This is a genomic window from Synechococcus sp. L2F (assembly GCF_024345695.1).
In the GTDB taxonomy this organism is placed as follows: Bacteria; Cyanobacteriota; Cyanobacteriia; order PCC-6307; family Cyanobiaceae; genus MW101C3.
This window is the reverse complement of the sequence record NZ_JAGQBP010000002.1, coordinates 278,659-497,051: the sequence shown is the minus strand read 5'-3', so window position 1 is coordinate 497,051 and position 218,393 is coordinate 278,659. Positions and strand designations below refer to the sequence as shown.

The following is a 218,393-nucleotide window of genomic DNA, read 5'->3' as shown; positions in this document are numbered from 1 at the left end:
GGCGCTCATCGGTCGGAGCAATCAGCCCGCCCACGATCACCCCCACCGGCACCACCAGCAGACCGCCCATCGTGGGGGTGCCGGCCTTGCTGAGGTGGCCTTGGGGCCCGTCTTCCCGGATCACCTGGCCCACTTTCAGGGCCCGCAGCCGCGGCACCCCCCACACACAGAGCGCCCAGCTCACCAGCGCCGCCAGCAGCAGCGGCAGCGTGAGCTGGGACACCCGGAACCAGAGATCGCAGCCCAAGGCCGCCGCCACGAGCAGCAGGGTGAGGGCGCTGGCGGGAGAACGCAGCCGGCCGGGAGCGGTGAGCGGGGAGGTGGAGGCCAAGGATCAGGGGCGATGGCGGCCGTTCAGGCCCGTTCCTCGTAACCGGACGGATGGGAGGGGAAGGGTCAGTCTTCCCAGCTTTCGTCGCTTGCTTCGTCGGCTGGGCTGTAATCCTCTTTCTCGCCCATCAGGGCGGAAAGCTCCTCCTCTTCCACCGTGCTCACATCAGGAGCGGCGGTTTCCTCATCCACCACCAGCCGGCCGCTGGTTTCCAGCCAGCTCAGCAGGTCCGGTTCGTCCCGCAGGGGGAGCACCGGTGCCGGCTCTTCCCGCCCGTAGCGGGTGAGGGAGGGATTGACGCTGTCGAGGGTGCTCATGAATGCAGATCAGCGGGGATGTTCAGGCTGGGAAAGCCAACGCTGCGCCCGGTTCGCCGATCCACCACCATAGATCAGGCCTCTGCCCCGTTTTCTTGTCGGCATCCAAGGCGGTCGGGATTCTGCGGGTATGGGCCGTTGCCCTGCTGCTCAGTGGCCTGCTGGTGGCCGCCGGCCGCCGCTGGCCGGTGGCGCTCACGCCCACGCCGGCGATCGTCTGGGCTCTGCTGCTGCTGCCCCCGCTGCTGATGGGGTTCTGGATCGCCCGCCGCTGGGGGAGAATCCAGCAACCGGATCCGAGCGAGGCACTGAGCGAATGACACAGGAGGAACGGACGTCCCGGGCGAAACGGGTGGTGCTCGCCTACTCCGGCGGGGTGGATACGAGCGTCTGCATTCCTTATCTCCTGAACGAATTCGGCGTGGAGGAGGTGATCACCTTCGCGGCCGATCTCGGCCAGGGCGATGAGCTCGAGCCGATCCGCCGCAAGGCGCTCGACTCCGGCGCCAGCCAGTCGATCGTGGGTGATCTGATCGAGCCGTTCATCACCGACTTCGCCTTTCCCGCCATCCGCGCCAACGCCCTTTACGAAGGCCGCTATCCCCTCTCCACCGCCCTGGCCCGCCCGCTGATCGCCCGTCGCCTGGTGGAGGTGGCCCGTGAGGTGGGCGCCGATGCGGTGGCCCATGGCTGCACTGGCAAGGGCAACGACCAGGTGCGTTTCGATGTGGCGATCGGGGCCCTGGCGCCCGAGCTCAAGGTGCTCGCTCCGGCGCGCGAGTGGGGCATGAGCCGGGAGGAAACGATCGCCTATGGGGAGCGTTGCGGCATCCCGGTGCCGGTGAGCAAGGCCTCACCTTTTTCGATCGACCTGAACCTGCTGGGCCGCAGCATCGAGGCCGGCCCGCTGGAGGATCCCTGGGTCGAGCCCCCCGAAGAGATTTACGCCATGACCTGCTCGGTGAGCGCAGCGCCGGAGCAGCCCGAGGTGGTGGAGATCAGCTTCGAGCAGGGCAATCCGGTGGCGATCAACGGCGAACGGCTCGATCCGGTGGCGCTGGTGCGCCGCGCCAACGCCCTTGCCGGCAGCCATGGCTTCGGCCGTCTCGACATGATCGAGAACCGGGTGGTGGGGATCAAGTCGCGGGAGATCTATGAAACCCCCGGCCTGCTGCTGCTGATCAAGGCCCACCAGGAACTCGAAAGCCTCACCCTGGCCGCCGATGTGCTGCGCTACAAGCGCCAGATCGAAACCAGCTGGTCTGATCTTGTGTACCAGGGCCTCTGGTTCGGCCCGCTCAAGGAGGCGCTCGACGGCTTCCTCGACCGCACCCAGCTGACCGTCAGCGGCACGGTGCGGATCCGGCTCCACAAGGGGAATGCCACCGTGATCGGCCGCTCCTCCAGCGAAAGCCTCTACATGCCCGACATGGCCACCTACGGTGCCGACGATCGCTTCGATCACCGGGCGGCTGAGGGGTTCATCTACATGTGGGGCCTGCCCACGCGCCTGTGGGCCGCCGCGAGGCGGCGTTAGTTCAGGGGCTGGGAGTCGCGATGGCCGGAGACGTGGTGGGGGTTGCTTCGGCTTCAGGCCCGGAGCCACGGCCGCTGGCTCCGGGCTGGATGGTGACCCAGGCGACGTCACTGATGCGCCCCAGCAGGCGGGCTGGGCCATCTGCGCGTCGAATCGTGAGCAGGTCGGGACGGCCGGCGAACACCTGCAGCCCCTCACTGAGCGCAAATCGCTTCTCCCCTTTCAGCAAGCCCGCGAATAGGTAGGTACCGGCGCCGTTGCGCACCTCCACCCAGTTGTCCTCGTTGCTGCGCAGGGCCACTTCGTTGGGCCCGACAGCGTCGGGATTGGGGGTGGCGGCACTGGTGCCATTGCCGCTCTTGGCCTGCCCTTGCGCTTCCGCCACTGACGCAGTGGTGTTCACCGAGGGGGCGGAAGCGGGGGATTGCCGCAGTTGATGCCATCCGAGGGTGCCTCCGAGGGAGAGCAGGCCCACCGCTCCGGCGATCAGCAGCAGTTGGTGCCGGGTTTGCGGCAGACGGGGTGCGGCGCTCAGGGAGCTCTTCAACCAGTGCAGCGGCTGCAGCGGCGTGCGCGGCTGGGTGGGCCGCTCCCTGGACGGTGGTGTGGGTGGTGGTGGCGGACCCGGTGCGGCGGCAGGCGCGGGAGCGGGCATCAAGATGCGTTGCTGGGGGTTGAGGCCAGGCAGCGCGTGCTGGAGCGTTTGCCGCAACGACTGGTTCTCCTCCGTCAGCAACCTCTGGCGCTCCAGGATCGGCTCGCAGCGTTCTTTGAACTTGCGCTCGAAGATCTCAGGCAACTCGGAAACCAGAGATTCCAGTTCCGCTTGGTGACGGCGCGCCTGCTCCAGCTCCTGCTGGGTACGGCTCAGACGCAGGTGGGCCGACTGGAGCTGCATCTGGCTGGACTGCAACTCAAGCCGCGTGGCTTGAAGATCAACCTCAAGGGTTTCCGGATCACTGCCGTTGGCCTGAGGGGCAGTCGGGTCGTCAGACCCGAACCGGTCGGAGGGGACGTGTTCGGGCAACGTCCAGAACGGGGGACAAGATGGGACTCAGGCTATCCGGGACCGCCGCGACTGCAGCAGTCGTTGCGACCCCGGTGTTGTGTCCCCGGATCTGGAGCAGCCGGTGAAGGCCCAGGGTCAGGAGGCGACAGCGATGGCAGCCTCGGCTTCGGCGGGCGCCGCTGCGCCACCGGCGCGGGGGGCTGGCATCGGGCCGTCCTGCTTGACGGTGAGGTAACGGATCACGTCTTCGCTGAGACGCATCGCCCGCTCCAGCAGGGCCACCTGCTGGCCATCGCCGTTGTGGTTGAGCTGCACGTAGATGCCTTCGCGATGCTTGGCGATCGTGTAAGCCAGACGCCGCTTGCCGCGCATCTGGGTGTCGAGCACTTCGGCGCCGGCTTCGGTGACGATGTCACGGTATTTGTTGACATGCGTTTCCACCTCTTCCTCCGGGATGTCCGGACGAAGGATGTACATCGTTTCGTAGTAAGGCTTCTGCGACATGGCGGGAGTGAAAGCTCCGTGACGGGCTCGGATGAGGCCGGCAGCCTGTTGGCGACCAGCGACGGACTTACCACCCTACCCGCCGGACTGTCCGGGGCTTCAGCGGCGCCTCAGTAGAGCTGGATGCGCACCGCCTCGGACACGGTGGGGATGTCGGGTTCCTTGCCGCGGACGCACTGGACCACGGAGAACAGCACCAGCAGCAGCGTGCCGAGGAAGACCGTGTTGCTGAGGGTGCGCACGGCGAAGCTGCCCGCCAGGGGGCTCAGCAGGATCTGGAAGGTGAGCGAGACCAGGATCAGCACGATGTCGATCAGGATCGCCTGCAGCACGTTGAAGCGGATGAAGTACGGAACCCGCGGGTTGCGCACCACCGCCAGAAACAGCACCAGGAAGATCACGAACCCGCCGAAGGGAACGAGTTGCTGGAGGGTGGCCAGCGGCAGCGCCGGAACGGCCAGCCACTGCAGCAGTGGAAAGAGGCCGAACAGGTCCCTGCCGAAGGGAAGGGCGTCGCTCCAGGGCAGCAGGTAGGCCAGAACGGCCAGAAAACGTTGCCAGATGGGGATGTCCATCAGCCGGGGCCGGGTCAGCCCACGGTAGGTGCCGCCAGCCACGCTGTGGCCGCTTCGCGCATGGCGTCGACAGGCACCGGCAGCGCCTGGCCGGCCGCCTGGAGCCAGAGCTGCAGGGCGGCTGCCCCCTGCTGCACGAGCATCTCCAGGCCGTCCTGGGTGTGGCAGCCCCGGGCGGCGGCGTCCTGCAGCAGCGGGGTGGGGCGAGGCGTGTAGATGAGGTCGTAGACGAGTGTGCCGGGGCGCAGTGCCTCCAGCTCGGCTGCCGTCAGGGGGGAACGGGTGGCGGCCATGGCTGCCGAAGCACTGGCGGGCGCGCCCATGCCCACCGGCGTGCTGTTCACCACCAGATCCGCCTCGTTGAGGCGTTGCGCCAGGCTGGGGCCAGCAGCGGCGGCGTTGCCGTCCCCACGGCCAGCGGGTGCGCTCCAGAGCCAGCTGTCCAGGGCCGGCGCCCAGTCACCGCAGCTCGCCTGGAAGGCCGCCAGGCGGCCGTGGTCGCGGGCGGCCACGGTGATGCGCCCCAGACCCAGCTCGGTGAGACCGGCCACCACGGCGCGGGCACTGCCGCCGCAACCCAGCAATACGGCGCGCCGCCCGCTCCAGCCGCCGGCCCCGCCGCCCGCCGCCGCCTGTCGCAGGGGTGCCAGAAAGCCGTCCACATCGGTGTTCGTGCCCAGCCAGCCGCCCGCCTCGCGGCGCACCAGGGTGTTGACGGCCCCGACCCGGCGGGCCAGGGGGCTGAGTTCCGCCGCCAGTGCGGCCACGGCCTGTTTGTGGGGCAGGGTGACGTTGAGGCCGCGGCAGTCGACGGCTTCCAGGCCGCGCACCACCGTGGCCAGGTCGGCGGCAGCCACCGGCAGGGCCAGATAGATCCAGTCAAGGCCGAGTGCCCGCAGGGCGGCGTTGTGCATCACCGGCGAGAGCGAATGGCGCACCGGATCGCCGAGCACGCCCAGCAGGGCGGTCTGGCCGGTGATGGTGTGGGTCATAGGGGGCTTGCGGCGGTGCCACCAGCGGCAGCGGAGGCCTCCGGGGCCTCTGCGGCATCATCGGTGGCCCAGCGGCGGCGCCATGGGAAGCACCATCAGCTGCGCCCTCCCCACGGGCCCGGCTGCACCACAGAAGAGCCAGTGGTACGGCTGCAGTTCGGAAACCACCCCTCGCCTCGCCAGGCCCCTGTTGCTGAGGATGCAGCGGTAAGAACACGATCCGATCAGAGGAGGTGGGACACCATGGGCAAGGTTGTTGGGATTGATCTGGGCACGACGAACAGCTGCGTGGCGGTCATGGAGGGCGGCAAGCCCACGGTGATTGCCAACGCTGAAGGCTTCCGCACCACGCCTTCGGTGGTGGCGTACACCAAGAACCAGGACCAGCTGGTGGGGCAGATCGCCAAGCGCCAGGCGGTGATGAACCCTGAAAACACCTTCTATTCGGTCAAGCGCTTCATCGGCCGCCGGGTCGAGGAAGTGAACGAAGAATCGAAGGAAGTGAGCTACGGCGTCGAAAAGGTGGGCGCCAATGTGAAGGTCAAGTGCCCGGTGCTGAACAAGCAGTTCGCCCCGGAGGAAGTGTCGGCCCAGGTGCTGCGCAAGCTGGCGGAAGACGCCGGCAAGTACCTCGGTGAAACCGTCACCCAGGCGGTGATCACGGTGCCCGCCTACTTCAACGACTCCCAGCGCCAGGCCACCAAGGACGCCGGCAAGATCGCCGGCCTCGAAGTGCTGCGCATCATCAACGAGCCCACCGCGGCGGCCCTGGCCTATGGCCTGGATCGCAAGAGCAACGAGCGCATCCTGGTGTTCGACCTCGGCGGCGGCACCTTCGACGTGTCCGTGCTCGAAGTGGGCGATGGCGTGTTCGAGGTGCTCTCCACCAGTGGCGACACCCACCTGGGTGGCGACGACTTCGACAAGGTGATCGTCGACTTCCTGGCGGATTCCTTCAAGGCCAACGAAGGCATCGACCTGCGCCAGGACAAGCAGGCCCTGCAGCGCCTCACCGAAGCGGCCGAGAAGGCCAAGATCGAGCTCTCCAGCGCCACCCAGAGCGAGATCAACCTGCCGTTCATCACGGCCACGCCGGAAGGCCCCAAGCACCTGGATGTCACCCTCACCCGGGCGAAGTTCGAGGAGCTGGCCAGCAAGCTGATCGATCGATGCCGGGTGCCGGTGGAGCAGGCCCTCAAGGACGCCAAGCTCGCCAGCAGTGAGCTGGATGAGGTGGTGATGGTGGGGGGTTCCACCCGCATCCCCGCGGTGCTGGAACTGGTCAAGCGGGTCACCGGCAAGGACCCCAACCAGACGGTGAACCCCGACGAAGTGGTGGCCGTGGGCGCCGCCATTCAGGGCGGTGTGCTGGCCGGTGAGGTGAAGGACATCCTTCTGCTCGACGTCACCCCGCTGTCGCTGGGTGTGGAAACCCTGGGCGGCGTGATGACCAAGATGATCACCCGCAACACCACCATCCCCACCAAGAAGTCGGAGGTGTATTCCACCGCGGTGGATGGCCAGACGAACGTGGAGATCCACGTGCTGCAGGGTGAGCGTGAGCTCGCGTCCGACAACAAGAGCCTGGGAACCTTCCGTCTCGACGGCATTCCTCCGGCCCCCCGCGGCGTGCCCCAGATCGAAGTCACCTTCGACATCGACGCCAACGGCATCCTCAGCGTGACCGCCAAGGACAAGGGCAGCGGCAAGGAGCAGAGCATCTCCATCACCGGCGCCTCCACCCTCAGCGACAACGAGGTGGAGAAGATGGTGAAGGACGCCGAGCTGAATGCCACGGCCGACAAGGAGAAGCGCGAGCGCATCGACCTGAAGAACCAGGCCGAAACCCTCGTGTATCAGGCCGAGAAGCAGCTCGGCGAACTGGGCGACAAGGTGGCCGCCGACGCCAAGGACAAGGTGGAAGCCAAGCGCGTGCAGCTCAAGGAAGCGGTCGAGAAGGAAGACTTCACCGCCATGAAGAGCCTGCTCGAAGAGCTGCAACAGGAGCTCTATGCCCTGGGCGCCTCTGTGTATCAGCAGGCCGGTGCCGCTGAAGCGGCGGCGGCCAACGGAGCGGCCGGCAATGGTGCCTCTGCCTCCGGTGCTGCCGCCGACGACGTGATCGACGCCGAGTTCACCGAGAGCAAGTGAGCGGGCGGGCAGGCCTGCGGGCCTGTCACCGGCCCTCACGTCTCAGCAGAAAAGCCCTCCGCAGGGAGGGCATTTTTTTGCTCTTCAGGGGCAGGAATCCGGGTATGGCAGGAAGCCGGGCTGGGAAGCCGTTGGCGCAGGCCGGGGCCTGAAGCCGGCCGTGGACGGTGTGCCGGGGATTACTTGCCGATGCTGTCGACAGCCGCCTTGGCCTTGGTGACCACCTCAGCCGGCAGGCTCACGTAGCCCAGCGTGGGGGCCTTGCTCTGGAATTCTTCCGACAAGGTGGTGTTGAAGACCTTCTTGAGCATCTCGGCCTTCTCGCCGTTGCCGGTTTTGTAGAGCAGGATCCAGGTGAAGGTGACGATCGGGTAGCCGGCCGAGGGGTTGGGATCGCTGCCGATCAGGTCGGGCCCGAGATCGATGGCGGCCAGCGCCTTGCTGGCGTTTTCGTTGTCGGGTTTGGCGAAGTCACCGCTCTTGTTCTGAATGGCGGCCGCCTGCAGATCGCCCTTCACAAAAGAGGTTTCCACGTAGCCGATGCTGCCGCGGTTCTGGCCCAGGTTGGCGGCCACGCCCTCGTTGCCCTTGGCGCCGACGCCCACCGGCCAGGCCACCGCTTTGCCAGCTCCGGGGCCGCTCTTCCAGCCTTCGCTGAAGGCGGCCAGGCTGTTGGTGAAGTTGTAGGTGGTGCCGGAGCCGTCCGAGCGATACACCACGTTGATCTGCTGATCAGCGCAGCCCAGCTCCTTGAAGTTCTTGATCTTGCCGAGGAACACATCCGCCACCTGGGCCTGGGTGAGCTTGAGCTCGCAGCCGGGCAGGTTGTAGGCCACGGCGATGGCGCCGGCCGTCATCGGCACCTGCACGGCGCCGCGGCTCACCTTGGCAATGTCCTCGGCATCCATCGGCGCATCGCTGGCGCCGAAATCCACCGTGCCGGCGATGAACTGGCGCACCCCGGCGCCGGAGCCCACCGACTGGTAGTTCACCTTCAAGCCGGTGGAGGCCAGCTGCTGGAACCAGCTCTGATAGATGGAGGAGGGGAAGGAGGCGCCGGCGCCGTTGAGGGTGCCGGTGAGCTGGCCGCCCCCGCCGCCCCCGCTACCGCCACCGCAGGCCGTGAGCGCCAACGCCGCGCCCAGGCCGAGTGGCAGCGCCAGACGGGCGAACGGACGGCGGTGCAATCGGGTGGGGGAGGCCATGGGACGACGGGCGAGCGGAATGCTTCTCCCGGAAGCTATCCAAGGGCACGGCTGCCAACGTTAACGACAGGTAAGGCTCCTGTTCCCGGTAGCGATCACTTCAGCGGCCCAGGCGGCGCTGGCTGGCGCCAGCAACACGCCATTGCGGTAGTGACCGGACAGCAGCAGCAGCCCCGGCTCCAGCTGCTCGAGCAACGGTGCCGGCCGCCCGGCCGGCCGCGCCCGCAAACCCTGCCAGTGGCGCTGCACGCGCGCTTGCGCCAGCCACTCCGGTGCTGCGCCTTCCAGCTGGCGTAGCGCGCTCCAGCGGGCTGGATCGGCGCTGAGGCCGGGCTCCAGGGTGGCGCCCAGCCACAGCCGCCGCTGCGGGCGTGGCACCAGGTTGATGCCCCGCCACACCACGCTCGCCGGCCAGGCAGCGGCGAGCTCAGGGCCGATCTCCAGCTCGGCGGCCTGGCCCAGCACCGGCTCCAGCGGCCGCTCATGGCCGAGCGGCGCCAGCAGCGCCGGGCTGGCCAGGCCGGCGGCGACCAGCACCCAGGGGGCCTCCAGCCCAGCGCCACCCTGCAGCGACACCTGCCAGCGGTCGTTGCGGCGCGCCAGGGCCTCCACCTGATCCGCTCGCAGCTCCAGGCCACGCGTCTGGCCGTCGTGACGGAAGGCGGCCATGGCGGCAAGGGGATCGAGCTGCCCGTCGCGGGGGGAGAACAGCCCCGCCAGGGCACCGTGCGGCAGGGCGGGGCGAAGGGCTTCCAGCGCCGGCCGCTGCCACAGCTCCATGGCCAGGCCCAGGGCCTGGCGGTTCAGGGCGAGAGCTTCGAGGCGCGCCAGCTCCTGAGCGTCGGCGGCCAGCAACAGCAGGCCCGGTCGGTGGGGCACCGGCTGACCGGCCAGGGCCAGCTCGGCGCGCCACTGCTCCCACAGCCGCAACGATTGCTGCCGCAACCGCCAGGCCCGGCCGCTGCTGCGGTGGAACACCTCCCCCATCAGCACTCCGATCGCGGCGCTGCTGCCGCTGCCTTCGGGCTGGGGACCGTGGGGGGCTGGATCCACCAGCACCACCGCATGGCCGAGGCGTTGGAGCCACCAGGCGGCAGCCAGGCCGATGATGCCGGCGCCGATCACCACCACCCGGGACGCGGGCGTGGGGGGTGGCGGGAGATGGGGCGGAGGAGCCGTCAGAGGGGCTGTTGGCTCAGCCGAGCGGATCGGCGGGGATCACGTCGCTGTAGGCGCCGAAACCGCTGGCCACCTTGATGTAGCCCTTGCGCAGCCGCTCGCCGTCCTGGAGTTTGGCGGCTTCATCGAGTTCGGCCAGGGCGGCCTTCAGCTGGTTGGCGAGCTTGGTGGCGGCTGGACGATCGGCGGGGAGAAGCCGCTGGTTGATGTAGAGCATCTCGCGGCCCACTTCCTGCATCGGACCGTGGATCAGGTTGCGGGTGAACACCCAGTTGCGTTCGTTGATCAGCTCCGCCAGTTCCGGCAGCCGGTCTTTGGCGGCCTGGAAGCCTGCGGCCTGGCGCTGGATCACGGCCATGTCCGCCGGGCTGATCGAGGGAGGCTTGCGGGCCTGATTGCCGTCGCAGGCGGCAAGCCCCAGGCACAACACCACGGAAAGGCTGAGCACGGCGAAGCGCTTCAGGGCGGAACGAAGCGCGAAAACCAGCTGAGCGACCATGACGACGGGAACAGGCGAGCGGACTTTACGTCCGTTCATGCAGCGCTGTGGCTCTGATCAACACCACCCGCCCAGGTTGTGGGACCGGCCCTCCAGGGCGGGCGGCACAATGACCCTGGCAATCCTGGCGGTGATGACCCTTCCAACGGCGATCCTTCAGGTGATCTGCCCCGACCGTCCTGGGCTGGTGAGCACCCTTTCGGGCTGGGTGGCTGCCAATGGCGGCAACATCCGCCATGCCGATCACCACACCGATGCCGGTGCCGGCCTGTTCCTCAGCCGTCTGGAGTGGGAGGTGGAGGGCTTCGGCCTGCCGCGGGAGGCGATCGGCCCGGCCGCGCTTGCTCTTGCCGAGCGGCTGGGGGGGGAAGGCACGCTGCGCTTCTCCGACGGCCACCCGCGCGTGGCGATCTTCGTGGGGCGGCAGGACCATTGCCTGGTGGATCTGCTCTGGCGCACGCGGGCCGGAGAGCTGCCGATGCAGGTGCCGCTGGTGGTGTCCAACCATCCGGATCTTGAGCTGCTCGCTGCCGATTTCGGTGCCCGCTTCGTGCATCTGCCGATCAGCGCCGGCAGCCGCGAGCAGGTGGAGCAGGCCCAGCGGCAACTGCTGAGCGAGCTGGACATCGACCTGGTGGTGCTGGCCAAGTACATGCAGGTGCTGAGCCCAGCCTTCCTGCTGGGGGCGCCGCCGGTGATCAACATCCACCATTCGTTTCTGCCCGCTTTTCAGGGGGCCCAGCCCTACCACCGCGCCTGGGAGCGGGGGGTCAAGTTGATCGGAGCCACCGCCCACTACGTGACCGAGGAGCTCGATGGCGGCCCGATCATTGAGCAGGCCACGATCACCGTCAGTCACCGCGACGACGTGGACGATCTGATCCGTAAAGGCCGCGACACTGAACGGCTGGCGCTGGCCCGGGCGTTACGCCTGCACCTGCGTGGCCAGGTGATGGTCTACCGCGGCCGCACAGCGGTGTTCTCCTGATCATGCGGGAGCCGATCCGCCGCCTCGACAGCTGCCGTCCCGAGACGGCGCCACCCCTGGGTTGGCGTTGCTTCCAGCTTGGGGTCTTCGTGCTGCCCAGTAGCGCCCTGATCGCTGGCCTGCTGCTGCTGGTCGCGCTTGTGGCCGCCAGCCGCCGCGGACGGTTCCTCCAGGACAAGGTCAACCGGGTGCTGCTGGTGGTAGCTGCCTTGATGGTGATCGGTTGCTTCCGCGCCACCAGCGGCTGGCTTGCCTGGGTGGGGATGGGAAACTGGCTGCCCTTCTTCTGGGCGTTCTGGGGCTTTCAGCCGTATGTGGCCAGCGCCGCTGCCCGCCGCCGCGTGGGGCTCTGGCTGCTGGCCGGCACGGTGCCGGTGATCGTTACGGGCCTGGGCCAGCTGTGGTGGGGCTGGTCCGGGCCGTTCCAGATCCTGGGTGGAGCGATCATCTGGCACATCGGCGAGGGGGGTACGCCTGACGGGCGTTTTTCCGGCCTGTTCGACTACGCCAACATCGCCGGTGCCTGGCTGGCACTGGCCTGGCCCTTCGCGCTGGCGGCACTGCTGCAGGCAGGCCAGAGCTGGCAGCGGCGTGCTGCGGCGCTCGGTCTGGCTGCCCTTCTGGCTACGTCCCTCTATCTCACCGATTCACGCAATGCCTGGGGGGCCCTGGTGCTGGCGGCCCCAATCGTGGCCGGGCCGATCAGCTGGCCATGGCTGCTGCCGCTTTTGCTGCTGCTGCTGCTGCCCGTCATCCTGGCCAGCCTGCCTGGCGTGCCGGCGTTGCTGCAGGCCCCCGCCCGCGCGTTGGTGCCTGAGGCGATCTGGGCCCGCCTGAATGACGTCAAGTTCGCCGGTGAGCGAAATCTGGCCAGCACCCGGCTCAGCCAGTGGGGCGTGGCTCTGATGCTGATCGCCGAGCGGCCTTGGCTGGGCTGGGGCGCGGCGGCCTTCAGCGTGATCTACCCGCTGCGTACGGGCCAGTGGCATGGCCACCCCCACAACGTGGTGATTGACCTGGCGGTCAGCCACGGCCTGCCGGCTGCCGTGGGCGTGGTGGCGATCGTGCTGTGGCTTCTGATCCGTGCGGCGCGGCTTGGGATTGCCAGGGAGCCGGTGTTCGAGCGGGCCTGGTGGGCGGCAACCCTGGTGCTGGTGGTCCTTCACGCCACCGATATTCCGATGTACGACAGCCGCATCAATATCGCCGGGTGGATACTCCTGGCGGGGTTGCGCACAGTCGAAAGGCATCATCCCGACCCTCAGACCTTGACCAAGGGCTGATCACCTCAGGGCATGCCCGATCCGGGCCCGATCTGGTTGAGGCCGATCGTCAGATGAAGGTCTGGTCAGATGAAGGTCGTCCAGCTGTTGCCGGTTCCAAGGATGTAGGCGCCCGTCCCTGGTACGAGGTTGACCCCTTCCAGTTTCCCGATCAGTTCATCCGCATTGCTGAAGCGGTTATCGCCGTTGCCCAGAAAGATCTCGGTGGATCCTCCCGAGAAGCGGTAGAGGTACTGGGAATCGCTGCGCAGCTGCAGCTTGTCGTCGGCGGCATTGAAGTCCTTGATCAGGGCATAGTCCTCAGTGCCTTGGGAGAGGCGGGAGCCATCGTTGTAGAAGGTGCCGCGGCTGTCGGCCAGGAGAAAGGTGTCCCGGCCGCCGCCGCCGGTGAGGCTGTCAATCTGGTTGCGGCCCAAGGCTGCGGCCGAGGTGCCGCTGGAGGGAACTCCGGCGATTCGATCGTCGCCATTGCCGCCGGTGACGGTGTTGTTGCCAGTGGTGCCCCAGAGGATCTGGTTGGTTGGGGGCGGTGGCGCAGCGTCGTTGTCGGCAATGGTGACCGTGGCCGAGCCCGTGCCGATCGCGTAGGCGGAGCCTGGCGCAAGATTGAGGACCAGGGTTTCCGGACCCTCCACCAGCGTGTCGTCCACCGGCGTGATGGTGAGCACGACGGACGTCTGGTTGCTGGCAAAGGTGATGGTGCTGCCCAGGCTGGGCGCGTAGTCGCCCGCGGTGGCCGTGCCGCCAAGGCTGAAGCTCACCGTCAGGGACTGGCCGAGGGTCCCGCCACTGCGGGTGAGGGTGAAGGAGCCGGGCGCTTGGCCTGCTTCCGCCGCTGCAGCACCGCTGGCTGCCACCGACACCATCGGCAGGGTTGGGTCCACCACCAGCGCGCCCAGCCGGTCGAGGGCGGCGGGGATGTTGAGCCGGCCCCCTGTCACGGTCTTGTTGGCCAGAGAGGCTGTGGGGGTTGCGGATTCGAGCAAGGCCCGCTTGATCTGGGCGGCGGTGGCGCTGGGAAACGCCGACTTGAGCAGCGCCGCTGCTCCTGCGACGTGGGGCGAGGCCATCGAGGTGCCGCTCTTGTTGCCGTAGCCCCCCCCGGGCACGGTGGAGAAGACGGAGGAACCAGCCGCCCCGAGATCCACCGACACCGACCCGAAGTTCGAGTATCTCGCCAGGGCGCCTGTGCTGGTGATCGCAGCCACGGCGATCACGTTGCTGCTGGCGTAATTGGAGGGGTAGCTGGGATTGAGGTCGTTGTCGTCGCCGATGCCGTCGAGGCCGCCGTTACCGGCTGCCGCGATGAACAGCAAATCCTGTTGGGTGGCCCGATCAATCGCGTTTTCGAGGGCCCGGGAATAGCCACCACCGCCCCATGAGTTATTGGTGCCCACGAACTGGCCTGTTTCCCCCCGTTGGCCCGCTTGGATCTTGGCGGTGGTGAAATAGTCGAGCGCCAATACGGCATCGCTGAGGCTGCCGCTGCCTGAGCGGGCGAGGAACTTCAGGGGCACCATCTGCACCTGCCAGTTCACGCCTGCCACGCCCAGGCCATTGCCGCCCATGGCCCCGACGGTTCCAGCCACATGGGTGCCGTGGCTGTTGTCGTCGTAGGGGTCGTTGTCGTTGTTGGCGAAGTCCCAACCGATCAGGTCATCCCTGTAGCCATTGCTGTCGTTGTCGACCCCGTTTTCCCAGCCTGAGCGGCTGTCAAGCATGTCCCCGGCATCGATGTAGCCGTTGCCGTTCCAGTCGGTGAGCCCGGCGGCGGGATTGGAACGGTTGGTGGCGTTGTTGAGGTCGCGGAAACTGATCAGTTGGTCGCCATCGGTGTCGACCAGTGAGCTGAAAAAGCTCAGGCCCTGGAGCTCGCCCTGGTTCAGCCAGATGTTGAGGTAGAGGTCGGGGTGGGTGTAATCGATGCCGGAGTCGACGATTCCCACAACCGTGGTGGTGGTCCCGGTGATGTCCCGCCCCCAGGCACCGACTGCGCCAGAGCCGAAGCCAGTGCTCTGCATGCCCCAGAGCGTGCTGAGGGAGGGATCGTTGCTGACCTGCTGGATGCCAACGCGCCCATCCTGTTCAGCGAACAAGACTTCGTATCGCTGGCCGTAGCTCCGCAGCAGTCGCTCCCTGGCCTGGGCATCCGCGGGTGCCCGCACCACATCCAGCACCCCCTCCCCGGCCTGTTGCATGGGCAGGGTGTGGATGGAGCGCAGGACTGTTCCCCCCAGCTCCCGGTGGATGGACGTGCGCCTGGCGGCGTCGATGTTGAGGCGCCACTGGACGAGCAGTTGTTGCACCGGGCCGTCGGGACCTTCGGCTTGTCCGCTCGGGGCCGTTGTGCCTGCCTCAAGATCCCAGGCCGCCCGTGGGATGGATGGGCTCAGATTGCTTTGGCCAGAGGGCGTTTGAGAGTGGCCCATCGCTCGAAATCCGGGGGATCAGCCCTTGGCTGGTTCAAGAGCTTCATCATGGTGCCGCTGCAGGAGGCTCTTTGGGAGCGGTCCCTCCAAATGTTCCCAAGGCAACAACTTTTCATGGGGCCAGCGCTGGTGGATCACCTCCTGCCAGGGCGGTGGTGACGGCAGCGCAGCGGGTGCGGCGGCCAGCGCGTCGCGATAGGCGGCCTTCCAGCCGCCCAGCTGCCCGTGACGGCCGCGCACGGCGGCGATCACCGGCGCCAGGCGCCGGTCACTGCGGGAGAGCAACGCCTGGATCACGCTCCAGCCGTAGCTCTCGGGCCGCAGCTCGATGCCCTTGGGTTGAAGGCGGCGGGCCAGCCGCTTGAGCCGCTTCTCCGCTTCCGGCCGCACTCCTTCCCACTGGAAGGGGGTGTGGGCCTTGGGAACGAAGGTGCTGACGCCGAGGCTGAGCCGCAGGCCCGGCGTGGCCGCCTTGATGGCGAGCAGCAGATCGGCGGTGGCTTCGATGTCGGCGTCGTCTTCCGTGGGCAGACCGGCCATGCCATAGAGCTTCAGGCCAGTGAGCCCGCCTTCCTTGGCGTAGCGGGCGGCGGCGAAGATCTCCTCGGTGGCGAGTTTCTTGTTCACCACCCGGCGCATGCGTTCGCTGCCGCTTTCGATCGCGATCGTGAGCGACTTGCTGCCCCGCTTGGCCAGGATCCGCCCCAGCTGGGGGGTCACGGTGGCGGCCCGCACCGAGCTGACGCTCACGCGCGTGCCCTCGAAGCGATCGCCATCGAGCCAGGTGAGCAGGTCGGCGAACTGCGGGTGCTGGGTGACGGAGGCCCCCAGCAGGCCCAGCCGCTGGGTGGCTGTGAGGCCCTTCTCCACGGCGGGGATGAGGCCGTCGTCGAGGGAGGGGGTGCGGAAGGGCAGGGTGAGGTAGCTGGCCAGGCAGAAGCGGCACAGCTCCGGGCAGCTGCGCACCACTTCCACCATGTGGATGGAGGGCCAGGCCGCCTCCGGGGTGATCACGGTGGAGTGGCTGAGGGTGTTGCCGCGCCAGGTCTGCTTGGCGATGGTGGCCGGCAGGCCAGGCTCGATCGGCTCCACCGCCAGCAGCTCTCCTGCTGTGCCGTAGCGAGGGGCGTACAGCGATGGCACGTAGATGCCGGGAATCTGGGCGAGTGCCCGCAGTCGCTCGGCCCGTGGCGCCTGGCGCCGGGCCTGGACGGCATCGATGAAGGCGGGCAGCAGCAGCTCGCCATCGCCCAGCAGCACTGCATCGAAGAAGGGCGCCAGCGGTTCGGGGTTGGCGGTGAGCACCGGACCGCCGCCGAACACGATCGGATCGCGCTCGCCCCGCTCCTGGCTCCAGAGCGGAATGCCCAGCTGCTCCAGCAGATCGAGCAGCACGGGGCCATCGAGCTCCCAGCTGAGCGACAGGCCGAACAGATCGAGCTGGCGGTGAGGCGGATCGCCCTGGTCGGTGAACAGGCGCCGCACATCCACATCGCTGCGGCTGGCCAGGCTGGCCCACACCACCTGGTAGCCCAGGCTGGTGATCCCCACTGAATAGGTGCTCGGAAAGGCCAGCACCGCCTTCAGCGCCCCCAGCTCCGGCACGGCGGGCTCAAACAGCAGGGTTTCCTGATTCAGGGGTGGAGGGAGGCGTTGGCCTTCATCTTGCAGGCGCGACCGGCAGGGCTGCCGTGGCCCACTGGGGAGGGAATGGACGGTCGCGGGAATCCTTGGGTTGTGCTCCTCTGGCCAGCGAATGACCGCCCCTCGCCCTGCAGGCTTGATCCAGCCGCCCGGTGAACACCTATGAGCAGTGGCTGCGGCGCTTCCTGCGCTTCCACGGCCTGCGACACCCACGGGAAATGGGCAGCTCTGAGGTGAATGCCTTCCTCGCCCATCTGGCGGTGGAACGGAAAGTGAGTGCCTCCACCCAGAACCAGGCGCTGGCGGCACTGTTGTTTCTCTACCGGGAGCTGCTGAAGCAGGATCTGGATTTCCAGCGGCGCGAACTCACGGTTCGCAACGGCAAGGGCGGCAAGGATCGCCGCAGCCTGCTGCCCAACCGTGTGGGCCAGCAGCTGCAGGACCACCTGGTGGCCGTGCGGCGGGTGCATCGCCAGGATCTCGCCGAGGGCTATGGCCGGGTGCCACTACCCCATGCTCTGGGAAGGAAGTATCCCAACGCTCCGGTGGAGTGGGGCTGGCAGTGGGTGTTTCCACAACACCACCGATGGTGCGATCCGGCCACGGGTGAGCAGGGCCGGCACCATCTCGATCCCAGCCTGATTCAGAAGGCCGTGCGGCGAGCGGTGCTTGCTGCAGGGATCCACAAGCCGGCGTCACCCCACACCTTCCGCCATTCGTTTGCCACCCATCTCCTGGAGCGGGGCCAGGACATCCGCACGATCCAGGAATTGCTGGGGCATAAGGATGTGCAGACAACCTTGATCTATACGCATGTGCTCAACCGCGGGCCCTTGGGAGTCAGCAGTCCGGCCGACCTTCTGTAACAAAATGAACTGTTTTATACGGGTCCGCCGAAAACCTGGGTCCCTTGGCTTGGAAAGCCTGGGATCATTGGTCTGGCCTGAGTTTGTGTCTCTTTGCCTTCAGTCCTTACCTCTCTTAGGCTTCACTGGGTAGGCACAGCGAGGCTTTCACTGGGTCCGCCCAATCAGCGTTAGCTGCACAGGAAAGCCGCGCTCGGTATCATCGGAGTGATGGTTGCGATCACGGATGCCGACAATCCTCAGAAGCGGCCCTTATAGGTTCTACTTCTACAGTCACGAGCCAAACGAACCTCCTCATGTTCATGTGGATAGAGATCAGGCATCATGCAAAGTCTGGCTCTCTCCAGTCGCACTTTCCTCAAGCCTTGGTTTTAAGGCCAACGAGCTTCGTGAGATTGAGCGGCTGGTCAGCATGAACAGAGCTAACCTGATGAAAGCGTGGGAGGAGTTTCATGGCTAACCCTGGAGAGCGGGTCACCGACGTTGCCTGCACAGAGGACAAGCTGACTGTCGACCTGGCTGATGGACGATCCATCTCGGTGCCTCTCGCCTGGTATCCGCGTCTTCTGCACGCCACCTCTCAGGAGCGCGTGAATTGGGAGATTGCTGGGGCTGGCTATGGAATCTATTGGCCAGATATTGATGAGGACTTAAGTGTGGAAGGTCTACTTCGTGGAGCGCCGGCGCCCCAGGTCAAGTCCCTGATCAGCTAACACCGCCATGCACCAGAGCCGCCACCGAAAGGATTGCATCTACTTCCCTAGCTCTGTGCGGCCTGGTGATGGCGAGCGTTCGGCTTACTCGCGGAAGCTGCTATAACGTGGACATGAGTGCCTCACTGACCGGTTGACAGCCGTACTACATTTCAACAACGAATCTAACCTCGATTGAATCATGCTTTGGCGGGATCAACAGCCTCTCCGACAATTCAAGGTTGACGGCAGAGGGGCCGAGTCTGGCCGTAAGAGGCAAAGAATCTATGAAGCGCTAGATGAGCAGAATCTATATGAAGTCGCGAAAGATGACGGAACGGTCATTGAGGCGTATGTAGAGATTGATCCGAAGCCACCCTCAGAGAGACAGCTTGAATATGCTGAGAAACTCGGGATTAAAGATACCCTCGCCAATGCTTCTTTTTATGAGGTCTCCAATCTTATTAATCAAGCAATTAAGAGGAATCTTGTTCATGGCGGCAGGGCCGCTGGGTTAACAGTTCCCGATGAGATCTCCTATGAGCAAGGGCGAGATTTAGAGGAGCTTCTGTGGTGCACCGATGAAGATGGAAAAGAAATCTGGCGGCATAGCAGCTTTCCTGCAGATGTTGAGATTAGAAGTGCCAGGGGCATAGGCGTAACTGACATTACTGAATATACTGGTGCAGCGATGCTCTTTGCCCGTGCGTGGGAGCATCTTGATACAGATCCTGATAAGACCAAACTTGTTGCCTGGTATATCTACAATGCTTATATCGACCTCATGTCTTCCAATGTCAGTGAATCTCTAGCACCAGATGATTCTCGTCTTCTCGTATTGGCTGAAGAGTTCTTGCAAGATGAAAAAGCCGCCAAGTCCCTTTTCCGCTCTCCCACTTATCTCCGTTTTCGGGCACAGCAAGGTGGATGGAGTGAGTCACATGCTCACGCATCTCGAACGACCTTGGCCTACAAGCAGGCTGAGATGTTAATCGGAAGAGAATTTAAGGTGTATCGGGATCGATCAGATCAAAAGCAGCCGGTAAAATCTGCAAAAAGGATTCAGGCACAGGATGCGAAGGATGGCTGCGCAGCCGTAGTGGCTCTATTCTTTATTATCCCATTGGCTGCAGCGGGTGGGCTTATTTGGGTGATTTCTGTAAGACTGTGAATACAGCGCTATGGCGTGAACAACACATTTTGGCTATTCTCATGCAACCTTTGGAAGCCGAACAAGCCCCTCGAGTGGACAGGCCTCCATTAGCATTCAGCTTCGCCTCCCCAAGCTCCTTGCCTGCCACTCAGGGGCAGCGTTAGGCATCAAGGTTGCCTAGTGAGAAAAGCATTGCGATCGACTTGTCGCTAGGCAAGGCTCCGCAGTTAGTTCAAACATCATGGACATCGTTATCGCCCTATCCTTCATCAGCATTTTAAAGGTGCTGATTATATTACCGCCTTTAGCCGTGTGGATCTCTGTCTTTCGGCAAGCCTCCGGTCGGTCGGCATGGTTTCAGCTCCCGCTTGCATTGATCGGACCCTTCATTGCCGGCTTTTTCTTCAGCGTCTTGGTGTGGCTCCCGGCCTATTCCGGTCAATGCGGAGGCTGGCTCGGTGAGACTTACCCATGTGGATTCAGGCAATATGCGATTGAAACGATGTACTGGGCCGCAATGAGCATGGCTATTCCTGCGTCTACAGGGATGCTACTTGGTGTCATTGTCCTGATTGCTGGCTTGATCAGGCGCAACAAGCCCCGCTGAAGTAAGCCCAACAACCCCATCCAGCGGACGCGGGAGGCCCGCGCCGCTGATGCGAGCGTTGGCTTTACCGTAAAGAGACATTAAGCCCTGAGAGCTTGAGTGACAAAGATAATCATGCCATGATATCAATGACGTTAGGTTGGTGCGGCTCAATGGCAAAGCAGCCTTCAGGGAAGCTCGATGAGAAGCAAGGTGATTCAAAACAAGTCGAGAAGAAACCAAGACAGCAGTCAGACTGGCCCAAACCTCGCACAGAAGATTTTCAATACCAACAGCGCCAAGACCAGCAACAGCAGTAAAGAAGGATCCCCTTAACTCAGTTTATGCAGAGTTTATATTCATGGCTAGTGTGCCAAAGAGCAATGAATCTCGATCTGAGCCTGGCGACCACTTAGAGCCATTTCTCCCATGGGTAAGTGAACTTGCCATAAGAAAGTTTGAATATGCTGATCGTGCTTTTGATACCTGCAATTCTCGAGCTGGTTCTGTTATTGGCTTTGCCGGCATTCTTACGGCAATCGCAATTCCATCTATTAAGACTCTTCCCTCAGTTATAAAAATACTATTGTTTGCTCCCTGGTTCATTTCATTCTCAGCCATGCTGTTCTTCGCATGGCAAGCATATCGCGTATCAACTCTGCAGGGGCTGCCCTTCTCACTGGCTACCATGGACCATTATGGAACACTATCTAACGTAGACGCTAGAAAACAGGCACTAACAACATTGGTGGCAGCTGCTGAGCATAATGAGAGTATCGTCAGCAAGAAGGCGGCATTATTGAACAAAGCTATCATCTGTTTTGCTATTGAGGTTTTGCTCCTAATGATGATTGTCCTAGCAACAGTGCTGTCTCCAGTTACCTGTCCGTAGAAGTGGTTTGTGACAAGCTAACATCAAGATCCAGAGGGCGGGGCTAGCATCCTTGATGACAATAATGACATTCAGCCCGCCGCTGATCTTGGGCGTTATACGGATACCATACGGTTATCTATGATTTCGTCTGCTATATTTCTCGGCATGATGACTAGGGGTATTTCCCATGGGCGCACTCGACATGACTGCTTATCCACTGCATTTAGGTCTTGGCGCAACTGCCGATGTTGAACCATTGTTCACAGGTGCAATGGATTGGTATGAGGACTACACTTCTCGGCATGCAGGGGATGGCGCTGAGGGGCGTCTCGTAAGCATGCACAAATTCAACGTGTCGTGGGCCATGTGGGAAATGCACCCGCATGGAAGCGAAGTCGTTCTATGCACGTCCGGATCAATGATCCTCCACCAAGAGGATCCTGATGGTGCCCGTTCGGCCGTAACTTTGGGCCCTGGCCAGTACGCAGTCAATGCACCTGGCATCTGGCACACGGCTGACGTGGAGCGCGAGGCAACAGCAGTGTTCATTACCGCAGGCTTGGGCACTCAACACCGGCCTCGATAAGAAGTGTCTCTTCCACGCGGCTCATATCCCATGGTTGATTCAGGCGAGCAATCAAGTGCCGTATAACATCAAGATACACCTGGCACGCCTCCCGTGGAGCTTTGATTTCTACCTGATATTCTTGTATTCAGGCGATCTTGGCGTTATGTTCCTATTGCGATCAGCGCAGTGATCTTGAAAGGCAAGGCATGATTCTTCGAATTCTGGACAAATCAAAACAGGAAGAAGTGGAAGATCTATTCACTTCTGTATTCACCTCATCAGAAGGCGAAAAGGAAGGGAGATTGATTGGCAATCTCTCTTCACAGTTGGCACATAACATCGACAATAGCGAAATCATCTGTTTCGGTGCATATGAAGGCAAAACGCTCATTGGTTCGATTTTCTTCACTCGCCTTCATTTTCGCAAGCCTATTCAGATTTTCATGCTCGCCCCGGTTGCAGTAAGCACTGAACACCAGGGAAATGGCGTTGGACAGGCACTAATCAATTACGGACTACAGGAGCTCAGAAAACGCTCTGCGAATGTTGCTGTTACATATGGCGATCCATCCTTTTATTCAAAGGTGGGATTTCAGGCGCTTTCAGAAGATGCAATTCAGGCTCCGCTAAAGCTTTCAATGCCTTTTGGCTGGCTCGGTCAATCTTTAGCGGGAGACTCAATTCCAAGTATTAATGAACGTCCCGTATGCGTTAAGGAATTCAATAACCCTGTTTATTGGTAGAGAAACGAACATGGCAATCACATGCACTCGGACAGCAAATGCGCCGCTCGTTCCTCGTTCTGCTTTTTGCTGCAGGTGATGTGGGCGTTAGGCAAGCCAATGAGGTCAGCTCAACGGAAGTGATGAGGTAACTCACAGTTGTCTTTATCCACAGACCCAAGAGTCGAACCGAAAGCCAAGCACTGAGCGCCGGAGGGGAGGCAAGGAGCAAGAGCTTCATCCTGGGGCCGATGGACCGCCGGCGTCTCAGCTGCGACCTCTATGAGGGCCAGGTCGAGGATGCGATCGGTGCCGGTCTGCTGCTCCATCAGACAAGACTGGATCAGGCGGATGGTGGTAGCCCGTTGGCGTTGACCACGTGGCCCGTTCCAGCGCGCAGGTGGCCCCATTCCTGGCGCACCTTGGCCTCCGCCGACCGCTGCGCCTGCCTGCAGGGTCCGTGCGCCAGCCACCTACGTGCGGCCAGGTGTTCGACGGGCGTCGCTACCTGGAGTAGGGAACCGACGCTGCGGGATGGGGCCCCACTGGATCCGCGACGGTGATGGCCTGGATCCCGGCTGCGGATGCTGTCCGGCGGATCTCAGCGTTCAGTCACAAGGCTCAATCGAGGCGGCAGACAGCCCATACGCTCAGGAGGTTCCAGTCGAATCGCACTGGGACATCCCTACATCTACCAGCTCGATGAAGACTCGCCTCCAACGCGCCGGTGCCCTGCTGGGTCCTGGCCTCCTGCTGTTCACGGCTTCCGCTCCGTTCCATCAGCTCGCGTCCGCCGAAACGCTGGTGCGAGCCGCGGGCCGCTGCAAGCTGGAGAGAGCGGGCAATGAGCTCTTCAACGGTCACTGCAGCTTCAAGCACAAGGCGGCCGGCGGTACCGATGCCTTTGTGGTGAAGCTTGATGACGGCACCGACTTCAACTTCTCTGGCCCCAACCCTCAGGCTCTGCAACTGCAGACCTACGCCGGGATCGTGAACGTTCGCCACAACGCCAAGCCCGACCACGATGTGTTCCTGTGGAACACAGACGGGGGAGATCATCGCCTCTTGGTGAAGCTCGACAACGTGCAGAACCCTGATGTGGATTTCGAGGACAGGCCCCAGAAGGCCACCAGCGCAACTCTGGTCGGTGTCGCGCTGGGAGGGTTGATCGGCGCTCTGATTGCCGGATCGGACAAGGGCGGCAGCAGCGAACCCGCCCGCGTGGGAGCCCCGGTGAGCGCACTGCAGCCGCTGGTGGGGGTGAAGGGCGCCAGTGCTGAGAGGGAGATGACCAGCAAGGGGTACACCTACCGCGGTGGCGACCAGATCGGCGACAGTGCCTTCACCTACTGGGAGCAGCCCCGCACCAACAGCTGCGTGGCTGTGCGTACCACCAACGGACGGTATCAGTCGATCACCTATACCGAACCCAGCAACTGCAGGTGATCGCCTGAACACTCAGGCCATTGATCGCTCTGGCCGCCGGCCCTCCGGACGGCGGCCTTGGGCTTGACCTATGACATCCAGGATGACATAGACCGCCTTCAATCCAGCCACGGAATCAATGGGAGACTCTGGAAAGGCCAATACGACCGCGAGGTGATTCCCCTGCCAGTGCAGTGCTTGGCGCGCTTATCCGATTTGCTGTCTTCAGCCTGCTGAGCGCAGCACGTCGAGCCGCATGCCAAGCGTATGTATCGGAGTCCAATTATGCCTGGGCTATCTGGCAATCTTCTTTGCCACATGGATCATCAATGGGGTCGACTACAATCGGATTGGTGAGAATGCGCTAACCACGAAGCTGTGGTATGCGTTTCCAACTCTTTTCGGATCCGCATTCCTTGTGGTTGCCATCACTGCCCTGGGATGGTGGCGCATGGTTCTGTTCGATAAAACGAAATCCGGCCCTCAGTGGGTTTGGATCCTTCCTGTCGCGATGGCGGGGGTCATTGCGCTCAACTTCCTGGGTGTGGTACCGAAACAGCCCACCTCTGAGCTTCTTGGTTGGTCACTACTCGGAGCCGTGGGAGTTGGATTCGGCGAGGAAATGATCACTCGGGGAAGCCTGATCGTGGGCCTTCGCAGTCGTGTTAGTGAGGGCAAGGTATGGCTGATCAGTTCCCTCTTGTTTTCCGCACTTCATCTTCCTAACGTCCTCTTCGGGTTTCCGCTATGGGCCATGCCTGTGCAGGTGCTGTTTACATTCATCATGGGCAGTGGCTTCTACGCCATTCGCCGCATGTCCGGCACTCTGATTCTATCGATGATTCTCCATGGGCTTTGGGACAGCGCCTTGTTCCTTAACGTCGCTGTCGGCGGAGCACCCTCCTCTATTCAATACTCCGTGTACCCCATCGCGATCATCTGCGTCATCGCAGTCCTTTGTTGGGGGCGGAATGTGCAAGCCCAGCAAGTCAGGCCATCGGCGATCAACACCATTCCGGAGTGAAAGCGAAGTAGGTTATTTAATTCTCCCCCCGAAGCGTCCGATGCATACTCCACTCGCCTCACTGGGCGCTGGCCTCCTGGCCATCAGCCTCCCCGCTGGGGGCGCCCTGGCCCAGGTGGCGATCGAGAGTCAACGGGTCACGTTTCGAGCCGGCGCCGATTCCGCCTTGCTCAAGGGCCAGCTCAAGGGCGACCAGACCGTCGACTACAAACTGCGGGCCGGCGCCGGTCAGACCCTGACGGTGGAGCTCAAGGGGTCCAATCCGCAGAACTACGTCAACGTGATGGCGGCCGGGACCGACACCGCCTTGTTTATCGGCAGCAGCTCCGGCAACCGCTTCCGTGGCCTCCTGCCCAGCGATGGCGACGTGAGGGTGAGGGTGTACCTGATGCGGCCGGCGGCGCGCCGCAACGAAACGAGCACCTACAGCCTGAAGGTGGGCATCGGCGGTGCTCCCCTCGCCCCTGTGCCCGCTTCCCGCGATGCCCTGATCCCCGGCACTCCGTACCACGCTTCGGCGGAGGTTCCTTGTGTGTCCGGGAGCAGCGGCAAGGCCACCAGATGTAAGGCCTTCGTGATCCGCAGGGCCAACAACAGTGCCACGGTGGTGGTAACGAACGCCGAGGGGCAGAAGCGTCAGTTCCTGTTCGTGAAGGGAAAGGCGGTTGCTTCGGATCAACCTGAGCGGCTGTCGGTGCAGCGTCGCGGGGATAGCTCGGTGCTCAGTCTTGGGGAGAACTTTGAACGCTATGAGATTGTCGATGCCCTGGTGGTGGGGGGCTGAGCCCTCTGCCGGCTCGATCCCATCGGTGACCGGGGCGACGGGTCGAGCCATTCCCCGCATCTTCTCTGGAGGCATCACGGGAATGCTTTCGGCAGGGCGTTGAGGGGCTTGTCGCTGACGCCACGATGCTCTATGAGGCTTGGCCGTTTGACATGACCAAAGTCACGCTTCCGGTCCACTTCTGGCAGGGAACGGATGACAAACTGGTGCCATCTGGCGTTCCATCAGCGGAGCAGGCCACTTCATTGCTACCAGCCATGCGAACGAGATTCTTGCTCAGGTGGCCAGCGATCTTGCCAACGCTCCAACCTGACACCACACAGCCGATGGCCCATCTCGATGGGCCTTGGCATTGATCGGGCCTTGATGACGCCTCGAATACCCACGATCCCTGCAGCGCCACGATCCATTCAGAAGGGCACGCCTCTGAAGCACCTGTTGGGCCAGGAGGCCATTGAGTGTCTGGCGACCAACCTGCAGATTGTTGATGCAGACTTTCCGGTTAGCCGATTCTGCGAATCCGCACGGGCAGGCATTGAGCCGTTGACCATCATGCAGCGTGGAGTGCATATCGCCAGGGCGCTTCGTGACGTCCTGCCTGGGAACTACGAGGAGGCTGTTAAGGTCCTCATGGCGTCGTTGACGCCGGAGAAGTCAGCAGCAGAAGAGATGGGGCTGGCCGGCTTCTTCTATCTTCCACACAGCTTCTTTGTTTCTGAATACGGGCAGGATGTCCAACACAGCAGCGGCAACGATCCTTTTGACACGTCGATGCTGGCTTTGCATGCCCTCACCATGCGGTTCACCTCGGAATTCGCCATCCGCACGTTTCTGATCCAGCAGCAGGCGCGCACGTTGGAGAAGGTTGATCAGTGGATCACCGACCCTAATCCGCATGTAAGGCGCCTCTGCAGCGAGGGGACGCGGCCAAGGCTCCCTTGGGGGAAGCGCATTCCTTCGTTTGTGGCCGATCCGAGGCCAACGCTGCCCATCCTTGAATCTCTGAAGAACGATTCATCGCTGTACGTCCGCCGTAGCGTTGCCAACCACCTGGGGGACATCGCCAAAGACCATCCGGAACTCGTCTTTACCACCTGTGAGCGTTGGTTGCGGGATGGTGCCTCCGCTGACCTGCAGCGGCTGATCCGGCATGCGGTTCGTTATCCCGCCAAGCAGGGAGATGCACGTGCGCTGAAGATACGTGCAGCAGCCAAGGGCAGCGCGTTGTAAGGCGCTCCACCATGGCCTGGGCCATCATCCCAGCCATGCCATCCGAGCGATGACGTTCTTCTCCTTCCTTGTTCCTCTGGTGGTTCACTACGTGCTGGTCGCGTTGCCCCTGGGCCTGGGGCTGCTGGCCTTGGCACGGACACGCCCCGGCCGCAGGCGCCAGCGTTGGATCGTGGTGGCCGGCCTGTTGGCGGTGTTGGGTGGCGCGCTCGTGCTGCTCCAGGGCAAGGCGGCTCTGATGGGTGCGCCAGACGACGGCACCTGGTTCGTGGTGGTGACGGGACTGCTGCCGATCGCCTTAGGGGGCATCAGCCTGCTGCGCTGGTCGCGGCTCTGAGCCTCCGAAGCAGCCAGGCTGGTGACATCAGGGCCAGGTGATGCCGCAGACGCTCCTTTCCACCCTCTCCCGCAGTGAACGGCTGTCGATCGCCGGCACCTACACCCTGACGCTGCTGGAGAACCTCTGCATGCTCGCCTATCCGGCCATCACCGGCTGGGCGGTGGACGGGCTGTTGAAGGGCAGCTACCGGGGCCTTTCGGCGCTGATCGCCGTGTGGCTCGTGCACCTGGTCACGGCCTTCGTGCGGCAGCGCTTCGATACCCGGGTCTTCATGGGCCTCTACGCCCGCCTCGCCGTGCTCACCGTCGCTGAGCAGAAGCACCTCGGCCACGGCACGAGCATCGTGTCGGCGCGGGTCGAGATGATGCGCGACATGGTCGGCTTCTTCGAGGCTGATGTGCCGGCGATGTTCTCCCAGGTGGTGACCGTGGTGGGCTCGCTGGTGATGCTGTTCACCTACGACCTCCAGGCGGGATTCATCGCGATGGCGGTGCTGCTGCCGATGGGGCTCGTCAACGCCTGGTACTGGCGGCGCGCCCTGCGCTTGCATCGCGGCCTCAACGACCAGATCGAGCGCGAGATCGCCGACATCGAGGCGGCGCGCCCGCTGCGTCTGCGTCGCCACTTCGGCCGTGTGCGTCGCTGGCATGTGCAGCTCTCCGACAGCGAGTCGTGGACCTGGACCGTGACGGAGCTCGCCACGATCGTGGCGCTGGTGGTGCTGCTGATCGACTTCACCCGATCGCCGGTGTTCAGCGCCGGCGCCATCTATGCCGTGCTCGCCTATGTGTTCGATTACCTCGAGGGCCTCGACAGCGCTCCGTTGATCGTGAACAACATCGCCCGGCTCCAGGACATACGGGCGCGACTGGCACGCTGAGCATCAATGGATCCCGGCATGGGCTGAAGTGATGAGGATGGGATGGCACCCCCTGTCGAGCGCTGCTGACATGACGTGGAGCGTGTCTGTTCAGCAACCTGTTCGGTTGCCCGCGATCATCGGTGTCGATGTTGCGTCATTCCATCTTTGCGGCTCAGGCTGAGGGTATGTGTGATGGTTGCGTGGTATTCAAGCCATGCCGGCACCGGCTTTTGCAAGAATCAGTCGTGAGTATCGTGGAGCAGGTTGCATGGCGAAAACTCTCAAAGCGTTCGGCTGGTTCTTTCTTGCGATCGATACGGTTGGATTGGCCTTCATGGTGCAATGGGCGCTGATGGCAAGTTCTCGAGATGGCGAGATAGCCTATGCCGTTGTCTTTCTGCTCTTCGCATTGGCATTGGTTGGCGTGGGGGGTACGGCGTTGGCGTGCAGTGCAAGACGTGGGTCAGTGCTGGGGCTCTGGTGTTCGACACTCTTTTTGGGCATTCCTCCCCTCATCGTTGCTGCTATACGCATCGGCAATTCCATCTAGCGCCTCATGGATAAGGGGGCATTTACCGTTCAGATCCGCTAAACGCGTGTGACCTCTCGTGCTTGAACTGACAGGCTGATTCTCCGTGCACCTACACCTGGCCACTCACGCTCCAGTCCTGAGGGGATCCAATCCTTTCGGTAAACGTTTCAACGGCCTGCGTTCTTCCTGCGGCTTAAGCTCAGCGGACCATCTCGACATTGGCCGCAATGACAGTCCTCGCTCGCTTCATTTACGAAGTGAAGCCGGGCCGCACCGGCGACTTTCTCGAGAAGCTGGCGCAGGCCGGTTCGCCCCGGTTCACCAGCCCTGTGATGCCACGGGCGTTCAAGCTGTTCCGCTGCTCCGTGCCAGGGCCTGACACGGAGCGCCTGATCCTTCACATCGAATACGACGACATGGCCGCCTACGGCGCCCGAACGGCTTACGAAGCCAGCAACCCGGAATGGCGGGCATTGTTCGACGCCACGCCCGATTCCCCCGAGCGCCTGCTTTCGGTGGAGCTGCTCACAGAGTTTCAGCCGCTCTGAGAGCAGGCCCCGAGCCTGCCAGCGCTCAGACCCCCGCCAGCACCTTCTCCTCCTCCTCCACGCTCACCACGCGGCCGGCGTCACTGAAGCCGTCGATCTGGTCGAAGTTGAGGTAGCGGTAGAGCTGGTCGGAGAGGGGATCGATCTTGGCCGCCGCGATCTCCAGGTATTCGGCCGGCGTGGGAATGCGGCCCAGCAGCGCGCACACGGCCGCCAGTTCGGCGCTGCCCAGATACACCTGGGCGCCGTTGCCGAGGCGGTTGTTGAAGTTGCGCGTGCTGGTGGAGAACACCGTGGTGTTGTCTTCCACCCGCGCCTGGTTGCCCATGCACAGCGAGCAGCCCGGCAGCTCCATGCGGGCGCCGGCGGTTTCGAACTTGGCGGTGTAACCCTCGGCGCGCAGCACCTCATCGTCCATGCGGGTGGGGGGGCACACCCAGAGGCGGGCGGCGCTGGTGCCGGCCCCGTCCAGCACCGTGGCGGCGGCGCGGTAGTGGCCGATGTTGGTCATGCAGGAGCCGATGAACACCTCATCGATCCGGTCGCCCGCCACCTCGCTCAGCAGCTTGACGTTGTCGGGATCGTTCGGGCAGGCCAGCACCGGTTCGGTGAGGTCATCGAGGTTGATCTCGATCACTTCGGCGTACTCGGCGTCGGCATCGGCGCTCAGCAGCTGCGGATCCGCCAGCCACGCCTCCATCGCCTGGATGCGGCGGGCCATGGTGCGGGCATCGCTGTAGCCCCTGGCGATCATGTTCTTGAGCAGCGCCACGTTGCTGCGCAGGTATTCCGCCACCGTCTCTTCCGAGAGCTTGATCGTGCAGCCGGCACAGGAGCGTTCGGCGGAGGCGTCCGTTAACTCAAACGCCTGCTCGAGCTTGAGATCCGGCAACCCTTCAATCTCAAGGATGCGGCCGGAGAACACGTTCTTCTTGCCCGCTTTCGCCACCGTGAGCAGACCCTTCTGGATCGCCACCCACGGGATCACGTTCACCACATCGCGCAGGGTCACGCCCGGCTGCAGCGAACCGCTGAAGCGCACCAGCACCGATTCGGGCATGTCGAGCGGCATGGCGCCGATCGCGGCGGCGAAGGCCACCAGGCCTGAGCCGGCCGGGAAGGAGATGCCGAGCGGGAAGCGGGTGTGGCTGTCACCGCCGGTGCCCACCGTGTCAGGAAGCAGCATGCGGTTGAGCCAGCTGTGGATGATGCCGTCGCCGGGGCGCAGCGCCACACCGCCGCGGGAGCTGATGAAATCGGGCAGTTCGGCGTGGGTCTTGAGATCCACCGGCTTCGGGTAGGCGGCGGTGTGGCAGAAGCTCTGCAGCACCAGGTCGGAGGAGAAGCCCAGGCAGGCCAGTTCCTTCATCTCGTCGCGGGTCATCGGCCCGGTGGTGTCCTGCGAGCCCACGGTGGTCATCAGCGGTTCGCAGCTGGTGCCGGGCCGCACCCCGGCCAGGCCGCAGGCCCGGCCCACCATCTTCTGGGCCAGGGTGAAGCCCTTGCCGGTGTCGGTGGGTGCCACCGGACGGATGAACAGGTCGGAGGCGGGCAGGCCCAGGCGAGCGCGCACTTTGTCGGTCAGGGAGCGGCCGATCAGCAGCGGGATGCGGCCGCCGGCGCGCACCTCATCGGTGATCGTGCTGGGCTTGAGCTCGAAGCGGGCCACGATCTCGCCGGCGCCGGCTTCACCCGCCGCGCGCTCGATCGTGCCGTCGTAGGGGCGGATCGTGATCACATCGCCGGTGTTCAGCGCCGCCACATCGCATTCGATCGGCAGGGCGCCGGAATCCTCGGCCGTGTTGAAGAAGATCGGCGCGATCTTGCCGCCCAGGATCACCCCACCGGAGCGCTTGTTGGGCACATGGGGAATGTCGGTGCCGGTGTGCCACAGCACCGAGTTGATCGCCGATTTGCGCGAGCTGCCGGTGCCCACCACATCGCCCACATAGGCCACCGGATGGCCTTTCGCCTTGAGAGCAGTGATCTGCTCGAGGCCGCCGGGTTGGCGCGTCTCCAGCATCGCCTGGGCGTGCAGGGGAATGTCGGGGCGGGTGGTGGCGTGGGTGGCCGGCGAGAGGTCGTCGGTGTTGGTTTCCCCCTCCACCTTGAACACCGTCACGGTGATCGCCTCCGCCAGCGGCGCCTTCTTGGTGAACCAGGCGGCCTCGGCCCAGCTCTCCACCACCTGCTTGGCCCACGGGTTGGTCTCCGCCAGCTCCAGCACGTCGTTGAAGGCGTCGTAGACGAGCAGGGTGCCGCTCAGCCCCGTGGCGGCCTCGGCGGCGATCGCTGCATCGGCGTGGCTCAGCAGCGTGATCAGCGCCCCCACGTTGTAGCCGCCGATCATCGTGGCCAGCAGCCGGGTGGCCGCGATCGGATCCACCAGCGGACTGGTGGCCAGCCCCTGGGCCACGGCACTCAGCCAGCCCGCCTTGACGTAGGCCGCCTCATCCACCCCCGGTGGGATCCGTTCGCTCAGCAGATCCAGCAGGAACGCCTCCTCGCCGGCGGGCGGCTGCTCCAGCAACTCGGTGAGGGCCTGGGCCTGGGGGGCCGAGAGCGGCAGCGGCGGCACGCCGAGGGCCTCACGCTCCGCAGCGGCAGTGCGGTAGGTGGCCAGCAGATCGGCGGCGGCGATGGGGGACGAAGCCATAGGAGAAGGGGTCATCCCTTGAACGTACGGGAGGCTTCCATTCTTTGCGGCCGCCGGACCGCCAACGGTGGCATCGGCTGCAGAACGGTGGCGGTAAGGGGGCGTGACAGCCGGCTTCTAGGGTGGGTCTTCGAGCGCCCCTCCGCCTGCCGCCATGATCCCCACCTCCGACCTCCATGTGGTGGAGACCCGGCCGCTGGTGGCGCCGGCGGTGCTGCACCGGGAGCTGCCCCTCGGCGAAGCGGCGGCGGCGGTGGTGGCCGGCGCCCGCGAGCGCATCAAGGCGATCCTGCACGGCCGTGATTCGCGCTTGCTGGTGATCGTGGGGCCCTGCTCCGTCCACGACGTGACAGCCGCCCAGGAGTACGCCGCTGCCATTGCCCGGGTGCGGGCCGAGCACCTCGATCAGCTGGAGATCGTGATGCGGGTGTACTTCGAGAAGCCGCGCACCACCGTGGGCTGGAAGGGGCTGATCAACGATCCCCATCTCGACAGCAGCTACGACATCAACACCGGCCTGCGCCTGGCGCGCGGTCTGTTGCTCCATCTCGCCGAGCTCGGCCTTCCCGCTGCCACCGAGCTGCTCGATCCGGTGGTGCCCCAGTACATCGCCGATCTGATCAGCTGGACGGCGATCGGCGCCCGCACCACCGAAAGCCAGACGCACCGCGAGATGGCTTCGGGCCTGTCGATGCCGATCGGCTTCAAGAACGGCACCGACGGCAGCGTCATGACGGCGATCAACGCCATGGAGGCGGCCGCCCGCCCGCACCATTTCCTCGGCATCAGCCGCCAGGGCCATGCGGCGATCGTGTCCACCACCGGCAACCCCGATGGCCACCTGGTGCTGCGCGGCGGCAAGGGCGGCACCAACTACCACCCGGAAGCGGTGGCAGCGGCGGCGGCCTCGCTGGCCAAGGCCGGCTTGCCGGCGCGGCTGATGGTGGACTGCAGCCACGGCAACTCCAACAAGGACTACCGCCTGCAGGGCCAGGTGCTGGCTCAGGTGGGTGAGCAGCTGCGCCAGGCCGCCTGCCCGGTGATGGGCGTGATGATCGAAAGCCACCTGGTGGCGGGCAATCAGAAGATCCCGGCGGATCTCTCCCAGCTCACCTACGGCCAGAGCATCACCGATGCCTGCATCGACCTGGACACCACCCGCGAGGTGCTCGCCGGCCTAGCCGAAGCGGTGAAGGAGGCTCAGCGCCAGGCGCCCACCGGCGAGGTGCTGGCAGCGGTCTGACCACCTGATGGTGTAGCTGGCACTCTCTAATCGTGAGTGCCAGATTGATGCTCTGCAACGAACTGTTCAGCTGGAACAGTCGCTGGAGTGAATCTCCCTAATTTGCCTTCACCACGTTGCAGGGAAGGCGGTATGTCTTATCTATTGCAATTCTGCGGATTGTCAGAGCCGCTGCAGATGTTCTATCTGGAGCAGACATCTTCCGCCGCCGGCCACAGCGGCCCCGTCTTCGCCGGCTTCCGCCCCTTTCAGCTCGATGACCTGCTCGGTTGGGCCCTGGCCTCCTCGCAGCAGCGGGGCTGGGATCCTGAAGGCATCCAGCGCACCGTGCTGAACGTGTGGATGGAGCGCGCCGAGGTGATCCGTCAGTGGCAGCTGCGGCTGCGGGAAGAGCCCAGCGACCGGCTGATCGTGGCGGGCCTGGGCACCCGCGACGACTGGCGCCACCGCTGCGAGCGCATGCTTCAGGCCTGAGCGCCCAGCAAACTCCAGAGCAGGCCCACCGCCACCGGCACGGCCAGGTTGTCGATGCCCAGCAGGGCAAACTGCTCCAGCAGCATCGCTACCGCCGCAATCGCCACCAGCGCCGGCAGCGACGGGCCCAGCCCGCCTCCCGCCTGCAGGGCCAGCCGCAGCGCGGCCAGCACCGCCAGGCTCACCAGCCCCATCGCGCTAGTGCCCAGCAGTGATTTGCGCTGGCCGGCGATCGTCCAGCTCGGCGAGGCGATCGACGCCCCCAGCAGGCCCGCCAACCCATCGCCGCAGGCCATCACCAGCACCCCGGCCGCCACCGCATCACTGCGCTGCGGCCAGAACAGGGCCAGCAAGGTGGTGATGGCGGCGCCGTAGGCCACGGTGCCGTAGCTGGCGCGGCCCACGTCCTCCACCGCCGGCAAGAGGCGGAAACGGTGGTTGAGCGCCGCCGCCACGGTGACCGCCGCCGCCGCCGGCAGGGCGATCCAGCGCTGGATTCCCAGCCCCCAGGCGATCAGCACCACCGGGCCGGTGCCGATGTGCAGCACCTTGCGGCTCCACTCCGCCCGCTGCGGCCAGCGCGCCCGGGTCTGCAACGCCAGCAGCACCACCAGCGCCAGCCACAACAGAACGGCTGCAACCCCGAGGGCCTGCCGCCATTCCTCGCCCAGCCCCTCCCACCAGAGCGGCAGCGCCAAGGGCCTCAGGCGGCCTGCTGGAAGTTGCTCATCAGCCGCAGCTTCATGATCGCCTTGGCCTCCAGCTGGCGCACCCGTTCGCGCGACACATTGATCGCGCGGCCGATCTCGGCGAGCGTGAGCGGCTCGGAGCCCTCCAGGCCGAAACGCAGCTTGAGGATCTTCTGCTCCCGCTCATTGAGCTGGGAGAGCCAGGCGCCCAGGTGCTCCTTCTGCAGGCTGCGGTCCATGTGGTCCATGGGCTCGTGGCTGGCCGGATCGGCGATCAGCTCACCCAGGGTGCTGCGGTCTTCCTCGCCGCGGGCGTGGGCGTCGAGGGAGGCACAGGGAGCGCTCTGGGCGATCAGCTCCTCCAGCTCGCGGGGCTCCATGCCCATGGCATGGGCCAGCTCCAGCCGGTTGGGCTGGCGGCCGAAGCGGTGCGACAGCTCGCGGGTGATGCGCCGCATCTTCGAGAGCTTCTCGGAGATGTGGATCGGCAGCCGGATCGTGCGGGCGCTGTTGTCGATCGCCCGGGTCATGCCCTGGCGGATCCACCAATAGGCATAGGTGGAGAACTTGTAGCCCATGGCCGGATCGAACTTGTCGACGGCGCGCTCCAGCCCGATCGCCCCTTCCTGCACCAGATCGAGCAACTCGAGGCCCTGGTTCTGGTACTTCTTGGCGACGCTCACCACCAGCCGCAGGTTGGCGGCCATCATGCGGTCGCGGGCACGGGTGCCCATGCGGATCTGGTGCCGCTGCCGCACGGTGAGACTCTCGGGAGGCAATTCGAGCAGGCGTTTCATCCCCTGCACGTGATGCGCCAGTTCAATCTCTTCAGCCGCCGTAAGAAGTGGTACACGGCCGATGTTGCTGAGATACCAGCCGATCGAATCGACGCTCAAGCGCCCACTGGACCGCTGTTGACCCACCCGCGGCGGTGGCTTGATGCCGCCGCCCGCAGCCGAAGCTGCAGATGTGGATCGCGGAGGTGTCCCCATCACCCCGGCCTCCTGCTAGTTGTGGCCGGAACATAGCAGAGGCATACCGATGAAAGGGTAATGAATCGGTTACTTTTGCCACAAATAAGTCGTCACATCTTTGTTTCTCAATTATTCGTGTGCGGCGTGCCTGTTGTGGTGGCCTGTGTTTCGCCACGTTGAGCGTCGGCCGCCCGCCAGGGGCAGTGGCCACCGCTGTGCGCAGACCCTGATCCGGGCTCAGGCGTTGGCCGCGGGTTGCAGCGAAGTGCGCCAGCCGTTGATCAGATCCAGCTGGGCGCAATGCTCCTCCCCTTCCGCCTGCCGTTGGATGAAGGTGCCGTCGGGTTGCATGTCCCAGGCGGCGACATTGTCATTGAGATACGTATCGAGCAGCCGATCCAGCACCAGGAGCTGCACCGGATCCTTGATCGGCGCCACCGCTTCCACCCGCCGATCCAGGTTGCGGGGCATCCAGTCGGCGCTGCCGAAATACATTTCCGGCTCGCCGCCATTGCCGAAGCGGAACAGGCGGGAGTGCTCAAGAAATCGCCCGATCACGCTCACCACCTTGATGTTGTCGCTCACGCCGGGCACGCCCGGACGCAGGCTGCACATGCCCCGGATCACCAGCTCAACAGTGACCCCGGCCTGGGAGGCCGCATAGAGCAGGGCGATGATCGGCGGATCCACCAGCGAATTCATTTTTGCCCGGATCGAGCCGCCGAGGCCGGCGCGGGCATGGTCGATCTCGCGCTGAATCAGCCCCTCCATGCCCTTGCGTAGCGTGACCGGCGCCACCAGCAGGCGGCGGAAGCTCTGCTGCTTGGAGAAGCCGGTGAGGTAATTGAACAACTCCACCAGATCCTTGCCCAGGTCCTCGTTCGCCGAGAGCAGGCCGATGTCGGTGTAGAGGCTGGACGTTTTGGAGTTGTAGTTACCGGTGCCGATGTGCACGTAGCTGCGCAACCGCTCCTTCTCTTTGCGCACCACCAGCATGATCTTGGTGTGGGTCTTGAGGCCGAGCACCCCGTACACCACATGCACGCCGGAGCGCTCCAGCTGACGGGCCCACTGGATGTTGTTGTCCTCGTCGAAGCGAGCCTTCAGCTCCACCAGCGCCATCACCTGCTTGCCGTTCTCGGCCGCCCGGATCAGCGCCGAAATGATCGGCGAATTCTTGGAGGTGCGGTAGAGGGTCATCTTGATCGCCATGACCGAGGGGTCATCGGCAGCCTGGTTGATGAATTCCTCCACCGAGGTGGCGAACAGGTCGTAGGGGTGGTGCAGCAGCACGTCGTTGCGGCGCAGCACCGCGAAGATGCTCTGGAAGTCTTCGGCCTTGAGCGAGCCATCTTCCAGGCGGCTCTTCTGGGTGCGTGCCAGGGCCGCGTTGGTGCGGCCGATATGCGGTTTGTCCTTGAGCTGGGGCAGGGGTATGGCCAGCAGGCTCATCAGGTCGTCGAGGCCCAGGGGGCCATTGATCCGGTAGAGGTCTTCCGGCTCCACATCGGTGGCTTCCACCAGCTGCTCCACCACCTCCTCGGGCATCTCATCGGCCACCTCAAGGCGCACCACCTCGCCGCCCCGCCGCCGCTTGCGCAAGCCTTCCTGCAGCGCCTCCATCAGATCGTCCGCCTCCAGATCCCGCAGTTCCAGGTCGGCGTCGCGGGTGATGCGGAAGAAGTAGTGCCCCTCGATCGTCATGCCGGGGAACAGCAGTTGCAGGTTGAAGGCCACCACCTGCTCGAGCGGCACGGCGCAATACACCACGTCCTTGGCGTTGCGGCCGCTGAGCTCGGTGGGAATCTCCACGAAGCGCGGCAGGTTCTTCTGCGGCACCTTCACCCGGGCGAACTGCTGCTGGCCAGTGTCCGGATCGCGGATCAACGCCGCCACGTTCAGGCTCAGGTTGCTCATGAACGGAAACGGGTGCGCCGGATCCACAGCCAGCGGGGTGAGCACCGGAAAGATCGCCGTCTTGAAGTAGTCGTCGGCCCACTGTTTCTGGGCCTTGTTGAGCCGCTGGTAGTCGAGCAGGTGCACGCCGTGCTCCGCCAGGCTGCGCTTCATGTGGCCGCGATAGTGCGCCTGCTGCTGTTCCAGCAGCGGCCGCAGCCGCTCATGAATCGCCTGCAGCTGCTGCTTCGGGGTGAGACCGTCGTCGCTGAGGGTGTCCACACCCGCCTCCAGCTGCGACTTCAGCGAGGCCACCCTCACCATGAAGAATTCATCGAGGTTGTTGCTGAAAATGGCGCTGAATTTCGCCTGTTCGAGCAACGGCGTGCGGGGGTCGAGCGCCTGGGCCAGCACCCGGCTGTTGAAGGCGATCCAGCTCAGCTCCCGGTTGATGTAGAGCTCCGGGGCCACCACTGGTTCACGCATCACCCACTGCCCTCAGGATCTTTGCCGGCACCAACGTAGCCAGCAACCTGGATCACTTCTGTACAGCGGTTGCTTGCCTTTGCGCCCCGGCCTGGGGTAGCCCGAAGGCGATCAGCACCGCCACGCCCGCCAGCAGCACGATGCTCAACCAGAACGGGCTCTTTTCGCCGATCAGTTCATAGGCCACCCCGGCCAGCGGCGGGCCGATGAAGCTGCCCAGGCTCTGCAAACCCTGCAGGCTGCCGAGGGCAGCGCCCTGGCCGCCGCTGTCGAGCCGCCGCGACACCAGGCTGCGCAGGCTGGGGGTGACCAGACCGGTGCCCGCCGCCAGCACCGCCACCGCGACGAACACCAGCGGCTGGGCGGTGGCGGGGGTGGCCAGCGGCACCAGCAGCGTGCCGGCGATCACCATGCCCAGCCCCGCCATCGTGAGCCGCCATTCGCCGAACCGCTTCACCAGCGGCCCGATCAGGCCCCCCTGCACCAGCGTGGCCACCACGCCTACCACCAGGAAGGCCGCGGCCGACAGGCCCGGCCCCCAGCCGAACATCTCCTTGAAATAGAGCACCAGCACGGCGGTGAAGCCGTTGAACGCCAGGAAGAACAGGAAGAAGGCCAGGCACAGGCGCCGCACCTGCGGGTTGCTGAACACCTTGCCCAGCTGGCTGAGCGGGTTGAGTTCGCGCTTGCGCGGCAGCGCCTGGCGTGCTTCCGGTGGATGGGTTTCCGGCAGGGCGGTGAGCACCAGCACCAGGTTCACCGCCGCCACGGCCACGGCCACCAGCAACGGCAGGGTGAGGCTGATCTCCGCCAGCAGCCCCCCCAGGGCAGGGCCGAGCATGAAGCCCACGCCGAAGGCCACGCCGATCAGGCCGAACGCCTTGGCCCGCTTCTCCGGTGGGCTGATATCGGCCAGCACGGCACCGGCGGTGGCGGCCGTGCCGCCGCTCACGCCATCGATCAGCCGCGCCACGAACAGCAGCGGCAGCGGCCAGGCACTGCCCGCCGGCCAGGGCACCGCCAGCGTGAGCGCAAAGCCGCCCAGGCCGAGCACCGAGCCGGCCACACAGCCGGCGATCACGGGCCGCCGCCCGAAGCGGTCGCTGAGGGCGCCGATCAGCGGCGTGAACAGGAACTGGGCCAGGGCGTAACTGCCCGCCAGCAGCCCCAGCGTGCGGCCATCGCTGGTGAAGCTGGCCAGCAGAAAGGGCAGCAGCGGAAACACGATGCTCTCGCCCAGCCTGTCGTTCAGCAGGGTGAGGAAAACGCAGAAGCGGGTGGAAGGGCGCGGCCAACCCATGGCATCAACGCGCGGCAGTGCCCATACCTTCCCATGGGAGGCCGCGGGTGGTCACCGGCGCTGGCGCCAGCCGGGTGGGACTGGCCGCGCCTGGAACTACTGGCCGCGGCGCCAGCTGTGGAAGCGTTGCAGCAGCACCAGGGTGCGCTGGGGGGCATGGGCCCGTTTCCAGGCTCCGGCGGCGTACTTGCTGGCTTCCGAGAAGGTGGGGTAGGCGTGGATGGTGGAGAGGATGCGGCCGAGCCCGAGCCGCCAGCGCATCGCCAGCACGAATTCCGCCAGCAGTTCGCCGGCCTGCTCCGCCACGATCGTCACCCCCAGGATCCTGTCGCTGCCGGGCGGGGTGAGCACCTTCACGAAGCCGGTTTCGGCGCTTTCCACGATCGCCCGATCCAGCTCCTGCAATGGAAAGCGGGTGATCTCCACCGCCACTCCCTGCCGGGCGGCCTCCGCTTCATTCAGCCCCACCCCCGCCACTTCCGGATCGGTGAAGGTGGTACGCGGAATCACCCGCCCATCGACCTGAAAGCGGCGGAACGGGGCGAACAGGGCGTTGACACTGGCGTACCAGGCCTGGTGGGGCGCGGTGTGGGTGAACTGCCAGGGGCCGGCCACATCGCCGGCGGCGTAGATGTTCGGGAAGAGGGTCTGCAGTGCGCCGTTGGTGTCGATCGTGCGGCCGGTGGGAATGCCCAGCTCCTCCAGGCCATAGCCGCTCAGCCGCGCCTGCCGGCCGATGGCGCAGAGCACCTCATCGCACAGCCGTTCGCTGTGCACCGGCGCCTCCGCAGGGCCGGTGCTGATCAGCACCACCTTCGCTCCGCCGTCAGCGTCTTGTGGCCGCCGCTCGAAGCCACGCACCGTGCAGCCGGTGATCACCTCCACGCCATCGGCTTCCAGGGCCTGGAGCACCAGCGCGGCGGCGTCGGGGTCTTCGCGGCTGAGCAGCTGCGGGCCCCGCTGCAGCAGGGTGACCCGGGCGCCCAGGCGGGCCAGAGCCTGGGCCAGTTCACAACCCACCGGTCCGCCCCCCATCACCACGAGGCGCGGCGACGTCAGTGGACAGTCGCGCAGGGCCTGCCAGACGGTTTCGCTGGTGAGCAGACCCACCCCATCGGCGCCCGGCAGATCCGGCAGCACCGGGCTGGCGCCGGTGGCCAGCACGATCGCCGGCGCCGTGAGCCGTTGCTCCTCGCTGCCGTCACCCTTGCGGATCGCCACGGTCCAGGGGTCGATCAGACGGCCATGGCCGCGCAGCACCTCCACCCCCAGCCCTTCGTAGCGCTCGGCGCTGTCGTGGGGGGCCACCGCCGCCACCTTGGCGAACACCCGCTCCAGCACCAGCGGCAGCGACACGCTGGGGTTGTGGGGGGTGAGGCCGTAACGATCCGCCCGGCGCATGCGTGCCGCCTGGCGGGCCGTGGCGATCAGGGCCTTGCTGGGTACGCAGCCGGTGTTGAGGCAGTCGCCGCCCATGCGATCGGCTTCGATCAGGGTCACCTTCGCCTTCACGGCGGCGGCGATGTAAGCCGTGACCAACCCCGCCGCGCCGGCGCCGATCACGATCAGGTTGCGATCGAAGCGGGCCGGCCGCCTCCAGGGGCGGTAGAGCCTCCAGCGCTTCCAGCCCTCCAGCCCCAGCCGCGCCAGCCAGGGGAAGGCCCCCAGCAGTGCCAGCGACAGCAGCAGCGGCGGCGTGAGGATCCCCTCGAGGCCGCGCAGCTGCGCCAGCTGGGTGCCGGCATTCACGTAGACGAGGGTGCCGGGCAGCATGCCGATCTGGCTGGCGAGATAAAAGGTGCGGACGGGCAGCGGCGTGAGCCCCATCACCAGGTTCACCAGCACAAAGGGAACCACGGGCACCAGCCGCAGGCTGAGCAGGTAGAGCACCCCGTCGCGGCGCAGGCCCGCCTCGATCGGCGCCAGCCGCGCGCCGAAGCGCTGATGCACCGGCTGGCGCAGCAGGGTGCGGGCCAGCAGGAAGGCGATGGTGGCGCCGGCGCTGGAGGCGAACGACACCAGCAGGGTGCCGAGCCCCAGCCCGAACACCGCTCCTCCGGCCAGGGTCAGCACGGCGGCGCCGGGCAGGGAGAGCCCGGTGACCAGCACATAGGCGAGGGCGTAGGCGGCGGCGGCGCTGAGCGGGGCCCGCTGGCGCCAGACCAGCAGGCCGGTGCGGGCGTCACGCAGGCCTTCGACGCTGAGCACCTGGGGCAGGTCCAGCAGGAAGAACAGCGCCACCAGCACAGCCAGCGCCAGCAGCAGCAGCCAGCGCCAGGCGCCGCCCGCAGCGGCGGTGCGCGTCAAGCCGCCAGTGCCCCGCCGCAGCTGGAGCCGCTGCCGGCGGTGCAGCCGAAGCAGTGGTCGGCCACCTGGATCGGATCGCCGCTGGGGTCACGCCGCAGCAGATCACGCAGGTGGGGGCGACCGGCGGGATCCGCCGCGGCGGCCGGATCGCCCGCGAGCCTCAGGCCCAGCTGCTGGTTGAAATCACAGTCGTAGAGGTGGCCCTGCCAGTCGACGCTGATCAACCGGCGGCACATCACCTGCTCCAGGTTGGCGTCGCGGTGGCTGCGGCGCAGCAGCTCCAGGTAGCCCTCCAGCTGCCCCTGGGCGCTCAGCACCGCCGCGAACCGCTGCACCGGCATGTTCGCCAGGGCATAGAGGCGGTTGAACACCACGCCGTGGTCGGCCGCCAGCACGCGCCGGTAGTCGGCCTCCAGCGGCTCCTGCTCCGGCGGCAGCACCGGCCCCTGGGGGTTGAACACCAGGTTCAGCTCCAGGCCCGTGCCCGGCTGGCCGTAGCCGAGGGCATTGAGCTGGCGCAGGCCGTCGATGCTGCGCCGGAACACGCCGGAGCCCCGCTGGCGCTCCACGTTGTCCTGCAGGTAGCAAGGCAGCGATGCCACCACCGTGACCCCCTCTGCGGCCAGAAAGGCGGCCAGATCCTCCTGGCCCGGCTCCTGCAGGATCGTCAGGTTGCAGCGGTCGATCACCTCCACCCCCAGGGCGCGGGCGCGGCGCACCAGGTCCCGGAACTGGGGGTGCAGCTCCGGTGCGCCGCCGGTGAGATCGAGGCAACGCACGGCGCGGGCCGCCAGCACCGGCGGGATCAGCGCCAGGGTGTCCGCCGTCATGCTTTCGGTGCGGCTGGGCCCGGCGTTCACATGGCAGTGCACGCAGGCCTGGTTGCAGCGGTAGGTGAGGTTCACCTGCAGGGTGTCGAGCCCCTGGCGGTGCAGCGCCGGGAAGGCGGTGGCGGCCATGGCGGGCCGGATCGGGCTGGGGGACGGGGCGGACATCGCGCGGCTGGGGTCAGATCGTGTCGCCGAGCACCTGACGGCCTGCGGGCCTGGCGCCGTGGCCACCGAGCGGCTCGACGCTGACCGACACGCTGCTGGCCTGGCTGGTGGGGGAGGTGGGAATCGGCATCGCCACATGGCCCCTGGCGTCGGGCACGAAGGGCACACAGCCCACCAGACGGCCGTTCACCTTGGCCCAGAGCCGGTAGGTGTGATCAGGCGGCGGCGGCGGCAACCCGTCCACCAGCAGCATGTTGTGGCTGGGGTTGCCGGTGACGATCACCGTGCCGCTGGCGGCGCCCGCACCTGCGCCCGCCATGGCCCGCAGCGGCATCTGCCGGCTGACCGCGCTGAGCGGCGCACCGCTGGTGGCCAGTTGCTGCTGCAGCTGGGCCAGTTGGGTCTGGGTGCGGTGCAGCTGCACGCCCACCGCCAGCAGACCGAGGCCGAGCGCGGCGGCGATCAGGCCGGGCAGACGTGGCGTGGCCGGGCGCGCCAGCAGCCGCTGCCGCAGGGCAGCCGGCGGCGTGCTGGTGGCGGGCAAGGCCAGGGGCAGCAGCTCCAGGGTGGTGCTGAATTCATCGAGCCGCTGGCGCAGGGCAGGTTGCTGGCGCAGGAGTTTGGCCAGCTGGCCGCGCTCCGCTTCGTCGAGGTCGCCGAGCGCGTGGCCGGCCAGCAGGGCCTCCACGTCGAGTGGTTCGCCTGCAGCGTCGTGGTGGCTGAGCGGGTGGTCGCTGCTCATGGCTGGGGGTGGAAATCGATCAGCAGCGTCCGCAGGCGGATCAGCCCCTGCCGGGCGCGGGTTTTCACGGTGCCGAGCGGCAACTGCAGCCGTTCGGCGATCGCCGACTGGCTCAGGCCTTCGTAATAGGCCATCTCCAGCACCTGGCGCTGGTTGGCGGGGATCGTCTCCAGGGCGGAGCGCACCCGCCCGGCCAGGTCGTCGGCCTCGGCGCAGTCCTGCGGGTTGCGCACGGCGGCCGGGAACAGCTGGGACGACCAGCGTTGCACCAGCTGCCAGCGGTTCTGGCGCTGCTGGATGCGGTTGAACGCCATCGAGCGGGTCATCAGCAGCAGGTAGGCCAGCACCGGACCGCGCTTCGGGTCATAGCGGCCCTGCTGCCAGTAGCGCACGAACACGTCGTGGCAGAGGTCCTCGGCTTCCTGCGGGGAGCGGCACAGGCGCAGCGCCAGCCGGTAGACCGGCGCGCCGCAGCTGTCGTAGAGGGCGGCCAGATCCTGGTGCTGCCCGCTGCCGGCAGGCTGGGGCGGCGTGGCGGCGGCCTCCGCTTCGGAGCGGCTCACGGGCACGGTGAGGGTGGATCGGAACGGCATGGTGGGAATACCGCCGACCTCCCGGATCGGATGGGGCGGGGCCAGCGGTGTTGGCCAGCGGCGGCCGGCAAACCGCCGCTGCCGGTCACCGGTATCCCCTCCGCACCCTTTGGCCTCGAACGTTCCGTGATCACGTTTTCCCTTTCCAGCGTCAGCCGCGCTGCCGCGGCGCTGGTGCTCAGCGGCACCACCATGCTGGCGGCGCAGGCCATGGAGCCCCAGCAGCAACGGGGCACCTTCATCAAGGCCGAAGCACCGGTGAGCGGCGGCTTCGTGATCAAGAACGAGGGTGGCAAGCGGCTGCTGATGCTCAGCAGGGACTTCAAGACCAACGACATGGCCCCCGACCTCAAGGTGGCCTTCAGCCCTTCGGCCACCCCCCTGGCCGGCAGCAAGCCGCCTGCCTACCCGCTCAAGCCAGGCAGCTACACGGTGCTGGCGCCGCTCAAGGCCAGCAAGGGCGGCCAGACCTACGTGATCCCCGCCTCGATCGATCTGAGCAAGCAGAAGTCGGTGCTGATCTGGTGCCGCCAGTTCAACGCCACCATGGCCTGGGCACCGATCCAGCCCGCGAAATAGGCGCCCGGAGGCGCCATGATCGGCGCCATGGATGCGGCCCCGACCCAGCTCAGCCACCTCAACGCCAGCGGTGAGGTGCACATGGTGGAGGTGGGGGACCGTCCCGCCAGCGATCGCCGCGCCGTGGCCGAGGGCTTCATCGCCATGGATCCGGCGGTGCTGTGCCTGGTGCTCGAAGGCCGCGCCGCCAAGGGGGATGTGCTGGCGGTGGCGCGGGTGGCGGCGATCCAGGGCGCCAAGCGCACCTGGGAGCTGATTCCCCTCTGCCACCCGATCGCGCTCACGGGCCTGGAGGTGCGCATCGAGCCCAGCGCCGATGGCCGCGGCCTGCGTCTGGAAGCCGCCGCCCGCACCACCGGCCCCACCGGCGTGGAGATGGAGGCGCTCACTGCCGTGCAGGTGGGCCTGCTCACCCTCTACGACATGGTCAAATCCGCCGATCCGGCCATGACCATCGGCCCGGTGCGGCTGCTGAGCAAGACGGGGGGACGCCACGGCAGCTGGTCCCATCCCGGCGCCGTGCCCTCCTGAGCCGTCACCCCCGATGAGCAACAGTGCGGCCCCGCTTGAGCCCTACCCCCGCGAAGGCCTGCCGTTGGAGGAGGCCCGCCGCCAGGTGCTGGCCGCGCTCACGCCCCTGGCCGGCAGCGAGACGCTGCCGCTGGCGCAGGCCCTGGGCCGCGTGAGTGCGGCGCCGGTGCTGGCGGCTGCAGCGGTGCCGGGCTTCCGCGCCTCGATCATGGATGGCTACGCCCTGGCCGCGGCCAGTGTCCCGCAGGTGGGACACTCCTGGCGCTTGGTGGGACGCTCGGCGCCGGGTGCCCCCTACGCCGCGCCGCTGCTGGAGGGGGAAGCGATCCGCATCCTCACGGGTGCGCCGCTGCCGGAGGGGGCCAGCCGGGTGCTGCCCCAGGAGTTGGTGGAGGCCGATGGCGCGCACCTGAGCCTGGTGCGCGAGGCGGGCCCCAACCCCTGGATCCGCGCCGCCACCGAAGAGGCCGCACCCGGCCAGGAACTGCTGGCCGCCGGGGTGCGGCTGGGCCCCGCTGATCTGGGCCGGCTGGCCAGCTGCGGTGTGGCGAACCTGGCGCTGCGGCGCCGGCCCCGGCTGGGGCTGCTGATCAGCGGTGATGAGCTGGTGCCGGCCGGCAGCCCGCGCGGGCCGGGTCAGATCTGGGAGAGCAACGGCACCCTGCTGGCGGCGCTGCTGGCGCGCCTGGGGGTGGAGGTGGCCGAGCAGCGGGTGGTGGCCGATGCGCCCGAGCGCCTGCGCGCCGTCCTGCTGGAACTGGCCGCCAGCTGCGATGTGGTGGTGAGCACCGGCGGCGTGTCGGCGGGCGACAGCGACTGGATCCGGCCGCTGCTGGCGGAGCTGGGGCAGGTGAGCTTCTGGAAGCTGTTCCTCAAACCCGGCCGCCCGTTCGCCTTCGGGCAGCTGCAGCGGCCCGGCGCAGACGGCACCGTGCCGTTGTTCGGGCTGCCCGGCAATCCGGTGGCCGCGGCGATCACCGCCCTGCAGCTGCTGGTGCCGGCGTTGCAGGTGCTGGAGGGGGCGCCGGTGCAGCCGTTGCCGCGCCTGAAGGTGCGGCTGGCCGCGGAGCTCAAGCGTGGAGCCGGCCGCCCCGAGCTGGCCCGCGCCCGGCTGCAGGTGGGCCCGGAGGGGGAGCTGCTGGCGCTGGTGGAGGGCAGCCAGGCCTCCTCCCGCATCGGTTCGCTCCAGGGCGCCGACCTGCTGTTGGAGATCCCGGCCGAGCTGGGCACGCTGGCGGCCGGCAGCGTGCTGTGGGCCCAGCTGCTGCGCCTGCCGATCTTCTGAGCGCCTAGCTCAGTAGGCCGTGTTGCCCGCCACCCAGGTGCCCACGCCGCCGCTCCACTCCCGCTTCCAGAACGGGGCCTCGTGCTTGAGCGCTTCGAGCAGTTCCTGGCCGCCGCGCTGAGCCGGGCCGCGGCGGTCGGCGCTCACCGCCACCAGCACGATCGTGTCCCCCGGCAGCACCCGCCCCACGCGGTGATCCACCCGCACCGCCCGCAGGCCATGGCGCTGGGCGCAGTCGGCGGCGAGGCGGGTGATCTGCGCTTCCGTCATGCCGGGGTAATGCTCCAGTTCCAGGGCCTCCAGCGGCGCCCCTGCCGCCGTGATGCCCCGCACCCGGCCGATGAAATGGGCTTCGGCAGCGGCGGGCTCGGCGCCGCCGGCCGCCAGGCTCCGCTGCCAGGCGGCGAGCGCGACGAGTGGATCGAAGGGTTCCGGGTGCAGCTGCAGCTGCAGGGCGCCGGTGTCGGGGAGCGGATCAGCCACCGGCTTCAACCCCCACTGATCGGTGGCAGGAAGGCCACCTCGGCGCCGGGCGCGAGCGGCTGGTGAACCCCGGCGAACACCTGGTTCACGGCCACCCGCACCTGGGACGGCAGCGTCTCCCCCAGCCCCAGTTGCGGCCACAGGCTCGCCGGGGTGGGGGCCGGGGCGCCGGCGGGCAGCTCCACACGGCGCTCCGCCCAGCCGGCCTGCTCCCTGAGCGCGGCGAACAGCCGCACGGTGATCACGGTGGCGTTCACGCTGGCGGTCACGGCCGTGTGGCCACCAGCACCCGGTGGCGATGGTCGGAGGCGACGCGACGCAGCCCCACGAAACCGGCCTCGCTGAGTGCCGCCGGCAGGTCGAGGCGGAAGGAGTCCTCCAGGTAGGGCTCGGTGCTTTTGAGCAGGGTTGCCAGCGGCGGCGGCATGGCGCGGATGGCCTCGGCGGCGGCATGGTGCCAGGCGTGGACGCGCCCGCCGGCATCACGCACCCGCGCCACCGCCAGCATCTGGGGGGAGAGATCGAGCCCGCTCACCCGCACGTCGCCATGCTCGTGTCGCTCCAGCCAGGCGGCGAGCCAGCAGAGGTTGCCCTCCTGGTAGGCGTGGAAGCGGGCGCGGATCTGCGTGGCCGGGTTGGTGCAGGCCTCCAGCAGCGGCTCCGCCTGGCGGCGCAACTCCTCCCGGCGCTGCCGCCAGGGGATGCCCCGGGTTTCGGCGGTGCGGATCATCATGCGCCGCGCCTGCAGAAACAGCAGCTGCCGCAGCGGTTCCACCGCCAGCACCGCCGCAATCAGCCGCCCCAGCGCCGTGCGGTCATCGACCCAGTTGGGGGGAGTGCTGGCGGAAAGGCTCATGCCGGTAGGTCCAGGAACACGGCAGGGCGCAGATCGGCGAGCAAGCATCCGCAGGCAGTTCGCCACCACGATGGCAGCGGAGGGAGCCCACCGCCTGCGGTCCTCCCATCTCGCTGCTCACCCACGTCCCTCAGCCCGTTCGTCCATAGGCAGCCCTATCTAGATTCGGCCCTGCGATGAATCCTGGTCAGCCTCGATGAGCGGATCCTTTGTTGTCTGCGGAGAAGGCTTGCGCCTGCGGATGTTGTCCCTCGTGGGTGTCACCCTGCTGTTGGGCGGCGCGGGCCCGGCCATGGCCAGCAGCACCACCAGCTCTGCCAAGGACGGGGGCGTGCAGGCCGTGTTCGCTACGCAGCAGGAGGCCGAGGCAGCGGCGCCCCGCTTCGGTTGCAAGGGGTCCCATCGCCACGGCAACGTCTGGATGGCCTGCGCCAGCCACCCTCCCGCCGGCGGCAGCCAGAAAGGCGGTGAACAGAGTGGCGGCCAGCACGGCGGTCACTCGCATTGATGGGCGACTCCGCGTGCGGCGCCAAGCCGAAGCTGGTGGCCATCGGCATCGCCCCCCTGGGGATCATTTCGATCGGCATCGTGCCGATGGGGGTGGTGAGCATCGGTGTGGTGCCGATGGGGGTGATCAGCCTCGGGGCCGTGGGCATGGGGGTGATCAACCTCTGCGTGGTGGGGATGGGGGTGGTCGTGGCCGGCGTCAATGTGATGGGCGTGTGGTGGACGGGCCTTGAGGGCATGGGGCCGTTCCGGCAGGGGCCGATCCCGGCGCGCGTGCACCATCACCACGGCGCCGCGCCGCCGCCCGCGGCCCTGATGGCCTACCCCAGCAAGGAAACGGCGCTGCAGAAGGCGAAGGAACTCGGCTGCGAAGGCGTCCATGCCATGGGCGAGCTGTGGATGCCCTGCAGCGAACATCCCGGCGGCCACGGCGCGCACTAGCGGCCTCAGCCTTTAGCGCCTGCCCGCAGAAAGGCTTCGGTCTGGGCTTCGTTCCAGCTGATGCCGCCGAGCCAGCGGCCGATGGAGGCGGCGATCGCCGCGGCTGTGAGCAGCCAGGGCAGCACGGCGGCATTGCCCTGCAGCGTGAACACGAACAGGCCGCAGAACAGCGGGGTGCGGCAGGCGCCGCTGAACGCCGCGGCGGCGGCGACCGCGGCCAGCGCCGCCTGTTGCTCCGCCGGCAGCTGCTGCAGCCAGGGGCCCACCAGCACCGCCCCCAGGCTCATGGAGTCGTGCATCAGGCCGCCCGGTGCACCGATCGCGATGCTCAGCAGGGGCCCCAGCAGCCGCGGCAGCGGCGCCCACCAGGGGCTGTCGGCCGTGCCGGCCAGGGCCGGGCCGAGCGCCAGCGAGCCGTCGTTGAGGCTGATGCCGCCACTGGCCATCGCCAGCAACGTGAACAGCGCCGCGATCACCACCGCTAGCGGCAGCCGCCTGGAGCGCAGCCAGGGGCCGAGCCACTGGGCCAGCGGCACCAGCAGGCGCACCAGCACCACCCCCGCCAGCGCCGCCAGCACAGTGATCAGCAGGGCCAGCGGCAGCAGCTCGGGCGCCATGGCCACCGCTACCCCTTCCGCCAGGCGGGCGGGCTGGCCCAGACCCGTGGTGAACAGGGTGCCGATGCCGGCGAGCACCAGGGTGGGCATCACCAGGTTGAAGCCCGACACCGCGCTGAGCTCTTCGAGCGCGTAGGCGGCACCCAGCAGCGGGGAGCGGAAGGCGGCCCCGAGACCGGCACCACCGCCGATCGCCGCGGTGAGCGCCAGCGGTAGCTGCTGCAGCGGCACCAGCCGGCGCCGCAGCGCCAGCAGCAGGGCTGCACCGAGGGCGGCGGAGGGCGATTCGGTGCCCACGCTCAGCCCGGCCAGGTGGGTGAGGGCCAACAGGGGCAGGCGGGCCAGTTGGTGGCGCAGCGACAGGGGGGCCAGGGCGCGCTCGCGCTCGGCGTCGCTGCGGGCTGTCTGCAGCGCCATCACACCGGTGAGCCCACCACCCCGGCCCGCTGCCAGCGGCCCCCAGGCCAGCAGCACAAACAGCAGCGTGGCCCCAGCCGGCGCGAGCACCAGCAGGGGATCCAGCGCCCCGTCGCCGCCGAGTGGCCAGAGCCGCTGCAGCCGGAAGCCCAGCTCCGACAGCCATTGGTAGGGCAGTTCCGCCAGGCCGATCAGCGCACCGGCCAGCAACAGGCAGAGCGGGAAGGCGAAGCGGTTCATGCCGGGGTGAGGCGGGTGTAGGAGCGGACCAGCTGCCCCAGCACCAGCGCCAGGGCGAGCAGCGTGAGCGCCAGCGGCAGCTGGGAGCTGGCGGGCAGCACGGTGGCGATCAGCACCAGCAGCCCCGTGCCCTCCTGCTGCAGGAAGCCGGTGAGCGCGGAGGCCTGCCCGGCCTGGGCGGGAAAGGATTGCATCGGCATCGCCAGGCCGATCGGCACGAGCACACTGGCGCCGAAGGTGATCACCAGCATCGGCAGGAACAGGGAGAAAGTGTCGAACCAGCCGCCCAGCCCCAGCCCCACCATCAGCAGCCCACCGAGCAGCATTGCCCCCAGCCCGAAGCGCAGCAGCCATGGCTGCCCCCTGGCCACCACGAACCGCACCACCATCAGCGCACCGGCGATGTAGGCCACGGTGAGCCCGAGCGAGAGGGAGCCGAAGCCCGCTGCGTCGAAACCGAAGCGCGTCTCGTAGATGAAGGGACTGGCGGCGTCGTACAGGGCGATCATGCCGGTGGCGACGGTGGCGATCAGCGACGGCAGCAGGAAACGGGCATCCACGGCGAGCCGCAGGTAGCTGCGGCCGATCGCCGCCACGGATGGACGGGTGGCGGCCGCCGCCAGCTCCCGGCTGAGCGACTCAGGCAGGGCGCGGGCCAGGTAGAGGGCGGTGGCGAGCCCCAGCGCCGCCACCAGCAGGAAATCCACCCGCCAGCTGGTGGCGCGCCCGATCAGACCGCCCACGAAGGGGGCGAAGCCGAGCGCCAGCGCGAAGCTGATGCTGGCGAACGACATCGCCCGCGCCAGCTCCCGGTTGCTCAGCACATCCCGCAGCGCCGCCCGCGACACCGAGGTGCCGCAGCCGGCCCCGATCCCCTGCACCACCCGCAGCAGCCGGAACGGCTCGAAGCCCGGCACCACGGCCAGCAGCAGGCTGGCGGTGATGAACATCCAGAGCCCGGCCAGGGCGATCGGCCGGCGACCGTGCCGATCGGAGAGCGGCCCCCAGATCAGTTGGGAGGCGCCGTAGCCGAGTGCATAGGCGGTGACGGTGGTTTGCGTGGCGGCGGCATCGACGCCGAAATCACTGGCCAGCTGCGGCAGGGAGGGCAGATCGATGAACAGGCCGGTCTGGCCGAGCGCCGCCCCCAGACACACGTACAGAATCACCGCCAGGTTGCTCATCCGCCCTCACCCGCTGAGGGTTGCGCTGCATGGCCCACGAGGATCCCGCCGTCACTGTCGATGTGCTGCAGCGGGTGAAGCCTGGCCGCACGGAAGCTTTCGAGGCGGCCCTGAGCGAGCTGGTGGCCGCAGCCCGCCGCTGTGAGGGCCATCTGGGCGTGAATGTGTACCGCCCGGTGGATGAACACGATTCCACTTACCGGATCGTGTTCAAGTTCGCGCGTCTCAGCCAGCTGCGCCGCTGGGAGGTGTCGCCGCAGCGCCAGGCCCTGCTGGCGCGCGTGGCGGAGCACACGCAGGAGCCACCGCAGATCTCCGTGCTGAGCGGGCTGGAAACCTGGTTCACGCTGCCCCGGCAGCCGGGGGTGCCGCCGCCGCCCCGTTACAAGATGGTGGTGATCACCACCCTCACGATTTTCCTGCTGATCAACCTGATCAGCCTGGTGCTTTCGCCCCTGGTGCGGGAGCTGAACCCCCTGCTGCGCACCCTGCTGGTCACCGCCTCGACGGTGACCCTGATGACCTACGTGGTGATGCCAAGGGTGACGCGGCTGTTCCGCCGCTGGCTCTACCCGCGCGCCTGAGCTCACACCTGCCGCCGCAGCTGTTCATAGGCCTGGCAGAACGGTTCGCCCAGTGCCTGCCGCAGCACCCGGTCGGCGGCGAAGGCCTCCAGCGCCTCCTCCACGCTGCCCGGCAGAGGCCGCGCCCGGCCGATCGGCGGATCGGTGTAGGCGTTGGCATCCTCGCGGGGGCCGGGATCGAGGTTGCGCTCGATGCCATCGAGGCCGGCGGCCAGCACCGCCGCCGGCAGCAGGTAGGGGTTGGCGGCACCATCGGCGAGGCGCAGCTCGAGCCGCTGGTCGTCGGGGATGCGCACCATGTGGGTGCGGTTGTTGCCGCCGTAGCTGATCCAGCCCGGTGACCAGGTGGAGCCGGAGGTGGTGTGCAGACCGCCGAGCCGCTGGTAGCTCTCGGCCACCGGGTTGGTGAGTGCGCAAAGCGCTGGCGCATGCTCCAGCAACCCGCCCAGAAACTTGTAGGCCAGCGCCGACAGGCCCAGCGGCCCGCGTGGATCGTGGAACAGGTTGTGGCCGTCGGCGTTCCAGAGCGAATGGTGCAGGTGGGCGCCGTTGCCGGTGAGGGAGGCGAATGGCTTGGGCGAAAAGCTCACGCGCGCGCCGTGCTGCTCGGCCATCGCCTGCGCCATCACCCGGAAGAAGGCATGGCGGTCGGCGGTGACCAGGGCGTCGGCGTAGGTCCAGTTGAGCTCGAACTGACCGTTGGCATCCTCGTGATCGGCCTGGTAGGGCCCCCAGCCCAGCTCGCCCATGCCATCGAGCAGGCCGCCGATCAGCGGGTACTGCCGCATCAGCGCCAGCTGGTCGTAACAGGGCTTGCTCTGGCTGTCGTCGCCATCGGAGATCGCGGCGCCGCCGGGCTGCAGCAGGAAGAATTCCGCCTCCACACCGGTGCGGAAGTGGTAGCCCAGCCGCACGGCCCGCTCCAGCTGGCACTTCAGCACCCAGCGCGGCGACTGCTCCAGCGGCAGGCCGCCCACCTGCAGGTCGGTGGCCACCCAGGCCACATCCCGCTGCCACGGCAGCACCATCAGGCTGGAGGTGTCCGGCAGGCCCAGCACGTCGGGGTCGGCGGGGGTCATGGCCAGCCAGGCGGCGAAGCCGGCGAAACCGGCACCGGCGGCCGCCACCTCCTGCACCGCCGCCACCGGCACGAGCTTGGCCCGTTGCACGCCGAACAGATCGGTGAACGAGAAGAGCACGTGGCGGATGCCGCGATCGGTCGCGAAGCGGGCCAGGTCGGTCATCGAAGCGGTGGGGGTGAAAGGGATGGGGGTCAGGGCCGGCGTCAGTCGTCGCAGAGCCGCTCCAGGGCACTGCGGATGAAGGCCTGTTCGGCTGGCGCGTCGCGGGGGTTGCCGGCGCGATGGCCCAGCACCGAATCGATCACCGCGAAGTGGGCGCCGGGAATCTGACGGGCTTCGGCGGCGCAGTCGTCGGGGGGGAAATAGAGGTCGTGGCTGCCGGCGAGCACGGTGGTGCGGGCGCGGATGGCGCTCAACGGTGCCGGCAGGGCGTTGGCCAGCCAGGCATCGAGCATGGCGATCAGGTCGTGGGGATCATGGCGCCGGTAGGCCGGCAGCCAGCTGCGCTCCACCGCCTCCTCCACGCTGGCGATGCCCTGCACCAGGTGGCGCCCCTCCTTGAAATAGGCCTGGCTGGCGGCCCAGCTGGCGTAGATCAGCGCGAAGGTGTGCAGACCCTGCTCGGGCCTGGCGCGGAAGCGGTGGCCGTCCCAGGCCGGATCGGCGGTGAGGGCCTGGCGCAGGCTCAGCAGGAACAGGCGGTTATGCGGGGTGGTGTGGGCCGTGCCGCAGAGGCAGAACAGCCGTTCCACCGCCGCCGGGGCCAGGGCGCCCCAGTGGTACGCCTGCTGCGCCCCCATCGACCAGCCGTACACGAGCGCCAGCCGCTCCACCCCGAACAGCCCCTGGATCAGCTGCTGCTGGGCGCGCAGGTTGTCGCTGTGGTGGATCACCCAGCCGTCTTCCGCCAGCCCCATGGCGCTGTTGCTGGGGCTGCTGGAGCGGCCGTTGCCGAACTGGCTCACCAGCACCACGCACCAGCGTTCCGGGTCGAGGATCGGGCCCACCACCCATTCGATGTCCTCCGGCCAGGCCCCGTAGGAACTGGGGTAGAGCACCAGGTTGGAGCGCTGCGGGTTGAGCGTGCCGTACACCCGGTACGACAGCCAGGCATCCGGCAGCGTCTGGCCGCAGTGGAAGCGGAACGGCCCCAGCGGGAAGTGGCGGTCGCCGCTGGACGCCGGGGCGCTCAAACCGGCTGCGGCTGGAGGGTGGGGGCGGCGGGCAGCTTCAGCAGCGACGGATCGGCCAGGAAGCGGCGATGCACCGCCAGGTAGCCCGGATCCAGATGACGCAGCTGGGGCGCCAGCCACTGGTGGGCTGCCGGCAGGGCATGGAACGGCACCGAGGCGAACAGGTGGTGCTCGGCGTGGAACGGCATGTTCCACATCAGCCAGCGCAGCGGCGCAAGGGTGATCGTGGTGCGGGTGTTGCTCAGGCCGTTGGTGCCGGTGTCGCAGCCGCCGTGCTCGGCCAGCAGCACGAAACGCAGCAGCGGTTGCCCCAGCGCCAGCGGCAGCAGCCAGTGCCAGAGCAGGAAGCCGTTGCCCCCCGGCAACGACAGCAGCAGCAGCACGCCATACACAGCCGCCTGCTTCAGCAGGGAACGGCGCACCGCTGGCGCCGCATCGGCGGGGATGTACGGGTTGGCGCTGAACTCACCGCGCAGGCCGCGCAGATGGCCGCGCAGCTTGGCGTTCCACCAGGGCAGACCGCTGAGCTCCAGCAGGTAGGCCCAGCGGCTGCTGGGGGGTTGGTCTTCCAGTTCGGGATCAAGACCCGGCTGGTGGGTGTAGCGGTGGTGCCACTGGTGGTAGCGGCGGTAGAAGTCGGCGTTGTAGAAGCTCAGCACCCCCGCCCACCAGGCCACGGCGTCGTTGACGGCGCGGCTGGCGAAGGCGGTGCGATGGCCGCATTCGTGCATGGCGCAGAAGGCGAAGGCCAGGCCCCAGCCGCACAGCAGCAGGGCCGGCAGGCGCAGTAGCAGGCTGAGCCGTTCGTCGCCCCACACCCAGCCCGTCGCCAGGATCAGTGCCGCATGGGAGAGGGTCTGCAGCCAGCCGGCCCGATCGGAGCGGCCATTGAGCTCGCGCAGCTCGCCGGCGGGAATCAGGGCGCTGGCGCCGGTTGCAGGAGTCGCCCCTGGATGGTCCACGGAAGGGGTCGCCGCTGGATGGTCCACAACCGTCATGAGCCGAGCAATGCCGTGCATTCCAGCGGTTCCGTGCGGCTGCCGCGAGGTTGCAGCTGCAGCTGGATCCGCTGGGCGAGGTGGTCGGCGTCGCTGCCGATGCCGCAGAAGCGGCCCGAGCCCCAGGTGTGCAGCCACGGCAGACCGATGAAATAGAGCCCCTCGGCCTGGGTGATGCCCCGGTGGTGCACCGGTTCACCGCTGCCATCGAACACCGGCACTTCCACCCAGCTGAAATCGGAGCGGTAGCCCGTGCACCAGATCACGCCGGCCAGCGGCTCCTTGTAGAGGTCGATCAAGCTGAGCTCGGGGCTCGGGGCAGGGCGCCAGCAGGGCTGGTACGGCGGCTCCAGCGGCGCGTCGAGGCCGTTGGCGGCGATGTAGGCGTCGATGCTGGCGCGGATGCGGGTGTAGACGGCATCGGCCGCATCCAGGTTGGTGGCCAGGTTGTCGGCAAAGCTCAGGCCTGCGGCGGTGATCCGCTCCAGCCGGCCGTGCAGCACCATGCCTTCGCTGGCCCGCTGGCGCAGGTCGATCTCGCGGCCGCCGTCCCGGCCGGTCAGGTAGTGGTTCGTCTTGTGGCGGACGGCGCGGGGATCGGCGTGGGCGTCGATCGGGGTGTCGTAGACCCCCATCCGCTCCAGCCACTCCACCACGTCGCGGCCGCGGTAACGGCGCGGCGAACGGGGCGCCGAACCCACGCTGAGGTGCACGCGCCGCCCGGCCAGGAAGAGGTCTTCGGCGATCTGGCAGCCCGACTGGCCGCTGCCCACCACCAGCACCGGACCCTCCGGCAGCTGATCGGGATGGCGGTAGTCGCGGGCGTCGAGCTGCAGCACCTTGCCGGGCAGCCGCTCGGCCATCGGGTGGCGGCGCGGGTGGTGGTAGGCGCCGGTGGCGATCACCACCTGCTCGGTGTCGATCACCCCGGCGCTGGTGAACAGGCGGTAGCCGTTGCCGCTGGGCACCAGCCGTTCCACGCTCACCCCCTCCTGCACGGTGATGGCCGAGCGTTCGGCGAAGCGGCGCAGGTAGTCGACGATCGCCTCACGGCCCATGAAGCCGTCGGGGTCGTCGCCGTCGTAGGGGAAGCCCGGCAGGCGGCACTGCCAGTTGGGGGTGACCAGGCAGAAGGAATCCCAGCGCTGCTGCTCCCAGGCGTGGGCCACCCGGTGGCGCTCCAGCACGAGCGCCTCGATGCCCCGTTGCTGCAGGCAGCTCGCCACCGACAGCCCCGCCTGGCCGCCGCCGATCACCACCACCGGCGCTGGTGCCGCAGCGGATGCTGCAGGGGCGTTTTCAGCAGCAGAAGCGGCGGGTGAGGTGGAGGCTGACCCCACGGGCAGGCGGCGAAGGGGAGGAAGAGAGTGGCGCGGCCAGGCCATCACCCCATCCATCGTGGGTTGCCGGGAGGGGCGGCCCGGTAGCAATCAAGACCAAATCGCAGGCCAGCACGGGCTCTGCCGTTTGGTGCCGGCTGCTACGCACGTTCACACAGGCCTGGTGCATGGTCGTGACGCTGTTTCTTTCGCAGGTCGCCGGTTCATGCCTGAGGTCACCCGCCCCGCCAATCAACCTGGCGATTTCCTCGTGGATTACGAGGAGAAGGTGTTCCCTGATGTGAAGGCGGAACCGGGTGAAAAGGCGCTCATCACCTTTCACACCGTGGCGTTCGAAGGCTCGATCGGCCTGGTGAACCTGCTGCAGGCCAGCCGCCTGATCAACAAGGGCTTCGAGACCTCGATCCTGCTTTACGGCCCCGGCGTCACCCTCGGGGTGCAGCGCGGTTTCCCCAAGCTCGGTGATGCCGCCTTCGACGGCCACCTCAACTTCAACGCCCGCCTGCAGAAGTTCATGGACCAGGGCGGCAAGGTGTATGCCTGCCGCTTCGCCCTTCAGGCCCTCTACGGCCATGGCGAGGGAGCACTGATGGCGGGCATCACCCCGGTGAATCCGCTCGATGTGCTCGACATCGTGCTGATGCACCGCAAGGAAGGCGCCTTCATCCTCGACACCTGGACGCTCTGACGATGAACGGCCCGATCGTCGTGGCCGCCGCCCAGATCCGTCCGGTGCTGCACAGCCTGGAGGGGTCTGTGGAGCGGGTGCTGGCAGCGATCACGGAGGCGGCCGGCCAGGGGGTGCAGCTGATCGTGTTCCCCGAAACCTTTCTTCCCTATTACCCCTACTTCTCCTTCGTGGAGCCGCCGGCGCTGATGGGGCGCTCCCATCTACGCCTCTATGAGCAGGCGGTGACGGTGCCGGGTCCGGCGCTCCGCCGCATCGCGGCCGCCGCCCGCGAGCACGCCATGCACGTGCTGCTGGGCATCAACGAACGGGAGGGCGGCAGCCTCTACAACGCCCAGCTGCTGATCGACGCCAATGGCGCGCTGCTGCTGAAGCGGCGCAAGCTCACCCCCACCTATCACGAGCGCATGGTGTGGGGCCAGGGCGATGGCGCCGGCCTCACGGTGGTGCCCACGGCGCTGGGGCGCATCGGTGCCCTGGCCTGCTGGGAGCACTACAACCCGCTGGCCCGCTTCAGCCTGATGGCCCAGGGGGAGGAGATCCACTGCGCCCAGTTCCCCGGTTCGTTGGTGGGCCCGATCTTCAGTGAGCAGACGGCCGTCACCCTGCGGCACCACGCGCTGGAGGCGGGCTGTTTCGTGGTGAGTTCCACCGCCTGGCTCGATCCCGCCGACCTCGATCAGATCACGCCGGATCCGGCGCTGCAGAAGGCCTGCCAGGGGGGCTGCCACACCGCCGTGATCAGCCCGGAAGGTCGCTACCTGGCGGGTCCGCTGCCGGAGGGGGAAGGGCTGGCGATCGCCGAGCTCGACCCGGCCCTGATCACCAAGCGCAAACGGATGATGGACAGCGTGGGCCACTACAGCCGCCCCGACCTGCTCGGCCTGCGTCTCGATCGCACGCCGGCGCGCCAGGTGCAGGAGCGGGACGGGGGCAACGCAACGGCTGCCGGTGGTGGCGCTGGTCCTGCCACGCCTGCTGCCCTGCCCGTACTGCTGGAGCCCTTGCTGGAGCCCCAGCGGGAAGCCTTGCGGTCACCCCTGACGGCCGTGCCGCCCCCGGCTGCGGGGATCTCCGCCCCACCGCTACCGCTCAGTTCCTTGCCGGAGGCCGTGCCCCATGGCTGAGTCCAGGGATGCCGCCGCGCTGGCGCGGCTCGTCACCGACCTGCAGGTGCAGGGCCTGGTGGAGCCCGGTGTGCCCGGCAACAAGGGCCGCCGCGGCGGGGCCGGCCCCTCCGACCACCGAGCCCTCACCCTGGATGGCACCACGGTGATGGTGCCCGTGTACAGCAGCGCCGCCCAGCGCTCCCCCTTCCGCCTGGCGGCCGGTGGCGCCGGGCTGGAGCTGCAGCGGGAGTCCGCCCCGCCGCTGGCGGTGGTGGAGGCTCCGCCGGAGCCGCGCTTCTACGGCTTGCACACCGCCGACGGCACGCCGTACCGCTCGATCGCGCTGCTGCACAGCCGCGATGTGCTCGCCACCACGTTGCTGCAGACCTGCATCCGCTTCCGCGACCGCAGCCAGTCGTGCCAGTTCTGCGCCATCGAGCAATCGCTCGACGACGGCCGCACCCTGGTGCGCAAGACCCCGGCCCAGGTGGCGGAGGTGGCGGCGGCGGCGGTGCGGCTCGATGGGGTGCGCCAGCTGGTGATGACCACCGGCACCCCCAACAGCGACGACCGCGGCGCCCGCCTGCTGGCCGAGACGGCGGCGGCCGTGAAGGCGCGGGTGAACCTGCCGATCCAGGCCCAGTGCGAGCCGCCGGAGGATCCGATCTGGTTCCAGCGGATGAAGGACGCCGGCGTGGACAGCCTCGGCATGCACCTGGAGGTGGTGGAGCCTGAGGTGCGGCGCCGCATCCTGCCGGGCAAGGCGGAGCTGAGCCTGGAGCGCTACTTCGAGGCGTTCGAGCAGGCGGTGGCGGTGTTCGGCCGCGGCGAGGTGTCCACCTATCTGCTGGCGGGGCTGGGCGACAGCGCCGCCGCGATCGTGGCCTGCAGCGAGCGCCTGATCGCCGCTGGTGTGTACCCGTTCGTGGTGCCGTTCGTGCCGATCAGCGGCACGCCGCTGGAGCACCATCCCGCGCCCAGCGCCGCCTTCATGGTGGAGATCTACACGGCCGTGGCCCAGCAGCTGGCGGCATCGGATCTGCGCGCTGCCGCGATGTCGGCGGGCTGCGCCAAGTGCGGCGCCTGCTCGGCCCTGTCGCTGTTCGAGCAGGCGGCCACCACGAGCGACGCCCCATCGGCCCCACCACAGGCGGGCTGCGGCCCCTCCAGCTCCTGATGTTCTTCATTGACCCCTCCAGCCACGACATCGGCCGCAGCCCCACATCGGCGCCGGCCGCCTTCACCCCGTCGGTGCGCTGGGGCCTGGGCATCGACGCCGAGGATTTCCGCCTCTCTCCCTCGGCCTGCTCCGAGCGCTTCTCCTTCCATCTGCTGCGGCCCGGCACGCCGCTGCTGGCCGGCTACTGGGATCTGCGTCGCCGCATCTTCTGCCAGGAGCAGCATCTGTTCGAAGCCTCCGACCGCGACGCCCGCGATGCGGAGGCCACCCCGATCGCGGCGATCGCCCATGGGGCCAACCGGGCGGGCGCCAGCCCGGGCAGCGGCGGGCCGGTGGTGGGGGTGGTGCGGATCCTGGAGCAGGAGCCAAGGCTCTGGTACGGCGGCCGGCTCGGCGTGGACGCCGCCTTCCGCCGCCACAACCAGATCGGCAAGGGCCTGATCTGGAAGGCCGTGACCACCGCGAACGGCTGGGGCTGCGATCGCTTCCTGGCGACTGTGCAGGAGCAGAACGTGCGCTTCTTCCAGCGCCTGCACTGGCACTCGGTGGACACCCTGGAGCTCAAGGGGCTGCCCCATCACCTGATGGAGGCCGACCTCCGTTACTACACCCCGTCGCGGGAACGCCGGCCGGTGGCATGAGCGGCATCGACCTGGCGCCGCTGGCGGCACGGCTGCGTGCCCTGGCCGGCCTGCACGGCAAGACCGCCATTCAGCGCCCCGCCGCCCATTTCCCCCACCAGCCCTTCGCCGCGCTCGGCCCGGCTGCCCTGCTCGGCGATGACGCCGCCCTCTTGCCGGCCTGCAGCGGCCGTCTGCTGCTGGCCAGCGAAGGGATGGATCCGGGCCTGCTGGCCAAGGATCCCTGGTTCGCCGGTTGGTGCGGCGTGCTGGTGAACCTCAGCGACATCGCCGCGATGGGCGGCCGGCCTTTGGCACTGGTGAACAGCCTCTGGTGCCGCGGCGCGGAGCGGGCCGAGCCGGTGCTGGCGGGTCTGCAGGCGGCGGCGGCGCGCTTCGCGGTGCCGGTGGTGGGCGGCCACACCAACCTCAACAGCCCCTACGACGCGCTGGCCGTGGCGGTGCTGGGCAGCGCCGCTGGTGCGGTGCTGTCGGCCCGTTTCGCCCGCCCCGGCGACCGTTGCTTCCTGCTGGTGAATGGCGCCGGCCGCATGCGCCATCCGGATCGCTTCTGGGATGCGGCCACACAGGCGGCGCCGGAGCTGCTGCGCCGCCAGCTGGCCCTGCCGGCTCAGCTGGCGGAAAACGGGGTGGTGCATGCCGCCAAGGACATCAGCATGGGCGGCCTGGTGGGCACGGCGGTGATGTTCTGCGAGAGCGCCGGCTGCGGCCTGACGCTCGAACTCGAGGCGATCACGCCGCCGGCGGGCGTGCCGCTGGACGACTGGCTGGCCTGCTTCCCCAGCTTCGGCTTCCTGCTGGCGGTGACGCCGCAGCAGGAGCCGGCCCTGCGCGCGGCCGTTGCGGCGGAGGGCAGCGAACCGGCACTCATCTGCCAGCCGATCGGCCACTTCACGGCGGAGCCGGGCGTGCGCCTACGGGCCGGTGGCGGCGAGGAAACCGTGTGGAGCGGCGCCGAGGCGCTCACCGGCTTCGGCCCGGTGCCGTCGGGGTAGGGGGTGCAGCGCTCAGCCTCGCTGGCTTGGTTCCGCTTCACCGTTCACGTTCACCACCCGCCTTCCTGCCATGCCCGAAGTCTTGCTGCAGCTCGAATGGCCCGATGGCCGCCAGACCATGCTCTATTCGCCCTCGACGGTGATCCTGCAGCACCTCCAGCCCGGTGAGCGGCTGCCGGTGGCGGAGCTGCAGCAGCGCGCCGAGCGTGCGCTGGCTGAGGCGTCCGAGCGGGTGCGGGCCCGCTATGGCTTCGCCTGCACGCGCACCGATGAGGAGCGCAGCAAGTTGCGCCACACCGCCACCGCCTACGCCGCCGACCAGTTCGTTCAGATCAGCGCCCCATGAATGCCTCTTTCTTCGCCAAGTTCCGCGGTGACCGGGCGCCGCTTCCTCCCCGGCCCGCCCGCCGGGCCATCGCCCTGGCCTGGCTGGGCGGCTTCCTGGCGATCACCGCCGTTGCCCTGCTGCAGCTCGGCCTCAGTGCCCCCTTCGTGCTCGGCTCCTTCGGCGCCACCTGCGTGCTGGCCTTCGGCTACCCCGACGTTCCCTTCTCCCAGCCGCGCAACATCGTGCTGGGCCACACGCTCAGCACCGCCGTGGGCCTGCTGTTCCTCAGCCTGTTCGGCCCCCAGTGGTGGGCCATGGCCGCCGCCCTGGCCACCGCGATCGCCCTGATGATGGCCACCGGCACCGTGCATCCCCCGGCCGGCTCCAACCCCGTGATCGTGTTCCTGCTGCAGCCCGGCTGGGGCTTCCTGCTCTTCCCCACTGTGCTGGGCGCCGTGATCGTGACGGTGGTGGCGCTGGTTTACAACAACGCCGTGAGAGCTGGCAGGTATCCGAAGTATTGGTGAGGGGCTTGATGCGGTTGGGGTGGAGCGAGTTGAGTCGAGATAAAGGCAGCTGTGTGACGGCTGTGCCAGCGCGTCTTCATGGCATCGTCGTTTTCGACTTCAGGCGCGACCTGTCGTTGGCGCTGAGCTCTGTCTGTGTTCTGCTCAGCGGCGCCAGGAGGGTGGTGTGACTCGACCGTCTGTTCACCTGGAGTCATCCTGCTGCCCACGGGCGGTCTTGCCGCTCACCTCCGGCCATAACGCCTTGATCTCCTCGGCCTGATGGTGGGCGGCGAACCGCTCCCAGAGGATGCCGTTGACATCCGTATCGGTTGTGAAGGCGGTGGCTGATGGATCTTCCCAGCCCAAGTGGCGCAAGGAGCCTGGCGGAAGGGCGGAGTCCTGGCGCACGGAGAGATTCAAGACTTCGGTCCGCCACAACGCATACTCCCCGGGAATGGCCGTGCAGGGCGGGCTGCCCAGGCGTCTGGAGTAGTCGTCAATGGTGGCTTCGATGTTGTCTGTTGCGAGTGCGATGTGAAGCCTTCTCATCCCGTTCCTGCCGAAGGACCGCCATTCCCATGCTGCAGGAACCAGCTGCCTGGTGCCTGCTTCACGCCTGATGCACCACCTGCTGCGGGAAGGGCATCTCGATGCCTTCCTCGGCAAAGCGCTTCCACACGGCGATGCTCACTTCGCTTTTGATGCTGCCGTTGTTCATCGGATCTTCGATCCAGTAGCGCAGGCCGTAGTGGATGCCGGAATCGCCATAGCTGAGCAGCAGCGCTTTGGGTGGTGGCTGGCTGAGCACGCGAGGCGATTGGCGGGCCACCTCCTCCAGCAAAGGGATCACCTGGGCGGGGTCGTGGCGGTAGGCGGCTGACACATCCAACTGGCTGCGGCGCAGGCGGTCGGTGCCGGTGTAGGTGACGGTGGTCGTGGTGAAGAAGTCCTGGTTGGGGATCACCAGTTCGGCATTGTCGCGGTCGCGCCAGAGCACGGCCGCCCGCAGGCCGAGGCTGCGCACCTCGCAGGGATCGCCATCGATGAACAGGATCTCACCGGGCCGCACCGATCCTTCGAACAGCAGCCACAGGCCGCTGATGAAGTTGGAGAACACCTCCTTGATGCCGAAGCCGATGCCCACCGACAGCCCCCCGGCGATGGCGGCGATCGCGTTGGTGTTGAGGCCCACCCGGTGCATCAGCCAAAGCACGCCGACACCGATGAGCAGATAACGCAGCACCAGCGTGGTGGCTTCGCGGGTGCCGTCGCTGAAATGCAGCAGCCCCTGCAGCAAGCGCGCCAGCCAGCTCACCGGGTAGGCGGAGATCGCCACCAGGAAATAGGGAATTGTGAGCAGCAGAAACAGATTGCCGGTGGTGATCGTGTCACCGAACACCGGCAATAAGGGGATGTCGGCCACATCCTCGAGCGAATCGAGCTGGTTCACCAGCGATCCCGCCACCAGCAGCACGTACAACGGCCGAACCAGCTGGTTGAACAGACGATCCACCCCGCGGATCGGGAAGCGCAGCACCAGCGCTTCGTGCAGGAAGGCCAGGAACAGCCAGATCGCATACATGCGCATGAAGTAGAGCGCCAGGCCGGCCGGCTGCCCCAGCCACTCCAGCAGCGCCGCATTCAGCCGCAGCGCCAGCAGCAACCCCACGGTTCCCACCAGCGCCAGCCGGCGGCCCCCCTGGCGCAGCCGTGGCCGCACCACCAGTTGAAAGAACGCCAGCAGCGCACCGGCGCTCAGGCATTGCACCAACACCACCGGCCGGCTCAGGTAGCCCAGCCAGCCGGTGAATTCAAACAACAGGCTGTTCATCGGCCGCCCTTCACGGTGCCAGCGCCGCAGCAGGGCGATGGGAGAGCAGCATGGCGGTGGCCTCGGCCGGCGTGAGCTCTCCTTGCACCGTGCGCTGCAGCACGAAATCAATCGCCCGGCCGGCCGCCACGGTCTGCTCCGGGTTGCTGAAGTTCAGCATGTGGGAGTTCTCCAGGCTCGTGGCCAGGGCCGCCAGGCGATGGGAACTCTTGGTGGGAACCAGCACATCGGGGTTCACCGGCAGCGTGCCGGGGGCGGAGAGCATCATCTCCCGCTGGTTCACCTTGTTGAGGCTGAACAACACAAAGGCCTCTGCCAATTTCCGTTGACGGCCCGTGGAATGGCGCCCGAAACTCCACACCCGCAAGGCGGTGATCGGTTTCGCCGGACGGCCCTCCGCCCCCGGCAGCACCGACATGCCCAGGTTCTGGCCCAGCTTGCGGCTGAGCGGCTCCAGCCAGTTGCCGTTGCAGCTGATCCAGTCCCGGTCGCCTCGCTCCAGCTGGCCCACCAGATCGGCGTCGTCTTCGGAGAAGGACACATTGCTCTGCAGGTTGGTGGCGGCCAGCCAGGTCAGCCACTCCTCCAGTTGCCTGCGGTCATCTGCTGACACCAGCACAGGCGTGGAGGTTGTCTTGCTCGGCGGGTGCTCCACCAGCTGCAACAGAGTGTCGTCAGCCTCGAAGCTGCTGGCGGTCCACAGCAGGTCGGCGAGCTGCAGCGGCAGGCCCACCTGCAGCCCCTTGGCGCTGAGTTCCAGCAGCTCTGTGAGTGTGGTGGGTGGATCGCTGACGCGGCGGCGATCGAAGCAGGCCACCTGGGGCTTGGCCAGCAGCGGAATGGCCAGGTAGCGGTTGCCGATCAGAAAGTCGTTGCGGAAGCGGGGCGCCAGGCGATTGAACTGCACGGGGTTCAACGCCACTGCTTCGGTGAGCCCCCTCTCGTGCAGCCGCAGCGCCGTGACCACCGGGCTCACCACCAGATCGGGCCCCAGGCCGCGCGACTGGCGAAAGGCCATGGCCTCCACGATCCGATCGGCCGCAAAGTGGTTGACGTGGATGTCGACGTTGGGGTTGAGCTTGCGGAAGCCGTCGATCAGCAATTGCGACTGGCTGGTGGTGCCTTCGTTCTGGGCGGGGTTGCCGATCGAGCCCCCGGCCTTCTCCACGTAGATGTACAGCGGCTCACGGCCCAGCAGGTTCGCCATGCCGCCCTCACAGCCGCTCAGCGCCAGCAGCACCGCCACCGCGGCGCCGATCCGCCCCCAGCGCTTCATCGGCCGATTCCCGTGAGCGTTTCGCTCACCTCCCACAGCTGCCGCCGCTGGGCGGCATCGAGCGCCGCCGGTGCGATCCGCACCTGGGTGGGCCAGCCGCGCATACCGCCCCATTGATCCGGACCGTAGTGCTCACCGCCCCTGGCGCTGGGCGCAGTGGCGGCATGGAGCTGGGGCAGGGCGCCCATCGCCGCGCTCTGGAACAGGGGATCCATCAGCCGGTAGCTGAGCGCTTCCAGCTTCGAGCCGTTGGCGGCCACCGAGGCGGGCTGCAGGTTGGTGCGCGCCAGGCCGGGATGGGCCGCCAGCGAAGCCACGCCGCTGCCGTCGGCGGCCAGCCGCTCCTGCAGTTCGAGCGCGAACATCACATTGGCCAGCTTGCTCTGGCTGTAGGCCGCCCAGCGGTTGTAGCGCTGCTCCGCCGCCAGGTCGTCAAAGGCGATCCGGCCGAAATACTGGGCGCCGGAGGTGACCGTCACCACCCGCGCGTCGCTTCGGCCCCGCAGCAGCGGCAGCAGCAGCAGGGTGAGGGCGAAGTGGCCCAGGTGGTTGGTGCCGAACTGCAGCTCGAAGCCATCGCGGGTGAGCGTGCGCGGCGGCGCCATCACGCCGGCGTTGTTGAGCAGCAGATCCAGCCGGCCGTACTGGTCGTCCAGCCACTGGCTGGCGCGGCGGATGCTCTGCAGATCAGCCAGATCCAGCTCCAGCACCTCCAGCCCGCCGCCGCCCCGCACGCTGGCGATCAGCTCGCTGCGGGCCGCCTCGCCCTTCCGCCGGCTGCGGCAGGCCAGCACCACGGTGGCGCCATGGGCCGCCAACGCCCGGGCCGATTCCAGCCCCAGGCCACTGTTGGCTCCGGTGATCAAAGCGATCCGACCGCTCTGGTCGGGGATGGCGTCAGCGGTCCAGGGCATGGGGGGAGCGGCTGGGCGGCGGGCATTCACGCGTTCCACTGTGTCGCCTGGAGCTCCAGCACGGTGGGCGCCACCCACAGCGCGCCACTCTGCCGGTGGGCGGCATTGATCTCGGCGGCCACCAGCGCCGCCTCCTCGGTGCTCCAGCGGCCCTGGCGGATCAGCTCCTGCCCGTAGATGACCACGAAGCGCTCCAGCCAGCGCGCCACCGCATCGCCTGGCCGCCCCACCAGGGCCAGCGGTTGCAAGGCGTCGATCTGAAAGCCGCGCGCCGCCAGCAGTGCCGGCAGCCGCCGGTTCACATCCGGATCACCGCCGGCCGCCTCGAAGCTGGCGTAGGCGGCCTCGGCGAAACGGGCCACGGCCGCTCCGTTCGGGTACAGCCCGAAGCTGCGCCAGTGCACGTATTCATGCAGCACCACCCGCCCGCCTGCGGCCATGCAGCGGGACAGCCCGTCCAGCAGCGGCTCCAGCGTGGGCAGGAACATCGCCACCCAGCGGCACCAGGCCAGCTGGAAGCCCTCCGCCGGCAGTGGATCACAGCTGAGGTTGTGGGCGCGCAGCTCCAGTTGCGGCAGCCCGGCGGCCTGGGCCGCGGCGCGGGCCGCTTCCAGATACGTGGGGCTCAGCTCCAGGCCGAGCACCCGCCCGCCGGGCCCCACCAGCCGCGCCAGCTCCAGGCTGGAGAAGCCTGGCCCGGCCCCCAGATCCAGCACCGCCTGACCCGGCTGCAGCCCGGCGCGCTGCCAGGCGGCACGGGCGGAAGGCAGCCACAGCGCGTGCTGCAGCCGCAACCGCTCGATCTCCGCGTCGGAGCTGCCGAGCACGTAGCGGTCGGGGGCCATCGCCGCGGCTCAGTCCTCCGGGAACAGCAGGCTGGCCAGTTCGTCGGGGTCCACGTCGTAGACGCGGGCGAGGCTGGTTTCGATCGCGGAGGTCACCTCGCCGGAGAGAAAGCGCATGGCGTTGAGGGCGTCCTCGGCGATGTCGTCGGTGAGCAGGGTTTCTTCGCCGCCCAGCTTTTCGTCGTTGATCACCGCCATCACCCAGCTCTGGTAGGCGTACACGAGGTCGGAGAACTCAAGCTCCGGGTCATTGAGATCCAGGGCCATGGAGGTGTCGGGCGCAGTCGTGAGCAGTTTGGCCCCCGGCGGTGACGCCTCGCCCGATTCGCTGGTCGGCGGCGCGACCCGGTTCAGTAGCCGGAGGAGCCCGGCGGCGGCGCACTGGCCGGCTGGCGCCGCAGGTGGGCGGCCACCGCGACCGGCTGGTTCTGGGCATAGCCCACCGGCAGCCACAGGTCGCCGGCGGCGGCGGCGTAGTGGATTTCCCAGTGGTAAAGGCCGATCAGGGCGCGGGGGTCCTCCTGGATCAACGACGCGTAGGCCAGCACGGCGCGGCCGTAGTTGTCGCTGTTGTTGTAGCCCCACAGGCCCTTGCGGATGTCCTTGAGGCCACCGCGTCGCACCAGGTAGCGGGCGGCGGCCTGGATGGCGTCGTGGGGATCGCGGATGTTGCCCTTGCCCACACCGGGCTGGGCCCAGGTGGTGGGCAGGAACTGCATCGGCCCCTGGGCGTTCGCCACCGACACCCCATCGATGCGCCCCATGCCGCTCTCCACCAGGTTCACGGCCGCCAGCACCTCCCAGTCGATGCCGGTGGCCTGCTCGGCCTGCTTGTAGGAGCGCACCAGCTGCTCCAGCGGCGGTGGCGGCAGGATGCGCCAGCTGGGCAGGCTGGTGGGCCGCCGGTCGCTGCGGTGCATGGCCAGGAAGGAGCGCCGCGCCAGCATGTGCCGGTCGTAGACACTGAGCCAGCGGGGCGGCAGCGAACGGCGCACCTCGGCGGCGAGCGGTTGCCGGTGCGCCAGCACCCGGTAGATCACCTGCTGCTGATGGCCGAGGGCTGGCAGCGCCTCTGCGGGGGTGGCTTCGGCGCGCAGGGCCTCCTCCACCGCCGCCAGCAGCGCGGCCAGCTGCTGCGGATCCGCCGGCACCAATGGGTAGTGGCGCCCGTCGGCGTGGGTGGGCAGGGCCGGATCGGTGGGCAGCTGCGGCAGGCGCGGCCCCACCGCCAGGCTGTCTGTCGCTGCGGGGTCCGGCGGGGTGGCTGGCGTGCTGGCCAGTTCGGTGCCGGCGGCGCGCGAGGCCTCCAGGGCAGGGCGCAGCAGCAGGCCGCCGCCCAGCAGCGCCGCCGCGACGCCCATGCCAATCAGCAGCTGAGGCGGGGAAAGCCTGGGCACGGCGGGGCAGCGGCAGGGTTTTCGGCGCCAACGCTAGGGGTGAACGTCACCGGCTCGTACGGGGCGCAGCACCAGCAGGGCGGTGAGCAGCAGGGCGCCGCCGCCCGCGAGGAACACCGCCGTGAGCGACACATCCAGCAGCAGGCCCGCCAGGGCCTGGGAAAGCGGATCGAAGGCCACCCCGGCCACCATCGCCAGCGCCATCACGCGGCCCTGCAGCGCTGCCGGGGTTTCCCGCTGCAGCCACACCGTGGCCATCACGCCCACCAGGCCCCCGCCCACCCCCATCGCCGCCAGCACGGCAGCGGCCACCCAGGCGTCGCCGGCGGCGGCCAGCCCCAGCAGGCCCAGCCCCAGGGCGGCGGAGAGCCAGCCCAGCGCCGACGAGGGCTGATCCAGCCGGAAGCGGTCGAGCCGGCCGGCCAGCGCCACCCCCACCAGGGCACCCACGCCGTAGGCGGCCTGCAGCGCGCCGAAGGTGGCGGCTCCTCCCCCGTAACGCAGGCTCACCAGCTCCACCACGCCGATCACCACCGGGCCGAGCACGGCCAGGTTGATCATCGCGATCAGCCCCAGACCGGTGCGGATCGCCCCGTGGCGCCAGGCGAACACACAGCCTTCGCGCAGTCCCCGCAGCAGCCCGCCCGCGCCGTCCCGGTGCCAGAGGGCCGGCCGGGGTCGGAGTTGAACGAAGAAGCAGGCGGCCAGCAGCAGCACGCCGGCATCGAGGGCGAGCGCGGCTGTGGCGCCGCCGATGGCCAGCGCCACGCCTGCCAGGGCCGGACCCACCACATTGCTGATCTGCTCGCTGCCCTGCAGCCAGGCGTGCGCCCGGTTCAGCAGCCGTGGCTGCACCAGCTGGGGCAGCAGGGCCATCGCGGCGGGGTAGACGCAGGCCTCGGCGGCGCCGAACAGGGCCGCCAGCGTCATCACCGGCGCCAGCGCCAGTGCCCCGTGGGCGGCCAGCAGGTTGAGCACGGCGGTGCAGAGCGCCAGCACCGCGCTGGCCCGCACCGCCAGGGCACGGGGCGGATGGTGATCGCTGAGGGCACCCCCCACCAGCATCAGCAGCCCCCGCGGCAGTGCCGCCGCCATCAGCACCAGCGCCACGGCGCTGCCCGAGCCGGTGCGCTGCAGCATCAGCCAGGTGATGGCCACGAACCAGAACTGCACGCCGCAGAACAGCACCGTCTGGCCCAGCCAGAGCCAGCGGAAACGCTGATGCCGCAGCAGGAGGGAGGTCATGGCTGCCCGGCCCCCAGCGGCAGGGGGGCGGTGGTGCTGCCGGCGCTGGGCGGCGCGGCGGCGGCCCACTCCTGCACGGGCGTGAGGTTCAGCTCCTGGCGCCACTGCTGCAGGGGCTTCGCCCAGCCCTCCTCCCAACGCTGGGCGAACAGGGGCCGGGCCTGCTGGCCCATCTGCAGCCCGGTGTGGATGGCCAGCACCAGTGCCGGCAGCTGTTCGGGGTCGAACAGCGTGATCGACTGCAGCGCCTGGGCCGTGAGCATGGCGCCCAGGGGATAGGGGAACTGGCCGAGGTGAAAGGCCTGCAGGCCGATCTCGCCAAGCAGCGAGGTGTCGAAGCCGGTGAGCACATGCCAGAGGTCGTGGGTCTGGCTGAGCCGCACCTCCACGTAGGTCGCCTGGCTGCCGGCCTCCATGCCGGCGTGCAGGTCGGGGTCGTAGCCGAGCCGGGTGAGGCTGGCGGCATAGGCATGGCCGAGTGAGCCCACCGGCAGGGCCGCCAGCCGATCGAGGTCATGCGGACCCGGCACCCAGCGGGCGTCGATGAGGGCGGCGCAGCCGGGATCGTGGCGCAGGTGCTGCGCCGCCAGTGCGTAGGAGGGGGTGTCGAGCAGCCCGTCGGTGAGCACGCCCACCAGCTCCAGGCTGGTGTCACCGCCGCTCATCGCGAGCATGGTGCCGAGGATGCGGAAGAGGGGGTCGGGGGCGACCGGGGCAGGGACGGCGGGGCCGTCCGCGAGTGTTGCGGCGCTGGTGGCGCCCGTGTCCGGGGCAGCAGCGGCGTGAGCGGTGGACTGCCAGAGGGTGGTGGCCATGGAAGGGCGAGCGGAGGGTCAGTGCGGGCAGTGAGCTCTGAACATGAGGAGTGCTCACGTCAGTGAAAATATGAGTGTCCCTCGCCTTTGTCAAGGAGAATGCGAGGATTGCTCGTCTTGCCTGCCTGCGCCTGTGCCCCAGCTCGCGCCTCTGCCTGAGCCCTCTTCTGCATCCCTGTCTGAGTTCCCGCTCGTGCCCCTCTTTGTGACGGCCTGCTCCTGGCTGCGGCCATGACGCAGCGCTCCACCCCCGCGCCGGTCTCCACCACCGGCCTGCGCCGCCAGCCCCGCCAGGCCCGCAGCCAGGAGCGGGTGCGGCGGATCCTGGAGGCGGCCGAGGCCTTGTTCGTGGCCGAGGGCGTGGCCAGCACCACCACCAACGCGATCGCGGCGCATGCCGGCGTGCCGATCGGCTCCCTCTATCAGTTCTTCCCCGACAAGGCGGCGATCCTGCGCAGCCTGGCCCGCGGCTACGGCGAGCAGCTGCACAGGGAGCTGGCCGCCTTTGAGGAGAGCGAAGCCTCTGCGCTGCCGCTCGACGCCTACATCGAAGCGATGGTGTCGCTCACCGATCGCTTCTTCACAAGCCACCCCGGCTATCAGGCGATCTTCAATGAGGCGCAGAGCGCCACTGCCGATCTGCTGGCGATCGAGGAGGAGGCTGATGTGCGCCTGGTGGCGGATTGGTCGGCGGCCCTGATCGCCCGCGTGGGCGCTGAAGGCTGTGTGCTCAGCGAGGACGACGCACGCACGATGGCCTACGTGCTGGTGAAGACGGTGGGCAATCTGCTGTGGCTGTCACTGGCGAAGGCGCCCCCGCTCCGCGCGCAGTTGCTGCAGGAAACGGTGCAGTTGGCGGTGGCTTACCTGCGCCGCCGCATCACCACCGGCCGCGGCCCAGGTGAGGCGGCCTCAGGCTGAACCCCCAGCGGCGGGTTGCGCGCCGGTGGGCCCCATGTCGCCAGGCAGCGCCTGCACCTGGAGTTCCAGGTAGCCGGTGGTGGCGTCGTGGAGGCGGCGCAGCTGCCAGCCTTCGGGGCGGACCGTCAGGATTTCGACTGTGGTGCGCACGCGGCTGCCGTAGCAGAGGTGGCCGCCGATCACCTGCCCCTGGCCATCGGCCACGGCGATGTGCAGATGGGCGCCTTCTGCGGTGATCGACCCCGACAGCGTCAGGATTTCGAACGGCCCTTCGAGCTGGGTTTCCGCTTCAGCGGCGGCGAAGCGGAGCCTGGGGCGCCAGAGGCTGCCGATGCCTGAAACAACGAATGAACCGCTGCCTGGTGCCGTGGCTGTGGCTTCCAGGGCATGGCGAAGATCCTCACCGGGATGCAGCCGCAGCGGTAGGTAGGACACGGTTGATTGGGGGGTGGGTCGGATTCAGCCTGGTTTTCCATCGTTGTAGGAAACGGTGCAATCTCTGCCTTGCCGTTTGGCCAGGTAAAGAAGATCATCGGCTCGCTTGAGAATCTCCTCAAGGCTGATCTCGGCAGAGGGCACCATGGAAACCAGGCCGATGCTCGCTGAATAGCGAATGGAGGATTGCTCATAGGCCACCAGAGACTCCCGGATCGCCTGATGCAGCCGCTCTGAGAGTGCGAGCGCAGCCTCCTCTGAGGTATTGGGAAGAAAGATGATGAATTCTTCGCCGCCGATGCGGCCGAGATAGTCGCTCTTGCGCAGAACCGCTTTCACCGTGATGGCAAAGCTCTTGAGCACTTCATCGCCGCCAGCATGGCCGTGGGTGTCGTTGATGTCCTTGAAACGATCGAGATCCAACGCAAGCAAGGAAACATGGCGATGCTCGCGCTCGGCCAGGTGCATCACTTGCTGGATCTGATCAAAGATGGCCTGCCGCGTCAGCAATCCCGTCAGCTGGTCGAAGGTGGCCATCGCGCGCATTTCCTTCTCGAGGCTATCGATCTGCATCACCAGGTCCACCAGCGGCCAGGTAGCCAGCGGCGCGACCATCGCAGGAATGGCGATGGCAGTGGCAACGGCGATCCGCGGCGCCTCACATTGCTCGAAGAAGCAGAGAGTTGAGGTGAGCGCTACGGAGCAAACAACCGAAAAGGTGGTGACGATCAGCACCGTGGGAAAGGTGCCGAGGCTCTGGATCAGCTGCCTCATGGACACCTTCATGCCCCAACGCCCGATGCGGAAGAAGGCCCAGCGTTTTGCTGTGCGGGGCCATGACATTGCGTGCCCGGGAGGCCGCTCACGCAACGTGTGACTTGGAAAGGGCCAACGACGTTGGCGTGGACAGGCCCACTTGCGGGAAAATCAACGGCACGTATGGGTCTCCCCTTTTGCATCCGTTGAAAAACGATGGGGGAAACGCAAGAGTCAGTGCGCTGCATTTTGTATTGGCTGTCACTGTTTTCGCGCTCGGAGGGCGGTGGCTCCATTCGCCACCTCCAGCTAGCTCGCCGCCATCGTAAGACTCTGCTCTCCATCATCGAGTGGATGAACCTGAGGCCACAGCCATGACAAGTCCGTATGGAAAGCAATACCTTCATTTAAGGATAGCAATTGCGGGCGTCAATCAACGGGAGCGCGTTTACATCTGTACAAGACAGCACCACTGCTGTTCCCTCTGGTGCTCGGTGGCCACCCGCAGGCGCACCGCTGCTCCCGGCCCAGGCCTCCGGCACGGGTTGACGCGTTTCTTCCCTGTGGTCATGGTGAAGGCATCGCCCCTGTTGCCATGACACTGCTGCCATGACACTGCTGCCATGACATTGCTCTCATTCACGGCCCGCCGGGTGAAAACGGCCCTGCTGGCACCCTTGGCCGTGTCTGCCCTGATCGCCGCCAGCTCCTCCGCCTCCCTGGCCCAGTGGCGCGTGCCGATCGAGGAGGTGCGGGCCATCAACTTCGCCCGCACCTATGCGGTGGAACTCAACGGCGGCCTGCAGGCCTACCGGCCGGCGCCGTGCATGTTCGTCACCGCCTCCACCGACAACCCCTGCCTGGTGAAGCGCAGCCCCGATGGCTTTCTGTTCCGCTTCCTCGGCGGCCCCCCCGCCTGGGTGGAACGCCAGCAGCCCGCCACCCTCGAAACCGAGGTGTTGATCTCGCCGGACGGCCGCAACCTGGTGAAGCTGATGTTTAATGGCGCGCCCCGCCGACCTGCGTCACAGGCGCCTGCTCCAGCCAGCTGAGGCGGCGCCTGCAGCCCATAGCCTTGGCGGGCAGCTGAGGCTTTCGGTGCATCCATGGACCTGACCCTTTACCAGGCGTCCGTGCCGCCGCTGCGGCGCGCCCTCACCAACCTGATCCACCTGCTGGAGAAGGCCCTGGCGCATGCCCGGGTGCAGGGGTTCGACTCCGCCGTGCTGCTCACCAGCCGTCTCTACCCCGACATGTTCCCCCTGGCGCGCCAGGTGCAGATCGCCAGCGACGTGGCCCGCCGCGGCGTGGCCCGGCTGGCCGGCCTGGAGGCGCCGCCGATGGCGGACAATGAGGAGAGCCTGGAGGCGCTGATCGAACGCCTGCGGGAATCGATCGCCTATCTCGACGGCTTCAGCGCCGAGCAGATCGATGGGGGCGAAGAGCGCCCGATCACCGTGCCGATCGGCAAGGGTGAAACGATCACGATGGCGGGCTGGCCGTTCCTTTCAGCCTTTGTTCTGCCCAACGTCTACTTCCACACCACCACCACGTACGCGATCCTGCGCCACAACGGCGTGGTGATCGGCAAGCGCGATTTCCTCGGGGCCCCCTGAGCGCCGGCCGCCCCCTTCCATCCTTCCGCCATGACGAGCACCTCGCCCACCATCGTCAGCACCCACTTCGGCCAGCAGCCCTGGTGGGTGGAGCAGTGGATGGAACTGATCAACTCCTACCGCTACAAGAAACGGCTGGAGCGTGCCTGGGCCTACGCCCGCTCCGGCAACGTGCTGTCGATCCTGTTTGAAGGGAAGCGGGTGAAAGCCCTGGTGCAGGGCACCGAAGCCGAGCCGTACAAGGTGAAGCTCTGGCTCGACACCCTCTCCGATGAAGACTGGGGCTATGTGCTGGAGGCGCTCGGTCAGAAGGCGCGCTGGTCGGCGCAGCTGCTGGCTGGGGTGATGCCGCAGGACATCGAGCGGGCCTTCGCCGCCAGCGGCAAACGGCTGTTCCCCTTCAAGCTGCAGGAGGTGCGCTGCGATTGCAGCTGCCCCGACAAGGCTGCCCCCTGCAAACACGTCAGCGCTGTCTATTACCTGATGGGGGATCGCTTCAGCGAAGACCCCTTCGTGCTCTTCCAGATGCGCGGCCGCAGCCGCAGCCAGCTGCTTGCTGATCTGGCCACCCAACGCCGCCGGCAGCTGGCGGCGTCTGCCACTGAAGCGGCGCCTGCCGCCGCACCCCACCCGGTCCATCCGGCCGTGATCGATCCCACCCGCTGGTGGAGCTACACCGCCGCCCTCGACCCCGATCTGGTGGTGATCACCCCGGCGATGGAGGGGGACATGGGCCTCGATGAGGCGGGTGAACTGCCGCTGGCCGCCGAGCCCCGCTTCCCCGACTCCAACCGCCTGTTCACCGAGCGGCTGCGCAGCCAGGGCATCGCCATCGGCCAGCAGGCCATGGCCCGCGCCATGAGTGCCGGGGCCGGCGATGGCGCCAGCAACGGTGCCTGAGGCCGAACGGCCCGCGGAGGCCCCCTGGCTGACGCCGGCTTGCCAGGCCCGCGCCGCCCTGCTGCTCGCTTCCCATCAGCTGGCCTTCGGTCGTCCGCTGCTGGCGCTGGTGGCCGGCCCCACCCAGCTGGCGGCGGCCGGTGATGCACGCCATCAGGCGCAGGAACTGTTCGCTGCCCCCCTGGTGGTGCTCGCCCACGACGATGGCCTGGCCGGTGGCACCACGGCGCCGGCCGATCCCCGCCTGATCTATGCCAATGCCGCCGCGTTGCGGCTGTGGCGCCGGCCCTGGGCGGCGATGGTGGGTTTGCCGTCGCGGCTCACTGCCGAACCGTCCGAGCGTGAGGGGCGGGAGCGGTTGCTGGCGCTGGCGCGGCACCGCCAGGCGATCAGCGGCTACCGCGGTGTGCGCATCGACAGCCACGGCCGCCGCTTCGTGATCGATGGCGCCCGCCTCTGGACCCTGCGGGATGCCGATGGCCGCGACCACGGCCAGGCGGCGGCCTTCAGCCACTGGTGGTGGCTCTGAGCAGCGCTGTTGGCGCCTTGATCGGTTCTCACCACCGCGCGGTGGGGCCCACCGAATCAGGGGAGGAGCGCCGTACCAAAAGGGCCGGTTCTTTCGTCTCACCGTTTCATTCGAGTTGGCGAAAGTAGCTGCACGGGCGAAGCGATTCCCCGTTCTTCACCATCACAGGTGCCTGCGAATCGCAGAACCTGAATGCCATCACCTCAGCCAACCTGTGGAGGACATCCCCATGCTGACCCTGCGCCAATCCCCCTTTGATCTGTTCGAGCGGCTGGAGCAGCAAGTGCTTCAGGCTGAGCGCGTGCCTGCCGCCGAAGTGCACGAGAACGATCAGGCTTACACCATCGTTCTTGAGCTGCCCGGTGTCGACAAAGGCTCGATCGATGTCAAAGCCACCGACCGCACCCTGCTGGTCAGCGCCGAACGCCGCAGCGATCGCCACCCCCCCGCACGGGCTCAGGCCGATGCCAACAGCCCTGCCTCGGACACGGCGACCGCCCCTGCAGCAGCCACGCCCCCAGCCGCTAAGGCGTCCGCCCGCCTGGCTCCGCTGCACAGCGAGTTCCGCTACGGCACCTGGAGCCGCAGCTTCACCTTCCCCGGCGGCCTGCAACGGGAAGGCCTCGAAGCCCACTACCGCGATGGTCTGCTCACGATCACCGCGCCGAAGGCCCAGACGGTCACCACGGTGAACGTCAAGGTGGAAGGCTGATCCCGCCCCTGCTGATGCCGCATTGTGTCCCTGCGCCCCGGCCTTGGCCGGGGCTTTTTCATGGCGGCGCCGCAACCAATCGGGCCCCGAGCTGTTCACTCCGTGTCGTCGTGGGCGAAGCGGCTGTAGAGGAAATCGAGCGCCTGATTGCGCAGGTCGTAATAGAGAGGATCCTCCATGATTTCCTCACGGTTGCGGGGCCTTGGAAAGTTGATCTCCATGATTTCGCCAATCTTGGCGGCCGGGCCGTTGGTCATCATCACGAGGCGATCGGCGAGGAACAGGGCTTCGTCGATGTCGTGGGTGATCATCAGCACCGTGCACTTCTGGGTGTTCCAGATCGTGAGCAGCTCCTCCTGCAACTCCTCTTTGGTGATGGCATCGAGAGCCCCGAACGGTTCATCGAGAATCAGCACTTCCGGCCGGATCGACAGGGCGCGCGCGATCGCCACCCGCTGCTTCATGCCGCCCGAGAGCTGGGTGATCTTCTTCTCGGCCGCCTCGCTGAGCCCCACCATGGCCAGGTGCTCGCGGGTGATCTCGCGCTTCTCGCGCTCCGGCAGTTCCGGCTTCACCGACTCCACCGCCAGGTAGACATTGTCATAGGCCGTCATCCAGGGCAGCAAGGCATAACCCTGGAACACCACCATCCGATCCGGGCCGGGTCTGGTGATCGTGTTGCCGTGCAGCACCACGCGGCCATCACTGGGGGTGGCGAAGCCCGACACCATGTTGAGCAGGGTGGACTTGCCGCAACCGGAGTGGCCGATCACGCACATGAACTCGCCCTGATTGATGCTCAGGTCGATGCCATCGAGCACCGGGTAGGGCCCCTTGGCGGTGGGGTACACCTTGCTGACATTCTCGAAGCGCAGGAAGGCTTCAGCTGGTGGGCTGGCAACCCCCGGCAGGGGCGGCTGGATCAGGGTGGACATGAGGAATCTCGCGAAGGACGGTGTGACGAGTGATCAACGGGAGCCAAGGGGAACTGGCTTTGAATGAGAACCGGCAGTGAATGGGAACCGCAGCCAATGACCTGCGGAAGGCCATACCTCAGCTCTGGAGATGGCGCCACAGCTGAGCTGGAGCCCGACCTCAGCCGCGCCGCGGCGGCGCGAGAGGGATTTCGGCGATGCTGAAATCGCGCTTGATCGTCTGGGCGTTGAGGTAGCTGATCGGGTCGTCGGCGTTGAAGGGCTGGCCGTCGAACAGCGCGATGTCATGCCGCTGGTAGCTGATCGCTTCGAGGCCCAGTTCGCGGGCGGCGGTGCTGAACACCCCCACCTGGCACACCCGCTCGAGGATCTCCACCCAGTTGCGCGGCAGCGGGATGTCACCCCAGCGGGCCATCTGGGTCATCATCCAGAGGTGCTCGGTGCGGCTCGGCCGGTTCACCCCTGCGCCCGAGAACAGGTGGTGCGGCGTGGCCTCCTGGCACTCGGGCCCTGAACGATCGACCCCCTCGCTGGTTTCGCTGAAGCGGATCAGCTCCGGCTTGATGCCCAGGTAGCGGCGATCACTCAGCAGCTCGCTGAGCTCACCCCAGTGGGCCGGCTCGGCGCAGTACTGGCAGGCCTCCAGCAGCGCTTTGACCAGCGCAATGTGGGTGTTCGGGTAGGCCGTGGCCCAGTCTTCGCGCACCCCCAGCACCTTGCCGGGATGGCCGGGCCAGATCGCCAGATCGCCGGCCACCTGGAAGCCGTGGCCGCCCTGGATCGCCCGGTCCAGCCAGGGAGCCCCCACGCAGTAGCCATCGAGGCTGCCGTCCTTGAGGTCGGCCAGCATCTGGGCCGGCGGCAGGGCCTGCAGGTGCACGTCCCTGTCGGGGTCGATGCCGTTGGCCGCCAGCCAGTAGCGCAGCAGCAGGTTGTGCATCGAGGCTTGGTGCACGATCCCCAGGGTGTGGGGTTCGCGTTCGTGGCTCTTGAGGTAGGCGTGGTAGTCCTCCACCGTCTGCACCCCCTGCTCAGCCAGACGGCTGGCCAGGGTGATGCCGTTGCCGTTGCGGCTGAGCGTGAGGGAGGTCACGATCGGAAGCGGTGATCCGCCATGGCCGCCGGCTGTCATCCAGGTGGGCATGCCGGCGGGCATCAGCGAGGCATCGAGCGTGCCGTCCACCAGGCCGTCGACGATGCCGCGCCAGCTGGTTTCACGGATCAGGCTCACCTCGTCGAGGCCGTGCTTGGTGAACAGGCCATGGGCCTCGGCCACCGCCAGCGGCGCGCTGGCCGCCAGGGGCAGAAAGCCCAGATCCAGATTCACCTTCTCGAGGCCGTGGCGGGCCACCACCTGGTGGGGGCGGGCACGCCACTGCTTCACCCGCTTCTGGCGGTTGAGGAAATAGATGATCTCGGAGCGCAGGCTGTAGTAGCTGGGGTGGTGCACCACTTCCAGCCGTGCCCGTGGCCGGGGAATGTCCACCTCGAGGATGCCGCCGATGTTCGAGCCGGGGCCATTGGTGAGCATCACGATGCGGTCGGAGAGCAGCACCGCCTCGTCCACGTCGTGGGTGACCATCACCGCGGTGAGCTCGTGCTCGTTGCAGATCTGCATCAGCTTCTCCTGCAGATTGCCCCGCGTGAGCGCATCGAGGGCGCCGAAGGGTTCATCCAGCAGCAGCAGCTTGGGGCGGATCGCCAGGGCGCGGGCAATCGAAACCCGCTGGCGCATGCCGCCGGAGAGTTGCTGGGGCAACTTGTCGACCGCAGGCCCCAGCCCCACCATCTCGATATGCTCCTGCACAACGGCGTCGCGTTCGGCCCTGGGCAGATCGCCCATCACCTCGTCAACCGCCAGAGCGATGTTCTGGCGCACCGTGAGCCAGGGGAGCAGCGAATAGTTCTGGAACACCACCATCTTGTCGGGGCCGGGGCGCTTGACCGCCTCCCCCTCCAGCAGCACCACGCCTTCGCTGGGCAGATCCAGGCCGGCGATCATGTTCAACAGGGTGGATTTGCCGCAGCCGGAGTGGCCGATCAGCGAGATGAATTCCCCTTTTCGGATCTCCAGGTCGATGCCTTGCAGGGCCAGGTAGGTGCCGCCGCCCTTGAGGGCGAAGCTCTTGTCGATGGTGCGCACATCCACCAGGGAGGGCGCCGCTTGGGTGGTCATGGTTGGGGTCTCCTGAGGAAGGGCCTGAAGGGGTGGAGCCGGAAAGGGCTGAAGGAACGTTGGAGTGAATGATTGAGCAGAAGGGTGAATGAACGATCCGCGCTCATTGACCAGCCGAAATACGGGTCTGCAGCCAGGCCATCAGTCGATCGAGCACCAGGCCGATCGCACCGATCCAGATCACACCGAGCACGATCTCGCCCACATAGTTCTGCTGGTAGGCATCCCAGATGAAGAAGCCGATGCCCACGGTGCCAGGCATCACGATCTCGGCAGCGATGATTGCCAGCCAGGCCAGGCCAATCGAGATGCGCAGGCCGGTGAAGATGTAGGGGAGAGCCGAAGGAATCAGCACCTTGGTGAAGAAGCGCCGGCTTGACATCTGCAGCACCAGGGCGACGTTGCGGTAGTCCTGCGGGATCTGACGAACCCCTTCCGCCGTGTTGATCAGGATCGGCCACACCGCCGTGATGAAGATCACGAAGATGGCGGCCGGTTGGTTCTTCTGAAACAGCACCAGGGCGATCGGCACCCAGGCCAGCGGTGCCACCATGCGCAGGAACTGGAACAGGGGATCGAAGGCGCGGTTGATGCCGGGCTTCAGGCCGATCGTGATGCCCACGCCGATGCCGACGATGGCCGCCAGGGTGTAGCCCTGAGCCACCCGGCCGAGGCTGGCCATGGTCTGCCAGAACAGGCCCTTATCGAGGCCGCCGCGGTCGTAGAAGGGATAGAGGATCAGGTTGCGGGTGCGCTCCTCGGTGAACAGGCTGGTGGGAGCCGGCAAAGCGATCAGGCCGGTCATCGAGAGGATCTGCCACACCAGCAGGAAACTGCCGACGCCCAGAAAGGGGGGCAGCCAGTTGCCCGTGTTGCGTAGCAGCTTGCTGAAGGGACTGGCGCCAGTGCGCTGTCGATTGGGAGTGATCGAAACCATGAATCTTCTCGGGAAATGAGGGGGTGAAACTGCGTCGTGCAGAGGGAGAGGTGAAGGGCAGCAGGGAGAGCTGTGCGCCAGCTGACCCAGGCGTTGGCCTGGTCGGTCAAGGGAATCGGCACGTGGGGGCTGACGCTTGCCGCACCACGTCCTCTTTTGCCTCTTGCCCATGGGCTGACGGGCCCTGTGCTGAGGGGTGGAGGTCGAAGAGCTGATCCCTCCGGCCTCCACCCCTGGTGGATCGATAGCGAAGGGTTGCCTACTTCTTGATCTTCAGGCTGTCGAGATAGGCCTGAGGATTTTCCGGGTCATAGGTGATCCCGTCGAAGAAGGTTTCCTTGCCGCGGCTGGAGCTGGTGGGGAGTTCAGCGGCGGGGAGCCCCAGCTCCGTGGCGGCCTGACGCCATAGGTCTTCGCGAACAACCTTGTCGTTGATCGCCTTGGCTTGCTCCACCGTATCGACCACGCCTGGATAGAACTTCCAGCGCATCGACTCCAGCAGGAACCAGAGCGTGAGGCTCTTGTAGGGATAAGAGATCACGCCCCGATCGCTGGCCCAGTAGAGCGGCCCCATGGCCGGATCGGTTTCGGGCTTCATCTCGGCGCCGATCTTGTACTGGCCCTTCAGTGCCGCCTCCAGGATCGGCGCCGGGATGTTGTACCACTTGCGGGAGCTGAGGATCGTGGCCACCTCGCTGCGGTTTTCGGCCTTGTCCATCCATTGCTGGGCTTCGATCAATCCCTTGATCAAGGCGACGGTGGCCTTGGGATGTTTGTCCACCCAGTCGGCACGAACAGCCAGGTATTCCTCAGGGTGGGATTTCCACATCTGGGCAGTGGTGGCGGCCAGATAGCCCTTGCCATCGGTCACGATCCGCGAGGGCCAGGGATCACCGGTGGAGAAGGCCTCCATGGTGCCGTTGGTCATGCCCTGCAGGGTTTCCGTGGCTGGCACGGTGAGCAACTCCACCTCGGTATCAGGGTTGACGCCACCGGCGGCCAGCCAATAACGGATCCAGAGCTCCTGGTTGGCCTTGGGGAAGGTGTAGGAGGCGCGGAATTTCCGTCCTTCCTGTTTGGCGTAGTCCTTGAAGAAGGAACCCGATGACCTCAGGTCGTAGGTGAGCTTGGCCTCCTTGACGCTGTTGGAGGCGGCGATGCCGTTCCCCTGGCTCATCAGCATCGCCAGGACATACATCGGCACCTTGCGGCCGTTGGTGATGGCACCCTCGCTGATCATCTGGGGCATCGGCATCTGCCACTGACCGCCGTCGATGCCACCGCCAGCCGAGCCGAGCACCACGTTGTCGCGGGCGGAGGGCCAGCTGGCCTGCTTGGTGAGCTTCACATCGAGGCCATGCTTGGCGAAGAAGCCCTTCTCCACGGCCACCACCAGCGGCGCGGCTTCCAGGATCGGGATGAAGCCGAGGCTGATCGTGTTGGTCTCGAGGTTGGCGTCGGCGATGGCAGTTGCCGGCGTGCTGGCGGTGCCGCCTCCAGGTTCCGGTGGGTTGCCCAGGCAGCCGGCGAGCAGGGCGCTGCCCAGCACGGCACTGCCCATCAGGGCGAGAAAACGGCGTCGTCTCGTCATGGGAATTTTGGTAGGGAGAATGGTGTTGTCGGCTGGACGTCAGGTCCAGGATTGCCAGGCTTCAACAAAGCCGGGCTCAGTAAAGATGCAGGCCATGGGTTGAAGGATGCATGGCCGAATGGGCGGCCCTAGGGATGGAGCATGGGTCACCGTTGCGGCGGTCGAGAGAACTTAATGCCTGACAGAAACGGCTGGGTGCTTTGGTGCTGAAGGATTGCCAATCGCACCGATCAGCCTGGCCTATGCATCGAAATCCGGCCGCTGGAGCAATGGTTGCCTGGCCAAGTCTGTGGCTGGGTCTTTACTCAACGTTCCCCTTCCCAGGAGACCCGCCCCTTCCAGGCTGCATCAACGCAATGGCGCGATTCCAGTGGCCCCTACGCCTGGTCCAACGCGTGCCATGACCCGATGCAAAGCCACTCCGCCCCGCACGATCGCGTTGTCCATCGCGGTGTGCCGGCATCAACGCGCCTTCCCCTGCTCTTTCCCCACGACCTGACCACAACTCCCACGCCATTCGCTCACTGCTCCTCCGGGAGTGCAGGCACACGCGCAGACGCGTCTGCAGCTGCCGCTCTCAATACAGCGTCCGATGGGGATGTGGCAGAAGCAGGTCAACCTCTCCTTGCGTCCCGATCATTCCTGCGGTCTTGTAGTGGCTCAGGGCTTTGGTGATGCTCACACGCGTCGTGCTGCAGATCTCGGCCAGCACGCGATGCGTCAGGTTCATCTCCTGCAGCGACAGCAGAGTTCCCCGGCTGGTGACGATGCCGAAACGCTCGCCGATCCAGCGCAGCAGATGCAGAAGCCGGGCGTCGACCGGACGCAACCGACCGATTCTCAGCAGGGTGGTCATCTGGGCGATCTGGCTGTGGAGCGAGGCTGTCAATTCCTCCGGCGAAGGTGTCACCTCCACCAGCAGGGCTCTTGTCAGGCAGGCCCTTTCGGTGGGTTGCCACTCGGGCCTCGGGGGTGGCAAAAGGTCGCCAGGGCCCGCTAATCCGATGGTGACCAGCTCTCCATCCGGCGACCAGGTGTTGGTGCGAACGTACCCATCATTCACTCTCCAGCAGTGCACCGAAGGCACCAGGCTCCTGGATTCCAGAGTGAGCTTGAGCGTCCGCATGGGTGGCTGGATCGTCATGGTGGGTGGCCGGCAGAGGCAAGGAGAGAGTGAAACCATTCGTGCAAGCCCGCTGCATCTGCTCGCTGTGCAAGCCCGCTGCATCAACCCGACGCGCAAGCCCGCCGCATAGGCCCGACGTGTCAGTCCGACGTGCCAGTCCGACTGGCAGGGATGACGCACAAGCGGCACATGTTCACCTGGTTGATGGCAGCCCAGCTGTGGCCGTGCGTTATCCACGCGGTTCCTCCCGTGGAGGACTCCACCATCTGCTTCTCAGGCTGGCTGACTGCCAGAGAAGCTGAAACGTCCGGCCCGGCTTGCTGCTCTGAGACGATCAGCTCAGGGCCTTGGTGCGTGGGCGTGGACCGCAGGATCAGGAGAGAGCAACCATCGAAACAGGTCCAATCGTCTCCGTAGCTGTAGCGGCAGGGGCGGTTGAATCGAGGCTGGCTGGAGCAGGGTCAGCGCCCCGGTGTGCGTGATGAAGGGTGAGGCGATCTGCTGGAGACCGGGAAAGACTAGGGATCGTGTTCAGGTTTGGGCGGTGCCGAACCACAGGATTCAAAATGCAGGCGATCAGTGCGGTTGATGAAAGCCGCACGGGCCATCTCTTCACCTGCGTCTGGCGAGCCCCTGGCCGCTTTCGCTGCAGCGGCGTAGTTTGCCCGTGCTGTTGGTTGCAGGAGCGTGAGAGCGGTCACGGGCGCCACTTCAGCCATTGCCGCCTGGAGTGCGTGCGGGCGACGCGTCAGCCTGGCCACCTGCCATGGCAAGGAACGGGTGATGGCCCGGCCGCTGCGCCGGGCCCTCGGCGTGGAGCTGGTGCTCGCCGCCGGCTTTGACACCGACAGCCTCGGCACCTTCTGCGGCGAACGGCCCCGCCCGGCGGATGCCGCCACCACCTGTCGCCTCAAGGCGGAGGCGGGCATGGCGGCCACCGGCCTCGACCTCGGCCTGGCCAGCGAAGGCAGCTTCGGGCCCCATCCGGCGCTCCCCTTTCTGCCCCTGGCCACCGAGTGGATGACCTGGGTGGACCGTCGCCACGATCTGGTGATCACCGAGCGGCTGAGCGGCTGCCGCACGAACTTCGACCATTGCACCGCGGCCCCTGGCACTCCGCTGGAGGCCTGGCTGACCCGCATCGGCTTCCCGCGCCATGCCGTGATCGTGCGTCCCCATCAGCCCGGCGCTGAGCCGTTCCTGCGCAAGGGGGTGTGCGGCGCCGCGGAGCTGACGCAGGCGATCCACCAGGCCAGCACCGCGTCCGCTGATGGCCTGGCGCTGGTGGAAACGGACATGCGGGCCCACTGCAACCCCACCCGCATGGCCTCGATCCGCGCCCTCACCTTCCGGCTGGCGCGGCGCATCGCCACCCCCTGCCCCGCCTGCGGGGCACCCGGCTGGGGGCCGCTGGAGTCCCTGCCGGGACTGCCCTGCGGCTGGTGCGGCAGTCCCACCTCGCTGCTGCGGGCGGAGCGTTTCGGCTGTGTTCGCTGCGAGGCCAGCGAGGAGCATCCGCGCCGGGATGGGCTGTTGCAGGCCGATCCGCAGCACTGCCCTTACTGCAACCCCTGAGGGCGGGGCCCGCCTGGGGTTGATCGTCCTGGCCTGTGGCGGGCATTAGGAGCTCCAATCGAACACACGACCTGCTTCCCCGCCGCTGTTCTTAGGTTGAGCGCCACCGACCCGTTCTCTCCCGAGGCACCAGGCATGACACCCGTCGCCACGGCCGCTGCGCCCCCCGCCCCGCCCCGCCTTTCGTTGCAGTGCGAGCCGATCGGGCCCGACACCACCACGCTCCGCTCGCTCGACTGGGACCGCAGCCGCTTCGACATCGAGTTCGGCCTTCGCAACGGCACCACCTACAACGCCTTTCTGGTGCGGGGGGAGCGCACCGCCCTGATCGACACCAGCCACGCCAAGTTTGAGGACACCTGGCTGCCGCTGCTGGAGCAGCAGATCGATCCAGCCGCGATCGATTTCCTGATCGTGTCCCACACCGAACCCGACCACTCCGGCCTGATCGGCGCCCTGCTCGACCGCAACCCGGAGATCGAGATCGTGGCCTCGAAGGTGGCGATCGCCTACCTGGCCGACCAGGTGCACCGCCCCTTCCGCAGCCGCGCGGTGAAAAGCGGGGAGGAGCTCGATCTGGGCACGAACCCCGAGAGCGGTGTGGCGCACCGCTTCGAATTCCTCAGTGCCCCCAACCTGCACTGGCCCGACACGATCTTTTCGTTCGATCACGGCACCCGCATCCTCTACACCTGTGATGCCTTCGGCCTCCATTACTGCGGCAACGACGTCTTCGATAGCGACCCCGGCGCCATCGCTCCCGACTTCCGCTTCTATTACGACTGCCTGATGGGCCCCAACGCCCGCAGCGTGCTGCAGGCGCTCAAGCGCATGGACGCTCTGCCCGAGATCGCCATGATCGCCACCGGCCACGGGCCACTGCTGCGTGAGCACCTGCGCCTCTGGATCGGCGACTACCGCGACTGGAGCAGCCAGCGCAGCGCCGGCGAAACCTATGCGGCGGTCTGTTATGTGAGTCAGTACGGCTTCTGTGACCGGCTCAGCCAGGCGATCGCCCGCGGCATCGGCAAGGCGGAGGCCCAGGTGCAGCTGGTGGATCTGCGCGCCTCCGATCCTCAGGAATTGGCCGCCCTGGTGGGGGAGGCCAGTGCCGTGGTGGTGCCCACCTGGCCCGCCAACCCCGATGGGGACCTGCAGCAATCGATCGGCACGCTGCTGGCGGCGCTCAAGCCCAAGCAGTGGGTGGCCTGCTACGACGCCTTCGGCGGCAACGATCAACCGATCGACAGCGTGGCCAGCCAGCTGCGTGGCCTGGGCCAGAAGGAGGCCTTTGCGCCGCTGCGCATCCGCCAGGCCCCCGATGGCAACGATTACCAGCGGTGCGAAGAGGCCGGCACCGACCTGGGCCAGCTGCTCACCAAGGCGAAAACGATCGCTGCCATGAAGGCGATCGACGCAGATGTGGACAAGGCGCTGGGGCGGCTCAGCGGTGGGCTTTACATCGTGACCGCCCGCCAGGAGGAACGCAGCAGCGCCATGGTGGCCAGCTGGGTGAGCCAGGCCAGCTTCGATCCACCGGGCCTCTCGATCGCCGTGGCCAAAGACCGCGCCATCGAGGCGCTGATGCAGGTGGACGATCGCTTTGTGCTCAACATCCTGCGCGAAGACAACTACCAGTCCCTGCTGCGCCATTTCCTCAAGCGCTTCCCCCCCGGCGCCGACCGCTTCGCCGGGGTGCCCACCCTTGAGGGCGCTGCCGCCGGTGGTCCGGTGCTGAGCGATGCCCTCGCCTTCCTGGGCTGCCGGGTGGTGCAGCGCATGGAAACCCCCGACCACTGGATCATCTACGCCGCAGTGGAGGAGGGCACGGTGTCCGACACCGAAGCCGCCACGGCCGTGCATCACCGCAAGGTGGGGAACCATTACTGATGGCTGATCTCGTCCTAGCTCCCACCATTCCGGCCGCGGAAGTGATCGACCGCAGCGTCATCGCCATTCCGCTGGAAGACGGCCTGACCTGCCTGCGCTGCCTCAGCCCCAAGCGGCTGCGTTTCGAGGTGGAGTACGGCCTGGAGCGCGGCACCAGCGCCAATGCCTTCCTGTTCGCCGGTGGTGTCAACAATGCCAAGCGGGAGATCCCGCCGGTGCTGGTGCATCCCCCGGGCGCTTCCTTCACGGCGCCGTTCCTGGCCCAGCTGGCCGCCATGGTGCCGGCGCAGGCGCCGCTCAAGGTGGTGGTCGGTCACGTCAACCCCAACCGGGTGGCGCTGCTGCGCGAGCTGGCGGCCGCCTGGCCCGCCCTGATGCTGGTGGCCTCCAACACCGGCGCCCGGCTGGTGGAGGAGCTGTGGCAGCAACGCCGGCCCCCGGCTCCGGGCAGCGAGGCGGAGGAGCCGCCGCTGCCTGCCCTGCCGCCGATCGATGTGGTGAAGCAGGAGGTCAGCCGCGAGCTGGCCAACAGCTTCCGCCTCACCCTGCTGCCCGCCCCCACGCCCCGCTGGCCCGGCGCCCTGATCGCCTTCGAGGAGCGCACCGGCCTGCTGATGAGCGGCAAGTTCTTCGCCGCCCACCTCTGCAGCGAGGCCTATGCCGAGGCCAACCGCGACAGCACCGAGGAAGACCGGCGTCACTTCTACGACTGCCTGATGGCGCCGATGGCCCGCCAGGTGGAAACGGTGGTCGACCGGCTCGATGAGCTGGAGATCCGCACCATCGCGCCCGGCCATGGCCCGGCGATCACCGAGAGCTGGCGCAGCCTGCTGGCCGATTACCGGCGCTGGGGCGAGAACCTCGAGAAAACCCGCCTGTCGGTGGCGCTGCTCTACGCCAGTGCCTACGGCAACACCGCCGCCCTCGCCGATGCCATCGCCCAGGGCGTGGCGCGCACGGGCGTGCGGGTGGAGAGCATCAACTGCGAGTTCGCTCCCCCCGACCAGCTGCTCGAAGCGATCCGCAGCTGCGATGCGGTGCTGATCGGCTCCCCCACCCTGGGCGGCCACGCCCCCACGCCGATCGTTTCGGCGCTCGGCACCCTGCTGGCCGAAGGCGACCGCGCCCGGCCTGTGGGGGTGTTCGGCAGCTTCGGCTGGAGCGGAGAAGCCATCGATCTTCTGGAAACCAAGCTGCGGGATGGCGGCTTCCGCTTCGCCTTCGAGCCGATCCGGGTGAAGTTCAGCCCCGATCCGCCCACGCTCAAGCGCATGGAGGAAACGGGCACGGCCCTGGGGCGGCAGCTGCTCAACCAGCAGAAGCGTCAACGGCGCGTGGTGGCCGGTGGCCTCAGCGAAAGCCGCAGCAACCCGGCGGTGCTGGCCCTCGGGCGCGTGGTGGGCTCGCTCTGCGTGCTCACCTGCGTGAAGGGAGAAGGGGCGGCCGCCCTGAGCGGCGGCATGGTGGCCAGCTGGGTGAGCCAGGCCAGCTTCACCCCGCCCGGCTTCACGGTGGCGGTGGCCCGGGATCGCGCCGTGGAGAGCCTGCTGCACGTGGGCGACCGCTTCGTGCTCAACGTGCTGGCCGAGGGACGCGAGAGCGGCCCGATGAAGCGCTTCCTGCAGCCCTACCCCCCCGGCGCCGACCGGCTGGCGGGCCTGGAGCTGGAGCAGAGCCCGGCGGGCCAGCCGGTGCTGCCCGAAGCACTGGCCTGGCTGGAGGCCAGCGTGAGCCAGCGGATGGAATGCGGCGACCACTGGCTGGTGTATGCCCAGGTGAGCCATGGCGGCCTGCTGGACGGCACCGGCGTCACCGCTGTGCACCAGCGCCGCAGCGGTGCCAGCTACTGAGCCACTGACTGAGGCAGTGGCACGTTCGGCAGGGGCGAACGGGCCTCGCGGAAACAGGGCGCCTCGAACAGCCGGCGCTGGCTCAGGCTTTGCACCCGAGGGGGAACGCCCGGCTTGGAGTAGCGCAGCACGAAGATCTGGTCGAACTCCATCGCACCGATGGCGGGCATCGTCGCCCAGCCCAGCCCCCGGGCCAGTTCCGGCATGTGGCGGTGCTCCCAGAACAGCACCACGTTGCCGCCCTTGTAGGCCGGCTGGCTGAGGATCTCCTGCCCATCCATGAAGGAATCCTCCAGTGACGACTGGGCAATCGAAATGTTGATGCCGGTGGCCACCCCCAGCGGCACGGCGCTCTGGTAGCTGCGGGCGTTCTTGCTGGATTCGGGGTTGAGGAAGAAGGTGCGGATGTGGGTCGGAGCCCCGAAGCAGGCGGGAAGGAGCCGGCCCAGGTTGATCGAGCGCAGGAAGCCGCGGGCCGAGAGGTTGTAGTTGCCATCGCCGGAGGCCACCTTGTCGCCGTGGCGCAGCAGGATCACCTGCCGGGGCAGCGCCCCCACAGGCGCGGCACCAAGGACGAAGGCGGCCACAGCAACAGCGGCGGCCGCAGTGGCGCGGAGCCGCGGTCCGATGGTGGCCGCGGCACGGCGGCGGTGTGAACCCGGGAAGGCCATGGGCGGTGGGCTGTGAGCTGTGGGCGGTGGGTCCGGCCGGAACAGACGCCTGCGGGCGCAGGGTCCCATGGTGGCAGTGCAGCAGGCTCGACCCGCGAGGGTGGCCGTTCCACCACAGCCTCCGAAGCGGCCTCATCCCAGCCTCCCCACAGGCCCGGGGCACCGCGCTGCGCCACCGTCGCCTTGCAACGGCCCACCTCCCATCCCACCGCACGCCGTCTCCATGGACATCGCCAAACCCGGCACCCTCGCCAACCTCGAAGCGGCCTTCGGCGGCGAGAGCATGGCCAACCGCAAGTACCTTTTCTTCGCTGATGTGGCCAAGCAGCTCGGCAACAGCGAGCTGGCCCGCCTCTTCCGCGACACCGCCGCCCAGGAAACCGAGCACGCCTTCGCGCACTTCCGCCTGCTCCACCCCGAGCTGGTGGTGGCCGATCCCGCCGCGCTCTCAGAAGAAGCCAGACAAGAGGTGCTGAGCCGCTGCCTGGAGCTGGCGATCGAGGGTGAAACCTACGAGTACACCACCATGTATCCGGAGTTCGCCGCCCAGGCCCGCGCCGATCGCGATGACGGTGCCGTGGCCGAATTCACCGAGCAGATCGCCGAATCCGAGCAGCATGCCGGCCTCTTCCGTCAGGCGGCCAGCAACTTCGGCCGGCTCACCCCGATCGAGCACCACCACGCCGACCGTTACAGCGTGGCCCTCGAAGCCCTTCAGGGCCAGGGCGCGGCCGGAGAAAGCGAGCCCGTGGCCGGCCTGTGGATCTGCAAGGTGTGTTCGGTGATCTACGACCCGGCCCTGGGCGATCCGGACTCAGGCATCGTCGCCGGCACGCCGTTCGAGGCCATCCCCGACAGCTGGGTCTGCCCGCTCTGCGGCACCCGCAAGGCCAATTTCATCCCCTACCGGGAGCCGGTGCTGCTGCCGGCCTGAGCCGCCGCAACCGCTGGAGCGCGCCGCCGCGTCCATCACGACTCCGGTGGCGCCGCCCCCCAGGCGTGCAGGCTCTCCAGCACGGGAATCAGCGACCGGCCGCGCGGGGTGAGGCGGTATTCCACCCGCGGCGGCACCTCGGCAAACACCTCGCGCTCCACCACCCCTGCGGCCTCCAGCTCCCGCAGCTGGCTGGTGAGCACCTTGTGGCTCACGCCCACCAGGGCCCGCTGCAAGCCGGAAAACCGCTGCGTGCCCTCCGCCAGCTCCCGCAGCACGTGCACCTTCCAGCGCCCCCGCATGACGCTCAGCGCCAGCTCGGCAGGGCAAAGGGTGTGGTCGTGGGCGTCCAGGAATCCATCCGCTTGCTCCATGCGTTTGCACCATCCACTGGCACCAGGGTTACTCACAGGTGAGTGACGCACATGGCGGTGCGTTCTTGTCAGGCAGGCCCCAAGCGATCCACTCTGATCCAAGGGGGAGAGCTGCCGCCCGCTCGATGGGCTGATCCCCATTGCTTCCGCCTGGCCGACCGGTGACGTTGCACACCTGCCAAGCCAGTGGAGCGGGGCCATCCTGTGGCGGCAGCCCGTCCCGGTCATCCGTCACTTCCGCCATGACCATCGACCTGTTCACGCCCCTGGCCGTAGGGCCCCTGGAGCTGCCCAACCGGGTGCTGATGGCCCCGCTCACCCGATCCCGCGCTGAAGAGGGTCACATCCCCGGCCCGCTGATGGCGGAGTACTACGGCCAGCGGGCCTCCGCCGGGTTGATCATTGCTGAGGCCACCATGGCGATGGAGGGCCACTCCGCCTTCATCCGCGAACCCGGCATCCATTCGGCGGCCCAGGTGGAGGGCTGGGCACGCACCACCGAGGCGGTGCACGCCCGCGGCGGCCGGATCGTGCTGCAGATCTGGCACGGCGGCCGGGCCTGCCATCCCCTGCTCAACAACGGCCTTCAGCCGGTGGCCCCCAGCGCCATCGCCATCAGCGGCGACCAGATCCACACCCCCCAGGGCAAGGTGGATTACGTGGTGCCGCGCGCCCTGGCTGACGACGAGCTGCCGGCAATCGTGGCGGGCTTCCGCTTGGCGGCCCGCCACGCCATCGCTGCCGGTTTCGACGGCGTGGAGGTGCACGGCGCCAATGGCTATCTCCTCGATGAATTCCTGCGCGATGGAAGCAACCAGCGCAGCGGCCCCTATGGCGGCCCGATCGAGAACCGGGCGCGGCTGCTGCTGGAGGTGATCGAGGCGGTACGCGCCGAAACGGAGCTGGTGGGGCTGCGCCTCTCGCCGCTCAACAGCTACAACGCCATGCGCGACAGCGATCCCGTGGCGCTCGCCAGCTGGCTGGCCGATCACCTCAACGGCGCCGGCCTCGCTTACCTCCACCTGATGCGCGGCGACTTCCTCCAGCAGCAGCTGGGCGATGTGCTCACGCCGGTGCGCGAGCGCTTCCAGGGGGTGCTGATCGCCAACATGGGCTACACCGCCGCCGAAGCCAACGCCGCCATCGCCGCCGGCGCCATCGATGCGGTGGCCTTCGGCACGGCCTTCCTGGCCAACCCGGATCTGCCGGAGCGGCTGCGCAGCGGCGCACCGCTCAACACGCCGGACCCTGCCACCTTCTACAGCCCCGGCCCCGCCGGCTACACCGACTACCCCTTCCTGAGCGCCGCTGCCTGATCAACGCTGGCGCAGGCCCCCAGCCTGTGCTGCTCGAGACCCAGTACCACCCGTTGCCTGCGCCAGGCCCGACCCATCCCCTGCTCACCCACCATCCACTCCCGGGAGCCTCGCCATGACCACCACCAACGCCCAGCGTTCTGCCGCTACCCCGGTGTTCCGCCCCGGCACGGAGCGCTTCCACAGCCAGCTCGACTGGCTGGACAGCTGGCACAGCTTTTCCTTCTCCAGCCACTTCGATCCGGCCTGGATGGGATTCGGTCCGCTGCGGGTGATCAACGACGACACGATCGCCGCCGGCCGCGGCTTCGGCATGCATCCCCACAACGACATGGAGATCGTCACGGTGATGGTGGAAGGGGAACTCACCCACCGCGATTCGATGGGCAACGGTGAGGTGTTGCGCGCTGGTGAAGTGCAGCGCATGAGCGCCGGCACCGGTGTGGTGCACAGCGAAATCAACAAAGGGGCGACCCCCTGCCGGTTGCTGCAGATCTGGATCGAACCCTCCAGCACCGGCATCCCGCCCGCCTATGAGCAGAAGCCCTTCGCCGTCGGAGAGGGCTGGACCCTGCTGCTGGACCCCGAGCGGCGGGACGGCGCCATGGCGGTGCACCGACCGGTGCGGCTCTGGCGCGCCCGGCCGGCGGCCGGCACCCGCCTGGAGCTGCCGGCGGCGGCCGGCCACCGGCTCTGGATGCAGCTGATCGACGGCAGCCTCACGCTGGAAGGCGGCCGCCGGCTGGAGCGCGGCGATGGCCTGGGCTTCGAGGTCCCAGGCTCCGCCAGTGGCACTGGCACTCCTCCGGCCAGCACCCCCACCAGCACCCCCACCAGCTCCCTCCCCGCCGCCGCCCATGCGGTGCCGCGTGAGCTGGTGACCGGTGAAGCCGGCGCCGACCTGCTGCTGTTTGAGCTGGCCTGAGTTGGGGCGGGTTGGTGCTGGCTGGTCTGGATCCAGGTCGACCTGGGTGTGTCCTAGGCGTCGTTAATTCCTTGCCGAAAGGAAGCGAAAGATGCTGCCGAATGCGAATGGGTTCGCTCAAATGGGGGTGTTCCCGTTACCGCGTTCGGTGATGGCCACAGCCCGCTCTCGCTCTGACGCCAGCCTGCCCACCATTCTTCCGTCTGCCGATGGCAACGGCCGGAGTTGGGTGGTGCGCTACCGCGGTTTCGTGCTCATGCCTCAGCCTGATCTCACCTGGCTGGTTCGCCCCGAGCGCAGCCCCATGGACGTGCTGCCGTTCCGGGCTCCCGCCAGTTCACTGGCGGATGTGAAGGCCTTGGTGGATTGGCGCCTCGGCAAGGCCGCCTGAGACCTTGGCTCAGGCCGCCTGCGGCGGTGTGGGCCCCCCGGCCTGGAAGGGAAGCACCAGGGTGACCCAGGTGTCCGGACGTGCCGGACGGTGCCGGCGGGGTTGACGCACGCCGAAGGGAACACGCACCACGTTGGTGCCCTCCACACGGATTGTTTCGCCGCGGGCGGAGGAATGGGCCAGGGATCCGGGAATCGGCGGCAGTTCGGGGGCGCGCGTCAACGGAGCGGGTTTGTCAGCACGGATCGACAGCTCAGAGAGCGTCGGAGGATTGAAAGGAGGGCCGTCGTTGCCGTTCATTGGGTGGGTCGAGACGTTTGCCGTGGCCTTGGGGGCTGCTGATCCTGTGACTTGTCGCCCGAGCTTGCCTCGTGGGGTGGGATCCAGCAACCGGGAATTCTTTAAACAATCAGTTGATTGTAGCAGTGGCACACATGCCCGTCTGAAACTCCAGTCACTGCCTGATCAGCTCCCTATCGTGATGGCGTTGATCGTGGGCGGCGTCTGAACGGCTAGGCGTGCCGGCTCAGCGCCGATAGAGAGGCGAGGCCCCAGGCCTGCTTGGAGCCGCCCGGCCTGATCGGCACGGCATGGCGGGCGCTCAGATCGCCAGCGCCACCCGCTGCGGCGTGACGGCCACGCTGCTGCTGGCCAGCTCCTCCACCGAGGGGCAGGTGCACACCAGGTTGCGATCGCCATAGGCGTTGTCGATGCGGGCCACCGCCGGCCAGAACTTGTTCTGCCGCTGGCTGTCGCCAGCCGGGAAGGCCGCCTCGCTGCGGCTGTAAGGGCGATCCCAGAGGTCGGCGGTGACGGCCGCCAGGGTGTGCGGCGCCCGCTTCAAGGGGTTGTTCTGCGCATCGGCCTGCCCCGCCTCGATCGCAGCCGCCTCGGCGCGGATTGCCACCATGGCGTCGCAGAAGCGGTCGATCTCCGCCAGGGATTCGCTTTCGGTGGGCTCCACCATCACCGTGCCCGCTACCGGCCAGCTCACCGTGGGGGCATGGAAGCCGTAATCCATCAGCCGCTTGGCCAGGTCGTCGACCTCGAGGCCGGCGCTGCGTTTCAGCGGCCGCAGATCCAGGATGCATTCGTGGGCCACACGGCCGCCGCTGCCGCGGAACAGCACCGGGTAGTGGGGCTGGAGCCGCTCGGCGATCACGTTGGCGGAGAGCAGCGCCACCGCGCTGGCCTGCCGCAGGCCGGCGCCACCCATCATGCGGATGTACATCCAGCTGATCGGCAGGATGCCGGCGCTGCCCCAGGGGGCGGCTGACACTGGCCCGATCGCCGCCTGGCCGCCCACGGCCCCCAGCGGGTGTCCCGGCAGGAACGGCACCAGATGGCTGGCGACGGCAATCGGCCCGACCCCCGGCCCGCCACCGCCGTGGGGGATGCAGAAGGTTTTGTGCAGGTTCAGGTGGCACACGTCGGCGCCGTAGTGGCCGGGTTTGGCCAGGCCCACCTGGGCGTTGAGGTTGGCGCCATCGAGGTACACCTGGCCGCCGTGGCGGTGGATCACCTCGCAGAGCCGGCGGATGCCGGTTTCGAACACTCCGTGGGTGGAGGGATAGGTGACCATCACGGCCGCGAGAGCATCGGCGTGCTGGGCGGCTTTTGCCTCCAGGTCATCGAGATCGATGTTGCCGTTGGCATCGCAGGCCACCGGCACCACCTGCAGGCCGGCCATCACGGCACTGGCCGGGTTGGTGCCGTGGGCACTGGTGGGAATCAGACAGACGTTGCGGTGCGCCTCGCCGCGGCTGTGGTGCCAGGCCCGGATCACCAGCAGCCCCGCATATTCCCCCTGGGAGCCGGCGTTGGGTTGCAGCGACACCCCGGCAAAGCCGGTGATCACCGCCAGCCAGGCCTCCAGATCGGCCACCAGCCGCTGGTAGCCGGCCTGCTGGGCGGCGGGGGCGAAGGGATGCAGTTCGGCGAAGGCGGGCCAGCTCACCGGCGCCAGTTCGGCGGCGGCATTGAGCTTCATCGTGCAGCTGCCGAGCGGGATCATGCCGTGCACCAGCGAGAGATCCTTCGCCACCAGGCGCTGGATGTAGCGCAGCAGTTCCGACTCGCTGTGGTGCCGCTGGAACACCTCCTGCTGCAGCCAGGGCTCCTGGCGCAGGGGCACCCCCGCCAGCAGGGTGGCGTCGTCGGGCAGGGCGGCGAGCAGGGCGGCGGCGGTGGGCAGGGAGCCAGCGTTGTGCTCCGCCCTGTCAGGGCCTTTTGCGCCATCCGGGCCGACAGCGGCGGCGAAGAGGGCGAGCAGGCGATCGAGCTCGACGCTGTCGGTGCGCTCATCCAGGCTGATCGCCACACCGGTGAGCGCCCCGCCCGGTGCGGTGAGCGGCCGCAGATTGAAGCCGGCGGCCTCCGCCCGCTCCAGCAGCTCGCCGGCCCCGGGCAGGGTGAGGCTGAGCGTGTCGAAGGCGGCGCCGGGCTGCACCGCCAGCCCGAGGCCAGCGAGGCCCGCAGCCAGGGCGGCCCGCTGACGCAGCACCCGCCGGGCCATCGCCGTGAGCCCGCCGGGGCCGTGATGCACCGCATAGAAGCTGGCCATCACCGCCAGCAACACCTGGGCGGTGCAGATGTTGCTGGTGGCCTTGTCGCGGCGGATGTGCTGCTCGCGGGTCTGCAGGGCCAGGCGCAGGGCTGGGCGGCCTTCCGCATCCAGCGAGCGACCCACCAGCCGGCCGGGAATCTGGCGCTTGTGCGCGTCGGTGGTGGCGAAGAAGGCGGCATGGGGCCCGCCGCCGCCGAGCGGCACGCCGAAGCGCTGGGTGCTGCCCACGGCGATGTCGGTGCCGAGGGCACCCACGGGCTCCAGCAGCACCTGGGCCAGCGGATCCACCGCCGCCGTCACCATCGCCCCGACCGCATGGGCGGCGGCGATCGCCGCGCGCGGATCCCAGAGGCGGCCGCTGGCGCCGGGCAGTTGCAGCAGCAGCCCGAACGCCGTGGGGTCGAGGGGAGAGGCCGCATCGCCAGCGGCGAGCGTGGCGGGATCCACCAGCTCCACCACGAGGCCGAGCGGTTCGGCCCGGGTCTGCAGCACGGCCAGGGTCTGGGGGAACACGTCCTGATCCACCAGGAAGCGGCGGGCTTCAGGCCGCCGACAGGCGCCGAAGCTGAGCGCCATCGCTTCGGCCGCGGCGGTGCCTTCATCCAGCAGCGAGGCGTTGGCGATCGGCAGGCCGGTGAGTTCGCTGATCAGGGTCTGGAAGTTGAGCAGCGCCTCCAGGCGGCCCTGGGCGATCTCAGCCTGGTAAGGGGTGTAGGCCGTGTACCAGCAGGGGTTTTCCAGCACGTGGCGCTGGATCAGTGCCGGCGTCACGGTGCCGTAGTAGCCGAGGCCGATCAGGCTGCGGCGCACCTGGTTGGTGGCAGCGATGGCGCGCAGCTCGCCCAGCGCCTGGGCTTCGTCCACCCCCAGCGGCAGGTCGGCCGTCGCGGCGCTCGCGTCGATCAGGATGTCGGCCGGCACCACCTCGGCCACGAACGTCTCCAGATCACTGGCGCCCAGCCGTTCGAGCATCGCCTGCAGCTCCTGCGGCGATGGCCCGAGATGCCGCTCCAGGAAAGGAGAGGAGCCGTCGGGGTCAGCGAAGGGTGCGGTCACGGCGCGACGCCCGGCAATAGGGGCGGATCTTAGGGAAATCTGTCGAGACGCCGCTCCAGCACGGCGCCCAGCCCTTTCGCGAGGCCCGCCTTGCAAAACCGCCCCTTTGTCGCTCAGCTGCCTTCCACCTTCAGGCGGTAAGTGGCGGCATCCATGAGATCAGCGAATTCGGCGGCGTCGCTGGGCCGCACCAGCAGCAGCCAGCCTTCGCCGTGGGGATCGTTCTGCAGTTCTTCCGGGCTGGTCAGCACCGCTTCGTTGCGCAGCTCCACCGTGCCGCTGATCGGCGCGTACATCTCCTCCACCGCCTTCACCGATTCCACCGAGCCGAAACTGGAGCCTCGCTCCAGCTGGCTGCCCACCTCCGGCAGCTCCACGAACACGATGTCGCCCAGCTGATCGACGGCGAAGGCGCTCACGCCGATGCGCATCAGCTCCCCATCCGGCCGGGCGTATTCATGGCTGTCCGCATAGCGGCAGTCGTCGGGGAACTGGAGCGCCATCGAAGGCGGAAGCAAAGACGAGGCCAGTCTGACCGGCCTTGGCGCTGCGGGCTCAGCTCAGCCGCTGCGGATTCAGGGCCGTGAGCGCCCGCTCCAGGGCCAGCTCCACGTGGGCGCGGTGGGTGCCTCCTTGGGCGAACAGCACGTAGGGCTCGCGCAGGGGGGCGTCGGCGGAGAACTCACTGGTGCTGCCGTCGATGAAGCTGCCGCCGGCCATCACCAGCTCACTGGCGTATCCCGGCATGGGCGCCGGCACCGGGTCGAGGTAAGCGCCCACCGGCGAACAGGCCTGAAAGGCGCGGCACACCTGGATCAACGGCTCCGGCGCCCCGAAGCGCACTGCCTGGATCACGTCACTGCGGGGGGCCCCCACCAGCGGCTGTACGGCATAGCCGAGTGCGCTGAACACGGAGGCCACCAGCTCGGCGCCGATCAGGGCCTCTGCCACCATCTGAGGCGCCAGGAACAATCCCTGGAACAGCAGCCGATAGAGATCGAAGCCGGTGCCCCCCTCGCTGCCGATGCCCGGCGCCGTCAGCCGGCAGCAGGCCCGCTCCACCCATTCGGCGCCGCCGGCCACGTAGCCGCCGGTGGGGGCAATCGTGCCGCCGGCGTTCTTGATCAGCGAGCCGGCGATCAGGTCGGCGCCTACGGCCGGGGGCTCCAGCCCCTCCACGAATTCGCCATAGCAGTTGTCGACGAAGCAGAGGCAACCGGGCTGCAGCTGCTTCACGCGCTCCACCAGGCGGCCGATCGTGGCCACCTGCAGCGAGGGCCGCCAGCTGTAGCCGCAACTGCGCTGGATCAGCACCAGCCGGGTGGGGGGTGTGAGGGCGGCGGCGAGGCCGTCCTCCTCCACCGTGCCATCGGCCCGCAGGGCGAGCTCGTCGTAGTGGATGCCGAACTCGGCCAGCGACCCCTGGCCGCTGCCGCGCAGGCCGATCACCTCTTCCAATGTGTCGTAGGGGCGGCCGGTGATCGAGAGCAGGCGGTCGCCCGGCCGCAGCACGCCGAACAGGGCTGCGGCGATGGCGTGGGTGCCGCTGACGAACTGCAGCCGCACCGCCGCCGCCTCCGCCCCCAGCACCCGGGCGAACACCCGGTCCAGCACCTCCCGGCCCAGGTCGCCGTGGCCGTAGCCGCTCACCGAGGCGAAGTGATGGGGGCCGAGGCGTTCGGCGGCGAAGGCGGCCAGCACCCTCTCCAGTCCGGGCTTCACCGCGGCGGTGTGCCGGGCCGCCAGCGGCGCGATCCGCGCAGCGGCGGCTGCCACCTGCTCGCAGGCCCAGGCCGAGGCGGTTCCTTTCTCGTGCTGCCCGTCCATCCCCGCCACCCAAGCCGGTGGCCATGCTGCCTGCCGGCCTCACCCTCGCCGCTAGATTTCCTGCTGATGTGTTGGCTACAAACGGCCTTCATCACCAGGTTCTGGTGAGCCACTCTCTCCTTCGGGAGCTTCCAGCAGCGGGTTCTGCCCGCTGAGGGCGAACGGGTGAACTCCAGCCTGCGTCACTTTCGCGAGAGTTCATTTGGTCGCCGCTTCAGATGCCCCTTCGACCGCTACCCCGGCGGATCCGCGGGCCCCGTTCAAGCCCCTGCGCAGCCATGGGGGCCACGCTTCCGACCGCCAGGAAGCCCTCATCCGCGCCGGTGTGACGGCCCGACGCCCGCCTCTGCCAAAGGGCCAGCGGACGTACAAGTTCGGCACCACGGCGTTCATGCTCGCCATCCACGTCGGGGCGGTGTTCGCCCTGCTGCCCCGCTTCTGGAGCTGGCAGAGCGTGGTGGCGCTGGCGGTTCTCTACTGGGTCACGGTGCTGGGGGTCACGCTCGGCCTGCACCGCCTGCTGGCCCACCGCAGCTTCGTCGCCCCCCGCTGGGTGGAGCGCACCCTGGTGCTGATGGGCACTCTGGCCTGCCAGAGCGGCCCGATCGAATGGGTGGGGCTGCACCGCCACCACCACAAGTTCTCTGACCAGGCCAACGACCACCACGACGCCGGCCGCGGCCTCTGGTGGAGTCACAGTGACTGGATGCTGCATGAGATCCCTGCCGTGCAGCACGTGGAGAGGTTCACGGGCGACCTGCAGCGCGACCCCTTCTACCGCTGGCTGGATCGCTGGTTCCTGCTGCTGCAGATCCCCCTGGGCGCGGCCCTGTGGTGGTACGGCGAGCGGGCCAATGTGCACGGCGGCGGCCTGGGCATGGTGCTCTGGGCCATCCCCCTGAGGCTGGTGATCGTGTATCACGTCACCTGGCTGGTGAACAGCGCCACCCACGCCTTCGGCTACCGCAACTTCGACAGCCCTGATCTGTCGCGCAACTGCTGGTGGGTGGCGATCCTCTCCTTCGGCGAGGGCTGGCACAACAACCACCATGCCCACCCGGCCAGCGCCCGCCACGGCCTGCGCTGGTTCGAGTTCGACATCACCTGGCAGCACATCAAGCTGCTGCGTTCCCTGGGGCTGGCCAAGCGAATCCGTGAGGCCCGCTACGTGCCCGGTGCGGCCTACGCCCCCAACTCCTGACGGATGGCGGCCCCCAGTTCGCTGCTGGTCGCACCGGCCACCGTGCTGTCAGCCAGCTGAGCAGCCTTGCGTCGCAGCACGGTCAGGAACTGAGCCGTGCTCAGTTCCTGGTCGCCGGCAGCACCCAGGCCCGCCAGGGTGCTTTTCAGGTCCAGCAGCTCGCTTTCCAGCTCTGCGGCTTCAAAATCCCGCTGACCGGCCATCACCGCCGCGAAGCGCTCGCGCCGCTGCGCCTTCTCCGGCGGGTATGCCCCCAGGACGGCCTCGCGGCACAGGCGCCAGGGCCTGCCGGCGGTGAGCAGCTCCGCCAAGGCGAAGCTGAGGGCCGGGGCTTCGGCCGAGGCGATGCGCAGGTCGAAAGCGGCCGGCGGCTGACGCTGGCCCACGAAAATCTCCAGAAATCCCCCGGGCCCGAGGGGCCGTCCGTCGTCGTCGTTGAGCAGCGGCACACTGCCGGTCCCCAGCGCTTCGAGCAGTTCCGGGTGGCCGGTCAGGGCGCTGCGGCTGTCGGCGCTGCCGGACGCGGCGATCCATTGGTTGATGCGCCCCAAGGCGAGAAACACCTCCGGTCCCGGGGAGGCCAGCTTGCGGTTGCGCAGCATCGACACCTGGGAACTGTGGAGGCGGCCGAGATCAAGCACCTCGGCTAAACCGGGAAGGATGCGGTGGGACCAGCCGTTGCGCTCATGCCAGGCCCTGATCAGATGCGCAAAGGCTTCGCGGCCTGATCCGATTTCTTCCTGATATCCCACTCAATCCGAATCCGAACTGCTACTATTCTAAAAGACCGATCAGGAACCAGCCCCTATGACCGTCACGCCCCAGCGCCGTGCCCCATGGGCGGCCGTCTCAGAACGGATGGCCAAGGCCGTAGCCGCCAAGCCCGCCGGCGTTGCCAGCCTTGTGCCGGCAGCCCTCTCCCTGCCCCGGGCTCAGGCGCTGCATCGCCCCCGCCGCGGTGAACCCATCCCCTCCTCGCCACCGGGTCCCCGCTGGGGCACGATCGGCTTCATGATCGTGATCCACCTGCTGGCCGTGCTGGCCCTGCTGCCCCAGTTCTGGAGCGTGCCGGCCGTCACCTCCATGCTGGTGCTCTATTGGGTCACCGGCTGCCTGGGCGTCACGCTCGGCTACCACCGCCTGCTGGCCCACCGGGCCCTGCGGGTGCCCCAGTGGCTGGAGCGCTTCTTCGCCACCTGCGGCGCGCTCAGCTGCCAGCACGGTCCGATCGACTGGGCCGGCCTGCACCGCCACCACCACAAGTTCTCGGACACCGACGCCGACCACCACAACAGCCACAAGGGCTTCTGGTGGAGCCACATGGGCTGGATGATGGAAGAGATCCCGGCGATGGCCGCCGTGCCCCGGCTCACCGGTGATCTGGCCCGCGACCCCTACTACCGCTGGCTGAACACCAACTTCCTGCTGCTGCAGGTGCCCCTGGGCCTGCTGCTGTTCTGGATCGGCACGGTCACCGGTGCCGGCGGCTGGGCCCTGGTTCTGTGGGGCATCCCGCTGCGCCTGGTGGTGCTCTACCACTGCACCTGGCTGGTGAACAGCGCCACCCACTGCTGGGGCAGCATCGCCCACGTCAGCGGCGACAAGTCACGCAACAACCCCTGGGTGGCGGCGCTCACCTTCGGTGAGGGCTGGCACAACAACCACCACGCCTTCCCCCACTCGGCCCGCCACGGCTTCGGTCCCCGTCAGTTCGACCTCACCTGGCAGCACATCCGGCTGCTGAAGGCCCTGGGCCTGGCCACCCAGGTGCGCCTGCCGAAGGCCACGGCAGCCTTCTGAGGCGGCAACCCTCTGACTTAAGCTGTCGGATTGCCTGAGCGGCACGCCACCCCGGCGGTGGCCCCCGCTCATCGATCCGCCCAGCGGCACTCCCTGTTTCCCTAACCCGATCCCATGGCCAAGCGTGTATCCGTTGTCCTCAGCGAGGACATTCTCAGCCTCGGCAAGGACGGTGAGCTGGTGGAAGTGGCGCCCGGCTACGCCCGCAACTTCCTGCTCCCCCAGGGCAAAGCCGTTCCCGTCACCCCGGCGGTGCTGCGTCAGGTGGAGCACCGCCGCGCCAAGGAGGCCGAGCGCCAGGCCGTGCTGCTGCAGGAGGCGGAAGCCTTCCGCACGGCCTTGAACACCATCGGCCGCTTCACGGTCAAGAAGCAGACCGGCGGTGACGACGTCCTCTTCGGCACCGTCACCAACGGCGATGTGGCCGAGGCCATCGAAGCGGCCACCAAGAAAGAGGTCGACCGCCGCCATATCGAGGTGCCCGAGATCCACCGCACCGGCTCCTACAAGGTGCAGATCAAGCTCCACCACGACGTGGTGGCCGAGATCAACCTGGAAGTGGTCAGCCACTGAGCGCCAGGCGGCCTCGCCGCCCGCTCCTTTCCATGTCCCGCCGCCAGGCCCCTGAGGGTTCTGGCGGTTTTTTTTGTGGGCCTGTGCGGCGGCTGCAACGGCCCCGCCGCCGCCCGCACGGGGCACCAACGCACACCGGAGCGTCGGCCGGGAACCCTTAGCCTGCCGCCATGGTGAGCGTCCCTTTTCCAGCTGCGGACGGCCCCGGTGCCGTGCCCACGACCGCGCCAGGCGGGGCGGCGGGCGGTGCCGGGCCGTTCCGGCGGCGCGGGCGCGAGCAGGACGAAGCCCGCTTCGAGGCCCTGCCCGACCAGCTGCCTCCCCAGAACCTGGAGGCGGAGGAAGCTGTGCTGGGCGGCATCCTGCTCGACCCCGACGCCATGGGCCGCATCGCCGACGTGCTGCGTCCGGAGGCCTTCTATCTCACAGCCCACCGGGAGGTGTACCGCACCGCCCTGATGCTGCACAGCCAGGGCAAGCCCACCGACCTCACCGCCATGGCCGCCTGGTTGGCCGATACGGGCCAGCTGGAGAAGGTGGGCGGCACCAACCGGCTGGTGGAGCTGGTGGAGCGCACGCTCAGCACCGCCTCGATCGACCAGGTCGCCCGCCTGGTGATGGACAAATACCTGCGCCGTCAGCTGATCCGCTCCGGCAACGAGGTGATCCGGCTGGGTTTCGACCAGTCGAAGCCGATGGAGCAGGTGCTCGATGAGGCGGAGCAGCAGATCTTCGCGATCAGCCAGGAGAAACCGTCGGTGGGGCTCACCCCCACCGCCGAAATCCTCACCAGCACCTTCAACGAGATCGAAAGCCGCTCCGTCGGCACGTCGATGGCTGGCATCGCGGTCAACTTCTACGACCTCGACGCCATCACCCAGGGCCTGCAGCGCAGCGATCTGATCATCGTGGCGGGTCGGCCGGCGATGGGCAAAACCTCGATCGTGCTCAACATCGCCAAGAACGTGGCCCAGCTCCACCAGCTGCCGGTGTGCGTGTTTTCGCTGGAGATGAGCAAGGAGCAGCTCACCTACCGGCTGCTTTCGATGGAGGTGGGGATCGAGAGCGGCCGGCTGCGCACCGGGCGCCTGCAGCAGGAGGAATGGCCGCTGCTGGGCCAGGGCATCAACACCCTGGGCCAGCTGCCCCTGTTCATCGACGACAAGCCGAATGCGGGCGTGCTGGAGATGCGCTCGCTCTGCCGGCGGCTGATGGCCGAGCAGGGCAAGGAGCTGGGCCTGATCGTGATCGATTATCTGCAGCTGATGGAGGGCTCCACCCCCGACAACCGCGTGCAGGAGCTGTCGCGCATCACCCGGGGCCTCAAGGGCATGGCCCGCGAGCTGAACGTGCCGGTGATCGCCCTTTCCCAGCTCAGCCGCGGCGTGGAGAGCCGTACCAACAAGCGGCCGATGCTGAGCGATCTGCGTGAATCGGGCTCCATCGAGCAGGACGCCGACCTGGTGCTGATGATCTACCGCGACGAGTACTACAACCCGGACACGGCCGATCGCGGCATCACCGAAGTGATCGTCACCAAGCACCGCAACGGCCCGGTGGGCACGGTGAAGCTGCTGTTCGAGCCGCAGTTCACCCGCTTCCGCAATCTGGCGAGCCCATCCGGCGGCTGAGCAGCTGCGCCGGCAGGCTGAGGGCGATCAACCCGGCGGCGATCAGGCTGTTGGTGCTGTCGCCGATGGCGGCGCTGATCAGAAAGGCGAGCGAGCCCAGCCACACCACCGCCGCGCTGAGCGGGTAGCCCCAGGCCCGCACCGGGCGCTCCAGTTCCGGTTCACGCCAGCGCAGCAGAAACAGCGACGTGATGCCGGTGAAATAGAGCAGCACATAGAAAAAGACGGACACACCCAGCAGCAGCTGGAAATCGCCGCAGAGGATCAGGGTCGCCGTCACGGCGGTGGTGAGCAGCAGGGCCGCATCGGGGGTGCCGCCCGCATTCACCCGCGCGAAGACGGGCAGGAACAGGCCATCGCGGCTGAGGCCGAACAGGATGCGCGGCGCACACATGATCACCGTGTTGACCAGCCCGATCGAGGACAGCAGCGCCAGGGCGGTGATCAGCTGGGCGCTGAACGGCCCGAACAGGCGGGCGGCAGCGTCGGCCAGCGGCAGGGTGGAGGCGGCCATCGCCTCAAGCGGCAGCACCTTGAGCAGGGCCACGTTCACCAGCAGGTAAACCCCCGTGACGGCGACCACGCCGCCGATCAGGGAGCGGGGCAGGTCGGTGGCCGGCGCGGTGAACTCCTCAGCGAAGTAGATCGGGCTCTGCCAGCCGTCGTAGGTGGTGATCACGGCCTGAAGCGCGAACACGCCGGCGGCGGCTAGGGCCAGCGGGGTGCCGCTCGGGGCCAGCAGCGGCGTGCTCGTGCTGGCGGCGGGCGGGGCCACCAGCAGGCAGGCGCCGATCAAGGCCAGAAAGGCGACGGCCTTGAGCAGGCTGAGGATCTGCTGGCTGAGGCTGCCCGCCCGCAGGCCCAGCCGTTGCAGCAGGGCGAAGCCCACCAGGGTGAACAGGGCCACCGCTTTGCCGCCGGGGGGCAGCGCTGGCACCAGGCCGCGGGCGAACTCCCCGATCGTGATCGCCACCCAGGCCAGGCCGGCGCAATGGCCGAGCCAGTCGATCCAGCCCACGGCAAAGCCGGCGCGATCGCCGAGGGCGCGGCGGGCGTAGATCGTCCAGCCACCGGCACGGGGCAAGGCCGCCCCCAGTTCCGCCACGGCGAAGGCACCGCAGAGGGCATAGAGCCCGCCTACCAGCCAGGCCAGCAGGATCAGCGGAGCGCTGCCCAGCTGGGCCGCCACCAGCCCCGGGGTGCGCAGGATGCCGGCACCCATCGAGCCGCCCACCGCCCCAGCCAGCCCGAAGCCCAGCCCGAGGATGTGCAGCAAGCCGCCGGTGGCGGCGGGTGGTGGTGGTTCCGGTTCCGGCGTTCTGGCCGTTGGGTTGGGTTCCATCGCAGGCCCCACGGCGGCTCCGAAGCGTAAGGCTGGTGCAGCGGCGCGCGGTTGCAAGCACCCCGGCGCGGCCGGCCAGCTGACCATTCCGTAGTTGTGGCCACAGTCTTTCCTGGGGCTTCGGTGGACTCTGGGCGCAGCGGAAGAAGCTTCTAGGGTTCCGGTCTGCGTCTGTTCGCATCAGCGAGCCGGCATGGGCGTCTGGTCCGAGAGAGGCTCACCGGGGTCACCCGGTTGCACGGAGGGATAAAAGCCCGGGAGACCGCACCCCCCACCTCCGTGTTCCGCCATGACAGCAACCCCAGGGCCTGAAGAGGCCTTTGACCGCCGCAGTTCCAGTACAGGCGCCGGCCAGCAGGGCGCCGAGGCGCTCGAGAAGGAAGCCCGTCTGCCGCTCACCGGTTGGCAGCAGGAGGTCGACCAGGGGCTGCGCTATGGCCTCGAAGCGGCCGAGAGCATCGTTGACCGGCGCATCTCCACCTTCTCGCGCGGTGAGCTGCCCCACTACGCGGGCATCAACACCTTCATGAAGGCGCCTTACATCGAAGACGTGAACCGCGTCGGTGACTTCGATGTGGCGATCGTGGGCATCCCGCACGATTGCGGCACCACCTACCGCCCCGGCACCCGCTTCGGCCCCCAGGGCATCCGCCGCATCTCGGCGCTTTACACCCCCTACAACTACGAAATGGGGGTGGATCTTCGCGAATCGATCAGCCTCTGCGATGTGGGCGACATCTTCACGATTCCCGCCAACAACGAGAAGAGCTTTGACCAGATCTCCAAGGGGGTGGCGCATGTGTTCGCCAGCGGCGCCTTCCCGATTCTGCTCGGCGGTGATCACTCGATCGGCTTCCCCACGGTGCGGGGCGTCTGCCGCCACCTCGGCGACAAGAAGGTGGGCATCATCCACTTCGACCGCCATGTGGACACCCAGGAGATCGACCTGGATGAACGCATGCACACCTGCCCCTGGTTCCATGCCACCAACATGGCCAACGCGCCGGCCGAGAACCTGGTGCAGCTCGGCATCGGCGGCTGGCAGGTGCCGCGCGAAGGGGTGAAGGTGTGCCGCGAGCGGGGCACCAACGTGCTCACCGTCACGGACATCTGCGACATGGGCCTGGAGGCCGCCGCGAAGTATGCGATCGAGCGCGCCACCGATGGCACCGACTGCGTCTACATCTCCTTCGACATCGACTGCATCGACGCCGGATTCGTGCCCGGCACCGGCTGGCCGGAACCGGGCGGCCTGCTGCCACGGGAAGCCCTCAAGCTGCTGGAGCTGATCGTGCGCAATGTGCCGGTGTGTGGCCTTGAGGTGGTGGAAGTTTCCCCCCCTTACGACATCAGCGACATGACGTCCCTGATGGCCACGCGGGTGATCTGCGATGTGATGGCCCACCTGGTGGTGAGCGGTCAGCTGCCGCGCAAGCAGAAGCCAGCCTGGCTGCATGAGGCCTGCAACATGAACGTCGACCAGAAATGGAGGTGAGCCATGCATGAAGTGGACATGACCCGCTGCCTGCTGCTTTCGCTCGAAGAGTGGAAGCAGGAGCACCATCCCCACGTTCCCTGCGTGCAGGTCGTGCATCTGCAGGTGGGCACCTTCACCTGCGTGGAACCCGCCGCGCTGGTGTTCACCTACGGGGCCGCGGTGCAGGGCAGTTGGCTGGATGGTTCGGAGCTGCGCATCGAATCGGTGCCGCTGCGGGCGCGCTGTGTGGCCTGCGGCAGCGACTACAGCCCCGACCCTGCCCAGGCCTACCAATCCCCCTGCTGCCACCACCCGATGGAGGAGATCCTCTCGGGCCGTGAGCTGAGGATTCGCAGCATCGATTACACCTCCCCCGCTGTACCCGCAGACCGGGCTTCCATCCTTTCCGCCTGAACGTCATGCACATGCCCCTGGAAGACACACTCGGACGCAACCTGTTGGCGGCCAATCAACACCGTGCCGACCACAACCGCGAGCATTTCGATGCCTGGAAGCTGCTCTGCCTGAATGTGATGAGCAGCCCCGGCGCCGGTAAGACCTCCCTGCTGGAGCGCACCATCACGGCCCTTTCGCCTGAGCTGGCGATGGCGGTGCTGGAGGGCGACATGACCACCCAGCTGGATGCCGACCGGCTGGCGGCGGTGGGGGTGCCGGTGGTGCCGATCACCACCGGACGGGCCTGCCATCTCGATGCGGCGATGGTGAGCGGCGGCCTCACCCTGCTGCAGCAGCGGCTCGATCCTGCGGCGCTGGATCTGCTGTGGGTGGAGAACGTGGGCAATCTGGTGTGCCCGGCGGAATTCGAGGTGGGTGAACACCTCAAGGTGGCGCTGCTGAGTGTCACCGAAGGCGATGACAAGCCACTCAAGTATCCGGTGATGTTTCGCGAGGCCGATTGTGTGTTGATCACCAAGATTGATCTGCTGCCGTATGTGCCGGTGGATGTGAGCCGCATCGAGGAGCATGTGCGGGCGGTGAATCCCCGCGCCCAGGTGTTCCGCGTGTCGGCCGGCACGGGCCAGGGCATGGGCGAGTGGCACCGCTGGCTGCTGGCCACGGTGCGTGAGCACGCCGCCAGCCAGCCGCCGGCCCTGGTGAACGCCTGATGGAGCTGGCCAGCCCATCGGCACCGCTGCCAGCGACGCCATCGGCGCCTCAGCCGACGACCGCAGGCGTGGGGGAAGACGTGCAGGTGGATCTGCTCAGCCGCGGCGTGACGTATGCGCTGGCCAGCTTCGTGGACATCCACGGCAACGGCAAGGCGAAGGCTGTGCCGCTCGATCACTTCGCCTCGATGCTGTCGGGGTCGGAGCTGTTCACCGGCGCGGCTCTTGATGGCGTGCCGCAGGATGTCAGCGACGACGAAGTGGCGGCCATCCCCGATCTGGCCAGCGCCACGGTGTTGCCCTGGCGCCGTGATGTGGTGTGGCTGGCCAGCAGCCTGGAGCTCAACGGCGCCCCGTTCGAGGCCTGCAGTCGCCAGATCCTGACGCGGGTGCGGCAGCAGGCGGCGGCGCTGGGCTACCGCTTCAACCTCGGCATCGAAACCGAATTCTTCGTGCTGCGGCGCCAGGACGATGGAACGCTCGTGCCGGCCAGCGGCCGCGACACGCTCGATAAACCCTGCTACGACCTGGGCGGCCTGCTCGACAACCTCGACTGGCTCGATGAGCTGGTGCAGAGCATGAATGGCCTGGGCTGGGGCGTGTATTCCTTCGATCACGAAGACGGCAACGGCCAGTTCGAGATCGATTTCGCCTATGCCGAGGCGCTCACCATGGCCGACCGGCTCACCTTCTTCAAGCTGATGGCGAAGGAGATCTGCCGCCGCCATGGGCTGATCGCCAGCTTCATGCCCAAGCCGTTCGCGCACCGCACCGGCAGCGGCGCCCACTTCAACATGTCGCTGGCGGATGTGCAGAGCGGCGCCAATCTGTTCGATCCCGGCAGTGGCGAACCGGGCGCGATCACCCCGCTGGCGGAGCAGTTCATCGCCGGGGTGCTGCGCCATGCCGCTGCGATCTGCGCCGTGATCGCCCCCACGGTGAACAGCTACAAGCGGCTGGTGGCGCAGGGAAGCATGAGCGGCTTCACCTGGGCGCCGGTGTTCATCTGTCACGGCAACAACAACCGCACCAACATGCTGCGCATTCCTTCTGCGGGCGGGCGGGTGGAGTGCCGCGCCGCCGACAGCTCCTGCAACCCCTACCTGGGGGCGGCGCTGATCCTGGCGGCAGGCCTGGAAGGCATCCGCGAGCAGCTGGTGCCGCCCCCCGCCAACCGGGTGAATGCCTACCGACTGAGCTCAGCGGAGCGGGCCGAGCGCGGGCTGCACACGCTGCCGCGCCACCTGGGCGAAGCGGTCGAGGCGTTTGCCGCCGATCCGCTCTGCCGTGAGGTGTTCGGGCCCGCGATGTTCGACGCGTTTGTGTCACTGAAGCGGGCGGAATGGCAGGCCTATCACGGCGCGATTTCGGCCTGGGAGCTGGAGCACTACTTGGAGTTCTTCTGACATGCCAGCCCGCGCCAGCCCCCGCCACGCCTCGCGCCAGCCGCCCCCCTGAGCCGCGCCCGCGCCAGCCGTTTCTCTTGCCCGCCCCGGCTCCGGCTCCGTTCCCCCACACCCGTTTCTTCATGACCGCACCCTCCCGCTTCCGCTTCCCGCGCCTCAGGCTGCGGCGCACCACCAGCCTGCTGCTCACGGCCCTGCTGGGCGGTGGCCTGCTGGTGGGCTGCCAGCAGCCGCCGGCGGAAACCTCGGCATCGCCGGTGCGCATCGGTTACAGCGCCTGGCCGGGCTGGATCCCCTGGAAGGTGACCGAAGAAAAGGGCTTGTTCGAGGCGGCGGGCGTGCCGGTGACCCTGCAGTGGTTCGACGGCTACCTCGATTCGATCAACGCCCTCAATGCCGGCCAGCTGGATTGCAACAGCCAGACCTTGGGTGACACGATCAGCTCGATCGCCGGTGGCGCCGCCCTCACGGTGGTGCTCACCAACGACAACTCCACCGGCAACGACCAGATCATCGCCGCCGAAGGCATCAAGAGCGTGGCCGATCTGAAAGGCAAGAAGGTGGCGGCGGAAGAAGGCACCGTTGATCACTACCTGTTGCTGCTGGGCCTGAAGAAGGCGGGCCTGAGTGCCTCCGACATCACCTTCGTGCCGCTGGAAACCGGCGCCGCCGCCGCTGCGTTCGTGGCCGGCCAGGTGGATGCGGTGGGTGTGTTCGCGCCCTTCACCACCCAGGCGCTGAAGCGTCCGGGCAGCACCACCTTGTTCTCGTCGAAGGATTTCCCCGGCTCGATCAGCGACCACCTGGTGTGCCGCACCGAATTCGTGGAGAAGAACCCTGAGCAGCTGCAGAAGGTGGTGAACGCCTGGTTCGCCACGCTGGCGGAGATCAAGGCCAATCCGGCCCCGAGCCTGGCGATCCTGGCCGCCCGCGCTGGCGTGAGCGAGGCGGAGTACACCGAGTACGACGCCGGCACCACGATCTTCACGCTGGAGCAGAACCGCCAGGCGATGAAGCCGGGCGAGACGATGGATTCGCTGCCGTTCGCCGCCGCCCAGATCAGCACCTTCCTGCAGGAGGTGGGTCTGGCCAAGACCCCGCCGGATCTCACCAAGCTGTTTGATCCGCGCTTCGTGGATGCGGCGCAGTGAAGCTGAGCGCGGGCCTGCGGCGACGCCTCGACCATCCGTGGGTGCTGGGTGTGCTCGGCATCCTCACGGTGCTGGTGGTGTGGCAGCTGATTGCGGCGAGTGGCAGCGTCGACAAGCTGTTTCTGCCCAGCCCGGCGGCGGTGCTGGCGGCGGGTTCCGCCCAGGCGGAGGCGGGCATCCTGCTGGCCGATGCGATCGCCAGCATCGGCCGGGTGCTGGGCGGCTATGCGCTCTCGATGCTGGTGTCACTGCCGCTGGGGATCGCGATGGGCAGCAACCGGATCATCTGCCGGTTACTGGAGCCGTTGATCGGCCTGATCCGCTACATGCCCGCGCCGGCCTTCATCCCGCTGCTGATCATCTATTTCGGCTTGGGGGAGCTTCCCAAGGTGCTGCTGATCTTCATCGGCACCTTGTTCTTCAACACCTTGATGATCATGGATGCGGTGAAGTTCGTGCCGGCCGAACTGCTGGAATCGGCCCTCACCATGGGTGGGCGCCGCTTCCAGATCCTCACCCGCGTGGTGACACCCTTCATCGCTCCCCAGGTGCTGGATGCGTACCGCATCAACATGGCCGCCGCCTGGAACCTGGTGATCGTGGCGGAGCTGGTGGCCGCCAACGAGGGGCTGGGCAAGCGCATCAGCCTGGCCCAGCGCTTCCTGCGCACCGATGAGATCTTCGCGTACCTGATCGTGATCGGGTTGATCGGTCTGGTGATCGACCTGCTGTTCCGACTCGTGTTGCGCCGCACCTGCCGCTGGGCCATCTGACATGCATCTTTCGCTCACATCGGTGTGCAAATCCTTCGGGCAGGGCCGTGCTGCCAAGCAGGTGCTCGACACGATCAGCTTCGACATCAAGTCGGGGGAATTCGTGGCGCTGGTGGGCAGCTCCGGATCGGGCAAGAGCACGGTGATGCGCCTGATCGCCGGGCTCGATCGCCCCACCAGCGGCACAATCCTGATGGACGGCCGTCCGATCACCGGCCCCGGCCACGACCGCGGCATGGTGTTCCAGAAATACAGCCTCTATCCGTGGATGACGGCGGCCGACAACGTGGCCTTCGGCATGAAGCTGCAGGGGCGGCCGGCGCGGGAGGTGCGTGAGCGCACCGGCTATTTCCTGGAAGTGGTGGGCCTGCAGGATGCGGCAGGGCGTCTGCCACGGGAGCTGTCCGGCGGGATGCAGCAACGGGTGGCGATCGCCCGTGCCCTGGCGGCCGATCCGAAGGTGATGCTCCTGGATGAACCGTTCGGCGCCCTTGACCTGCAGATCCGCGAATCGATGCAGGAGTTTCTCTATCAGCTGTGGAACCGCACCGGGCTCACCGCCCTGCTGATCACCCACGACCTGGAGGAGGCGCTGCTGATGGCCCAGCGGGTGCACATCATGGCGCCGCATCCGGGCCGGATCGTGCGCACGGTGGAAGCCGAGCTCGACCGCAGCGATCTGGGCGCGCTGCGGGTGGACCGCCGTTTTCTGGAGGTGCGCGAAGACCTGGCCCGCTGTCTGCGGGGGTTGAGTCAGGAGGCGGTGACGCCGCTGCCGCCGGTGTGATCGCTGCCGCCATGCAGCAGGGCGGGCTGGATGCCTAGATACACGGCCTCGCGGTAGAGCGCCTGCTTGGCGCTCACGTTGCCGGTGTGCATGGCGGCCCGGTAGCGGCGCTGCAGCGACACGAGCATGGCGTGGTGGTGAGGATCGCGAAGGGTGCGGGGCATGGCCTCTGCTGAGCGGATTCGACGCTCAGTGTCTGTTCATTGTGAACAGATTCTATGTCTGGGACCGGCGATCTGGGGAGTCAGCCGCGTTTGCGGGCCACGTGAAAGGCGGAGTGGCCGGTGAGCTCCACGCTGCCGCCGGCCTCGGTGTCGATGAGGCGGCGCAGCTCGGCGAAGAGGGCCTCACGGGGGCCGGGCTCCAGGCGCAGGTAGGGGGAGTAGGTGCTGAGCAGGGCCAGGTAGTGCTCCGCCGTGTAGCGCAGCTGCACCCGCACGCGCACGCCCTGCGGGGTGGTGAACAGGGCGGGATCCACCAGCTGCCGCACCAGCGCCTCAAGGACCGCCTGCTGCTCGGCGTCGCTCTCGCGGCGGTGCAGGTGGGGGGCGAAGCGGGCGTAGCTGGCGGCGAAGCGTTCGTGCAGGGCGAGCGAGGGTTGCAGCTCCTTGTTCCAGAGCAGGATCAGGGCGCCTGCGGGCTTGAGCGCCCGGGCGGCGGTGCGCGAGCCGAGGCCGGCGGGGATCCAGTGAAAGGAGCTGGCGGCGAGCACGGCGTCGAAGGCCTGCTCCTGCACCGGCCACTGCTCGCAGGCCAGCGGCTCGATGCGCACGCGCCCGAAGCCGGCGCAACGCTCGCGCGCCAGCGCCACGAAGGCGGGGTTGGGCTCCAGAGCGGTGATGGCGCAGCCGCGCCGCGCGAACGCCACGGTGGCGGTGCCCGGCCCGCAGCCCAGCTCCAGCAGCGCTGAACCCTCGCCCACCCCGGCCAGTGCCGCCACCTGCTCGATCACCGCCGGCGGGTAGCCGGGACGCACGGCGTCGTAGGCGGCTGCGGTCGGCACATACCAGTCGGCCCGCTGCTGCAGCGGCAGGGCAGCGGCGCTGCTCACGATCCGCTGCTGCTCGTTGCCGGCGGGGGCCTCAGGCACCGGCTCCTCGCTTGCGGGGGCTTCAGGCTCTGCAGCCGGAATGGCCTCCGCCGCCGGCTTCCAGCGCTCCAGCGCCGCCTGCAGCGTGCCCGCCAGTGCGGCGGCTTCGCGGGCACCGGCGAGGCCCTGCAGCTGGACGGGTGGACGGCGCTCGCTCCAGAGCAGCACCTGGGGCTCGGGCTGATCGAGCGGTAGCGCGGCCACCACCGCGCGGGTGGGCAGGTGAACGGCGGCATGGCCGGTGCGCCACACGCCCACGTGTTCGGCATCGATGCGCAGCTCCTGCCGGCTCCAGTGGCGGTAGCTGCCGAAGCCGGCGGCACCGAGCGCCGCCACCACCAGCAGCGCCTGGATCACGCTCGCTACGGGCAGGGCGAGCGAGAGCAGGCCGGGCAGGGAGAGATCGAGCACGAGCGTGGTGGGGGCGGTGAGGCCCAGCCGCGGACCCAGCATCCACACCAGAAAGCCGCCGTATTTCACCATCACGGTGTTGAGCACGGCGAGAAACAGCAGGTAGCCGCCCTGGTGCACAAACCCCCGCCACCACTGCGAGGCGCTCACGGTGCTGCGGTCGCGGAAGATCCGGGTGGCGCCGTCTTCCTCCACCACCGCCCACACGCTCGCCGGCGGCCCCGCTTCCTCGTCCTCCTGGCTGTTCGCCTCCGCCAACCGCAGCGGCAACGCCAGCTTGCGGGCGAGGGCAAAGGCGCGCTGCCAGGCGAGCGCGAGTGTGGGCTGACGGTCGAGCAGCAGCTCGCGGGCAGGATCCTGCACCGCCAGCAGCACATCCCAGCCCTGCGGACGGGCTTCGCCGAGCGGCAGGGCGAGCGGGGCGGCGCGGATCAGCACGGCGGACAGGGCGTGGTGCTGCAGCTCCAGCTGCTCGTGGCTGCCGGCGGATTCACACCGCCAGGACAGCCGATCCCCCCAGCGCTCCAGCAGGATCCGGCACTCCGGCCGCCAGGAATGGCCCAGCTGGTTGGCGAGCAGCTCCAGGGGCAGCAGGAACAGCAGCAGGCCGATCACATACGGGATGGCCCCTTCCAGGGTGGCCCAGAGGCAGAAGGCGGAGAACAGCAGAAAGGCGAGCAGGTTGCCGAGCTGGCTGTCGAGCGGCTGGTTGGCGATCAGCTCCTGCCACAGCAGGGCTTCGAGCGTGCGGCTGACCAGCTGCACGTAGCGGCGCAGCACCAGCAGGGGAAACAGCAGCAGGCCGAGGCCGTTGCGTTCGAGGCGGCGAATCGTGGCGCGCCACTGCATGAACGAACCGGCCGGCGGAAGGGCTGCGCGCACCATTGTGAAGCCGACGGTTTCTAGGGTTGGCGCCCTTTGCACCTGGTGGGGTCTGCCCATGGCTGCCACGCGCCGCCTGCTGCTCACCGGCGGCAACTCCGGCATCGGCTTCGAGGCGGCGGTGCGGTTGTGCCAGGCCGGCCATTCGCTCACGCTGCTGTGCCGCGATGCGGCAACGGCCGAGACGGCCCAGCGGCAGCTGGCTGAACGCGCCGGGGGAGGCACGGCGCCGGCGGTGGCTGTGTGCGACCTGGGCGATCTGGAGAGCGTGCGCGCCTGCGGGCAGGCGCTGCTGGCGCAGGGGCAGCCGATCGACACGTTGGTGCTGAATGCGGGCCTGCAATACGCCGGTGCCACGACACCACGACTGACGCCCCAGGGCCATGAACTCACCGTTGCGGTGAACCACCTGGGCCATTTCCTGCTGGCCCAGCAACTCACGCCGTTGCTGCTGGCGGGGCAGGCGCCGCGGCTGGTGGTCACGGCGTCGGAAGTGCACGACCCGCTCACTGCCGGCGGCAAGGTGGGATCCCCCGCGGGCCTGGGTGACCTGGCCGGCCTACAGGCGGGGCAGCCGGTGCTGATGGTGGATGGCAGCAGCTTCGATGCCGACAAGGCCTACAAGGACAGCAAGCTCTGCAACGTGCTGTTCGCCCGTGAGTTCGCGCGCCGCCTGGAAGAGGCAGGCACGCCGCTGCCGGTGCTCAGCTGGAGCCCGGGCCTGGTGATCCCGCCCACCAGCGAGGGCGGCTTCTGGCGCTACAGCCGCCAGAGCAACGAACTGGGCCAACGCCTGTTCGCCTTCGCGGCCCGCTCCGTGCTGCGCCTCACCGAAAGCGTGGAAGCCGCCGGCGCCCTGCTGGCCGCCCTCTGCTGCGACCCCGCCTACGCCGCCAACGGCTTCAGCTTCCACCGCAACCGCGTGGTTGGCCCAGGCCGGCGAGTGTTCGAGGCGAGTGCCACCAGTGTTGAAGGGCAGGACACGGAGCTGGCGCGGCGGTTATGGGTGGCGAGTGAGGGGGTGGTGGGGTGAAGGCGCCGGTGGGTTGGGGAACAGGCGTGACGAAAGGCTCAGCTGCTGCATAGCCCGTTGCTTGGTGTGCCTTGTCTCGAGCACCCGCACCAGCTGTCCATCGGCCCTCTGACTGACCTGCGACGTACACGCTCCAGAAGCATCTCGGGAAGCCAGCCCGAATCTCATGCAGTCGATGACTGACTTGCCAGAAGGGCGGCGCCTTGTTTATTCAAAAGATGATGAACTCCGGCTCGCTCACCTGGATCTGTCGCTGAGCGAGATCGGTTCACACCAGCATGCATCTCGCCTTGGCGGTGCTTGTACGGCAAATTGACGGCCGCATTGCAAAGAATGTCATCAATGAGATGTAAAAACTTTCGTTCCCCTATTCTATGCAAACCCTTTCTCCTGTATCTGTTCCATGGCTTCAGCCAAGGGATCAGCGGAAGAGCCCGCCTTGTCGCTCAACTCATACATCCAAGCAGAGATTACGCGGTTAGCGGCCAGTGAGAATATCGACAAGTCCCTGCTGGAGGGCTTTGCTCGGTTTGTTGTGGCCAACCACAAGAAGAAGGAGCCCAAGCCACCGAAACCACCGAAGACAGCAAAGCCAGCCAAGCCGAAGCCTCTGACGCTGACCCAGCTCAAGAGTGCGGTCTTCAAGCATTTTGGCTGTGCTGATGTAAAGACGCTGAGGGCCAACAAGGATTTCCAGATGGCCATGGCAGGAGAAGATCTGGTGTTGAAAAGCCGCGCCGATTGGTTGAAGCTCTACCGGCAATGGATCGGCGTTCCGGAAGACGAACGCTCGCTCACTGGCCCTACAACGATCAATGGAATCGATGTGCTCGAGAATTTCAGGCCGTGGATTGCCTTTGGCCTTGATTCACAAACGGCCTCTGTCGACGACGTGAACGAGGTGTTCAGATCGCTCGCCAAGATTCATCACCCTGATCACGGTGGAGATCCCCGCGTGTTTCAGCAACTCCAGGTGATGAGAGACACCCTGCTGGCCTACTTCAAATAAGTGACGACCATTTCAACCGCCATGCGAGAACTTCTCACGGATACGGAAACGGCAGAGCTGCTGGGCATCAGCATGAAAAAGCTCTATGCGGTCGTCGCGTTTTTTGATCGGCACGGGAATGATGAGTGGGACTTGGCAGAAGGCGAGCATTTTGAATATGCATCGGGCAGTAACCGCGCCACCAGCAGCCGCTTGTTCTACGAAGAGGGGGTCACGGCGATTGCTGCCTATCTGAAGGAGAAATCTGGTAGCAACATCTTCAGCTTCGTAAAGGAGTTGTTTGTGGAGGCGATCACCAAGCGCAAGGCCAAGATGCGGCAGCTGCTGGTGGAGCGCCGAATCATCCAGGAAACCTTGAACGACAACAGTGTGCTGATCGCCAATGATCTGATCTATCTGCACCGCAACAAGGTGATCAATGTGCTCAAAACCAATGGCAAAGGGCTGAACAACTCACGCAAGCGGCAACTGGGATCCGATTCCTACACCGGCACGGAGCCATTGAAGAAGGGAACCCATTTCGATGAGTTTGACGGTGTGGAGCACTGGAGCCAGAAGGGAATCGGCCGCCTGGCCATCGATATGGCTGAGAACAGCAGCGTTTCCAAAAGCCGCAAGGCCTGGCTGAGTGCCGTGTCTGAAGTGGTGGAACCCTGCCTGGAGCACCGCAGGAAGTTCCTGGAATCCTTCGATGCCCATGTGAGCAAGGCGCAGGAGGCCGCCAAGAAGCTGGCCAACGGCCGCTGCGCGATCACCAATCGCGTCCAGAAGCCCACCACGGATTTCCAGCTCGATGGCCATCACTTGTTTGACCTCAACACCCGCAAAGATCTGGCCACCCGGCTGGAGAACATTCTGGTGATCGAGAGAAAGATTCACCTGGAGTTCCACAGCTGGCACGGCAAGGAGTCGTGCAACCCCCAAGACTTCCTCTCATTCCTCACCGAACGACAAAGCCACCATTTCGCCGGCCCTTATGGAACAGAGCGTCTACGCAAGCTGATGACGAGATTGGAGGGGCTTTATGTTCAGTACAAGGATCATATGAATTATAACTTGTGAGATATCTGGGTTTGAGAATTGCCAGTGCTTGGCCAGCAGGGAGTGTATGGAGGTGTAAGTCATGGGCTTGTGGTGGTCTGTCCGTGAGAAGTGCTTGTTCGGCCTCCCACACGGCGCCAACGAGTTGAGTTCACGCCCAGTCCATTAAATCAGCATCCATACGAGCTTGTTGACTGGCTCCATGGGCTTTGAAGTCGTCAATCACTGCTATGCCGTATCGGGTTGAGATCAGCAGCTGTTTGTTGGCTACCTTCATCTGATCTCGTGATACACGTATCGGCGTCATCCTGCTTGTCTGTTCGTGTGGAAGAGGAAGCGAGTCAGAGCCTGATTCAGCTGCCTCAGCACTCAGGTGATCCAAAAAAAACAGAAGTCAGAGTATCGACATGGCTGCCTTTCGTCATGCCATCCTCCAGCAACTCCTTCCAGTTCTCAGCGTGAACGACTGGGACTAGGACCGGAACTCGGCCAGCGCGGCTGCGACAGCTGATGGGCTGCAGCCTCAATCTTTTCAAGGCTGCTCATGAATCCAATGGTCGCTGAATGATCCGTTCTTAACTAGGTGCGAACCGCATTGGCCTCATGCTTGCGATCACTTGGCCGCAACGTGAGTGAGGCGCTGAGTAGACAGGTTTGCGGTGGCGGCCCAGGGGATGGTGCTATTGACTGGCTCCCTTTCACAAGAGCCGCGTATCGAACGTAAACGGTTCATCGCAGCTGACGCGCAGTCGCTGCGCTTCTGGATGCCGAGGATTGAGCAAGACGTTGCGTTCGACCGTGATGACGGCGGATGGCACGTTCAATGCCGCAGTGCGCCCGCTCGTGAGCCACGACGACCCGAGTCTTTGCAGCGATGCTGGAGCTGGCACCGAATGCCAGCCCTCCGGCAGCGAGTCCGTTTCGAGGACTTGGGTGGACAGGTCGTCAGGAAGTTCGATCGCGAGCAGTCTTAAATCGGCCGGAGCCGTGAGCGGATCGACATGCACGAGCACCTCAAGCGCCGCAGAGGTGGCGGTGTAGACGATGGGATGACCTTTGGTGTGCCAGTGACCGGAGGTGTGCATTTCGCCGATGCCATCAAGCGCTGTATCCACGTAGGGCTTGCGGCAGATCCGCCAAACGCGCATCAGCTAAAGATCCCGTAGTTGAGGCGCAGCAACACGTCTTCCACCTGGCGCGCGCCGATCTCAGTGTCCAGAAGATCGAGAGGCCTCTCGCAGCCCAGTGCACGGTTGGGAGTCTTCAGCCATACGTGGGCCTTGTCGATGGAGCCAAGCACCTCGACGGCCTGCGAGGCCGCCCTTGCCACCCGATAAAGCCGATCAGATTCCTGGGGGGTGAGCTGTCGCGCCTCCCTCCTGCGGGCGACGGTTCGAGGGGGGATCCCGAAAACCGCTGTGAAGTGCTGCGGAGAAATGTCGAGTTCCTTTGTGAGCGCTACAAACGCGGAGAACGGCAGTCCACTGCGGACAGCATCGCGAAGCTCAACCAAACTGGTTGCTGGCAGGCGCAGGATTGAGGCCGGACCTCCCTGGTCAGGGCTGGAGGAGGCAGTAGCCGGCGAGTTCTTCCTTGCCATATGGCAATGTTTGCGCGGCCATCTGGCGTTGGGCTTGTTGCGGCTTGTTGGCCCTCCAGCATTTCTGAGGCCCATGGCCATCGCAAGCTGCACCCTGAACCTCTTGTCAATAGGAGCAAAGCAAGATGCAAAAGCAGGCCAGCGTTTAGGCGTTCGGATAGTTCAACGACTGCGGAGTTGATCTTCCTGCTAGCGATTGTTGCCGAGTGCTCCGGTTTCGTTGTCGATTGTGTCAGGAGTCTAAGGTCTGGCGTGAGCGGACCTCGCGCGGCTTTTTCGCGAGGTCCGCTCGATTGGTGGTGGGTTGGGCATCACTGCACAGCAACCGAGCTTCAGCCTGATGTTGTTCAAAACGCGAAGCCTCCGTTCTTCGGCTTCTCGTTCTTGCTGTAGCTTCTGCCTCTGCTGGTACTCCTCTCGCTTCGCTTGCTGCTCGAGGGTGTTCTTGTAGACGCCAGTGGCTTTGGGCAACCAACCCTTGAAGTGGTCAATGACCTGTTGTACCTCATGCTCGGACGCCTGGACAATTGCCGTATTTCCATGAAATCGAAATCTTTCAGGACCCCTTCCCCAAGCGGAGGTGTAGCTGCCCATATTCAGAAGCGCTTGAATCCACCCCTGAGAAATTGGTTGGTCTAGCGTTAACGTCAGTCGGTTGCCGGACCAGTCTGCTGAGGTGATCACCGGAACGTTGATAGCAAGAGGGTCATCGACCTCAGTCGCAGATATAACTGTCTTCGATAGCTCACTCAAGCGTTGCTGAGAAACTGCCTCAGCGCTATAGCGTTGAATTAGCTGTTTGACGGCCGCGACAGATTGAGGACGCTCGTTGGGGTCCTGTCGAAGTAGCAGGCTGACAATGGCATCTAGGAACCAAAAATCTGGTGATGCGCTGGCAACTGTCTTGTAGTCAGTTCCGTGCGGCACCTGCTTCGTGAATAGCTCGTTTAGCATGAGACCAATTGCGTATAGATCTGCGGGAATTCCAACCTTTCGACCTGGAGCTCGCTGTTCCGGAGCGGCATAAAGGAAGTTCGCGAGCCGCTGGGTGGGCTTGGTTTCGACAATGGTGGCCAGCGCATCCTCTGTAAAGCTGGAAACACCAAAATCAGCTACTGCCAACACATTGGTCTTTCTGTCAAACAGGACGTTCTCTGGCTTGAGGTCCCGATGGACTACGCCCTGAAGGTGAGCAGCCTCAACGCCATCAAGTAATTGAGCTAGGAGCCGCATCATCGATTGTGGGTCTAGCGACTCGAGCAGGAGAGTCCTCAGGCTGCAATCAAAGCGACGCATCACATAGAACGGGCCGCTGACACTTGGCAGCTTGATAAGGCCGTGATCAGTTACTGTGACGATGTTCTTATGGCTATTGCGAAGAAGAAAGGCGAGTTCATTCTTGAAGCGCCCGCGTTTGTCCCTGGATGCGCGTTCCTGAGCTAAGAGTTTCACCGCCACCTGAGATCCGTCAGGAGCATTTGCCCCATACACTCGGCCGGCGCCCCCTTCGCCAAGCAGGCTCTCTGCGGTGTATGACGCGAAGGCCGTTTCAAAGACTATAGGTTGCTTAAGCGATGACATAGGGTGAGTTTGAGTCGTTGTGATGCCCAACAGTAATTGGACGGTTCCAGCAACCACCCTGTTGGCAGCAGTCTTGGCCGTATAAGCATCCCAATCATCTGAACCTGTACTGCCAAAGCCCTCTCATGGGAAGAGGCATGGGAAATGCCCGCTCGGTGCGTTCAGCTTATGCGGATCGGTTAACCATGCTTCCACTTCGCCGCTGAATGGCAATCACACAATCTTTTCCCGAGCCCTGTACGCAATGATAATAGGCGCATCCAGACTCACCTCCTGGCCTCACATAGGCAACACCCGCGAATCGCAACTCCACCCCAGCCTGCACGCAAGAACCGTGGTACCCCACACCTCCTGGTCGTCCACCAGCGGAGGGGGGAGTGGTGGCGTTGTCGGTTGCAGGCGCAGGCACCGTCACGGCAATCGGGTAGGAGCCCACGTTGTGCATCGCCATGGCACCAGCCAGTGGTGGATGGCCTGGCCGCGACAGATATCCCATGAAGCCAGCTGCCCATTTTCGGCCTGAAAGTCTCCGCATCCACCTCTCCAAGCTTTCAGCGCCGAAATCCGCCCCTCGTCAGTGGCCGGTGTGATTGGCCACCTCAGGCAGCATCAGGATCCACAAGAGCCAACAATCTCGCCGTCACCATCGCCACCACCTCAGCCGACGCACGCCCAATCAGCGTTGCCTTCCTCGTGCGCCAATCCAGGCTTTTGAGCTGATCGGACAGAACCACGCCGCTCACCCCCGTTCCTTCTGGCAAGAGCACTTCAAAGGGGTATCCCTTGATGCGCGACGTGATGGGGCAGAAAAGGGCTAGGCCAACCTTTTGGTTGTAGCTCTTGGGAGAAACAACCAGCGCTGGCCGTCTGCCCGCCTGCTCATTGCCTGATTGAGGCGTGAACTCCAGCCACACCAGATCACCACGGCCTGGCACATAGGCGGCCGGCATTAGAACGCCTCCAGCCCCACGTGCACCCCGGTATCCATGCAGGAATGGATGTTGGCTGGTGTCACCTCTGCAAGCAGATCATCAAGGTCTAGGCGGCGAGGAAGCGCAGGCTTCACAACGAGCTCTCCATCCTTGGCGCAGAGGCTCACTGGCGTGCCGGGCGCCAAGCCGATCTCTTCGGCGAGGCTACGCGGAATCCGCACCCCCAGGCTGTTGCCCCATTTCTGCACGCGCGTCTCCATGATCTCGAGGCGGCTATACGCCGACTATACCCCGTTCGACTGAGCGGGCCCTTGGCTCCGTCACACTCCACCCACCACCCAAAACCTCTCCCCAAACACCCCCGTCACCACCACCAACGCTTCCCCTACCCCCTCCAACTCCTCCGGCCCCAGGTGCACCACCACCCCCCACTGGCCGTCATCGCGTTGAGCGGGCACCGCCTCGGGGTTGGCGCCATCGGCCTCACGCGGAAAGAACACCGGTGTGGTGCCCCAATCGCCGAAGGGCACCGGCGGTAAGTGGGCGGCCTGCTCGGGTTCGCCGGCGTACACCCACACCTCCTGGCCGTTCACCAGCGGGCGGCGCAGCCGTTGGTATTCGTTCGGCACGTCTTCCAGTAGATCGAGCCGCGCCAGGCCGGCGGCGTCCACGCGGTAGAGCTCGCCGTGCAGCAGCGGCGGGAGTGTGGTGGGCGAGTCGGTTGCAGGCGCGGGCACCGGCACGGCCATCGGGTAGGGGCCCAGGTTGTGCATTGCCATCCCCTGCAGTCGGGTGCGGCCCAGCGCTTCGGCGCCCACCAGCCAGTGGTGGTTGGCCTGGCCGCGCTTGAGCGTGCCGTACACGAACACCAGATGGGTGGGGCCGGCGCTGCTCATGGGGCTGGAGCGGCGGGTGGGCGCTGGCGGGTGAGGTTGAAGCGGCTGAAGTCGAGAAAGCGGTCGCCGTCGCCCTGGTCGAGCACGATGTCTTCGAAGGTCTCATCGGGCCGCAGCTGCGACGCGGGATAAGACATGCGTGCGAACACCGGGCTGCGCACCGTTTCGTCGATGCCGTGGAACGACACCAGGATTTCGCCGTGGCGGGCCTTCAGCTGCTCGACCTCCAGCCCCGCCAGCGGGCTGTGCTCGTCGATCAGGTGCATCACCGTCCACATCAGCCGGAAGTGAAAGGCATGGTTGCGCACCAGCTTGAGCGTGTGCACGCGGCGCATGCGCTGCCCCTCCGTGCTGTACTCGTCCATGCCGAGGAACACGTTCAGGTGCGCCTCCACCAGGCTGTTGTGGTGCACGTTCGCCATGCGGAAGGTGAGGCACGGCACCCCGTTCCACGGCTGCACCGTGGCGATCTCGCTGAACAGGATCTCCGCCTTGCTGCGTGAAAAGCGGGCGAACACCAGCCCGGTGGTCACCGCCGTGAAGATCAGGCTCACCAGCGCCTGCAACGTCACCAGCAGATGCACCGTCAGCGAGCGGGGGTGCAGCACCCCATACCCGATCGTTCCGAGCGTCTGCACGCTGAAGAAAAAGGCCTCGCTGAAGCCCGCCACCGACCCTTCCGGCACGCCGCCGATGCCGGCCGGATCCAGCAGATACAGGCCGGCGAACAGCAGATTGATCGCCAGATACCCGGCCGCGATCAGCAGCAGGAAGCCCCACCATGGGCACGAGAGCATCAGCCGGTAGGGCTCGCGCCATAACGAGAAGATCTGATCGATCTCGTCGGTGCGGTACACCCCCTCTTCCCGCTGCAGGTGGATCGGCTTCAGCTGCCGGGGCCTGGCTTGGGGGCGGGAGCGTGGGCGAGAGCGGGCCATGGTGCGGTGCGATGGCGTGCGGCAGGAAGGCGCATGCTGTAGCCCGCCAGCGGGCAACTTTCAGGCCTCAGCTGTGGGGTTCGATCCCCCAGGCCTCCCGTATCACAGGATGACTGACTTCCCAGGCATGCTCCATCGGTTCGATCGGCGCCGTGCGGTTGCTGGGCTCCAGATCACGCGCCTGCATCACCTCGCGCAGCGCCTGGCGAAAGGCGTTGGTTTCCTGCAGCAACTGATCCACCGCTGTGCTGCCGCCCAACGCCTGGCGCATCGGTTCATGCCCAGACGACAGCCGCAGGCTGGAGAGATGGTCGTCGATCCAGGCCCATTCATACAGCAGCATGGCGTCGCTGCAGGCGTTCAGATGCTGGCGGTAGCTGGCGATGTGTTGCTCGACGGCCCCACTCAGCGCCGGCACCTTGCCGCCTGTGGAACCAGCCGCCAGGGGCTCAGCCGGTGCCGCCTGGCTGCGGCGATCAGCCTCGGCCCGTTCTTTGAGCCGCCCCATGATCTCGCGCAGATAGCTCAAGAGCGTTCCGGCCACTTGCCCTGCAGCGTAAGCCATCTGCCGCTTTCGGCCCTTCAGCCGGGATCCACCGGCAGCCCCTTGGCAGCTAGCGCCAGGCGGCGAGCGAGCAGCAGCGCGGGATAGAGCAGACGGGTGCGATCCGGGTTGCCGAAGATCACCTGCAACAGCCTTAACAAGCCGTCACTGGGCTCCAGTTCACTGCACAGTTTTGCCACCGCGTCAGCGCCGTGCCAGATCCGCTCTCCCTCCATCAACACGGCACCGGTTGCCAGGTTGAATCCCTGTTGCTGGAGTGCATGTCGCAGCTCCGCATCGGCGCGGCCGTCAATGATCGTGAGCCGGGGCACTCCTCCGCGCAGCTCACTTGTGCTGGCGAAATGGCGGCAGAAAGGGCAGCCGCCGTCATACACCAACTGCAACGCTGGAGTGTGGGGATCGGCGCTCACTGGGCAACTTCCAACAGGTCCGATCTTAGGAAGCAGGGGAGAGCGGTCGGATTGGGCTGGCTGAAAGGAACCCTCTGGCAAGCGATTGCCTCGTGTGGCTATATTGACCTTGTCTTACACAACAACCCCATGCTCACCGGATCTGATCTCCTGGCGAAAGTCAAGGAGCTTGGTGATGTCGGTAAATCCGAGCTTGTGCGTGCCGCTGGGTACGTCAGCACCAAAAAGGACGGCAGCGAGCGTCTCAACTTCACGGCCTTCTACGAAGCCCTGCTGGAAGCCAAGGGCGTCAGCCTCGGTTCCGCCAGCAGCAATGGCGTTGGTCAGGGCGGGCGCAAGCTCAGCTACGTCACCAAGGTCCAGTTCAATGGCAACCTGCTGATCGGCAAGGCCTACACCGCCATCCTCGGTCTGCAGCCCGGCGATGAGTTCGAAATCAAGCTCGGCAAGAAGCAGATCCGCCTCGTGCCCGTGGGTGGCGAAGAAGCCGACGAATGAGCTCCAAGGGGGTGGCACAACGCCCCTGATTCCGTCGCCGCCCCTGTCGCTCCTTGCGGATCTGGTTCTAGCGCTGGCCCATGCGTTGCTTCTAGCCGCGCGTTTTTCCTTCGTCTAGATCTGCACCGGTTTGCTGCCACCCCTGCGCTGGTTTGCTGCCACCCCTGCCGTTCGAACCATTTCTGGCGCCCATGCCTGAAATGTCTCGGGCGGCATTTCCTTTGTTCAGGTCTGATTGCAGCCTTTGGTGCTGCAGCATCGACACGTTGGTGTGATCTCTGGCCGGCGAGCTCTGAGGATGGCCGCCATGGAACATCCAAGGGTTCGGTTCTCCTCCACCCGGGCACCCTGGCTGGCGGCTCTGGCCGCAGCGGCCCTGCTCAGCGGCTGCCAGGGGCAAGGGCCCGAGGCGCCCCGATCCGATGGCCCCCGCCCCAGCTGGGAGGTGCAGACCCTCGCGGATCCGGGCCTGCCGCGGCGCTCCGAGCCCGAGCTGGCCCGCTGCGCCGCCGCCATCGGCCTGGCGCCGGAACGCAACCAGCCCGCCGATCCCACCAACTTCGGCGAACGCCAGCCCGCTGATGCCTTCGGTCGTGCGGTGCCGGCCGGGCCGGCCCTGATCGTGCTGCACGAAACCGTGATCGATGAAGCGCAGACCCTGGCCCTGTTCCGCACCCCGCACCCCAACGACAACGACCAGGTCAGCTACCACCTGGTGATCAACCCCGCCGGCGATCGGCTGCGCATCGTTCCCGATGCCAACCGCGCCTATGGCGCCGGCATGTCGGCCTTCGGGGATTTCACGGTGCGGATCCGGCCTACCTCAGTGGGCTCGGTCAACAACGTGGCGCTGCACCTCGCCCTGGTGTCACCCGCCGACGGCCGTGGCGACACCCCCGGCCACTCCGGCTACACCGACGCCCAGTACCGCTCCGCCGCCGCCCAGGTGCTGCTGTGGCAGGCGCGTTTCGGCATCCCGCTTAGCCGCCTCACCACCCACGCCGCCGTCGATCGCAGCCACTCCCGCTACGACCCGCGCAGCTTCCGCTGGGACCAGTTCATGGCCCACTACCGCCTGGCCGCCAAGGCCTGCGGCTTCACCGCCTACGACACCGAGCGGGCCACCTACTGATGGCGGCGGCTTCGTAACGAAGTTCAAAGATTTCTGTTACGCTTTGCGAAGCACCTCGCTACCCACCCCATGACCAACAGCACCACCCCTTCCCGCTTCGGTTTCGTTGCCTTCGCCGAAACCTGGAATGGCCGTCTGGCGATGCTCGGCTTCGTGATCGGCCTCGGCACCGAGCTGCTCACCGGCCAGGGCATCCTCTCCCAGATCGGCCTCGGCTGAACCCAGGCCCACCCACTGCCCACGGCAGGTCGATCGCCTCGGGCGGTCCACCTGCCGTGGGCTTTGCTATTGGGAGCTGAGCCCTGCCTGATCCGGTCGCCCACGCCCCCTTCTCCCTGCCATGGCCCACGCCCTCTGCTTCGTTCTTCACGGCAGCGCCACCTGCGCCTCCAGCGGGCCGCCCCAGTGGTCAGAGCTGCTGACCCAGCAGCACGAGGCGATCACGGAGGCCCAGTCGCTCAGGATTTTTCGCTGCCCCCCCGGCTGGGACGGTTCCCTCGATGAGCTGGTGAGTGCCGGCCGGGCCAACGCCGCCGGCGACGACCCGTTCGAAGCCTTGCCAGACGCTTCCGCCGAAAGCTCGCCGGCTCGGCGGTTGCTCTGTAACGCCACCATTCCCCGCTTCGCGGCGGAGCGTCTCTGGCTCAGCGTCTACGACCTCGAGAGTGAAAACGCCTCGCCGCAGGCGGAACCCCGCCAGCTGCGGCTGCTCGACAGTTTCCCGCTCGCCGCTGCAGCCAACGAAACCTGCTGGTTCTTCCCCACCGACGACGGCCGTTACCTCTCCTGCGCCACCAATGAACAGGTGCGCTGCCTGCCCGGGTTCACCCCCGAGCTGCGCTTCAGCGACACCCCCTTCGCCTACGACCGCGCCGGCATCAAGGTGCTGTGGTCGTTGATGGCCGATGAGGAAAGCCTGCGCTGCGTTGGCCTCACCTACGAGCGGCGCCGCGTGGATTTCCCGCTGATCGAGCGCCAGCGCTCCGTCGACACCACCTGGATGGCCTTTCAGGTGGACAGCCAGGCCGAACAACCTCTGCAGGTGACCTCCACGATCACCACGTATCAGGGCTGATCCGGGCCCTGCAGGGTTGAGCTCACTGCAGGGTCATGCGCCATCAAAAAACCGGCCGGAGCCGGTTGATGGTTTCAGCTTCGATGCTGTCGATGGCGCGGTTGGGGCCCCGCTCAGCTGGCACGTTCAGCTGGCCTGGTTGTAGAGGCTCTCGAGCCGTTCGCGGCTGAGGTCGACGTACATCACCGAATCGCCTGGTTCCGGGGCTTCGGGATGGGGGCGGGGGGCTGAGGGAGCGGCGCGCCAGTCGGTCTGGCGGAGGTTCTGGCGCATCAACGCAAAGGCGCCGCCAGCGATGGCCGCGAAACAGGCGAAGTAGAAGAAGGCAAACAGTGCGTCCATGGGTACATCCTTTTAGCCACTCTAGTGTGACGTTCTGTTAAGCGTGGCTCCATTCAGGCCTTGCTGTGCAACCCAGCCCTTCTGGCCGCTGGACGCCTTCGCCCTCTGGCCTCACTGCACGCTTTCGCCCTTCCGGCCGCCCTCGCCCACACGCAGTGGGCCGCCCAGATGCTCCAGCCAGCCGGAGCGGAACCCGGCCGCCCGCGCCGCCTCCCGCACCTCCCAGTAGCGCTCGGCGCCATCCGGGCTCACCACCGCCACGATGTGATGGCGGCTGGTGCTGTAGGTGCGGATCCAGTCGCGGAAGGCACCGGCGCTCATCACCGCGGCGGGCCGGGGATCCAGCACCAGCTGGCCCTGCTCCGCTGTCACGAAGAAATAGCGCTGCAGCAGGCCTTCACCACCCAGCCCCAGGGGGCGCAGCCCATCGGCGCTCACGAACACGAACAGCGGCTCGGTGCCTACGTCCCGCACCTGCGGCAGCCGCAACTGCACTGGCGGGCGGCGGGGCGGTTGGCTTGTCTGCGGCAGCGGTGTTGGCAGCGGCGGGGCGGGCGCGGCCGCTGCCGGCTCCCGTTGCTCAGGCGCTGACGAGGGCCCGCCTCGCACTGACAGCGCCATCACCACGGCCGTGAGCATCAGTACCCCCAGCACGTTCATGAACACGTCGATCAGGCTGTCGAACGACAGCTCGGTGTGCCCCTGACGGCCGCTGCGTCTCACCGCCATGGCGTGCGCGCTCCCTCGCCGATCGGCTCGTAGCCCAGCTGCGCCCCGGTGCTGCGCAGGGCGCCCACCAGCGGTTGCACCGCTGCGAAACAACTGCCGGCGACGGCGAGATAGATGTAATCAGTGCGCACCGCCTCGGCGATCAGCTCCGGCGGCACCAGGTCCAGATCCCAGCGGGCGGTGATGCTGCCGTTGATCGGATCGTGCCGTTCCACCTGGCCGTCGCGGCAGAGCAGGAAGGTGGTGGAGCCGGTGATCGGCACCCCATCGGCGCTGTTGAGCGCCACCAGCGGGGACGACGCGGCGGTGGGCACCTGCATCCACGGATCCGCGATCGGTTTCGCTGCCGCCGCCGGTTTCGCGGTGGGCTTGCTGCGGGGCTCGACCCGGGCCGTGCGGCCGCGGTCCACCCCGAGCGAGAGCGCCAGCACGGAGATCACCAGCAGCACGATCACCATCACGGCGCTGAGGATGTCGAGGAAGCCGATCAGATCGATCGACGCGTGCCTACGGCGCCGGGCTGGTCTCATCACGGCTCAGGCGGGGGAAGAATCCGTCGTTGAGGGCTGTTTCGATTTCACCGGCCAGCTGGTATTCGCTCCGTTCGCTGATGCTCATCAGCACCATGCACAGCACTGCCGTGATGATGCCCAGCAAGGTGGTGTCGAAGGCGGTGGAGAGCCCGCCGGTCACCGCCGTGAGGCTCGACTTCACCTTGTCGAGATCCTCCACATTGGCCAGCAGACCGGAAAAACCACCGATCGAGATCGAGATGCCCAGCACCGTGCCGAGGAATCCGAGCATCGGCAACACCCAGATCATCGTGCGGGTCACGCCGTAGCCGTCTTCGATGTCGGCCTGGGTGAGGGCGATGTCGTCCTGATGCAGCTCGCGGGTGGCCCCGCGGGAGCGGGAATCCTGGAAGCAGCGCAGCAGCCGGCAGAGGCGATTGGCGATCAGGCTGCGGCGCTGGCCCAGCAGGATCAACATCGTGCGCACATCGGAATCGGCCGGGCGCAGATCCACCAGCCCGCGGGGCACCCAGTCGCGGCCCACCTGGCGCCGCTCCCGGCGGCACACGATCAGGCGCCGCAGGCAGTAATCCACCACCGTGATCGCGATCGCCAGCGTGATCGGCTGGGTCACGCCCCGCTCCAGCAGGAAGGCGCCCACGGCGCTACCGCGGTAGGGGGTGGCGGCGAACACCAGGGCCAGGGTCAGGATCACCCCCACCACGATCGAGAGCAGGGCGGGGCTGCGGATCCAGCGCCGCGGCGGCAGATCCAGCAGGGCAGGCGCGAGATCCTCGACGTCGCTGGCGGCCGGCCCGGGCGTGTCGATCATCGGCGGGCCATGGGACTCCGAGGCAGCGGCGGGGGCGACGGCGAATGGTGGCGGGCGCTGGTGCCGGCTTCGACGTTAGGGCGGACTCCCCTGGTGGTTGGCAGCGGCAGGCTGCCGCGCACGGGCCCCAACGCAAGGTCTCGCCCCCGGCCCCTGCACCGATTTTCTTAGCCTCAGTCCATGACGGCCACCGCTCTCACGCTTCTGTACGACGGAGCCTGCCCGCTCTGCCTGCGCGAGGTGGCGCTACTGCGCCGCCGCGATGCCGGCCGGGGCCGGCTGGCGTTCGTCGATATCGACGCCCCCGGCTACGACCCCGCTGCCTATGCCGGCATCAGTTACCGCGACGCGATGGGCCGCATCCATGGCCTCAGCGCCGATGGCACGGTGCTGCGCGATGTGGCGGTGTTCCGCGAGGCCTACCTGCAGGTGGGTCTGGGCTGGATCTATGCCCCCACCACCTGGCCTCTGCTGGGCCCGGCCGTCGACGCCATCTACCGGCTTTGGGCCGCTTGGCGGCTGCGCCTCACCGGCCGCCCCGACCTTGACACCCTCTGCGCCCGCCGGGCCGCCCACTGATCTCCGCGCCGGGCCGCCCGCTCAGCGCTGCGATGCTCTGCCTCAGCCCGTACCACCAACCCGTTGCCCCATGACTGATCCCGCCGTGCCGCCCCTTACCGCCGCCTCGCTGCAGGCCCTGTTCACCAAACCCTATGGACAGCCGGCCCCCACGCCGGAGCAGTGGCGTGCCGTGTATGCCGAGAACGTGCACTTCAGTGATCCCACGCAGGAGGCCACCGGCATCGATGCTTACCTCGCCGCCCAGGAGGGGCTGATGAAGCGCTGCGACGACGTGATGCTGCGCTCCGAAGCGGTGGTCGTCAGCGACCGGACCGCCTTCGTGGAGTGGGTGATGGGCCTGCGGATCAAGGGCGTGGAGTTCGTCTATCCCGGCACCACCCGCCTGCTGCTGGATGAGGCGGGCAGGATCGTCGACCACCGCGACTACTTCGACTTCATGGGCCCCACCTTCGCCCCGGTGCCCGTGATCGGCCCCTTCGTGCGCTGGATGTACCGCCGCTTCGTGAGCTGAAGCTGCCCCGGAGCGGTGCGAGCAGGGGAAGGCGGCACAGACAGGGCTGTGGAGGGGGCCCATTGGTCCTGCCTGATCCTCAGCCTTTCAGCTCACTATGGGTGCTCAGCGGATCTTCAGTTGCTGCCTTGGGATTGGCTGCGCGAGTGATCGAGAGGGCAAAGCAGAATGATCAGGGACGGAAAAATTGATAGGCAGGCATGAGTGAACTATTAGAGAGAAGTGAGAAGCTCTTGGCTCATTCTGCGCTTGACCATTATCTACAAATGAGTAAAACTAGCGCTCATCTCAAGGTGCTTCAGATTGCAGCCTTGCCTGGCCATTGTTTGTTCTCTCTGATTCCGGTGGACCAGCACCCAGCTTCAGCCACGGGCCAGGGCTTTGGATCCGTCGACCCGGGTTGCGGACCCCTGACCCCACCCCAGGAGAATCCGCAAACAGGCACTGCGGGCCTTGATCTTGCGGCCGCCCCTGCGCCTTCTGGGACAAACCCATACATCCCGGCCCATCGCGATCCTGGCTACGAGGCGCTCGTGTATCGCTGCAAACTCGAACTGCAAGCCGAGCGCAAGAAGGCTGATCAGTTCCTTTCGCCAGCCTGTACAGAGATCAGCGGCAACAATCCCGCGTGAACCATCGGCGGGGGTGTGTCGCGCCACTGCCTACCGGCAACCCCACGGCCTGCCGGCGACCCCACGGCCTGGCCGCCTCAGAACCCTGAGCCGGGGGTCTGCAGGAAGGCGAGTTCTTCGCTGCTGGAAACTCGCGCGAGGGAGTCGTTGCGGTGCGGGAAGCGGCCGAAACGGGCGATCACCTCAAGGTGGCGGCGGGCAAAGGCGGCGGTGCGTGCATCGGTGAACTGCTCGAACAACGGGCCGGCCGCCTCTTGAACGGCCAGGTCTTCCGCATGCATCAGCGGCATCAACCAGAACTGCCGCCGGGCCTGGTCGGTTTCGGCCGCTACCCAGCCGTTCGCCACCGCGCTCTGGCTGAGCGCCAGGGCCGCACCATCGCCGCTGAACGCCATGGCGGAGCCCCGCCAGATCTGGCGGGGAAACTGATCGAGCAGCAGCACCAGCGCCAGGCCGGTGTGCGGCTGCCGGCCCCAGGCCGCCAGCTCCCCGGCCACCGCCTGGCGGGTGAGGCCGATGAACCGCTCCCGCACCTGGTGGTCGAAGGCCGGATCCTTGAGGAACCACTGGCTGGGCGACGCGGCTTCAAACCAGAAGGCCAGCACCTCCGCCCCCAGCTCCTCGGCAGCAGCAGCCATCAGCCTTCAGCAGTTGCCCGCATCCTGATCGGCCGGCTGGGGCTGCAGATCCTGCGGCCCCTCAGATGGTGATAGGTCGTTATTCCCACTCTTTACAGTCGGTTTCCGCGAGCAGCTGAGGATCAAGCTCATGCGCCTTGGACTCTGTCTGTCGGGCCTGTTGCTGCCCTCCTGCCTGGTGCTGCTCAGCGGTGATGCCCTGGCCAGGCCCAGCACCGAGTCCGTCGCCCAGTCTTCGGGCCAGCCGAGCGATCCGGCGGCAGGCCTGCAGCTGGATCCGGCCGCCTTTCGTGCCGTGATCGGCCAGCCGCCCGCTCCCGCCAGCCAGGCGGAACGCGACGATCTGGCGATCCTGCGCTGGAACCAGCGCACCCGCACGGCAGAGGGAGTGTTACTCAGCTGGCACTTCCTCAACCGCAATCTCAGCGTGTTTGATGCCGCCATCGGCACCAACCTGCAGGACGCCTCACCGACGCTTTACCAGGGCCTTCCTGCGTTCCTCAGCCGTGCCGACACCCTCAAGAATCAGCTCAAGAATGCCGTTGCCCGGCCGCGCCCCTTTCTGAGCCACCGGGATCTCAGGCCCTGCCTGCCGCTGGAATCGGGTTGGTCGTTCCCCAGTGGCCATGCCACCTGGTTTGCCACGGCGGCCCTGCTGCTGGCCGATGTCGTGCCGGAACGGCGGGAACGGCTGCTGCTGGTGGGCAGCCAGGGGGGCCATGTCCGTGCCTACTGCGGCGTGCATTACCCCAGTGATGTGCTGGCGAGCCAGCGCCTGGCCAAGGCGATCAGCCAACAGGTGATCGCGTCTCCCCAGTGGCAGGCGTTCCGGCAGCAGGTGGCGCAGGATCGCCAGCGGCTGCTGGTGGCCCCGCCCGCCGGTCTGCCGGTGCTCACCTACGCCTCAACAGATAGCGAGGGGCTCTAGCCCTCCGCCGAGCCTCAGCCGTGGCACTCGCAGCCGCAGCCGGCGTGGCAGGGTTCACCGTTGGGGTGGCCACTGGCGCAGGCGTCGCTGCAGAACAGCAGGGCGCCGTTGCGGAAGGGGGTGTCGGCCTTCACGCTGCAGTGGCAGCCGGGGCAGGCGCACTGGGTGGTGGTGGCTTTCTCCAGGGTGGCATTCATAGCCTTTCCGCGAGCAGGTTTCTGCCTCCACTCTGCTGCCGCTGCCGCCCAGCTGCTTCATTCTGAAACCGGATGGAGCGGCGCCATCGCCGTGCAGAGGCTGGCGGCGGGCACACAACTTCATGGACGAGTGTGTCTGTGCTTCTCCGCACCTGGCCATTGCGCGACCCGCAAGCGGTCGCAGCATGACGAAACCGAAGCACCAGGATGTTCCGACCGTGCTGCATACCATTCCGCTACTGGCCGCCACCTGTCTGGCGGGATTTGCGATGTTGCAACTGCTATTCAGCGCTGGCAATTGGTAGGGGGTGCTGGATTTTCTGGCAAGAAAACGGACAGATTCAAGCCCAGCCATGAAGGCGTGGTGCGGAAACTGGAGAGTGCGCTCTGCATCCCCATCACCGGATCCCCTTCCCATCGCTACGGCTGGCGATGGGCCTCTCCGTCACGCGCGATACCACCGGCACCTCTGCTCCGCGGCCAACGGACACCGCCGCTCCCACCAGCCCGAGTGCTGCCGCCAAACGAAACGCCAACTGCTGCGCCCCCAGAAAGGCCTCCAGCTGGGACCCGCCAAGCCGCGCACCCACCTCCCCCGCCAGTGCTGCTTCTGCCCCTGCTGCGCCGAGGCCGCTGGCGAGCAGTGATGCCGCCAGCGCCGCCCCGATCGCCTGTCCGAAGTTCCGAGCCATCGACAGGAAGCCGTTCGCCACACTGAGGTGCTCGGCAGGAACCGTGTTGAGCGTGGCGCTGTTGTTGGGGGGATGGAAGAGCCCGCCGCCCATGCCCAGCAGCACCAGCGGCCAGACAATGCTGGCGGTGGAGGCGTCGGGACCCAGCCAGGACAGTCCGACCAGGCCTGCACTGATGCAGAGCATTCCTGCTGTGCTGAGGGTTCGCGCACCGATCCGATCGCCCTGGCTGCTGACCGTCAGGCTCGTGGCCGTGAGAACCAAGGAGAGCGGCACGATGAGCACACCCGCCATCACGGGCGAGCGTCCCAGAACAAGTTGCGCATACAACGGCAGCAGGAAATAGCAGGACACCGCGGCAACGAAGTAGAAGGCGGCGGCCACCGAGCCACAGGTGAAGGCACGCCGTCGCAGCAGTTCGAGATTCAGCAGCGGTCTCGGCAGGCGTCGCTCCACCTGCACGAACAGGGCCAATGCCACCACGCCGCCCAGCAGGATCGCCAGGCTGGCTGGTTTCAGTCCAGCCTCGGAGAGTTGTTCAATCACCAGGAAGGGAGCACTGGTGGCCACGACTGCCAGCACGGCACCCGTCCAGTCCATGGCGGTGCGGTCCAGGCTGCGGGGGCGGGCCTTGAGGATCCGGAGGCTGAGGATCAGTCCGGCCAGGCTCACCGTGAGGATCACCAGAAAGAGGGAGCGCCAGCCGAACTGGCCGATCAGCAGGCCGCCGAGCACCAGCCCCGTGACCTGAGCCAGCGCCAGGATCGAGGCATTGACGGCCATGGCTTTGCGCCGCTCCTGCTTCGGGAAGACGGCGGTGATCTCGGCCATCACGTTGGCCAGCACCAGGCCGCCGCCCACACCCTGGAGAACGCGGAAGGCGATCAGGGTTTCCACCGTGGGGGCCAGCGCACACAGGACCGACGTCACGACGAGGACGCCCATGCCGATCACGACGATGCGGCGGCGTCCCCAGATGTCGGCCAGGCGGCCGGCCGGCAGCAGGGTGACCGTCACGGTAAGCATGTAGGCGACGATCACCCATTTCAGAACCGATAGGCCAACGCCGAACTCACGCGCCATCGCCGGCAGGGCGAGTGTGACGATGAACCCATCCATATAAACAACGAAGTTGCCGCATTCCACGGCGGCCAGGGTCCACCAGCGATCGGGATTAGGCGGGGGCGTCTCTGTTTGTGTGAGGGCAGCTGGGTTGTCTGAGACCATGGCAGTGTGTGCCCTGATAGAGAAGCCTTCGATGCCTGACTCTAAAGGAACGTGCTGGTCGTGGAAGGCAGCGAGCCGCTGCTGAAGCATTCACAGGGATCGATAGCCAGGGCCCGACTGACCCTATGGTCGAACGATCATGCAGGTGGACGGGATTGGCAGGGACCTCTGTCTGCACGTGGTGATGAGAGCCATCGCCCTTTTCTGTCTTGTCGTTGGGTTGGCAGGATGAAGGATTGTGCCGTTGGCGAATGCTTGACCATCACCTTCGCAGGGGTCCATGCGCCCCATTTCCATCCCCATTTCTGCCCTGGCTCATGACCGATACCGGAATCCGCCGGCTGCCACGCTTGCTCACTTCCGTCAGGCGCAGGCGCGGCTGAAGCCTGCGATGACCGTGCAGCTCCAGTAGACCGTCATCCCAGCAATCTCTCATTGCGACGGGCTAAGCCTCAGATCTCTTTTTGCCCTCTGAGCTGAACCGTCTGGTTTCATGAGCAGTAGGTTGAATCATGACGACCCGTCGTGAATTTGTGGTCACCGCACTGGCCACCGCAGCCGGCACTGCCACCGCCAGTGCCGGCATCTCTTCATGCTCACCGGAGCCCAGTGCTGACAGCTATGAAGCCTCAGTGGATCGCGCCTGGCGTCACAGCAAGGCCGCGTCCGGCGACATGCCTTCTCTGCTGCATGAGCTTGTGCGCTACGCCACTCTGGCGCCGTCCAGCCATAACACGCAGTGCTGGAAGTTCCGCCTCCGCGATGGCGCCATCTCGCTTGAGCCGGATCTTTCACGACGCTGCCCTGCTGTCGACCCGGAGAACCACCATCTGTTCGTCTCCCTCGGCTGTGCCGCCGAGAACCTGAGCCAGGCGGCTTTGGCCCATGGGTGGATGAGCCACTCCGGCTTTGATGCGGCAGGGGGCACTGTCTTGCGCTTCGCCTTAACGCCGACAACACCCGTCGCGTCAACACTGTTTCAGGCGATTCCCGAGCGCCAGAGCACACGTGGTGAGTATGACGGCCAACCCCTTGCTCGCGATGAACTGGACCTGTTGGTGAAGGCCGGTACGGGCGCAGGCGTTCAGCTGATTGTCCTGACCGAACGCAAGGCCATGGAGACGCTCCTGGAGTCTGTCGTTCAAGGCAACACGATCCAGTTGAATGATGCCGCCTTCGTGGCTGAATTGAAGCAGTGGGTCCGATTCAACGGCCGTGAGGCGGTTCGAACGGGGGATGGACTCTACGCCGCATCGTCTGGCCACCCGTCTGTGCCGACATGGCTGGGACGCCTGCTTTTCAGCCTGCTGCTTTCACCGAAAGGCGAAAACGACACGTACGCCAAGCATGTGCGCAGTTCTGCCGGTATCGCGATCTTCGCCTCGGAATCCCCAACGCCGCAGCAGTGGGTGGAAGTGGGGCGTTGCTATGAGCGCTTTGCCCTGCAATCGGCAGCCTTGGGTATTCGCACTGCGATGCTCAATCAGCCCGTAGAGGTGTCCACGCTGCGCCCGCAGCTTGCTGATGATCTGGCTCTCGGAGGGTGGCGGCCCGATCTTGTCGTCAGGTTCGGCCGAGGTCCCAAGCTGCCGTCTTCACTGCGACGGCCACTGCAGGAGGTCCTGATTTGATTCGCACGGCTGCGCTACCACTGATGGATTGATGGATCGTCTCCCCTTTCGAACCATCAAGGCTGGAATCACCTACTTCGTATTGGTGTTCGGTGTGGGCTTTGTGCTGGGCGTGATTCGAGTGACACTGCTTGTGCCGCGCCTTGGTGAACGGACGGCGGAGCTCATTGAAATGCCGTTCATGTTCGTGGCCATTGTGGTGTCGGCCCGCCTGATCATCTGGCGTTTTCGTCTTCCCGCCAGTGCCATGATCCGCCTGGGGGCTGGATGTCTTGCGCTGGGTCTGTTGGTTGGCGCCGAGGTCTTGCTTGCAGTTGCCATTCAGGAGCGCACGCTTGGCGAGTATGTAGCCAGCCGGGATCCAGTTTCTGGTGGTGTCTATCTGGCCATGCTGGTGCTGTTTGCTGTGATGCCGCTTGTTCTGGCGCGCCTCCCATCGGCTTCCCGTGTGTGAGCCTTCTCCATCATCCAGCCACCTATTGCCTGATGATGCCGCGCCTTGTCGTTGGTTCCCAGCGCCGCACAGACATGTTGCGAGGAGTGCCCAATCACACCGGCAGCATCGGCAGACAGTGCGCCTTGATTCCATGCACTGAATCCATGCACAGAATCTATACACAACATGCATGCACGGATTTCATACACAGCTTCCCTGCATCAGAGCCTTGCCGCTGAACTCAATGTGTGGGGGCCTCCGGTCTTCCGGCATTGTGAGTTGTAGGCACATCACCCCACGAGCCCAGGCTTTCGCTCAGATCTGTCAATGCCTGTAAGCTACGTTCACCAGCCTCCAATCTGATCAGTGATGGCATCAGCCCGGTTGCTTGCTCTCGCGGCCATCAGCTGCGGCACCCTTGCCTGCTTCCCCTGCGGCGCCCATGCGCAGAATATGGAAGATGACCTGATCATGCACTACTGCACCAATGCCGTCAACGCTGAAGTTGCCCTTTCGGGCAAGCCAGCACCCGCCGGTCTGGCTACGTACACGTGCACCTGTGTCGTTGATCAGGTGCACCAACGTGTGAGCATCAGCAATGCCAAGACAATCTGCAAGCAGCAGGCTGCCGCCAAGTTTGGTCTCTGACGTTATGCTGGGATAGGGAAACAGTGGCGTTGACCATTGTTTAGACACGCTGGCTTTTACAGTGGAAAGCCCTCAAGCGGTTGGTCTTGGGTTTGTTGAGGAACAACGACCCCTCCCCTGTCTCACACCGGGGAAGACTGACTCACCTCCGAGCGATCCTCAGGCTGCAGCTGTTTGATTGCTCAGGGGTCGATACTCGACTCTTCTGATGGCTTCATCGGCATCACCAGCTGCGCCAAGAAGCCAACGCGGATAGAGAGACACTCTGCCAGCTTGTCATTGTTCCTCACCAGTGCAGACAATCAAACGTTTGATTGTTTTGTGACAGCTAGTTGCTTGTGAATCAGTCCCCATTCAGCCCGCTGCTTCCCTTGTGCGACGCTGTCACTGACAGCATGATCCCCAAGTTGATCATCAAGAGATTGCCCCTTCTCTTCTTCGACATCCTTGGGATCACTCCTTGGCCGATCAAGGCGAGCTCCACCCATGCGATTGCGATGACGCTGCCAGAACGTACGGTTGGCTCGAGTCCGATGAACCCTTTCGGCATCGATCATCTCTGGCTGATGACCATGACGGTAGCGACAGACTCTCACTTGATCCTTCAGGCCTGCTCCTTCACTGGAGGGGACGTGGCTCAACCGATCCACACGGGTGAACCCATCACCCGTGACTGATCTAGAGATCTACCACATGCTGACTCGATTCAGACAAGGGCTTCGAATTCGACATTGAACCTAGCCTCGCAATCAACAGTTGACCTGAGAGAAGCGTCTATGTGGTTCACGATTCGATCGGAGCAGCTTCTGCTACCTGAGTGGTAGAGAGTTCTCCGCTGGAGTCCCAGTTTGCTCCTCGCCAAGAGCTTTTAGCACCAGTGTCTTCTTGCAGCCAGCGGCCAGCCACCGTAGTGGATAAGAGCATCAATGCCGGCAAGAATGTGCTCCAGATGGCCGGCCTGGCACTTGAGTGACTTGCGAATAGGGGCGGAGCGGGGGCTGATCGCCACCTCACCTTCGACAGGGCCGCACCGGGGCAGCGGTGATCCACGACACAACCCCTGGCTGAGCAGCGCTCAGCTGGCCAGCGGCGCCCAGCCGGGTTGCCCACCCTCGGGACCTGGGACCGGCCCCCTGCCCCCGCCCCTTTCGCCCAGCCTCCTCAGCCCGCCTGCTGCCACTGGCGCAGCAGTTCCTCCACGTCAGCCCGCCCGGGGCTGGGCAGGCGCCGCACCCGTTCGCCCTCGGCGCTGCCTCCGCTGCCGTTCGGAGCACGGAAGCCGCTCTCCCGCAGCACCGCCTGCCCTTCCGGGCCGGTGAGGAAGGCCACGAAGCGCTTGCCCTCGCCGCCGCCGCCCACCCCCTCGCCCCGCAGCACGGCGGCCGCCAGCGTCATCTCGATCGTGGGATCGGGTACCAGCAGGCGGTAGCCCCCCGGCCGCCGCTGCTCCGCCTCGGCGGCCCGCAGCAGGGCGGTGGACTCATACACCAGGGCCACGTCGCCGTCGTTGGGGCCGGCGCTGATGAATTCCCGCAGCAGGATGTCGGTGGAGCGGGCCGGGCGGTACACGGCCCGCTTCAGCGCCCCCACCGAGGCCTGCCCCGGCTGATCGAGGCTCCACAGCGCCAGCAGCATCTGGCCGGAATTGGAGCGCAGCGGATCGGTCGTGCGCAGGTCGAAGCTGCCCCATGCCGCCGGAGCCCCCAGGGCCGACCACTGCCCCGCCGCGACGGCCCGGCGCAGGGCCTCCCAGGAGAAGCGACCGCCCGGGAACAGCCGCTCCGCCCGCTCCGGCCACACCACCGCCACCATTACGGTGCGGGCGATCGGGCGGGGTGCCTCCAGAAACGGGCGGGGATCGCCCTGGGCGTCGCTCGCGGCCGCGAACGCCTCCAGCTGGTCCTTGTTGGCCGGAATCAGCACCCGCGCCCGCTCGGGGTCACCCTCGAGGTTGCGGTTCACCATGTCCTGGGCGCCCTGCACCTGCCAGCGCAGGTCGATGCGGGGATGGCGGCGCTCGAACAGCGGTTCCAGCCGGCGCATCGGCTCCTCCAGCTCCGAGCCCACCGCCACCAGCAGCGGCCGCCGCAGCCCGGGCAGGGGCGCGGCGGCCAGCACCAAGGCCGCAGCACCGATCGCCAGGGAGAGGCAACGGCGGCGGGTGATCGCAAGCACCGTGAGCTCTCGGCGGGAAGGCGGGGAGGGCGCTGACAGGCGCTTCCCGAGCCTCAAGAATACGGAGAACCAGGGGCTCGTCATGGCGCCAGCGGAATCCCCACGGCTGCCCCTTCCCGGCGGACGCTCCGCCCTGCCGGGGCTGCTGGCGCTGTTCTCCCTGCTACCGGGCTGCGGGCTGTTGCCAGGGGGGCCAGGCCTGGAGATCACCATGCTGGTGGGCAGTGCGCTCGATGGCTTCTGCACTGCCGCCGCCCAGGCGATCGAGCATGATCCCCCGCGCCTGGCCGACGGCACTCGCGTGCTGCTGCGCTGCCGTTCCGCCGGCAGCGGCGATGTGGTGAGTGAGATGGAGGGCCACGCCCGTGCCGCACTCCAGGGCGGCACGGCCGCGGACGACCCCCGCATCCCCACCCTGGTGTCGGTGGATGGAGAGATCTATCTGGAGCTGCTGCGCCACCGGCTGCAGGCCCTGGCGCCCCAGCGGGAGCTGATTCCCCCCACCGCCGATGCCACGGCTCTGGCCACCAGCCCGATGGTGCTGATGACCACCCCCGCCCTGGCCCAGGGTCTGCGCCGCGCCGATCCCTTCCAATCCCTCGCCCGCTCCAGCGACCACCGACAGCTCGATCCGGCGGGTCCTCCCCAGCCGATTCGCTTCGTGCACACCGCCCCCACCCGCTCCAACTCCGGCCTGCAGACTCTGGTGGCGATGTTCGCCGAGGTGTCGGGCAAGCGGCCCGAGCAGCTGGGGCTCGACGACGTGCGTGCCGCCGCCCCGGCCGTGGCTGCGATTCAGAAGCACGTGACCCGCTACGGCAGCTCCACCGACGAGCTGGCCCGGGCGATGCAGCGCAACGGGCTGTTCTGGGCCTCGGTGGGCTCGGTGTACGAATCCTCGGTGGTGGCCGCCAACAGCCGCCGCGAACCCGGCCAGGACGGCCTGGTGGCGGTGTACCCCCAGGCCACCTACTCGAGCACCATGCGCGCCATCCTTCCCGCCGCTCCCTGGGTGTCGGCCCGGGAGCGGGAGGCGGCGCTGCTGCTGGTCGACCGCCTGCAACAGCCCGCCCTGCAGCAGCTCGCCGCCGAGCAGGGACTGCGGCCCGCCAGTCCTGCCGTGCCCGCCAGCCGCGTCACCGCCGCCAACGGCGCCGATCCCCGCGCCACCTACGACTCCCTGCGCGCCCCGCGGCCGGAGGTGGTGGAGGCAATGATCACCACCTGGCGGGATCTGGTGAAGAAGCCCTCGCGGGTGGCTCTGGTGGTGGACAGCTCCGGCTCGATGGAGGGCACCAAGCTGGCTTCTGCCCAGCGCAGCCTGCAGGCCTACCTCGCCCAGCTCGGCCCCCGCGACATGGTGGGCCTCATCGATTTCGACAGCGAGGTGCGGGACCCGGTAGTGCTGCGGGGCGGTACCCAGGACGCCGGCAAGGCAGCCGTGTTCGTGGGCTCCCTGCTGGCCGAGGGCGGCACCCGCCTGCACGACGCGGTGCTGGCGGGCCGCGACTGGCTGCGTCGCACCCGCCGCAGCGGCGAGATCCTCGCCGTGGTGGTGCTCACCGATGGCATCGACTCCGGTTCGCGCCTGCCGCTGCAGGATCTCCAGGAGCAACTGCGGCGCAGCGGCTTCGGCGGCGATGAACGCATCGGCGTGTTCACCATCGGCTACGGCCGCAGCGGCGAATACGACTCCACGGCATTGCGCCGGATCGCCGAGAGCAACGGCGGCGAGTTCGTGGAGGGCACGCCGGAGAGCATCCTGCGCCGGATGGAAGACCTGCAGCTGGCTTTCTGATGGCTCGCCGTTCCGCTGTTTGGGCCCATAGCTGGGTCAATCCGCTCGACGACCCGCTCGCCGTGGCCCTGGCCGGGGTGCTGCTGGTGGCCCTGGTGCGCCTCACGCCCCTGGGTCTGCCGCTCGTCCTGGTGGTGGCGCTGCCCTCTGGCTGGGTCCTGGCCCTGCTGCGGGATCGGCGCCGCCGCCGTGGCGCCCGCCTGAGCGATCGGCGGGTAAGCGCCGGCATTGAGGCCGCCGTGGCCCGGGCCGGGCAGCTCGCCAGCCAGGCCGATCTGGTGAGCCGCGAGGCCATGGCCCGCTTTCAGGATCTCGCCCACCTGGAGGCCCTCGGCCTGGTGCAGCTCTGCTGCGAGCGCCTGCGGGGGCTGCCCGAGCGCATCGATCAGCGTCGGCCCCTGCTGGAATCAGGCGCCGGCGTGCTGCTCTCGGTGGACGATCTCTCCGCCCGCCTGGCCCGGGAGGAGGAGGCCCTGCAGCGCGAGTGCTCGGCCACCCTGCGGCCGGAGCGGCAGCGGCTGGTGGACCAGCTCCGCCGCAACCTCGACGCCGCCCGGCTGGGGATGGACGAGCGGGAGGCGCGGCTGGTGGCGCTGTCCACCCGGTTGGAGCAGGTGGACGGCGGCCTGCGGCACCTGCAGCGGCTGGTGGACCAGCACTGGCCCAGCAGCGCGGCCACCGATGCCGCCATGGCGGAGGCCATCGCCCCCCTCGACGACGGCCTCGACCAGATCGACCGCCTGCTGGACGCTGGCCAGCGCTGATGCCTAGGGATGAAACGCGCCAAGGGTGATGGCCCTGCCCCTGGGGCTGGTGCGGCTGGGGCGTTACGCCGGCCCTGACGGCGGCCCGCCGGAGAGCGCCGCCTGTGAACCCGATCCGCTGCTGTAGCGGGCCAGGACGCCCTCGACCGAGAGGGGACTGCAGTAAAGGAAGCCTTGAAAGAAGCGCAGGCCGAGGTTCTGCAGCAACACCAGGGTGTCGGGGTTGTCGACCCCTTCCGCCACCAGATCAAGCTCCATGCGGCTGGCCAGGCCGGCGATCATGGTGACGATCTGATTGGCGAAGGGGTTGACGTGCATCGCCGTCACGAATGATTTGTCGATCTTGAGGCCGTTGGGCTTGAGGGTGATGAGCAGGTTGAGCGAGGAATACCCGGTGCCGAAGTCGTCGAGGGCCAGGCGCACCCCCTGGTCCTGGAGCAGGCGGATGTTGCCAGCCACGGTGTCGGTGGACTCCAGCGCCGAGCGTTCGGTGATCTCCAAAGTGAGGAGGTGGAAGGGGATCCCCTCCCAGGCGAGCAGGCCCAGCAGCCGATGCACAATGTTGGGGTGCGAGAGCTGCGACGGGGTGACGTTGACGGCGAGCTGGAGCTCCGGGCCGAGCTGCTGGCGCAGGCGCACGAAGCCCTCGATCGCAAGGCGCAGCAGTTCCTCGCCGAGGATGTCCATTTGGCGGTAGCGCTCCGCCAGGGCGATGAACACCTCCGGTGCAACATCGCCCTGCTGGGGGTGGTGCCAGCGGGCCAAGGCTTCCACGCCGTGGATGGTGTCGGAGCCATCGACGATCGGCTGGAACAGCATGCGCAGCTCACCCTGGCGCAGGGCCCGCATCAGGTCGGAATAGAGGCTGTAGTCGTCGAGCTCGGTGGTGGCGGCGTTGGCTTCGAAGATGGAGATGCGGCTGTGCTTGTGCTGCTTCGCCTGGTACATGGCGATGTCGGAGCGCTTGATGCACGCCTCGATGTCGCTTTCGTCGGGCTCCACCGTGGCGATGCCGATGCTGAGGCTGATCTCGATCGAGACCCCTGCCAGCTGAAAGCTGGCTTCGAAGGCCTTGGCCACCCGCTGGGCCAACAGGCGGGCCTGGCTGCGCAGGTCGCCGCCGGAGAGGTCGGGACCGGCGTACGGGGCCATGAGGATGGCGAACTCGTCACCGCCGTAGCGGGCGAGGAAATCACCGCCGCGGATCTGATCCCGGAGCCGCTGGGCGGTGATCACCAGGGCGGCATCGCCGGCATCGTGGCCGTAGGTGTCGTTGATGTTCTTGAACTTGTCGACATCCACGAACAGGATCGCGGAGGCCTGGCGGCTGCGGTGGGCCCGCTGCACTTCGATCTGAAGCTGCTCGATGAAGTAGCGACGATTGGGCAGCTGGGTGAGCGAATCGAACAGAGCGAGCGAGCGGGCCGACCGCAGAAAATGCTGAAAGCGGTCCGCCACCTCGGCGAGCCTCAACTCCATGGTCGCCGCATCGTGCTCGGGGAACAGGAGCGGATCGCTGTCTGGGGCGGTTTCTATTCCGCTGTGGATCAGCCGCGCCAGCACGTGCGTTTCGGAGGGCCCATCGGGGAGGCCCTCGGGCCCCTTCCCCACCCCCTCCAGCAGGGCGTCGAGGTCGCGGCAGGCCCGGCGGATGCGCTGGGCGGCGCGGCGCTCCACCTTGCACTGCTGCACCTTCTGCCGCCGCCGCTCCAGCACCAGGAGGATGCGGAAGGCGAGCAGCCCGGCGACGATGGCAAGGATTAGCAGAAGATCGTCGGCCAGTGAGCGGGCCACGATGGGCAGCACCGGTTGCCGGCGCAGGCCGAGCCGCTGGCGATCGTTGGAGTGGATTGGCGGATCCACCAGTTCGACACCGGCGCGGGCGGCCGCGGTGGCGTCGTCCTGAGCCATGAACTGCACGGCCTCCCCGAACTGGCTGAGGCTGCCGCTGAGGTTGGGGCCGTAGTCGGATTTGAGCAACGGTTCGAACAACACCAGGGCGCCGCGGGCGGGCCGCAGGCTGGCGTTATCGGTGAGAGGCGTGATCACACCCACGTAGAGCTGGCCGTCGTCGCTGGGGCAAGCGAGGCGGCGGAAGCTGTTCAGCGTGACCAGGGCGGGAAGCTGATCGCGGGCGCAGCGGATCAGCTCCTGCGGCACACCGCCACCGACTCCATGGCTGTTGGTGGTGGCCCCATGGCCGCGGCGGATGCCGCGGCTGTAGGCGAGCAGGGTCTTGCCGCCGGGGCCGAAGATCACCATGCGGGCCTCGCCATCGAACAGAGAGGTGTTGGCCACGTCGAGGCTGACGAAGCCGGGATTGCGGCCGGCGGCGAACTCGTAGGCGTCGTCCCAGTGGCCCCAGTCGAAGACGGTGCGCTTGACGCTCAGCAGCGCCGCCATCACCACCTCCAGCTGTTCGCGGCGCTGGGTGTCTTTTTCAATCCTGATGTTGTCACTGCGCCGGGCGATCTCGAGGCCGAGCAGCGGGGTGAGCAGCAGCAGGGCGGCCAGGCCGGGCAGGCGGGCTTTGTCCCGGGTGAGCGAGTGCCGCTCGTCTTTCCACCAGGAGTGCAGCAGAGACCACGGGCGTCGCCGCTGCCACCGAGAGGGAAGTCGCCGTTGCTTGAGAAGTGCCCTGAGCAAAGGATGCATCCATGCCTTACCCAGGACCCAAGCCTAAGGAGGCCGGGCGGTTCGGGCTCGGCCTCCTTAGGCTTGCGGGTGGAGCCCACCGGGGCGTGGGAACACTGACGGGCACACATCCGCGCAGGAGCCGGACGGGATGGCGGGTTAGAGGCGAGGGCAGTGGCCGGCGGGGTTCTGTAGGAACGGCTGTGATCTGGGCACTGCTACCTGCGATCGTGTTGGCCTGGGTGACAGGCACCAGAACACAGCACAGGTTGCTGTGGTGGACGTATTGCTGCCAACACGCTTCCAACGCTGATTTTCGGCAGGCAACGGTTCAGCTGTCGTGGCTTGGGAACGAGAGGCTGCGTTTCAAGCAGGACCTCGTTGGCGCGGAATTGATCGACTGGGACAGCCCAACCACCTAGTGGTAGAACCGAGAGAACCTGATGGGTCGGGCTGGCGGGATTCGTAGAGGCAAGTTGAGCATCAATGACGACGCGCCCCTTCGAAAGCGGCTACGTTCGCGAGGAGCCGAAGGTCGCTTCTGTAGAGCATGAGATGAGGGTGGTCGGTGGTGGCCACATGCCTTGAGTGCTGGCAGAAGCGTTCCGAAGCTTTTAGCGCTGGTCCCGGATTACGAATGCAGGTCCCATCGGGACCTGCACCAACGGGACCTGCCAGGCGTTAACGGAGGGGCATGAAGGTAAGGTTCAGGCGTGAGATGCTTCAGCCATGGATGGGACTGCTGGTTGCAACCATATTCAACTCGGGGCAAGCCGGATAAACGTAGGATTTGCAAAACTCCCCGTCGATAGAACTAGCAGCCCCTTTTCGGTCTGCATCTTGATCCCCGAGGCCTACCCTGAATTCTTCTAACTGAGCTTTGAGCTCAATGATTCCGTGCTGATAAGCCTTGTGGTCGGCTTTAGGTCGCCGGTGTCGATGGTCTTGTGCTTCTCAAAGGCCTGCACGAATTTCGGCCACACGATCGTTGCTGCGGCTTCTGTTGACGCGGTGGTTTCCGGGTGGACGGTTGATGCGGCTTCTGCTAGTCCGAGTCCGGCGTCGTCCATTCGATGCCGGATGCGCTGCAGCTGGGTGAGCACGGCTGTCGCACTGGTGTTGCGCTAGGGCAGATCCAGCTGAACGCTGCTTCTTGCTCCATCTGGAAAGCGGCGCGTCAGCTTCACGGAACCGCTCTGCTCGCTCAGGCTCCATCCTTGGCCGTGCTCCCTCTTGATCAGCGAGCGAAGGTCACGGACCCAAACGGGGATGGTCGATCGTGGAGCCAAAAATGCCGACCAGTCGTGGACTGGGTTCTGTTAGCACAGAACTTTGCGCATTTTTGCTCTAAAAGGCTCGACAACGCTAGGGCGGCCCTCCGGCTTCACGGTCAAAAAGCCTGTGCTGGACTGGGTCTTATGGATGGGCGATGCCGGTTTCGAACCAGCGACATCCTGCTTGTAAGGCAGGCGCTCTACCGCTGAGCTAATCGCCCCAGGTGCGCATTCTGGCCGTGTCACCCCCCATGCTGGCAACCATCCGGCGCCCGCACCTCGATGGCCAGTGGCCGCAGCCACGACCGCGCCATCTGCTGGCTATGCGTGCCCTTCGGGCTGCTGTGGTGGCCGTGGCTCGGTCTGGCCGGGGTGGTGAGCGGCTGCAGCGGTTTCCTGGTGGGGGGCTTGTGGCTGTCCCCCGACCTCGACACCGTCTCGCGGCCGCTGCGCCGCTGGGGGCCGCTGGCGGTGCTCTGGTATCCCTATCGCCGCTGCCTGCGGCACCGCTCGATCGCCTCCCACGGTCCGCTGCTGGGCACCGCCCTGCGCCTGGCCTACCTGGCGGTGTGGCTGCTGGTGCTCAGCCTGCTGCTGCAGCCCTTCGGCGCCCCCTCCCCGCGCACACTCGCCGCTGGACTGCAGACGTTGTGGAGCGTCCACGGCCCGCTGGTGCTGGTGGGCCTGGCCGGGCTGGAAGCCAGCAGCTGGCTGCATCTGCTCCAGGACGGCGACCCCGATGTGCGGCTGCCGCGCCGCTGGCGCCCCCGGCGCCGACGCCCGCGCGGCGTCAGCGCCCGGTCCGTGAGACGGTGAGGGGCAAGGGCGCTGCGCCCCCCTCATGCCTCGCCATGCCAGCTGAATCCGATCCCAGCGCATCGCGTGAAGTCGCGGCTCTGATCGCCGTGGTGGAGCGCCTGCGCGATCCCGTGCAGGGCTGCCCCTGGGACCTGGAGCAGACCCACAGCTCCTTGATCCCCTACGTGCTGGAGGAGGCCCACGAGGTGGCCGACGCCATCCGCCATGGCGACGACGCCCACCTGCAGGAGGAACTGGGCGACCTGCTGCTGCAGGTGCTGCTGCATGCGCAGATCGCCAGCGAGGCCGGGCGCTTCGATCTGGCCGCGATCGCTCGCGACCTGCGCCACAAGCTGGTGCGCCGCCATCCCCATGTGTTCGCCGCCGCGGCTGAGGCCAACCGGGGCCTGGCCGGCGACAGTGTCGCCGTGCGCCGCAGCTGGGAGGCGATCAAGGCCGAGGAGCAGGAACAGGAGCACCACCGGCAACAAGAGCAGGTCGCTGCCGCCAGCAGTGAGCCCAACACTGGTGAGCCGTTTACCGGCCAGCCCGGCTCGGCGCCGCTCAGTGCCCGCCTGGCCCGCAAGCTGCGTGGTCAGCCGGCGCTGGCCGGCGCCATGACCCTCTCGCGCAAGGCCGCCGCCGCCGGCTTCGAGTGGGAAAGCATGGCGGGCGTGTGGGCCAAGGTGGAAGAGGAACTGGCCGAGTTGCGCGAGGCGGTGGCCAGCGGCGATCGCGCCCATGCCGAATCGGAGCTGGGCGATGTGATCTTCACGCTGGTGAATGTGGCCCGCTGGTGCGGGCTCGATCCCGACGAGGGCCTGGCGGGCACCAACCGCCGCTTCCTCGACCGTTTCTCCCGCGTGGAAGCGGCCCTGGGCGGGGACCTCAGTGGCCAGAGCATCGAACGGCTGGAGGGGCTGTGGCAGCAGGCCAAGGCGCAGATCCGCGCCGCCCAGGACAGCTGAAGCCGCTGGCGTCTCAGTCGTCGCTGAGCCCCTGGCGGGAACGGCGCTGGCCCTTGATGGCGCTGCGCAGCCGCTTGGCCGTGAGCCGTCGCTCCACGGCCCCGCGGCCCGGCCGGGTGGGGCGACGGGGCGGCGGCGGTGGGGCGATCGCCTCCGCCAGCAGCCTCACCAGCCGGCGTTCGGCGGCCTGGCGGTTCAGCCATTGCGAGCGGTGTTCGGAGGCGGCAATCACCAGCACCCCATCCACCAGGCGCCCCTCCAGCCGGCGCAGGGCCCGCTGGCGCAGCACGGGCGTGAGCGCACTCGACGCGGCCAGGGCGAACACCAGCTCCACCCGCGAATCGGTGGTGTTCACGCTCTGCCCCCCCGGGCCGCCTGAGCGCGAGAAGCGCCAGCTCAGTTCGGCGGCCGGAATCCGCACCGACGCTGTCACGGTCAGATCAGAAGCCATGGCCCCAGGCTGCCAGAACCCGGCAGGGGGCGCCGGGCGGCCAGGTGCGCCGCGACACCGCCACGGAACGCTTAGCTGGGAAGCAATGCTCCGCTGTGCGATGCCCGATCCCGTCGTCTTCGATCCCACGCCCAGTTCCAGCGCGGCTGCCGGCCCCGGCTGGGTGGATGAGATCCACCAGGGCGTTCGCTACGGCCTGGAGGCCGAGGTGCTGGTGGAGCGCTCCAGTGCGTTTCAGCGCATCACCGTGATCGACAGCCGCACCTACGGCAAGGCCCTGCTGCTCGACGGCTGCTGGATGACGGCCGAGCGGCAGGAACGGCACTACCACGAACCGCTTGTGCACCCCGCCCTCTGCGCCGCTGAGCGGATCGAGCGGGTGCTGGTGATCGGTGGCGGCGATGGCGGCACGGCCCGCGAATGCCTGCGCCACCCGGGCGTGGTGCAGCTCGACATGGTCGAGATCGACGGGGAGGTGGTGGAGCTCTGCCGGCAGCATCTGCCTGGGTTGGGGGGCGGCGCCTGGAGCGACCCCCGCTTCCGGCTCACCATCGGCGACGGCATCGCCTGGGTGGCCGCCGCCGCCACTGCCAGCTACGACGTGGTGATCGTGGATGGCTCCGACCCGGCCGGCCCTGCCGAGGGTCTGTTCAACCGCGCCTTCTTCGAGCACTGCCGCCGCCTGCTGCGGCCCGGTGGCGTGTTCGCCACCCAGAGCGAATCGCCCGAGGCCTTCCGCGCCGTGCACGTGGCCACGGTGCGGCTGCTGCGGGAGGTGTTCGGCCATGCCGATCCTCTCTATGGCTGGGTGCCCATGTACCCCAGCGGCTGGTGGAGCTGGACCTTCGCTGCCAACGACGGGCCCCGCTACCGCCGGGCCCTGCCGGAGCGCGCCGCGTCCGTGGCCGAGGGCTGCTCGATCTGGAGCCCCCGCTGGCAGGCCGGTGCCTTCGAGGCGGTACCTGCCGCGATCGAACGGGAGCTGCAGGCATGAGCAACGCCTCTCCCATCGAGCTGTCCGCCGCCGACCCTTCCAGCGGCGAGCCTTCCGCTGCCGAGCTCTTCGCCACCGAGGGGGCGATCTTCATGGCGGCCCGGCGGGATCCGGCTGGCTGCCGCGTCGGCCTGTTCGGCGTGCCCTACGACGGCACCACCTCCTTCCGCCCCGGCACCCGCTTCGGGCCGGCGGCGATCCGGGAGGTGAGCAGCGGGCTGGAAACCTACGACCCGCAGCTGGACCTGGATCTGGAGGATCTGGCCTTCGCCGATCTCGGCGCCGTGGACATTCCCTTCGGAGCGCCCGAGCCGGTGGTGGCGGCCGTGCGCCAGGCTACCGAGGCGGTGCTGGCGCACGGACTGCGCCCGCTGATGCTGGGCGGCGAGCATTCGATCAGCAGCGGCGCGGTGGCGGCGGTGGCCAGCCGCCATCCGGATCTGGTGATGGTGCAGCTCGATGCCCACGCCGATCTGCGTGACAGCTGGCTGGGCACGCGCCACAGCCATGCCTGCGCCATGCGCCGCTGTCTGGAGGTGCTTCCCAGCGGCGTGCTGCGCCAGATCGCCATCCGCAGCGGCACACGCGAGGAGTTCAGCGAGCTGCGCCGCACCGGCCGCCTGGTGGGCCGCGCCGGCGGTTGCGGCCTGGCACCGGAGCTGTTGCAAGCGGATCTGGCCGCGGCGCTGCAGCCGCTGCGCGGCCGGCCGCTTTATCTCACCGTCGACCTTGACTGGTTCGATCCGGCCGTGATGGCGGGCACCGGCACACCGGAACCAGGCGGCTTCCTCTGGGGCCACTTCGCCGCCCTGCTGGAGGAGCTGCGCCACCACGATCTGGTGGCGGCCGATGTGGTGGAACTGGCGCCGATGCTTGACCCCAGCGGCTGCAGCGCCGTGCTGGCCGCCAAGGTGACCCGCAGCCTGCTGCTGCTGCTGGGGCGCGAACGCCCCAGTGCGGGTCAGTAGCAATAGGAGCCGCTGGTGCGTTGCTCGCGCAATCTCTCGTGCTGCTGACCGATCAACACCACCGCCAGGGTGGGGTGGTTGTGGAGCAGGTTGAGGAAGCGCAGGCGACCGAGTCGCACCAGCTCCACCGGGGTGCGTGCCAGGGCCTCGTTGCGGAAGAAGCCCCCCCGCCAGACGATGTCCTGGTAACTGAACAGTTCGCCGGGGCGGTAACAGAGCCGCTCGCCGCTGGGATCGATCAACTCAACGATCCCTTTGCGGACGGCGTAGATGGCACTGGCGGTGTCACCGCGTTTGAAAATCGAAGATCCGGTGGGGAGCGTGAGGATGTCTCCGTCCACCTGTCGGGCCATCAGGTCAACCGGGGTCGTGCTGGCAAGAGTGAGCAATCATCTACCTCCTGAAATCGGGGGAAAGAGCCACCCTTTCAGAAGCGGCGCAGGCCGTTGCTGGCAGCAGTGACAGCCCAAGATCGTAACGTCAACTCACACGCAATCAAGCGTGAAACCGCCGGAATGTGCTCGGCTACACCGAAGCGGGCAGCAGGTCGGTGAGGGCCAGTTGGCGGATGGTCGGTGCCGCCCCGGGGTGTGGATGGCTGTAGGGAAGAATTTCTGACACGGGCAGCCGCGGGCTGCGTGCCGTCCAGTGGTGGCACCAGAGATCAGAGGCCAGCTCCTGATGGATCTCCAGGCGGCGCAGATGGCACCAGCCCATGGCCTCAGCGCTGGGGGGGCTGCAGTGCCGACAGCTGCGGCAGGAGGAACGCTGGCCCATTGCTGGCCGATTTTTGGTTCCTCAAGGTAATGACTGCTGCAGCGCATTAACAGAGAAAGAACCGAACCAGCGGGAAGTCTTCGGATTTGCAGACGCGTCTCCATAGGATCGCGCCACTTCTTTCCCTGGCGAGGCGACAGCCCATGGCCGATCCCTCCGTGCCCGCCGCTCCCCTCAGGCACACGCCCCTGGCCGACGCCTGCCGCGGAGCCGGTGGGCGCATGGTGCCCTTCGCCGGCTGGGAGATGGCGGTGCAGTTTTCGGGGCTGGTGGCGGAGCACCAGGCCGTGCGCCAGCACTGTGGTGTCTTCGACATCTCCCACATGGGGGTGCTGACCCTGCGGGGGGACGGCGTCAAGGACGCCCTCCAGGCGCTGGTGCCCAGCGATCTGCACCGCATCGGCCCTGGCGAGGCCTGCTACACGGTGCTGCTCAATGCGGCCGGCGGCATCCGCGACGACCTGATCGTCTACGACTGCGGGCGCCAGCCCGGGCCGGAGGGCGACGCCGATGTGCTGGTGCTGGTGATCAACGCCGCCTGCGCCGAGGCAGACACTACCTGGCTGCGTTCCCAGCTGGAACCACACGGGATCGTCGTGGCCGACCGCAAGGGGGAGGGGGTGCTGCTGGCCCTGCAGGGCCCGGAGGCCGAAGCCCGGCTGGCCGCCCTCAGCGGCGCCGATCTGACCGGCCTGCCCCGTTTCGGCCACCGCACGTTGCCGTTGGCGGGCAGTGCGGCGGGGGCAGCACGTGGCGCCATGGCGTTCGTGGGCCGCACCGGCTACACCGGCGAAGACGGCTTCGAGCTGCTGCTGGCGGCCGGCCCCGGCCAGTCCCTGTGGCAGCAACTGCTGGCCGAAGGGGTGACCCCCTGCGGGCTCGGTGCTCGCGACACCCTGCGCCTGGAGGCGGCCATGCACCTCTACGGCAACGACATGGACGCCACCACCTCCCCCCTGGAGGCCTCGCTGGGCTGGCTGGTGCACCTGGAGATGCCGGCGGCGTTCATCGGCCGCGATGTGCTCGAACGCCAGACCGCCACAGGGGTGAGCCGCCGCTTGGTGGGCCTGAAGTTGCAGGGCCGGGCGATCGCCCGCCATGGCTACCCGGTGCTGCGCGACGGCCAGGTGGTGGGCGAGGTCACCAGCGGCACCTGGTCGCCCACGCTTGCCGAGGCGATCGCGCTTGCCTATGTACCCGCCGACGCGGCCCGGCCCGGCACGGCGCTGACGGTGGAGATCCGCGGCCGCCAGGAGCCGGCGGTGGTGGTGCGACGTCCGTTCTACCGGCGTCCCTGAGCCGCCCGGGCCCTGGCGCGCGAGCCGCTGGGGGCCTGGCGCCTGAGGCCCTGTGGGAAACTCGCCCTTCCCCTCGATTTCCCCCATGCGCAGCCACGGATGCGGCGACCTGCGCAGCGATGCCACGGGCCAGGCCGTGTCGCTGTGCGGCTGGGTGGACCGGCGGCGTGATCACGGCGGTGTGATCTTCATCGATCTGCGCGACCGCAGCGGCACCGTGCAGATCACGGTGGATCCCGATCTTTCCCCCGCCGCGTTCGCCGTGGCCGAGCGGCTGCGCAACGAAACCGTGCTGAAGGTGTCGGGCACAGTGCGCGATCGTCCCGCCGACTCCCGCAACGAGCGGCTCGCCACCGGCGCCGTCGAGGTGCTGGCCAGCGCGATCGAGGTGCTCAACGAGGTGCGGGGCAATCTGCCCTTCCCGGTGTCGGTGCACGACGACACGCCGGTGCGGGAGGAACTGCGCCTGCGCCACCGCTATCTGGATCTGCGCCGCGAGCGCATGAACGGCAACCTGCGCCTGCGCGCCCAGACCATCCAGGCGGCCCGCCGCTTCCTCGAGGCCGAGGGCTTCATCGAGGTGGAAACGCCCGTGCTCACCCGCTCCACCCCTGAGGGTGCCCGTGACTACCTGGTGCCGAGCCGGGTGTGCGGCGGGGAGTGGTTCGCCCTGCCCCAGTCGCCCCAACTGTTCAAGCAGCTGCTGATGGTGGGTGGCATCGAGCGCTACTACCAGGTGGCCCGCTGCTTCCGCGACGAAGACCTGCGCGCCGACCGCCAGCCGGAGTTCACCCAGCTCGACATCGAGGTGAGCTTCATGGAGCAGGAGCAGATCCTGCAGCTCAACGAACGGTTGATCGCCACGATCTGGCGCGCCGTCAAGGGCATCGAGCTGCCCAGCCCCTTCCCCCGGCTCACCTGGCAGGAGGCGATGGACCGCTACGGCACCGACCGGCCCGACACCCGCTATGGCCTGGAGCTCACCAACGTGAGCGACATCGTGGCCACCAGCGGCTTCAAGGTGTTCTCCGGCGCCGTGGCCGCCGGTGGAGCGGTGAAATGCATCGCGATCCCCGGCGGCAACGACGCGATCAGCAACGTGCGCATCAAGCCCGGCGGCGACGTGTTCTCTGAAGCCACCACCGCCGGCGCCGGGGGCCTGGCCTTCATCCGCGTGCGGGAGGGGGGCGAGATCGACAGCATCGGCGCCATCAAGGACAACCTGAGCGCCGAGGGCAAGGCCGAGCTGCTGCGCCGCACCGGCGCGGAGCCCGGCACCCTGCTGCTGTTCGGTGCCGGCGACACCGCCACAGTGAACAAGGCGCTCGACCGGGTGCGCCAGTTCCTGGCCCGTGAGCTGGGTCTGGTGCCCGCCAGCGGCGCCGGCGGCGCCTGGAACTTCCTCTGGGTGGTGGATTTCCCGATGTTCGAGTTCAACGCCGAGGAGAACCGGCTTGAGGCTCTGCACCATCCCTTCTGCGCGCCCAATGCCACCGATCTCGGCGCCGATCCGGCCGCCTGGCCCACGGCCCTGCCCACCGCCCGCGCCCAGGCCTACGACCTGGTGCTCAACGGCCTGGAACTGGGGGGTGGTTCGTTGCGCATCCACGACGCCGCCCTGCAGAAACAGGTGCTGCAGACGATCGGCCTGCCGCTGGAAGAGGCCGAGCGGCAGTTCGGCTTCCTGATCGAAGCGCTCGACATGGGCGCCCCGCCCCACGGCGGCATCGCCTTCGGTCTCGATCGCATGGTGATGCTGCTGGCGGGTGAGGAGTCGATCCGCGACACGATCGCCTTCCCCAAGACGCAGCAGGCCCGTTGCCTGCTCACCCAGGCCCCGGCCGATGTGTCCATGAAGCAGCTGGACGAGCTGCATGTGGCCAGCACCTGGGTGGCGGAGGAGGGCTGAGCCCGCAGCAGCGGCCGCCAATGTTTCCCACGGGCTGTGGCGTTGTTGCCGCAGGCCGTATCCCCACGGCTAGAACGAGGTTCCCACCTCTCCCCCGAACGCCCCCATGGCCGTCACCGCTCCTCCGATCGACATCGGCATTCCTGAGAGCCAGCGGCTGCAGATCGCCGCTGGCCTCGGCAACGTGCTGGCCGATTCCTACGTGCTCTACGCCAAGACCCACGGCTTCCACTGGAACGTCACCGGGCCGATGTTCAACACGCTCCATCTGATGTTCATGGACCAGTACACGGAGTTGTGGACGGCCCTCGACCTGATCGCCGAGCGGATCCGTGCCCTCGGTTGCCCGGCCCCCTACGGCGGCACTACCTATGCGGGCCTCTCCTCGATCCCCGAAACCGAAGGTGTGCCCGCCGCCCTCGCCATGGTGCGCGAGCTGGTGGAGGGCCACGAAGCGGTGGCTCGCACGATCCGCTCGGTGTTCACCGTGGCTGATGAGGCCAACGACCAACCCACCGCCGACCTGCTGACCCAGCGCCTGCAGATCCACGAGAAAACCGCGTGGATGCTGCGCAGCCTGCTGGAGGGCTGAGTCTCGCGGTGGTGGCGCAGGCCGTGTTGCCCGCGCAGCGGGCCTGGTGGCGGCGGCTTCAGTGCGGGCGGAGGACGCTCGATAGATTGATGTGTCCGCCAGTGCCTGCTCCACCCCCATGGCGAAGTTCGTGTTCGTGACCGGCGGGGTGGTGTCGAGCATCGGCAAGGGCATCGTGGCGGCCAGCCTCGGGCGACTGCTCAAATCCCGTGGCTACAGCGTTTCGATCCTCAAGCTCGACCCCTACCTGAACGTGGATCCGGGCACGATGAGCCCGTACCAGCACGGCGAAGTGTTCGTCACCCAGGACGGCGCTGAGACCGACCTTGACCTGGGCCACTACGAGCGCTTCACCGACACCGCCATGTCACGCCTCAACAGCGTGACCACCGGCTCCATCTACCAGGCGGTGATCAACAAGGAGCGCCGCGGCGACTACGAAGGCGGCACCGTCCAGGTGATTCCGCACATCACCCGGGAGATCCGCGAACGCATCCACCGGCTGGCCGCCGACAGCGGCGTGGATGTGGTGATCACAGAGATCGGCGGCACCGTGGGCGACATCGAATCGCTGCCCTTTCTGGAGGCCATCCGCGAGTTCCGTGGCGATGTGGGCCGCCACGACCTGGCCTACGTGCACGTCACCCTGCTGCCCTACATCGGCACCTCCGGCGAACTCAAGACCAAGCCCACCCAGCACTCGGTGAAGGAGCTGCGCTCGATCGGCATCCAGCCCGATCTGCTGGTGTGCCGCAGCGACCGGCCGATCACCGAGGAGCTCAAGGCCAAGATCGGCGGCTTCTGCGGTGTGTCCACCCACGCGGTGATCGAAGCCCTGGATGCCGACAGCATCTACGCGGTGCCGCTGGCGATGGAGCGCGAGGGGCTCTGCCGCGAAGTGCTCGATGTGCTCGGCCTCGACGACCACAGCAGCGACATGGCCCGCTGGGAGGAACTGGTGCGCAAGCTGCGCAACCCCGGCCCACCGGTGAAGGTGGCCCTGGTGGGCAAGTACGTGCAGCTCAACGATGCCTATCTCTCGGTGGTGGAGGCGCTGCGTCACGCCTGCCTGGAGCAGGACGCCTCCCTCGATCTGCACTGGGTGAGCGCCGAGCAGATCGAAACCGAAGGGGCCGATGCGCTGCTGCAGGGAATGGATGCGGTGGTGGTGCCCGGCGGCTTCGGTAACCGCGGCGTCGATGGCAAGGTGGCGGCGATCCGCTGGGCGCGAGAGCAGCGCGTGCCGTTCCTCGGGCTGTGCCTGGGCATGCAGTGCGCCGTGATCGAGTGGGCGCGCCACCTGGCGGGCCTGGAAGGGGCTACCAGCGCCGAGATCGATGCCGATGCAGCCCATCCCGTCATCCACCTGCTGCCCGAACAGCAGGACGTGGTCGACCTGGGCGGCACCATGCGCCTCGGCGTCTATCCCTGCCGCCTGCAGCCCGGCACCATGGCCGAACGGCTCTATGGCGAAGCGGTGGTGTACGAGCGGCACCGCCACCGCTACGAGTTCAACAACGCCTACCGCAATCTGTTCCTCGACTCCAACTTCCGCATCAGCGGCACCTCGCCTGATGGCCGCCTCGTGGAGCTGATCGAGCTGGAAGGCCACCCGTTCTTCACCGCCTGCCAGTTCCACCCCGAGTTCCTCTCCCGGCCCGGCCGCCCCCATCCGCTCTTCCGTGGCCTCGTGGAAGCGGCCCAGTTGCGCCATGCCGCCGGCAGCGCCAGTGAGGCCGCGGCCAGCGAGGCGGCTCTTGCCGCCCTGGAGCGTTCCCAGCCCGACCCAGTTGCCGGTCTGCCCGTTTCCCCTTGAGTCTGTTCTCCTGAGCCTTTCCCGTTGAGCCTTGCCCTGCCCGTGGCCATGACTCCGCCGGCGTCCGCTGCCCTGCCGGTGGTGGAAACCTTCCACTCGATCCAGGGGGAAGGAAGCCACGCTGGTCGCAGTGCGTTCTTCCTGCGGCTGGCGGGCTGCACGGTGGGTTGTCACTGGTGTGACACCAAGGGCTCCTGGCCGCAGCAGGCCCATCCGCTGCGGCCCCTGGCGGCGCTGGCGGCGGAGCTGACGGCGGCGGCGGCAGCCGGGGCGGCCTTCGTGGTGATCACCGGCGGAGAACCGCTGCACCACGACCTCACGGCCCTGTGCGCCCAGCTGCGCGGCGCCGTGGATCCGCCGCTGCCCCTGCACCTGGAAACCAGCGGTGTCGATCACCTCAGCGGCCATTTCGACTGGATCACCCTCTCGCCCAAACGCCACCGGCCGCCGCTGCAGGAGCTGCTCAGCTGCTGCGACGAGCTCAAGGTGGTGGTGCACGAGCCCGACGACCTCGCCTTCGCCACCGCCATGGCCGCGGCGGCCCGGCAGGAGCGGCACACGGCTCCGCCCCAGCTGCTGCTGCAACCCGGTTGGCAGAGCAGCCAGGGGCGGGCGCTGGCCTTGGAGTTCGTGCGCGCCAGTCCCGACTGGCGGCTCAGCCTGCAGAGCCACAAGTGGCTGGGGGTGCGCTGAGCGGCGATCCCGCAAACTGTCCCCAGACCTGGACATGGGCGTGGAGAAACTGCAGAGCCTGCGCGGCATGGTGGATCTGCTGCCGGCGCAGCTGCCGGTCTGGCAGCACGTGGAGGCGGTGGCCCGCGATCACTTCCGCCGTGCCGGGCTGAGTGAGATCCGCACGCCGCTGCTGGAGGTCACCGAGCTGTTCGCCCGGGGCATCGGCGAGGCCACCGATGTGGTGGGCAAGGAGATGTACAGCTTCGAAGACCGGGGTCAGCGCCGCTGCACGCTGCGGCCGGAAGGCACCGCCTCGGTGGTGCGGGCGGTGCTGGAGCACGGCCTGCTCAGCCAGGGCCCGCAGCGGCTCTGGTACGGCGGCCCGATGTTCCGCTACGAACGGCCCCAGGCCGGGCGTCAGCGCCAGTTCCACCAGATCGGCCTGGAGTTTCTCGGTGCCGCCGATCCCCGTAGCGATGCCGAAGCGATCGCGATCGCCTGGGATCTGCTCACCGCCCTGGGCGTCAGCGGCCTGGCGCTGGAGCTCAACTCCCTGGGCGATGCCAGCGACCGGGCGGCGTACCGGCAGGCGCTGGTGGGCTGGCTGGAGCAGCGGCGCGAGCAGCTCGACCCGGAGGCGTGCGAGCGCATCGCCACCAACCCACTGCGCATCCTCGACAGCAAGAACCCGGCCACCCAGGCCGTCCTGGCGGACGCGCCGCTGCTGATCGACCACCTCAGCGCGGCGAGCCGCCAGCGCTTCGAGCAGGTGCGCGAGCTGCTCGATCGCCTCGCGATTCCTTACCAGCTCAACCCCCGCCTGGTGCGCGGGCTCGACTACTACGCCCACACGGCGTTCGAGATCACCAGCGATCAGCTGGGTGCCCAGGCCACCGTCTGTGGCGGCGGCCGCTACGACGGGCTGGTGGAGCAGCTGGGCGGGCCGGCCACAGCGGCGATCGGCTGGGCGATCGGCATGGAGCGGCTGGTCGTGCTGCTGGAGCGTGCCGGTGCGACCGGCGCCGCGGCGCCGGTGCCGGCGGTGTACGTGGTGAGCCGCGGGCCCCTGGCGGAAGCGATGGCGCTCGATCTCGCCACGCAGCTGCGGCGCCGGGGCCAGGCAGCGGAGCTGGATCTCTCCGGTGCCGCCTTCGCGCGCCAGCTCAAGCGCGCCGACCGCTCCGGCGCCCCCTGGGCGGTGGTGATCGGCGAAAGCGAAGCGGAACAGGGCCTGGTGCTGCTCAAGAATCTGCTGGGCGGCGGCGCCGAGCAGCGGCTCAGCCCGTCGGCCGTTCTTGCCCAGCTCGCCGGATCCGCCGGCTGACTGGATCAGCTGGTTCACCAGTGCCCGCCGGCCCGGATCACCCCGTCGACCTGAACACCAGAGCGACCGGATCAGCAAGTTGACTCCGCAACGGCAAGAGGCCCGGCCAGCGGGGATAATTTCCGGAACAGGATGAATGGATTCAGGGTGAGCCGTTGGACGTAGTGCATCCGCCCGAGGTTCGCTCCATCTGCTGCATCGGTGCCGGCTATGTCGGCGGGCCGACGATGGCGGTGATTGCCGATCGCTGCCCGCACCTCCAGGTCACCCTGGTGGACCTCAACGCCGCCAGGATCGCCGCCTGGAACGACCCGGATCTCGCCAACCTGCCGGTCTATGAGCCGGGACTGGCGGAGGTGGTGGGCCGCTGCCGCGGTCGCAATCTGCACTTCACCACCGAGGTGGATGACGCCATCGCCAGCGCCGACATGGTGTTCCTCTCGGTGAACACCCCCACCAAGACCCGCGGTCTGGGAGCGGGGCAGGCCTCCGACCTGCGCTGGATCGAAGCTTCGGCCCGCCAGGTGGCGGCGCAGGCCACGGGCCACACGATCGTGGTGGAGAAAAGCACCCTGCCGGTGCGCACGGCCGAAACGATCAAGCAGATCCTGATGGGATCCCAGAGCCTGGCCGGCGGTGCCAGTCCGGGCGGCGAGTCCGGCGTGGAGGCGAAAACCTTCTCGGTGCTCTCCAATCCGGAATTCCTGGCAGAGGGCACCGCCATTCGCGATCTTGAGCATCCCGACCGGGTGCTGATCGGTGGCGAAGACCCTGCGGCGATCGCCGCGCTGTCGGCCATCTATGGCCATTGGGTGGACCCGGAGCGCATCCTGCACACCAACCTGTGGAGCAGCGAGCTCTCCAAGCTCACCGCCAACGCCTTCCTGGCCCAGCGCATCTCTTCGATCAACGCCGTGGGTGCGCTGTGCGAGGCCACTGGCGCTGACATCACCGAAGTGGCGCGGGCAATCGGCAGCGACTCGCGCATCGGCATGAAGTTTCTCGCCGCGGGCCCCGGCTTCGGCGGCAGTTGCTTCCAGAAGGACATTCTCAACCTCGTCTACCTCTGCCGCCATTACGGCCTCGACGACGCTGCCAGCTACTGGGAGCAGGTGGTGGTTTTCAACAGCTGGCAGCAGCAGCGCATTGCCCGACTTGTGGTGAGCCGGCTGTTCGGCACCGTGAGCGGCAAGCGCCTGGCGGTGCTGGGTTTCGCCTTCAAGGCCGACACCAACGACACCCGCGAGTCACCGGCCATTGCGATCTGCCGTGGTCTGCTTGAGGAAGGGGCTCACCTGGTGATTCACGACCCCAAGGTGGCCACCACCCAGATCAGCGCCGATCTGGGCCGCCCACCCGATACCTGTGAGCGTGACTTTGTCGATGACGGCAAGTGGCAGCGGGCGGAAACCCCGCTGGAGGCCGTGACGGGCGCCGATGCGGTGATCGTGCTCACCGAATGGGGCGCTTACCGCACGCTTGACTGGCAGGCGATCGCCGCCGCAATGCGACGGCCGGCCTGGCTGTTCGACGTGCGTGACATCACCGACACCGCAGCGGCACGTCAGGCTGGTCTGCAAGTGTGGTCCGTGGGCAAGGGCTGAGTAGTGACGGCACCTGTGGCTTCAAGGCGCAACCTGGTGACCGGTGGCGCCGGCTTTCTCGGTTCCACCCTGGTGGACCGGTTGATGGAGGCTGGCGAGGAGGTGATCTGCCTCGACAACTACTTCACTGGCACCAAGGTCAACGTCGCCCGCTGGATCGGGCATCCCAGCTTCGAGCTGATTCGCCATGACGTGACCGAGCCGATCCTGCTGGAGGTTGACCGGATCTGGCACCTGGCTTGCCCCGCTTCGCCGCGGTACTACCAGGCCAACCCGATCAAGACCGCCAAGACGAGTTTTCTCGGCACCTACAACATGCTGGGTCTGGCCCGCCGGGTCGGAGCCCGCTTGCTGATGGCCAGCACCAGCGAGGTGTATGGCGATCCGGAAGTGCATCCACAGCCCGAGAGTTATCGCGGTTGCGTGAACACCACCGGCATCCGTTCCTGTTACGACGAAGGCAAGCGCATTGCCGAGGCGCTCTGCTTCGATTACCACCGAATGCATGGCACGGAGATTCGCGTGGCGCGCATCTTCAACACCTACGGACCGCGCATGTTTTCTGATGATGGCCGTGTGGTGAGTAACTTCGTGGTCCAGGCCTTGCGCGGTCAACCCCTTACCCTGTACGGCGACGGAAGCCAGACCCGCAGCTTCTGCTATGTCGATGATCTTGTGGAAGGATTGATTCGCTTAATGAACGCGAACCATAATGGACCGATCAACATCGGCAATCCAGGTGAATTCACCATCCGCCAGCTGGCTGATCTGGTGCGCGCTCGCATCAACCCATCGCTGCCCTTTGTCTATCTGCCGCTGCCGCAGGATGACCCGCTCCAACGCCAGCCGGTGATCGACCTGGCCCGTCGCGAACTGGGCTGGGAACCCAAGGTGTCCTTGGAAGAGGGGTTGGACCCCACGATCGCCTACTTTCGCCGCAGCCTGGGGCTCGATTCATGACCCTGCTTGTGACTGGAGGGGCTGGCTACATCGGCAGCCATACGGTGCGTGCCCTGCAGCAGGCGGGCCACCGGCCTGTGGTGCTCGACAACCTCGTGTATGGGCACCGTTCCATCGTGGAAGAGGTGCTGCGAGTGCCGCTGGTGCAGGGCCAGGTGGGCGATCGTGCCTTGATTGAGGCCTTGCTCAGCGGCCGCCATCCCGCCTGCGGCGGTGTGCCAGTGCGTGCTGTGCTGCATTTCGCCGCCTATGCCTATGTGGGCGAATCGGTTCTGGATCCTGCCAAGTATTACCGCAACAATCTCGGCGACACCCTCACCTTGCTCGAAGCGCTCGTGGAGCCGGTGCGCACCGGCCAAGGGCCCGCCATTCCGATCGTGTTCTCCTCCACCTGCGCAACGTATGGCAGCCCGGAGACGGTGCCGATCACAGAGGACACCCCCCAGCGGCCGATCAATTCCTATGGACGCAGCAAGTGGATGGTGGAGCAGATGCTGGCAGATTTCGCGGCCGCCTATGGGCTGCCCAGCGTGATCTTCCGCTATTTCAATGCGGCCGGCGCTGATCCGCACGGTGACCTCGGCGAAGACCACGACCCCGAAACCCACCTGATCCCGCTGGTGCTCGATGCGATTTCCGGCCGGCGCGAGAGCATCAAGATCTTCGGCACCGATTACCCCACCCCCGATGGCACCTGCCTGCGGGATTACATCCACGTCAGTGATCTGGCCGACGCCCATGTGCTGGGCCTTGAGCATCTTCTGGCCGGCGGGGCGCACCAGCCGGTTGAGCCGTTGATCTTCAACCTCGGCACGGGCACGGCCTTTTCGGTCCAGGAGGTGCTCACCGCGGCCCAGGAGGTCACGCAACGCCCGCTCACCGCCGTGGTGGCGCCGCGCCGGCCTGGCGATCCGCCGACCCTGGTGGCCAGCGCGCAGAAGGCCCGGCAGGTGCTGGGCTGGGAGCCCCGTTACCCGGATCTGCGCGAGATCATCGCCCACGCCTGGGCGTGGCACCAGCGCACCGGACCCACCCCCTGAACCATGGCGTCACCCGTGTTGCCTCCAGCTGGACCCATCCTCGTGACTGGCGCTGCCGGGTTCATCGGCGCGGCGCTCTGCGAGCGCCTGCTGGCCCGTGGCGAACGGGTGATCGGCCTCGACAACCTCAACAGCTACTACGACCCGGCCCTCAAGCAGGCACGGCTGGCCCGGCTTGAGCGCAGCGATGGCTTCCGTTTTCACCGCCTGGATCTGGAGAATGGGGAGGCCATGGCGGCGCTGTTCGCGGCCGAGCGCCCCGCACGGGTGGTGCATCTGGCCGCCCAGGCGGGGGTGCGCTACTCGCTGGAGAACCCCGCCGCCTACATCCAGAGCAACCTGGTGGGGTTCGGCCACATCCTGGAGGGGTGCCGCCATCACGGCGCCGGCCACCTTGTGTATGCCTCCAGCAGCTCCGTGTATGGCGGCAACCGCCGCATGCCCTTCGGCGAGCAGGACGCGGTCAACCATCCGGTGAGCCTGTACGCGGCCACCAAGAAGGCCAACGAGCTCATGGCGCACACCTACAGCCACCTCTATGGGCTGCCCGCCACCGGTCTGCGCTTTTTCACCGTCTATGGCCCCTGGGGCCGGCCGGACATGGCCCCGATGCTGTTCGCCCGCGCCATCCTGGCCGGCGAGCCGATCCGGGTGTTCAACCACGGCCGCATGCAGCGGGATTTCACCTACATCGACGACATCGTTGAGGGGGTGGTGCGCTGCCTCGATAAACCGGCCACCGCCGATCCGCTCTTCGACCCACTGGCCCCCAATCCCGCCACCGCGGCGGTGCCCCACCGGGTGTTCAACATCGGCAACAGCCAGCCCACGCCTCTGCTCGAGTTCATCGGGGTGATGGAGGCGGCACTCGGCACCCCGGCGATCCAGAGCCTGGAGCCGATGCAGCCTGGAGACGTGGAGGCCACCGCTGCCGACACCGCCGCCCTCGAGGCTTGGGTGGGCTTTGCGCCCCACACCCCGATCACAGAGGGTGTGGCCCGCTTCGCCCACTGGTACCGCAGCTACTACCAGGCCTGAGCGGTTCCGCTGGAGCCGCCCAAAGAAAGGCGCAGGAAGGAAAAGCAGAACAAAAAAAGCGGGCCCTCGGGCCCGCGAAGCTTGAAGCCGAGCAGGGGGAATCAGGCCGAACCCACACCCACATAGGAGCCGTAGAAGAACAGGCCGACCACGAAGATCACGGCGATACCGCCGGCGGTGGCCACCAACCAGAGGGGAAGAACCCCTTCGGTCCAGCGGCTCTTCCAGGCCACGGCCGGTCGGCCGTCAGGCAGGCGATCGGGAATGCGACCGTCAGGTAGTGCGGATTTCTTGCCGCTCATGGCTGAATCTCCCGATCAGTTGAAGAAGTAGCTGGTGAACAGAACGCCGATGACGAACACAAACAGCAGGCCCAGATAAAGGCTGGTGCGGTTGAGTTCGACCGGCAGATTGTTCGGGTTGGGATTGCGCTGCATGGCGGAAATCAGCGGCGGACGAATTGCATGGCCGCCAGGGCTCCCAGGAAGAAAACCGTGGGGATGCCCAGCGCATGAACCGACAACCACCGCACCGTGAAGATGGGGTAGTTGCGTGGCGTGGTGGAGACAGAAGACTGGGTCATGGCGTTACTTGAGGCGCAGGTCAAGCTGGCTCTTGCCCTCGTAACGCTGGCTCACCACCGGTGCCTTGGCTTCCTGGGGTTGGAAGTAGGCATCGGGGCGAGGCGTTCCGAAGGCGTCGTACGCCAAGCCAGTGGAGACGAAGAGGAATCCGGCCAGGAAGATCGCCGGCAAGGTGACGGCGTGGATGACCCAGTAGCGGATGCTCGTAATGATCTCGAAGAACGGGCGTTCCCCGGTGGAGCCGGCAGCCATAGCAGCGGGCAAATCAGCTACGGAATCTTAAGGGTCGGGCTGTGACCGGCGAGAGGCGGAGCGGCGGTTGGTTACACAGGGATGCAGTTGGGCCGGCTGGCCCTAGCCCACCCAGCGCAGCAGGTTGCCCCGTTCGCCCAGCACGAAGCCCTTGCCGTCGCTGGTGAAGCTGATCCGGGTGAAGTTCGTGGGCTGGACGGCGCCCACCGGATCGCGCTCCCAGTGGCTGCCGCCGTCGTGGCTTACCAGCAGGGTGCCGCTGCCGCCGCCTGTCCACACGTCACCATTCGGCCCCCAGGCCATGTCGAGGTAGCCGAAGCCGTTGGTGATCGGGATCACCGGCTTGCTCCAGGCCTCCGGATCGGTGGCATCGTCGTTGAAGCGCAGCTGGGCGCCCCGGGTGACCATCCAGAGGTGGCCGTCGGGTTGGAAGCCCATGCTCTGAAGGCGCTGGCTGCTCACCCGCTGGTGGGGCTGCCAGACCGCCTGGCCCGGCTCCCAGGTGGCGAAGAAGTTGCCGAGGCTGGACACGCTCACGTAGCGGCCGTCGGAGGACCGGCGCAGGTCGCGCACGGCGCCGGCCGCATCGCTCACTTCCGCCTGCCAGGTGACGCCCGCATCGCCGGTGCTGTAGATCGCCCCCACGGTGGTGGCCAGCTCCGCACTGCCCCGACCGGTGGCGGTGACGGTATAGGGATCGCCAGGCAGCTTGGTGTCGAGCAGCAGGCGTTCCCAGCTCCTGCCGGCATCAGCGGTATGCAACAGCAGGCCCGGTTGGCCCACGATCCAGCCCTCGGCTCCGCTGAAGTCGATGCTGATCAGACGGAAGTTCTCCCCATCGGGCAGATCAAGGGAGCGCTCCTCCCAGCTGGCCCCGCCGTTGTCGGTTTCGAGGATCAGCCGGTTGCTGCCCACCAGGAAGCCGTGCTTGGCATCGGTGAAGGCCACATCGAGAGGGTTGGCGCTGGTGGACAGCGCCACGGGCTGCCAGGGGCTGGTGGCGGCCACGGGCAGGCCGGTGGTGACGCAGCCGCCGAGGCCGAAGCTGAGGCCGAGCGTGATCAGCACGGCCAGCAGGGGAGAGAACAGGCGCTTCACGGGGGTCAACGCAGGGAATAGAGGGACAGGAAGAAGGCGAAGGCCAGGGCGAAGCCGCCGAAGATGAGCACGTTTTTCTGGCCGGGGGTGAGGGTGTTCACCCCGAAGCCGTAGCTGAGGTTCTCCTCGAAGCCGCTCGGCTTGTTGCGGGGGCCGATGTCCTTGAAGGCCCCCACCCGGCTGCGGCAGACCGGACAGCGGAAGCCCACCGGATCAAGGCTGCTGAAGGGCGTGCCGGCGGGAATCGCCAGCTTGCGCACCCCCTCGCCCGGGTCGTAGACGAAGCCGCAGCTGCGGCACTCGAACCGGTGGGTGTCGGGATCGGTGCCGGCGCTCTCGGGCGCCGTCTCGCCCACCGGCTGGTCGCCGGCTGGCGGCGCGTCCTGCGCAGCGGCTGGTCCAACGTCCTGATCTGGTCCAACGTCCTGATCAGTGTCCTGGCCATTGACCATGGCGTTGGGCCCCGCTGCCGTGAAAAGAAACTCTATCCAGGCCCTTGTTGCGGCAGCACCTTTGGCGGCAGCGACCGTTTGACGGGCGCGGATGCCAGACTCTGCGCCGGGTTCAGCCTCGCGATGTTCGTCTTACCTGGCTACGACGCCTTCCTGGGCTTTCTGCTGATCTCAGCAGCGGTTCCGGTCCTGGCCCTGGTCACCAACAAACTGGTGTCGCCGAAGTCGCGTGACGGCGAACGCCGACTCACCTATGAATCCGGCATGGAGCCGATCGGCGGTGCCTGGATCCAGTTCAACATCCGTTATTACATGTTCGCGTTGGTCTTCGTGATCTTCGACGTGGAAACTGTGTTTCTGTACCCCTGGGCCGTGGCGTTCAGCCGGCTCGGCCTGCTCGCCTTCATCGAGGCCCTGATCTTCATCACCATCCTGGTGGTTGCCCTCGCCTACGCCTGGCGCAAGGGCGCCCTCGAGTGGAGCTGACGCCCTTTCCACCATGACCCTCACTCCCACCTCCGCCTCCAGCACCCCTTCGATCGACGCCCTGCGCGATCTGCGGGCGTCCAGTTGCAACCCGGTCGGTGCTCCGCAGATCACCTCGGACCTTTCCGAGAACGTGATCCTCACCAGCCTCGACGACCTGCACAACTGGGCACGGCTCAGCAGCCTCTGGCCCCTGCTCTACGGCACGGCCTGCTGCTTCATCGAGTTCGCGGCACTGCTCGGCTCCCGCTTCGACTTCGACCGCTTCGGTCTGGTGCCCCGCTCCAGCCCCCGCCAGGCTGATCTGCTGATCACGGCCGGCACCGTGACCATGAAGATGGCCCCGGCCCTGGTGCGGCTCTATGAGCAGATGCCCGAGCCCAAGTACGTGATCGCCATGGGCGCCTGCACGATCACCGGCGGCATGTTCAGCGCCGACTCCACCACGGCAGTGCGCGGCGTCGACAAGCTGATTCCGGTGGACCTCTACATCCCCGGCTGCCCGCCCCGGCCCGAGGCGATCTTCGATGCCGTGATCAAGCTGCGCAAGAAGGTGGGCAACGAAGCTCTGGCCGAGCGGGGCAACAACCTCCCCACCCACCGCTACCTCACCATCGGCCACGCCATGAAAGCGGTGGCGCCGATCGTCACCGGGGCCTATCTCAAGGCCGAAACCCAGGTGGCCGCTCTCGCCGATCCCACCGCTCTTCCCCTCGACACCTCCACTCCATCGGAGGTTGTTGCGGCCGAACCGATCCCCACAGCCAGCGCCTCCAGCGATGCCTGATCCCACCCCCGCCCCCGAGGGCGCCCCATCCGGCGCCAGCGACTCCGCCACCACCCTCGCCGCACCGGTGATCGGCCCGGTGAGCCAGTGGCTCAGCCAGCAGGGCTTCGACCACCAGCCGCTGGAGTCTGATCACTGCGGCATTGAAATGCTGGCCGTGGAGCCCCTGTTCCTGCCGGCGGTGGCCGCGGCGCTCAAGGCCTATGGCTTCGATTACCTCCAGTGCCAGGGCGGCTATGACGAAGGTCCGGGCGCCCGGCTGGTGAGCTTCTATCACCTGGTGAAACTCGGCGCTGGCGCCGATCCCTGCCCCGCCCCTGACAGCAAGCCGCAGGAAGTGCGGGTCAAGGTGTTCCTCGCCCGCGACGGCGACCTCACCATTCCCAGCCTCTACCGCCTCTTCCGCGGTGCCGACTGGCAGGAGCGCGAAACCTACGACATGTACGGCATCGTGTTCGAAGGCCATCCCCATCCCAAGCGGCTGCTGATGCCCGAAGACTGGAAGGGCTTCCCGCTGCGCAAGGACTACGTGCAGCCGGACTTCTACGAGATGCAGGACGCTTACTGAATCCGGCAGGCCCGCTTTCAGACTGTTTCCAGCACCGGTCGGCCGCCTTTGTGCCGGCGGTAGAAGCGCATCACCGCCAGGGCGAGGCTGCGTGGGTCATGGCGCAGGGTGCCGGTGGGACGGGCCCCCTGCAGCGCCGTGACCATCACCTCGTAACCCTTGGCGCGCAGGCTGCGCACATCACACTGCACGGGCTCGGCGCCGCGGGCGCGGTAGTGATCCACTAGGGCTACATCGTGGATCGGTTCCTGAGCCAGCACGGCGGTGAACAGGCGCCGGGTCACCCCCAGGCTGGCCAGCTGGGCCTCGATCGCCCGCACGTGGCCCTCCACATCCAGCCGGTCGGTTTCGCCGGGCTGGGTCATCAGGTTGCAGATGTAGAGGCGTGGCGCCTTGCTGCGGCTGATCGCCTGCACCAGCTCCGGCACCAGCAGATTCGGCAGCAGCGAGGTGTAGAGGCTGCCGGGCCCAAGCACGATCAGCTCAGCGTTGGCGATCGCCTCCAGGGCGCGCGGCAGCGCAGGTGGCCGCTCGGGGGTGCAGCCCAGCCGCACGATCGGGCTGGGGGAATGGCCGATGCGGGATTCTCCCTCGATGCGGTCGCCGTTCTCGAGCTCCGCCCAGAGGCGCACATCGGCGTTGGTGGCCGGCACCACCTGGCCCTGCACCGCCAGCACGCGGCTGCTGGCGGTGATCGCCGATTCGAGGCTGCCGGTGATGGCCGTGAGCGCCGTGAGAAAGAGGTTGCCGAAGCTGTGCCCCTCCAGCCCACTGCCCGATCGGAAGCGGTACTGGAACAGACGGGTCAGCAGCGGTTCCTCGCGGGCCAGGGCCGCCAGGCAGTTGCGGATGTCGCCGGGGGGTTGCACGCCGAACTCACGGCGCAGCACCCCGCTGCTGCCGCCGTCATCGGCCACCGTGACGATCGCGGTGATGTTGCTGCTGTAGCGCTTCAGGCCGCTCAGCAGGGTGGCCAGGCCCGTGCCACCGCCGATCGCCACCACGTTGGGGCCGCGGTTCAGCCGGCGCTGGGCCAGCAGCGCCTCCACCAGCAAGGTGTCTTTTTCAGGGGCGAGCGCCTGCTGGATCGAGCCGAAGCTGCGGCTCTGGCCCCACACCACCAAGGCGGCGCCACCCAGCAGCACGAGCGGGCCGGTCACGCCGCGCGGCAGCACCCGCGTCATGTTCGAGAGCACCCAGTTGAGCGACTCCAGTGACCAGTAGATCGGCTTGAGATCGGCCAGGATCGCTGCTCCCAGCAGGGCCAGCAGCAGGCCCAGTCCGGAGGTGAGCATCCAGCGCTTCACCACCAGCCCCGGCTGCAGCCAGCGCACCGCCCGCCGCGAGCGGCTCATCAGGTCTTTCTGGCGCAGATCCCCGCGACCCATCCAGCCAGGGCGCCGGGCTGACCGTGTGCTGAGGCGTCGTGGCGGGAGAGGGCGCTGGGAAGTCAAGCCGAAGGGGCGTTACGCCACAGCACGGAGCTGTAGGAACTGTAAGGATGAAAGGTGTCGGCGAACCAGAACCCAGCGAGGCTCCTCCTCACGCCTGCAGGCCCTCACCACCGTCGTCCGTGTCGTCAACCCTTTCGTCCACCACCACTGGCCTTCTGCCGTCGGCTGTGCCGGTGGTGGAACTTCACGACATTTCCATGCGCTGGGGTTCGCGCACCGTGCTGGAGGGCATCCACCTCACCCTGCTGGAGGGGGAACGGCTGGCGGTGGTGGGGCCTTCAGGCACCGGCAAATCCACCGTGCTGCGCATTCTGGCGGGCCTGTTGTTGCCCACCAGCGGAACCTTCCGCCTGCATGGCGTTCCACAGCGTTACCTGCGCCTGGATCAGCGCCGCCCCGCTGATGTGCGCCTGGTCTTCCAGAACCCTGCCTTGCTGGCCTCGCTCACGGTGGCGGAGAACGTGGGCTTTCTGCTCTACCGCCACAGCAAATTGCCGGAGCCAGAAATCCGTCAGCGGGTGCAGCGGGCACTGGAGGCGGTGGGCCTCTACGGCATCGAAGACCAGCTGCCGGGTGAACTCAGCGGCGGCATGCAGAAACGAGTGAGCTTTGCGCGCGCCCTGATCGATGATCCCAGCAAGGCCTCCGGCCAGCATCCCTTGCTCCTGTTTGATGAGCCCACCGCGGGGCTGGATCCGGTGGCCTGCACCCGCATCGAGGATTTGATCGTGAAGGCGAATCAGGTGGCGGCCGGTTGTTCGGTGGTGGTGAGCCACGTGATGAGCACGATCGTGCGCTCGGCCCAGCGGGTGGCCATGCTCTACGACGGGCAGATCCAATGGTGCGGATCCACCGAAGACTTCGGCCGCACCGACAATCCTTATGTCGTGCAGTTCCGTACCGGTAGCCTGAACGGCCCGATGCAGCCGGCGGAGCTTTGACACCCTATGCGTCGTAGCGTCCGCGAGGCCTTGGTGGGTTTCACCCTGCTGGGAGCTGTGATCGGTGGGCTCAGCCTTTGGTTCTGGCTGCGGGGTGTTTCGCTGGGCCGCAGCAATTGGACGCTGACGGTGCGTTTCGCCGATGCCGCCGGCCTGGCCGACCGCTCCGCGGTTGTGTTCCGTGGGGTGCAGGTGGGCAATGTGCGGCGGATCTCGCCCACCTCATCGGCCGTGGTAGCCGAACTGGAGATCACTGATCCAAGTCTGCAGCTGGCGCGGCCGGTGGTGGCCCAGGTGCAGTCGGCCTCGCTGCTGGGCGGTGACGCCCAAGTGGCGTTGATCAGCTCCGGGCCGCCGCTGGCCGCCTCGGCTCCGCGGCCAGGCGACAAGGTCTGCAACAACACCCGCATGGTCTGCAACGGCTCCTCGCTCGAAGGGGTCAGCTCCGCCAGCTTGAGCAGCGTCACCGAGTTGATGCAGAGCCTGCTGCTCGAGGCCGAAAAGCAGAACCTGGTGCCCGAGATCGCCAGCACTACCAAGAGCTTTGATGCCACCTCCAAGGAGGCGACCCGCTTCCTCAAAGAATCCCAGAAGATCGCCGTTCAATTGGACGTGCTGATCCGCCAGCTCAACGTGGTGGCCGGAAAGGCCGACCCCATGCTTGCGTCGCTCACCACGGCCAGCGCCGATGCCGCGGCCGCCAGCCGCCACGTGCGCAACCTCACGGCCGCCCTCGACAACCCCCGCACTCTGGCCGAGCTCAAGGCCACGGTGAGCAACGCCGAGAGGCTCACAGCACGGATCGATGCGGTGGGCGGCGATGTGAGCAAGCTCACCGGTGACCCCCGCTTCATGGATGGGGTACGCAGTCTGGCCATCGGCCTGGGCCAGTTGTTCGATGAGCTTTATCCCGCCCAGACGGGCCTGGCCAAAGACAAAGCAGCCAAGGACAAGCCAGAGAAGGTCAGCACGGAGAAGCCAGGCAGCGGCTCGATCGGTGGTGGCAGGCAGGGCGCCGCGGGTGGCACCCGGCTACCGGCAGAGGCTCCCCGCCGGCTCGATCCCTGAGCCGTTGGCCTTCAGCCGTTGCTGGCGAGCAGCGGCGCCGCCCCGCACTCAGGGGGCGTTCAGTGCCTCCAGGGCGATGGCCGCAATCGCCTGGTCGCTGGCCTTGGGCAGTTGCACGTAGCGGCCGCCGGCCGCCTCCGCCAGCTCCTTGCCCATGCCGCTGCCGATGAACTTGCGCTCGGTGTCGATCACCAGCAGCTTGATGCCGAGGGCGCGGTAGCGGGACGCCACCCCCTTCACCTCCTCGCGCAGGTCCACCGGCTCCTCCCCTTCCAGCTGGGGCTGGCCCAGGGAGCGGCTCAGCGGTACGTTGCCGCGGCCGTCGGTGATCGCCACCACCACCACCTGGCCCAGATCGCCCTTGGACAGTGCATTGGCGCCCACCCGCGCCGCCTGGGACAGGCCATGGGCGAGCGGTGAGCCGCCGCCGCAGGGCATCTGCTCCAGCCGACGGCGTGCGGCGGTGATGGAGCGGGTGGGCGGCAGCAGCACCTCCGCCTGCTCGCCACGGAATGGGATCAGAGCCACTTCGTCGCGGTTTTCGTAGGCCTCGGTGAGCAGCCGGATCACGGCACCCTTGGCGCTCTGCATGCGGTTGAGCGCCATCGAGCCGCTGGCGTCCACCAGAAAAATCACCAGGGCGCCCGCCTTGCGCTGCAGTTGCTTGGCGCGCAGGTCGCCGTCTTCGACGATCACGCGGCGGTGCGGTTCCCGCTCACGGCGGCTCTTCTGGTGCGGTGCCGCCGCCCGCAGGGTGGCATCCACGGCAATACGTCGCACGGGCCCGCGCGGCAGCATCGGCTTCACGTAGCGGCCGCGCGACTCGCTCTGCACCAGGGAGCGCTTGCCGCTGCCGCCCCCACGGGAGCGGGCGGCGGCGAACAGCAGCAGGTCGGGGTCGATGGCGGTGGCCTCCGGATCGAGCAGGAATTCCTCCGGAATCGACGGCGGCGCCTGGTCGTCGGGGCTGTCGTCGTCTTCGGGCGGGTCCTCTTCCGGGGCGTCGTCGTCGCTGGCCTCGGGGGGTTCGGGCGGTTCCGGCTCCTGGGGCTGCTGCTCCGCCTGGGGCGGCGGCGGCGGCTCCAGCGGCTGGTCGGGATCGGGCGGCGGCAGCTGCAGGGCCCGCGGGGCGATCACCAGACGCACCGCCACCTGCAGGTCGTCGGCCTCCACCCGGTCGCGGCCGCTCAGCGCCGCATGGGCCCGGGCGACCCGCACCGCGTACAACTCGGCCCGGTGCCCCTCCACACCGCCACGGATCGCCTCGGTGACCAGATAGCGGACCTGCTCGCGCTCGATCACCACATCCTTCAACCACTGGCGGGCCAGCAGCAGCTGGGTGGCCAGGGCATCGGTCTCCTCCTGCCAGCGGGAGCGGAACGCCTCGCTGGATTCGCCGTGGTCGAGGGCTGAGCGGGTGATCGTCACCCGTTCCTCCGTGCTCACCAGCTGATTGGCCGACAGGGCGATGGCGAAGCGGTCGAGCAGGTGATCGCGCACCGCCCCCTCCTCGGGGTTGTAGGTGGCGATCAGCAGGGTGCGGCAGGGGTGCACAAGGCTCAACCCCTCGCGCTCGATCCGGTTGATGCCGGAGCCCACCGCCGCCAGCAGCAGGTTGGTGATGCCGTCATCGAGCAGGTTCAGTTCGTCGATGTAAAGCACGCCGCGGTGGGCCTCCGCCAGCAGCCCCGGCTGGAACACCGGCGTGCCACTGCTCAGGGAGGCGGCCACGTCCACCGCCCCCAGCAGCCGGTCTTCGGTGACGCCGAGGGGGACCTGCACGAAGGGGGCGGGAATCACCCGGGTGGGAAGCAGGGTGGTGGGATCGGCGCCGCTGGGATCGCCCCCGCGCGCTGTAATGCGCTGATGGATAGCGGTATCCCAGTCGTCGGGCCGCTGGGGATCCACGTTGCGGCTGCTCACCCCCTCGCCCAGATCGAGCACGTCGATCGGCGGCAGGAGCGCATGCAGCCCGCGGGCCAGCACCGACTTGCCGGTGCCGCGGCCCCCGGCGATCACCACCCCACCGAGCCCCGGGTCCACCGCCGCCAGCAGCAGGGCCAGCTTCAAGGTGCCATGCCCGGTGATCGCGGCGAGCGGAAAGGCGCGTGCGGCGGCGCCGGCGGCGGCCGGAGTGGCAGCGGACCCGCTGACGACCATGGGGCAGAGGCTGGAGAAGGGGGTTCAGTCTCGCTGACGGTGCTGCGCCACCCATGGCGGCGGCTGGGGGTGCTGGGGCGAACAGCCTTGTGGCCGGCAGAACCTACACTTTTGCAACGAGGCCGGGCGGTGTTTCCGCGCGCCTGGCATTTCTTTCTGTTATCGCTGCGGCCCCGTCATGGTGTTGTTTTCCCGGGTCGATCGTCCTGGCCGCACCAGTGAATCCAAGGCGTCGCGCCGGAACGCCGCCGAAGCGGGCGCCGCTGCGGCGCGCGGCTTCGGTGGTGGCACCGGCGCTGGTGCCACCACCAAGGCTTCCCGCAGCAGCAACAAGCGGCGCAAGGGGCTCAGCCGCGCCGACTGGGGCCCGCTCGGCAAGCACCCGGATGTGGACGCGATCGTGGCCCGCCAGCGTCTGCATCTGCCCCTGTCCGGCCGCCTCAGCGTGGAGGAGGTGAACCGGGCCTGGAAGCTGGCTGCAGCCGAGCACCACCCCGATCGCGGCGGCGCCCACGACACCATGCAGCTGGTGAACGGCGCCCGGGATCTGCTGCTCGGCCGCGACGGCGACACCCCGCTGGAGCGGCCGGAGGAGCGCCGCCGCTCGGACTTCTACTGATCCCCCGCGTGCCGTGCGGCCCGTTCGAGCGCACGCTCGCGATCGCGCTCGGGGCCAATCTCGACGACCCCGGCGCCACCCTGGCGGCGGTGCGACCCCTGCTGGCCGCCGAACTGGTGGCCTGGGCCGGTACCTCCCCGCTGGGGGCGCCGGAGGCCGGGCTGCAACTGCACTGGTCGCCGCTCTTTCGCACTGCGCCGGTGGGGGGACCGCCTGGTCAGCCGCCCTATCTCAATGCTGTGCTGCTGGTTCACCACAGCCCTCTGCCCGCCACAGCGCCCGCCGCTCACGCGCCCTGGCCCGCTGCCGAGGAGCTGTTGCGGCGGTTGCAGCGTCTGGAAGCCGCCTTCGGCCGTGAGCGCTCGGTGCACTGGGGGCCGCGCACCCTCGACCTCGACCTGCTCTGGTGCGGCGGCCAGGTCTGCTGCACCGCCACGCTCACCTTGCCCCACCCGCGCCTGCGCGAGCGGGCCTTCGTGCTGGCCCCGCTGGCGGCCCTCGATCCGCTGCTGATCCCGCCTGGCGGGGCGGTCACGGCGGCGGAGCTGCTGGCTGCTGCCCTGCTCTGTGGCGCCGAGCCCCCGCCGCTGGCGCTGGCGGGGGTACCGGGCTGGCCCGACACCGCGCCCGTGGCGGCAGACGGTCACACTGGAAGCCCGAAGCGCGCCGTGCATGGCCCCCTTGCCGCCCCCTGAGCCCTCCACTCATCTGGCCACGGTGGGGGCTCTCGATGCCCGCAAGATCCGCTTTGAGCTCAACCGCGTGGTGCTGCCCAAAGGCGTGGAAGGCACCTACGGGATCATCCGCCACCCTGGCGCGTCCCTGGCGGTGCCCGTGCTTGACGACGGCCGGGTGGTGATCCTGCGCCAGTACCGCTTCGCGGTGGAACGGCGCATCCTTGAATTCCCCGCCGGCACCCTGGAAGATGGCGAGGACCCGTTGGCTTCGATGCAGCGGGAACTGGCGGAGGAAGCGGGCTACAGCGCCAGCCGCTGGGATTCGCTGGGCCTGATGTTGCCCTGCCCCGGCTATTCCGATGAGGTGATCCACCTGTTCCTGGCCCGCGCCCTCACGCTCCTGCAGCAGCAGCCCGCTGGCGATGACGACGAAGACATGGAGGTGCTGCTGATGGAGCCGCAGGCCCTCGATGCGGCCCTGGCCAGCGGCGATGAGGCCCTGGATGGCAAGAGCGTGACCGCCTGGTTCCGCGCCCGTCAGCTGCTGGGTTGCTGAAGCGGTGCAGGAACGGTTGCGATGACCCCGCCCCGCTGGCTCTTCTGGCACCGCCGTGACCTGCGGCTGGCCGACAATCTCGGCCTGGCGGCAGCCGCTCGCGCCACGCCCGCCGTGACCGGCGTGTTCGTGCTTGATCCGGCCCTGCTGGAGGCGAGCGATCTGGCCCCGGCGCGGCTGTGGTTTCTGCTGGAAAGCCTGCGGGAGCTGGAGCAGCGCTGGCGTGAGGCCGGCAGCCAGCTGCTGCTGCTTCGGGGGGATCCAGCCGAGCTGCTGCCCCAGCTGGCGCTAGCGATCGGCGCGGCGGTGGTCGCCTGGAACCGCGATGTGGAACCCTTCGGCCGCGAGCGCGACCGCCGCGTCGCCGCCGCGCTGCAGCAGGACGGGCTGAAGGTGCTGGCGGGCTGGGATCAGCTGCTGGTTCCCCCCGACAGCCTCTTCACCGGCGGTGGCGCTCCCTATCGGGTGTACGGGCCGTTCTTCCGTGCCTGGCGGCGCCGGCTGGAGCCGGCCGGGCCGGCGGCCGCCGGTGCTGGCGGGCTGGAGCTGGCGCCGGTAGCGGCTCCCAGCGGCCTGCTGGCTCTTGATCCCACCGCCCTGCCCGGCCGCGGCCAGGCCCTCTGGGCGCGCCTGCCGCTTCTGGACGCCGTGCCTGCGACCGGCGACAGCGCCGCTGCCCTTGGCCATGCCGGCTTCGCCGGCGCCGATCTCTGCCCCTGCCGCCCGGGAGAAGCCGCTGCCGCCGATCGGCTGGCCCTTTTCGCCGATGGCGCCCTGCTGCGGTACGAACCCGGCCGCAACCTGCCAGGCGAAGCGGGCACCTCCTGCCTGAGTGCGGCCCTCAAGTTCGGCACGCTCAGCCCGCGGCAGGCCTGGGCGGCGGCCCAGCAGCAGCGGCCCCGCGCCCGCAGCGACGAGGGCCTGCAGGCGATCACGGTGTGGGAGCAGGAACTGGCCTGGCGTGAGTTCTACCAACAGGCCCTGTTTCACTTTCCCGAGCTGGCTGACGGGCCCTATCGCCCCCAGTGGCGCCGCTTTCCCTGGGAGAACGACACGGGCCGTTTCGAGGCCTGGTGCGCGGGCCTCACCGGCGTGCCGATCGTGGATGCGGCGATGCGGCAGCTGAACACCAGCGGCTGGATGCACAACCGCTGCCGCATGATCGTGGCCTCTTTTCTGGTGAAGGATCTGATCTGCGACTGGCGCTGGGGCGAACGCCAGTTCATGCGCCTGCTGGTGGATGGGGATCTGGCTGCCAACAACGGGGGCTGGCAGTGGAGCGCCAGCAGCGGCATGGATCCCAAACCCCTGCGCATCTTCAATCCCTTCACCCAGGCGGCCCGCTTCGATCCCGAGGCTCAGTACATCCGCCGTTGGCTGCCGGAACTGGCGCACGTGGCCACTGCCGATCTGATCAGCGGGGCGATCGCGCCCCTGGAACGGCGGGGTTACCCCGCACCGATCGTGGACCACAAGCAGCAGCAGGCGCGCTTCAAGGGGCTCTACGCAGGGCTGGCCTGAGCCGGCCGAGCCTGGCGTTGGTGGGGAGGATCTGGCCGGCGGCCGTGGCTCAGACCCGCACCTGGGCGCGGGACTCGGCAGGGGCAGAGGCGGGCGCTGCAGCCGCTGAGCTGCTTGCGAGCTGGCGCAAGGCAGTGATCACAGCTTGTTGTTGCTCGGAAGTGAGTTCGGGGAAGATCGGCAGGCTGAGCACCTGGGAGGTGAGCCGCTCGGTGGCCGGCAGGCTGCCGGGGCCATAGCCCAGCTGGGCGTAGGCCGGCTGGCGGTGAATCGGAATCGGGTAGTAGATGATCGTGTTGACGCCGGCGGCGGCCAGCTCCTGCTTGAGCCAGTCGCGGCAGCAGCTTTCGGGCAGGCCGTAAGTGGCGCTGGTGCTGGAGGGGGCGCAGCTGCCGCCGCAGGTGTTAGCGCCCGCTGGGCAGAACGGGACGCGCACCACGAACTGGTTCCAGCTGTGGCCGTCGGGTCCCGCCTCGGGCAGGGCGATTCCAGCAAGGCCTGCCAGCTCACGCTGGTAGGTGGCGGCGAGCTGGCGGCGTCGCTCGATCCAGCGCTCCAGATGGGGGAGCTTCACGGCCAGCACCGTGGCCTGGAGAGCATCGAGGCGGCTGTTGTAGCCCAGCGACGTGTGAAGATAGCGCTCCGGCATGCCATGCACGGCCAGCTCGCGGATGCGCTGGGCCAGCTCTGGGTCGCTGCAGAGCACAGCGCCGCCATCGCCGGCACCGCCGAGGTTCTTGGTGGGGAAGAAGCTGAAGCAGCCCGCATCCCCCCAGCTGCCCACCGGCCGCCCCGCCCAGCTGGCGCCGGTGGCCTGGGCGCAGTCTTCGATCACCTTCAGGCCATGCACTGAGGCGATCGCGGTGATCCGCTCCATGTCGACTGGACGGCCGAACAGGTGCACCGGCATCAGGGCGCGGGTGGCGGGCGTGATCGCCGCCTCGATCCGATCGAGATCGATCAGATAGGAGCTTTCCTCCACATCCACGAACACCGGCGTGGCCCCCACGCTGCTGATCGCTTCGGCCGTGGCGAAGAAGCTGAACGAACTGGTGATGACCTCATCACCCGGACCGATCCCCAGGCCTCTCAGGGCCAGCACCAAGGCGTCGGTGCCGCTGTTGCAGCCGATGGCATGGGGGCTGGCGCAGACAGCGGCGAACTGTTGCTCGAAGGCCGCAATCCGGGCCCCCCCGATGTACTGGCCGCTGCGCAACACCTGCAGAACGGCGTCTTCGAGGCCTTCACCAAGCTGATGAAGTTGCTCGGTGAGATCGAAGGGGGGCACCTGCATGCGGGCAACCTTAATCCCCTCAGCCTTCGGTTCCAGGGGGCGCTTGGCCAGGGTGCCACTTGATGTTGCAGCCGATGGCGGGCCGCTGATCGGGGTCCGGGGCCTGGCCACTGAGCACCGCATCGAGCGCCTCTCGCAGGGCGCTGCCATCTGCGGCCTGGCCCGTTCCGGGGCGGCTGGCATCGAGCTGGCCGCGGTAGGCAAGCCGGTGGTCTGCACCGTAGAGATAGAGGTCTGGAGTGCAGGCGGCGTGGAAGGCCCGGGCCACGTTCTGGTCGCTGTCCAGCAGGTAGGGGAAGCGCCAGCCGTGCCGCCGGCGTTGGTCGTTCAGCCCCTCAGGGCCGTCCCCGGGGTGGGTGCGGACGCTGTTGCTGGCGATCGCCAGGATCACCACTCGGTCGTGGTAGTCGTGCTCAAGCCGCGTGAGCTCCGGTTCGATGTGCTTCACGAACGGGCAGTGGGCGCAGAGGAACAGCACCAGCAGCGGCTGGGGCGGCAGGGCGGTGCTGTCATGGAGGCGGCCATCGAGATCGGCGAGCCGAAACGGGGGCAGGGCCGTGCCCAGCGGCAGCATGGTGGAGGGGGTGAGGGCCATGGCGCCAGGCTCCGCGGCGGGACTTCCGCTGTGATTGTGGCGTCCGCGCCGGCGCCGCCACTGGGGCAGGATCGGCGCCCCCCGGTTCGCCTGCGAGAGCCCCTTGAAGTCTTCCTGGCGTTTGTCTTCATGGCGCCGCCTTGTGGCGTTGCCGGCGCGGCTGCGAACGGCGCGCTGGTCGCCAAGGCGGCCCTTGCTGCGGCCGTTGGCGCTGGTGGTGGTGACGCTGCTGGTGACGTCTTCCCTGCTGGCGAGTTGTGTTCCCGCCACCAACAGGGCCAGCTGGCGAATCTTCCCCCTGCAGCGCCGTCAGCCCCACGACGGCCTGGCGGTGGTCAACCAGCCCGACGGTTTCGGTGTGCACCTGTGGCTCGAAACCGACACCCGCCAGCGGGGGGTCTGCCGGCCGCGCTGGTTGCCGGATCCGCCCCGTCTGTTCAACGGCAACGGCAGTGCGCCGTTCAGCTCTGGCCTGGCGACCCGCCAGGAGTTTTTTGAGGTGGTGGCCCGCGGCGATGTGCGCCGGGCGCTGCAGCGCGAACTGGAGGCGCTCTGCCAGGCGCGCGCCCCGCGCAGCCGCTGGGAGTGGACCGATCCGCCCCGCCGTGCGGATCAGGTGAAGCAGGAGAGCTTCCCGATGCTGCAGGAGGAGGATCTGCTGCCCGATCCCAACGAGGTGCGGGCCCGTGAGGAGGCGCTGGAGCAGGGAGCTGGAGCTGAGGCCCCGGCACCGTCTGCAGCACCGGAGGCTGCGCCCTAGTCCCTGGCTCCCGGCGCGCTCAGCCCTTTCCCTCGTCGGCCTTGAAACGGGACAGGGCCAGAACCCCCCCCGCCGCCCAGGCCTGCAGTGGTGCAGGCGTGCTCAAGCGGCGGTGAGGCGTGGCCCCTCGAAACCGGCCCAGACCGCCCGCTCGGCCCGCTTCCAGTAGCGGCTGAAGCGCCGCAGATCCACGGGGCCCTCCAGCTGCACGAACGGCTCGGGCTCCAGCACCACCAGCGGCAAGGCGGCGCCGATCGTCGCGGAAAGGTCTGCAAAGCGGGGATCCACCGCCCGGCTGGTCACCACCCCGTCGGCGCCATGGTGAGCGGCGAAAGCGAGCAACTCCTCCGCCACAGCTCCGGCCCGGAGCACCACCGGCAGATCCAGCAGGCATTCATAGAGGAAGCCGAGCCGCTTGAGGCTGATCGCCGGGCCCTGGCCGGCGCTTCCCTCGATCAGGGCCCGGTCGAACACGAACAGGGCCGGTCGACCGGGATGGGCGCGCCAGGCGGGGTTGGCCTGCCCCAACGCCTCGCCGTGGATCCAGAGCACCGGCCGCTGCAAGGTGCCGGTTGGAGCGACGGTGGGCTGCTCGGGTGGGCCAGCGGCTGACCTGCCGGCGGTAGGGGCTGGCGGCAGGGTCTGGTCCTGCAGCGGCGGTTCCGGCAGGCTGAGCGGCGCCTCGCTGCGGAACAGCCGCTCGCCCAGCTGTTCGTAGCTGGCCTCGAACGGGCAGCCACCCGGCCGGCCGGCGCCGCCGGCTTGCGCCTTCGGGCAGGCGCGGCAAAAGCGGCCGCCGCTGAAGCGCTCCAGGTTGGCGCGGTTGAACAGGTAGGGCTTGGCACTGAAGGTGCCGGCCACCCATTGCCAGCTGAGGTTGTTGCTGGCCGGATCGCCGTCGAGCAGGTGGCGCAGGAACCAGCGGGCGCCGGTCTGCCAGCGCACCCGCCGCCAGTGCACCAGGTAGGCCGCCAGCCACATCCGGGCATGGTTGTGCAGCCAGCCCTCGTGCACCAGCTGGTGGCGAAAGGCATCGATGCAGGCCAGGCCGGTGCTACCGCCGGCGATGTCGTCGGGCAGGTCTACGCGGTAGGCCGTGGGCGGCAGGCCGCTGGCGCCCTGCTCGCGGTCGTCCCAGATGCCCTCGCCCAGCTGCTGCCAGACGCGCTGCCAGTAGTCACGCCAGCCGAGCTCGTTGATCAGCTTCTCCCCGGCGCTGCGGCCCAGCCCCCGGGTGGCCAGGGCCGCGAACACCGCCTGCCGCACCTCCGCCAGGGTGAGCACCCCGTGGCGGATGTAGGGGGAGAGGCGGGTCACGGCGCCATCGAGATGGTTGCGGCTGGTGGCGTAGGCCACCGGGTCGAGCGCTGCCAGCGCAGCCAGCGCCGCTGCCCGGCCACCGCGCATCGGGCTCAGCGGTGGGGCGTCTTCGGCATCCGGGGCGGCCGGTTGCTGGCCGAAACGGGCCTGCAGCTCGACGGCCAGCTCGTGCCGATCGGTGAAGGTGCGGGGCAGATCGCCGGAGGCAGGCGGCCAGGCGAGGGGGACAGCGGGCTCCATGGCACCGATCGTGGCGCGGGCAGGGCGCCAGCGCTGCGGGAGAATCCCTGCCAGCTCGCTCCCCGGACATGCTTCTCGATCTGCGCGGCAAGAAGGCCCTGGTCACCGGCATCGCCAACAACCGCTCGATCGCCTGGGGCATCGCTCAGCAGCTGGCCGCGGCGGGCTGCGAGCTGGCGGTCACCTACCTGCCCGACGACAAGGGCCGCTTCGAGGGCAAGGTGCGTGAGCTCACGGCCCCGCTGGCCCCCAGCCTGGTGCTGCCGCTCAACGTGCAGATCCCCGCGCAGATCGAGGCCGCCTTCGCCGCGATCCAGGAGCAGTGGGGCAGCCTCGATGTGCTGATCCACTGCCTGGCCTTCGCCGGCAAGGAGGAGCTGGTGGGCGACTACAGCGCCATCACCCCCGAAGGGTTCGGCCGGGCGCTGGAGGTGAGCGCCTATTCGCTCGCGCCGCTCTGCCGCTATGCCAAGCCCCTGTTCAATCCTGGCGCCAGCGTGATCACGCTCAGCTACCTGGGCGCCGAGCGGGCGATTCCCAACTACAACGTGATGGGGGTGGCCAAGGCGGCCCTTGAGGCCTCGGTGCGCTACCTGGCCGCCGAACTGGGCCCCGACAACCAGGTGCGGGTGAACGCCATCAGCGCCGGCCCGATCCGCACCCTGGCCAGCTCCGCCATCGGCGGCATCCTCGACATGATCCACAACGTGGAGGAGAAGGCCCCGCTGCGGCGCACCGTTACCCAGGACGAAGTGGGCGCCACCGCTGCCTTTCTGGCCAGCCCGCTGGCCTCGGGCATCACCGGCCAGGTGATCTATGTGGACGGCGGCTACTGCATCACGGGGATGTGAGCGCCCTCCCGCCTCACGGTGCACCCATCAGCTCGTCCGAGCGCATCGGCATCACCGATCCCATCCAGTCGATCGTGGTGGTGTGCAGGTTGTAGAAGGCGGCTTCCACCTGCAGGCGGCCGCTGCGCATCAGATCGGTGAGCAGCACGCTGGAGTCGACCAGGTTGCGGGCCGCGTTGAGGGTGTGGTGGCGGGCGGCCTGATCCAGGTCGTCATGGCCGCCGAGGTGGAGCAGCTCCATGCGCAGCTGCCCCACCACCTGGGCCAGGCTCGGGGTGAGGATCAGCGCCGGGTTGAAGGCCGCTTCCATGGCGCCACAGCGCTCATGGCCCAGCACCACGATCACGGGCACGCCCAGGTGGGCCACGGCGTACTCCAGTGAGGCGATCGCCGCAGTGGTGGAGAGGGTGCCGGCGTTGCGCACCACGAACAGGTCGCCGAAGCCCGTCTCGAACAGCAGCTCCACCGGCACCCGGGAATCGGCGCAGCCCAGCACCGCCGCAGCCGGATGCTGGCCCGATTCCACTTCGAGCATGTGCTCGCGGCTGCTGTGGGGATGGAGCGATTCACCGTCAAGGAAGCGCCGGTGGCCCTCTCGCAGTTCGGCGAGCACCGTCAGGGGACAGTTGTTCACGCAGGGGCCGGATCGGTGCTGGCGATTGTGGACCGAGTCAGGCCTTCGGGTTCGGCATGATTGGTACTGTCCCGCCCCACAGCCCGTGTCCCTCCATCCGGACCTCGATCCCGGCAGTCCGGGAGGCCGTAGCGGCCGTGTCCACCGGGTCACCGGGGAAACCGATGTGCGGGTGCGCCTGGATCTCGATGGCAGCGGCGCCTGCCAGGTGAGCACCGGGGTGCCGTTCCTGGATCACATGCTGCATCAGCTGGCCAGCCATGGCCTGCTCGACCTGGAGATCAGCGCCCACGGCGACACCCACATCGACGACCACCACACCAACGAGGACGTGGGCATCGCCGTGGGCCAGGCCCTGGCGCAGGCCCTGGGCTCCCGCCGCGGCATCCATCGCTTCGGCCATTTCGTGGCGCCGCTCGATGAAGCGCTGGTGCAGGTGGCGCTTGATTGCTCCGGTCGCCCCCACCTCAGCTACGGGCTCACGATTCCGGCCCAGCGGATCGGCACCTACGACACCGAGCTGGTGCGGGAGTTCTTCGTGGCGGTGGTGAACAACTCGGGCCTCACCCTGCACATCCGCCAGCTCGATGGCCTGAACTCCCATCACATCGTGGAGGCCTGCTTCAAGGCGTTTGCCCGGGCGCTGCGGCTGGCGGTGGAGATCGACCCGCGCCGGGCCGGTGCCGTACCCAGCAGCAAGGGGGTGCTGGAGCAGGCGGGCGCCGCTTAACACTCCTTTACGTGATGATGGGAGGAACGCCGTCCGCTCGCCCGTTCATGACCCTGGCCGCCAGCCGCCCCGACCATCCGGACGCACCGGAGTCCGCCGCGAGCCCCACCACCTACGCCCGCGCCGACTGGGCCAGTGCGTTTCGCAACGTGGGCAGCGAACTCACGGCGGCGCCGCTCACCGCCAGCAAGGGCTCCATCCCCAGTGAGCTCAGCGGCACCCTCTACCGCAACGGGCCGGGTCGGCTGGAGCGCGGCGGCCAGTGGGTGCACCACCCCTTTGATGGCGACGGCATGATCACCGCCGTGCGCTTTGACGGTGGCGCCGCCAGTCTCACCAACCGTTTCGTGCGCACCGAGGGCTGGCTGGCGGAGGAGGAGAAGGGCAGCTTCGTGTACCGCGGCGTGTTCGGTACCCAGAAGCCCGGCGGTCCCCTCGCCAATGCCTTCGACCTGCGGCTCAAGAACATCGCCAACACCCACGTGGTGCGGCTGGGCGACCGCCTGCTGGCGCTCTGGGAGGCGAGCCTGCCCCACGGCCTTGATCCCGACACGCTGGAGACCACCGGCCTCGAGCGGCTGGATGGCGTGCTTGCCGCCGGGGAGGCCTTCAGCGCCCACCCCCGCTTCGATCCCGGTCACCGGGGCGGCCCGCGCATGGTCACCTTCGGCGTGAAGGCGGGGCCCCGCAGCACGATCCGGCTGATGGAGTTCGACGCCTCCAGCAGCCAGGCCAGCAACGGCGAGGCCATCAACAGCCAGGACCCAAGCAGCCACGGCACCAGCGGTGATCACAGCAGCGGTCACCAGGGCAGCGGTAAGGGCGGCAGTGGCCGCCTGCTGGCCGATCAGACCCGCAGCTTCAAAGGGTTCGCCTTTCTGCACGATTTCGCGATCACCCCCAACTGGGCCGTGTTCCTGCAGAACGCCATGGCCTTCAACCCGCTGGGCTTCGTGTTCGGCCTGAAGGGGGCCGCCCAGTGCCTGGCCTCCAAGCCCGGCGAGCAGGGTCAGTTCTGGCTGATTCCCCGCTCCGGTGAAGGCGAGCCCCTGCAGGTGCAGGCGCCGGCCGGCTTCGTGTTCCACCACCTCAATGCCTTCGAAGACCCCGGCGCCGGCGCCGCCGGCCAGGTGGTGGTGGATTCGATCTACTACGACGACTTCCCCACGATCGGCCCGGACACCGACTTCCGCGCCGTGGACTTCAGCACCCTGCCGGTGGGCCAGCTGCACCGCTGCCGCATCGATCTGGCCACCGGCACGGTGAGCAGCGAGCGGCTGGAGGAGCGCTGCTGCGAATTCGCGATGGTGAACCCCGCCCGCGTGGGGCTGGACGCCCGCTACGCCTGGATGGCGGTCACCCACCGGGAGCGGGGCAACGACCCGCTGCAGGCGATCGAGAAGCTTGACCTCCACTCCGGTGAACGCTGGGTGTGGAGTGCGGCGCCGCGCGGCTTCGTCAGCGAGCCGCTGATGGTGCCCCGGCCGGCCGTTGGCGTCGGGTCCGCTCCGGCGGAAGACGACGGCTGGATCCTCTGCGTGGTCTGGAACGGTGCCCGCTCGGCCAGTGACCTGGTGATCCTGCGGGCCGACGACCTCACCGAGCAGGCGGTGATTCCCCTGCCCCTGGCCATCCCCCACGGGCTGCATGGCAGCTGGAGTGCGGCATGAACCCGCACCCGCACGCCACTGGCTCCGCCTCCAGCGCTGCTTCAGGCCTGGCGCCGCAGCTCTTTTTGCGTCTGGGCCGGGTGCTGGTGACGGCCGGCCTGTGGCTGCTGGCCGTCACAGCTCCGCTCGCTTTTCAGCCGGCGGCCGCTGCTGCTGCGCTGTTCCACCTGGTGGGGCCGGTGCCGGTGGAGCTCGGCCTGCACGACGGGCGCCTTTCCACCTGCACGGCGCCAAGCCATTGCGTCCGCCAGGACTGGCCCCTCGCCGATCCGCTGGACGGTCTGCGCCAGCTGGTGCCGGTGCTGAAGGCCACGCCGGGGATCAGGGTGGAGCGCTTCGAGGAGGAACCGGAGGCGGCCTATCTCCACGCCACCGCGGAAAGCCGCCTGTTCGGCTTCATCGACGACCTCGAACTGGCGGCCGATGCCCGCAGTGGCGTGCTGCAGGTGCGCTCAGCCTCACGCCTCGGGGATTCAGACCTGGGGGTGAACCGAGCTCGGCTGGAGAGCCTGAAGCAGGCCCTCGATGCCGGGATCAGCCCCGCTGCTGCCGGCTGAGGGTGGCGGCGGAGAACACATGACCCAGCTCGGCGGCAATCAGCACCACCGCAGCGGGATCGGCAGCCCCGTCCACCCTGGCCTTGAGCGCGGGATCGCCTTCCACCTGCAGCAGGAACGCGTTCAGTTGGGCTTTGGACATGGTCGTTGACGGCGGAGGCCTGACTCCGTCCTACTCGGGGGCGCTGAGCGCCCCGGGCCTCAAACGTTGCCGAAGGCCACCTGGCAGGCGGCATTGAGCAGTTCCGCCTCCGCGGCGGACTGGGGCTGGCGGCCATCCAGCAGGCCGGCGTTGCAGTCGGCCGTGAGCTGGTAGGTGCCGCCGTCGGCGGTAACGGCGAAACTCACCACCGAGCTGCTGGTTGGCACCACCGAAGCGAAGATCAGCTGGTAGCTGCTGTTCGGCACCAGGATGTAGGTCTGGTTGGCGCTGATGGCTGAATTGACGGCGTTGTTGATGATTGAAGCAGTGGCGAGGGTGGCGATGCCCCAGGTGGCGGCGCGGGCGCCCCACCAGCCCCATGTTGGCGTGCTCCAACCGCCATACCAGCCGTAGTTCCACGGCCGCGCCACGCCCCAGCCTGGCCGCGACCAGCCGGCATTGACGTTCACGTTGTTGATGTTGACGCGCCGATCCCAGTTGACGTTGGCGGTGCGATTCACGTTGACGTTTCTGTTGATATCACGATTCACGTCCCGATTCACGTTCCAGTTGTTGTCCAGATTGCGATTCGCACTACGGTTGGTGTCGCGGTTCAGGTTGCGGTTGCCGGCCACGGTGTTGCCGCTGGGCCGGTTGAGCGAGGGGTTTAGGCCGGGTTGACGCACTTGGTTGCTCCAGCCGCCGCTGGGCCTGGAGGATCCACGGCTGAGACCGCTACTGGCGTTGCCAAAGCCTGTGTTGCCCCTGCCGCCGCCCTGGGCTCCAAGGCTGGGCCGTGAGGCACCACCACCACCACCACGGGAGCCGCCGCCGCGGGAGCCACCACCACCTCCCCGAGCGATCAGGTGTGTGGGAGGGGAGGCAGTTGCAGTTGAGGAATCAAAAGCGAAGCCGGCACCAGCGGGAAGTGTGACCATGCCAGCCAACACAAGGGCGAATCCGGAGAGTTGGTTCATTTCAGGACCAGATCACATCCGTCGTCGTAGCAGCTCGCGTTGGTGCGCCCGCTGCTGTCGAAGTGCACGCGAACCAGATCCCGCCCAGTCATCAGATCGGGCCGGTTCTCTTGCACGCTGTTGAGGTAGTTGGGATTGACGACGCAGAGATCCCGGCCGTTGAAGCACACCGTGTTGGCTGAAAACCGTGCCGACGCGCTTTGCAGGGTCTCCCACTTCTTGCGCTCGGCGTTGTAGAGCTCCATTTTCAGAGGGGAGTCGGTCACACGGATCGTTTTGGTCACCGCGCCGATGCGGTGTCGATACAACGTGACGCTGCCGAAATCCTCGGCTTCAACTGTGCAGGCCTGGGGATCCGCTCCCGCCAGGCTGCATCTGGTGGAAAGCTTGTAGAGCAACTCTGCACAGGCCGGTGCCGCAAGCAGGGCGAGTGCGCAGCTCGCCAGAGCTCCGCTGAACAGGACGATCGCTTTCTGGGGCATTGGGGTGGAAGGCTTCACCCTGCGGACAACCGCAGGGTGGAGGTAGGTGTTGCCTCACTGTGGCTGGGACGACTACATCGCCGCCACGGAGCGAATGGGTCCGCAACATTCTGACTCACATCCAGCGGCGGCGATCTTCGGAACCCAGGCGAGGACGTGGGTTGGTGGACACGGTGGGGCCCTGAAGGTACGTGAAACCTGTTGGCATGATCCGCTTGAGCCCCGGTCTCTCGGTGAATCCAAGTGGGAGTCAACTCCCTGCATGATGATGGTGTTGAGGGTATGGGTGAGTGCCGATCTCCACAGCGTCCGGGTTGTGCGCATCGCCCAAAGAATCGTATTTGCAGCGCGGGCTTTCAACTACTCCGGCGACGTCCCCTCCTTTGGCAGGAGAACGTTGTTCTCGTGAACAAAGGCCACGGGCAACGCCTCGCCCCCAGCCTGCTGGAAAGGGTGGCGCGCGACACCTTCAATGGGCAGATGTCTTCGCCGCCCCGATGGGCGCATCTCGATCGCCTTCACCACCCCACGCGCATCCTGACCTGTGCCATCCGATTCAGGCCCGCAGCCGCTGCCGTTTTCGCCAGCGCACAAAGGGCAGCGCCACCAGTGCCAGCTCGGTGGCGGAGAGCCCCAACCCCAGCGCGAACATCAACGCGAACAGGGTGACAGGCAGCGCCAGCGCCACGGCCGGATTCACATCGGCCTCGCACCGGTGATCAGCAGGATCAGGGCGACGCTGCCGATCAGAGTGAGGGCCATGGCGGTGGCGATGCCGATCGAGGTCTGGTCGACATAGACGAAGTCGTCACGCTGGAGCCGCTTGAGCGTGCGCAGGTGTTCCCGTGCGGCGGCGGCCATGGCCAGGATGCCGGTGAGCACGAAGCCGATCGCCACCAGCCGCACGCCGAGGCCGGCATGGACGGGCCGCTCGAAGCGATTGGTGTTGATGGCGCCGATGATCTTGTCGAGGCCGAAGCCGAAGCTGATCAGCGCCAGGCAGGTGCGGATCCAGGCCATCAAGGTGCGCTCTGCCGCCGCCCGGTTGCGTTCCTTGGCCAGCTCGTTGGTGAGATTGACCGCCATCAGGGCTGCAGCAGCGGCCCGAGCTGCGGCAGCAGCGCCGCCAGGGCCCGGCCGCGGTGGCCGAGGCGGCGCTTCAGATCGAGGTCCATCTCCGCGAAGGTGAGGCCGGCCTCCGGCACCAGGAACACCGGGTCGTAGCCGAAGCCGCCGCTGCCGCGCGGCGCCGTGAGGATCTCCCCAGGGCAGACCCCTTCCACCGTGAGCACGGTGTGGCCGCTGGGATCTGCCAGAGCCAGGGCGGCGGTGAAGCAGGCGCGGCGGTTGGCGGTGGGCGCCTGGGCTGCAGCTTGTTCGCCCAGTTCCCGCAGCAGCCGGGCGATGCGCTCGCTGTCACTGGTGGCGTAGCGGGCCGAATGGATGCCGGGGGCGCCGCCGAGTGCCTCCACACTCAGGCCCGAGTCGTCGGCGAGTGCCCAGCAGCCGGTGGCCAATGCCACGGCTTCAGCCTTGAGCCGGGCATTGGCGGCAAAGCTCTCGCCTGTTTCCTCCACCTCGAAGCCACTGGGCTGGGGGCGCACATCAAGCGGTGGCAGGCCGGCGGCGCGGGCCGCCTCGCCGTTGAGGGCAGCGTTGAATTCCCGCAGCTTGCCAGCATTGCCGCTGGCCAGCACCAGCACGGTGGCGGGAGAGCCGGGCGGGGTGGTGGGGGTCATGCCGCCTCCGCGTACTGGCGCGCCCAGGCGAGCACCGCGGCCACCCGCTCGGGGCTGGGGCCTTCGCAGTAGAGACGCAGCAGCGGTTCGGTGCCGGAGAAGCGCAGCATCAGCCAGTGGCTGGCGCCGAGCCGCAGCTTGACGCCATCGGTGCGGATCACCTCCAGCACCGGCGCGCCGGCCACCTCCGTGGGGGCGGCATCGGCCAGCTGGTGTGCCAGCCGCTGGCGGGTGGCCATGTCCCGCAGCCGCAGGTCGAGGCGGTCGTAGGTGCCGGCGCCACCATGGGCCTCGCGCAGCTGATCGAGTCGCTCGCCCAGCGGCAGCCCCCCTTCCACCACCGCTTCCACCACCAGCAGGGCCACGAACAGGGCATCCCGCTCCGGCAGGTGCATGCCCAGCCCCACCCCACCGGATTCCTCCCCGCCGATCAGCACATCGCCGCTCAACATCTCGGCGGCGATGTATTTGAAGCCCACCGGCTTCTCGATCACGCGCCGGCCGAGGCCTTCGGCCACCTGCTGCATCAGGTCGGAGCCGCTCACGGTTTTGACCACGGCGCCGGGCAGGCCGCGGGCGCGGGCCAGGTGATCGATCAGCAGTGGCATCAGCAGCTGGGTGCTGCAGTAGCGGCCCCGCTCGTCGATGGCGGCGATGCGGTCGCCGTCGCCATCGAACACGATGCCCAGCGCCGGCTGGCCGGCGGCGGTGCTGGCGCGCACCGCTGCGATCAGTTCGCCCAGATAAGGCTCCAGCGGTTCGGGGGGATGGCCGCCGAACAGCGGATCGCGGTTCGAGCGGATCTCCTGGATGCCGCCGGTTTCAGCCGGGTGGGGTGCAGCGGCAGGCGGCTGGCCCAGCAGCGCCGGCAGGCCACCGGCGGCCGAGCCGTGCATGGGATCCACGATCACCGCCATGCCCAGCCGTGCCAGGCCCTGGCGCAGGGCGCCGGTGTTGACCAGCCGGCGCAGCCCCGCCAGGTAGCCGGCCCAGCCATCGAAGCGGGGGGTGTCGCCGGCGATCGGCACGGTGATGCCGCCGGCCTCCAGGCGCTTCTCCACCCGGGCGGTGAAGTCGCCTTCCACCGAGCCGCCGAAGTGGCCCTTGATCTTGAGCCCGAGCCATTCCGGTGGGTTGTGGCTGGCGGTGATCACCAGGGCGCCCAGGGCGCCGCGCTCCACCACCGCCCAGCTGCAGGCGGGGGTGGGCACGGGCGTGTCGGTGAGCAGGGGCTCCAGGTCGGCGCCCCGCACGGCGGCGGCGATCGCCTCGGCCAGTTCGGGCGCGAGGAAGCGGCGGTCGTAGCCGATCACCACCTCCCGGCTGTGCAGGCCCGGCGGGGCGGAATGCTCCAGCTCGCGGGCGGCGGCGGCTGCCACCGGCAACAGCCGCTCCACCGTGATGTCGACGCCAAGGATGCCGCGCCAGCCATCGGTGCCGAACCGGATCGGGCTGGGCTCCAGGGGCAGGGGGGCGGACGCCATGGGGGGGAGGGGAAGTGCCAGGGTCGTAGCAGCGTGACGCATCCTGCGGGGCAGAGCGCGTGCCGGCCTCTGGGCAGGCCACCGTTCCCTTTAGCTTGGCCGCATGCCTTCCGCCCACCCCGATCGGGTGCTCACCGACCGGTTGCTGCGCAGCTGGGTCCGCTGCCGTCGCCGCGCCTGGCTCGACCGCCATGGCCCCCAGGAGCGACGACTCTGGACGGCCCACCGCACCCTGCAGCTGGACGATCAGCAGCGCTGCTTTGTGCAGTTGCTGGGCCGCAAGCCCCAGCGGGGTGAGGCGGGTTGCGCCGACGCCGCGCCCGCCGTGGTCGGGCTGCGGCTGGCCGGCGAGGGCCCGGGTGGGCTGGCGCTGCAGGCCCACCCGCCCCTGCTGCTGCGCACCAGCGGCAGCAGCCGCTGGGGCGCCCATGCCTATCTGCCGGTGATGGCGCGCCACGGCCGGCGGCTCACGCGGGAACACCGCCTGCTGATGACGCTCTGGGGCCGGCTGCTGGGGGAGCACCAGGACGCCAGCGTGGGAGAGGGCCTGGTGCTGGCCCACGGCGCCCGCGGGCTGGAGCAGGAACACCTGGCGCTGGGCCCTGGACTGCAGCGCCAGCTCGACGACAGCCTGCCGAAACTGGCGGACGATCTGCAACGGTCTCAGCCGCCACCGCTGGTCAACGACCGCAAGAAGTGCGTGCTCTGCTCCTGGCGGGGCCTGTGCGACCAGGAGGCGGCCCAGCAGGGCCACCTCAGCGAAGTGAGCGGCATCGGCGGCAAACGCCGCGAGCTGCTGCTGGATCTCCATGTGGGCGGGGTGGCGGATCTGGCGGCGGCCGACCCCGGTGCCCTGGCCGATGCGCTGGAGGTGCACGGCGAGCAGCACCGTGAGGTGGCTGAGCGGCTGGTGGCCCAGGCGCGGGTGCAGCGCGACGGCGCTCCGCAACGGATCGCGCCTCTCCCCGGCCAGCCCCTGCTGGCGCTGCCGGAGCTGGCCGCGGCCCCCGGCGTGCTCGTCTACGACATCGAATCCGACCCGGACGCCCGCGACGACTTTCTGCACGGCTTTCTGCGGATCGAGCGGCAGGCCGATGGCCGCTGGCCCACGGCCGCCGCCGCTGGCAGCCGTTACCAGCCGCTGCTGGCCCTGCATGAGCATGGCGAAGCCTTGCTGTGGCAGCGCCTGCGGCGGGCGCTGGCGCGCAGCCCGGGGTGGCCCCTGCTCCACTACGGCGAAACCGAGGCGGTGGCGCTGGTGCGGCTTGCCCAGCGCCAGGGCGCCAGCGAACGGGAGGTGGCGGCGCTGCGGGCGCGGTTGGTGGACCTGCACGTGCGCCTGCGGCGCCACTGGTTGCTGCCGGTGAGCAGCTACGGGCTCAAGGGGGTGGCTGGCTGGCTCGGCTTCCGTTGGAGCCAGAAGGGGGTGGATGGGGCCCGCTGCCTGCTGTGGTGGCGCCAGTGGCGCGGCGATGGCACCGCTGCGGGTCGCGGCAGCCACCACAACCTGCGCTGGATCCTCCGCTACAACCACGACGACGTCCGGGCCACCTGGGCGGTGGCCCGCTGGTTGCTGGAGCAGGACCAATCGCCCCCGCACCAGGACCCGCCGGCACCACTGGCTTAGAGCTTGCCCGCCCCGCCGCCGGCGCCCACCGGCGGGGTTACGAACGCCTCCGGGATGGAGAGCGCCAGTACCAGCCCGCCCTCGGCCTGCAGGCACGCCTCCGCCAGTGCCTGCCGCCGCACCAGGGCCAGCCCCAGCCAGCAGGCCGGCTGCTGAGCAGTGGCGGGCAGCTCCAGACAGGAGGTGATGCGCCCGGCCCGGTCGCCCGCAGAGGTGTGCAGGCTGCCGCCCGGCAGCGGCAGCGGGCCACCGGCGGGAGGCGTGCACACCCAGCGGCGCAGTTGCTGCTTGACGCCGTCGTAGGTGGCCAGCTTGGCCAGGGTTTCCTGGCCCACGTAGCAGCCCTTCGAGAGGCTCACCCGCCCTGCCAGGCCCAGCTCGAACGGGTTCACCTCCTCGTTGATCTCGGCAGGCGCGGCGGGGTGGCCGCCCTGCAGCCGCCAGCGCTCGGCCTCGGCGGCAGAGAGGGCCGGCAGCGCCTGGAGTGCCTCTGGCTCCGGCGTCTCGGCCGGCAGCACCATCCGGCCGCCCGGCAGCAGAAAGCCCTCGGCGCCGTCGGCCGCGCCGAGGGGTTGCCATTGCCCGGGGGGCGCCAGCAAGGGGCCGGGAGCCTCAAACAGCGTGAACAACCTGACCGGCTGGGGCGCCCCCAGCACCACCTGATCGGCCGGAAACAGCACCCGATCGAGTGCCTGATGCACGGCGCCGTCATCACCGGCGCTCACCAGCAGCCAGGCGCCTGCGCCATCCACCAGCACCTCGGCCAGCGCGCGCAGACGGCCGGTGGGGCTGATGCAGCAGGTGGCCAGGCACTGGCCGCTCCGGGCCCGCTCCAGGTCCTGGCTGGTCTGGCCGTGCAGGAAGCGCAGGGTGTCGGCCCCTTCCAGGCGGATCAGCACCGCCGGCTGCTGCAGACGGCTGGGGCGGGGCGGCTGCCAGGCCCATGGGTCGGGCTGGGGATGGGGCGTCACGGTGGGGGAGCATCCGGCGCCCTTACCCTTGCAAATCACCGCCGGGATCGGGGCGGGATCAGTTGCTGGCGGTTGGGGAGTGGTTGCTTGCGGCTGCTTCGTTGTTGCCGGCGGCCGCGGCGATCTCCTCCAGCAGGAACAGGCTGCGCAGTTCCAGCCCGGCTGCGGTCATCGCCTCGAGGCCGCCTTCCTGCCGATCCACGATCGTGACCACCCGCTGCACCACATAGCCGGCCTCCCGCAGTTGCCGCACCGCCTTGAGCGACGACCCGCCGGTGGTGACCACGTCTTCCAGCACGGTGATCGTGCTGCCGGCGGCGGGGAGGGGGCCTTCCAGCCAGGCACCGGTGCCGTGGCCTTTTGCCTCCTTGCGCACGATCAGGGCATCCAGCGGCCGCCCCACCAGCGCCGCCGCCAACGCGACGCCGCTCACCAACGGATCGGCGCCGAGGGTGAGCCCGGCGACGGCCAGCGCGCCGTCTTCCACCTGCTCCAGCATCAGCTCCGCCAGCAGGGCCAGCCCGTAACCGCTGAGGCTCACCGGTTTGCAGTTCACGTAATGGTCGCTGCTGCGCCCGGAGGCCAGGGTGAAACGGCCATGGCGATAGGCGCGGTCGGCCAGCAGCGGCAGCAGGGCGCGGCGCCGTTCCGCCCGATCAGCGGGGGGCAGCGGGGTGGCCGGAGCGGCGGCAAGGGAGTCGGGAACGGCGGACACTGGCAACTTTCCGGCTTGCTGACTTAGTTTGCGCTCAAATAGCCAGCTCCTGCCTGCAACGGGCACGGGCGTCTCTGGTGCTTCCGATGACCCGCCCCACCCCTTCTGCTGTGGCTCCCACCCGCTCCGTTGCATCCCTGGCGTGGCCTTCCATGATGCGGCCGGGTCTCGTTGCATGGCTGGTGGCGGCTGGTGGCCTGGCGGTCATGACCACAGCCCCTGCGTTGGCCGACCCGGTGGTCTGCACCACAACGGTGGAGGCCGGTGCCTCCGGTTCGGGCCCAGGCCGCGCGGCGCCGGTGGAGGTCACCCGCTGCGGCGTGGTGGAAGCCACCGACACCCTCTTCATGCGGCGCGCCTTCAGTTGGCGCTCACCGTTTGCGGCGGGGGTGAACATCCTTCATCAGGCCACCGATATCCTCGGCATCGCGATGGGTGGGCCGGAAGGCAACCGCGTGATGGGACTGGGCTTTCCTGATCAGGCGATCATCTGGGATGGGAGCGCCATCAACAACACCGTCAACGCGGCGATGGAAGAACTCAGCTCGCCGATTCCGTTTCGCACAGCTGACCTGCCCAGCCAGTTCACCAGCAGTCTGCAGGGTTCCGGTGAATCGATGGCACCGCATCAGCTGGATGATGGCGCAGTACCCCCGTCGATGTGGTCACGGCCGATCCGCGGCTTGTGGTGAGCGGCACGCTGGGGGTCTAGCAATCTGGTGAATGCAGCGGACTCATAATCCGCCTAAGCCGGGTTCGATCCCCGGGACCCCCATCAAACAATTGTCGCCGGCTCATTGCGGCGCAAGCGGTGCGGCCTTCCGGAAGCAGCCACCAGCTGGATTCATTCCACACCGCGCCGTTGACACCGCCCTCTGCCCCACTTAAGGAGAGGTCGGAGCCGATCGGTTCTGCTGTTTGTTTCCCGCACCGGAATCGATGAGCCTCGAGAGCTTTCGCGATGAACTGGCCAGCACAGCCTGCACGCTGGCGGCCCGGGGCAAGGGACTGCTGGCCGCCGATGAATCCACCGGCACGATCGGCAAACGCTTCGAGGCCATCGGTGTGGACAACACCGAGGCGAACCGCCGCGCTTACCGCAGCCTGCTGGCCACCACACCTGAGCTCAACGAGCACATCAGCGGCGTGATCCTGTTTGAGGAAACCTTGTTTCAAGACAGCGTGAATGCGCTGGGCGAACCAGGTGCGCCGCTCGTGGACTTGTTCCGCAGCAGCGGCATCGTTCCCGGCATCAAGGTGGACCAGGGTCTGGAGCCGCTGGCGGGCGGACTGGAGGGAGAGAGCTGGTGCACCGGCCTGAAGGGACTGCAGGAGCGGGCAACGCACGCCTATGCGCGCGGCGCCCGTTTCGCCAAGTGGCGGGCGGTGCTGAAGATTTCCGCCGAGGGATCCCCCTCGGATCTGTGCGTGCGCGAGAACGCCTGGGGCCTGGCCCGCTATGCGCGCACGGTGCAGGAGGCGGGGCTGGTGCCGATCGTGGAGCCGGAAATCCTGATGGATGGAGACCACGACATCGAAACCACTGCCGCCGTGCAGGAGTGGGTGCTGCGCACGGTGTACAGCGCCCTCAGCCACTGCGGTGTGTTCCTGGAGGGCAGCCTGCTGAAGCCGTCGCTCACCCTGCCGGGCATGGCCTGCGCCACCCCGCCCAGCCCCGACCTGGTGGCTGAGTACACCTTGCGCACGCTGGAGCGCACGGTGCCGGTGAGTGTGCCGGCTGTGCTGTTCCTCTCCGGTGGCCTGAGCGAAGAGGAGGCGAGTGTGTATCTCAACGGCATCAATCAAGCCACCACGCCAGCGCCGTGGCACCTGGGCTTTTCCTACGGCCGTGCGCTGCAGCAGTCGTGCCTGAAGCACTGGGCTGGCCACGATCTGGCCTCCGGCCAGCAGGCGCTGTTGGCGCGTGCCCGGGCCAATGGCCTGGCGTCTCAGGGCCTCTATGCGCCCGGCTCAGAACCCTCCGATGGTGCGCCGTTGTTTGAGGCGAATTACAGCTATTAGGGGTGGGTTTTGATACGACGTTGGTGCGTTCCGGGCTGTGGGGTTAAATGCCTGACGATCTGAGCGGTTGACTGCTCGAGGACCTGAGGCCTGGGACGCTGGTCATGGATAAGGTCATCGTCAGTTGCGGCATTGATTGACACCCATCTGCCGAATGGGTGGCAGATGGATGTTCTGCTCTTCCTTGATGGCCATGTAGGCAGGATGTAGATGGCAATGGCGTTTGGCTGTCGTGAGTGGCAGAAGGCAGTGGGAGCGCCCAGATCCCTCTTGGCTGTGATGGCAAATGTCTGGAGAGAGTCTAAGATTGAACACTATCAGTTGATCTCGTTGTGGCCTCAGTTGATTGCGGCGGATTCCTGCATCGCTACTTCTTGGAAAACTCTTCCAAGCTCATGCATAAATGGATTCATTACTTTGATATCTATGAGCGACATTTCTCAAGATTCCGCAACGCCGCTCCGGTGATCCTTGAGATCGGGGTTTTTGGTGGCGGTTCTTTAGCTATGTGGAAGGAGTATTTCGGTCCCGGCGCACAGGTTCTTGGTCTTGACATCAATCCAGATTGCAAGCGGCATGAGGGCGAAGGTGTTGAGATCTTCGTTGGTAGCCAGGATGATCCTGCGGTGATCGAGCGGATCTTCAGCCGCTATCCACGAATCGATATTGTCTTGGATGATGGCAGCCATCGGATGAGCCACATGGTCTCTTCGTTTGAATTGCTTTATGAACGCATTCATCCCAGAGGCGTTTACATGGTGGAAGATACGCATACTTGCTATTGGGATGAGTATGAAGGTGGGATTGGAAGATCGGGGAGCTTTGTAGAGTTCGCGAAGGGAAAGATTGATGAGATCAATGCCGTGCATGCGCGGGGTGCCTTGCCGATTTCCTCATTCACCCGCACCACAGACTGCATCTCGATCTACGACAGTGTGGTCGTCTTTGAAAAGCAACCTCAAGGTACGAGGCAGGCGCCGATTACAGAGCCATTATGATGTTTCGTCTTCAAGCGATGGGATCAATTTCTGGCTATTGGTCTTGTGGCATCGTTGGTTTTTTCCTTGGATCATTGAATTGATCATCGATCTTCCAATGGCTTCGCGGAGTCGCGGCGCGTTGTGGTCAGGTGGTTTTTCACAGAGCTGAGCCCAGGTCTTGTGAGGGCTCCACGACGGTCGGTCCGATCGGGAGGATACCTGCACACTTGTCAGCGAGAACCACGGGATTGAACACATCGGATTTGCTGCCAATTGATCGTCAGCGACCATCTGGCTGATTATCTTTGGCCTATCTCCCCCACACCATGACCATGGTGATCTCAGCGCTCCAGCATCACCTCCTGCTCAGGATTCAGTCGTCCAACAAAAGCCTGCTGACTTTCCACCTTCCTCCCATACAATCCAGCTCCCGGCTGGATCGGTGCGAGCGTGGGCCTGCTTCTTGTTTTGGTGGCGATCGGCCTGGTTGACAGTCTGTCGATGGTTCCCCTGGCTCTGGTGCCGATGACGGTGGCGCTTGGTAGCCGTCGTCCCGTGGCCCTTGCGGGTTCGTTTGTGGCGGGGGTTTATGTGGTGTATGTGTGCTTTGGCCTTTTGTTGTTGTTAGGAGCAGAAGCCTTCACAGCGCACTTCGGTGCAGGTCTTGCACGCCTCTGGAATCAACCCCAGGCACTGGAGTTGGTGATTCAGATCCTGGTGGGACTGTTGCTGCTGGCCTCCCCCTGGCTCATGCAGCGATCAACCACCGCCAAACCACAGGAGGCCCCAACAACCGGCAATTCACCGGCCGCCATGGCGGTGCTCGGGGGCAGCTTGGTGTTGGTGGGCCTTCCGGGCGCCGTGCCCTACCTCGCGGCTGTGGAGCGGATCGTGCAACATGACCCGCAGGGGCTGGCGGGAGTCGCCTATCTCCTCGTTTATAACCTCATCTTTGTGCTGCCTCTGCTCAGCCTGATCGGGCTGCGTTTCCTCTTTCCGCAGCGGGCCGGCAGGATCTTTCAGTCGTTGGCCTCGCTCAGTCTGTCGGTGCTGCCGAAGCTCACAGCGGCGGTGGTGGTGGTGCTTGGCTTGGTGCTGGTGGCCGACGGCATCGGTTGGTTTCTCGGTCATCCCTTGCTGCCGGTGTCGAGCTGACATGCACGAGTGGTTCATTCACCTGTGCCAGCTGCGATCCATCTCCGATCACCATGGTTTTGCATCCATGGGCCAGAGGATGAAAACCTCAACCCATCAGCAGAACCATCAGGAGCAGGCTCAGTCCCTGCCTGGCCTCAGTCCCTGCCTGGCAGTGGCTGGCAAGCTGCTGCCGCGCTTGTTCGTGATGTGGTTAGCGCGGAGTAGGCCTTTACCAATGATGACACTTGCCAGACAGGTGGGCCTCATTCAGTTATGTTTGCGCTTCGGATGATCGGTGTAGTCATGGGGTTGCAATCTATGTTTCTCAAGTCCTTGCGCTTGCTTTGTTCTGCTAGGCCGGTTCGGCGTTCGTTCCGTCTTCCGGGTGAATCTTCGCGGCCTCTTTCGGCGGCTTGTTCGGCGCCACACTCCTTGCAAAGGTCTGCGCGCCGCTGGTGGGCCATCCCCTTGCTGGTGATTCCGTTCACAGTGGCGCAGGCCCCAATCGCCTCCGCTCAGTCAACGAAGTTCGCCTTGGCCTGCATCGGCACCGAAACCGGTTATTCCGTGAACTTCGCTTATCGCTGGGGCAGCTCAGGTGAGTGGACGTCTGCCACCGTGGCACCCGGAAAGTGGCTGAAATTGACCTGGAACTACAAGTTTGCAGGCGAGAATAAATCGCCTGCGCTCAATGTGCGCTACGACGACAACACCACCGGCGTCACCAATATCGTACGCACCCCTCTGAAGGCTTACGCGGCCACCCAATCCGATTGCGAAGACCAGGGTAAAACCTTCAACTTCTACCAGCGAGGCACGGAGCTGTACATCTCCGAGGAAGACTGACCACCGGCTTCGCTGATGGGGCGGCCTTTCCTTCCCGGCCATTGCTGCTGCCGCTACGTCTGTCGTCGCTGCTGCTGCCTCCCTGCTGCAGGCAGTGGTTCTCCCCTGTGCGTCTGCTCTACAGTTGCTCTGACAGTTCTGGGGTTTGGGTGATGGGCTCAGTGCCTTTCATAACCTTGGGCTCAATGCTTTGCATGGCCTTGGGCACTGGCGCTCATCCACCCAGGCAGCTGTGCAAGCAGCTTTGCATCAGGAGTGATCAGTGCAGCGACGCCGGGGTCTGTTTCTCTCCCATGGTGGTGGTCCATTGCCTTTGCTTGGTGATGCGGCCCATGCCGAAATGGTTGCTTGCCTGACAACCATTGCCGCCACGATCGAGCGGCCTTCCGCCATCCTTGTGGTGAGTGCCCATTGGGAAGAGCAGCAACCCACTGTGACTGCCGGCGCGAATCCGTCGCTTCTCTATGACTACAGCGGATTTCCAAACGAGTCGTACGAGATTCAGTATCCATGCCCAGGTGATCCGCCGCTGGCGTGCGCCATCGCTGCGGCGCTGGCTGAAGTTGGCATCGAGGCCCGCCTCACGACCACGAGAGGATTGGATCATGGCCTGTTCGTGCCTCTGAAGATCATGTTTCCCGCGGCAGAGATCCCGTGCGTGCAGCTGTCTTTGCTTCGCAGCCTGGATCCTGCCCAGCATCTGGCCCTGGGCCGTGCCCTGCAAGGCCTGGCAGATCCGGGGTTGCTGCTGATCGGTTCGGGCTTCTCCTTCCACAACATGAAGGCCTTCTTCACGCCCGATACAGCTGAATCCAAGGCGATGAATGGGGCCTTCGAGAACTGGTTGCTCGACACCTGTTCCAACCGCCAGCTCGCTGAACAGGAGCGCAGCCAGCGTCTGCTCCATTGGCAGGACGCCCCTTTTGCCCGCTACTGCCATCCCAGGGAAGAGCATCTTCTGCCGCTGCATGTCTGCTATGGCTATGCGGCCTCGGCCTGTTCCAGCAGCTACGAACTACAGATCCTTCACAAGCGAGCGTGCATGGTGCTCTGGGAGGTTGAGGCCTAGGACGGTGCTGACACTGTCTGGGGAAGCCGGGTGATGCGGGGTGAACACTTCAAATCCATCTCCTGCTGCGCCCCTGAATGACTGCCGCTCGCCGAGATACGGCTTGAAGTGCCTCTCTGTTCAGCCTCACGGAATTGCGACGGGAGCGCCCAAGCGTTGTTCCGCAGCTTCCCAGCTGTGCTTTCCCATCGGGGTTGTTCATGCCTGCAGCTGAGCCACCCGCTGCGCGGCGGGTGAGGCCCACGGATTCATGGCATGATGCTCATCATGCGATACGCCGACGGTCACAAGCAGGCTGTGCGTGAGCGCATCCTGCGCGCTGCCGCTGCTGAATTTCGCCGTCAGGGGCTCTCGGGTATCGGCATCCCGGCGCTGATGAAGCAGGCCGGCCTCACCCATGGCGCCTTCTATTCCCATTTCCAGAGCCGCGATGCCCTGGTGGCTGAAGCCATCCGCACGGCAGCCGCCGCCAGCGCCGAGGGCCCGCTGGCTGAGGAGCTTTCGCTGGAGCAGAGCCTTGCCTTCTACCTCTCGCCCGAGCACGTCGCTCACCCGGAGCGGGGCTGCGTGATCGCGGCGCTTGGGGGTGAGGGGGGTCGCCAGCCGGCGTCCGTGCGCGCCGCCTTTGCCGTTGCGGCCCATGGGTTGCTCGCGGCGATCGAGCGCAAGTTGCCCGCCCGTCCGCCCGCCAAAGTGCCCTGCGGGGACGAGCCCGGCGATGCCACCCCCAGTGATGCAGCGCTGCAGCTGGCGTCGGCCATGGTGGGAGCGGTGCTGCTGGCGCGCCTGGTCGACGATCCCGTTCTGGCCAGGCGCCTGCTGGAGGCGGTGGCCCGCCCTGTTGGCCCCGGAGCCGGACGTGGCTGAGCTGGGCCACGCCCCTGCCGGATCCGTCCCCTCTCTTTTTTGCTCAATGGCATGACGCACGTCATGGCTAACACCCGGAACTGCCTTTCGCCTGCCGCTGCCTATCCCCGCCGCGCTCCAATCCACTCCCCGCCTGTACACCAGCCGCGCTCCATCCGTTCCCCAGTCGTTCCAGTCGCTACCCAGCAATGACAGCCGCCCGTACCCGCCGTCAGCAGCATTTCCTCAGCCGCTACGGACCCTGGGCCGTGGTGACCGGGGCCTCTTCCGGCATCGGCCGTGCCCTGGCCTGCCACCTGGCGGAGACGGGGCTGAACCTGGTGCTGGTGGCCCGCAGCCGCCCTGCGCTCGATGGCCTTGCCGCCCAGCTCGCTGCCCGGCACGGCGTGCAGCTGCGCGTGCTGGATCTGGATCTGGCGCGGGACGACCAGCTCGCTGTGCTTCGTGCCGCCACGGATCCGCTGGAGGTGGGTCTGCTGGTGGCCGCCGCGGGTTTCGGGAGCTCGGGCCCCTTCCTCGATGCCGACCTCACCAGCGAAACCGAGCTGCTGATGGTGAACGGCCGAGCGCTGATGCAGGCCTGTTTCCATTTCGGGCGCCGCTTTCGCGCCCGGGGCCGGGGTGGTCTGGTGTTGCTCAGCTCGATCGTGGGCTTTCAGGGGATGCCCTACGCCGCCCATTACGCCGCCACCAAGGCCTACGTGCAGGCCCTGGCGGAAGCGCTGCAGGTGGAGCTCAGCGCCTGCGGCGTGGATGTGCTGGCGGCTGCGCCGGGGCCCACCCACAGCGGCTTCGCGAGCCGGGCCGGCCTGCGCCTTGGCCATGCTCTCGACCCCGAAGCGATCGCCCAGCCGATCCTTGAGGCCCTCGGGCGTCAAGGCACCGTGCTGCCCGGCGCCCTCTCCAAGCTGTTGACCTACGCCCTGGTCCCCCTGCCGCGCTGGGTGCGGGTGAGGATCATGGGCCAGGTCATGCGTGGGATGACCAGCACACACTCGCCAGCAACGAAGACAAGCAGGAGCTGAAGAGCGAAGCGAGGACTGGGAAGCAACAACTGAGGTGCAGCACCAGCAGCACCAGCAGTAGCTGAGGAGCAGCCTCGAAGCAGAAGGCCCGAACCGTTCCTCCTGACCTGAACTGTTCCTCCTGGAATGCCAAGGCCTGCGCGGCGCCACCCTGTCGGGGTTCAGCCCAGCCTGGCGAGCACACCCACCAGGGCCATGACCAGCAGCACGATGCTGCTGGTGAAGCTGATTGCGAAACCGGCGGCCCGTTTCTCGGCCGCCTGGAGGTAGCCGACGGCGAAGGCCACGCGGCCGCCCACCCAGACGAAGCCCAGCGCTGTGGCCACCGGCTCACTGCTGAAGGCCACCGCCAGCCAGAAGCAGGGCAGGAAGACCATCAGCTGTTCCAGAGTGTTCTGCTGCACCCGCAGCGCCCGCTCAAACGGTTCAGGACCCGCCACCGAGGGCGGTTTGACGCCGTGCTTGACGCGAGCCGCGCCCACCAGCATCACGGTGGCAAGAAAGCCGACCATGGCCACGAGGGTGACCAGGGCCGGTAGTGGGGGAATCGGCATGTCCGCTCAGCGGGGAGATTCGATTCTCAGAGGGAGGTCGGAGCAGCGGTGGCTGCTCGGTTGAGGGGCACGCTGCTGGACATGGCCGCGCTGCCGGCGGCTGCGGCGGTCTGGGGCTGGCGGGCGCCGAGCAGGCCGCTGAGGATGCCGGCATCAAAGGAGAAGCGGCCCGGGCCGTTCAGCAGGATCGCCAGGCTGCCGCCCAGGTACAGCACCACCAGTTCCAGCACGTAGATGTTGAAGCCGCTGGTGAGGATGTGGTGGTAAGCCGCCACGCCCATCGTTCCGGCCAGGGCCAGCGCACCGATCGGTGTGAAGAAACCCAGGATCACGCACCAGGAGCCGAGGATTTCCGAGAAGCCCGCCACTTCGGCGAAGAACACCGGGAAGGGCAGGTGCAACGGCACCACGTAATTGGTGGCGAAGGTCTGCGGATCTGCCAGCTTCTCCTGGCCGTGGTGGATCATCATCGCGCCGATGGCCAGGCGCAGGATCAGCAGGCCGGTGTTGGCGAGGAAGCCTTCCCGCAGCACGTAGCGGGACAGAAAGGAGGTCATGGGTGCAGCCGGAGCGGTGGTGAGGGGGGAAGAAGGGGGAAAGGGACGGGGGCGGGAATTCTGAGAAAAGCGGAGCTGGCAGCGCCGGCTCAGAGCTGTCCCTGGGAAGGGCCGGCCAGCCCGGCGGCCCAGAGGGCAACGGCCGCGGTGAGGAAACCGAGGAACACTTCCAGCAGGGTGAGGGTGGTCATGGACTTTTCATTTCTTTACACACGATGGCGCGACAGGTGAAGAAGTGTGAGGAGACCGGCTTGTGGGCGGGGTCGAGGTCGGGAGGTGGGGTCGGGGCCGAGCGGCTGCGGCGATGACGCGGGTGCGGACTTGGAGCCGTTGGGCCGCAGGAGGCGCCGTGCGCCTGAGCGATTGGTGCACGGAAGTGGCGCCGCACAGGAGCGCTGGAGGCAAGGCAGCGGCTGGCCCTGCGGCTGACTCGGTCTGGCCGTGTGCGGCTCTCGGCCGGGCCCGCGCCGGCCCGCGTCTCGCGACAGGATGTTTACATTCCGCAACATCGGTTCATGACCGTCGGCGAACTCTTCATCGAAACCCTCGCCACCGGGGTGATCACCCCGTCGGAGCTCGATTGGGTCGTGGCCCGTCAGCAGGGCTTTTCGCGGGTCGAGGAGGCCACGGCGCTGCGTCTCGGTCGCCTGCTGGACGACGGCGAAATCCAGCTGGGCTGCCGCCTCTCCTCCGCCAAGCTGCACAACGACCTGATCCGCCAGGAGTGGATCGAACCGCTCGGCCGCCGGCGCCATCGCCAGGGCTGAGTCCGCTCCCTTCTCCTTCTCCCCCGCCATGACCGCTGCCCCCGCCCCTGAAGCGGCTCCAGCTCCCGCCGCAGGAGTGGCCGTCGGCTGCCGCGCCCCTGCCGCGCTGCTGGAGCGCCTGGCCGGCCTGCCCGCCATGGGGCCGGGCCGTCGTCGCCTGGTGCTGCTGTGGCCCCAGCTCGGTGATTTCGACAGCCTCGAGTACGCCCAGGCGCTGGTGCCTGCCCTGCCCCGGCTGCAGTCCGCCGGCATCGAGGTGCTGGCCATCGGTATCAGCCATGGCCCCGGGCGTGAGCGCTTCTGCGCGTTCACCGGCTTCCCCCCGGAGCGGCTGCTGGTGGATTCCGAGCCCCGGCTGCACCGCGCCCTTGACCTGACGGAGGGTCTGGGGGCCAGCGCCGGCCCCTGGCCCGGCCTGCTGCTGATGTGCGCCGGGATCAGCTCGCCGGGCACGCTGGCGGAAGTGCTGCGCGGCTACACCGGCGATCGCCGCACGCCGCTGCGGCCCTTCGAGTTGGCCACCACCCGGCTGCGCAACATGATCGAAGTGCTGGGCCATTGGCGCACCTATGTGCCCCGCGACGACTTCCTCACCCAGCGCGGCGGCACCTTCCTGATCGACGCCGACGACCGTCTGCTCGCCGTGCACCGCGATCCGGGGCTGCTGGGCTTCTCGGCCACCATGCACCGGCCGCTCCAGTTTCTCGAGCCCTTTCTGGAGGGGGAAGCGCTCCCGGATTGAGCGTGTTCTGGCGGCACAGGCGGCTCAGGGATTGAGCGCCTCGCACTGCCAGCCGGTGGCTTCCCGCCAGCGCTGACGGCGGTGCGGTGTGCCGCTGAGCTCCAGCAACTCCACCTGCTGCACCGCAATGCGCAGCAGCAGAAAGTGGGGCGGCAAGGGCGTGCCGTCGGCCAGTTCGCCCGGAAACGCCGCCTGCGGATCGAGTGCCTGCCCCGGCGGCGGCCAGCCCCACAACGCCCGCCCCGCCGGGCTCAGCTGGCGCCAGTGCCGCTCGCGCGCCGCCAGCAGGTCTGCGCCGACCGGCAGCTCCAGGCGCCCGCGCAGGCGGAACTGGCTGCGGGCCTTCGGCAGCAGCCAGCAGAGTTCCACCGCCGGCTGGGTCGCCAGCTCCTCGGCTTTGGCGCTGCGCCCGTCGCTGAGCAGATCGAGCCGCACCGCATCTGCCCAGCCGCGGAACACCAGCGTGCGCACCCGTGGCGTGCCATCGGTGCCCACGCTGGCCAGCTGCAGCCAGCGCGCCGCCGGCGAGCGACCCTCCCGCTCCCGTGCACCGCGCAGCAACACGCGCCAGGCGGGCAGGGCGCTGCTGCTCAAGCGGCGCGCTCGCAGGCGTAGCTGATCACGCCCCCCTGCCGCTGCTGGAAGCGCGGCGCCGCCGGATCCTCCAGGCTCCACCACCACTTGCCGTCGGTGTAGCTGGGGGCGCCGGCGTTGTTGGTGCGCGGCAGCTGCAGCGTCACCCCGCGCCACCGCAGCACCACGAACGCGCCCGGCACCGTGCCCGCCGCCGTGTTGGGAATGCCGATGGCATCAACGGCGCCGTTGTCGGCCAGGGCCAGCAGGGGATCGCCATCGCAGCGGTAAGCCTCGGGACTCGCCGCCAGCGCCGGGGCGGGGGCCTGCAGGAGCGGCAGCAGCACCAGAGCCAGCACAGCAACCATCGCCGCTGCGGCGCGCCCGGCCGTGGCGAACCAGCGGCGGGCCGAGCGCCTGGCTTGGCGCGGCAGTGGCCCTGCCTGGCGCTTCAGTTGCTGCGCCAGAGCCTGCGGCCGGCACATCGGGGGCATGGGCGGCAGGCGGGGCTCAGCCATTGTCTTGCCTCCCTCGGGCCGCCGTGTCGGGACGCGCGTTCCACGCTGAAGACGAACGCCTACCCCCAGCCGTGGCCGTAGCTGAAGCCTCATTCGCTTTTGCAGCCTCACCGGTGGCCTCAGCTGAAGCCTCATGCGCTTCCGCAGCTTCCCCCAGCCCTGAAGTCGTGCCCACTGCTGGCGTGCCAGGGGGGCTCAGCAGCCCCATCAGGCGCTCGGCCAGGTGTTCGCCGCTGCGCCACGCCCCTTCGGCGCGGCCGAATCCGGGTCCGGTCAGGTAGTCACCGCAGAACGCCAGGCGGCTGTGGGCGCAGAGGCTGAGGTCGGCGGGCAACCCCTCGCCGCGGGGAAAAGCGGCGCTCCAGCGCATCAGCTGCCGCTCTCCCGCCGGCGGCTGGCCGGTCGCCTCAGGGAGCCAGGCGGCTAGCGCGGCCTGCACGGCGACCGTGAGTTGCGCGATCAGGGCCTGCTCGCGCTCCGGGTCGAGCTTCACCCCCGGGAGCTGCACAGCGGCGGAGCCCGAGCCCACCGTCTGCAGATGGTCGGCGGCGAGCGCGGCGCTGGAATGGGCCACCACCGCGCAGCGGCCCTGCGCACCGGGCTGGATCGACACGCGCCGCAGCCCCCAGCGGTGCTGGGCGCCGGCTTCGAACTCCAGCAGGCGAAACGGCAGGGCCAGCCAGGGTTCCGCCGCCGCCCCCTCCAGCTGCCAGATCAGGTTGCTGCAAGGCTCCGCGCCCAGGGTGGCGATCACGCGCAGCGCCGCCGCCAGCTGCGGGTCGCCGGCCGCCAGCGCCGCCAGCGGTGCGGGTGCAGCGCCCAGCAGGGCCCGCCCGCGCGGATGCACCAGCAGGGTGCCGCTCAGCACGAGCCAGTCGGCGTCTGCCAGGTGTTCGCCATCGCCGCAGAGCAGGCGCCAGCCGCCGCCTGCCCGTGGTTCCAGCCGCTGGATCAGGCGGGAGCTGTGCAGCGTGCAGCCGGCGCCGGCCAGGGCCAGCAACCCGGCACACACCTGCTCCATGCCACCGCGGCCGCGGTAGCGGCTGCCCTGCAGCAACGGCTCCGGCCCGATCGGCTGCAGGGCGCCGCTGGCATCAAGGCGGGCGCAGGGTTCAGGCCAGGGTTCGATCCAGCCACCCGCCAGCAGTGGCGCCAGCAGCGCCGGCGGCGGATCGGTGGTGATGGTGAGCAGTGGAGCACCGTGGTCGGCCCGCCGCTGCGGATCGTGGCGGGAGTGGCGGGTGCTGGCGCGACCGCCGGGCCCACGCCCGGCTTCCCAGAGGGTGATCGGTGCCGGCCAGCCCAGCTGCGTCAGCTGGGCGGCGAGGGCGCATCCGGCCAGCCCCGCGCCGACGATGGCCAGCTGCGGCTGCGGGCTGCTCGCCTCAGGGGGCATGGACGCGGAGCAGTTGGGCGCCGTAGTCCTCGCTGAACATGGCTTGCAACTGCCAGGCCTCCAGCAGGGTCTTGGCGATGGCGCGCAGGGCTTCGATGTCGTTGCAGTCGTCGATGGTGCGCGAGTGCATCGCCACGGTGAACTCGCGATCGAGGGAGAGGGGAGAAGCCACAGCGTTTTTATAAAACGTTACAAAGCTCGATGCCTTGCTGTGGGTCGGCTCACCGCACCACCCGCTGCTTGCTGCTCACCTCCGCCAGCCCCTGGAGGGCATGTCTCACCAAGTGACGCCGTGCAGCTTCGGTAGCGGTGCTGTCTGGCTGGTGACGGCGTAGAGCTGGGGAATGTTGTGGCTGTTGTAGACGCGGAATTCACGCACCAGCGACGCCCCTTCCTCGCGCACCGCCTGGTTCAGCACCAGCGAGCCATCCGGGTCGGACACCGAGCGGTGGAAGGTGCCGGGCGGAATGCGCAGGATGTCGCCGCCGGTGTCGAGCCGAACGATGTGGAACGGGTAGTTCCAGCCCAGGTTCACCAGGAAGAAGGTGCGGCCGCCGTGCATGGCCAGCAGGTTGTCTTCCTGATGGGGATGCAGATAGAACTGCCACGCCCCGGTGGCGGGGTCGTCGGGGGGGCTCACGGCCGGCCCGGTGTGCACCACCAGATCCCTCGCATTCGAGGTGGGCACGGTGATATCGAAGAAGCGGACCGCCGGGGTATCGCGAAACTTCTCGTAGGGGATCAGCTCAAACATCGGCGCCGGCCGGGGCGAGCGATGCGGGCCCTGTGGCAGAGCGGTTGTGGTCATTGGGGCCACACCGGGCGGAACCGGCGTCAGACGGTGGTCTACCTAAACGATCATCACACTCAGTTGAACGTTTCAACCACTACGGAATGACGTTTTGGGACCGGAAACCGTTCCGGTTGGTTGAATGCGCCACAGAGCTTCAACCGTTGCAAGCGCCGCCGCTGCCCCCTGCCTGCTGACGCCGCTGCTGCCCGCCCCGGCCCTGGCCCAGAGCCAGCGCACGGCCCCCCGCCCCGCCAGCCGCCCCACCAGCCGCCCCACCGTGTCGGTGCCGGCCTTCAAGAACACGGTCACCCAGCAGACCTGGTGGTGGAGCGCGCCAACCTCAAGGAGGTGCTCTCCGAGCAGAAGCTCAGCGAACTCGGCATCGTGCGCAAGGGGCCCAACGCCGCCCAGAAAGGCCAGCTCCCAGGGCGTGAGCCTGTTGCCGGCCGCCAAGGCACTGCGCGCCGCCTTGATCGATGCCTCCAGCTACGTGAGCTGCCTGGACACGCCCACCGATGGCTGCATGGAGGCGTTTGAGGCCCAGGACCGCCAGCGGCGCGAGCGCACCCGCGGCGTGCTCCAGCTCGACTGAGCGCCGAAGGCCAGCCGGGTGTAACGCCGTGCTGAACTCCCGCGTTCAGAAGGGGATCGGCATGTCCACGGCGGCCGGTGCTGGGGCGCAGCCAGCCACCCGCTCCTCCACCACCTGGCCCACCACCACGATCGACGGCGACTGGAACCCCTCCGCCGTCACCCGCGCTGCCAGGCTGCCGAGGTCGGCGATCAGCTGGCGCTGGCCGCTCACGGTGCCCTGCTGGATCACGGCGGCGGGGGTGGTGGACGCCAGGCCGCCCGCCATCAGTTCCTCGCAGATGCGTGGCAGGTTGTGCAGGCCCATGTAGATCACCAGGCCGTCGCTGCAGCGGGCCAGGCCGCGCCAGTCCACCCCGGGGCGCCCTTTGTCGATCTCCTCGTGCCCCGTCACGAAGGTGACGCTCGAGCCGGCGCGCCGATGGGTGACCGGAATGCCCGCATAGGCCGGCGCCGCGATGCCGGCGGTGACCCCCGGCACCACTTCCACAGCCACGCCATGGCGGGCCAGGTGCGCCGCTTCCTCACCGCCCCGGCCGAACAGGAACGGGTCGCCTCCTTTCAGGCGCACCACCAGCCGATGCCGCCGGGCCAGCTCCACCAGCACGGCATTGGTGCTCGGCTGTGGCACGGAATGGTGCCCGCGCCGCTTGCCCACGAAATGGCGCTCACAGCCGGCCGGCGGCAGATCGAGCAGGGCCTTGGGCACCAGCGAGTCGTAGACGAGGGCATCGCACTGGCTGAGCAGCCGGTGGGCCTTGAGCGTGAGCAGCTCGGGATCGCCCGGCCCTGCCCCCACCAGATAAACCTTGCCGCTGGCAGAAACGCCGCTGGAAGGGGAAACGTCGTCCGGCAGGGGCGTGGCTGTCATGGCAGCGCCGCGAGCTGCTCCAGCAGCACACGCTGCAGGCGCGGCCGTTGCAGCAAGGGGGGGCCGAGCTCCAGCGGCAGGCTGTCCGTGAGGCGGTTGGCGGCCAGCGCCAGAGCAAGGACAGGGCTGCGGATCGCCAGTTGGAGCTCCTGTGGATCTGGCGCACTGTATGAAGCGGGCCGGCAACCGGCACCGGTGATCCTGCTCAGGTGCTGCAGGTAGCGCCGGCCCAGCGCCCCGTCCAGGGGGTGGTGCAGCAGCAGCGGCGCTGCGGCCGCCCCCTGTCCCAGCTCCTGCACTTCCTGCGCCAGGGCCTGCTGCCAGCAGCGCCAGGCCCCCAGAAACGGCAGCCGGTGCAGCGGACCCGCCTGACGCCAGCGGGCGGCGATCGCCGGCAGGTCGTGCCGCACATGGCCGCCTGGCACGAGGAACAGGGGCACCAGCGTGGCGCCCTCCGGTCCTTCCGGCCGCGGCGGCAGGGGTGCATGGGGCGACCCCTCCGCTGCGGTGAGCGCCAGCAGCCGGACGCTGGCGCCGCGCTGTTGCTCCAGCGTGTCGCGCAGGGCCAACAGGTCGTCCGGGATCAGACCGCCGCTGCGGCCGTGCACCAGCAGCAGCAGGGGGCTGGGCGGCAGGGCGTGCAGGCGCCGTTGCCGCCGCGCCGCCACGGCCGGATCGAGCCGGTCTGCCGCCAGGCCCAGCAGCAGCGCCCGCCCTCGGGGCAGGCGGGCCAGCAGGTCGACGGCGTCGGAGGCCAGCTGGGGGTCGAGATCGGCCGCCAGCTGCGAGAGCGTGCGGCGCAGCGCCGGCAGCGGCCAGCTGGACAGGCCCACCGCCAGCCCTTCCAGCGCCGCACGGCGCTGCGCCGCCGGGCCCGGCGCCAGCGCCAGCCGGCTGAGCAGGGCGGCATCGGCGGGATCCCGCTGGTGGCCGAGCAACGGCAGCAGCAGGGGGGCCTGCTGGGGAGCGCGCGCCAGCGCCTGCCGCAACAGCTCGGCGCAGCTGGCCTCGCGCCGCCGCCCGATCCGCTCGCCCAGGGCCGGATCGGGCGGGTCCTGCCGCAACCACCAGGCCAGCAGCCGGGGCGCACTGCTGGAATCCAAACGCTCGGCCAGCACGGTGAGCAGGTCGGCCTCCGCGGGCACGCTGCCCGCTTCCAGCGCCGTGAGCCAGGGGGCCAGCTCCAGCTGCGGCCGGCGCCGGAGTTGCTGAAGCCACGGCCAGCGGGCGGGATCACCCGCCGGTGGCAGCTGGGCCGGATCGCCGCTCGGATCGCCGTCGCGAGGCAGCATCGGGTTCGCGGTGGCTGGCTGGTTGGCTGTTCTAGCAATCAGGAGCCTGCGCCACCGGCCCACTGCGGGTCAGGCCGGGAGCGCCCGCGGCCGGGCGCCGAACCGCTCCACCAGAATCTGCTCCAGCGCCTCGGGCAGCTCGCTGAGCGGAATGCCCTTGTCATGCAGCTCCGCCAGCCGGGGATCGGCCGCCATCGAGCCGCCCAGGAACACCTTCACCGCTTCCACCATTTCGCCGTCCTTGCGGGCCTTGGCCCCCATCAGCCCGATCGAACCCATGTAGGGCTGGCCGCAGGCATTGGGGCAGCCGGTCCAATGGGTGCGCACGCCATGGGGCACCTCCAGGCGCCGCTCCAGTTCCTCCACCACCGCCTGGGCCGTGCTCTTGGTGGGGATCAGCGCGAAGCTGCAGTAGCGGTTACCGGTGCAGCTCACCGCTTCCGCCGCAAGCGCACCGGGATCCACGCGGAAGTGCCGCAGCAGCGGTTCGGCCAGCAGCGCCTCCAGCCGATCGCCCGGCACATCGGCGATCAGGGCGTTCTGACTTTCGCTCAGGCGCAGCCCGCCGCTGCCGTAGGTGCGGGCCAGCCGGGCCAGGTCGCCCATCCCATCAGCGTGCAGCCGACCCATCGGCACATGCAGGCCCACCCAGTGCAGACCCGGCTGCTTCTGGGCGTGCACGCCACAGATGTCCCGCGGTGCGCGGCACACCAGATGGGAGCCGTCATGGGGCACCAGGGCGGCGGCGGCAGCAGCGCCGGCCACGGCGCCGTAGCTCCCCACCACCTCCGCCCGGTAGCTGTCGAGCCCGAGCGCATCGATCAGGTACATCAGGCGGGTCTTGTTGCGGTTGCTGCGGTCGCCCTGCCGTTCGTAGTGACGCAGCACCGCGAGCGTGAAGGCCGGCAGCTGATCGGCCTGCAGCCACAACCCCAGCGGGATCGCCAGCTCGTTGCGCTGGGCTGAGAAGAAGCCGCCCACCATCACGGTGAAGCCCAGCGTGCCGTCGTGGAACGCGGGCAGAAAGGCGAGGTCGTTGTGCAGCAGGAAGGAGTCGGGGGCGCCGCCCACCGCCACGTTGAACTTGCGCGGCAGGTTGCGCGGACCGTCGGGCCCCAGCACCGCCGCCTGGATGCTGTCCACCAGCGGCCGGGTGTCGATGAACTCCTCGGGGTCGATGCCGGCCAGGGGGTTGCCGGTCACGTTGCGGGGGTTGTCGTGGCCCGACTGGCGGCTGGTCAGGCCCACCCGCTCGAGCGCCGCCATCAGCGGCGGCATGTCCTCCAGCAGCAGGCCGCGCAGCTGGATGTTCTGGCGGGTGGTGATGTCGGCGCTGCCGTGGCTGCCGCAGCGATCCACGGCCTCTGCCAGCACGTCCAGCTGGTCGGCGTGGATCACGCCGTTGGGCAGCCGCAGCCGCAGCATGAAGCGCCCGGGCGTGACCGGCCGAAAGAAGATGCCCAGCCACTTGAGATGGATGGTGAGGGTGGCCTCATCGAGGGATTCCCAGCCGGCGGCGCTCAGTTCACTCAGCCGCGGCGCCAGATCCAGACCACAGAAGCCGGCCTTGGCCTGCTCCACCTTGTTGAGCGTCGCCATGGAGGGAAGGGAAACGAGAGGGGAAACACCGATCGGGCCGCCGGCCGCATGGCGCGGGAACCCCTGCAGAGTTCGCAGCGGGCCTGCGCATGCCTAATGATCGGAATCCTCACCCTTTCAGCCGGAGCGCCGAAGTCTTGTCGCAGGTGGTACCGATTTCTGCCGTGAAGGGCGCCAGCGCCCCAGGCGCCGGCCGCCGCCCGGCGCTGGCGCCGGAGGTGATGCGCTTCCGCGAGCTGCTGGCCAAGGTGGGCAGCGGTGAGCACACCAGCACCGGCCTGACCCGCGCCGAGGCTCGCGAAGCCACCGATCTGATGCTGCTGGGGCCGGTGAGCGATGCCCAGCTGGGGGCGTTCCTGATCGCCCATCGCATTCGCCGGCCGTCGCCGCTGGAGCTGGCCGGCATGCTCGACAGCTACCGCGAGCACGGCCCGGTGCTGCGTACCCCCGGCCAGCGGCCGCTCTGCTTCGGGGTGCCGTACGACGGTCGCAGCCGCACCGCGCCGCTGCTGCCGCTGCTGGCCCTGCTGCTGGCGGCCGCCGGCCAGCCGGTGGTGCTGCACGGCGGAGCTCCGATGCCGGTGAAGTACGGCATCAGCCTCGCCGAGCTGTTCGCTGCCCTCGGCATCGACTGGCGGCGGCTCAGCCTGGCCGACCTGCAGCAGCGGCTGGAGATCCAGGGCCTGGCTCTCACCCACCAACCTTGCCATTTCCCGGCCGCCGAACGGCTGCTGCCGATCCGTGAGGACATCGGCAAGCGGCCGCCGGTGGCCAGCCTGGAGCTCCTCTGGACCCCCCACCAGGGGGAGCACCTGCTGGTGAGCGGCTTCGTTCATCCCCCCACCGAGGCCCGCGCCTGGGAGGCGTTGGCCCACGCCGGCGAAACCGATCTGCTCACGGTCAAGGGGCTGGAGGGCTCCACCGACCTGCCCACCAGCCGCGCCGGCATCACCGCCCGGGGCCGCGATGGCGTGATCACCCGCCTGCTGGTCCATCCCCGTGACCATGGCCTCTGCGGCCCCGAGGTGCCCTGGCAGAACCTGGAGCTCTGGCGCGAGCAGGCGCTGGCGGCGCTGCAGGGCGAAGGACCGCTGGCGGAGTCGCTGCTGTGGAACCTGGGGGTGTACCTCTGGCTGGCCGAGCGCTGCGACAGCCTGCCGGCGGGGCTTGAGCAGGCCCGCGCCCTGCTGGCCGCCCGCTGCGGCGAAAAGCTGCGCCAGGATCTTGCCCCATGAGCCTGCCTGCGCGCGCCAGCCACGACCGCTGCTTCGGCTTTGAGGCCGATTTCGTCGCCGATCTGCGCTGCCTGCCGATGGCGGTGCGGCGCAAGCTCGATCTGGCGGGAGTGAAGCTCAAGCTCAGCCACTGGCAGGCCCTGGGCGCAGCGGAGCGTGAGGGGCTGCTGGCCTGGCCCGATCAGCCCCTCGCGATCGAGGCCCTGCGCCAATGGCTGTTGCTACGCACGGCAGCCATGGCCGCCGGCCCGGCCCGGTCCCTGCCGCCGGCCCAGCTGGAAGCCCTGCCCAGTGCGGCCGACGGGGAGGCGCTGCCGGCGGTGCTGGCAGCGGCCTGCCGGCAGCTGGGCATGCCGCTCAGCCTGGCGCAATGGCAGGGCCTCGATGAACTGCAGCGCTTCGCCCTGGTGAAGCTCAGCCATCCGGGCCATGAGCACCGCAACCTGCCGCGGGCGCTACAGGAATTCGGGCTGTCGTGTGGCTGAACGCTGCACAGTCCGGCCATCGGTAACAACCGGCACCATCAATCGGGCCCTGGCCGTGATGACGTAGGCGTGTTGGTCAGCCTGTGCGCCAACCTTGCCGGCTCGGTGCGCTTCGTTCATGAGGCCCGTCCGGATTGCGTGAATCGCATCCAGACCTTCGTGACACCCCAGCCCCATGCCGAATCTTTCGCGCCGTAAGTTCCTCGTGACCGCCGCCGGCACCACGGCCGGCGCCCTCTGGTTGAGCGCCTGCGGCGGCAAACAGCCGGACAGTGCCTCAGTGCCGGCCGCCAGCGGCGGCGGCGGGGATGTGGAAGTGAAAGGCGCCACGCTCGGCTTCATCGCCCTCACCGATGCGGCGCCAGTGATCATTGCTCAGGAAAAGGGCTTTTTCGCCAAGCACGGCATGCCCGAGGTGAAGGTGGTCAAGCAGACCTCCTGGGCCGCCACCCGCGACAACCTGGAACTCGGCACCAAGGGCGGCGGCATTGATGGCGCCCACATCCTCACGCCGATGCCGTTGTTGCTCACGGCCGGCAAAATCACCAAGTCGAACCAGCCGCTGCCGATGGTGACGCTGGCGCGCCTGAATCTGCAGGGGCAGGGCATCTCCGCGGCCAAGGCTTTCCTGCCCGAAAAGCTCACGATCGACAACAAGGCGGGCCTGGAGGCGGCCGTGGCCGCTGCAGGCGCCAAAGGCAAGAAATTCAAGGCGGCGGTGACCTTCCCCGGAGGCACCCATGACCTCTGGATGCGCTACTGGCTGGCGGCCCATGGCATTGATCCCAACACAGCTGCCGACCTGGTGGTGATTCCGCCGCCGCAGATGGTGGCGAACATGCAGACCGGCACGATGGACACCTTCTGTGTGGGTGAGCCCTGGAATGAGCGGCTGGTGAACAAGAAGCTGGGCTACACCGTGGCCCAGACCGGTGAACTGTGGAAGCTCCATCCGGAGAAGGCCTTCTCCATGCGAGCTGATTGGGTGGAGCAGAACCCCAAGGCCACCTTGGCCCTGCTGAAGGGCGTGCTGGAAGCTCAGATGTGGTGTGATGATCCCGCTAATCTTGACGAGATGTGCACGATTCTCGCCAAAGACAAATACATCAAGGCCACGGTCAGCGACATCAAGCCCCGCCTGGCCGGCAATGTGGACTATGGCGATGGCCGGGTGGTGAAGGACAGCCCCTACAAGATGCGCTTCTGGGCCGACAGTGCCTCCTTCCCCTACAAGAGCCATGACAAGTGGTTCGTGACCGAGGACATGCGCTGGGGGTATCTACCCGCCTCTACGGATATCGATGCGCTGGTGGACAAGGTGAACCGCGCCGATCTCTGGAAGGAGGCCGCCAAGGCGATCGGCCAGGAAGCCTCCATTCCCGCCTCCGATTCCCGCGGCAAGGAAACGTTCTTTGATGGCGTGGTCTTCGATCCTGAAGATCCCAAGGCTTATCTCGACGCCCTCAAGATCAAAGCCCTGGCCTGAGCGACTGTCCCTCGCTATTGATCACCCCCACCCTTCATGACCCTCACCGCTGTGAACGGCAGGCGGCGTACTCGCCAACGCCAAAGCCAACGCCGTTCCACCCTTCTCGCCACAATCCTCCCTTACCTGCTCTGCATCGGTGGGTTCCTGATCGTCTGGCAGGTGCTCTCCGGCCTGCTGGGCGCCGATCGTCTGCCGGGGCCCATCAAGGTGGTGACAGATACCTGGGACCCTTACATCAGCCAGCCCTTTTTTGATGATGGCGGCACCAGCAAAGGGTTGGGCTGGCAGATTCTGATTTCTCTGCAACGGGTGGCTCTGGGCTATGGCCTGGCAGCCATTGTGGGCATCGCCATCGGTGGCCTGCTGGGCCTGAACCGGTTCGTGGGCAAGGGCTTCGATCCGGTGATCCAGGTGTTGCGCACGGTGCCGCCACTGGCCTGGTTCCCGATCTCCCTGATGGTGTTTCAGAACGCCGATAAGTCGGCGATCTTCGTGATCTTCATCACCTCCATCTGGCCGATCATCATCAACACGGCCGTGGGCATCCGTGAGATCCCCCAGGATTACACCAACGTGTCGCGCGTGCTGCGGCTGCGCAAGCGCGCGTACATCCGCGAGATCGTGATTCCCGCCACCGTTCCCTATGTGTTCACCGGTCTGCGCATCGCCGTGGGTCTGGCCTGGTTGGCGATCGTGGCGGCGGAGATGCTCAAGGCCGATGGCGGCATCGGCTATTTCATCTGGGATGCCTACAACGCGGGCGGTGAGTCGAGCGCCAGCCAGATTGTGCTGGCGATTGTGTATGTGGGCATCGTCGGCCTGTGCCTCGATCGGCTGGTGGCGTTTGCCGGCCGGCGTGTGAGCAGCGGAGCCTCCTGAGCCATGCCTGCCCTGCTCACCGTCGACAACGTCACCCAGGCGTTTCCGCTCAAGAACGGCGGCACCTATGTGGCCCTCAAGGACATCTTCCTGCAGATCGCGGAAGGTGAGTTCGTCACCTTGATCGGCCATTCCGGTTGCGGCAAATCCACCCTGCTGGATCTGCTGGCGGGCCTCACCCTGGCCACGGAGGGCGGCATCCTGATGAGCGGTCAGGAGGTCACCGAACCCGGCCCCGACCGGATGGTGGTGTTTCAGAACTATTCGCTGCTGCCCTGGAAAACGGTGCGCGAGAACATCGCCCTCGCCGTGGACAACGTGATGCCCAGGCTTTCCCGTGAAGAGCGGCGCGAGATCGTGGACCGCAACATCAAGCTGGTGAAGCTCACGCCTGCGGCTGATAAGTATCCCGCTGAGATCTCCGGCGGCATGAAGCAGCGGGTGGCGATCGCCCGGGCCCTGGCGATCCGCCCCAAGCTGCTGCTGCTCGATGAGCCCTTCGGTGCCCTCGATGCGCTCACGCGCGGCAACCTGCAGACGCAGCTGATGGAGATCTGCCAGGAGGCCAAGGTCACCGCCGTGATGGTCACCCACGACGTGGACGAAGCCCTGCTGCTCTCCGATCGCGTTGTGATGCTCACCAACGGCCCGGAGGCCTACATCGGCCAGATCCTCGATGTGCCGCTGGCCCGGCCCCGCTCCCAGCTCACCGCCGTCGAAGACCCCACCTACTACGGCCTGCGCGCGGAGGTGGTCACCTTCCTCAACCAGCAGCGTGATGCCCGCCAGCAGCGCCTCAAACCCAGGGGCGCTGTGGCCTCAGGAACGCTGGAGAAGGTGAATCTGGAGATCGGCTTCGTGCCACTCACCGATTGTGCCCCGCTGGTGATGGCCCTTGAGGGCGGCTTCTTCGCCAGGTATGGGCTTGATCAGGTCACGCTGCGGCGCGAAACCAACTGGAAAACCCTGGAGGCCAACCTGCGCCAGGGCGTGCTGGATGCGGCCCAGATGGTGGCGGGTCTGCCCTTCGCCATGACCCTCGGCAGCCAGGGGCGCCGCCCGGTGCCGATCACCTCAGCGCTCACGCTCTCGCGCAACGGCAATGCCATCACCCTGCACCGCCGCTTCCATGAGGCCGGCGTGCGCAGCGCGGCGGAGTTCAAGGCCTGGATCGCCGCCAACCCCGGCCACAAGCCGGTGCTGGCCATGGTGCACCCCGCCTCCATGCACAACCTGATGCTGCGGGCCTGGTTGGCGTCCGCCGGCATCGACCCCAGCAGCGACGTGGAGCTGATCGTGATCCCGCCCGCCCAGATGGTGGCCACGCTCAAGGCCGGCACGATCGATGGCTTCTGTGTGGGCGAGCCCTGGAACTCCCGCGCCGTGCAGGAGGGGCACGGCACCGTGATCGCCACCGACACCGACCTCTGGGATGGCCATGGCGAGAAGGTGCTCGGTGTGCGGGAAGACTGGGCCGCCGCCCACCCCCACACCCATCAGGCCCTGCTCTGCGCCCTGCTGGAGGCCTGCCGCCACTGCGAAGACCCGGCCAACCGCCAGGAGCTGGCCCAGCTGCTGGCCCGCCCTGAATACGTGGGCACCAGCCCCGCTGTGCTGCTGCCCGGCCTGGCCCAGGCCTACGACCGCGGCACCGGTGCGCCGGCGCTGATTCCCGGCTTCAACCGCTTCTTCGGGCCGGGCGTGAATGCTCCCGATCGCGCCGAGGCCACCTGGATCCTCACCCAGCTGGCGCGCTGGAACGTCTGCCCCTTCCCAAGCAACTGGGAGGAGGTGCTCAACCGGGTGCAGCGCCCGGATCTGTTCGGAAAGGCGGCCGCCGCCCTGGGCCTGCCCGCCGAGCCGCCCCAGCCCACCCCGGTGGGTTTCTTCGGCGCCGAGCAGCTCGATCCCGCCGACCCCGCCGCCTACGTGCAGGGGCTGAAGCAGCAGCGCCCGCTGCGCATCGAGGCTGTGGTGCTGCCAACGGCGCCGGCCGCCGCCTCCTGACCCCGCCCCGCCATCCGACCCTGCCCGCTCCCCCATGCAGACCCTCAGCTCAACGGCGGCCAGCGCCAGCCGTGCCACCGGCGCCTATCTGGAGATTGACGGGGTCACCAAGGTGTATCCCAGCGCCCGGGGGCCCCACACCGTGCTGGATGGGGTGCATCTGTCCGTGGCGGAGGGGGAGTTCGTGTGCCTGATCGGCCATTCCGGCTGTGGCAAATCCACCCTGCTCGACATGGTGTCGGGATTCCGCCAGCCCACCACCGGCGAGGTGCGGTTGAACGGGGAGCGCATCGTTGATCCCGGTCCCGACCGCATGGTGGTGTTCCAGAACTATTCGTTGCTGCCCTGGTTGAGCGCCTACGACAACATCGCCCTGGCGGTGAACAATGTGTTCCCCGAACTGCAGCGCAACGGCCAGGCCAAGGCGATCGTGGAGGAGCATCTGGCGCTGGTGGGCCTCAGCGAAGCGGCCCACAAGAAGCCGGGAAGCCTGTCGGGGGGGATGAAGCAGCGGGTGTCGATCGCCCGCGCCCTGGCGCTCAAACCGAAGGTGCTGCTGCTTGATGAACCGTTCGGAGCGCTGGATCCGATCACGCGCGAGGAACTGCAGGAGGAGCTGCTCAAGATCTGGGCCGATCACCGCGTGACGGTGCTGATGATCACCCACGACATCGATGAAGCCCTGTTCCTGGCCGACCGGGTGGTGATGATGACCAACGGCCCCGCCGCCACGATCGGTGAGGTGCTTGAGCTGCCGTTCGCCCGCCCGCGTGTGCGGGCCCGCCTGCTGGAGCAGCCCGAATACTTCGACCTGCGCAACCGCGCCCTCGATTTCCTTTACCGCCGTTACGCCCACGACGACACGTGAGGGCCGCCTTGCCACTTCATCAGTCCTTCCGTCAGCTGACGATGGCGGTGGGCCAGACCCTGCTACTGGATGGGGGCCATGCCGCCGCAGCCTCGCCCATTCGCGTCCACTCCGGCATCCTGCGGGTGTTTTTGCTGGCCTCCTCGGGCCAGGACATCACGATCGGCTTTCTTCAACCGGGTGAAGTCTGCGATGCCCTGGCCCTGCGCCGCGATTGGGTGGGCCTTGAAGCTCTCTCCGTGGTGCAGATCGAACGGGTGGAGCGCACCGAAATGCTGAGCGTTCGCACGGACCTCAACACCTGGGCCCTGGAGTTGCTGATGATCCGCCACCACCACGACACCGAACAGCGATTGAAGGCGCTGCTGGCCTTACTGGTGGAGCGCCTGGGACGCCGCAATGGTCTCTGGTACGAGTTGCCGCTGCGGATCACCCATGAGCGCCTGGCCGAGCTGATCGGGAACACCCGCGTCACCGTCACCAAGATGCTTACCCGCTTGCGTCAGTCGGGCCTGGTGGATGGCCATCTCACTGGCAGGGGCTCAGCTCTTCTGCGCCTCTCGCCCGAGCTGGTGGAGGCGATGCTGCCGATCAGCTGAATCTCAGCCGGCGATCTCCGCCCGCTCCACCCGCACCGCCGCTGCCTTGAGCTCCGGCTGCTTTGAGATCGGGCAGCCGAGGGCATGCATCAGCCGGTTGGCCTCACACGCCTGCTCCTGGGCGGCACCCCAGTGCATCGGCAGAAACACCGTGCCCGGGCGAATTCGATCGGTGATCTGCACCTTCACGGTCAGCTCGCCGCGACGAGAGCTCACCCGTGCGAGGGCGCCCTCATCGAGGTTGCAGCAGCTGGCATCTGCTGGGTGGATCTCCAGCAGGGGCTCTGGATGGCTGCGGCATACCCGCTCCACATGGGCGGTGCGGGTCATGGTGTGCCAATGGCCGAGGTACCGCCCCACCGTGAGCACCAGGGGGAAGCCGTCATCCGGCGGTTCCGCCAGCCCCAGCGGTTGCTGGGCCAGCAGGCGGGCCTTGCCGTTAGCGGTGGGGTAGACGCCCTCGGTGTGCAGCCGTGGCTGGCCGCCCCCCGCCGCTGTGCCAGCCGGGAACGGCCATTGCTGGGGCCCGTGCTCGGCCAGCAG

The 218,393-nt window shown here is 67.5% G+C and carries 233 protein-coding genes, 2 tRNA genes and 1 riboswitch (2 of these 236 only partly in view); of the genes, 122 read left to right on the top strand and 113 right to left on the bottom strand.

Annotated features, from left to right (window positions below; genetic code table 11):
* Both mraY and KBZ19_RS07415 read right to left on the bottom strand, forming a co-directional pair.
* Positions 1-331 carry the 5' end (the start) of a phospho-N-acetylmuramoyl-pentapeptide-transferase gene (gene mraY, locus KBZ19_RS07420; protein ID WP_255100452.1) on the bottom strand. It extends 755 nt beyond the left edge of the window, so 331 of the gene's 1,086 nt are visible here — the first part of the coding sequence; the start codon lies at positions 329-331; its stop codon lies beyond the left edge, outside the window.
* A 65-nt stretch (positions 332-396) separates the two neighbouring features.
* Positions 397-648: a DUF3134 domain-containing protein gene (locus KBZ19_RS07415; RefSeq protein ID WP_094511208.1), complete on the bottom strand. Its 252-nt coding sequence runs from the start codon at positions 646-648 to the stop codon at positions 397-399.
* A gap of 95 nt (positions 649-743) precedes the next feature.
* Here KBZ19_RS07415 and KBZ19_RS07410 point away from each other — a divergent pair, with 95 nt between their 5' ends.
* Positions 744-968, top strand: coding sequence for a hypothetical protein (locus KBZ19_RS07410; RefSeq protein ID WP_144036949.1), 225 nt, complete (start codon positions 744-746; stop codon positions 966-968).
* The gene (locus tag KBZ19_RS07405) at positions 965-2,185 is read left to right on the top strand and encodes an argininosuccinate synthase (RefSeq protein ID WP_094511210.1); all 1,221 of its coding nucleotides are present in this window, start codon (positions 965-967) and stop codon (positions 2,183-2,185) included. Before KBZ19_RS07410 ends, KBZ19_RS07405 begins: the two co-directional genes overlap by 4 nt.
* Before the next feature lies 1 nt (position 2,186).
* Here the strand turns inward: KBZ19_RS07405 and KBZ19_RS07400 are convergent, their stop codons facing one another.
* From KBZ19_RS07400 to KBZ19_RS07385, 4 genes are all read right to left on the bottom strand, one after another.
* Positions 2,187-3,212: a RodZ domain-containing protein gene (locus tag KBZ19_RS07400; RefSeq protein ID WP_255100451.1), complete on the bottom strand. Its 1,026-nt coding sequence runs from the start codon at positions 3,210-3,212 to the stop codon at positions 2,187-2,189.
* 117 nt (positions 3,213-3,329) lie between these two features.
* Entirely contained in the window at positions 3,330-3,698 is a 369-nt protein-coding gene (gene rpsF / locus KBZ19_RS07395; RefSeq protein ID WP_094511212.1) for a 30S ribosomal protein S6, read from the bottom strand.
* 110 nt (positions 3,699-3,808) lie between these two features.
* The gene (locus KBZ19_RS07390; RefSeq protein ID WP_255100450.1) at positions 3,809-4,273 is read right to left on the bottom strand and encodes a Tic20 family protein; all 465 of its coding nucleotides are present in this window, start codon (positions 4,271-4,273) and stop codon (positions 3,809-3,811) included.
* A 14-nt stretch (positions 4,274-4,287) separates the two neighbouring features.
* Positions 4,288-5,265, bottom strand: coding sequence for a shikimate dehydrogenase (locus tag KBZ19_RS07385; RefSeq protein WP_255100449.1), 978 nt, complete (start codon positions 5,263-5,265; stop codon positions 4,288-4,290).
* A gap of 243 nt (positions 5,266-5,508) precedes the next feature.
* On the opposite strand from KBZ19_RS07385, the gene dnaK reads away from it, so the two are divergent.
* The gene (dnaK, locus tag KBZ19_RS07380; RefSeq protein ID WP_094511214.1) at positions 5,509-7,416 is read left to right on the top strand and encodes a molecular chaperone DnaK; all 1,908 of its coding nucleotides are present in this window, start codon (positions 5,509-5,511) and stop codon (positions 7,414-7,416) included.
* 179 nt (positions 7,417-7,595) lie between these two features.
* Here the strand turns inward: dnaK and pstS are convergent, their stop codons facing one another.
* The 3 genes from pstS to psbQ all read right to left on the bottom strand — a co-directional run bounded on the left by pstS (position 7,596) and on the right by psbQ (position 10,299).
* Positions 7,596-8,621 (bottom strand): phosphate ABC transporter substrate-binding protein PstS, encoded by a 1,026-nt coding sequence (gene pstS, locus KBZ19_RS07375; RefSeq protein WP_255100448.1) that lies wholly within the window; start codon positions 8,619-8,621, stop codon positions 7,596-7,598.
* 60 nt (positions 8,622-8,681) lie between these two features.
* Positions 8,682-9,752 carry an FAD-binding oxidoreductase gene (locus KBZ19_RS07370; protein WP_255100446.1) on the bottom strand — a complete coding sequence of 357 codons (1,071 nt, stop codon included), beginning with the start codon at positions 9,750-9,752 and terminating at the stop codon, positions 8,682-8,684.
* 64 nt (positions 9,753-9,816) lie between these two features.
* Complete coding sequence (psbQ, locus tag KBZ19_RS07365) at positions 9,817-10,299, bottom strand: photosystem II protein PsbQ (protein WP_094511216.1); 483 nt, start codon at positions 10,297-10,299, stop codon at positions 9,817-9,819.
* Positions 10,300-10,432: 133 nt separating this feature from the next.
* Between psbQ and purU the strand changes: the two genes are divergently transcribed.
* Both purU and KBZ19_RS07355 read left to right on the top strand, forming a co-directional pair.
* Complete coding sequence (purU, locus tag KBZ19_RS07360) at positions 10,433-11,287, top strand: formyltetrahydrofolate deformylase (protein ID WP_094511547.1); 855 nt, start codon at positions 10,433-10,435, stop codon at positions 11,285-11,287.
* Between the two features lie 2 nt (positions 11,288-11,289).
* Entirely contained in the window at positions 11,290-12,570 is a 1,281-nt protein-coding gene (locus tag KBZ19_RS07355) for an O-antigen ligase (protein WP_094511217.1), read from the top strand.
* Between the two features lie 65 nt (positions 12,571-12,635).
* Here KBZ19_RS07355 and KBZ19_RS07350 read toward each other — a convergent pair whose 3' ends face one another.
* Both KBZ19_RS07350 and KBZ19_RS07345 read right to left on the bottom strand, forming a co-directional pair.
* Positions 12,636-14,876, bottom strand: a complete 2,241-nt coding sequence (locus KBZ19_RS07350; protein WP_255100445.1) for a S8 family serine peptidase — start codon at positions 14,874-14,876, stop codon at positions 12,636-12,638.
* 141 nt (positions 14,877-15,017) lie between these two features.
* A complete protein-coding gene (locus tag KBZ19_RS07345; protein WP_255100709.1) occupies positions 15,018-16,577 on the bottom strand; it encodes a radical SAM protein in 1,560 nt (519 codons plus the stop codon).
* Positions 16,578-16,795: 218 nt separating this feature from the next.
* Between KBZ19_RS07345 and KBZ19_RS07340 the strand changes: the two genes are divergently transcribed.
* The 15 genes from KBZ19_RS07340 to KBZ19_RS07270 all read left to right on the top strand — a co-directional run bounded on the left by KBZ19_RS07340 (position 16,796) and on the right by KBZ19_RS07270 (position 28,849).
* A complete protein-coding gene (locus KBZ19_RS07340; RefSeq protein ID WP_315856334.1) occupies positions 16,796-17,509 on the top strand; it encodes a tyrosine-type recombinase/integrase in 714 nt (237 codons plus the stop codon).
* 226 nt (positions 17,510-17,735) lie between these two features.
* Complete coding sequence (locus tag KBZ19_RS07335) at positions 17,736-17,969, top strand: DUF4160 domain-containing protein (RefSeq protein WP_255100443.1); 234 nt, start codon at positions 17,736-17,738, stop codon at positions 17,967-17,969.
* The gene (locus KBZ19_RS07330; protein ID WP_255100441.1) at positions 17,962-18,222 is read left to right on the top strand and encodes a DUF2442 domain-containing protein; all 261 of its coding nucleotides are present in this window, start codon (positions 17,962-17,964) and stop codon (positions 18,220-18,222) included. Before KBZ19_RS07335 ends, KBZ19_RS07330 begins: the two co-directional genes overlap by 8 nt.
* A 181-nt stretch (positions 18,223-18,403) precedes the next feature.
* Positions 18,404-19,372, top strand: a complete 969-nt coding sequence (locus KBZ19_RS07325) for a hypothetical protein (protein WP_255100440.1) — start codon at positions 18,404-18,406, stop codon at positions 19,370-19,372.
* 223 nt (positions 19,373-19,595) lie between these two features.
* Positions 19,596-19,961: a hypothetical protein gene (locus tag KBZ19_RS07320; RefSeq protein WP_255100438.1), complete on the top strand. Its 366-nt coding sequence runs from the start codon at positions 19,596-19,598 to the stop codon at positions 19,959-19,961.
* A gap of 340 nt (positions 19,962-20,301) precedes the next feature.
* Positions 20,302-20,832 carry a hypothetical protein gene (locus KBZ19_RS07315; protein ID WP_255100436.1) on the top strand — a complete coding sequence of 177 codons (531 nt, stop codon included), beginning with the start codon at positions 20,302-20,304 and terminating at the stop codon, positions 20,830-20,832.
* Positions 20,833-21,537: 705 nt separating this feature from the next.
* Positions 21,538-22,125, top strand: a complete 588-nt coding sequence (locus tag KBZ19_RS07310; protein ID WP_255100434.1) for a GNAT family N-acetyltransferase — start codon at positions 21,538-21,540, stop codon at positions 22,123-22,125.
* A 681-nt stretch (positions 22,126-22,806) separates the two neighbouring features.
* The gene (locus KBZ19_RS07305) at positions 22,807-23,550 is read left to right on the top strand and encodes a hypothetical protein (RefSeq protein ID WP_255100433.1); all 744 of its coding nucleotides are present in this window, start codon (positions 22,807-22,809) and stop codon (positions 23,548-23,550) included.
* Between the two features lie 235 nt (positions 23,551-23,785).
* Positions 23,786-24,553, top strand: a complete 768-nt coding sequence (locus KBZ19_RS07300) for a CPBP family intramembrane glutamic endopeptidase (RefSeq protein WP_255100432.1) — start codon at positions 23,786-23,788, stop codon at positions 24,551-24,553.
* 40 nt (positions 24,554-24,593) lie between these two features.
* Positions 24,594-25,337, top strand: a complete 744-nt coding sequence (locus KBZ19_RS07295; RefSeq protein ID WP_255100430.1) for a hypothetical protein — start codon at positions 24,594-24,596, stop codon at positions 25,335-25,337.
* Between the two features lie 438 nt (positions 25,338-25,775).
* Positions 25,776-26,567, top strand: a complete 792-nt coding sequence (locus KBZ19_RS07290; RefSeq protein ID WP_255100429.1) for a DNA alkylation repair protein — start codon at positions 25,776-25,778, stop codon at positions 26,565-26,567.
* 49 nt (positions 26,568-26,616) lie between these two features.
* Entirely contained in the window at positions 26,617-26,904 is a 288-nt protein-coding gene (locus KBZ19_RS07285; RefSeq protein ID WP_255100428.1) for a hypothetical protein, read from the top strand.
* 40 nt (positions 26,905-26,944) lie between these two features.
* The gene (locus KBZ19_RS07280; RefSeq protein WP_094511230.1) at positions 26,945-27,787 is read left to right on the top strand and encodes an ABC transporter six-transmembrane domain-containing protein; all 843 of its coding nucleotides are present in this window, start codon (positions 26,945-26,947) and stop codon (positions 27,785-27,787) included.
* Between the two features lie 250 nt (positions 27,788-28,037).
* On the top strand, positions 28,038-28,319 hold the full coding sequence (locus tag KBZ19_RS07275) for a hypothetical protein (RefSeq protein ID WP_255100427.1): 282 nt from the start codon (positions 28,038-28,040) through the stop codon (positions 28,317-28,319).
* A 209-nt stretch (positions 28,320-28,528) separates the two neighbouring features.
* Positions 28,529-28,849, top strand: a complete 321-nt coding sequence (locus KBZ19_RS07270) for an NIPSNAP family protein (RefSeq protein WP_255100426.1) — start codon at positions 28,529-28,531, stop codon at positions 28,847-28,849.
* Between the two features lie 25 nt (positions 28,850-28,874).
* Here the strand turns inward: KBZ19_RS07270 and acnB are convergent, their stop codons facing one another.
* On the bottom strand, positions 28,875-31,505 hold the full coding sequence (acnB, locus tag KBZ19_RS07265) for a bifunctional aconitate hydratase 2/2-methylisocitrate dehydratase (protein WP_255100425.1): 2,631 nt from the start codon (positions 31,503-31,505) through the stop codon (positions 28,875-28,877).
* Between the two features lie 154 nt (positions 31,506-31,659).
* Between acnB and KBZ19_RS07260 the strand changes: the two genes are divergently transcribed.
* On the top strand, positions 31,660-32,748 hold the full coding sequence (locus KBZ19_RS07260; RefSeq protein ID WP_094511234.1) for a 3-deoxy-7-phosphoheptulonate synthase: 1,089 nt from the start codon (positions 31,660-31,662) through the stop codon (positions 32,746-32,748).
* Between the two features lie 159 nt (positions 32,749-32,907).
* A complete protein-coding gene (locus KBZ19_RS07255; protein ID WP_315855867.1) occupies positions 32,908-33,222 on the top strand; it encodes a hypothetical protein in 315 nt (104 codons plus the stop codon).
* Here KBZ19_RS07255 and KBZ19_RS07250 read toward each other — a convergent pair.
* The 8 genes from KBZ19_RS07250 to KBZ19_RS07215 form a co-directional block, all read right to left on the bottom strand.
* Positions 33,213-33,920, bottom strand: a complete 708-nt coding sequence (locus KBZ19_RS07250) for a diacylglycerol/polyprenol kinase family protein (RefSeq protein WP_399220112.1) — start codon at positions 33,918-33,920, stop codon at positions 33,213-33,215. The two genes, KBZ19_RS07255 and KBZ19_RS07250, sit on opposite strands and share 10 nt — an antisense overlap.
* A gap of 5 nt (positions 33,921-33,925) precedes the next feature.
* Positions 33,926-34,903, bottom strand: a complete 978-nt coding sequence (locus KBZ19_RS07245; RefSeq protein WP_094511236.1) for an RpoD/SigA family RNA polymerase sigma factor — start codon at positions 34,901-34,903, stop codon at positions 33,926-33,928.
* Positions 34,904-35,122: 219 nt separating this feature from the next.
* Entirely contained in the window at positions 35,123-37,267 is a 2,145-nt protein-coding gene (gene ppk1, locus KBZ19_RS07240) for a polyphosphate kinase 1 (RefSeq protein WP_255100422.1), read from the bottom strand.
* Positions 37,268-37,319: 52 nt separating this feature from the next.
* Positions 37,320-38,567: an MFS transporter gene (locus KBZ19_RS07235; protein WP_255100421.1), complete on the bottom strand. Its 1,248-nt coding sequence runs from the start codon at positions 38,565-38,567 to the stop codon at positions 37,320-37,322.
* A gap of 96 nt (positions 38,568-38,663) precedes the next feature.
* On the bottom strand, positions 38,664-40,874 hold the full coding sequence (locus KBZ19_RS07230; protein WP_255100420.1) for an FAD-dependent oxidoreductase: 2,211 nt from the start codon (positions 40,872-40,874) through the stop codon (positions 38,664-38,666).
* On the bottom strand, positions 40,871-41,869 hold the full coding sequence (arsS, locus tag KBZ19_RS07225; RefSeq protein ID WP_255100419.1) for an arsenosugar biosynthesis radical SAM (seleno)protein ArsS: 999 nt from the start codon (positions 41,867-41,869) through the stop codon (positions 40,871-40,873). The genes KBZ19_RS07230 and arsS overlap by 4 nt, the downstream gene beginning before the upstream one ends.
* 13 nt (positions 41,870-41,882) lie before the next feature.
* Positions 41,883-42,611, bottom strand: coding sequence for an anti-sigma factor domain-containing protein (locus KBZ19_RS07220; protein ID WP_255100418.1), 729 nt, complete (start codon positions 42,609-42,611; stop codon positions 41,883-41,885).
* Positions 42,608-43,204: a sigma-70 family RNA polymerase sigma factor gene (locus KBZ19_RS07215; protein WP_255100417.1), complete on the bottom strand. Its 597-nt coding sequence runs from the start codon at positions 43,202-43,204 to the stop codon at positions 42,608-42,610. Before KBZ19_RS07215 ends, KBZ19_RS07220 begins: the two co-directional genes overlap by 4 nt.
* Before the next feature lie 126 nt (positions 43,205-43,330).
* Between KBZ19_RS07215 and KBZ19_RS07210 the strand changes: the two genes are divergently transcribed.
* From KBZ19_RS07210 to glp, 3 genes are read left to right on the top strand one after another with little or no spacing between them, the layout of a single operon-like run.
* A complete protein-coding gene (locus tag KBZ19_RS07210) occupies positions 43,331-43,783 on the top strand; it encodes a DM13 domain-containing protein (RefSeq protein ID WP_255100416.1) in 453 nt (150 codons plus the stop codon).
* A 27-nt stretch (positions 43,784-43,810) separates the two neighbouring features.
* The gene (gene moaC / locus KBZ19_RS07205) at positions 43,811-44,314 is read left to right on the top strand and encodes a cyclic pyranopterin monophosphate synthase MoaC (protein WP_255100415.1); all 504 of its coding nucleotides are present in this window, start codon (positions 43,811-43,813) and stop codon (positions 44,312-44,314) included.
* A gap of 13 nt (positions 44,315-44,327) precedes the next feature.
* Positions 44,328-45,599, top strand: a complete 1,272-nt coding sequence (glp, locus tag KBZ19_RS07200; protein ID WP_255100414.1) for a gephyrin-like molybdotransferase Glp — start codon at positions 44,328-44,330, stop codon at positions 45,597-45,599.
* A 9-nt stretch (positions 45,600-45,608) separates the two neighbouring features.
* Here the strand turns inward: glp and KBZ19_RS07195 are convergent, their stop codons facing one another.
* From KBZ19_RS07195 to KBZ19_RS07185, 3 genes are read right to left on the bottom strand one after another with little or no spacing between them, the layout of a single operon-like run.
* Positions 45,609-46,082, bottom strand: a complete 474-nt coding sequence (locus KBZ19_RS07195; RefSeq protein ID WP_255100413.1) for a molybdenum cofactor biosynthesis protein MoaE — start codon at positions 46,080-46,082, stop codon at positions 45,609-45,611.
* A gap of 5 nt (positions 46,083-46,087) precedes the next feature.
* Positions 46,088-46,351 (bottom strand): MoaD/ThiS family protein, encoded by a 264-nt coding sequence (locus KBZ19_RS07190; protein ID WP_255100412.1) that lies wholly within the window; start codon positions 46,349-46,351, stop codon positions 46,088-46,090.
* Positions 46,348-46,938, bottom strand: a complete 591-nt coding sequence (locus KBZ19_RS07185) for a hypothetical protein (RefSeq protein ID WP_255100411.1) — start codon at positions 46,936-46,938, stop codon at positions 46,348-46,350. The genes KBZ19_RS07190 and KBZ19_RS07185 overlap by 4 nt, the downstream gene beginning before the upstream one ends.
* A gap of 241 nt (positions 46,939-47,179) precedes the next feature.
* Here KBZ19_RS07185 and KBZ19_RS07180 point away from each other — a divergent pair, with 241 nt between their 5' ends.
* Together KBZ19_RS07180 and KBZ19_RS07175 are read left to right on the top strand one after the other, a co-directional pair.
* Positions 47,180-47,446 (top strand): hypothetical protein, encoded by a 267-nt coding sequence (locus KBZ19_RS07180; protein ID WP_255100409.1) that lies wholly within the window; start codon positions 47,180-47,182, stop codon positions 47,444-47,446.
* Positions 47,446-47,886 (top strand): hypothetical protein, encoded by a 441-nt coding sequence (locus KBZ19_RS07175; RefSeq protein WP_255100408.1) that lies wholly within the window; start codon positions 47,446-47,448, stop codon positions 47,884-47,886. The genes KBZ19_RS07180 and KBZ19_RS07175 overlap by 1 nt, the downstream gene beginning before the upstream one ends.
* Positions 47,887-47,891: 5 nt before the next feature.
* On the opposite strand, the gene KBZ19_RS07170 is transcribed toward KBZ19_RS07175, so the two are convergent.
* A complete protein-coding gene (locus tag KBZ19_RS07170) occupies positions 47,892-49,160 on the bottom strand; it encodes a chloride channel protein (RefSeq protein ID WP_255100406.1) in 1,269 nt (422 codons plus the stop codon).
* Positions 49,157-50,344, bottom strand: coding sequence for an MFS transporter (locus tag KBZ19_RS07165; protein ID WP_255100404.1), 1,188 nt, complete (start codon positions 50,342-50,344; stop codon positions 49,157-49,159). Before KBZ19_RS07165 ends, KBZ19_RS07170 begins: the two co-directional genes overlap by 4 nt.
* Positions 50,345-50,373: 29 nt before the next feature.
* Between KBZ19_RS07165 and KBZ19_RS07160 the strand changes: the two genes are divergently transcribed.
* Positions 50,374-50,928: an antibiotic biosynthesis monooxygenase gene (locus KBZ19_RS07160; protein ID WP_255100403.1), complete on the top strand. Its 555-nt coding sequence runs from the start codon at positions 50,374-50,376 to the stop codon at positions 50,926-50,928.
* 2 nt (positions 50,929-50,930) lie between these two features.
* Here the strand turns inward: KBZ19_RS07160 and glnT (KBZ19_RS07155) are convergent, their stop codons facing one another.
* From glnT (KBZ19_RS07155) to KBZ19_RS07140, 4 genes are read right to left on the bottom strand one after another with little or no spacing between them, the layout of a single operon-like run.
* Entirely contained in the window at positions 50,931-52,172 is a 1,242-nt protein-coding gene (gene glnT / locus KBZ19_RS07155; protein WP_255100402.1) for a type III glutamate--ammonia ligase, read from the bottom strand.
* 41 nt (positions 52,173-52,213) lie between these two features.
* On the bottom strand, positions 52,214-53,203 hold the full coding sequence (locus KBZ19_RS07150) for an alpha/beta fold hydrolase (protein ID WP_255100401.1): 990 nt from the start codon (positions 53,201-53,203) through the stop codon (positions 52,214-52,216).
* Positions 53,200-54,201 (bottom strand): fatty acid desaturase, encoded by a 1,002-nt coding sequence (locus tag KBZ19_RS07145; protein ID WP_255100400.1) that lies wholly within the window; start codon positions 54,199-54,201, stop codon positions 53,200-53,202. The genes KBZ19_RS07150 and KBZ19_RS07145 overlap by 4 nt, the downstream gene beginning before the upstream one ends.
* Positions 54,198-55,463 carry an MSMEG_0569 family flavin-dependent oxidoreductase gene (locus KBZ19_RS07140; protein ID WP_255100707.1) on the bottom strand — a complete coding sequence of 422 codons (1,266 nt, stop codon included), beginning with the start codon at positions 55,461-55,463 and terminating at the stop codon, positions 54,198-54,200. Before KBZ19_RS07140 ends, KBZ19_RS07145 begins: the two co-directional genes overlap by 4 nt.
* Positions 55,464-55,746: 283 nt before the next feature.
* Here KBZ19_RS07140 and KBZ19_RS07135 point away from each other — a divergent pair, with 283 nt between their 5' ends.
* From KBZ19_RS07135 to KBZ19_RS07105, 7 genes are all read left to right on the top strand, one after another.
* Complete coding sequence (locus tag KBZ19_RS07135) at positions 55,747-56,229, top strand: MSMEG_0572/Sll0783 family nitrogen starvation response protein (RefSeq protein ID WP_094511252.1); 483 nt, start codon at positions 55,747-55,749, stop codon at positions 56,227-56,229.
* 2 nt (positions 56,230-56,231) lie between these two features.
* On the top strand, positions 56,232-57,356 hold the full coding sequence (locus tag KBZ19_RS07130) for a Nit6803 family nitrilase (protein ID WP_255100398.1): 1,125 nt from the start codon (positions 56,232-56,234) through the stop codon (positions 57,354-57,356).
* The gene (locus tag KBZ19_RS07125; protein ID WP_255100396.1) at positions 57,349-58,515 is read left to right on the top strand and encodes an MSMEG_0568 family radical SAM protein; all 1,167 of its coding nucleotides are present in this window, start codon (positions 57,349-57,351) and stop codon (positions 58,513-58,515) included. The genes KBZ19_RS07130 and KBZ19_RS07125 overlap by 8 nt, the downstream gene beginning before the upstream one ends.
* Entirely contained in the window at positions 58,515-59,159 is a 645-nt protein-coding gene (locus KBZ19_RS07120; protein ID WP_094511267.1) for an MSMEG_0567/Sll0786 family nitrogen starvation N-acetyltransferase, read from the top strand. The genes KBZ19_RS07125 and KBZ19_RS07120 overlap by 1 nt, the downstream gene beginning before the upstream one ends.
* On the top strand, positions 59,156-60,154 hold the full coding sequence (locus KBZ19_RS07115) for a sll0787 family AIR synthase-like protein (protein ID WP_255100394.1): 999 nt from the start codon (positions 59,156-59,158) through the stop codon (positions 60,152-60,154). The genes KBZ19_RS07120 and KBZ19_RS07115 overlap by 4 nt, the downstream gene beginning before the upstream one ends.
* A 70-nt stretch (positions 60,155-60,224) precedes the next feature.
* On the top strand, positions 60,225-60,500 hold the full coding sequence (locus tag KBZ19_RS07110) for an MSMEG_0570 family nitrogen starvation response protein (protein WP_255100393.1): 276 nt from the start codon (positions 60,225-60,227) through the stop codon (positions 60,498-60,500).
* Positions 60,497-61,009 (top strand): HPP family protein, encoded by a 513-nt coding sequence (locus tag KBZ19_RS07105; RefSeq protein ID WP_255100392.1) that lies wholly within the window; start codon positions 60,497-60,499, stop codon positions 61,007-61,009. The genes KBZ19_RS07110 and KBZ19_RS07105 overlap by 4 nt, the downstream gene beginning before the upstream one ends.
* A gap of 183 nt (positions 61,010-61,192) precedes the next feature.
* On the opposite strand, the gene KBZ19_RS07100 is transcribed toward KBZ19_RS07105, so the two are convergent.
* The 9 genes from KBZ19_RS07100 to KBZ19_RS07060 all read right to left on the bottom strand — a co-directional run bounded on the left by KBZ19_RS07100 (position 61,193) and on the right by KBZ19_RS07060 (position 69,314).
* Entirely contained in the window at positions 61,193-61,540 is a 348-nt protein-coding gene (locus KBZ19_RS07100) for a hypothetical protein (RefSeq protein ID WP_255100391.1), read from the bottom strand.
* Positions 61,541-61,601: 61 nt separating this feature from the next.
* A complete protein-coding gene (locus tag KBZ19_RS07095; protein WP_255100390.1) occupies positions 61,602-62,822 on the bottom strand; it encodes a mechanosensitive ion channel family protein in 1,221 nt (406 codons plus the stop codon).
* 10 nt (positions 62,823-62,832) lie between these two features.
* Entirely contained in the window at positions 62,833-64,098 is a 1,266-nt protein-coding gene (locus KBZ19_RS07090) for an extracellular solute-binding protein (RefSeq protein ID WP_255100389.1), read from the bottom strand.
* On the bottom strand, positions 64,095-65,012 hold the full coding sequence (locus tag KBZ19_RS07085) for an oxidoreductase (protein WP_255100388.1): 918 nt from the start codon (positions 65,010-65,012) through the stop codon (positions 64,095-64,097). Before KBZ19_RS07085 ends, KBZ19_RS07090 begins: the two co-directional genes overlap by 4 nt.
* Before the next feature lie 26 nt (positions 65,013-65,038).
* Positions 65,039-65,857: a methyltransferase domain-containing protein gene (locus KBZ19_RS07080; RefSeq protein WP_255100387.1), complete on the bottom strand. Its 819-nt coding sequence runs from the start codon at positions 65,855-65,857 to the stop codon at positions 65,039-65,041.
* Between the two features lie 9 nt (positions 65,858-65,866).
* Positions 65,867-66,124 carry a hypothetical protein gene (locus KBZ19_RS07075; RefSeq protein WP_255100386.1) on the bottom strand — a complete coding sequence of 86 codons (258 nt, stop codon included), beginning with the start codon at positions 66,122-66,124 and terminating at the stop codon, positions 65,867-65,869.
* Between the two features lie 83 nt (positions 66,125-66,207).
* A complete protein-coding gene (locus tag KBZ19_RS07070; RefSeq protein WP_261346382.1) occupies positions 66,208-67,218 on the bottom strand; it encodes a lytic transglycosylase domain-containing protein in 1,011 nt (336 codons plus the stop codon).
* A gap of 69 nt (positions 67,219-67,287) precedes the next feature.
* Complete coding sequence (locus tag KBZ19_RS07065) at positions 67,288-68,499, bottom strand: MFS transporter (RefSeq protein ID WP_255100384.1); 1,212 nt, start codon at positions 68,497-68,499, stop codon at positions 67,288-67,290.
* Positions 68,496-69,314 (bottom strand): Coq4 family protein, encoded by an 819-nt coding sequence (locus KBZ19_RS07060; RefSeq protein WP_255100383.1) that lies wholly within the window; start codon positions 69,312-69,314, stop codon positions 68,496-68,498. Before KBZ19_RS07060 ends, KBZ19_RS07065 begins: the two co-directional genes overlap by 4 nt.
* Positions 69,315-69,545: 231 nt before the next feature.
* Here KBZ19_RS07060 and KBZ19_RS07055 point away from each other — a divergent pair, with 231 nt between their 5' ends.
* A complete protein-coding gene (locus KBZ19_RS07055; protein ID WP_255100382.1) occupies positions 69,546-70,235 on the top strand; it encodes a TetR/AcrR family transcriptional regulator in 690 nt (229 codons plus the stop codon).
* Here KBZ19_RS07055 and KBZ19_RS07050 read toward each other — a convergent pair.
* On the bottom strand, positions 70,227-70,670 hold the full coding sequence (locus tag KBZ19_RS07050; protein ID WP_255100380.1) for a PPC domain-containing DNA-binding protein: 444 nt from the start codon (positions 70,668-70,670) through the stop codon (positions 70,227-70,229). The genes KBZ19_RS07055 and KBZ19_RS07050 overlap by 9 nt on opposite strands.
* A gap of 24 nt (positions 70,671-70,694) precedes the next feature.
* Complete coding sequence (locus KBZ19_RS07045; RefSeq protein ID WP_255100379.1) at positions 70,695-71,444, bottom strand: GGDEF domain-containing protein; 750 nt, start codon at positions 71,442-71,444, stop codon at positions 70,695-70,697.
* Positions 71,445-72,049: 605 nt separating this feature from the next.
* On the opposite strand from KBZ19_RS07045, the gene KBZ19_RS07040 reads away from it, so the two are divergent.
* From KBZ19_RS07040 to KBZ19_RS07020, 5 genes are all read left to right on the top strand, one after another.
* A complete protein-coding gene (locus KBZ19_RS07040) occupies positions 72,050-72,478 on the top strand; it encodes a hypothetical protein (RefSeq protein WP_255100378.1) in 429 nt (142 codons plus the stop codon).
* Between the two features lie 54 nt (positions 72,479-72,532).
* Entirely contained in the window at positions 72,533-73,042 is a 510-nt protein-coding gene (locus tag KBZ19_RS07035; protein WP_255100377.1) for a DUF1993 family protein, read from the top strand.
* Positions 73,043-73,072: 30 nt separating this feature from the next.
* Positions 73,073-73,942: an SWIM zinc finger family protein gene (locus KBZ19_RS07030; RefSeq protein ID WP_094511330.1), complete on the top strand. Its 870-nt coding sequence runs from the start codon at positions 73,073-73,075 to the stop codon at positions 73,940-73,942.
* The gene (locus KBZ19_RS07025; protein ID WP_255100376.1) at positions 73,920-74,471 is read left to right on the top strand and encodes an MEKHLA domain-containing protein; all 552 of its coding nucleotides are present in this window, start codon (positions 73,920-73,922) and stop codon (positions 74,469-74,471) included. The genes KBZ19_RS07030 and KBZ19_RS07025 overlap by 23 nt, the downstream gene beginning before the upstream one ends.
* Positions 74,472-74,700: 229 nt before the next feature.
* On the top strand, positions 74,701-75,183 hold the full coding sequence (locus KBZ19_RS07020; protein WP_255100375.1) for an Hsp20/alpha crystallin family protein: 483 nt from the start codon (positions 74,701-74,703) through the stop codon (positions 75,181-75,183).
* A 95-nt stretch (positions 75,184-75,278) separates the two neighbouring features.
* On the opposite strand, the gene KBZ19_RS07015 is transcribed toward KBZ19_RS07020, so the two are convergent.
* The 5 genes from KBZ19_RS07015 to KBZ19_RS06995 all read right to left on the bottom strand — a co-directional run bounded on the left by KBZ19_RS07015 (position 75,279) and on the right by KBZ19_RS06995 (position 81,966).
* Positions 75,279-76,118, bottom strand: coding sequence for a nitrate ABC transporter ATP-binding protein (locus KBZ19_RS07015; RefSeq protein WP_255100374.1), 840 nt, complete (start codon positions 76,116-76,118; stop codon positions 75,279-75,281).
* A 160-nt stretch (positions 76,119-76,278) separates the two neighbouring features.
* On the bottom strand, positions 76,279-78,294 hold the full coding sequence (locus KBZ19_RS07010) for a nitrate ABC transporter ATP-binding protein (protein ID WP_255100373.1): 2,016 nt from the start codon (positions 78,292-78,294) through the stop codon (positions 76,279-76,281).
* A gap of 103 nt (positions 78,295-78,397) precedes the next feature.
* A complete protein-coding gene (ntrB, locus tag KBZ19_RS07005; RefSeq protein ID WP_255100372.1) occupies positions 78,398-79,231 on the bottom strand; it encodes a nitrate ABC transporter permease in 834 nt (277 codons plus the stop codon).
* A 259-nt stretch (positions 79,232-79,490) separates the two neighbouring features.
* On the bottom strand, positions 79,491-80,822 hold the full coding sequence (locus tag KBZ19_RS07000; protein WP_255100371.1) for a CmpA/NrtA family ABC transporter substrate-binding protein: 1,332 nt from the start codon (positions 80,820-80,822) through the stop codon (positions 79,491-79,493).
* A 577-nt stretch (positions 80,823-81,399) separates the two neighbouring features.
* The gene (locus tag KBZ19_RS06995) at positions 81,400-81,966 is read right to left on the bottom strand and encodes a Crp/Fnr family transcriptional regulator (RefSeq protein WP_255100370.1); all 567 of its coding nucleotides are present in this window, start codon (positions 81,964-81,966) and stop codon (positions 81,400-81,402) included.
* A 669-nt stretch (positions 81,967-82,635) separates the two neighbouring features.
* Between KBZ19_RS06995 and KBZ19_RS06990 the strand changes: the two genes are divergently transcribed.
* The 3 genes from KBZ19_RS06990 (at position 82,636) to KBZ19_RS06980 (ending at position 87,263) form a co-directional block, all read left to right on the top strand.
* Entirely contained in the window at positions 82,636-83,523 is an 888-nt protein-coding gene (locus KBZ19_RS06990; protein ID WP_255100369.1) for a DUF6671 family protein, read from the top strand.
* 135 nt (positions 83,524-83,658) lie between these two features.
* Positions 83,659-85,413, top strand: a complete 1,755-nt coding sequence (locus KBZ19_RS06985; protein WP_094511346.1) for a diflavin flavoprotein — start codon at positions 83,659-83,661, stop codon at positions 85,411-85,413.
* Positions 85,413-87,263, top strand: a complete 1,851-nt coding sequence (locus KBZ19_RS06980; RefSeq protein ID WP_255100368.1) for a diflavin flavoprotein — start codon at positions 85,413-85,415, stop codon at positions 87,261-87,263. The genes KBZ19_RS06985 and KBZ19_RS06980 overlap by 1 nt, the downstream gene beginning before the upstream one ends.
* Here the strand turns inward: KBZ19_RS06980 and KBZ19_RS06975 are convergent.
* A complete protein-coding gene (locus KBZ19_RS06975; protein WP_255100367.1) occupies positions 87,257-88,003 on the bottom strand; it encodes a hypothetical protein in 747 nt (248 codons plus the stop codon). The genes KBZ19_RS06980 and KBZ19_RS06975 overlap by 7 nt on opposite strands.
* A 154-nt stretch (positions 88,004-88,157) precedes the next feature.
* Between KBZ19_RS06975 and KBZ19_RS06970 the strand changes: the two genes are divergently transcribed.
* Positions 88,158-88,868, top strand: coding sequence for a rubrerythrin family protein (locus KBZ19_RS06970; RefSeq protein WP_255100366.1), 711 nt, complete (start codon positions 88,158-88,160; stop codon positions 88,866-88,868).
* 35 nt (positions 88,869-88,903) lie between these two features.
* Here KBZ19_RS06970 and KBZ19_RS06965 read toward each other — a convergent pair whose 3' ends face one another.
* On the bottom strand, positions 88,904-89,242 hold the full coding sequence (locus KBZ19_RS06965; protein ID WP_255100365.1) for a helix-turn-helix domain-containing protein: 339 nt from the start codon (positions 89,240-89,242) through the stop codon (positions 88,904-88,906).
* Between the two features lie 242 nt (positions 89,243-89,484).
* On the opposite strand from KBZ19_RS06965, the gene KBZ19_RS06960 reads away from it, so the two are divergent.
* The 3 genes from KBZ19_RS06960 to KBZ19_RS06950 all read left to right on the top strand — a co-directional run bounded on the left by KBZ19_RS06960 (position 89,485) and on the right by KBZ19_RS06950 (position 91,874).
* Positions 89,485-90,558: an alkene reductase gene (locus tag KBZ19_RS06960; RefSeq protein ID WP_255100364.1), complete on the top strand. Its 1,074-nt coding sequence runs from the start codon at positions 89,485-89,487 to the stop codon at positions 90,556-90,558.
* Positions 90,559-90,673: 115 nt separating this feature from the next.
* Positions 90,674-91,483, top strand: coding sequence for a pirin-like bicupin family protein (locus KBZ19_RS06955; RefSeq protein WP_255100363.1), 810 nt, complete (start codon positions 90,674-90,676; stop codon positions 91,481-91,483).
* A gap of 151 nt (positions 91,484-91,634) precedes the next feature.
* Positions 91,635-91,874, top strand: coding sequence for a hypothetical protein (locus tag KBZ19_RS06950; RefSeq protein WP_255100362.1), 240 nt, complete (start codon positions 91,635-91,637; stop codon positions 91,872-91,874).
* Positions 91,875-91,883: 9 nt separating this feature from the next.
* On the opposite strand, the gene KBZ19_RS06945 is transcribed toward KBZ19_RS06950, so the two are convergent.
* From KBZ19_RS06945 to KBZ19_RS06930, 4 genes are all read right to left on the bottom strand, one after another.
* Positions 91,884-92,096 carry a hypothetical protein gene (locus KBZ19_RS06945; protein WP_233132877.1) on the bottom strand — a complete coding sequence of 71 codons (213 nt, stop codon included), beginning with the start codon at positions 92,094-92,096 and terminating at the stop codon, positions 91,884-91,886.
* A gap of 379 nt (positions 92,097-92,475) precedes the next feature.
* Positions 92,476-95,412, bottom strand: coding sequence for an aminomethyl-transferring glycine dehydrogenase (gene gcvP / locus KBZ19_RS06940; protein WP_399220125.1), 2,937 nt, complete (start codon positions 95,410-95,412; stop codon positions 92,476-92,478).
* Between the two features lie 197 nt (positions 95,413-95,609).
* The gene (gene gcvH / locus KBZ19_RS06935; protein ID WP_094511364.1) at positions 95,610-95,999 is read right to left on the bottom strand and encodes a glycine cleavage system protein GcvH; all 390 of its coding nucleotides are present in this window, start codon (positions 95,997-95,999) and stop codon (positions 95,610-95,612) included.
* A gap of 52 nt (positions 96,000-96,051) precedes the next feature.
* Positions 96,052-97,323, bottom strand: coding sequence for a methionine gamma-lyase family protein (locus KBZ19_RS06930; RefSeq protein WP_255100360.1), 1,272 nt, complete (start codon positions 97,321-97,323; stop codon positions 96,052-96,054).
* A gap of 313 nt (positions 97,324-97,636) precedes the next feature.
* Here KBZ19_RS06930 and KBZ19_RS06925 point away from each other — a divergent pair, with 313 nt between their 5' ends.
* Positions 97,637-98,524, top strand: coding sequence for a fatty acid desaturase (locus KBZ19_RS06925; RefSeq protein WP_233132887.1), 888 nt, complete (start codon positions 97,637-97,639; stop codon positions 98,522-98,524).
* On the opposite strand, the gene KBZ19_RS06920 is transcribed toward KBZ19_RS06925, so the two are convergent.
* Complete coding sequence (locus KBZ19_RS06920) at positions 98,506-99,276, bottom strand: hypothetical protein (protein ID WP_255100359.1); 771 nt, start codon at positions 99,274-99,276, stop codon at positions 98,506-98,508. The two genes, KBZ19_RS06925 and KBZ19_RS06920, sit on opposite strands and share 19 nt — an antisense overlap.
* A 106-nt stretch (positions 99,277-99,382) precedes the next feature.
* On the opposite strand from KBZ19_RS06920, the gene KBZ19_RS06915 reads away from it, so the two are divergent.
* The 3 genes from KBZ19_RS06915 to dnaB all read left to right on the top strand — a co-directional run bounded on the left by KBZ19_RS06915 (position 99,383) and on the right by dnaB (position 102,528).
* Positions 99,383-100,324 carry a fatty acid desaturase gene (locus KBZ19_RS06915; RefSeq protein ID WP_255100706.1) on the top strand — a complete coding sequence of 314 codons (942 nt, stop codon included), beginning with the start codon at positions 99,383-99,385 and terminating at the stop codon, positions 100,322-100,324.
* 114 nt (positions 100,325-100,438) lie between these two features.
* On the top strand, positions 100,439-100,897 hold the full coding sequence (rplI, locus tag KBZ19_RS06910) for a 50S ribosomal protein L9 (protein WP_094511377.1): 459 nt from the start codon (positions 100,439-100,441) through the stop codon (positions 100,895-100,897).
* Positions 100,898-101,067: 170 nt separating this feature from the next.
* A complete protein-coding gene (dnaB, locus tag KBZ19_RS06905; RefSeq protein ID WP_094511379.1) occupies positions 101,068-102,528 on the top strand; it encodes a replicative DNA helicase in 1,461 nt (486 codons plus the stop codon).
* Here the strand turns inward: dnaB and KBZ19_RS06900 are convergent.
* Positions 102,488-103,870 carry an APC family permease gene (locus KBZ19_RS06900; protein WP_255100358.1) on the bottom strand — a complete coding sequence of 461 codons (1,383 nt, stop codon included), beginning with the start codon at positions 103,868-103,870 and terminating at the stop codon, positions 102,488-102,490. The two genes, dnaB and KBZ19_RS06900, sit on opposite strands and share 41 nt — an antisense overlap.
* Positions 103,871-104,011: 141 nt before the next feature.
* Positions 104,012-104,133: riboswitch (guanidine-I (ykkC/yxkD leader) on the top strand.
* Positions 104,134-104,159: 26 nt separating this feature from the next.
* Here KBZ19_RS06900 and speB (KBZ19_RS06895) point away from each other — a divergent pair.
* From speB (KBZ19_RS06895) to KBZ19_RS06865, 7 genes are all read left to right on the top strand, one after another.
* Complete coding sequence (gene speB / locus KBZ19_RS06895) at positions 104,160-105,365, top strand: agmatinase (RefSeq protein ID WP_094511384.1); 1,206 nt, start codon at positions 104,160-104,162, stop codon at positions 105,363-105,365.
* A 3-nt stretch (positions 105,366-105,368) separates the two neighbouring features.
* Positions 105,369-105,761 carry a hydrogenase maturation nickel metallochaperone HypA gene (locus tag KBZ19_RS06890; RefSeq protein ID WP_094511388.1) on the top strand — a complete coding sequence of 131 codons (393 nt, stop codon included), beginning with the start codon at positions 105,369-105,371 and terminating at the stop codon, positions 105,759-105,761.
* Positions 105,762-105,766: 5 nt separating this feature from the next.
* Complete coding sequence (gene hypB / locus KBZ19_RS06885; protein ID WP_255100357.1) at positions 105,767-106,474, top strand: hydrogenase nickel incorporation protein HypB; 708 nt, start codon at positions 105,767-105,769, stop codon at positions 106,472-106,474.
* Positions 106,474-107,880, top strand: coding sequence for a type III glutamate--ammonia ligase (glnT, locus tag KBZ19_RS06880; protein WP_255100356.1), 1,407 nt, complete (start codon positions 106,474-106,476; stop codon positions 107,878-107,880). Before hypB ends, glnT (KBZ19_RS06880) begins: the two co-directional genes overlap by 1 nt.
* A 122-nt stretch (positions 107,881-108,002) precedes the next feature.
* A complete protein-coding gene (locus KBZ19_RS06875; protein WP_255100355.1) occupies positions 108,003-109,031 on the top strand; it encodes an ABC transporter substrate-binding protein in 1,029 nt (342 codons plus the stop codon).
* On the top strand, positions 109,028-109,804 hold the full coding sequence (locus KBZ19_RS06870; RefSeq protein ID WP_094511399.1) for an ABC transporter permease: 777 nt from the start codon (positions 109,028-109,030) through the stop codon (positions 109,802-109,804). The genes KBZ19_RS06875 and KBZ19_RS06870 overlap by 4 nt, the downstream gene beginning before the upstream one ends.
* A 1-nt stretch (position 109,805) precedes the next feature.
* Positions 109,806-110,591, top strand: coding sequence for an ABC transporter ATP-binding protein (locus KBZ19_RS06865; RefSeq protein WP_094511402.1), 786 nt, complete (start codon positions 109,806-109,808; stop codon positions 110,589-110,591).
* On the opposite strand, the gene KBZ19_RS06860 is transcribed toward KBZ19_RS06865, so the two are convergent.
* On the bottom strand, positions 110,558-110,755 hold the full coding sequence (locus KBZ19_RS06860) for a hypothetical protein (protein ID WP_094511406.1): 198 nt from the start codon (positions 110,753-110,755) through the stop codon (positions 110,558-110,560). The two genes, KBZ19_RS06865 and KBZ19_RS06860, sit on opposite strands and share 34 nt — an antisense overlap.
* A gap of 80 nt (positions 110,756-110,835) precedes the next feature.
* Positions 110,836-112,977, bottom strand: coding sequence for a class I SAM-dependent methyltransferase (locus KBZ19_RS06855; protein WP_255100354.1), 2,142 nt, complete (start codon positions 112,975-112,977; stop codon positions 110,836-110,838).
* Positions 112,978-113,032: 55 nt separating this feature from the next.
* Between KBZ19_RS06855 and KBZ19_RS06850 the strand changes: the two genes are divergently transcribed.
* The 3 genes from KBZ19_RS06850 (at position 113,033) to KBZ19_RS06840 (ending at position 116,078) form a co-directional block, all read left to right on the top strand.
* Positions 113,033-114,007, top strand: a complete 975-nt coding sequence (locus KBZ19_RS06850; RefSeq protein WP_255100353.1) for an SDR family NAD(P)-dependent oxidoreductase — start codon at positions 113,033-113,035, stop codon at positions 114,005-114,007.
* Positions 114,008-114,410: 403 nt separating this feature from the next.
* Positions 114,411-115,016, top strand: coding sequence for a hypothetical protein (locus KBZ19_RS06845; RefSeq protein WP_094511416.1), 606 nt, complete (start codon positions 114,411-114,413; stop codon positions 115,014-115,016).
* Positions 115,017-116,078 carry a hypothetical protein gene (locus KBZ19_RS06840; RefSeq protein ID WP_255100352.1) on the top strand — a complete coding sequence of 354 codons (1,062 nt, stop codon included), beginning with the start codon at positions 115,017-115,019 and terminating at the stop codon, positions 116,076-116,078.
* A 130-nt stretch (positions 116,079-116,208) separates the two neighbouring features.
* Here the strand turns inward: KBZ19_RS06840 and KBZ19_RS06835 are convergent, their stop codons facing one another.
* The 10 genes from KBZ19_RS06835 to KBZ19_RS06790 form a co-directional block, all read right to left on the bottom strand.
* Entirely contained in the window at positions 116,209-116,334 is a 126-nt protein-coding gene (locus tag KBZ19_RS06835; protein WP_255100351.1) for a BrnA antitoxin family protein, read from the bottom strand.
* 421 nt (positions 116,335-116,755) lie between these two features.
* Positions 116,756-117,205 (bottom strand): RES family NAD+ phosphorylase, encoded by a 450-nt coding sequence (locus KBZ19_RS06830; RefSeq protein ID WP_255100350.1) that lies wholly within the window; start codon positions 117,203-117,205, stop codon positions 116,756-116,758.
* The gene (locus KBZ19_RS06825) at positions 117,205-117,657 is read right to left on the bottom strand and encodes an antitoxin Xre/MbcA/ParS toxin-binding domain-containing protein (RefSeq protein WP_255100705.1); all 453 of its coding nucleotides are present in this window, start codon (positions 117,655-117,657) and stop codon (positions 117,205-117,207) included. The genes KBZ19_RS06830 and KBZ19_RS06825 overlap by 1 nt, the downstream gene beginning before the upstream one ends.
* 240 nt (positions 117,658-117,897) lie before the next feature.
* Complete coding sequence (locus KBZ19_RS06820) at positions 117,898-119,238, bottom strand: serine/threonine-protein kinase (RefSeq protein WP_255100704.1); 1,341 nt, start codon at positions 119,236-119,238, stop codon at positions 117,898-117,900.
* Between the two features lie 599 nt (positions 119,239-119,837).
* A complete protein-coding gene (gene mazF, locus KBZ19_RS06815) occupies positions 119,838-120,188 on the bottom strand; it encodes an endoribonuclease MazF (protein ID WP_255100349.1) in 351 nt (116 codons plus the stop codon).
* Positions 120,188-120,430, bottom strand: a complete 243-nt coding sequence (locus tag KBZ19_RS06810; protein ID WP_255100348.1) for an AbrB/MazE/SpoVT family DNA-binding domain-containing protein — start codon at positions 120,428-120,430, stop codon at positions 120,188-120,190. The genes mazF and KBZ19_RS06810 overlap by 1 nt, the downstream gene beginning before the upstream one ends.
* 60 nt (positions 120,431-120,490) lie before the next feature.
* Positions 120,491-121,066, bottom strand: coding sequence for a gamma-glutamylcyclotransferase (locus KBZ19_RS06805; protein WP_255100347.1), 576 nt, complete (start codon positions 121,064-121,066; stop codon positions 120,491-120,493).
* Positions 121,063-122,004, bottom strand: coding sequence for an ion channel (locus tag KBZ19_RS06800; RefSeq protein ID WP_255100346.1), 942 nt, complete (start codon positions 122,002-122,004; stop codon positions 121,063-121,065). The genes KBZ19_RS06805 and KBZ19_RS06800 overlap by 4 nt, the downstream gene beginning before the upstream one ends.
* A 67-nt stretch (positions 122,005-122,071) precedes the next feature.
* Complete coding sequence (locus KBZ19_RS06795) at positions 122,072-122,569, bottom strand: hypothetical protein (RefSeq protein ID WP_255100345.1); 498 nt, start codon at positions 122,567-122,569, stop codon at positions 122,072-122,074.
* A 17-nt stretch (positions 122,570-122,586) separates the two neighbouring features.
* Positions 122,587-122,943, bottom strand: coding sequence for a DCC1-like thiol-disulfide oxidoreductase family protein (locus KBZ19_RS06790; RefSeq protein ID WP_315856340.1), 357 nt, complete (start codon positions 122,941-122,943; stop codon positions 122,587-122,589).
* 165 nt (positions 122,944-123,108) lie between these two features.
* Here KBZ19_RS06790 and KBZ19_RS06785 point away from each other — a divergent pair, with 165 nt between their 5' ends.
* The 4 genes from KBZ19_RS06785 to KBZ19_RS06770 all read left to right on the top strand — a co-directional run bounded on the left by KBZ19_RS06785 (position 123,109) and on the right by KBZ19_RS06770 (position 125,684).
* Entirely contained in the window at positions 123,109-123,477 is a 369-nt protein-coding gene (locus KBZ19_RS06785; protein ID WP_094511449.1) for an AbrB family transcriptional regulator, read from the top strand.
* Positions 123,478-123,784: 307 nt separating this feature from the next.
* Entirely contained in the window at positions 123,785-124,609 is an 825-nt protein-coding gene (locus KBZ19_RS06780; protein ID WP_233132879.1) for a peptidoglycan recognition family protein, read from the top strand.
* A 69-nt stretch (positions 124,610-124,678) separates the two neighbouring features.
* Positions 124,679-124,828 carry a chlorophyll a/b-binding protein gene (locus KBZ19_RS06775; protein WP_094511454.1) on the top strand — a complete coding sequence of 50 codons (150 nt, stop codon included), beginning with the start codon at positions 124,679-124,681 and terminating at the stop codon, positions 124,826-124,828.
* A 121-nt stretch (positions 124,829-124,949) separates the two neighbouring features.
* A complete protein-coding gene (locus KBZ19_RS06770; RefSeq protein WP_255100343.1) occupies positions 124,950-125,684 on the top strand; it encodes a hypothetical protein in 735 nt (244 codons plus the stop codon).
* Between the two features lie 126 nt (positions 125,685-125,810).
* On the opposite strand, the gene KBZ19_RS06765 is transcribed toward KBZ19_RS06770, so the two are convergent.
* From KBZ19_RS06765 to KBZ19_RS06750, 4 genes are all read right to left on the bottom strand, one after another.
* Complete coding sequence (locus KBZ19_RS06765; protein WP_094511461.1) at positions 125,811-126,026, bottom strand: hypothetical protein; 216 nt, start codon at positions 126,024-126,026, stop codon at positions 125,811-125,813.
* 111 nt (positions 126,027-126,137) lie between these two features.
* The gene (locus KBZ19_RS06760) at positions 126,138-126,755 is read right to left on the bottom strand and encodes a hypothetical protein (protein ID WP_255100342.1); all 618 of its coding nucleotides are present in this window, start codon (positions 126,753-126,755) and stop codon (positions 126,138-126,140) included.
* Positions 126,746-127,285 (bottom strand): hypothetical protein, encoded by a 540-nt coding sequence (locus KBZ19_RS06755; RefSeq protein WP_255100341.1) that lies wholly within the window; start codon positions 127,283-127,285, stop codon positions 126,746-126,748. Before KBZ19_RS06755 ends, KBZ19_RS06760 begins: the two co-directional genes overlap by 10 nt.
* Positions 127,263-128,099: a MotA/TolQ/ExbB proton channel family protein gene (locus KBZ19_RS06750; protein ID WP_255100340.1), complete on the bottom strand. Its 837-nt coding sequence runs from the start codon at positions 128,097-128,099 to the stop codon at positions 127,263-127,265. The genes KBZ19_RS06755 and KBZ19_RS06750 overlap by 23 nt, the downstream gene beginning before the upstream one ends.
* A gap of 180 nt (positions 128,100-128,279) precedes the next feature.
* On the opposite strand from KBZ19_RS06750, the gene KBZ19_RS06745 reads away from it, so the two are divergent.
* Together KBZ19_RS06745 and KBZ19_RS06740 are read left to right on the top strand one after the other, a co-directional pair.
* Positions 128,280-128,678 (top strand): thiol-disulfide oxidoreductase DCC family protein, encoded by a 399-nt coding sequence (locus KBZ19_RS06745; RefSeq protein ID WP_255100339.1) that lies wholly within the window; start codon positions 128,280-128,282, stop codon positions 128,676-128,678.
* Positions 128,679-128,748: 70 nt separating this feature from the next.
* Positions 128,749-129,192, top strand: coding sequence for a nuclear transport factor 2 family protein (locus tag KBZ19_RS06740; protein WP_255100338.1), 444 nt, complete (start codon positions 128,749-128,751; stop codon positions 129,190-129,192).
* Between the two features lie 709 nt (positions 129,193-129,901).
* On the opposite strand, the gene KBZ19_RS06735 is transcribed toward KBZ19_RS06740, so the two are convergent.
* Positions 129,902-130,462 (bottom strand): DUF924 family protein, encoded by a 561-nt coding sequence (locus KBZ19_RS06735; protein WP_094511477.1) that lies wholly within the window; start codon positions 130,460-130,462, stop codon positions 129,902-129,904.
* A gap of 130 nt (positions 130,463-130,592) precedes the next feature.
* On the opposite strand from KBZ19_RS06735, the gene KBZ19_RS06730 reads away from it, so the two are divergent.
* On the top strand, positions 130,593-131,390 hold the full coding sequence (locus tag KBZ19_RS06730) for a phosphatase PAP2 family protein (protein WP_255100337.1): 798 nt from the start codon (positions 130,593-130,595) through the stop codon (positions 131,388-131,390).
* Positions 131,391-131,404: 14 nt separating this feature from the next.
* Here the strand turns inward: KBZ19_RS06730 and KBZ19_RS06725 are convergent, their stop codons facing one another.
* Together KBZ19_RS06725 and KBZ19_RS06720 are read right to left on the bottom strand one after the other, a co-directional pair.
* Entirely contained in the window at positions 131,405-131,587 is a 183-nt protein-coding gene (locus KBZ19_RS06725; RefSeq protein ID WP_094511483.1) for a conjugal transfer protein TrbI, read from the bottom strand.
* 398 nt (positions 131,588-131,985) lie between these two features.
* Positions 131,986-133,506: an MFS transporter gene (locus KBZ19_RS06720; RefSeq protein WP_255100336.1), complete on the bottom strand. Its 1,521-nt coding sequence runs from the start codon at positions 133,504-133,506 to the stop codon at positions 131,986-131,988.
* A 512-nt stretch (positions 133,507-134,018) separates the two neighbouring features.
* Between KBZ19_RS06720 and KBZ19_RS06715 the strand changes: the two genes are divergently transcribed.
* Positions 134,019-135,137, top strand: a complete 1,119-nt coding sequence (locus KBZ19_RS06715) for an Acg family FMN-binding oxidoreductase (RefSeq protein WP_255100335.1) — start codon at positions 134,019-134,021, stop codon at positions 135,135-135,137.
* Between the two features lie 31 nt (positions 135,138-135,168).
* Complete coding sequence (locus KBZ19_RS06710) at positions 135,169-135,591, top strand: hypothetical protein (protein ID WP_094511489.1); 423 nt, start codon at positions 135,169-135,171, stop codon at positions 135,589-135,591.
* 357 nt (positions 135,592-135,948) lie between these two features.
* Here KBZ19_RS06710 and KBZ19_RS06705 read toward each other — a convergent pair whose 3' ends face one another.
* Positions 135,949-136,269, bottom strand: a complete 321-nt coding sequence (locus tag KBZ19_RS06705) for a hypothetical protein (RefSeq protein WP_255100334.1) — start codon at positions 136,267-136,269, stop codon at positions 135,949-135,951.
* 347 nt (positions 136,270-136,616) lie between these two features.
* Here KBZ19_RS06705 and KBZ19_RS06700 point away from each other — a divergent pair, with 347 nt between their 5' ends.
* Complete coding sequence (locus KBZ19_RS06700) at positions 136,617-136,898, top strand: hypothetical protein (protein WP_255100333.1); 282 nt, start codon at positions 136,617-136,619, stop codon at positions 136,896-136,898.
* A 484-nt stretch (positions 136,899-137,382) separates the two neighbouring features.
* Here the strand turns inward: KBZ19_RS06700 and KBZ19_RS06695 are convergent, their stop codons facing one another.
* On the bottom strand, positions 137,383-138,453 hold the full coding sequence (locus KBZ19_RS06695) for a substrate-binding domain-containing protein (RefSeq protein WP_255100332.1): 1,071 nt from the start codon (positions 138,451-138,453) through the stop codon (positions 137,383-137,385).
* 25 nt (positions 138,454-138,478) lie between these two features.
* Between KBZ19_RS06695 and KBZ19_RS06690 the strand changes: the two genes are divergently transcribed.
* Both KBZ19_RS06690 and KBZ19_RS06685 read left to right on the top strand, forming a co-directional pair.
* On the top strand, positions 138,479-140,194 hold the full coding sequence (locus KBZ19_RS06690; RefSeq protein WP_255100331.1) for a VWA domain-containing protein: 1,716 nt from the start codon (positions 138,479-138,481) through the stop codon (positions 140,192-140,194).
* A complete protein-coding gene (locus KBZ19_RS06685) occupies positions 140,194-140,958 on the top strand; it encodes a hypothetical protein (protein WP_255100330.1) in 765 nt (254 codons plus the stop codon). Before KBZ19_RS06690 ends, KBZ19_RS06685 begins: the two co-directional genes overlap by 1 nt.
* Before the next feature lie 63 nt (positions 140,959-141,021).
* On the opposite strand, the gene KBZ19_RS06680 is transcribed toward KBZ19_RS06685, so the two are convergent.
* The 3 genes from KBZ19_RS06680 to KBZ19_RS06670 all read right to left on the bottom strand — a co-directional run bounded on the left by KBZ19_RS06680 (position 141,022) and on the right by KBZ19_RS06670 (position 145,087).
* Positions 141,022-143,604, bottom strand: coding sequence for an EAL domain-containing protein (locus tag KBZ19_RS06680; RefSeq protein WP_255100329.1), 2,583 nt, complete (start codon positions 143,602-143,604; stop codon positions 141,022-141,024).
* A gap of 857 nt (positions 143,605-144,461) precedes the next feature.
* Complete coding sequence (locus KBZ19_RS06675) at positions 144,462-144,662, bottom strand: hypothetical protein (RefSeq protein WP_255100328.1); 201 nt, start codon at positions 144,660-144,662, stop codon at positions 144,462-144,464.
* 353 nt (positions 144,663-145,015) lie between these two features.
* Positions 145,016-145,087: transfer RNA gene (locus tag KBZ19_RS06670), tRNA-Val, on the bottom strand.
* Between the two features lie 61 nt (positions 145,088-145,148).
* Between KBZ19_RS06670 and KBZ19_RS06665 the strand changes: the two genes are divergently transcribed.
* Both KBZ19_RS06665 and mazG read left to right on the top strand, forming a co-directional pair.
* Positions 145,149-145,682 (top strand): metal-binding protein, encoded by a 534-nt coding sequence (locus KBZ19_RS06665; RefSeq protein ID WP_255100327.1) that lies wholly within the window; start codon positions 145,149-145,151, stop codon positions 145,680-145,682.
* 35 nt (positions 145,683-145,717) lie between these two features.
* Positions 145,718-146,632: a nucleoside triphosphate pyrophosphohydrolase gene (gene mazG, locus KBZ19_RS06660; protein ID WP_255100326.1), complete on the top strand. Its 915-nt coding sequence runs from the start codon at positions 145,718-145,720 to the stop codon at positions 146,630-146,632.
* 13 nt (positions 146,633-146,645) lie between these two features.
* Here mazG and arfB read toward each other — a convergent pair whose 3' ends face one another.
* Complete coding sequence (gene arfB, locus KBZ19_RS06655; protein WP_255100325.1) at positions 146,646-147,083, bottom strand: alternative ribosome rescue aminoacyl-tRNA hydrolase ArfB; 438 nt, start codon at positions 147,081-147,083, stop codon at positions 146,646-146,648.
* A gap of 100 nt (positions 147,084-147,183) precedes the next feature.
* Here arfB and speE point away from each other — a divergent pair, with 100 nt between their 5' ends.
* Together speE and speB (KBZ19_RS06645) are read left to right on the top strand one after the other, a co-directional pair.
* On the top strand, positions 147,184-148,077 hold the full coding sequence (gene speE, locus KBZ19_RS06650) for a polyamine aminopropyltransferase (protein WP_255100324.1): 894 nt from the start codon (positions 147,184-147,186) through the stop codon (positions 148,075-148,077).
* A 92-nt stretch (positions 148,078-148,169) separates the two neighbouring features.
* Complete coding sequence (gene speB, locus KBZ19_RS06645; RefSeq protein WP_233133127.1) at positions 148,170-149,045, top strand: agmatinase; 876 nt, start codon at positions 148,170-148,172, stop codon at positions 149,043-149,045.
* Here speB (KBZ19_RS06645) and KBZ19_RS06640 read toward each other — a convergent pair.
* Positions 149,039-149,398 carry a Crp/Fnr family transcriptional regulator gene (locus tag KBZ19_RS06640; RefSeq protein WP_094514594.1) on the bottom strand — a complete coding sequence of 120 codons (360 nt, stop codon included), beginning with the start codon at positions 149,396-149,398 and terminating at the stop codon, positions 149,039-149,041. The two genes, speB (KBZ19_RS06645) and KBZ19_RS06640, sit on opposite strands and share 7 nt — an antisense overlap.
* A gap of 172 nt (positions 149,399-149,570) precedes the next feature.
* Entirely contained in the window at positions 149,571-149,822 is a 252-nt protein-coding gene (locus KBZ19_RS06635) for a hypothetical protein (protein ID WP_094514442.1), read from the bottom strand.
* Between the two features lie 143 nt (positions 149,823-149,965).
* Here KBZ19_RS06635 and gcvT point away from each other — a divergent pair, with 143 nt between their 5' ends.
* The 10 genes from gcvT (at position 149,966) to KBZ19_RS06585 (ending at position 162,078) form a co-directional block, all read left to right on the top strand.
* Positions 149,966-151,120, top strand: coding sequence for a glycine cleavage system aminomethyltransferase GcvT (gcvT, locus tag KBZ19_RS06630; protein ID WP_255100323.1), 1,155 nt, complete (start codon positions 149,966-149,968; stop codon positions 151,118-151,120).
* 85 nt (positions 151,121-151,205) lie between these two features.
* Positions 151,206-153,029: an aspartate--tRNA ligase gene (gene aspS / locus KBZ19_RS06625; RefSeq protein ID WP_255100322.1), complete on the top strand. Its 1,824-nt coding sequence runs from the start codon at positions 151,206-151,208 to the stop codon at positions 153,027-153,029.
* Between the two features lie 106 nt (positions 153,030-153,135).
* Positions 153,136-153,621: a Dps family protein gene (locus KBZ19_RS06620; protein WP_255100321.1), complete on the top strand. Its 486-nt coding sequence runs from the start codon at positions 153,136-153,138 to the stop codon at positions 153,619-153,621.
* A 118-nt stretch (positions 153,622-153,739) separates the two neighbouring features.
* Positions 153,740-155,437, top strand: a complete 1,698-nt coding sequence (locus KBZ19_RS06615; RefSeq protein WP_255100319.1) for a CTP synthase — start codon at positions 153,740-153,742, stop codon at positions 155,435-155,437.
* A gap of 48 nt (positions 155,438-155,485) precedes the next feature.
* Positions 155,486-156,130 carry a 7-carboxy-7-deazaguanine synthase QueE gene (locus KBZ19_RS06610; RefSeq protein ID WP_255100703.1) on the top strand — a complete coding sequence of 215 codons (645 nt, stop codon included), beginning with the start codon at positions 155,486-155,488 and terminating at the stop codon, positions 156,128-156,130.
* A gap of 40 nt (positions 156,131-156,170) precedes the next feature.
* A complete protein-coding gene (gene hisS / locus KBZ19_RS06605; RefSeq protein WP_255100702.1) occupies positions 156,171-157,436 on the top strand; it encodes a histidine--tRNA ligase in 1,266 nt (421 codons plus the stop codon).
* A gap of 227 nt (positions 157,437-157,663) precedes the next feature.
* On the top strand, positions 157,664-159,040 hold the full coding sequence (locus KBZ19_RS06600) for a nucleotide sugar dehydrogenase (protein WP_399220124.1): 1,377 nt from the start codon (positions 157,664-157,666) through the stop codon (positions 159,038-159,040).
* A 3-nt stretch (positions 159,041-159,043) separates the two neighbouring features.
* Positions 159,044-160,000: a UDP-glucuronic acid decarboxylase family protein gene (locus KBZ19_RS06595; protein WP_255100317.1), complete on the top strand. Its 957-nt coding sequence runs from the start codon at positions 159,044-159,046 to the stop codon at positions 159,998-160,000.
* On the top strand, positions 159,997-161,040 hold the full coding sequence (gene galE, locus KBZ19_RS06590; protein ID WP_094514458.1) for a UDP-glucose 4-epimerase GalE: 1,044 nt from the start codon (positions 159,997-159,999) through the stop codon (positions 161,038-161,040). Before KBZ19_RS06595 ends, galE begins: the two co-directional genes overlap by 4 nt.
* Positions 161,041-161,043: 3 nt before the next feature.
* Positions 161,044-162,078, top strand: a complete 1,035-nt coding sequence (locus KBZ19_RS06585) for an NAD-dependent epimerase (protein WP_255100315.1) — start codon at positions 161,044-161,046, stop codon at positions 162,076-162,078.
* 101 nt (positions 162,079-162,179) lie between these two features.
* Here KBZ19_RS06585 and KBZ19_RS06580 read toward each other — a convergent pair whose 3' ends face one another.
* From KBZ19_RS06580 to KBZ19_RS06555, 6 genes are all read right to left on the bottom strand, one after another.
* Entirely contained in the window at positions 162,180-162,380 is a 201-nt protein-coding gene (locus KBZ19_RS06580) for a photosystem II reaction center protein J (RefSeq protein ID WP_094514462.1), read from the bottom strand.
* A gap of 15 nt (positions 162,381-162,395) precedes the next feature.
* Complete coding sequence (locus KBZ19_RS06575) at positions 162,396-162,515, bottom strand: photosystem II reaction center protein L (protein WP_006173008.1); 120 nt, start codon at positions 162,513-162,515, stop codon at positions 162,396-162,398.
* Positions 162,516-162,523: 8 nt separating this feature from the next.
* On the bottom strand, positions 162,524-162,661 hold the full coding sequence (gene psbF, locus KBZ19_RS06570) for a cytochrome b559 subunit beta (RefSeq protein ID WP_094514464.1): 138 nt from the start codon (positions 162,659-162,661) through the stop codon (positions 162,524-162,526).
* Between the two features lie 4 nt (positions 162,662-162,665).
* The gene (gene psbE, locus KBZ19_RS06565; protein WP_094514466.1) at positions 162,666-162,914 is read right to left on the bottom strand and encodes a cytochrome b559 subunit alpha; all 249 of its coding nucleotides are present in this window, start codon (positions 162,912-162,914) and stop codon (positions 162,666-162,668) included.
* 102 nt (positions 162,915-163,016) lie between these two features.
* On the bottom strand, positions 163,017-164,012 hold the full coding sequence (locus KBZ19_RS06560; protein WP_094514610.1) for a photosynthesis system II assembly factor Ycf48: 996 nt from the start codon (positions 164,010-164,012) through the stop codon (positions 163,017-163,019).
* A 5-nt stretch (positions 164,013-164,017) separates the two neighbouring features.
* On the bottom strand, positions 164,018-164,464 hold the full coding sequence (locus KBZ19_RS06555; RefSeq protein WP_399220109.1) for a rubredoxin: 447 nt from the start codon (positions 164,462-164,464) through the stop codon (positions 164,018-164,020).
* 123 nt (positions 164,465-164,587) lie between these two features.
* Here KBZ19_RS06555 and KBZ19_RS06550 point away from each other — a divergent pair, with 123 nt between their 5' ends.
* From KBZ19_RS06550 to KBZ19_RS06540, 3 genes are read left to right on the top strand one after another with little or no spacing between them, the layout of a single operon-like run.
* Positions 164,588-164,950: an NAD(P)H-quinone oxidoreductase subunit 3 gene (locus KBZ19_RS06550; protein ID WP_094514471.1), complete on the top strand. Its 363-nt coding sequence runs from the start codon at positions 164,588-164,590 to the stop codon at positions 164,948-164,950.
* 13 nt (positions 164,951-164,963) lie between these two features.
* Positions 164,964-165,737 carry an NADH-quinone oxidoreductase subunit NuoB gene (gene nuoB, locus KBZ19_RS06545; RefSeq protein ID WP_094514473.1) on the top strand — a complete coding sequence of 258 codons (774 nt, stop codon included), beginning with the start codon at positions 164,964-164,966 and terminating at the stop codon, positions 165,735-165,737.
* Positions 165,730-166,305 (top strand): NAD(P)H-quinone oxidoreductase subunit J, encoded by a 576-nt coding sequence (locus KBZ19_RS06540; protein WP_094514475.1) that lies wholly within the window; start codon positions 165,730-165,732, stop codon positions 166,303-166,305. Before nuoB ends, KBZ19_RS06540 begins: the two co-directional genes overlap by 8 nt.
* 17 nt (positions 166,306-166,322) lie before the next feature.
* Here the strand turns inward: KBZ19_RS06540 and yvcK are convergent, their stop codons facing one another.
* Positions 166,323-167,693 carry a gluconeogenesis factor YvcK family protein gene (gene yvcK, locus KBZ19_RS06535; protein WP_094514478.1) on the bottom strand — a complete coding sequence of 457 codons (1,371 nt, stop codon included), beginning with the start codon at positions 167,691-167,693 and terminating at the stop codon, positions 166,323-166,325.
* 263 nt (positions 167,694-167,956) lie between these two features.
* On the opposite strand from yvcK, the gene KBZ19_RS06530 reads away from it, so the two are divergent.
* A complete protein-coding gene (locus tag KBZ19_RS06530) occupies positions 167,957-168,700 on the top strand; it encodes an ABC transporter ATP-binding protein (protein WP_233133129.1) in 744 nt (247 codons plus the stop codon).
* A gap of 6 nt (positions 168,701-168,706) precedes the next feature.
* Positions 168,707-169,768 (top strand): MlaD family protein, encoded by a 1,062-nt coding sequence (locus KBZ19_RS06525; protein ID WP_255100310.1) that lies wholly within the window; start codon positions 168,707-168,709, stop codon positions 169,766-169,768.
* Between the two features lie 48 nt (positions 169,769-169,816).
* Here the strand turns inward: KBZ19_RS06525 and bchD are convergent, their stop codons facing one another.
* The gene (bchD, locus tag KBZ19_RS06520) at positions 169,817-171,928 is read right to left on the bottom strand and encodes a magnesium chelatase ATPase subunit D (RefSeq protein ID WP_255100309.1); all 2,112 of its coding nucleotides are present in this window, start codon (positions 171,926-171,928) and stop codon (positions 169,817-169,819) included.
* Positions 171,929-172,106: 178 nt separating this feature from the next.
* Between bchD and KBZ19_RS06515 the strand changes: the two genes are divergently transcribed.
* Genes KBZ19_RS06515 through KBZ19_RS06500 form a run of 4 tightly spaced genes read left to right on the top strand, consistent with a single transcriptional unit; the run spans position 172,107 to position 175,301 of the window.
* Positions 172,107-172,547 (top strand): hypothetical protein, encoded by a 441-nt coding sequence (locus tag KBZ19_RS06515; RefSeq protein ID WP_198948321.1) that lies wholly within the window; start codon positions 172,107-172,109, stop codon positions 172,545-172,547.
* A gap of 8 nt (positions 172,548-172,555) precedes the next feature.
* Positions 172,556-173,242, top strand: coding sequence for a 2-amino-4-hydroxy-6-hydroxymethyldihydropteridine diphosphokinase (gene folK / locus KBZ19_RS06510; protein ID WP_255100308.1), 687 nt, complete (start codon positions 172,556-172,558; stop codon positions 173,240-173,242).
* The gene (locus KBZ19_RS06505) at positions 173,220-173,780 is read left to right on the top strand and encodes an NUDIX domain-containing protein (RefSeq protein WP_255100307.1); all 561 of its coding nucleotides are present in this window, start codon (positions 173,220-173,222) and stop codon (positions 173,778-173,780) included. The genes folK and KBZ19_RS06505 overlap by 23 nt, the downstream gene beginning before the upstream one ends.
* Positions 173,781-173,801: 21 nt before the next feature.
* Positions 173,802-175,301: an FAD-binding domain-containing protein gene (locus KBZ19_RS06500; protein ID WP_255100306.1), complete on the top strand. Its 1,500-nt coding sequence runs from the start codon at positions 173,802-173,804 to the stop codon at positions 175,299-175,301.
* A 49-nt stretch (positions 175,302-175,350) separates the two neighbouring features.
* On the opposite strand, the gene KBZ19_RS06495 is transcribed toward KBZ19_RS06500, so the two are convergent.
* The gene (locus KBZ19_RS06495; protein ID WP_255100305.1) at positions 175,351-176,595 is read right to left on the bottom strand and encodes a DegT/DnrJ/EryC1/StrS aminotransferase family protein; all 1,245 of its coding nucleotides are present in this window, start codon (positions 176,593-176,595) and stop codon (positions 175,351-175,353) included.
* A 19-nt stretch (positions 176,596-176,614) separates the two neighbouring features.
* The gene (locus KBZ19_RS06490) at positions 176,615-177,460 is read right to left on the bottom strand and encodes a thioredoxin family protein (protein ID WP_315856331.1); all 846 of its coding nucleotides are present in this window, start codon (positions 177,458-177,460) and stop codon (positions 176,615-176,617) included.
* Here KBZ19_RS06490 and KBZ19_RS06485 point away from each other — a divergent pair.
* Positions 177,423-177,950: a hypothetical protein gene (locus KBZ19_RS06485; protein WP_233133121.1), complete on the top strand. Its 528-nt coding sequence runs from the start codon at positions 177,423-177,425 to the stop codon at positions 177,948-177,950. The two genes, KBZ19_RS06490 and KBZ19_RS06485, sit on opposite strands and share 38 nt — an antisense overlap.
* Positions 177,951-178,052: 102 nt before the next feature.
* Here KBZ19_RS06485 and KBZ19_RS15205 read toward each other — a convergent pair whose 3' ends face one another.
* Positions 178,053-179,510: an FAD-binding domain-containing protein gene (locus tag KBZ19_RS15205; protein WP_399220108.1), complete on the bottom strand. Its 1,458-nt coding sequence runs from the start codon at positions 179,508-179,510 to the stop codon at positions 178,053-178,055.
* A 68-nt stretch (positions 179,511-179,578) separates the two neighbouring features.
* Here KBZ19_RS15205 and fabI point away from each other — a divergent pair, with 68 nt between their 5' ends.
* The gene (fabI, locus tag KBZ19_RS06470; protein WP_094514516.1) at positions 179,579-180,361 is read left to right on the top strand and encodes an enoyl-ACP reductase FabI; all 783 of its coding nucleotides are present in this window, start codon (positions 179,579-179,581) and stop codon (positions 180,359-180,361) included.
* 13 nt (positions 180,362-180,374) lie between these two features.
* Here fabI and KBZ19_RS06465 read toward each other — a convergent pair whose 3' ends face one another.
* Complete coding sequence (locus KBZ19_RS06465; RefSeq protein ID WP_255100304.1) at positions 180,375-180,995, bottom strand: carbonic anhydrase; 621 nt, start codon at positions 180,993-180,995, stop codon at positions 180,375-180,377.
* An 85-nt stretch (positions 180,996-181,080) separates the two neighbouring features.
* On the opposite strand from KBZ19_RS06465, the gene hisB reads away from it, so the two are divergent.
* The 3 genes from hisB to KBZ19_RS06450 are packed head-to-tail and all read left to right on the top strand — an operon-like array spanning position 181,081 to position 183,952.
* Entirely contained in the window at positions 181,081-181,725 is a 645-nt protein-coding gene (gene hisB, locus KBZ19_RS06460) for an imidazoleglycerol-phosphate dehydratase HisB (RefSeq protein WP_094514522.1), read from the top strand.
* A 47-nt stretch (positions 181,726-181,772) separates the two neighbouring features.
* Complete coding sequence (locus KBZ19_RS06455; protein WP_255100303.1) at positions 181,773-183,395, top strand: carotenoid oxygenase family protein; 1,623 nt, start codon at positions 181,773-181,775, stop codon at positions 183,393-183,395.
* A complete protein-coding gene (locus KBZ19_RS06450; protein WP_315856330.1) occupies positions 183,392-183,952 on the top strand; it encodes a DUF1499 domain-containing protein in 561 nt (186 codons plus the stop codon). The genes KBZ19_RS06455 and KBZ19_RS06450 overlap by 4 nt, the downstream gene beginning before the upstream one ends.
* Here KBZ19_RS06450 and KBZ19_RS06445 read toward each other — a convergent pair.
* From KBZ19_RS06445 to KBZ19_RS06415, 7 genes are all read right to left on the bottom strand, one after another.
* Complete coding sequence (locus tag KBZ19_RS06445; RefSeq protein WP_094514532.1) at positions 183,930-184,094, bottom strand: Nif11-like leader peptide family natural product precursor; 165 nt, start codon at positions 184,092-184,094, stop codon at positions 183,930-183,932. The genes KBZ19_RS06450 and KBZ19_RS06445 overlap by 23 nt on opposite strands.
* 59 nt (positions 184,095-184,153) lie before the next feature.
* The gene (locus KBZ19_RS06440) at positions 184,154-184,780 is read right to left on the bottom strand and encodes a hypothetical protein (RefSeq protein ID WP_255100302.1); all 627 of its coding nucleotides are present in this window, start codon (positions 184,778-184,780) and stop codon (positions 184,154-184,156) included.
* A 287-nt stretch (positions 184,781-185,067) separates the two neighbouring features.
* A complete protein-coding gene (locus KBZ19_RS06435; protein ID WP_158217487.1) occupies positions 185,068-185,571 on the bottom strand; it encodes a hypothetical protein in 504 nt (167 codons plus the stop codon).
* A gap of 538 nt (positions 185,572-186,109) precedes the next feature.
* A complete protein-coding gene (locus KBZ19_RS06430; RefSeq protein WP_255100301.1) occupies positions 186,110-186,241 on the bottom strand; it encodes a hypothetical protein in 132 nt (43 codons plus the stop codon).
* 8 nt (positions 186,242-186,249) lie between these two features.
* Positions 186,250-186,639 carry a YidH family protein gene (locus tag KBZ19_RS06425; protein WP_255100300.1) on the bottom strand — a complete coding sequence of 130 codons (390 nt, stop codon included), beginning with the start codon at positions 186,637-186,639 and terminating at the stop codon, positions 186,250-186,252.
* Positions 186,639-187,292, bottom strand: coding sequence for an RdgB/HAM1 family non-canonical purine NTP pyrophosphatase (gene rdgB, locus KBZ19_RS06420; RefSeq protein ID WP_094514543.1), 654 nt, complete (start codon positions 187,290-187,292; stop codon positions 186,639-186,641). Before rdgB ends, KBZ19_RS06425 begins: the two co-directional genes overlap by 1 nt.
* Positions 187,289-188,776, bottom strand: a complete 1,488-nt coding sequence (locus KBZ19_RS06415) for a phosphoglucomutase/phosphomannomutase family protein (protein ID WP_255100299.1) — start codon at positions 188,774-188,776, stop codon at positions 187,289-187,291. Before KBZ19_RS06415 ends, rdgB begins: the two co-directional genes overlap by 4 nt.
* 103 nt (positions 188,777-188,879) lie before the next feature.
* Between KBZ19_RS06415 and KBZ19_RS06410 the strand changes: the two genes are divergently transcribed.
* Complete coding sequence (locus KBZ19_RS06410; RefSeq protein WP_094514548.1) at positions 188,880-190,403, top strand: TM0106 family RecB-like putative nuclease; 1,524 nt, start codon at positions 188,880-188,882, stop codon at positions 190,401-190,403.
* Here the strand turns inward: KBZ19_RS06410 and KBZ19_RS06405 are convergent.
* Both KBZ19_RS06405 and pyrE read right to left on the bottom strand, forming a co-directional pair.
* On the bottom strand, positions 190,400-191,374 hold the full coding sequence (locus tag KBZ19_RS06405; RefSeq protein ID WP_255100298.1) for a folate-binding protein YgfZ: 975 nt from the start codon (positions 191,372-191,374) through the stop codon (positions 190,400-190,402). The genes KBZ19_RS06410 and KBZ19_RS06405 overlap by 4 nt on opposite strands.
* Positions 191,375-191,432: 58 nt before the next feature.
* Complete coding sequence (gene pyrE, locus KBZ19_RS06400; protein ID WP_399220123.1) at positions 191,433-192,044, bottom strand: orotate phosphoribosyltransferase; 612 nt, start codon at positions 192,042-192,044, stop codon at positions 191,433-191,435.
* A 251-nt stretch (positions 192,045-192,295) separates the two neighbouring features.
* Here pyrE and KBZ19_RS06395 point away from each other — a divergent pair, with 251 nt between their 5' ends.
* The 9 genes from KBZ19_RS06395 to KBZ19_RS06355 all read left to right on the top strand — a co-directional run bounded on the left by KBZ19_RS06395 (position 192,296) and on the right by KBZ19_RS06355 (position 200,035).
* Positions 192,296-192,781 carry an occludin/ELL family protein gene (locus tag KBZ19_RS06395; RefSeq protein WP_255100297.1) on the top strand — a complete coding sequence of 162 codons (486 nt, stop codon included), beginning with the start codon at positions 192,296-192,298 and terminating at the stop codon, positions 192,779-192,781.
* 10 nt (positions 192,782-192,791) lie between these two features.
* Positions 192,792-192,864 (top strand) — tRNA-Ile (locus tag KBZ19_RS06390).
* Between the two features lie 164 nt (positions 192,865-193,028).
* A complete protein-coding gene (locus tag KBZ19_RS06385) occupies positions 193,029-194,111 on the top strand; it encodes a class I fructose-bisphosphate aldolase (RefSeq protein WP_094514553.1) in 1,083 nt (360 codons plus the stop codon).
* A 374-nt stretch (positions 194,112-194,485) separates the two neighbouring features.
* Positions 194,486-195,109, top strand: a complete 624-nt coding sequence (locus KBZ19_RS06380; RefSeq protein WP_255100296.1) for a class I SAM-dependent methyltransferase — start codon at positions 194,486-194,488, stop codon at positions 195,107-195,109.
* A gap of 432 nt (positions 195,110-195,541) precedes the next feature.
* A complete protein-coding gene (locus tag KBZ19_RS06375; RefSeq protein WP_255100295.1) occupies positions 195,542-196,246 on the top strand; it encodes a GAP family protein in 705 nt (234 codons plus the stop codon).
* A gap of 450 nt (positions 196,247-196,696) precedes the next feature.
* Complete coding sequence (locus tag KBZ19_RS06370; protein WP_094514557.1) at positions 196,697-197,074, top strand: hypothetical protein; 378 nt, start codon at positions 196,697-196,699, stop codon at positions 197,072-197,074.
* A gap of 307 nt (positions 197,075-197,381) precedes the next feature.
* Positions 197,382-198,143, top strand: coding sequence for a class III extradiol ring-cleavage dioxygenase (locus tag KBZ19_RS06365; protein WP_255100294.1), 762 nt, complete (start codon positions 197,382-197,384; stop codon positions 198,141-198,143).
* 267 nt (positions 198,144-198,410) lie between these two features.
* Positions 198,411-199,010 carry a TetR/AcrR family transcriptional regulator gene (locus tag KBZ19_RS06360; protein WP_255100293.1) on the top strand — a complete coding sequence of 200 codons (600 nt, stop codon included), beginning with the start codon at positions 198,411-198,413 and terminating at the stop codon, positions 199,008-199,010.
* A 188-nt stretch (positions 199,011-199,198) separates the two neighbouring features.
* Positions 199,199-200,035 (top strand): SDR family oxidoreductase, encoded by an 837-nt coding sequence (locus KBZ19_RS06355; RefSeq protein ID WP_255100292.1) that lies wholly within the window; start codon positions 199,199-199,201, stop codon positions 200,033-200,035.
* Positions 200,036-200,196: 161 nt separating this feature from the next.
* Here KBZ19_RS06355 and KBZ19_RS06350 read toward each other — a convergent pair whose 3' ends face one another.
* Positions 200,197-200,589 carry an MAPEG family protein gene (locus KBZ19_RS06350; RefSeq protein ID WP_255100291.1) on the bottom strand — a complete coding sequence of 131 codons (393 nt, stop codon included), beginning with the start codon at positions 200,587-200,589 and terminating at the stop codon, positions 200,197-200,199.
* Between the two features lie 26 nt (positions 200,590-200,615).
* On the bottom strand, positions 200,616-201,146 hold the full coding sequence (locus KBZ19_RS06345; protein WP_094514565.1) for a DoxX family protein: 531 nt from the start codon (positions 201,144-201,146) through the stop codon (positions 200,616-200,618).
* A 515-nt stretch (positions 201,147-201,661) separates the two neighbouring features.
* Here KBZ19_RS06345 and KBZ19_RS06340 point away from each other — a divergent pair.
* Positions 201,662-201,913, top strand: coding sequence for a hypothetical protein (locus KBZ19_RS06340; protein ID WP_094514568.1), 252 nt, complete (start codon positions 201,662-201,664; stop codon positions 201,911-201,913).
* 136 nt (positions 201,914-202,049) lie between these two features.
* Complete coding sequence (locus KBZ19_RS06335; RefSeq protein ID WP_255100697.1) at positions 202,050-202,655, top strand: peroxiredoxin-like family protein; 606 nt, start codon at positions 202,050-202,052, stop codon at positions 202,653-202,655.
* 24 nt (positions 202,656-202,679) lie between these two features.
* Here KBZ19_RS06335 and KBZ19_RS06330 read toward each other — a convergent pair whose 3' ends face one another.
* The 6 genes from KBZ19_RS06330 to KBZ19_RS06305 form a co-directional block, all read right to left on the bottom strand.
* Positions 202,680-203,249: a pyridoxamine 5'-phosphate oxidase family protein gene (locus tag KBZ19_RS06330; protein WP_255100290.1), complete on the bottom strand. Its 570-nt coding sequence runs from the start codon at positions 203,247-203,249 to the stop codon at positions 202,680-202,682.
* The gene (locus tag KBZ19_RS06325; RefSeq protein ID WP_315856329.1) at positions 203,246-203,722 is read right to left on the bottom strand and encodes a hypothetical protein; all 477 of its coding nucleotides are present in this window, start codon (positions 203,720-203,722) and stop codon (positions 203,246-203,248) included. Before KBZ19_RS06325 ends, KBZ19_RS06330 begins: the two co-directional genes overlap by 4 nt.
* Before the next feature lie 16 nt (positions 203,723-203,738).
* Positions 203,739-205,142, bottom strand: coding sequence for an NAD(P)-binding protein (locus tag KBZ19_RS06320; RefSeq protein WP_255100289.1), 1,404 nt, complete (start codon positions 205,140-205,142; stop codon positions 203,739-203,741).
* Positions 205,132-205,314, bottom strand: coding sequence for a hypothetical protein (locus KBZ19_RS06315; protein WP_255100288.1), 183 nt, complete (start codon positions 205,312-205,314; stop codon positions 205,132-205,134). Before KBZ19_RS06315 ends, KBZ19_RS06320 begins: the two co-directional genes overlap by 11 nt.
* 105 nt (positions 205,315-205,419) lie before the next feature.
* Positions 205,420-205,896, bottom strand: coding sequence for a redox protein (locus tag KBZ19_RS06310; protein WP_094514580.1), 477 nt, complete (start codon positions 205,894-205,896; stop codon positions 205,420-205,422).
* A gap of 126 nt (positions 205,897-206,022) precedes the next feature.
* Positions 206,023-206,244, bottom strand: a complete 222-nt coding sequence (locus tag KBZ19_RS06305; protein WP_255100287.1) for a hypothetical protein — start codon at positions 206,242-206,244, stop codon at positions 206,023-206,025.
* A 121-nt stretch (positions 206,245-206,365) separates the two neighbouring features.
* On the opposite strand from KBZ19_RS06305, the gene KBZ19_RS06300 reads away from it, so the two are divergent.
* Positions 206,366-206,527, top strand: coding sequence for a hypothetical protein (locus KBZ19_RS06300; protein WP_255100286.1), 162 nt, complete (start codon positions 206,366-206,368; stop codon positions 206,525-206,527).
* A 45-nt stretch (positions 206,528-206,572) separates the two neighbouring features.
* On the opposite strand, the gene cobA is transcribed toward KBZ19_RS06300, so the two are convergent.
* From cobA to KBZ19_RS06285, 3 genes are all read right to left on the bottom strand, one after another.
* A complete protein-coding gene (gene cobA / locus KBZ19_RS06295) occupies positions 206,573-207,397 on the bottom strand; it encodes a uroporphyrinogen-III C-methyltransferase (protein ID WP_094514585.1) in 825 nt (274 codons plus the stop codon).
* Positions 207,394-208,689 carry a CbiX/SirB N-terminal domain-containing protein gene (locus KBZ19_RS06290; RefSeq protein WP_255100285.1) on the bottom strand — a complete coding sequence of 432 codons (1,296 nt, stop codon included), beginning with the start codon at positions 208,687-208,689 and terminating at the stop codon, positions 207,394-207,396. The genes cobA and KBZ19_RS06290 overlap by 4 nt, the downstream gene beginning before the upstream one ends.
* 69 nt (positions 208,690-208,758) lie before the next feature.
* Positions 208,759-210,288 (bottom strand): ferredoxin--nitrite reductase, encoded by a 1,530-nt coding sequence (locus KBZ19_RS06285; protein WP_255100284.1) that lies wholly within the window; start codon positions 210,286-210,288, stop codon positions 208,759-208,761.
* A gap of 221 nt (positions 210,289-210,509) precedes the next feature.
* On the opposite strand from KBZ19_RS06285, the gene KBZ19_RS06280 reads away from it, so the two are divergent.
* The 7 genes from KBZ19_RS06280 to KBZ19_RS06250 all read left to right on the top strand — a co-directional run bounded on the left by KBZ19_RS06280 (position 210,510) and on the right by KBZ19_RS06250 (position 217,850).
* Positions 210,510-211,523 carry an anthranilate phosphoribosyltransferase gene (locus KBZ19_RS06280; protein WP_255100695.1) on the top strand — a complete coding sequence of 338 codons (1,014 nt, stop codon included), beginning with the start codon at positions 210,510-210,512 and terminating at the stop codon, positions 211,521-211,523.
* Positions 211,520-212,008: a nitrate reductase associated protein gene (locus KBZ19_RS06275; protein ID WP_255100283.1), complete on the top strand. Its 489-nt coding sequence runs from the start codon at positions 211,520-211,522 to the stop codon at positions 212,006-212,008. The genes KBZ19_RS06280 and KBZ19_RS06275 overlap by 4 nt, the downstream gene beginning before the upstream one ends.
* A 175-nt stretch (positions 212,009-212,183) precedes the next feature.
* Complete coding sequence (locus KBZ19_RS06270) at positions 212,184-213,494, top strand: CmpA/NrtA family ABC transporter substrate-binding protein (protein ID WP_255100282.1); 1,311 nt, start codon at positions 212,184-212,186, stop codon at positions 213,492-213,494.
* Positions 213,495-213,530: 36 nt separating this feature from the next.
* Complete coding sequence (gene ntrB / locus KBZ19_RS06265) at positions 213,531-214,376, top strand: nitrate ABC transporter permease (protein WP_255100281.1); 846 nt, start codon at positions 213,531-213,533, stop codon at positions 214,374-214,376.
* 3 nt (positions 214,377-214,379) lie between these two features.
* Positions 214,380-216,383 carry a nitrate ABC transporter ATP-binding protein gene (locus tag KBZ19_RS06260; RefSeq protein WP_255100280.1) on the top strand — a complete coding sequence of 668 codons (2,004 nt, stop codon included), beginning with the start codon at positions 214,380-214,382 and terminating at the stop codon, positions 216,381-216,383.
* A gap of 34 nt (positions 216,384-216,417) precedes the next feature.
* The gene (locus KBZ19_RS06255) at positions 216,418-217,251 is read left to right on the top strand and encodes a nitrate ABC transporter ATP-binding protein (protein WP_255100279.1); all 834 of its coding nucleotides are present in this window, start codon (positions 216,418-216,420) and stop codon (positions 217,249-217,251) included.
* 8 nt (positions 217,252-217,259) lie between these two features.
* The gene (locus KBZ19_RS06250) at positions 217,260-217,850 is read left to right on the top strand and encodes a Crp/Fnr family transcriptional regulator (RefSeq protein WP_255100278.1); all 591 of its coding nucleotides are present in this window, start codon (positions 217,260-217,262) and stop codon (positions 217,848-217,850) included.
* 3 nt (positions 217,851-217,853) lie between these two features.
* Here KBZ19_RS06250 and KBZ19_RS06245 read toward each other — a convergent pair whose 3' ends face one another.
* A protein-coding gene (locus KBZ19_RS06245; protein WP_399220107.1) for a molybdopterin oxidoreductase family protein crosses the window boundary here: on the bottom strand, positions 217,854-218,393 show its final stretch. The gene runs 1,659 nt beyond the window's last position; 540 of the gene's 2,199 nt are visible here — the last part of the coding sequence; the start codon falls outside the window, past its right edge; its stop codon occupies positions 217,854-217,856.

Bases quoted from the DNA above. Each gene is read 5' to 3' on its own strand.
- KBZ19_RS06615 (WP_255100319.1), top strand. From the start codon at position 153,740: ATGGCGAAGTTCGTGTTCGTGACCGGCGGGGTGGTGTCGAGCATCGGC.
- KBZ19_RS07185 (WP_255100411.1), bottom strand. From the start codon at position 46,938: ATGAGCCTTTCCGCCAGCACTCCCCCCAACTGGGTCGATGACCGCACG.
- KBZ19_RS07085 (WP_255100388.1), bottom strand. From the start codon at position 65,012: ATGCCCTGGACCGCTGACGCCATCCCCGACCAGAGCGGTCGGATCGCT.
- KBZ19_RS07040 (WP_255100378.1), top strand. From the start codon at position 72,050: ATGACATTGCTCTCATTCACGGCCCGCCGGGTGAAAACGGCCCTGCTG.
- KBZ19_RS07165 (WP_255100404.1), bottom strand. From the start codon at position 50,344: ATGAGCAACCTGGCGGTGATTCTGTACGTGTGTCTGGGGGCGGCGCTC.
- KBZ19_RS06640 (WP_094514594.1), bottom strand. From the start codon at position 149,398: ATGGCCCGACAGGTGGACGGAGACATCCTCACGCTCCCCACCGGATCT.
- psbQ (WP_094511216.1), bottom strand. From the start codon at position 10,299: ATGGTCGCTCAGCTGGTTTTCGCGCTTCGTTCCGCCCTGAAGCGCTTC.
- speB (WP_094511384.1), top strand. From the start codon at position 104,160: ATGACAGCAACCCCAGGGCCTGAAGAGGCCTTTGACCGCCGCAGTTCC.
- ntrB (WP_255100372.1), bottom strand. From the start codon at position 79,231: ATGGTTTCGATCACTCCCAATCGACAGCGCACTGGCGCCAGTCCCTTC.
- dnaB (WP_094511379.1), top strand. From the start codon at position 101,068: ATGGTGAGCGTCCCTTTTCCAGCTGCGGACGGCCCCGGTGCCGTGCCC.
- KBZ19_RS06730 (WP_255100337.1), top strand. From the start codon at position 130,593: ATGCGCCTTGGACTCTGTCTGTCGGGCCTGTTGCTGCCCTCCTGCCTG.
- KBZ19_RS06290 (WP_255100285.1), bottom strand. From the start codon at position 208,689: ATGCTGCCTCGCGACGGCGATCCGAGCGGCGATCCGGCCCAGCTGCCA.
- KBZ19_RS07060 (WP_255100383.1), bottom strand. From the start codon at position 69,314: ATGGCCACCACCCTCTGGCAGTCCACCGCTCACGCCGCTGCTGCCCCG.
- KBZ19_RS07260 (WP_094511234.1), top strand. From the start codon at position 31,660: ATGATCCCCACCTCCGACCTCCATGTGGTGGAGACCCGGCCGCTGGTG.
- KBZ19_RS07020 (WP_255100375.1), top strand. From the start codon at position 74,701: ATGCTGACCCTGCGCCAATCCCCCTTTGATCTGTTCGAGCGGCTGGAG.
- KBZ19_RS06425 (WP_255100300.1), bottom strand. From the start codon at position 186,639: ATGGCGGTCAATCTCACCAACGAGCTGGCCAAGGAACGCAACCGGGCG.
- KBZ19_RS07295 (WP_255100430.1), top strand. From the start codon at position 24,594: ATGCATACTCCACTCGCCTCACTGGGCGCTGGCCTCCTGGCCATCAGC.
- KBZ19_RS07330 (WP_255100441.1), top strand. From the start codon at position 17,962: ATGGCTAACCCTGGAGAGCGGGTCACCGACGTTGCCTGCACAGAGGAC.
- KBZ19_RS07415 (WP_094511208.1), bottom strand. From the start codon at position 648: ATGAGCACCCTCGACAGCGTCAATCCCTCCCTCACCCGCTACGGGCGG.
- KBZ19_RS07215 (WP_255100417.1), bottom strand. From the start codon at position 43,204: ATGCCGTTCCGATCCACCCTCACCGTGCCCGTGAGCCGCTCCGAAGCG.
- KBZ19_RS06810 (WP_255100348.1), bottom strand. From the start codon at position 120,430: ATGGAGACGCGCGTGCAGAAATGGGGCAACAGCCTGGGGGTGCGGATT.
- KBZ19_RS06960 (WP_255100364.1), top strand. From the start codon at position 89,485: ATGACCATCGACCTGTTCACGCCCCTGGCCGTAGGGCCCCTGGAGCTG.
- mazF (WP_255100349.1), bottom strand. From the start codon at position 120,188: ATGCCGGCCGCCTATGTGCCAGGCCGTGGTGATCTGGTGTGGCTGGAG.
- rplI (WP_094511377.1), top strand. From the start codon at position 100,439: ATGGCCAAGCGTGTATCCGTTGTCCTCAGCGAGGACATTCTCAGCCTC.
- KBZ19_RS07095 (WP_255100390.1), bottom strand. From the start codon at position 62,822: ATGAACAGCCTGTTGTTTGAATTCACCGGCTGGCTGGGCTACCTGAGC.
- galE (WP_094514458.1), top strand. From the start codon at position 159,997: ATGACCCTGCTTGTGACTGGAGGGGCTGGCTACATCGGCAGCCATACG.
- KBZ19_RS15205 (WP_399220108.1), bottom strand. From the start codon at position 179,510: ATGGAGCCCGCTGTCCCCCTCGCCTGGCCGCCTGCCTCCGGCGATCTG.
- KBZ19_RS06255 (WP_255100279.1), top strand. From the start codon at position 216,418: ATGCAGACCCTCAGCTCAACGGCGGCCAGCGCCAGCCGTGCCACCGGC.
- arsS (WP_255100419.1), bottom strand. From the start codon at position 41,869: ATGTCCGCCCCGTCCCCCAGCCCGATCCGGCCCGCCATGGCCGCCACC.
- KBZ19_RS07045 (WP_255100379.1), bottom strand. From the start codon at position 71,444: ATGAGGCAGCTGATCCAGAGCCTCGGCACCTTTCCCACGGTGCTGATC.
- ntrB (WP_255100281.1), top strand. From the start codon at position 213,531: ATGACCCTCACCGCTGTGAACGGCAGGCGGCGTACTCGCCAACGCCAA.
- KBZ19_RS06550 (WP_094514471.1), top strand. From the start codon at position 164,588: ATGTTCGTCTTACCTGGCTACGACGCCTTCCTGGGCTTTCTGCTGATC.
- KBZ19_RS07035 (WP_255100377.1), top strand. From the start codon at position 72,533: ATGGACCTGACCCTTTACCAGGCGTCCGTGCCGCCGCTGCGGCGCGCC.
- KBZ19_RS07080 (WP_255100387.1), bottom strand. From the start codon at position 65,857: ATGGCCCCCGACCGCTACGTGCTCGGCAGCTCCGACGCGGAGATCGAG.
- KBZ19_RS07245 (WP_094511236.1), bottom strand. From the start codon at position 34,903: ATGGGGACACCTCCGCGATCCACATCTGCAGCTTCGGCTGCGGGCGGC.
- KBZ19_RS07115 (WP_255100394.1), top strand. From the start codon at position 59,156: ATGAGCGGCATCGACCTGGCGCCGCTGGCGGCACGGCTGCGTGCCCTG.
- nuoB (WP_094514473.1), top strand. From the start codon at position 164,964: ATGACCCTCACTCCCACCTCCGCCTCCAGCACCCCTTCGATCGACGCC.
- gcvH (WP_094511364.1), bottom strand. From the start codon at position 95,999: ATGGCGCTCCAGTTCCCCGACGACTGCCGCTATGCGGACAGCCATGAA.
- KBZ19_RS06975 (WP_255100367.1), bottom strand. From the start codon at position 88,003: ATGGGACCCTGCGCCCGCAGGCGTCTGTTCCGGCCGGACCCACCGCCC.
- rpsF (WP_094511212.1), bottom strand. From the start codon at position 3,698: ATGTCGCAGAAGCCTTACTACGAAACGATGTACATCCTTCGTCCGGAC.
- moaC (WP_255100415.1), top strand. From the start codon at position 43,811: ATGGATGCGGCCCCGACCCAGCTCAGCCACCTCAACGCCAGCGGTGAG.
- KBZ19_RS07010 (WP_255100373.1), bottom strand. From the start codon at position 78,294: ATGACCACCCAAGCGGCGCCCTCCCTGGTGGATGTGCGCACCATCGAC.
- KBZ19_RS07160 (WP_255100403.1), top strand. From the start codon at position 50,374: ATGGCCCACGAGGATCCCGCCGTCACTGTCGATGTGCTGCAGCGGGTG.
- KBZ19_RS07300 (WP_255100432.1), top strand. From the start codon at position 23,786: ATGCCAAGCGTATGTATCGGAGTCCAATTATGCCTGGGCTATCTGGCA.
- KBZ19_RS07175 (WP_255100408.1), top strand. From the start codon at position 47,446: ATGGGCGACTCCGCGTGCGGCGCCAAGCCGAAGCTGGTGGCCATCGGC.
- KBZ19_RS06720 (WP_255100336.1), bottom strand. From the start codon at position 133,506: ATGGTCTCAGACAACCCAGCTGCCCTCACACAAACAGAGACGCCCCCG.
- KBZ19_RS06310 (WP_094514580.1), bottom strand. From the start codon at position 205,896: ATGTTTGAGCTGATCCCCTACGAGAAGTTTCGCGATACCCCGGCGGTC.
- KBZ19_RS07335 (WP_255100443.1), top strand. From the start codon at position 17,736: ATGCCGACAATCCTCAGAAGCGGCCCTTATAGGTTCTACTTCTACAGT.
- KBZ19_RS07100 (WP_255100391.1), bottom strand. From the start codon at position 61,540: ATGAGAAGGCTTCACATCGCACTCGCAACAGACAACATCGAAGCCACC.
- KBZ19_RS06860 (WP_094511406.1), bottom strand. From the start codon at position 110,755: ATGCCCCGCACCCTTCGCGATCCTCACCACCACGCCATGCTCGTGTCG.
- KBZ19_RS07075 (WP_255100386.1), bottom strand. From the start codon at position 66,124: ATGGCCCTGGATCTCAATGACCCGGAGCTTGAGTTCTCCGACCTCGTG.
- KBZ19_RS07325 (WP_255100440.1), top strand. From the start codon at position 18,404: ATGCTTTGGCGGGATCAACAGCCTCTCCGACAATTCAAGGTTGACGGC.
- KBZ19_RS06805 (WP_255100347.1), bottom strand. From the start codon at position 121,066: ATGAGCAGCGCCGGCCCCACCCATCTGGTGTTCGTGTACGGCACGCTC.
- KBZ19_RS06970 (WP_255100366.1), top strand. From the start codon at position 88,158: ATGGACATCGCCAAACCCGGCACCCTCGCCAACCTCGAAGCGGCCTTC.
- KBZ19_RS06275 (WP_255100283.1), top strand. From the start codon at position 211,520: ATGAGCCTGCCTGCGCGCGCCAGCCACGACCGCTGCTTCGGCTTTGAG.
- KBZ19_RS06915 (WP_255100706.1), top strand. From the start codon at position 99,383: ATGGCCAAGGCCGTAGCCGCCAAGCCCGCCGGCGTTGCCAGCCTTGTG.
- acnB (WP_255100425.1), bottom strand. From the start codon at position 31,505: ATGGCTTCGTCCCCCATCGCCGCCGCCGATCTGCTGGCCACCTACCGC.
- KBZ19_RS06495 (WP_255100305.1), bottom strand. From the start codon at position 176,595: ATGCAGGTGCCCCCCTTCGATCTCACCGAGCAACTTCATCAGCTTGGT.
- gcvP (WP_399220125.1), bottom strand. From the start codon at position 95,412: ATGCTCGAACGGCTGGGCGCCAGTGATCTGGAGACGTTCGTGGCCGAG.
- KBZ19_RS06785 (WP_094511449.1), top strand. From the start codon at position 123,109: ATGCTCACCGGATCTGATCTCCTGGCGAAAGTCAAGGAGCTTGGTGAT.
- KBZ19_RS07235 (WP_255100421.1), bottom strand. From the start codon at position 38,567: ATGGGTTGGCCGCGCCCTTCCACCCGCTTCTGCGTTTTCCTCACCCTG.
- KBZ19_RS06530 (WP_233133129.1), top strand. From the start codon at position 167,957: ATGCGCTGGGGTTCGCGCACCGTGCTGGAGGGCATCCACCTCACCCTG.
- KBZ19_RS06285 (WP_255100284.1), bottom strand. From the start codon at position 210,288: ATGGCGACGCTCAACAAGGTGGAGCAGGCCAAGGCCGGCTTCTGTGGT.
- psbF (WP_094514464.1), bottom strand. From the start codon at position 162,661: ATGACCCAGTCTTCTGTCTCCACCACGCCACGCAACTACCCCATCTTC.
- KBZ19_RS06325 (WP_315856329.1), bottom strand. From the start codon at position 203,722: ATGCCCCCGATGTGCCGGCCGCAGGCTCTGGCGCAGCAACTGAAGCGC.
- KBZ19_RS06950 (WP_255100362.1), top strand. From the start codon at position 91,635: ATGGCCACAGCCCGCTCTCGCTCTGACGCCAGCCTGCCCACCATTCTT.
- KBZ19_RS06270 (WP_255100282.1), top strand. From the start codon at position 212,184: ATGCCGAATCTTTCGCGCCGTAAGTTCCTCGTGACCGCCGCCGGCACC.
- KBZ19_RS07270 (WP_255100426.1), top strand. From the start codon at position 28,529: ATGACAGTCCTCGCTCGCTTCATTTACGAAGTGAAGCCGGGCCGCACC.
- KBZ19_RS06410 (WP_094514548.1), top strand. From the start codon at position 188,880: ATGCCTTCCGCCCACCCCGATCGGGTGCTCACCGACCGGTTGCTGCGC.
- KBZ19_RS06955 (WP_255100363.1), top strand. From the start codon at position 90,674: ATGACCACCACCAACGCCCAGCGTTCTGCCGCTACCCCGGTGTTCCGC.
- KBZ19_RS07125 (WP_255100396.1), top strand. From the start codon at position 57,349: ATGGCTGAGTCCAGGGATGCCGCCGCGCTGGCGCGGCTCGTCACCGAC.
- KBZ19_RS06755 (WP_255100341.1), bottom strand. From the start codon at position 127,285: ATGAGACCAGCCCGGCGCCGTAGGCACGCGTCGATCGATCTGATCGGC.
- KBZ19_RS06735 (WP_094511477.1), bottom strand. From the start codon at position 130,462: ATGGCTGCTGCTGCCGAGGAGCTGGGGGCGGAGGTGCTGGCCTTCTGG.
- KBZ19_RS06765 (WP_094511461.1), bottom strand. From the start codon at position 126,026: ATGGACGCACTGTTTGCCTTCTTCTACTTCGCCTGTTTCGCGGCCATC.
- KBZ19_RS06865 (WP_094511402.1), top strand. From the start codon at position 109,806: ATGCATCTTTCGCTCACATCGGTGTGCAAATCCTTCGGGCAGGGCCGT.
- KBZ19_RS06555 (WP_399220109.1), bottom strand. From the start codon at position 164,464: ATGGTCAATGGCCAGGACACTGATCAGGACGTTGGACCAGATCAGGAC.
- KBZ19_RS06890 (WP_094511388.1), top strand. From the start codon at position 105,369: ATGCATGAAGTGGACATGACCCGCTGCCTGCTGCTTTCGCTCGAAGAG.
- yvcK (WP_094514478.1), bottom strand. From the start codon at position 167,693: ATGGGTCGCGGGGATCTGCGCCAGAAAGACCTGATGAGCCGCTCGCGG.
- KBZ19_RS06360 (WP_255100293.1), top strand. From the start codon at position 198,411: ATGCGATACGCCGACGGTCACAAGCAGGCTGTGCGTGAGCGCATCCTG.
- psbE (WP_094514466.1), bottom strand. From the start codon at position 162,914: ATGGCTGCCGGCTCCACCGGGGAACGCCCGTTCTTCGAGATCATTACG.
- KBZ19_RS07110 (WP_255100393.1), top strand. From the start codon at position 60,225: ATGCCCGAAGTCTTGCTGCAGCTCGAATGGCCCGATGGCCGCCAGACC.
- KBZ19_RS06750 (WP_255100340.1), bottom strand. From the start codon at position 128,099: ATGATCGACACGCCCGGGCCGGCCGCCAGCGACGTCGAGGATCTCGCG.
- glp (WP_255100414.1), top strand. From the start codon at position 44,328: ATGAGCAACAGTGCGGCCCCGCTTGAGCCCTACCCCCGCGAAGGCCTG.
- KBZ19_RS07305 (WP_255100433.1), top strand. From the start codon at position 22,807: ATGAAGACTCGCCTCCAACGCGCCGGTGCCCTGCTGGGTCCTGGCCTC.
- KBZ19_RS06500 (WP_255100306.1), top strand. From the start codon at position 173,802: ATGACCCCGCCCCGCTGGCTCTTCTGGCACCGCCGTGACCTGCGGCTG.
- KBZ19_RS06780 (WP_233132879.1), top strand. From the start codon at position 123,785: ATGGAACATCCAAGGGTTCGGTTCTCCTCCACCCGGGCACCCTGGCTG.
- hypB (WP_255100357.1), top strand. From the start codon at position 105,767: ATGCACATGCCCCTGGAAGACACACTCGGACGCAACCTGTTGGCGGCC.
- KBZ19_RS06710 (WP_094511489.1), top strand. From the start codon at position 135,169: ATGGATCGTCTCCCCTTTCGAACCATCAAGGCTGGAATCACCTACTTC.
- KBZ19_RS06985 (WP_094511346.1), top strand. From the start codon at position 83,659: ATGACACCCGTCGCCACGGCCGCTGCGCCCCCCGCCCCGCCCCGCCTT.
- KBZ19_RS06820 (WP_255100704.1), bottom strand. From the start codon at position 119,238: ATGTCATCGCTTAAGCAACCTATAGTCTTTGAAACGGCCTTCGCGTCA.
- gcvT (WP_255100323.1), top strand. From the start codon at position 149,966: ATGGCCGATCCCTCCGTGCCCGCCGCTCCCCTCAGGCACACGCCCCTG.
- KBZ19_RS06350 (WP_255100291.1), bottom strand. From the start codon at position 200,589: ATGCCGATTCCCCCACTACCGGCCCTGGTCACCCTCGTGGCCATGGTC.
- KBZ19_RS07070 (WP_261346382.1), bottom strand. From the start codon at position 67,218: ATGGGCGTCGCGGCGGCGCTGCTGGGCGGCGGCCTGCTGCTGCGCCCT.
- KBZ19_RS07055 (WP_255100382.1), top strand. From the start codon at position 69,546: ATGACGCAGCGCTCCACCCCCGCGCCGGTCTCCACCACCGGCCTGCGC.
- KBZ19_RS06280 (WP_255100695.1), top strand. From the start codon at position 210,510: ATGCGCTTCCGCGAGCTGCTGGCCAAGGTGGGCAGCGGTGAGCACACC.
- pstS (WP_255100448.1), bottom strand. From the start codon at position 8,621: ATGGCCTCCCCCACCCGATTGCACCGCCGTCCGTTCGCCCGTCTGGCG.
- KBZ19_RS06505 (WP_255100307.1), top strand. From the start codon at position 173,220: ATGGCCCCCTTGCCGCCCCCTGAGCCCTCCACTCATCTGGCCACGGTG.
- KBZ19_RS07130 (WP_255100398.1), top strand. From the start codon at position 56,232: ATGAACGGCCCGATCGTCGTGGCCGCCGCCCAGATCCGTCCGGTGCTG.
- KBZ19_RS06930 (WP_255100360.1), bottom strand. From the start codon at position 97,323: ATGGACGGGCAGCACGAGAAAGGAACCGCCTCGGCCTGGGCCTGCGAG.
- KBZ19_RS06345 (WP_094514565.1), bottom strand. From the start codon at position 201,146: ATGACCTCCTTTCTGTCCCGCTACGTGCTGCGGGAAGGCTTCCTCGCC.
- KBZ19_RS07405 (WP_094511210.1), top strand. From the start codon at position 965: ATGACACAGGAGGAACGGACGTCCCGGGCGAAACGGGTGGTGCTCGCC.
- KBZ19_RS06825 (WP_255100705.1), bottom strand. From the start codon at position 117,657: ATGGCAAGGAAGAACTCGCCGGCTACTGCCTCCTCCAGCCCTGACCAG.
- KBZ19_RS06620 (WP_255100321.1), top strand. From the start codon at position 153,136: ATGGCCGTCACCGCTCCTCCGATCGACATCGGCATTCCTGAGAGCCAG.
- KBZ19_RS06385 (WP_094514553.1), top strand. From the start codon at position 193,029: ATGAGCCTCGAGAGCTTTCGCGATGAACTGGCCAGCACAGCCTGCACG.
- dnaK (WP_094511214.1), top strand. From the start codon at position 5,509: ATGGGCAAGGTTGTTGGGATTGATCTGGGCACGACGAACAGCTGCGTG.
- KBZ19_RS06700 (WP_255100333.1), top strand. From the start codon at position 136,617: ATGATCCCCAAGTTGATCATCAAGAGATTGCCCCTTCTCTTCTTCGAC.
- KBZ19_RS07390 (WP_255100450.1), bottom strand. From the start codon at position 4,273: ATGGACATCCCCATCTGGCAACGTTTTCTGGCCGTTCTGGCCTACCTG.
- KBZ19_RS06835 (WP_255100351.1), bottom strand. From the start codon at position 116,334: ATGAAGGTAGCCAACAAACAGCTGCTGATCTCAACCCGATACGGCATA.
- KBZ19_RS06850 (WP_255100353.1), top strand. From the start codon at position 113,033: ATGGCTGCCACGCGCCGCCTGCTGCTCACCGGCGGCAACTCCGGCATC.
- KBZ19_RS06320 (WP_255100289.1), bottom strand. From the start codon at position 205,142: ATGCCCCCTGAGGCGAGCAGCCCGCAGCCGCAGCTGGCCATCGTCGGC.
- KBZ19_RS07025 (WP_255100376.1), top strand. From the start codon at position 73,920: ATGGCGCCAGCAACGGTGCCTGAGGCCGAACGGCCCGCGGAGGCCCCC.
- KBZ19_RS06830 (WP_255100350.1), bottom strand. From the start codon at position 117,205: ATGCGCGTTTGGCGGATCTGCCGCAAGCCCTACGTGGATACAGCGCTT.
- KBZ19_RS06855 (WP_255100354.1), bottom strand. From the start codon at position 112,977: ATGGTGCGCGCAGCCCTTCCGCCGGCCGGTTCGTTCATGCAGTGGCGC.
- KBZ19_RS06875 (WP_255100355.1), top strand. From the start codon at position 108,003: ATGACCGCACCCTCCCGCTTCCGCTTCCCGCGCCTCAGGCTGCGGCGC.
- KBZ19_RS06260 (WP_255100280.1), top strand. From the start codon at position 214,380: ATGCCTGCCCTGCTCACCGTCGACAACGTCACCCAGGCGTTTCCGCTC.
- KBZ19_RS06610 (WP_255100703.1), top strand. From the start codon at position 155,486: ATGACTCCGCCGGCGTCCGCTGCCCTGCCGGTGGTGGAAACCTTCCAC.
- KBZ19_RS07030 (WP_094511330.1), top strand. From the start codon at position 73,073: ATGACGAGCACCTCGCCCACCATCGTCAGCACCCACTTCGGCCAGCAG.
- glnT (WP_255100356.1), top strand. From the start codon at position 106,474: ATGGAGCTGGCCAGCCCATCGGCACCGCTGCCAGCGACGCCATCGGCG.
- KBZ19_RS07170 (WP_255100406.1), bottom strand. From the start codon at position 49,160: ATGAACCGCTTCGCCTTCCCGCTCTGCCTGTTGCTGGCCGGTGCGCTG.
- KBZ19_RS06980 (WP_255100368.1), top strand. From the start codon at position 85,413: ATGGCTGATCTCGTCCTAGCTCCCACCATTCCGGCCGCGGAAGTGATC.
- KBZ19_RS07135 (WP_094511252.1), top strand. From the start codon at position 55,747: ATGCCTGAGGTCACCCGCCCCGCCAATCAACCTGGCGATTTCCTCGTG.
- KBZ19_RS06725 (WP_094511483.1), bottom strand. From the start codon at position 131,587: ATGAATGCCACCCTGGAGAAAGCCACCACCACCCAGTGCGCCTGCCCC.
- speB (WP_233133127.1), top strand. From the start codon at position 148,170: ATGGCGGCCCGGCGGGATCCGGCTGGCTGCCGCGTCGGCCTGTTCGGC.
- glnT (WP_255100402.1), bottom strand. From the start codon at position 52,172: ATGACCGACCTGGCCCGCTTCGCGACCGATCGCGGCATCCGCCACGTG.
- bchD (WP_255100309.1), bottom strand. From the start codon at position 171,928: ATGGTCGTCAGCGGGTCCGCTGCCACTCCGGCCGCCGCCGGCGCCGCC.
- KBZ19_RS07280 (WP_094511230.1), top strand. From the start codon at position 26,945: ATGCCGCAGACGCTCCTTTCCACCCTCTCCCGCAGTGAACGGCTGTCG.
- KBZ19_RS06845 (WP_094511416.1), top strand. From the start codon at position 114,411: ATGGCTTCAGCCAAGGGATCAGCGGAAGAGCCCGCCTTGTCGCTCAAC.
- KBZ19_RS07275 (WP_255100427.1), top strand. From the start codon at position 28,038: ATGGCGAAAACTCTCAAAGCGTTCGGCTGGTTCTTTCTTGCGATCGAT.
- KBZ19_RS06335 (WP_255100697.1), top strand. From the start codon at position 202,050: ATGGGGCCGGGCCGTCGTCGCCTGGTGCTGCTGTGGCCCCAGCTCGGT.
- KBZ19_RS06665 (WP_255100327.1), top strand. From the start codon at position 145,149: ATGGCCAGTGGCCGCAGCCACGACCGCGCCATCTGCTGGCTATGCGTG.
- KBZ19_RS07315 (WP_255100436.1), top strand. From the start codon at position 20,302: ATGGCTAGTGTGCCAAAGAGCAATGAATCTCGATCTGAGCCTGGCGAC.
- KBZ19_RS06600 (WP_399220124.1), top strand. From the start codon at position 157,664: ATGGCGGTGATTGCCGATCGCTGCCCGCACCTCCAGGTCACCCTGGTG.
- rdgB (WP_094514543.1), bottom strand. From the start codon at position 187,292: ATGACCCCCACCACCCCGCCCGGCTCTCCCGCCACCGTGCTGGTGCTG.
- KBZ19_RS06540 (WP_094514475.1), top strand. From the start codon at position 165,730: ATGCCTGATCCCACCCCCGCCCCCGAGGGCGCCCCATCCGGCGCCAGC.
- KBZ19_RS06800 (WP_255100346.1), bottom strand. From the start codon at position 122,004: ATGGCCCGCTCTCGCCCACGCTCCCGCCCCCAAGCCAGGCCCCGGCAG.
- KBZ19_RS06515 (WP_198948321.1), top strand. From the start codon at position 172,107: ATGGTGTTGTTTTCCCGGGTCGATCGTCCTGGCCGCACCAGTGAATCC.
- fabI (WP_094514516.1), top strand. From the start codon at position 179,579: ATGCTTCTCGATCTGCGCGGCAAGAAGGCCCTGGTCACCGGCATCGCC.
- KBZ19_RS06575 (WP_006173008.1), bottom strand. From the start codon at position 162,515: ATGCAGCGCAATCCCAACCCGAACAATCTGCCGGTCGAACTCAACCGC.
- speE (WP_255100324.1), top strand. From the start codon at position 147,184: ATGCCCGATCCCGTCGTCTTCGATCCCACGCCCAGTTCCAGCGCGGCT.
- KBZ19_RS07355 (WP_094511217.1), top strand. From the start codon at position 11,290: ATGCGGGAGCCGATCCGCCGCCTCGACAGCTGCCGTCCCGAGACGGCG.
- KBZ19_RS06760 (WP_255100342.1), bottom strand. From the start codon at position 126,755: ATGGCGGTGAGACGCAGCGGCCGTCAGGGGCACACCGAGCTGTCGTTC.
- purU (WP_094511547.1), top strand. From the start codon at position 10,433: ATGACCCTTCCAACGGCGATCCTTCAGGTGATCTGCCCCGACCGTCCT.
- KBZ19_RS06795 (WP_255100345.1), bottom strand. From the start codon at position 122,569: ATGGCTTACGCTGCAGGGCAAGTGGCCGGAACGCTCTTGAGCTATCTG.
- KBZ19_RS06450 (WP_315856330.1), top strand. From the start codon at position 183,392: ATGAACCCGCACCCGCACGCCACTGGCTCCGCCTCCAGCGCTGCTTCA.
- KBZ19_RS06685 (WP_255100330.1), top strand. From the start codon at position 140,194: ATGGCTCGCCGTTCCGCTGTTTGGGCCCATAGCTGGGTCAATCCGCTC.
- aspS (WP_255100322.1), top strand. From the start codon at position 151,206: ATGCGCAGCCACGGATGCGGCGACCTGCGCAGCGATGCCACGGGCCAG.
- KBZ19_RS06355 (WP_255100292.1), top strand. From the start codon at position 199,199: ATGACAGCCGCCCGTACCCGCCGTCAGCAGCATTTCCTCAGCCGCTAC.
- KBZ19_RS06455 (WP_255100303.1), top strand. From the start codon at position 181,773: ATGACCCTGGCCGCCAGCCGCCCCGACCATCCGGACGCACCGGAGTCC.
- KBZ19_RS07120 (WP_094511267.1), top strand. From the start codon at position 58,515: ATGTTCTTCATTGACCCCTCCAGCCACGACATCGGCCGCAGCCCCACA.
- KBZ19_RS06740 (WP_255100338.1), top strand. From the start codon at position 128,749: ATGACTGATCCCGCCGTGCCGCCCCTTACCGCCGCCTCGCTGCAGGCC.
- KBZ19_RS07385 (WP_255100449.1), bottom strand. From the start codon at position 5,265: ATGACCCACACCATCACCGGCCAGACCGCCCTGCTGGGCGTGCTCGGC.
- KBZ19_RS06525 (WP_255100310.1), top strand. From the start codon at position 168,707: ATGCGTCGTAGCGTCCGCGAGGCCTTGGTGGGTTTCACCCTGCTGGGA.
- KBZ19_RS06965 (WP_255100365.1), bottom strand. From the start codon at position 89,242: ATGGAGCAAGCGGATGGATTCCTGGACGCCCACGACCACACCCTTTGC.
- KBZ19_RS06690 (WP_255100331.1), top strand. From the start codon at position 138,479: ATGGCGCCAGCGGAATCCCCACGGCTGCCCCTTCCCGGCGGACGCTCC.
- cobA (WP_094514585.1), bottom strand. From the start codon at position 207,397: ATGACAGCCACGCCCCTGCCGGACGACGTTTCCCCTTCCAGCGGCGTT.
- mazG (WP_255100326.1), top strand. From the start codon at position 145,718: ATGCCAGCTGAATCCGATCCCAGCGCATCGCGTGAAGTCGCGGCTCTG.
- KBZ19_RS06415 (WP_255100299.1), bottom strand. From the start codon at position 188,776: ATGGCGTCCGCCCCCCTGCCCCTGGAGCCCAGCCCGATCCGGTTCGGC.
- KBZ19_RS06580 (WP_094514462.1), bottom strand. From the start codon at position 162,380: ATGAGCGGCAAGAAATCCGCACTACCTGACGGTCGCATTCCCGATCGC.
- ppk1 (WP_255100422.1), bottom strand. From the start codon at position 37,267: ATGCGTGAACCAGTGGTGGCCCCGGAGCTCTACATCAACCGGGAGCTG.
- KBZ19_RS07180 (WP_255100409.1), top strand. From the start codon at position 47,180: ATGTTGTCCCTCGTGGGTGTCACCCTGCTGTTGGGCGGCGCGGGCCCG.
- KBZ19_RS07065 (WP_255100384.1), bottom strand. From the start codon at position 68,499: ATGACCTCCCTCCTGCTGCGGCATCAGCGTTTCCGCTGGCTCTGGCTG.
- KBZ19_RS07320 (WP_255100438.1), top strand. From the start codon at position 19,596: ATGGACATCGTTATCGCCCTATCCTTCATCAGCATTTTAAAGGTGCTG.
- KBZ19_RS07000 (WP_255100371.1), bottom strand. From the start codon at position 80,822: ATGACGAGACGACGCCGTTTTCTCGCCCTGATGGGCAGTGCCGTGCTG.
- KBZ19_RS07090 (WP_255100389.1), bottom strand. From the start codon at position 64,098: ATGAAGCGCTGGGGGCGGATCGGCGCCGCGGTGGCGGTGCTGCTGGCG.
- KBZ19_RS06445 (WP_094514532.1), bottom strand. From the start codon at position 184,094: ATGTCCAAAGCCCAACTGAACGCGTTCCTGCTGCAGGTGGAAGGCGAT.
- KBZ19_RS06340 (WP_094514568.1), top strand. From the start codon at position 201,662: ATGACCGTCGGCGAACTCTTCATCGAAACCCTCGCCACCGGGGTGATC.
- KBZ19_RS06635 (WP_094514442.1), bottom strand. From the start codon at position 149,822: ATGGGCCAGCGTTCCTCCTGCCGCAGCTGTCGGCACTGCAGCCCCCCC.
- arfB (WP_255100325.1), bottom strand. From the start codon at position 147,083: ATGGCTTCTGATCTGACCGTGACAGCGTCGGTGCGGATTCCGGCCGCC.
- KBZ19_RS07220 (WP_255100418.1), bottom strand. From the start codon at position 42,611: ATGAGCAGCGACCACCCGCTCAGCCACCACGACGCTGCAGGCGAACCA.
- KBZ19_RS07015 (WP_255100374.1), bottom strand. From the start codon at position 76,118: ATGTCCACCCTGATCCAGCCGCCCCTGCCGGGGGTTGCCAGCCCACCA.
- KBZ19_RS06995 (WP_255100370.1), bottom strand. From the start codon at position 81,966: ATGACGATCCAGCCACCCATGCGGACGCTCAAGCTCACTCTGGAATCC.
- KBZ19_RS06745 (WP_255100339.1), top strand. From the start codon at position 128,280: ATGACGGCCACCGCTCTCACGCTTCTGTACGACGGAGCCTGCCCGCTC.
- KBZ19_RS06900 (WP_255100358.1), bottom strand. From the start codon at position 103,870: ATGGAACCCAACCCAACGGCCAGAACGCCGGAACCGGAACCACCACCA.
- KBZ19_RS06775 (WP_094511454.1), top strand. From the start codon at position 124,679: ATGACCAACAGCACCACCCCTTCCCGCTTCGGTTTCGTTGCCTTCGCC.
- KBZ19_RS07285 (WP_255100428.1), top strand. From the start codon at position 26,617: ATGACGTTCTTCTCCTTCCTTGTTCCTCTGGTGGTTCACTACGTGCTG.
- KBZ19_RS07105 (WP_255100392.1), top strand. From the start codon at position 60,497: ATGAATGCCTCTTTCTTCGCCAAGTTCCGCGGTGACCGGGCGCCGCTT.
- KBZ19_RS06585 (WP_255100315.1), top strand. From the start codon at position 161,044: ATGGCGTCACCCGTGTTGCCTCCAGCTGGACCCATCCTCGTGACTGGC.
- KBZ19_RS06715 (WP_255100335.1), top strand. From the start codon at position 134,019: ATGACGACCCGTCGTGAATTTGTGGTCACCGCACTGGCCACCGCAGCC.
- KBZ19_RS06675 (WP_255100328.1), bottom strand. From the start codon at position 144,662: ATGGACGACGCCGGACTCGGACTAGCAGAAGCCGCATCAACCGTCCAC.
- KBZ19_RS07145 (WP_255100400.1), bottom strand. From the start codon at position 54,201: ATGACGGTTGTGGACCATCCAGCGGCGACCCCTTCCGTGGACCATCCA.
- KBZ19_RS06770 (WP_255100343.1), top strand. From the start codon at position 124,950: ATGGCCCACGCCCTCTGCTTCGTTCTTCACGGCAGCGCCACCTGCGCC.
- KBZ19_RS06395 (WP_255100297.1), top strand. From the start codon at position 192,296: ATGACCACAGCCCCTGCGTTGGCCGACCCGGTGGTCTGCACCACAACG.